This is a genomic window from Vibrio sp. 1CM8B (assembly GCF_023161685.1).
GTDB classification, from domain to species: Bacteria; Pseudomonadota; Gammaproteobacteria; order Enterobacterales; family Vibrionaceae; genus Vibrio; species Vibrio coralliirubri.
In genome coordinates, this window is sequence record NZ_JALNTU010000005.1 from 1 (window position 1) to 229,173 (window position 229,173).

Annotated in this window: 241 protein-coding genes, 1 tRNA gene and 2 pseudogenes (1 of these 244 only partly in view); 85 read left to right on the top strand and 159 right to left on the bottom strand. The window is 43.8% G+C overall.

What is annotated here, in order from left to right:
- Positions 1–142: 142 nt before the first annotated feature.
- From MSG36_RS11295 to artP, 5 genes are all read right to left on the bottom strand, one after another.
- On the bottom strand, positions 143–1,081 hold the full coding sequence (locus tag MSG36_RS11295) for a hypothetical protein (RefSeq protein ID WP_248367865.1): 939 nt from the start codon (positions 1,079–1,081) through the stop codon (positions 143–145).
- Positions 1,082–1,941: 860 nt separating this feature from the next.
- Positions 1,942–2,610 carry an arginine ABC transporter permease ArtM gene (artM, locus tag MSG36_RS11300; protein WP_017061823.1) on the bottom strand — a complete coding sequence of 223 codons (669 nt, stop codon included), beginning with the start codon at positions 2,608–2,610 and terminating at the stop codon, positions 1,942–1,944.
- Entirely contained in the window at positions 2,607–3,293 is a 687-nt protein-coding gene (artQ, locus tag MSG36_RS11305; protein ID WP_017061822.1) for an arginine ABC transporter permease ArtQ, read from the bottom strand. The genes artM and artQ overlap by 4 nt, the downstream gene beginning before the upstream one ends.
- 3 nt (positions 3,294–3,296) lie before the next feature.
- The gene (locus tag MSG36_RS11310) at positions 3,297–4,028 is read right to left on the bottom strand and encodes a lysine/arginine/ornithine ABC transporter substrate-binding protein (protein ID WP_016795731.1); all 732 of its coding nucleotides are present in this window, start codon (positions 4,026–4,028) and stop codon (positions 3,297–3,299) included.
- A 120-nt stretch (positions 4,029–4,148) separates the two neighbouring features.
- Positions 4,149–4,877 (bottom strand): arginine ABC transporter ATP-binding protein ArtP, encoded by a 729-nt coding sequence (gene artP, locus MSG36_RS11315; RefSeq protein WP_032545343.1) that lies wholly within the window; start codon positions 4,875–4,877, stop codon positions 4,149–4,151.
- 560 nt (positions 4,878–5,437) lie between these two features.
- Between artP and MSG36_RS11320 the strand changes: the two genes are divergently transcribed.
- Together MSG36_RS11320 and MSG36_RS11325 are read left to right on the top strand one after the other, a co-directional pair.
- Entirely contained in the window at positions 5,438–7,261 is a 1,824-nt protein-coding gene (locus tag MSG36_RS11320; RefSeq protein ID WP_048615839.1) for an ABC transporter ATP-binding protein/permease, read from the top strand.
- A gap of 180 nt (positions 7,262–7,441) precedes the next feature.
- The gene (locus MSG36_RS11325) at positions 7,442–7,906 is read left to right on the top strand and encodes an acyl-CoA thioesterase (RefSeq protein WP_017063915.1); all 465 of its coding nucleotides are present in this window, start codon (positions 7,442–7,444) and stop codon (positions 7,904–7,906) included.
- Between the two features lie 171 nt (positions 7,907–8,077).
- On the opposite strand, the gene MSG36_RS11330 is transcribed toward MSG36_RS11325, so the two are convergent.
- The gene (locus MSG36_RS11330; protein ID WP_248367868.1) at positions 8,078–10,333 is read right to left on the bottom strand and encodes a peptidase U32 family protein; all 2,256 of its coding nucleotides are present in this window, start codon (positions 10,331–10,333) and stop codon (positions 8,078–8,080) included.
- A gap of 173 nt (positions 10,334–10,506) precedes the next feature.
- Here MSG36_RS11330 and MSG36_RS11335 point away from each other — a divergent pair, with 173 nt between their 5' ends.
- The 3 genes from MSG36_RS11335 to MSG36_RS11345 all read left to right on the top strand — a co-directional run bounded on the left by MSG36_RS11335 (position 10,507) and on the right by MSG36_RS11345 (position 12,631).
- On the top strand, positions 10,507–11,097 hold the full coding sequence (locus MSG36_RS11335) for a glutathione S-transferase (RefSeq protein WP_248368319.1): 591 nt from the start codon (positions 10,507–10,509) through the stop codon (positions 11,095–11,097).
- Positions 11,098–11,402: 305 nt separating this feature from the next.
- Positions 11,403–11,705 carry a hypothetical protein gene (locus tag MSG36_RS11340; RefSeq protein ID WP_059019739.1) on the top strand — a complete coding sequence of 101 codons (303 nt, stop codon included), beginning with the start codon at positions 11,403–11,405 and terminating at the stop codon, positions 11,703–11,705.
- An 11-nt stretch (positions 11,706–11,716) separates the two neighbouring features.
- Positions 11,717–12,631, top strand: a complete 915-nt coding sequence (locus MSG36_RS11345; protein WP_248367870.1) for a hypothetical protein — start codon at positions 11,717–11,719, stop codon at positions 12,629–12,631.
- A gap of 59 nt (positions 12,632–12,690) precedes the next feature.
- Here the strand turns inward: MSG36_RS11345 and MSG36_RS11350 are convergent, their stop codons facing one another.
- From MSG36_RS11350 to MSG36_RS11360, 3 genes are read right to left on the bottom strand one after another with little or no spacing between them, the layout of a single operon-like run.
- The gene (locus MSG36_RS11350; protein WP_248367873.1) at positions 12,691–13,140 is read right to left on the bottom strand and encodes a GyrI-like domain-containing protein; all 450 of its coding nucleotides are present in this window, start codon (positions 13,138–13,140) and stop codon (positions 12,691–12,693) included.
- 58 nt (positions 13,141–13,198) lie between these two features.
- Positions 13,199–13,432, bottom strand: a complete 234-nt coding sequence (locus MSG36_RS11355) for a hypothetical protein (RefSeq protein ID WP_050052510.1) — start codon at positions 13,430–13,432, stop codon at positions 13,199–13,201.
- An 8-nt stretch (positions 13,433–13,440) separates the two neighbouring features.
- Positions 13,441–13,692, bottom strand: coding sequence for a Rho-binding antiterminator (locus MSG36_RS11360; RefSeq protein WP_248367875.1), 252 nt, complete (start codon positions 13,690–13,692; stop codon positions 13,441–13,443).
- Positions 13,693–13,899: 207 nt separating this feature from the next.
- On the opposite strand from MSG36_RS11360, the gene MSG36_RS11365 reads away from it, so the two are divergent.
- Complete coding sequence (locus tag MSG36_RS11365; protein WP_248367878.1) at positions 13,900–14,265, top strand: cytochrome c; 366 nt, start codon at positions 13,900–13,902, stop codon at positions 14,263–14,265.
- A 119-nt stretch (positions 14,266–14,384) separates the two neighbouring features.
- Positions 14,385–15,563: a BamA/TamA family outer membrane protein gene (locus MSG36_RS11370; protein ID WP_050648989.1), complete on the top strand. Its 1,179-nt coding sequence runs from the start codon at positions 14,385–14,387 to the stop codon at positions 15,561–15,563.
- Positions 15,564–15,645: 82 nt separating this feature from the next.
- Here MSG36_RS11370 and catB read toward each other — a convergent pair whose 3' ends face one another.
- The 4 genes from catB to MSG36_RS11390 form a co-directional block, all read right to left on the bottom strand.
- Positions 15,646–16,272 carry a type B chloramphenicol O-acetyltransferase gene (catB, locus tag MSG36_RS11375; protein WP_248367880.1) on the bottom strand — a complete coding sequence of 209 codons (627 nt, stop codon included), beginning with the start codon at positions 16,270–16,272 and terminating at the stop codon, positions 15,646–15,648.
- Between the two features lie 93 nt (positions 16,273–16,365).
- Positions 16,366–17,097: a glucose 1-dehydrogenase gene (locus MSG36_RS11380; RefSeq protein ID WP_248367882.1), complete on the bottom strand. Its 732-nt coding sequence runs from the start codon at positions 17,095–17,097 to the stop codon at positions 16,366–16,368.
- An 89-nt stretch (positions 17,098–17,186) separates the two neighbouring features.
- Positions 17,187–17,570: a nuclear transport factor 2 family protein gene (locus tag MSG36_RS11385; RefSeq protein ID WP_248367883.1), complete on the bottom strand. Its 384-nt coding sequence runs from the start codon at positions 17,568–17,570 to the stop codon at positions 17,187–17,189.
- An 88-nt stretch (positions 17,571–17,658) separates the two neighbouring features.
- On the bottom strand, positions 17,659–18,375 hold the full coding sequence (locus tag MSG36_RS11390; protein ID WP_248367884.1) for an HAD family hydrolase: 717 nt from the start codon (positions 18,373–18,375) through the stop codon (positions 17,659–17,661).
- A 255-nt stretch (positions 18,376–18,630) separates the two neighbouring features.
- Between MSG36_RS11390 and MSG36_RS11395 the strand changes: the two genes are divergently transcribed.
- Entirely contained in the window at positions 18,631–18,963 is a 333-nt protein-coding gene (locus tag MSG36_RS11395; protein WP_017068336.1) for a PBPRA1643 family SWIM/SEC-C metal-binding motif protein, read from the top strand.
- 72 nt (positions 18,964–19,035) lie between these two features.
- On the opposite strand, the gene MSG36_RS11400 is transcribed toward MSG36_RS11395, so the two are convergent.
- The 4 genes from MSG36_RS11400 to MSG36_RS11415 all read right to left on the bottom strand — a co-directional run bounded on the left by MSG36_RS11400 (position 19,036) and on the right by MSG36_RS11415 (position 22,027).
- Entirely contained in the window at positions 19,036–19,590 is a 555-nt protein-coding gene (locus MSG36_RS11400; protein WP_248367885.1) for a DUF1349 domain-containing protein, read from the bottom strand.
- Positions 19,591–19,607: 17 nt separating this feature from the next.
- Complete coding sequence (locus MSG36_RS11405) at positions 19,608–20,636, bottom strand: radical SAM protein (RefSeq protein WP_050646670.1); 1,029 nt, start codon at positions 20,634–20,636, stop codon at positions 19,608–19,610.
- A gap of 138 nt (positions 20,637–20,774) precedes the next feature.
- Positions 20,775–20,999, bottom strand: a complete 225-nt coding sequence (locus MSG36_RS11410) for a hypothetical protein (protein ID WP_050621382.1) — start codon at positions 20,997–20,999, stop codon at positions 20,775–20,777.
- A gap of 128 nt (positions 21,000–21,127) precedes the next feature.
- Positions 21,128–22,027, bottom strand: coding sequence for a LysR family transcriptional regulator (locus MSG36_RS11415; RefSeq protein WP_086969932.1), 900 nt, complete (start codon positions 22,025–22,027; stop codon positions 21,128–21,130).
- A 149-nt stretch (positions 22,028–22,176) separates the two neighbouring features.
- On the opposite strand from MSG36_RS11415, the gene MSG36_RS11420 reads away from it, so the two are divergent.
- Entirely contained in the window at positions 22,177–23,136 is a 960-nt protein-coding gene (locus MSG36_RS11420; RefSeq protein WP_248367888.1) for an NAD(P)H-dependent oxidoreductase, read from the top strand.
- Between the two features lie 152 nt (positions 23,137–23,288).
- Here MSG36_RS11420 and MSG36_RS11425 read toward each other — a convergent pair whose 3' ends face one another.
- From MSG36_RS11425 to MSG36_RS11575, 32 genes are all read right to left on the bottom strand, one after another.
- The gene (locus MSG36_RS11425; RefSeq protein ID WP_048611159.1) at positions 23,289–23,759 is read right to left on the bottom strand and encodes a DUF302 domain-containing protein; all 471 of its coding nucleotides are present in this window, start codon (positions 23,757–23,759) and stop codon (positions 23,289–23,291) included.
- Positions 23,760–23,910: 151 nt separating this feature from the next.
- Positions 23,911–24,915: a S66 peptidase family protein gene (locus tag MSG36_RS11430; protein WP_086969936.1), complete on the bottom strand. Its 1,005-nt coding sequence runs from the start codon at positions 24,913–24,915 to the stop codon at positions 23,911–23,913.
- Positions 24,916–25,037: 122 nt separating this feature from the next.
- A complete protein-coding gene (locus tag MSG36_RS11435) occupies positions 25,038–25,295 on the bottom strand; it encodes a hypothetical protein (RefSeq protein WP_019823513.1) in 258 nt (85 codons plus the stop codon).
- A gap of 177 nt (positions 25,296–25,472) precedes the next feature.
- On the bottom strand, positions 25,473–25,865 hold the full coding sequence (locus tag MSG36_RS11440; RefSeq protein ID WP_017104339.1) for a hypothetical protein: 393 nt from the start codon (positions 25,863–25,865) through the stop codon (positions 25,473–25,475).
- Between the two features lie 122 nt (positions 25,866–25,987).
- Entirely contained in the window at positions 25,988–26,569 is a 582-nt protein-coding gene (locus MSG36_RS11445; protein WP_248367890.1) for an HD domain-containing protein, read from the bottom strand.
- Positions 26,570–26,585: 16 nt separating this feature from the next.
- Positions 26,586–27,044: a GNAT family N-acetyltransferase gene (locus tag MSG36_RS11450; RefSeq protein WP_248367892.1), complete on the bottom strand. Its 459-nt coding sequence runs from the start codon at positions 27,042–27,044 to the stop codon at positions 26,586–26,588.
- Between the two features lie 73 nt (positions 27,045–27,117).
- Positions 27,118–27,537, bottom strand: coding sequence for a GNAT family N-acetyltransferase (locus MSG36_RS11455; protein WP_248367895.1), 420 nt, complete (start codon positions 27,535–27,537; stop codon positions 27,118–27,120).
- 52 nt (positions 27,538–27,589) lie between these two features.
- Complete coding sequence (locus tag MSG36_RS11460) at positions 27,590–28,006, bottom strand: VOC family protein (RefSeq protein WP_248367898.1); 417 nt, start codon at positions 28,004–28,006, stop codon at positions 27,590–27,592.
- Positions 28,007–28,125: 119 nt separating this feature from the next.
- Positions 28,126–28,470 (bottom strand): hydroxylase, encoded by a 345-nt coding sequence (locus MSG36_RS11465; RefSeq protein ID WP_248367900.1) that lies wholly within the window; start codon positions 28,468–28,470, stop codon positions 28,126–28,128.
- 88 nt (positions 28,471–28,558) lie between these two features.
- A complete protein-coding gene (locus tag MSG36_RS11470) occupies positions 28,559–29,029 on the bottom strand; it encodes a GNAT family N-acetyltransferase (protein WP_248367902.1) in 471 nt (156 codons plus the stop codon).
- Between the two features lie 36 nt (positions 29,030–29,065).
- Entirely contained in the window at positions 29,066–29,422 is a 357-nt protein-coding gene (locus MSG36_RS11475) for a hypothetical protein (RefSeq protein WP_248367904.1), read from the bottom strand.
- 89 nt (positions 29,423–29,511) lie between these two features.
- A complete protein-coding gene (locus MSG36_RS11480; protein ID WP_065681852.1) occupies positions 29,512–29,946 on the bottom strand; it encodes a GNAT family N-acetyltransferase in 435 nt (144 codons plus the stop codon).
- Positions 29,947–29,980: 34 nt separating this feature from the next.
- Positions 29,981–30,400, bottom strand: coding sequence for a GNAT family N-acetyltransferase (locus MSG36_RS11485; RefSeq protein WP_086969952.1), 420 nt, complete (start codon positions 30,398–30,400; stop codon positions 29,981–29,983).
- Between the two features lie 80 nt (positions 30,401–30,480).
- Positions 30,481–30,912: a DUF2000 domain-containing protein gene (locus MSG36_RS11490; protein WP_086969954.1), complete on the bottom strand. Its 432-nt coding sequence runs from the start codon at positions 30,910–30,912 to the stop codon at positions 30,481–30,483.
- 151 nt (positions 30,913–31,063) lie between these two features.
- Entirely contained in the window at positions 31,064–31,471 is a 408-nt protein-coding gene (locus MSG36_RS11495) for a VOC family protein (RefSeq protein WP_248367905.1), read from the bottom strand.
- Positions 31,472–31,514: 43 nt separating this feature from the next.
- Positions 31,515–31,892 (bottom strand): VOC family protein, encoded by a 378-nt coding sequence (locus MSG36_RS11500; RefSeq protein ID WP_048611186.1) that lies wholly within the window; start codon positions 31,890–31,892, stop codon positions 31,515–31,517.
- 161 nt (positions 31,893–32,053) lie between these two features.
- Positions 32,054–32,971 carry a class I SAM-dependent methyltransferase gene (locus MSG36_RS11505; protein ID WP_248367907.1) on the bottom strand — a complete coding sequence of 306 codons (918 nt, stop codon included), beginning with the start codon at positions 32,969–32,971 and terminating at the stop codon, positions 32,054–32,056.
- A gap of 144 nt (positions 32,972–33,115) precedes the next feature.
- Entirely contained in the window at positions 33,116–33,544 is a 429-nt protein-coding gene (locus MSG36_RS11510) for an NUDIX pyrophosphatase (RefSeq protein WP_248367908.1), read from the bottom strand.
- Between the two features lie 25 nt (positions 33,545–33,569).
- On the bottom strand, positions 33,570–33,986 hold the full coding sequence (locus tag MSG36_RS11515; protein ID WP_248367911.1) for an NUDIX hydrolase: 417 nt from the start codon (positions 33,984–33,986) through the stop codon (positions 33,570–33,572).
- Positions 33,987–34,240: 254 nt separating this feature from the next.
- Positions 34,241–34,828, bottom strand: a complete 588-nt coding sequence (locus tag MSG36_RS11520) for a cold shock and DUF1294 domain-containing protein (RefSeq protein WP_050649978.1) — start codon at positions 34,826–34,828, stop codon at positions 34,241–34,243.
- A gap of 112 nt (positions 34,829–34,940) precedes the next feature.
- Positions 34,941–35,282, bottom strand: a complete 342-nt coding sequence (locus MSG36_RS11525; RefSeq protein WP_017078746.1) for a hypothetical protein — start codon at positions 35,280–35,282, stop codon at positions 34,941–34,943.
- Positions 35,283–35,405: 123 nt separating this feature from the next.
- Positions 35,406–36,251 (bottom strand): MBL fold metallo-hydrolase, encoded by an 846-nt coding sequence (locus MSG36_RS11530; protein ID WP_050649979.1) that lies wholly within the window; start codon positions 36,249–36,251, stop codon positions 35,406–35,408.
- An 18-nt stretch (positions 36,252–36,269) separates the two neighbouring features.
- Complete coding sequence (locus MSG36_RS11535; protein WP_248367914.1) at positions 36,270–36,758, bottom strand: GNAT family N-acetyltransferase; 489 nt, start codon at positions 36,756–36,758, stop codon at positions 36,270–36,272.
- Positions 36,759–36,820: 62 nt separating this feature from the next.
- Positions 36,821–37,453, bottom strand: a complete 633-nt coding sequence (locus MSG36_RS11540; protein WP_122081499.1) for an RraA family protein — start codon at positions 37,451–37,453, stop codon at positions 36,821–36,823.
- 2 nt (positions 37,454–37,455) lie between these two features.
- Positions 37,456–37,869, bottom strand: coding sequence for a GFA family protein (locus tag MSG36_RS11545; protein WP_017057358.1), 414 nt, complete (start codon positions 37,867–37,869; stop codon positions 37,456–37,458).
- A gap of 77 nt (positions 37,870–37,946) precedes the next feature.
- Entirely contained in the window at positions 37,947–38,081 is a 135-nt protein-coding gene (locus MSG36_RS23860; RefSeq protein ID WP_086049349.1) for a hypothetical protein, read from the bottom strand.
- A gap of 238 nt (positions 38,082–38,319) precedes the next feature.
- The gene (locus tag MSG36_RS11550) at positions 38,320–38,670 is read right to left on the bottom strand and encodes a hypothetical protein (protein WP_122081855.1); all 351 of its coding nucleotides are present in this window, start codon (positions 38,668–38,670) and stop codon (positions 38,320–38,322) included.
- Between the two features lie 131 nt (positions 38,671–38,801).
- Positions 38,802–39,380: a class I SAM-dependent methyltransferase gene (locus tag MSG36_RS11555; protein WP_122081498.1), complete on the bottom strand. Its 579-nt coding sequence runs from the start codon at positions 39,378–39,380 to the stop codon at positions 38,802–38,804.
- Positions 39,381–39,598: 218 nt separating this feature from the next.
- A complete protein-coding gene (locus tag MSG36_RS11560; protein WP_248367916.1) occupies positions 39,599–40,207 on the bottom strand; it encodes a sugar O-acetyltransferase in 609 nt (202 codons plus the stop codon).
- Between the two features lie 96 nt (positions 40,208–40,303).
- Positions 40,304–40,678, bottom strand: a complete 375-nt coding sequence (locus MSG36_RS11565) for a VOC family protein (RefSeq protein WP_017059214.1) — start codon at positions 40,676–40,678, stop codon at positions 40,304–40,306.
- A gap of 65 nt (positions 40,679–40,743) precedes the next feature.
- Complete coding sequence (locus MSG36_RS11570; RefSeq protein ID WP_348983446.1) at positions 40,744–41,460, bottom strand: pseudouridine synthase; 717 nt, start codon at positions 41,458–41,460, stop codon at positions 40,744–40,746.
- The gene (locus MSG36_RS11575) at positions 41,442–41,603 is read right to left on the bottom strand and encodes a hypothetical protein (RefSeq protein ID WP_017059212.1); all 162 of its coding nucleotides are present in this window, start codon (positions 41,601–41,603) and stop codon (positions 41,442–41,444) included. The genes MSG36_RS11570 and MSG36_RS11575 overlap by 19 nt, the downstream gene beginning before the upstream one ends.
- Before the next feature lie 209 nt (positions 41,604–41,812).
- Between MSG36_RS11575 and MSG36_RS11580 the strand changes: the two genes are divergently transcribed.
- Positions 41,813–42,214: a YkgJ family cysteine cluster protein gene (locus tag MSG36_RS11580; RefSeq protein WP_017065706.1), complete on the top strand. Its 402-nt coding sequence runs from the start codon at positions 41,813–41,815 to the stop codon at positions 42,212–42,214.
- Positions 42,215–42,267: 53 nt separating this feature from the next.
- Here the strand turns inward: MSG36_RS11580 and MSG36_RS11585 are convergent, their stop codons facing one another.
- From MSG36_RS11585 to glpT, 8 genes and pseudogenes are all read right to left on the bottom strand, one after another.
- Positions 42,268–42,669, bottom strand: coding sequence for an NUDIX domain-containing protein (locus MSG36_RS11585; protein ID WP_017059210.1), 402 nt, complete (start codon positions 42,667–42,669; stop codon positions 42,268–42,270).
- 233 nt (positions 42,670–42,902) lie between these two features.
- Positions 42,903–43,283, bottom strand: coding sequence for an STAS/SEC14 domain-containing protein (locus MSG36_RS11590; RefSeq protein ID WP_017057365.1), 381 nt, complete (start codon positions 43,281–43,283; stop codon positions 42,903–42,905).
- 112 nt (positions 43,284–43,395) lie between these two features.
- Positions 43,396–43,899, bottom strand: a complete 504-nt coding sequence (locus tag MSG36_RS11595) for an HAD family hydrolase (RefSeq protein WP_248367922.1) — start codon at positions 43,897–43,899, stop codon at positions 43,396–43,398.
- Between the two features lie 42 nt (positions 43,900–43,941).
- Complete coding sequence (locus MSG36_RS11600; protein WP_248367925.1) at positions 43,942–44,442, bottom strand: GNAT family N-acetyltransferase; 501 nt, start codon at positions 44,440–44,442, stop codon at positions 43,942–43,944.
- A gap of 33 nt (positions 44,443–44,475) precedes the next feature.
- Positions 44,476–44,615, bottom strand: a pseudogene (locus MSG36_RS11605) (D-2-hydroxyacid dehydrogenase family protein); the annotation flags it as partial.
- Positions 44,616–44,690: 75 nt separating this feature from the next.
- A complete protein-coding gene (locus MSG36_RS11610; protein WP_050649992.1) occupies positions 44,691–45,155 on the bottom strand; it encodes an ASCH domain-containing protein in 465 nt (154 codons plus the stop codon).
- A 262-nt stretch (positions 45,156–45,417) separates the two neighbouring features.
- Positions 45,418–46,473, bottom strand: a complete 1,056-nt coding sequence (glpQ, locus tag MSG36_RS11615) for a glycerophosphodiester phosphodiesterase (RefSeq protein WP_248367927.1) — start codon at positions 46,471–46,473, stop codon at positions 45,418–45,420.
- 78 nt (positions 46,474–46,551) lie between these two features.
- Complete coding sequence (glpT, locus tag MSG36_RS11620) at positions 46,552–47,925, bottom strand: glycerol-3-phosphate transporter (RefSeq protein ID WP_029235174.1); 1,374 nt, start codon at positions 47,923–47,925, stop codon at positions 46,552–46,554.
- 554 nt (positions 47,926–48,479) lie between these two features.
- Between glpT and MSG36_RS11625 the strand changes: the two genes are divergently transcribed.
- Both MSG36_RS11625 and MSG36_RS11630 read left to right on the top strand, forming a co-directional pair.
- Positions 48,480–49,190 carry a lipoprotein gene (locus tag MSG36_RS11625; protein WP_248367928.1) on the top strand — a complete coding sequence of 237 codons (711 nt, stop codon included), beginning with the start codon at positions 48,480–48,482 and terminating at the stop codon, positions 49,188–49,190.
- A 177-nt stretch (positions 49,191–49,367) separates the two neighbouring features.
- Positions 49,368–49,868, top strand: a complete 501-nt coding sequence (locus MSG36_RS11630) for a hypothetical protein (protein ID WP_248367930.1) — start codon at positions 49,368–49,370, stop codon at positions 49,866–49,868.
- A 145-nt stretch (positions 49,869–50,013) separates the two neighbouring features.
- On the opposite strand, the gene MSG36_RS11635 is transcribed toward MSG36_RS11630, so the two are convergent.
- The 4 genes from MSG36_RS11635 to MSG36_RS11645 all read right to left on the bottom strand — a co-directional run bounded on the left by MSG36_RS11635 (position 50,014) and on the right by MSG36_RS11645 (position 52,300).
- Positions 50,014–50,268, bottom strand: a complete 255-nt coding sequence (locus MSG36_RS11635) for a DUF3297 family protein (protein WP_017059204.1) — start codon at positions 50,266–50,268, stop codon at positions 50,014–50,016.
- A 242-nt stretch (positions 50,269–50,510) separates the two neighbouring features.
- Positions 50,511–50,945 carry a GNAT family N-acetyltransferase gene (locus tag MSG36_RS11640; protein WP_248367932.1) on the bottom strand — a complete coding sequence of 145 codons (435 nt, stop codon included), beginning with the start codon at positions 50,943–50,945 and terminating at the stop codon, positions 50,511–50,513.
- Positions 50,946–51,011: 66 nt separating this feature from the next.
- On the bottom strand, positions 51,012–51,146 hold the full coding sequence (locus MSG36_RS23865) for a hypothetical protein (protein WP_282452222.1): 135 nt from the start codon (positions 51,144–51,146) through the stop codon (positions 51,012–51,014).
- 23 nt (positions 51,147–51,169) lie between these two features.
- Positions 51,170–52,300, bottom strand: a complete 1,131-nt coding sequence (locus tag MSG36_RS11645) for a PcfJ domain-containing protein (protein ID WP_248367936.1) — start codon at positions 52,298–52,300, stop codon at positions 51,170–51,172.
- A 235-nt stretch (positions 52,301–52,535) separates the two neighbouring features.
- On the opposite strand from MSG36_RS11645, the gene MSG36_RS11650 reads away from it, so the two are divergent.
- The 4 genes from MSG36_RS11650 (at position 52,536) to MSG36_RS11665 (ending at position 56,836) form a co-directional block, all read left to right on the top strand.
- A complete protein-coding gene (locus MSG36_RS11650; protein ID WP_017063967.1) occupies positions 52,536–52,958 on the top strand; it encodes a universal stress protein in 423 nt (140 codons plus the stop codon).
- A gap of 193 nt (positions 52,959–53,151) precedes the next feature.
- Positions 53,152–54,528 (top strand): DASH family cryptochrome, encoded by a 1,377-nt coding sequence (locus MSG36_RS11655; protein WP_248367939.1) that lies wholly within the window; start codon positions 53,152–53,154, stop codon positions 54,526–54,528.
- Positions 54,525–56,096, top strand: a complete 1,572-nt coding sequence (locus MSG36_RS11660) for a cryptochrome/photolyase family protein (RefSeq protein ID WP_248367942.1) — start codon at positions 54,525–54,527, stop codon at positions 56,094–56,096. Before MSG36_RS11655 ends, MSG36_RS11660 begins: the two co-directional genes overlap by 4 nt.
- Entirely contained in the window at positions 56,096–56,836 is a 741-nt protein-coding gene (locus tag MSG36_RS11665; RefSeq protein WP_248367946.1) for an SDR family oxidoreductase, read from the top strand. Before MSG36_RS11660 ends, MSG36_RS11665 begins: the two co-directional genes overlap by 1 nt.
- Before the next feature lie 145 nt (positions 56,837–56,981).
- On the opposite strand, the gene MSG36_RS11670 is transcribed toward MSG36_RS11665, so the two are convergent.
- The 8 genes and pseudogenes from MSG36_RS11670 to MSG36_RS11705 all read right to left on the bottom strand — a co-directional run bounded on the left by MSG36_RS11670 (position 56,982) and on the right by MSG36_RS11705 (position 66,957).
- The gene (locus MSG36_RS11670; protein WP_029236383.1) at positions 56,982–57,866 is read right to left on the bottom strand and encodes a PA4780 family RIO1-like protein kinase; all 885 of its coding nucleotides are present in this window, start codon (positions 57,864–57,866) and stop codon (positions 56,982–56,984) included.
- 161 nt (positions 57,867–58,027) lie between these two features.
- Positions 58,028–58,162, bottom strand: a complete 135-nt coding sequence (locus MSG36_RS11675; RefSeq protein ID WP_248367949.1) for a DUF2256 domain-containing protein — start codon at positions 58,160–58,162, stop codon at positions 58,028–58,030.
- Positions 58,163–58,699: 537 nt separating this feature from the next.
- On the bottom strand, positions 58,700–62,416 hold the full coding sequence (locus tag MSG36_RS11680; RefSeq protein ID WP_248367952.1) for an AAA family ATPase: 3,717 nt from the start codon (positions 62,414–62,416) through the stop codon (positions 58,700–58,702).
- 5 nt (positions 62,417–62,421) lie between these two features.
- Positions 62,422–63,675, bottom strand: coding sequence for an exonuclease subunit SbcD (gene sbcD, locus MSG36_RS11685; RefSeq protein ID WP_248367955.1), 1,254 nt, complete (start codon positions 63,673–63,675; stop codon positions 62,422–62,424).
- A gap of 213 nt (positions 63,676–63,888) precedes the next feature.
- Positions 63,889–64,470 carry a porin family protein gene (locus tag MSG36_RS11690; protein ID WP_248367957.1) on the bottom strand — a complete coding sequence of 194 codons (582 nt, stop codon included), beginning with the start codon at positions 64,468–64,470 and terminating at the stop codon, positions 63,889–63,891.
- Positions 64,471–64,978: 508 nt separating this feature from the next.
- Positions 64,979–65,635: a glutathione S-transferase family protein gene (locus MSG36_RS11695; RefSeq protein WP_248367960.1), complete on the bottom strand. Its 657-nt coding sequence runs from the start codon at positions 65,633–65,635 to the stop codon at positions 64,979–64,981.
- Positions 65,636–65,822: 187 nt separating this feature from the next.
- Positions 65,823–66,418: pseudogene (locus tag MSG36_RS11700) on the bottom strand (LysE/ArgO family amino acid transporter).
- 14 nt (positions 66,419–66,432) lie between these two features.
- The gene (locus MSG36_RS11705) at positions 66,433–66,957 is read right to left on the bottom strand and encodes a GNAT family N-acetyltransferase (protein ID WP_248367963.1); all 525 of its coding nucleotides are present in this window, start codon (positions 66,955–66,957) and stop codon (positions 66,433–66,435) included.
- A 274-nt stretch (positions 66,958–67,231) separates the two neighbouring features.
- Between MSG36_RS11705 and MSG36_RS11710 the strand changes: the two genes are divergently transcribed.
- Complete coding sequence (locus tag MSG36_RS11710) at positions 67,232–68,527, top strand: GGDEF domain-containing protein (RefSeq protein WP_248367966.1); 1,296 nt, start codon at positions 67,232–67,234, stop codon at positions 68,525–68,527.
- Positions 68,528–68,660: 133 nt separating this feature from the next.
- Positions 68,661–69,404, top strand: coding sequence for a class I SAM-dependent methyltransferase (locus MSG36_RS11715; protein ID WP_029235856.1), 744 nt, complete (start codon positions 68,661–68,663; stop codon positions 69,402–69,404).
- A 130-nt stretch (positions 69,405–69,534) separates the two neighbouring features.
- Here MSG36_RS11715 and MSG36_RS11720 read toward each other — a convergent pair whose 3' ends face one another.
- The 4 genes from MSG36_RS11720 to MSG36_RS11735 all read right to left on the bottom strand — a co-directional run bounded on the left by MSG36_RS11720 (position 69,535) and on the right by MSG36_RS11735 (position 76,570).
- Positions 69,535–71,565 carry a TonB-dependent receptor gene (locus tag MSG36_RS11720; protein WP_248367969.1) on the bottom strand — a complete coding sequence of 677 codons (2,031 nt, stop codon included), beginning with the start codon at positions 71,563–71,565 and terminating at the stop codon, positions 69,535–69,537.
- Between the two features lie 181 nt (positions 71,566–71,746).
- Positions 71,747–72,667 (bottom strand): LysR family transcriptional regulator, encoded by a 921-nt coding sequence (locus MSG36_RS11725; protein WP_050621429.1) that lies wholly within the window; start codon positions 72,665–72,667, stop codon positions 71,747–71,749.
- A gap of 227 nt (positions 72,668–72,894) precedes the next feature.
- The gene (locus tag MSG36_RS11730) at positions 72,895–75,084 is read right to left on the bottom strand and encodes an immunoglobulin-like domain-containing protein (protein ID WP_248367972.1); all 2,190 of its coding nucleotides are present in this window, start codon (positions 75,082–75,084) and stop codon (positions 72,895–72,897) included.
- Between the two features lie 487 nt (positions 75,085–75,571).
- Positions 75,572–76,570 carry a DHH family phosphoesterase gene (locus MSG36_RS11735; protein WP_248367974.1) on the bottom strand — a complete coding sequence of 333 codons (999 nt, stop codon included), beginning with the start codon at positions 76,568–76,570 and terminating at the stop codon, positions 75,572–75,574.
- Between the two features lie 239 nt (positions 76,571–76,809).
- Between MSG36_RS11735 and MSG36_RS11740 the strand changes: the two genes are divergently transcribed.
- A complete protein-coding gene (locus MSG36_RS11740) occupies positions 76,810–77,049 on the top strand; it encodes a PAS factor family protein (protein ID WP_004733935.1) in 240 nt (79 codons plus the stop codon).
- A gap of 143 nt (positions 77,050–77,192) precedes the next feature.
- Here the strand turns inward: MSG36_RS11740 and MSG36_RS11745 are convergent, their stop codons facing one another.
- The 4 genes from MSG36_RS11745 to MSG36_RS11760 all read right to left on the bottom strand — a co-directional run bounded on the left by MSG36_RS11745 (position 77,193) and on the right by MSG36_RS11760 (position 82,110).
- Positions 77,193–78,917: a methyl-accepting chemotaxis protein gene (locus MSG36_RS11745; RefSeq protein WP_248368321.1), complete on the bottom strand. Its 1,725-nt coding sequence runs from the start codon at positions 78,915–78,917 to the stop codon at positions 77,193–77,195.
- A 618-nt stretch (positions 78,918–79,535) separates the two neighbouring features.
- Positions 79,536–79,952, bottom strand: a complete 417-nt coding sequence (locus tag MSG36_RS11750) for a MarR family transcriptional regulator (protein WP_017059185.1) — start codon at positions 79,950–79,952, stop codon at positions 79,536–79,538.
- Entirely contained in the window at positions 79,930–80,925 is a 996-nt protein-coding gene (dmeF, locus tag MSG36_RS11755) for a CDF family Co(II)/Ni(II) efflux transporter DmeF (protein WP_248367976.1), read from the bottom strand. Before dmeF ends, MSG36_RS11750 begins: the two co-directional genes overlap by 23 nt.
- A 276-nt stretch (positions 80,926–81,201) precedes the next feature.
- Complete coding sequence (locus MSG36_RS11760) at positions 81,202–82,110, bottom strand: LysR family transcriptional regulator (RefSeq protein WP_248367978.1); 909 nt, start codon at positions 82,108–82,110, stop codon at positions 81,202–81,204.
- Between the two features lie 584 nt (positions 82,111–82,694).
- On the opposite strand from MSG36_RS11760, the gene MSG36_RS11765 reads away from it, so the two are divergent.
- Positions 82,695–83,954, top strand: a complete 1,260-nt coding sequence (locus MSG36_RS11765; protein ID WP_248367979.1) for an adenylosuccinate synthase — start codon at positions 82,695–82,697, stop codon at positions 83,952–83,954.
- Between the two features lie 72 nt (positions 83,955–84,026).
- On the opposite strand, the gene MSG36_RS11770 is transcribed toward MSG36_RS11765, so the two are convergent.
- The 15 genes from MSG36_RS11770 to MSG36_RS11840 form a co-directional block, all read right to left on the bottom strand.
- The gene (locus tag MSG36_RS11770; protein ID WP_248367980.1) at positions 84,027–84,968 is read right to left on the bottom strand and encodes a sensor domain-containing diguanylate cyclase; all 942 of its coding nucleotides are present in this window, start codon (positions 84,966–84,968) and stop codon (positions 84,027–84,029) included.
- Positions 84,969–85,115: 147 nt separating this feature from the next.
- A complete protein-coding gene (locus tag MSG36_RS11775; RefSeq protein WP_248367981.1) occupies positions 85,116–85,754 on the bottom strand; it encodes an OmpA family protein in 639 nt (212 codons plus the stop codon).
- A gap of 8 nt (positions 85,755–85,762) precedes the next feature.
- Entirely contained in the window at positions 85,763–87,319 is a 1,557-nt protein-coding gene (locus MSG36_RS11780) for a TadE/TadG family type IV pilus assembly protein (RefSeq protein WP_248368324.1), read from the bottom strand.
- Positions 87,320–87,329: 10 nt separating this feature from the next.
- Positions 87,330–87,887: a tight adherence pilus pseudopilin TadF gene (tadF, locus tag MSG36_RS11785; protein ID WP_248368327.1), complete on the bottom strand. Its 558-nt coding sequence runs from the start codon at positions 87,885–87,887 to the stop codon at positions 87,330–87,332.
- A complete protein-coding gene (locus MSG36_RS11790; protein WP_248367982.1) occupies positions 87,877–88,359 on the bottom strand; it encodes a TadE family protein in 483 nt (160 codons plus the stop codon). The genes tadF and MSG36_RS11790 overlap by 11 nt, the downstream gene beginning before the upstream one ends.
- Positions 88,346–89,083: a tetratricopeptide repeat protein gene (locus MSG36_RS11795; RefSeq protein WP_248367983.1), complete on the bottom strand. Its 738-nt coding sequence runs from the start codon at positions 89,081–89,083 to the stop codon at positions 88,346–88,348. The genes MSG36_RS11790 and MSG36_RS11795 overlap by 14 nt, the downstream gene beginning before the upstream one ends.
- A gap of 10 nt (positions 89,084–89,093) precedes the next feature.
- Positions 89,094–89,936 carry a type II secretion system F family protein gene (locus tag MSG36_RS11800; RefSeq protein ID WP_248367985.1) on the bottom strand — a complete coding sequence of 281 codons (843 nt, stop codon included), beginning with the start codon at positions 89,934–89,936 and terminating at the stop codon, positions 89,094–89,096.
- Positions 89,933–90,835 (bottom strand): type II secretion system F family protein, encoded by a 903-nt coding sequence (locus MSG36_RS11805; protein WP_248367987.1) that lies wholly within the window; start codon positions 90,833–90,835, stop codon positions 89,933–89,935. The genes MSG36_RS11800 and MSG36_RS11805 overlap by 4 nt, the downstream gene beginning before the upstream one ends.
- 1 nt (position 90,836) lies before the next feature.
- Positions 90,837–92,108, bottom strand: coding sequence for a CpaF family protein (locus tag MSG36_RS11810; RefSeq protein WP_048611307.1), 1,272 nt, complete (start codon positions 92,106–92,108; stop codon positions 90,837–90,839).
- The gene (locus MSG36_RS11815; RefSeq protein ID WP_248367989.1) at positions 92,105–93,346 is read right to left on the bottom strand and encodes a chromosome partitioning protein ParA; all 1,242 of its coding nucleotides are present in this window, start codon (positions 93,344–93,346) and stop codon (positions 92,105–92,107) included. Before MSG36_RS11815 ends, MSG36_RS11810 begins: the two co-directional genes overlap by 4 nt.
- The gene (locus MSG36_RS11820) at positions 93,346–93,825 is read right to left on the bottom strand and encodes a hypothetical protein (protein WP_059019603.1); all 480 of its coding nucleotides are present in this window, start codon (positions 93,823–93,825) and stop codon (positions 93,346–93,348) included. Before MSG36_RS11820 ends, MSG36_RS11815 begins: the two co-directional genes overlap by 1 nt.
- Entirely contained in the window at positions 93,822–95,192 is a 1,371-nt protein-coding gene (locus tag MSG36_RS11825; RefSeq protein WP_248368330.1) for a pilus assembly protein N-terminal domain-containing protein, read from the bottom strand. The genes MSG36_RS11820 and MSG36_RS11825 overlap by 4 nt, the downstream gene beginning before the upstream one ends.
- The gene (cpaB, locus tag MSG36_RS11830; protein ID WP_248367991.1) at positions 95,192–96,016 is read right to left on the bottom strand and encodes a Flp pilus assembly protein CpaB; all 825 of its coding nucleotides are present in this window, start codon (positions 96,014–96,016) and stop codon (positions 95,192–95,194) included. The genes MSG36_RS11825 and cpaB overlap by 1 nt, the downstream gene beginning before the upstream one ends.
- Before the next feature lie 21 nt (positions 96,017–96,037).
- Entirely contained in the window at positions 96,038–96,463 is a 426-nt protein-coding gene (locus MSG36_RS11835; RefSeq protein ID WP_248368332.1) for a prepilin peptidase, read from the bottom strand.
- 148 nt (positions 96,464–96,611) lie between these two features.
- Positions 96,612–96,818: a Flp family type IVb pilin gene (locus MSG36_RS11840; protein WP_019826707.1), complete on the bottom strand. Its 207-nt coding sequence runs from the start codon at positions 96,816–96,818 to the stop codon at positions 96,612–96,614.
- A 416-nt stretch (positions 96,819–97,234) separates the two neighbouring features.
- On the opposite strand from MSG36_RS11840, the gene MSG36_RS11845 reads away from it, so the two are divergent.
- Positions 97,235–98,128, top strand: a complete 894-nt coding sequence (locus MSG36_RS11845; RefSeq protein WP_048617232.1) for a LysR family transcriptional regulator — start codon at positions 97,235–97,237, stop codon at positions 98,126–98,128.
- A 627-nt stretch (positions 98,129–98,755) separates the two neighbouring features.
- Here the strand turns inward: MSG36_RS11845 and MSG36_RS11850 are convergent.
- Together MSG36_RS11850 and MSG36_RS11855 are read right to left on the bottom strand one after the other, a co-directional pair.
- A tRNA-Val gene (locus MSG36_RS11850) sits at positions 98,756–98,832 on the bottom strand.
- 265 nt (positions 98,833–99,097) lie between these two features.
- Complete coding sequence (locus MSG36_RS11855) at positions 99,098–99,766, bottom strand: DUF2726 domain-containing protein (protein WP_017630504.1); 669 nt, start codon at positions 99,764–99,766, stop codon at positions 99,098–99,100.
- A 273-nt stretch (positions 99,767–100,039) separates the two neighbouring features.
- Here MSG36_RS11855 and MSG36_RS11860 point away from each other — a divergent pair, with 273 nt between their 5' ends.
- On the top strand, positions 100,040–100,225 hold the full coding sequence (locus tag MSG36_RS11860; RefSeq protein WP_017059179.1) for a hypothetical protein: 186 nt from the start codon (positions 100,040–100,042) through the stop codon (positions 100,223–100,225).
- 135 nt (positions 100,226–100,360) lie between these two features.
- On the opposite strand, the gene MSG36_RS11865 is transcribed toward MSG36_RS11860, so the two are convergent.
- Positions 100,361–102,319: a GGDEF domain-containing protein gene (locus MSG36_RS11865; protein ID WP_248367993.1), complete on the bottom strand. Its 1,959-nt coding sequence runs from the start codon at positions 102,317–102,319 to the stop codon at positions 100,361–100,363.
- Between the two features lie 261 nt (positions 102,320–102,580).
- Here MSG36_RS11865 and MSG36_RS11870 point away from each other — a divergent pair, with 261 nt between their 5' ends.
- Positions 102,581–103,687, top strand: a complete 1,107-nt coding sequence (locus MSG36_RS11870; protein WP_248367994.1) for a M20/M25/M40 family metallo-hydrolase — start codon at positions 102,581–102,583, stop codon at positions 103,685–103,687.
- 109 nt (positions 103,688–103,796) lie between these two features.
- Here the strand turns inward: MSG36_RS11870 and MSG36_RS11875 are convergent, their stop codons facing one another.
- Positions 103,797–104,219, bottom strand: a complete 423-nt coding sequence (locus tag MSG36_RS11875; RefSeq protein ID WP_019824122.1) for a DUF3859 domain-containing protein — start codon at positions 104,217–104,219, stop codon at positions 103,797–103,799.
- A 78-nt stretch (positions 104,220–104,297) separates the two neighbouring features.
- The gene (locus tag MSG36_RS11880) at positions 104,298–104,666 is read right to left on the bottom strand and encodes an ATP-binding protein (RefSeq protein WP_248367995.1); all 369 of its coding nucleotides are present in this window, start codon (positions 104,664–104,666) and stop codon (positions 104,298–104,300) included.
- Between the two features lie 275 nt (positions 104,667–104,941).
- On the opposite strand from MSG36_RS11880, the gene metA reads away from it, so the two are divergent.
- Both metA and pilW read left to right on the top strand, forming a co-directional pair.
- Positions 104,942–105,883: a homoserine O-succinyltransferase gene (metA, locus tag MSG36_RS11885; RefSeq protein ID WP_017059174.1), complete on the top strand. Its 942-nt coding sequence runs from the start codon at positions 104,942–104,944 to the stop codon at positions 105,881–105,883.
- Positions 105,884–106,052: 169 nt separating this feature from the next.
- The gene (gene pilW / locus MSG36_RS11890; protein ID WP_248367996.1) at positions 106,053–106,820 is read left to right on the top strand and encodes a type IV pilus biogenesis/stability protein PilW; all 768 of its coding nucleotides are present in this window, start codon (positions 106,053–106,055) and stop codon (positions 106,818–106,820) included.
- Positions 106,821–106,908: 88 nt separating this feature from the next.
- Here pilW and rlmF read toward each other — a convergent pair whose 3' ends face one another.
- Together rlmF and MSG36_RS11900 are read right to left on the bottom strand one after the other, a co-directional pair.
- The gene (rlmF, locus tag MSG36_RS11895) at positions 106,909–108,210 is read right to left on the bottom strand and encodes a 23S rRNA (adenine(1618)-N(6))-methyltransferase RlmF (protein ID WP_248367997.1); all 1,302 of its coding nucleotides are present in this window, start codon (positions 108,208–108,210) and stop codon (positions 106,909–106,911) included.
- A 4-nt stretch (positions 108,211–108,214) separates the two neighbouring features.
- Complete coding sequence (locus tag MSG36_RS11900; protein WP_004734935.1) at positions 108,215–108,712, bottom strand: M48 family metallopeptidase; 498 nt, start codon at positions 108,710–108,712, stop codon at positions 108,215–108,217.
- Between the two features lie 137 nt (positions 108,713–108,849).
- On the opposite strand from MSG36_RS11900, the gene MSG36_RS11905 reads away from it, so the two are divergent.
- Entirely contained in the window at positions 108,850–109,086 is a 237-nt protein-coding gene (locus MSG36_RS11905; RefSeq protein WP_016786183.1) for a glutaredoxin family protein, read from the top strand.
- A gap of 89 nt (positions 109,087–109,175) precedes the next feature.
- On the opposite strand, the gene MSG36_RS11910 is transcribed toward MSG36_RS11905, so the two are convergent.
- The gene (locus MSG36_RS11910; protein WP_248367998.1) at positions 109,176–110,048 is read right to left on the bottom strand and encodes a LysR substrate-binding domain-containing protein; all 873 of its coding nucleotides are present in this window, start codon (positions 110,046–110,048) and stop codon (positions 109,176–109,178) included.
- 110 nt (positions 110,049–110,158) lie between these two features.
- Here MSG36_RS11910 and MSG36_RS11915 point away from each other — a divergent pair, with 110 nt between their 5' ends.
- A complete protein-coding gene (locus MSG36_RS11915) occupies positions 110,159–111,358 on the top strand; it encodes an MFS transporter (protein WP_248368000.1) in 1,200 nt (399 codons plus the stop codon).
- Between the two features lie 85 nt (positions 111,359–111,443).
- Positions 111,444–112,010: a DUF1415 domain-containing protein gene (locus tag MSG36_RS11920; protein ID WP_017096948.1), complete on the top strand. Its 567-nt coding sequence runs from the start codon at positions 111,444–111,446 to the stop codon at positions 112,008–112,010.
- Between the two features lie 28 nt (positions 112,011–112,038).
- Here MSG36_RS11920 and MSG36_RS11925 read toward each other — a convergent pair whose 3' ends face one another.
- Positions 112,039–113,109 (bottom strand): diguanylate cyclase, encoded by a 1,071-nt coding sequence (locus MSG36_RS11925; protein ID WP_048611392.1) that lies wholly within the window; start codon positions 113,107–113,109, stop codon positions 112,039–112,041.
- A 213-nt stretch (positions 113,110–113,322) separates the two neighbouring features.
- Between MSG36_RS11925 and MSG36_RS11930 the strand changes: the two genes are divergently transcribed.
- Positions 113,323–113,898: a nucleoside triphosphate pyrophosphohydrolase family protein gene (locus MSG36_RS11930; protein WP_017059167.1), complete on the top strand. Its 576-nt coding sequence runs from the start codon at positions 113,323–113,325 to the stop codon at positions 113,896–113,898.
- Between the two features lie 146 nt (positions 113,899–114,044).
- Here the strand turns inward: MSG36_RS11930 and MSG36_RS11935 are convergent, their stop codons facing one another.
- The 18 genes from MSG36_RS11935 to MSG36_RS12020 all read right to left on the bottom strand — a co-directional run bounded on the left by MSG36_RS11935 (position 114,045) and on the right by MSG36_RS12020 (position 133,195).
- On the bottom strand, positions 114,045–114,533 hold the full coding sequence (locus MSG36_RS11935) for a GNAT family N-acetyltransferase (RefSeq protein WP_050052538.1): 489 nt from the start codon (positions 114,531–114,533) through the stop codon (positions 114,045–114,047).
- Between the two features lie 307 nt (positions 114,534–114,840).
- The gene (cydX, locus tag MSG36_RS11940; RefSeq protein ID WP_082152248.1) at positions 114,841–114,942 is read right to left on the bottom strand and encodes a cytochrome bd-I oxidase subunit CydX; all 102 of its coding nucleotides are present in this window, start codon (positions 114,940–114,942) and stop codon (positions 114,841–114,843) included.
- 10 nt (positions 114,943–114,952) lie between these two features.
- A complete protein-coding gene (gene cydB / locus MSG36_RS11945; RefSeq protein WP_248368002.1) occupies positions 114,953–116,089 on the bottom strand; it encodes a cytochrome d ubiquinol oxidase subunit II in 1,137 nt (378 codons plus the stop codon).
- Positions 116,090–116,101: 12 nt separating this feature from the next.
- Positions 116,102–117,688 (bottom strand): cytochrome ubiquinol oxidase subunit I, encoded by a 1,587-nt coding sequence (locus MSG36_RS11950; RefSeq protein ID WP_248368004.1) that lies wholly within the window; start codon positions 117,686–117,688, stop codon positions 116,102–116,104.
- 142 nt (positions 117,689–117,830) lie between these two features.
- Entirely contained in the window at positions 117,831–119,261 is a 1,431-nt protein-coding gene (locus MSG36_RS11955; RefSeq protein ID WP_248368006.1) for a PLP-dependent aminotransferase family protein, read from the bottom strand.
- Positions 119,262–119,384: 123 nt separating this feature from the next.
- Complete coding sequence (locus tag MSG36_RS11960) at positions 119,385–119,942, bottom strand: MAPEG family protein (protein WP_348983447.1); 558 nt, start codon at positions 119,940–119,942, stop codon at positions 119,385–119,387.
- Between the two features lie 196 nt (positions 119,943–120,138).
- Positions 120,139–121,593, bottom strand: a complete 1,455-nt coding sequence (locus MSG36_RS11965; protein ID WP_248368336.1) for a lytic polysaccharide monooxygenase — start codon at positions 121,591–121,593, stop codon at positions 120,139–120,141.
- A gap of 389 nt (positions 121,594–121,982) precedes the next feature.
- Entirely contained in the window at positions 121,983–123,428 is a 1,446-nt protein-coding gene (gbpA, locus tag MSG36_RS11970) for an N-acetylglucosamine-binding protein GbpA (RefSeq protein WP_248368010.1), read from the bottom strand.
- A gap of 461 nt (positions 123,429–123,889) precedes the next feature.
- The gene (locus MSG36_RS11975; RefSeq protein WP_248368013.1) at positions 123,890–124,249 is read right to left on the bottom strand and encodes a DUF6559 family protein; all 360 of its coding nucleotides are present in this window, start codon (positions 124,247–124,249) and stop codon (positions 123,890–123,892) included.
- Positions 124,250–124,307: 58 nt separating this feature from the next.
- The gene (gene btuD, locus MSG36_RS11980; RefSeq protein WP_248368015.1) at positions 124,308–125,066 is read right to left on the bottom strand and encodes a vitamin B12 ABC transporter ATP-binding protein BtuD; all 759 of its coding nucleotides are present in this window, start codon (positions 125,064–125,066) and stop codon (positions 124,308–124,310) included.
- A complete protein-coding gene (btuC, locus tag MSG36_RS11985; protein ID WP_048611423.1) occupies positions 125,053–126,048 on the bottom strand; it encodes a vitamin B12 ABC transporter permease BtuC in 996 nt (331 codons plus the stop codon). The genes btuD and btuC overlap by 14 nt, the downstream gene beginning before the upstream one ends.
- Before the next feature lie 133 nt (positions 126,049–126,181).
- Positions 126,182–127,210, bottom strand: a complete 1,029-nt coding sequence (locus tag MSG36_RS11990; protein ID WP_017092609.1) for a succinylglutamate desuccinylase — start codon at positions 127,208–127,210, stop codon at positions 126,182–126,184.
- A gap of 268 nt (positions 127,211–127,478) precedes the next feature.
- The gene (locus MSG36_RS11995; RefSeq protein ID WP_048617267.1) at positions 127,479–129,275 is read right to left on the bottom strand and encodes a M3 family oligoendopeptidase; all 1,797 of its coding nucleotides are present in this window, start codon (positions 129,273–129,275) and stop codon (positions 127,479–127,481) included.
- 140 nt (positions 129,276–129,415) lie between these two features.
- The gene (cobC, locus tag MSG36_RS12000) at positions 129,416–130,033 is read right to left on the bottom strand and encodes an alpha-ribazole phosphatase family protein (protein WP_248368017.1); all 618 of its coding nucleotides are present in this window, start codon (positions 130,031–130,033) and stop codon (positions 129,416–129,418) included.
- Between the two features lie 9 nt (positions 130,034–130,042).
- The gene (cobU, locus tag MSG36_RS12005; RefSeq protein ID WP_248368020.1) at positions 130,043–130,663 is read right to left on the bottom strand and encodes a bifunctional adenosylcobinamide kinase/adenosylcobinamide-phosphate guanylyltransferase; all 621 of its coding nucleotides are present in this window, start codon (positions 130,661–130,663) and stop codon (positions 130,043–130,045) included.
- Between the two features lie 9 nt (positions 130,664–130,672).
- A complete protein-coding gene (locus MSG36_RS12010) occupies positions 130,673–131,479 on the bottom strand; it encodes an adenosylcobinamide-GDP ribazoletransferase (protein WP_248368023.1) in 807 nt (268 codons plus the stop codon).
- Complete coding sequence (gene cobT / locus MSG36_RS12015; RefSeq protein WP_248368026.1) at positions 131,479–132,525, bottom strand: nicotinate-nucleotide--dimethylbenzimidazole phosphoribosyltransferase; 1,047 nt, start codon at positions 132,523–132,525, stop codon at positions 131,479–131,481. The genes MSG36_RS12010 and cobT overlap by 1 nt, the downstream gene beginning before the upstream one ends.
- Positions 132,526–132,583: 58 nt before the next feature.
- Entirely contained in the window at positions 132,584–133,195 is a 612-nt protein-coding gene (locus MSG36_RS12020; RefSeq protein ID WP_050650055.1) for a flavin reductase family protein, read from the bottom strand.
- A gap of 718 nt (positions 133,196–133,913) precedes the next feature.
- Between MSG36_RS12020 and MSG36_RS12025 the strand changes: the two genes are divergently transcribed.
- Positions 133,914–134,609, top strand: a complete 696-nt coding sequence (locus MSG36_RS12025) for an NAD-dependent epimerase/dehydratase family protein (RefSeq protein WP_017059149.1) — start codon at positions 133,914–133,916, stop codon at positions 134,607–134,609.
- A gap of 185 nt (positions 134,610–134,794) precedes the next feature.
- Positions 134,795–136,168, top strand: a complete 1,374-nt coding sequence (locus MSG36_RS12030) for an L-cystine transporter (RefSeq protein WP_048611859.1) — start codon at positions 134,795–134,797, stop codon at positions 136,166–136,168.
- A gap of 113 nt (positions 136,169–136,281) precedes the next feature.
- Here MSG36_RS12030 and MSG36_RS12035 read toward each other — a convergent pair whose 3' ends face one another.
- The gene (locus MSG36_RS12035) at positions 136,282–136,674 is read right to left on the bottom strand and encodes a heme-binding protein (protein WP_248368027.1); all 393 of its coding nucleotides are present in this window, start codon (positions 136,672–136,674) and stop codon (positions 136,282–136,284) included.
- A gap of 9 nt (positions 136,675–136,683) precedes the next feature.
- The gene (locus MSG36_RS12040; RefSeq protein WP_248368028.1) at positions 136,684–137,694 is read right to left on the bottom strand and encodes an aldo/keto reductase; all 1,011 of its coding nucleotides are present in this window, start codon (positions 137,692–137,694) and stop codon (positions 136,684–136,686) included.
- Positions 137,695–137,826: 132 nt separating this feature from the next.
- On the opposite strand from MSG36_RS12040, the gene MSG36_RS12045 reads away from it, so the two are divergent.
- From MSG36_RS12045 to MSG36_RS12070, 6 genes are all read left to right on the top strand, one after another.
- Entirely contained in the window at positions 137,827–138,711 is an 885-nt protein-coding gene (locus MSG36_RS12045; protein WP_248368029.1) for a LysR family transcriptional regulator, read from the top strand.
- Positions 138,712–139,022: 311 nt separating this feature from the next.
- The gene (locus tag MSG36_RS12050; RefSeq protein ID WP_248368030.1) at positions 139,023–139,784 is read left to right on the top strand and encodes a YdcF family protein; all 762 of its coding nucleotides are present in this window, start codon (positions 139,023–139,025) and stop codon (positions 139,782–139,784) included.
- A 477-nt stretch (positions 139,785–140,261) separates the two neighbouring features.
- Positions 140,262–141,734, top strand: a complete 1,473-nt coding sequence (locus tag MSG36_RS12055) for an aerolysin family beta-barrel pore-forming toxin (protein ID WP_248368031.1) — start codon at positions 140,262–140,264, stop codon at positions 141,732–141,734.
- Positions 141,735–141,951: 217 nt separating this feature from the next.
- On the top strand, positions 141,952–142,173 hold the full coding sequence (locus MSG36_RS12060) for a hypothetical protein (RefSeq protein ID WP_017059142.1): 222 nt from the start codon (positions 141,952–141,954) through the stop codon (positions 142,171–142,173).
- A gap of 398 nt (positions 142,174–142,571) precedes the next feature.
- Positions 142,572–143,156 (top strand): DUF3299 domain-containing protein, encoded by a 585-nt coding sequence (locus MSG36_RS12065; protein ID WP_248368032.1) that lies wholly within the window; start codon positions 142,572–142,574, stop codon positions 143,154–143,156.
- A gap of 67 nt (positions 143,157–143,223) precedes the next feature.
- Positions 143,224–144,780, top strand: a complete 1,557-nt coding sequence (locus MSG36_RS12070) for an amidohydrolase family protein (protein ID WP_050645294.1) — start codon at positions 143,224–143,226, stop codon at positions 144,778–144,780.
- 141 nt (positions 144,781–144,921) lie between these two features.
- Here the strand turns inward: MSG36_RS12070 and MSG36_RS12075 are convergent, their stop codons facing one another.
- The 3 genes from MSG36_RS12075 to MSG36_RS12085 form a co-directional block, all read right to left on the bottom strand.
- On the bottom strand, positions 144,922–145,872 hold the full coding sequence (locus MSG36_RS12075) for an AraC family transcriptional regulator (protein ID WP_017090903.1): 951 nt from the start codon (positions 145,870–145,872) through the stop codon (positions 144,922–144,924).
- Between the two features lie 312 nt (positions 145,873–146,184).
- On the bottom strand, positions 146,185–146,940 hold the full coding sequence (locus MSG36_RS12080; protein WP_248368033.1) for a hypothetical protein: 756 nt from the start codon (positions 146,938–146,940) through the stop codon (positions 146,185–146,187).
- Positions 146,941–147,102: 162 nt separating this feature from the next.
- On the bottom strand, positions 147,103–147,624 hold the full coding sequence (locus tag MSG36_RS12085; RefSeq protein WP_010441213.1) for a DUF2058 domain-containing protein: 522 nt from the start codon (positions 147,622–147,624) through the stop codon (positions 147,103–147,105).
- A 415-nt stretch (positions 147,625–148,039) separates the two neighbouring features.
- Between MSG36_RS12085 and MSG36_RS12090 the strand changes: the two genes are divergently transcribed.
- Together MSG36_RS12090 and MSG36_RS12095 are read left to right on the top strand one after the other, a co-directional pair.
- Positions 148,040–149,374 carry a sphingomyelin phosphodiesterase gene (locus MSG36_RS12090; protein ID WP_248368034.1) on the top strand — a complete coding sequence of 445 codons (1,335 nt, stop codon included), beginning with the start codon at positions 148,040–148,042 and terminating at the stop codon, positions 149,372–149,374.
- A 39-nt stretch (positions 149,375–149,413) separates the two neighbouring features.
- On the top strand, positions 149,414–150,364 hold the full coding sequence (locus MSG36_RS12095; protein WP_248368339.1) for a chromosome partitioning protein ParA: 951 nt from the start codon (positions 149,414–149,416) through the stop codon (positions 150,362–150,364).
- 4 nt (positions 150,365–150,368) lie between these two features.
- On the opposite strand, the gene MSG36_RS12100 is transcribed toward MSG36_RS12095, so the two are convergent.
- The gene (locus MSG36_RS12100) at positions 150,369–151,403 is read right to left on the bottom strand and encodes an AraC family transcriptional regulator (protein WP_248368036.1); all 1,035 of its coding nucleotides are present in this window, start codon (positions 151,401–151,403) and stop codon (positions 150,369–150,371) included.
- A gap of 169 nt (positions 151,404–151,572) precedes the next feature.
- Here MSG36_RS12100 and MSG36_RS12105 point away from each other — a divergent pair, with 169 nt between their 5' ends.
- The gene (locus tag MSG36_RS12105; RefSeq protein WP_248368038.1) at positions 151,573–152,586 is read left to right on the top strand and encodes a DUF2804 domain-containing protein; all 1,014 of its coding nucleotides are present in this window, start codon (positions 151,573–151,575) and stop codon (positions 152,584–152,586) included.
- An 87-nt stretch (positions 152,587–152,673) separates the two neighbouring features.
- A complete protein-coding gene (locus MSG36_RS12110) occupies positions 152,674–153,522 on the top strand; it encodes a sterol desaturase family protein (protein WP_248368040.1) in 849 nt (282 codons plus the stop codon).
- A 129-nt stretch (positions 153,523–153,651) separates the two neighbouring features.
- Here the strand turns inward: MSG36_RS12110 and MSG36_RS12115 are convergent, their stop codons facing one another.
- The 5 genes from MSG36_RS12115 to MSG36_RS12135 form a co-directional block, all read right to left on the bottom strand.
- Positions 153,652–154,467 (bottom strand): hypothetical protein, encoded by an 816-nt coding sequence (locus MSG36_RS12115; RefSeq protein ID WP_248368043.1) that lies wholly within the window; start codon positions 154,465–154,467, stop codon positions 153,652–153,654.
- Positions 154,468–154,657: 190 nt separating this feature from the next.
- Positions 154,658–157,096 (bottom strand): carboxypeptidase-like regulatory domain-containing protein, encoded by a 2,439-nt coding sequence (locus MSG36_RS12120; RefSeq protein WP_248368046.1) that lies wholly within the window; start codon positions 157,094–157,096, stop codon positions 154,658–154,660.
- 47 nt (positions 157,097–157,143) lie between these two features.
- Positions 157,144–157,854, bottom strand: coding sequence for a molecular chaperone (locus MSG36_RS12125; RefSeq protein ID WP_122082940.1), 711 nt, complete (start codon positions 157,852–157,854; stop codon positions 157,144–157,146).
- Positions 157,851–158,288: a DUF4402 domain-containing protein gene (locus MSG36_RS12130; RefSeq protein WP_122082941.1), complete on the bottom strand. Its 438-nt coding sequence runs from the start codon at positions 158,286–158,288 to the stop codon at positions 157,851–157,853. The genes MSG36_RS12125 and MSG36_RS12130 overlap by 4 nt, the downstream gene beginning before the upstream one ends.
- A 52-nt stretch (positions 158,289–158,340) precedes the next feature.
- On the bottom strand, positions 158,341–158,775 hold the full coding sequence (locus MSG36_RS12135; protein WP_048611824.1) for a DUF4402 domain-containing protein: 435 nt from the start codon (positions 158,773–158,775) through the stop codon (positions 158,341–158,343).
- Between the two features lie 1,013 nt (positions 158,776–159,788).
- Here MSG36_RS12135 and sbcB point away from each other — a divergent pair.
- The 5 genes from sbcB (at position 159,789) to purT (ending at position 164,894) form a co-directional block, all read left to right on the top strand.
- On the top strand, positions 159,789–161,213 hold the full coding sequence (gene sbcB / locus MSG36_RS12140; protein WP_248368049.1) for an exodeoxyribonuclease I: 1,425 nt from the start codon (positions 159,789–159,791) through the stop codon (positions 161,211–161,213).
- A gap of 25 nt (positions 161,214–161,238) precedes the next feature.
- The gene (locus MSG36_RS12145) at positions 161,239–161,610 is read left to right on the top strand and encodes a CidA/LrgA family protein (RefSeq protein ID WP_004734867.1); all 372 of its coding nucleotides are present in this window, start codon (positions 161,239–161,241) and stop codon (positions 161,608–161,610) included.
- A 2-nt stretch (positions 161,611–161,612) separates the two neighbouring features.
- Complete coding sequence (locus tag MSG36_RS12150) at positions 161,613–162,290, top strand: LrgB family protein (protein ID WP_017059134.1); 678 nt, start codon at positions 161,613–161,615, stop codon at positions 162,288–162,290.
- Between the two features lie 373 nt (positions 162,291–162,663).
- The gene (cdd, locus tag MSG36_RS12155; protein ID WP_048617318.1) at positions 162,664–163,551 is read left to right on the top strand and encodes a cytidine deaminase; all 888 of its coding nucleotides are present in this window, start codon (positions 162,664–162,666) and stop codon (positions 163,549–163,551) included.
- Between the two features lie 167 nt (positions 163,552–163,718).
- Complete coding sequence (gene purT, locus MSG36_RS12160) at positions 163,719–164,894, top strand: formate-dependent phosphoribosylglycinamide formyltransferase (RefSeq protein WP_102582954.1); 1,176 nt, start codon at positions 163,719–163,721, stop codon at positions 164,892–164,894.
- A gap of 114 nt (positions 164,895–165,008) precedes the next feature.
- Here the strand turns inward: purT and MSG36_RS12165 are convergent, their stop codons facing one another.
- A complete protein-coding gene (locus MSG36_RS12165) occupies positions 165,009–165,662 on the bottom strand; it encodes a thiopurine S-methyltransferase (protein ID WP_050621500.1) in 654 nt (217 codons plus the stop codon).
- Between the two features lie 324 nt (positions 165,663–165,986).
- Between MSG36_RS12165 and MSG36_RS12170 the strand changes: the two genes are divergently transcribed.
- Entirely contained in the window at positions 165,987–166,763 is a 777-nt protein-coding gene (locus MSG36_RS12170) for a RelA/SpoT domain-containing protein (RefSeq protein ID WP_017059130.1), read from the top strand.
- Positions 166,764–166,917: 154 nt separating this feature from the next.
- Here MSG36_RS12170 and MSG36_RS12175 read toward each other — a convergent pair whose 3' ends face one another.
- From MSG36_RS12175 to ihfA, 5 genes are all read right to left on the bottom strand, one after another.
- Positions 166,918–167,502: a cytochrome c gene (locus tag MSG36_RS12175; protein WP_248368051.1), complete on the bottom strand. Its 585-nt coding sequence runs from the start codon at positions 167,500–167,502 to the stop codon at positions 166,918–166,920.
- Complete coding sequence (locus MSG36_RS12180) at positions 167,499–168,002, bottom strand: hypothetical protein (protein WP_048611489.1); 504 nt, start codon at positions 168,000–168,002, stop codon at positions 167,499–167,501. The genes MSG36_RS12175 and MSG36_RS12180 overlap by 4 nt, the downstream gene beginning before the upstream one ends.
- Complete coding sequence (locus MSG36_RS12185; RefSeq protein ID WP_248368052.1) at positions 168,002–169,228, bottom strand: molybdopterin-dependent oxidoreductase; 1,227 nt, start codon at positions 169,226–169,228, stop codon at positions 168,002–168,004. The genes MSG36_RS12180 and MSG36_RS12185 overlap by 1 nt, the downstream gene beginning before the upstream one ends.
- On the bottom strand, positions 169,225–169,530 hold the full coding sequence (locus tag MSG36_RS12190) for a c-type cytochrome (protein ID WP_060981831.1): 306 nt from the start codon (positions 169,528–169,530) through the stop codon (positions 169,225–169,227). The genes MSG36_RS12185 and MSG36_RS12190 overlap by 4 nt, the downstream gene beginning before the upstream one ends.
- 385 nt (positions 169,531–169,915) lie before the next feature.
- The gene (gene ihfA, locus MSG36_RS12195) at positions 169,916–170,212 is read right to left on the bottom strand and encodes an integration host factor subunit alpha (protein ID WP_004734853.1); all 297 of its coding nucleotides are present in this window, start codon (positions 170,210–170,212) and stop codon (positions 169,916–169,918) included.
- Positions 170,213–170,864: 652 nt separating this feature from the next.
- Here ihfA and MSG36_RS12200 point away from each other — a divergent pair.
- From MSG36_RS12200 to MSG36_RS12215, 4 genes are all read left to right on the top strand, one after another.
- Positions 170,865–171,320, top strand: coding sequence for a transcriptional repressor (locus MSG36_RS12200; protein ID WP_060981830.1), 456 nt, complete (start codon positions 170,865–170,867; stop codon positions 171,318–171,320).
- Between the two features lie 110 nt (positions 171,321–171,430).
- Positions 171,431–172,801 (top strand): dihydroorotase, encoded by a 1,371-nt coding sequence (locus MSG36_RS12205; RefSeq protein ID WP_248368053.1) that lies wholly within the window; start codon positions 171,431–171,433, stop codon positions 172,799–172,801.
- A 103-nt stretch (positions 172,802–172,904) separates the two neighbouring features.
- Positions 172,905–173,465 (top strand): carbonate dehydratase, encoded by a 561-nt coding sequence (locus MSG36_RS12210; protein ID WP_048611500.1) that lies wholly within the window; start codon positions 172,905–172,907, stop codon positions 173,463–173,465.
- Positions 173,455–174,459 carry a GTP-binding protein gene (locus tag MSG36_RS12215; protein WP_061019222.1) on the top strand — a complete coding sequence of 335 codons (1,005 nt, stop codon included), beginning with the start codon at positions 173,455–173,457 and terminating at the stop codon, positions 174,457–174,459. The genes MSG36_RS12210 and MSG36_RS12215 overlap by 11 nt, the downstream gene beginning before the upstream one ends.
- Positions 174,460–174,558: 99 nt before the next feature.
- On the opposite strand, the gene MSG36_RS12220 is transcribed toward MSG36_RS12215, so the two are convergent.
- Positions 174,559–175,431 carry an aspartoacylase gene (locus MSG36_RS12220; RefSeq protein ID WP_248368054.1) on the bottom strand — a complete coding sequence of 291 codons (873 nt, stop codon included), beginning with the start codon at positions 175,429–175,431 and terminating at the stop codon, positions 174,559–174,561.
- Between the two features lie 204 nt (positions 175,432–175,635).
- Positions 175,636–176,532, bottom strand: a complete 897-nt coding sequence (locus MSG36_RS12225) for an EamA family transporter (protein ID WP_248368055.1) — start codon at positions 176,530–176,532, stop codon at positions 175,636–175,638.
- Between the two features lie 103 nt (positions 176,533–176,635).
- On the opposite strand from MSG36_RS12225, the gene MSG36_RS12230 reads away from it, so the two are divergent.
- Both MSG36_RS12230 and cqsA read left to right on the top strand, forming a co-directional pair.
- Positions 176,636–178,018 (top strand): PLP-dependent aminotransferase family protein, encoded by a 1,383-nt coding sequence (locus MSG36_RS12230; protein ID WP_248368056.1) that lies wholly within the window; start codon positions 176,636–176,638, stop codon positions 178,016–178,018.
- Between the two features lie 267 nt (positions 178,019–178,285).
- On the top strand, positions 178,286–179,467 hold the full coding sequence (cqsA, locus tag MSG36_RS12235; protein WP_060981824.1) for an alpha-hydroxyketone-type quorum-sensing autoinducer synthase: 1,182 nt from the start codon (positions 178,286–178,288) through the stop codon (positions 179,465–179,467).
- 150 nt (positions 179,468–179,617) lie between these two features.
- Here the strand turns inward: cqsA and MSG36_RS12240 are convergent, their stop codons facing one another.
- The 3 genes from MSG36_RS12240 to MSG36_RS12250 all read right to left on the bottom strand — a co-directional run bounded on the left by MSG36_RS12240 (position 179,618) and on the right by MSG36_RS12250 (position 183,945).
- Positions 179,618–181,666: a hybrid sensor histidine kinase/response regulator gene (locus MSG36_RS12240; protein WP_248368057.1), complete on the bottom strand. Its 2,049-nt coding sequence runs from the start codon at positions 181,664–181,666 to the stop codon at positions 179,618–179,620.
- A 253-nt stretch (positions 181,667–181,919) separates the two neighbouring features.
- Positions 181,920–182,735, bottom strand: coding sequence for a TauD/TfdA family dioxygenase (locus MSG36_RS12245; RefSeq protein ID WP_193840244.1), 816 nt, complete (start codon positions 182,733–182,735; stop codon positions 181,920–181,922).
- Between the two features lie 310 nt (positions 182,736–183,045).
- Positions 183,046–183,945, bottom strand: a complete 900-nt coding sequence (locus MSG36_RS12250; RefSeq protein WP_248368059.1) for a Vmh family MBL fold metallo-hydrolase — start codon at positions 183,943–183,945, stop codon at positions 183,046–183,048.
- 160 nt (positions 183,946–184,105) lie between these two features.
- Here MSG36_RS12250 and MSG36_RS12255 point away from each other — a divergent pair, with 160 nt between their 5' ends.
- Both MSG36_RS12255 and MSG36_RS12260 read left to right on the top strand, forming a co-directional pair.
- Positions 184,106–184,999: a LysR family transcriptional regulator gene (locus MSG36_RS12255; protein ID WP_248368062.1), complete on the top strand. Its 894-nt coding sequence runs from the start codon at positions 184,106–184,108 to the stop codon at positions 184,997–184,999.
- A 144-nt stretch (positions 185,000–185,143) separates the two neighbouring features.
- Entirely contained in the window at positions 185,144–185,545 is a 402-nt protein-coding gene (locus MSG36_RS12260) for an ACT domain-containing protein (RefSeq protein ID WP_017070811.1), read from the top strand.
- A 106-nt stretch (positions 185,546–185,651) separates the two neighbouring features.
- On the opposite strand, the gene MSG36_RS12265 is transcribed toward MSG36_RS12260, so the two are convergent.
- Positions 185,652–187,538 (bottom strand): methyl-accepting chemotaxis protein, encoded by a 1,887-nt coding sequence (locus tag MSG36_RS12265; RefSeq protein ID WP_248368065.1) that lies wholly within the window; start codon positions 187,536–187,538, stop codon positions 185,652–185,654.
- Between the two features lie 343 nt (positions 187,539–187,881).
- The gene (locus MSG36_RS12270; protein WP_248368068.1) at positions 187,882–188,598 is read right to left on the bottom strand and encodes a DUF1826 domain-containing protein; all 717 of its coding nucleotides are present in this window, start codon (positions 188,596–188,598) and stop codon (positions 187,882–187,884) included.
- A gap of 621 nt (positions 188,599–189,219) precedes the next feature.
- On the opposite strand from MSG36_RS12270, the gene MSG36_RS12275 reads away from it, so the two are divergent.
- The 9 genes from MSG36_RS12275 (at position 189,220) to MSG36_RS12315 (ending at position 198,037) form a co-directional block, all read left to right on the top strand.
- Positions 189,220–190,140, top strand: coding sequence for a LysR family transcriptional regulator (locus tag MSG36_RS12275; protein ID WP_248368071.1), 921 nt, complete (start codon positions 189,220–189,222; stop codon positions 190,138–190,140).
- Between the two features lie 163 nt (positions 190,141–190,303).
- On the top strand, positions 190,304–192,052 hold the full coding sequence (locus MSG36_RS12280; RefSeq protein ID WP_248368074.1) for a hypothetical protein: 1,749 nt from the start codon (positions 190,304–190,306) through the stop codon (positions 192,050–192,052).
- 222 nt (positions 192,053–192,274) lie between these two features.
- The gene (locus tag MSG36_RS12285; protein ID WP_248368077.1) at positions 192,275–192,847 is read left to right on the top strand and encodes a YceI family protein; all 573 of its coding nucleotides are present in this window, start codon (positions 192,275–192,277) and stop codon (positions 192,845–192,847) included.
- 385 nt (positions 192,848–193,232) lie between these two features.
- Positions 193,233–194,423, top strand: a complete 1,191-nt coding sequence (locus tag MSG36_RS12290; RefSeq protein WP_248368079.1) for a YbfB/YjiJ family MFS transporter — start codon at positions 193,233–193,235, stop codon at positions 194,421–194,423.
- A gap of 50 nt (positions 194,424–194,473) precedes the next feature.
- On the top strand, positions 194,474–195,130 hold the full coding sequence (locus MSG36_RS12295) for a glutathione S-transferase N-terminal domain-containing protein (protein WP_248368082.1): 657 nt from the start codon (positions 194,474–194,476) through the stop codon (positions 195,128–195,130).
- Positions 195,131–195,302: 172 nt separating this feature from the next.
- Positions 195,303–195,998 carry a VC0807 family protein gene (locus MSG36_RS12300; RefSeq protein WP_019826031.1) on the top strand — a complete coding sequence of 232 codons (696 nt, stop codon included), beginning with the start codon at positions 195,303–195,305 and terminating at the stop codon, positions 195,996–195,998.
- Positions 195,999–196,379: 381 nt separating this feature from the next.
- A complete protein-coding gene (locus MSG36_RS12305) occupies positions 196,380–196,655 on the top strand; it encodes an HU family DNA-binding protein (protein ID WP_017059113.1) in 276 nt (91 codons plus the stop codon).
- 25 nt (positions 196,656–196,680) lie between these two features.
- Positions 196,681–196,824, top strand: coding sequence for a hypothetical protein (locus tag MSG36_RS12310; protein ID WP_172379373.1), 144 nt, complete (start codon positions 196,681–196,683; stop codon positions 196,822–196,824).
- Positions 196,825–197,152: 328 nt separating this feature from the next.
- Complete coding sequence (locus MSG36_RS12315) at positions 197,153–198,037, top strand: VirK/YbjX family protein (RefSeq protein ID WP_248368342.1); 885 nt, start codon at positions 197,153–197,155, stop codon at positions 198,035–198,037.
- A 157-nt stretch (positions 198,038–198,194) separates the two neighbouring features.
- Here the strand turns inward: MSG36_RS12315 and MSG36_RS12320 are convergent, their stop codons facing one another.
- From MSG36_RS12320 to pnuC, 3 genes are all read right to left on the bottom strand, one after another.
- Complete coding sequence (locus tag MSG36_RS12320; protein ID WP_050650091.1) at positions 198,195–198,875, bottom strand: Crp/Fnr family transcriptional regulator; 681 nt, start codon at positions 198,873–198,875, stop codon at positions 198,195–198,197.
- Between the two features lie 128 nt (positions 198,876–199,003).
- Positions 199,004–199,732, bottom strand: coding sequence for a nucleoside phosphorylase (locus MSG36_RS12325; RefSeq protein WP_248368084.1), 729 nt, complete (start codon positions 199,730–199,732; stop codon positions 199,004–199,006).
- An 8-nt stretch (positions 199,733–199,740) separates the two neighbouring features.
- The gene (pnuC, locus tag MSG36_RS12330; RefSeq protein WP_086970166.1) at positions 199,741–200,475 is read right to left on the bottom strand and encodes a nicotinamide riboside transporter PnuC; all 735 of its coding nucleotides are present in this window, start codon (positions 200,473–200,475) and stop codon (positions 199,741–199,743) included.
- Between the two features lie 364 nt (positions 200,476–200,839).
- Here pnuC and MSG36_RS12335 point away from each other — a divergent pair, with 364 nt between their 5' ends.
- Positions 200,840–201,043: a hypothetical protein gene (locus MSG36_RS12335; protein WP_248368086.1), complete on the top strand. Its 204-nt coding sequence runs from the start codon at positions 200,840–200,842 to the stop codon at positions 201,041–201,043.
- Positions 201,044–201,085: 42 nt separating this feature from the next.
- Here MSG36_RS12335 and MSG36_RS12340 read toward each other — a convergent pair whose 3' ends face one another.
- On the bottom strand, positions 201,086–202,177 hold the full coding sequence (locus MSG36_RS12340) for a transporter substrate-binding domain-containing protein (protein WP_248368088.1): 1,092 nt from the start codon (positions 202,175–202,177) through the stop codon (positions 201,086–201,088).
- A 217-nt stretch (positions 202,178–202,394) separates the two neighbouring features.
- Positions 202,395–202,832 (bottom strand): PaaI family thioesterase, encoded by a 438-nt coding sequence (locus tag MSG36_RS12345; RefSeq protein ID WP_248368090.1) that lies wholly within the window; start codon positions 202,830–202,832, stop codon positions 202,395–202,397.
- Positions 202,833–202,867: 35 nt separating this feature from the next.
- On the opposite strand from MSG36_RS12345, the gene MSG36_RS12350 reads away from it, so the two are divergent.
- Positions 202,868–203,146 carry a DUF134 domain-containing protein gene (locus tag MSG36_RS12350; RefSeq protein ID WP_017057476.1) on the top strand — a complete coding sequence of 93 codons (279 nt, stop codon included), beginning with the start codon at positions 202,868–202,870 and terminating at the stop codon, positions 203,144–203,146.
- A gap of 52 nt (positions 203,147–203,198) precedes the next feature.
- On the opposite strand, the gene nqrM is transcribed toward MSG36_RS12350, so the two are convergent.
- The 4 genes from nqrM to MSG36_RS12370 form a co-directional block, all read right to left on the bottom strand.
- A complete protein-coding gene (gene nqrM, locus MSG36_RS12355; protein ID WP_172379366.1) occupies positions 203,199–203,396 on the bottom strand; it encodes a (Na+)-NQR maturation NqrM in 198 nt (65 codons plus the stop codon).
- Positions 203,393–203,839, bottom strand: coding sequence for a NifB/NifX family molybdenum-iron cluster-binding protein (locus MSG36_RS12360; RefSeq protein WP_248368091.1), 447 nt, complete (start codon positions 203,837–203,839; stop codon positions 203,393–203,395). The genes nqrM and MSG36_RS12360 overlap by 4 nt, the downstream gene beginning before the upstream one ends.
- 302 nt (positions 203,840–204,141) lie before the next feature.
- Complete coding sequence (locus MSG36_RS12365) at positions 204,142–205,539, bottom strand: HAMP domain-containing sensor histidine kinase (RefSeq protein WP_248368092.1); 1,398 nt, start codon at positions 205,537–205,539, stop codon at positions 204,142–204,144.
- Positions 205,523–206,197, bottom strand: coding sequence for a response regulator transcription factor (locus tag MSG36_RS12370; RefSeq protein WP_248368093.1), 675 nt, complete (start codon positions 206,195–206,197; stop codon positions 205,523–205,525). Before MSG36_RS12370 ends, MSG36_RS12365 begins: the two co-directional genes overlap by 17 nt.
- Before the next feature lie 243 nt (positions 206,198–206,440).
- Here MSG36_RS12370 and MSG36_RS12375 point away from each other — a divergent pair, with 243 nt between their 5' ends.
- The 3 genes from MSG36_RS12375 to MSG36_RS12385 all read left to right on the top strand — a co-directional run bounded on the left by MSG36_RS12375 (position 206,441) and on the right by MSG36_RS12385 (position 209,078).
- Positions 206,441–206,938, top strand: coding sequence for a heme-binding protein (locus MSG36_RS12375; protein WP_248368094.1), 498 nt, complete (start codon positions 206,441–206,443; stop codon positions 206,936–206,938).
- Between the two features lie 225 nt (positions 206,939–207,163).
- Positions 207,164–207,886 carry a DUF1007 family protein gene (locus MSG36_RS12380; protein WP_248368095.1) on the top strand — a complete coding sequence of 241 codons (723 nt, stop codon included), beginning with the start codon at positions 207,164–207,166 and terminating at the stop codon, positions 207,884–207,886.
- A 94-nt stretch (positions 207,887–207,980) separates the two neighbouring features.
- Positions 207,981–209,078 carry a nickel/cobalt transporter gene (locus MSG36_RS12385; protein WP_248368096.1) on the top strand — a complete coding sequence of 366 codons (1,098 nt, stop codon included), beginning with the start codon at positions 207,981–207,983 and terminating at the stop codon, positions 209,076–209,078.
- Positions 209,079–209,192: 114 nt separating this feature from the next.
- Here the strand turns inward: MSG36_RS12385 and MSG36_RS12390 are convergent, their stop codons facing one another.
- Positions 209,193–209,525 (bottom strand): PepSY domain-containing protein, encoded by a 333-nt coding sequence (locus tag MSG36_RS12390; RefSeq protein ID WP_248368097.1) that lies wholly within the window; start codon positions 209,523–209,525, stop codon positions 209,193–209,195.
- Positions 209,526–209,789: 264 nt separating this feature from the next.
- On the opposite strand from MSG36_RS12390, the gene MSG36_RS12395 reads away from it, so the two are divergent.
- The 9 genes from MSG36_RS12395 (at position 209,790) to MSG36_RS12435 (ending at position 214,510) form a co-directional block, all read left to right on the top strand.
- Positions 209,790–210,149 carry a carboxymuconolactone decarboxylase family protein gene (locus MSG36_RS12395; protein ID WP_248368099.1) on the top strand — a complete coding sequence of 120 codons (360 nt, stop codon included), beginning with the start codon at positions 209,790–209,792 and terminating at the stop codon, positions 210,147–210,149.
- Complete coding sequence (locus MSG36_RS12400) at positions 210,149–210,367, top strand: VOC family protein (protein WP_248368101.1); 219 nt, start codon at positions 210,149–210,151, stop codon at positions 210,365–210,367. Before MSG36_RS12395 ends, MSG36_RS12400 begins: the two co-directional genes overlap by 1 nt.
- Positions 210,368–210,426: 59 nt before the next feature.
- On the top strand, positions 210,427–210,678 hold the full coding sequence (locus tag MSG36_RS12405; RefSeq protein ID WP_348983448.1) for a VOC family protein: 252 nt from the start codon (positions 210,427–210,429) through the stop codon (positions 210,676–210,678).
- Complete coding sequence (locus MSG36_RS12410) at positions 210,675–211,118, top strand: DMT family transporter (protein WP_248368106.1); 444 nt, start codon at positions 210,675–210,677, stop codon at positions 211,116–211,118. Before MSG36_RS12405 ends, MSG36_RS12410 begins: the two co-directional genes overlap by 4 nt.
- Positions 211,115–211,633: a DMT family transporter gene (locus MSG36_RS12415; protein WP_017072040.1), complete on the top strand. Its 519-nt coding sequence runs from the start codon at positions 211,115–211,117 to the stop codon at positions 211,631–211,633. Before MSG36_RS12410 ends, MSG36_RS12415 begins: the two co-directional genes overlap by 4 nt.
- Positions 211,623–211,946 (top strand): hypothetical protein, encoded by a 324-nt coding sequence (locus MSG36_RS12420; protein WP_248368107.1) that lies wholly within the window; start codon positions 211,623–211,625, stop codon positions 211,944–211,946. The genes MSG36_RS12415 and MSG36_RS12420 overlap by 11 nt, the downstream gene beginning before the upstream one ends.
- An 89-nt stretch (positions 211,947–212,035) precedes the next feature.
- Positions 212,036–212,974 carry a LysR family transcriptional regulator gene (locus MSG36_RS12425; protein ID WP_248368108.1) on the top strand — a complete coding sequence of 313 codons (939 nt, stop codon included), beginning with the start codon at positions 212,036–212,038 and terminating at the stop codon, positions 212,972–212,974.
- Positions 212,975–213,210: 236 nt separating this feature from the next.
- Positions 213,211–213,705 (top strand): YcxB family protein, encoded by a 495-nt coding sequence (locus tag MSG36_RS12430; protein WP_048617387.1) that lies wholly within the window; start codon positions 213,211–213,213, stop codon positions 213,703–213,705.
- Positions 213,706–213,784: 79 nt separating this feature from the next.
- On the top strand, positions 213,785–214,510 hold the full coding sequence (locus tag MSG36_RS12435; protein ID WP_248368109.1) for a metallophosphoesterase: 726 nt from the start codon (positions 213,785–213,787) through the stop codon (positions 214,508–214,510).
- A gap of 75 nt (positions 214,511–214,585) precedes the next feature.
- Here MSG36_RS12435 and MSG36_RS12440 read toward each other — a convergent pair whose 3' ends face one another.
- On the bottom strand, positions 214,586–215,785 hold the full coding sequence (locus MSG36_RS12440; RefSeq protein WP_248368110.1) for a hypothetical protein: 1,200 nt from the start codon (positions 215,783–215,785) through the stop codon (positions 214,586–214,588).
- Positions 215,786–216,178: 393 nt separating this feature from the next.
- On the opposite strand from MSG36_RS12440, the gene MSG36_RS12445 reads away from it, so the two are divergent.
- The 5 genes from MSG36_RS12445 to MSG36_RS12465 all read left to right on the top strand — a co-directional run bounded on the left by MSG36_RS12445 (position 216,179) and on the right by MSG36_RS12465 (position 222,602).
- Positions 216,179–218,236 carry an FUSC family protein gene (locus MSG36_RS12445; RefSeq protein ID WP_248368111.1) on the top strand — a complete coding sequence of 686 codons (2,058 nt, stop codon included), beginning with the start codon at positions 216,179–216,181 and terminating at the stop codon, positions 218,234–218,236.
- A 185-nt stretch (positions 218,237–218,421) separates the two neighbouring features.
- Positions 218,422–219,330: a LysR family transcriptional regulator gene (locus MSG36_RS12450; RefSeq protein ID WP_248368112.1), complete on the top strand. Its 909-nt coding sequence runs from the start codon at positions 218,422–218,424 to the stop codon at positions 219,328–219,330.
- Positions 219,331–219,458: 128 nt separating this feature from the next.
- Entirely contained in the window at positions 219,459–220,628 is a 1,170-nt protein-coding gene (locus MSG36_RS12455) for an MFS transporter (RefSeq protein WP_248368113.1), read from the top strand.
- 256 nt (positions 220,629–220,884) lie between these two features.
- Positions 220,885–221,262 (top strand): hypothetical protein, encoded by a 378-nt coding sequence (locus MSG36_RS12460; protein WP_248368115.1) that lies wholly within the window; start codon positions 220,885–220,887, stop codon positions 221,260–221,262.
- Between the two features lie 197 nt (positions 221,263–221,459).
- Positions 221,460–222,602: a GGDEF domain-containing protein gene (locus tag MSG36_RS12465; RefSeq protein ID WP_050634525.1), complete on the top strand. Its 1,143-nt coding sequence runs from the start codon at positions 221,460–221,462 to the stop codon at positions 222,600–222,602.
- A gap of 157 nt (positions 222,603–222,759) precedes the next feature.
- Here the strand turns inward: MSG36_RS12465 and MSG36_RS12470 are convergent, their stop codons facing one another.
- Together MSG36_RS12470 and MSG36_RS12475 are read right to left on the bottom strand one after the other, a co-directional pair.
- Positions 222,760–223,506 (bottom strand): nuclear transport factor 2 family protein, encoded by a 747-nt coding sequence (locus tag MSG36_RS12470; protein WP_248368117.1) that lies wholly within the window; start codon positions 223,504–223,506, stop codon positions 222,760–222,762.
- Between the two features lie 201 nt (positions 223,507–223,707).
- Entirely contained in the window at positions 223,708–224,208 is a 501-nt protein-coding gene (locus MSG36_RS12475) for a nuclear transport factor 2 family protein (protein ID WP_248368119.1), read from the bottom strand.
- A 164-nt stretch (positions 224,209–224,372) separates the two neighbouring features.
- On the opposite strand from MSG36_RS12475, the gene MSG36_RS12480 reads away from it, so the two are divergent.
- Positions 224,373–225,257 (top strand): LysR family transcriptional regulator, encoded by an 885-nt coding sequence (locus MSG36_RS12480; protein WP_248368121.1) that lies wholly within the window; start codon positions 224,373–224,375, stop codon positions 225,255–225,257.
- Here the strand turns inward: MSG36_RS12480 and MSG36_RS12485 are convergent.
- From MSG36_RS12485 to MSG36_RS12495, 3 genes are all read right to left on the bottom strand, one after another.
- Positions 225,254–226,276, bottom strand: coding sequence for a DUF2955 domain-containing protein (locus MSG36_RS12485; protein ID WP_248368123.1), 1,023 nt, complete (start codon positions 226,274–226,276; stop codon positions 225,254–225,256). The genes MSG36_RS12480 and MSG36_RS12485 overlap by 4 nt on opposite strands.
- A gap of 12 nt (positions 226,277–226,288) precedes the next feature.
- A complete protein-coding gene (locus MSG36_RS12490) occupies positions 226,289–227,338 on the bottom strand; it encodes an HlyD family secretion protein (protein WP_248368125.1) in 1,050 nt (349 codons plus the stop codon).
- Positions 227,339–227,611: 273 nt separating this feature from the next.
- Positions 227,612–228,508 (bottom strand): LysR family transcriptional regulator, encoded by an 897-nt coding sequence (locus MSG36_RS12495; RefSeq protein ID WP_248368346.1) that lies wholly within the window; start codon positions 228,506–228,508, stop codon positions 227,612–227,614.
- 137 nt (positions 228,509–228,645) lie between these two features.
- Between MSG36_RS12495 and accD the strand changes: the two genes are divergently transcribed.
- Positions 228,646–229,173 carry the 5' portion of an acetyl-CoA carboxylase, carboxyltransferase subunit beta gene (gene accD / locus MSG36_RS12500; protein ID WP_248368127.1) on the top strand. It continues 339 nt past the right edge of the window, so only the first 528 of its 867 coding nucleotides appear in the window; the start codon lies at positions 228,646–228,648; its stop codon lies beyond the right edge, outside the window.

Below are 229,173 nucleotides of genomic sequence, written 5' to 3' on the forward strand. Positions count from 1 at the left end.
CCAAAACCCATCAAAATAAGTTTAGCGGATGTTTGACAACCCGGGGGGAATCCATGTAGCCGCATTAAGGTGTGAGCGGCGCTTGGCTATACTTGAGCGAAGCGAAACTGCCAAGCGTTGCGAATCACTCCTAAATGCTTTGTTATTTGAAAACTCCAAATAGTTCGTCTTGTTTTTTCATTTGCAACTCAAGTTCTTCCTCTGTTATGTCAGGTAGAGAATCAAACCATTGGCTAACTGATGCAATATTTGGGTCACTATCTATAAGCGTCTTTATGAGGGCGTTAAATCTATCTGGAATTAGGCTAATAAGCCTATCAGATTGAAAAGAATTATAAAAACCAGACATTGGAGCGTTAAGACCAAACTTACGTTCCAAATCAAACCCAACCAATAGTACTGGGTTGCTCAGCGCAACCATTAAAGCCACTAGCTCTACGGTTTTTACATAGTAAGAAAGGCTTAGACTGCATGCTTTTTTGTCAAAATGAGGAATACTGACCCCTGAAATAAAAGAGTATCGAGGTGATATTTCGCTTGAGCTATTCTTTACCCCTTTAACATGAATTACATCGCATAGTTCCCAATAGTGTCCCAATAATGACTCGGTCCATGATATTTCCCCATCACAACTACTATATTGACAAGCGTCTTCAATAACCTTCAACGCACGCTTAAAGTTTGGAGTAGACCGATCAGACTCCATCCACTCCTTTGCCTTCTCTTTCTCGACATTATCTAAAACGAAAAAGCTACCAGTAACTACAAGTTCAATAGCTCTTCTCAGGGAGTCAAACGCATTTTTGTAGTTTCCCTCAAAAATTACCGTTAAGCACGAATCCAATTCATGAGCCGCTTCAATCCAAGGGAAAGTGCCTACTTTTTGTAAATGATCAACCCTTGCTGATGGGGCTTCCATTAGTTCATATTTACAAAACAGCTCCGCACGCTCCAGTTTTTCAAGATGTTGATACTCACCATAAATATACTCTGATGTCTCAGACAAAACGACTTCAACACTAGATTTCAACAAATCTCGCCTCGCTTTAAATCTTTCTTGTGGTAGTTCAAATGGATTCAAACTTTTCCCCTTTCACATAACGCTAAGCTAAGTGGCTAACAAACCTGCCACCTAACCCAATTTGAACGCCTTAATCACAAAACCAAACCAAACTGAAAATGCCGAGCGTTTGTTAGTCCGTCTTAAGCGTTTTGTTAGTTTGCCACCGCGACAAACCAAAGGTTTAGCGCCAAGGTGCTGAATTGACTACCAAACTACTGGCTTTGAACGGAGATGTAAAATTGAAAACTACGAATATCAAATTCATACAACAAAACGGGCTTGGCTAAGAAGCGACATGCGCCAGACAACCACAGTTTGAAGGATTAGAGCTGACAAAGGATTCGTTCGATGAACTTAACAGCCAAGTGCGACAAAGCCAGTTAAGAACAACTTAGCCGCAACGAAAAAGAAGCCGCGCAAAAGAACGTAGCGAAAAAGTTAGAACCCGTAAACGACTAACCCACAACAAACACTTCCCACATAGTGCCACCGGAAAGTTCGTGAGATTAGAAAACGAACAGGTGTATAGCTAGAACGCAAAACCCAGCTTTTAGACCAAAACGCTTTTCTGCCCTTTGCAAACTAACAGCTATTAGACCGAAAAATTCTGCATTTAAATACAGAATCATTCTATCTAGTTTCATATGTACAACAATTTACCACGATTAATCACAGCATTTCAGTGACTTAAAACATAGATAGGCTCATTGAATGATAAAGTGCAGACTATTTCCAAATAGTATGATTTTAGAGAAAACCCTCCCGCTCTGTATGTAATCACAGCACCCCTGCGCATACCCCAAACACAAAAAAGCCTGCCATCTATGCGAACATAAATGGCAGGCTTTATACGTTAGTTAAGCTTGTGAGTAGCTAGCTTACGCAGCTTCGAATGCGAGGGCTTTCTTTTCTACTTGGCGGAAGATCAGCGTTAGTATGCCGTTTACTGCTAAGTAGAATGCGCCAGCAATGCCAAACACAGTGAGTGTGTCGTAGGTTTGGCCGTTGATACGCTGAGCGTAGCCCATCAAATCCATGATGGTGATGGTGCTTGCCAGTGACGTGCCTTTGAAGACTAGAATCACTTCGTTCGAGTAAGCTGGAACGGCGCGGCGTAGAGCGTATGGCAGTAACACTTTAAGCGTTGCTACCTTATCCATACCAAGTGCGCGACAAGCTTCCCACTGCCCTGCTGGAATGGCGTTGAATGCGCCTCTGAACAGTAGCGTGCTGTATGCGGCAGTGTTCAAAGCTAATGCTAACATTGCACAGAACCAAGGTTGGCTTAACCAAGTCCACATGAAGCTTTCACGAATCCAATCGAACTGACCCGGGCCGTAATACACCAAGAAGATCTGGACCAATAATGGTGTGCCGGTGAACAGCGTAATGATGCCACGAGTTAACCAGTGAATCGCCGGTATTCTTAGGATTAGCGTTACCGTCATCAGCAGTGACAAGATACAACCAACCAGCAATGAAGCGCCTGTAAGTTGAAGACTGGTCACTAAGCCTTCAAGCATTTGAGAGAGGTATTGTTGATTCATGCCATTGCCCCTTTGTTACCCAAACCTTGAATAGAGAACTTACCATCAATCACTTTGACCAATCTTTGGGTGATTAAAGTGATGACCAAGTAGATTGCTGCTGCTGTCGCGTACCAAGTAAATGCTTCGTGCGTTGCAGCGGATGTTAGTTGTGCTTGTTTCAGCAAATCTGTTACGCCAATTAGCGAAACTAACGCGGTGTCTTTCAATAACACTAACCATTGGTTGGTTAACCCTGGTAGTGCGTGTCTTACCGCTTGAGGTAACACGATACGAAAGAATGCACGAGACTGAGAAATACCAAGCGCGCTTGCTGCTTCTCTCTGCCCTTTGCTTACTGCTTTTAATGCACCACGCAAGGTTTGCGAAGCGTAAGAAGCAAAGATAAGTGACAGTGCAACAACACCAGATAAGAACGGGCTCACTTCTATGAAATCGCCAGTGATCATGAACAGAACTTGTGTCGAACCAAAGTAGATAAACAGTACGACCAGAATTTCTGGTAAACCACGAACAATCGTCACAAATGCAGTCGTTGGCCATTTGATTGCGATACGGCGAGACATCTCACCACTTGCAAACAAAACTGCTAGAACCAATCCAACCAATAGGCTTACGAACGCAAGCTGAACAGTCATCCAGCTTGCTTCGACGAGCCCTAAAGAGTAACCCGTTAATTCCATAAATTACTTACCGAAGTACTTGTTGAAGATCTTGTCGTATTCGCCGTTTGCTTTTACTGCTGCAAGTGCAACGTTAAGCTGGTCTACAAGTTCTTGGTTGCTCTTGTTTACTGCGATACCAAAGCCGTTACCGAAGTACTCTTGGTTTGTTACTTGGTCGCCAACGTACGTTAGGTTGTCTTCTTTCTTGAACCATTCTGCTACAACGGCTGTGTCACCGAATACAGAATCGATACGACCGTTCTTCATGTCGATGAATGCATCTTGGTAGCTTGAGTAAGGTACCGCTGTTACGCCAGTCATTTGCTCAAGTAGGAAGCTCTGGTGAGTAGAACCGTTTTGAACGCCAACACGCTTACCTTCTAGTGCTGCTTGGTCTGCTACTTTGCCTTCAAAAGAGATGAATGCTGCAGAGTTATCGTAGTAAGCGTTAGAGAAGTTCACTTGTTGAAGACGTGCTTCAGTGATGTCCATTGCTGAGATAGCGGCATCGTACCGTTTGAATTTAAGTGCAGGGATCAAGCTATCGAATGCTTGGTTGTGGAAAGTACATGTCGCTTTCATCTCTTCACAAAGTGCGTTTGCTAGGTCTACGTCAAAACCTTGGATTTGGTTGTTCTCATCCATGTATTCGAATGGTGCGTAAGTTGCTTCCATTGCGAATTTGATTTCTTCTTGAGCTGCTGCGTTGAAAGAAGCAAGGCCGATAAGTGAAGCTAGTAGAATCTTTTTCATTTTGTTACTCCGAATACTGTGTAATAGCAGCCTGTGGCCATTCTTATAATTTGATTGTTTTAATTGATGTTGTGTTTAGCTAAATCTAGTGAGTCAACTTTCTTTTAATAAGAGACTTACTTAATGAGTCAAATATTCAGCAAACTCAGGTGTCTGCGGATTAACGAATGAATCGCTGGTGCCGTGTTCGACGATGTACCCTTTCTCTAGGTACAGAACGTGGCTAGCAATCTTCTTCGCGAAATCGACTTCATGCGTCACGACCACTTGGGTAATGCCCGTTCCGCTCAATTCTTTAATAATGCTCACGACTTGGTTGGTGATCTCAGGATCAAGCGCCGCTGTTGGTTCATCAAACAACAACACATCCGGTTTCATCATCAGCGCACGTGCAATCGCAACACGCTGTTGTTGACCGCCAGACAGTTGAAGTGGCCAAGCGTCTGCTTTGTCGGCAAGTTGAAGTGTCTTTAGGACTTCTTGAGCTTGCTTAATCGCTTCTTGCTTATCCAAACCTGCAACTTTGGTTGGTGCTTCAATCAAGTTTTCCATCACCGTCATGTGTGGCCATAAGTTGTATTGCTGGAACACCATGCCGACTTTACGACGAAGTTTAAGCCCCTGCTTCTCTTGGATTTGGCTTGAAAAGTCGAATTGCTCGTTCGCAATGTCTAATTCGCCGTTGTCCGCGATTTCTAGCAGGTTCAATACACGCAGTAATGAACTCTTGCCCGCGCCGCTTGGGCCAAGCAATACCAAGGTTTCGCCACTCTCACAGTCGAAACTGATGTCGTGAAGAACTTGGGTATCACCGTATGATTTGTTGATGCTCTTTACTTGAATACTCATGCCACAATACTGCATTAATTGTCATTTGTTGGTTATTCTATTCAATCCGAGGTTTTATGCAAGAAAAATGTATAAAAAACTACTTTGTTGAATTTTTGTAACAAATATTGCACAAAAAACAGTCGCTATAACTGGTCTTGCAACCAAAGCTCGCAAGCCATTGATAAAGCTAATATCGAGATAAAAAGCAAACGTTTTGCTATCAATTTATAAATCATCGCATGGTTGCTTGTTTATGTGTGCACTCTCCTATCACCGCTTGTTTACTTGCATAAAAATTAGGGTTAAATAGCTTGGTTTCCTATCCAACTGACTGGTTAAGAATGCTTAGTTTTCCTTTAAGGTCGTTTCGAATTATTCACTTAGTGATGAGGAAATATTGGAAATTGAGTTTCCTGGGGAGCGTCAAAGCGCAATAAATGCTTTAATGGGTTCTATTCTCAACAACAATGACTTCCCAGCGAACAACGCAGTGCAGGCAATAAGTCATAAACCATAAGCAATTAGCCATAAGCAACAAGCCATCTATTTTTAAAGCGACAACACATTAAGGCAGTCATATGCAAAACGATGTCTCTTCTACGCTCGACTCAACTCAGCGATCGACTCAACAAGCGCCAGAACCTAAACCTGAGAAAAAAAGCCTCAGTATTTTGTTTGAGCTGAGTAAATTCATTCAGCCTTATAAAGGTCGTGTTATTGCTGCGTTGATCGCGTTGATCTTCACAGCGAGCTTAACCCTCTCAGTCGGACACGGTATTCGTCTTCTCATCGACCAAGGTTTTAGCCAACAATCACTCTCAGATTTAGGCAGCGCGATTCAGTTCATCATGGTCGTGGTCGTGTTGATCTCGATTGGTACTTTCTTCCGCTTCTACTTGGTTTCTTCTGTTGGGGAGCGCGTGAGTGCAGACATTCGCTTATCGGTTTTCAATCATGTCGTGACACTGCATCCGAGTTACTTCGAAACCAATGGCAGTGGCGACATCATGTCGCGAATCACTACGGATACTACTCTGCTTCAAAGCATCATAGGTTCATCGTTCTCAATGGCGATGCGCAGCGCGTTGATGTGTATTGGTGCGATCATCATGCTGTTTGCAACCAATATTAAGCTGACGTTGATTGTATTGGCCTCGGTGCCGTTTATCTTGATTCCGATTCTTGTCTACGGGCGTCGTGTGAGAGCCCTATCTCGCCAAAGCCAAGATTCGATGTCTGATGTGGGTTCTTATGCAGGTGAAGCGATTGAGCACATTAAAACGGTGCAAAGCTATAGCCGCGAAGAGCAAGAGAAAGCGTCATTCGCGGTAGAAGTAGAAAAGGCTTATGAGATTGGCCGCCAGCGAGTAAAACAACGCGCGATTCTTATCTCTGGCGTTATCGTGATTGTATTCAGTGCTATCGCAGGCATGCTTTGGGTTGGCGGCAGTGATGTCATCAACGGCACCATGTCGGCGGGTGATTTAGCGGCGTTTGTGTTTTACGCAATCATGGTTGCTTCGTCATTAGGTACGATTTCAGAAGTGATGGGCGAACTGCAACGCGCGGCAGGTGCGACCGAGCGATTAATCGAGATCCTACAAGTTGAAAGCCATATTGTTGCGCCAGTTGCGAATCCAACTTCGCTTGCTAACGTAACGCCAGAAGTCGCATTTGATGATGTGACCTTCTGTTACCCATCAAGACCGGACCAGCCCGCAACAAGCAACCTCACGCTAACTGCGCATGAAGGTAAAGTATTGGCATTGGTTGGCCCATCTGGCGCAGGTAAAACCACCCTGTTCGAACTGCTGCAACGTTTCTACGACCCGCAAGTGGGTAAAGTCACCTTAGGCGGTGTTGAACTGAATCAGTTTGATCCTAACGAGCTAAGAAAGCAGATGGCATTGGTGCCGCAGCAACCTGCTCTGTTCAGTAACGATGTGTTCCATAACATTCGCTACGGCAACCCGCAGGCAACGGACGAGCAAGTTATCGAGGCAGCGAAGAAAGCCCACGCGCATGAGTTTATTCAAAACCTACCTGATGGCTACAACAGCTTTCTTGGTGAGCGTGGTGTAAGGCTTTCTGGTGGACAGAGACAACGTATTGCCATCGCACGTGCCATCTTGAAAGATCCAAACATTCTATTGTTGGATGAAGCAACCAGCGCACTAGACAGCGAAAGTGAGCATCACGTCCAACAAGCGTTAGAAGAGTTAATGCGCGGCAGAACGACGATTATTATCGCCCATCGATTATCAACAATTAAACACGCCGACCAAATTGCGGTGCTCGATAAAGGACAGCTAGTAGACATCGGCGACCACCAGTCTCTCATCAATAGCTGCGAATTGTACCAACGCTTGGTTGAGCTGCAATTCAAACACCTTAGTGCGTAATCATTGAGTGGATGTGCAACTAAGTCACTGACATAGTGTGGTTTCAAGCTTCAAAAACTTAAATCACACGTGTTGCAGTTTTGTTAATTTAGCGGTAGGGTTTTTATTCCAATAACAACTTATTCCGATGAAGGATAAGTAAATAACGTTAATTACACAGATAAGAATAAGAGAGTTCGCATGGAAGCACTATTATCTGACTACCCGGTAGTAACAGAAATCCCAGTCGCTTGGGGAGAAATGGACGCACTCAATCACGTTAACAACGCTGTATATTTTCGCTATTTCGAAACCGCTCGCTTAGATTTTTTCAAGCACGTTGAGCTGATGGAAGAGATGGCGATTACCAAAGTTGGCCCTGTTCTTGGTGACACTTACTGTAAGTATTTCCGCCCAGTCACGTATCCAGATACCTTGATGGTCGGCTCACGTGTTACCGATATTCAAGATGACCGATTCACCATGGAATACGCGATTGTCAGTAAGGCTCAACAGAAACTAACGACCGTTGGCACTGCGACTATCGTGATGTTTGATTTTGCTTCGAACCAAAAAGCCCTGCTCTCGCTGCGCTTAACCAATGAAATCGAAAAGATGAACACGTTGAAAAGCCCATGCTTCAAACAAGAAACAGTGACGGAATAACGTATTCGCTGATTGATAAAGACTCAGAAAGTCTCAGACATTAAAAAGGCCACTCGATTGAGTGGCCTTTTGTTTATGGGTTCAGAGTGCTTATCAGCGGTTAAGACTTATAGACCTTGGAAACTCTTTGCGTTAGAAGCTATAAACCTTGAACCCTATAAACCTTGTACGCTATAGACCTTGAACGTATTGAGCATTAGTTCGAACTTCAACCATCTGCTCTAGGTTCTGTTGTGAACCTTCAACGCCGTTCAGTAGCGCTTCGAAATGCTTGATAAGCTCGACTTTGTCTTTCACTTCTTTAGAACCTGCACCGATGTTGGTTAGGTCAATGAAGAACTCGTCGAACAAACCAGAGAAGTCAGTTACTGCATCATGGTTCAAGAACTGCTCGTGGTTATAAATGCTTGGGTAGCCACCCTTCTGTTTATCAACCGCAAAAGAGATGCCTTTCACGTTGGTGATCGTGGTCGCTTTCTCACACTTCAACATACAACCCGCTTCAATGCTTGGCTTGTTACAACCTACCGTTCTTTGGAAGAAACACTGACGGCTAGTCATCATCAAGATTGGGTGGTAAATGCTGTAGAACAGTTTGAAGTTCTCTGGGCGACGAATATGACGAATCTGACCTTTGTTGATCTCGTTCGAAATGAATGCGCCGGCACAGTTCAGCTCTTCTTTCAGAGTAACCAGTGCGTGAGAGTTGGTTGTGTTCATGAACGGGCCTGCAACCCACTCAATTCCCATCTCGTAAGCTTTGTAAGCAATACCCGTGTTGTTGGTCACGATGCGAGCTGGCTTGATCTCTTCAAGAATACGAACCGCTTCGTCGTAATCTTTACCGATCAATACCGCTGGGAACCAAGGAATCAAACGTGGGTTTGCTGCCAAGATGTCGATGTACTTGTTACAACGCTTCTTGAAGCTTTCTGGAAGTTTGAAGTAAACATCCGCGTCAGTCACGTCACACAGGTGTAAGTCTGCTACATCGGCGATAAGCATCGACATAGTCGGCTTCTCGTTCACTTTAGCGTGCTGAGGCAGTGCTGGCACTTCAACGTGCTTAATCACTTCCACAGAGCCGTTCAGAATGAAGTCGATCTCGTCTTTCAGGTCTGAAACTTCTTTTAGAGGAATCAACAAGCCTGCATCCACTTCACTGAAGTCGTGGCTTTCTAGCGTGTGAACCGCGCTCTTCACGTTTTTGAATCGCTTCTCAAGTAGCTCTTGAGTGATCGCCTTCTCTTCAACCGCTTTCAATAGCGATTTAGATTGAAGAGTAAAGTTCTCTTTAGGCGTATTCACTGTCACCGTAAATGGTTGACCCACTTTTGCGCTGAACGACTGTGCTACTGGCGTCTTGCGAATATCAAGGAACTCGATCTTTTCACGCATTTCGTTACCAAGAACGTCTTTCGCTTGGTGAAGTTCGTTGGTCACTTCTTGAATTTGTACGACTGAGATTTCGTTGTTCTGCTCCGTCGCTTTCTCAACAGCGTAGTTCATGCTGTTGTCGCGCGGGTTATCGATGAACATGTCTTTCGTTAGGTTACCCTTTAGGAAAGAGTTGGTGAAATCACGGTTGAATACTTTGTGCAGGTTCGAATCGTCTTCGATCAACAAACCACTTTCTACAAAGCTATCAATCTGTTTACGCCATGTGTCTACCACGGTGTAAACGTAGTGTGCGCCTTTAATACGGCCTTCTACTTTCAATGAGTCGACTTTCGCGTCAACCAATTCAGGTAGGTCGTAGTAAGCTGAGTTATCTTTCAGGTTAAGTGGGAACTTGTTGCCCGCGTTGGTGATTTCGTATTCATCACGACACGCTTGGCTACAACGACCACGGTTACCTGAGTTACCCACACTTACTGAGCTTGAGTAACATTGACCTGAGAATGCGATACACAGAGCGCCGTGTACGAACACTTCGGTTAATACATCGTGATCGTGTGCCACTTCCGTCAGCATCTTGATTTCAGGCAGGTTCAACTCACGAGACAAGTTAACGCGCGTTGCGCCAATCTTAGATAAGAATTTAATCTGGCCTTCGTTATGCGTTGTTAACTGGGTCGACGCGTGAACGTCTAATGATGGGAAATGCTTCTTAACCAGGTTGAATAAACCCAAGTCTTGAACAATGATGCCATCCACTTTGGTGTTCACAAGCTGGTTCAGCAGTTTGGTGATGCTCTTAGTCTCGTGCTCCAGTAGCACAACGTTAAGAGTCAGGAACACTTCACAGCCGTATTCATGAGCAAGGCGAATCACACCATTCAATTCGTCTAACGATAGGTTAGAGGCTCTGTTACGAGCGTTGAATGTGTCTAAACCACAATAAACTGCATTAGCACCCGCTACGATGGCGGCTTTTATCGCTTCTACATCGCCACCTGGGGCTAATAACTCAATTTTTCTGCTCATTTTTGAAGTCGCTCACTTACTTATAATTTTTAAGCCGCGTATTCTACCCACATCACGATCTCTTTACCACCGTACAACACTTTTCAAACTAAATGACCTCAATAATGCCGAACGAATCCGATCTACCTATCCTTTATTCTTTACGCCGTTGCCCTTATGCAATGCGCGGACGAATGGGCATCGCACTATCACAACAAAAAGTGTTACTTCGAGAAATCGTTACCAAAGACAAGCCTAGCGAACTATTGGCCAGTTCGCCAAAAGGAACAGTCCCTGTATTGGTGTTACCCAATGGACAAGTCATTGAACAGAGCTTGGATGTGATGAACTGGGCACTTCAACAAAACGATCCTCAAGATCTTCTGCGTTCAAGAAATCCAACGCTTAGCGAACAAGTTCAGCAGCTCATTAAAACCAACGACGAAGAATTTATTGGTCACTTAGAAAAGTATCGTGCATCTGTTCGTTACCGAAACATCGATGTTGAACAACGCCGACAAGCCTGTGAAACGTTCATTCGTCAGCTGGAAGCGCGACTCACCGATCAGCCCTACTTTTTTGGAGAAACCCCAAGCTTGGCCGATTTTGCGGTGATGCCTTTTGTCAGCCAGTTTGTGCGAGTCGAAAAGAAGTGGTTTGTGAAATCGGAATACCAAAACGTTGGACGTTGGTTAAGAGCGCACCTTGAAAGTAAGCTCTACACCCAAGTAATGAAGCAATACCCTCTGTGGAATGAAACCAAGCAAGATTGTCTTTTTGGATAAAAAGACACACGCAAATCATATTAAGTAACAGTCTCGACTAATGCCTCACAAGCCATTAGTCGAGACTGCAAACTACTGCTATCAAGCTTAATCTGCACATAAATCAAACTTACCTCCACTCGTTACCATCAACACGTCTAGTTCTATCTATTTAAAGTATATAAAAAACTTAAACATTCATGGTTGACAACAATACGCCATTCCATAACAATAAAGATACAGTCAGCCATACGGATAGGTTGAAGTATTTAATTACAGTAACGTCTACTGGCTATGGATAGCTGCTTAGTTACTCAGGTATCACCATGACTAATTTAAAACCTGTTGCAGGGATCGCTCTTGTTACTTTATCTCTATTTGGATGCGGAAGTGACGATAGCCAGTCACCACTACCTGCCGATCCTCTACCTATTCCTGCTCTACCAACAAACGGTCAAGTCTCCGCAGATCAACTAAAAGACTCTGCAGTTCTAGTCGACGGCTATCAACAAATTACAATCAACAGTGATTCAAAGTTGACACTGCAATTAGATTCCAATGAAACGTTTTCGCTAGATTCTAATGAAAAACTAGTCGTTGATGGCCACTTACGAATTACCTCAAACTAATAGGCGTTAAAATGAACATTAAAACAATTGTTGCATTAACTTTAATTTTCCCATCACTAGCTTACGCTCAGACTGATGCTATTTTAGACGTTGCAGGTGAAATTCAAATTAACGGCCAAACGGTTATAAATAATCAAGGTCAATTTGTTGGTGGTGAAGTATTTAAGAAGTCAGATTTTTACATGCTTGGTGAATATCATTATCACAGTAATGAATTTGACACTGTTAAAGATAGTGTAGTTATCGCCGAACCTGGGCTGTGGAGTGAGGAGATCACCACAGTTTCAACGCAAGTTAGAACAGAACAGGAAGGGGAGATTAAAAACCCAAATTACGTACCAGGCTTTTATGATGAAGAGCGCACCCCTGAAGAATATGAGCAATGTGACTTGGTGCAGTGTTACAGTGAATATATTTGGAGCGATAAAGAAGTCGAGAATATTTATGTTACTACCAATATTTCAACATGGAAAAACATTGAAACAGATGGTATTTCTAATATGCAAGGCTCTTGGTCGAATGTCGAAACTAAAAATGGTGAGCCGCACTACGAGTACTCTGGGCAAAACACCTACAAAGCAGAATATGTAGAACTAGTCGGCAACAACAATGATAACTACCGCTTAGGAACTTCCAGCCCAGGTTACCTTAACAAATACACGAGCATTGGCGGCGATAGAGCCGTCGGTGAGGTTTGGTTTGAAGGTAATGACTTTGCTTACACAACCAAAATTGACGCTATCGAGCTGAATGGCATTGAATACAATAACTGTCTGTCAGAGAGCGACGGTGAAGAAATTGTTTGTCAAGGTATTGGCATTGTTCAACATGAATATTATGGCACTCTTGTGAGTCACATCAGCGCTGAACAAATCACAGCAGCAAACGCTGTTAAGCCATCGAAGCCAATGATAATGAAAAAGTAGTTTTTACCCATTCATAAATAAGTTTTAAGCCAATAGTTAACTATTGGCTTCTTTACTTTCTAGCGAATCGCTATCGAAATCTCTACAGCCGTTTCACCTTTGTAAAACTCAAAATCAGTTGTGTAAGTTCTCATATGTGGGCAGTCAGCAGCGTTGAAATACGCCCATACTTCACCCCATAGGTCGATCACAGCTTGTGGTAATTCACCTTCAGCAGAAAACGTTAAGTACTTACCTGCCTCTATTTCGGTTTCTACAAGCGAATCTAAATTCTGATCCGTAAGTGCATTAGTACACGCGATAACATCAAACTCACCCGTAAAGTCAGACTCGTAGTTGGTGTAGACACCATACACTTTTGAATCCGGTGTTAATTTTGGAAACGCTTGGTCAAAAAAGCCCTGCCACAATTGCCCGATCTTGGCTGTTGCTGGGTCCATCTCATCGGTATTGGTGGTTCTTACTGAAAAACCATACGCCTTCACGGCTTCAATCATTTCTACTTTCATTCGTTTTATTCCTAAGCCAATCGACGCGTAACTCTAGTAAATTTTTAAATAATCTTAACTAATCTTGTATCTCTTTATGACCACATTTTTCACAGACAAGGTGACGAGAAAACTCATCCATTGACGCGATAAACGGACCAAGGAACCAACCTTTTATCACGCCTGCCCAAAACTCGCTGCGCTTTTGATTAGGCTTATCTGCAAACGCACTCTTCTTTCGAACCAATATAACGACATGCTGTGTCTCTTCTCGGCACGCCGTGCAATAGCGTTGCTCTATCGTGTTATTCATTTGACAACCTATGACACTTTAAATGAAACATGCTGAAAGTGAGGGTTGTCGACACAGACATCCAATGTCGCTATTTGAGTTAATACGACAAGTTGTTGCTCGCCTTGAATACTGACTTTAATGCACTCTTCACGGCTGTCATTGCGCTGGGTATCTAACCCGACACATTCAATCTGCTCGCCAGACTTCAGCGTTAACTTGATTGGGTATCGGTGCATACACACAATCTCAATATAATCGTAATCGTTGCAACTAATCATAATCCCCCTCCAATTCATCCACCACGCTAATGCGACATGCCATACTATGCAATATGCATATAATCAATCGTTTACCTAAATCACATTGATGGTCGTCAGTAACTAAACCTACTTTCGAATTCGGCTTAATCAGGCTTTCTCATTCACGTTTCTTCGACTCACACCTGATTATTCTTTCATTGTTAAATAATAATCGAGAACAAAACAATGAAAAACATCAACCATTTACACGTGTTAGCTTTCTTAGGTTTAGTCGCTTCAATGATGGCGTTTAATGCGAGTGCAGCCTCAGAAGTCGATGCGAGTCACTTCGCCAATGGCAAAACCAAATATCGACAGCTTTGTCAGGTGTGTCATGGCGACAAAGGTCACGGAGACGGGCCTACTGCCGCTTCATTACCACACAAGCCAGCTAACATCGCGAATAAACTGAGCGGCTTTTTTGCCAGTCCAAGTTCTTTAGCAGATGACATTTTAGAAGGCGATGTAGAGCAAGGCATGCCAGCGTGGCAAGGTATGATCACCAAGCAAGATGCTCTGGATATTCTGACGTACGTAGAGCTAATCCAATAGTAAACGCTGTTCCAATCGCCTTTTGAACAGATATCTCGGTTAATACTCCCCCGTTCTATTGCGCTATCTATTTGATTGATTACACTCAATTTAATGGATAGTGAATAATACGGAATGTTATGACCTTTAAACCCCTAGCACTAAGTAGCCTGATACTTGTTTCTACGACGACACACGCCGTCAGCTTTATCGATGAAATTGATGGCCAACTCGATATGGGAGAATACCTCGCAGAAAATGCCTACGGTTTTCTTCCTGTTCCCATTCTCATTACAGAGCCTGCGGTAGGATACGGTGGTGGCTTCACCGGTATCTTCATGCACGAATCTGAAGAGCAAAAAAACACGCGTAAACAACTCGCCGAAAAATCCATCGATGGCGGCGCGCAACTTCTCACCCCTGCAATCACTGCGGTTGGCGGCTTTGCCACAGAGAATGGCACTTGGATGGCGTTTGTTGGTCACAAGCGCAGCTGGAAGGAAGATTCAATACGCTACCTTGGTGGTTTGGGTTATGGCGATATCAACATGACCTTCTATCGACAAAGCTCTCCGAACGCCTTGGCTCCACTTGAACCAAACGAAGGGGTTGAGCTAGGGCTAAAAGGCATGGGCGGGATACAGAAACTCCAATTTAGAGTGCCAGACACCCAATGGTTACTTGGGTTTTCTCAACAATTCTTCGCTCCCACTCTTTCACTCAATAATCACCCTAAAGCGCAAGAGATCTTAAACAACATCGGAAACACGTCACCGACCTCTTCCGGTTTGGGTCTAATTGCGGAATACGACAGCAAGAACAGCTTCTTGAATCCGACGCAAGGCTACAACTATGTCGCGGAATACCTTTGGTTCGGTGATGCGATTGGCAGTGATTACACCTATCAAACGTTCAATTTAGAAGGGCTGAATTATTGGGAGTTAAACAAGGAGTGGAACCTAGCGTTGCGAGGACAGTACAAATCACTGTCGACCAATGAACGAGTGCTTTCTCCTCAATATTACCCAGACATTGAACTCAGAGGTATCGCCCGCAATCGCTATCAAGGTGAACACACGGTCGCGGCAGAAGTTCAAGTAAGCAAACAGTGGACACCACGTTGGTCAACTGCCGTGTTTACGGGGATTGGCTATGCGGGCGACAGCGATAAAGACATGTTTGATCAAAGCTCACACGCGGCTTACGGCGTCGGTTTCCGTTACCTTATCGCAAGACGCTATGGTCTGATTTCAGGGATTGATATTGCGTTCAGTGAAGAAGATACCGCCCTCTACTTCCAAGTCGGTGCGGGTATCTAATTCATTACGCTGTGCTTACCCGATAAACCAAAGTGATAAACCAAAGCGGCAACGATGAGACAAAGCGTTCTAGGAACAGTAATTACTTGAGCGCTTTCCAGTATTGGTAAAGCCCATCGATATCTGAAGAACACATCAACGACATCGCGCCTTTGATCTGTTCTTCGCTCCACTCCCACCATTTCATTTCTAGCAACTGAGCGATTTCAGTCTCATTGAAACGAAAACGGATGTGACGCGCAGGGTTTGAACCGACAATCGAGTATGGCGCGACGTCTTTAGTCACAACCGCTCGACTTGCGATGATGGCTCCGTCACCGACCTTAACACCACTCATGATCATGGCTTCTGTGCCAATCCACACATCGTTACCAATCACGGTATCACCAGAGCGTTCAAAGCCGTCTATCGCACCTTCAAACTTCTCATCGTCTTGGTAGAAGAACGGGAAGGTACTCACCCACTGATTTTGGTGGCCTTGGTTGCCCGCCATCATAAACACGGCGCCAGAACCAATCGAACAATAGCTGCCGATGATCAGCTTATCGATGTCGGTTCTATCCGGTAATAGGTAACGCGCACAGTCATCAAAGCTGTGGTTATGGTAGTAACCCGAGTAATAGCTGTGCTCGCCCACGATGATGTTTGGGTTGGTCACTTGCTCTTTGAGTGGCTTTCCAACAAACGGACTTTCAAAATAGTTTTTCATGTTTGTACTCTTAGTTTCGTTCTTTTAGTTAGGTACTTTTGTTGCGTGTTTATGGTTTTAACTTGTTTATCTTAGTGTAAAGGCAAACGTGCCCTATCGACCGCCCGCAATATCAATAAACGAGCCGGTGACATACGAAGCTTCGTCTGATAATAACCATGCGATAGAGTTAGCCACTTCTTCTGGTGTGCCGCCTCGTTGTAACGGCAGTTGCGAAGCTAGTCTGTCTACGCGATCTGGCTCTCCGCCGTCTGCGTGCATCTCAGTATAAATACAGCCTGGCCTTACGCCATTCACTCGGATATTGCGTGAAGCCAATTCAAGCGATAAGCCTTTGGTCAGTGAATCCATCGCACCTTTGGATGCTGCGTAATCCACATACTCAAACGGTGCGCCTGTGCGAGAAGCGGCAGACGATACATTCACAATCGAACCCGCGCCACCAGCTTGTTTGATAAAGGCTTTACTGCACAGAAAGCAGCTTGATACGTTGGACTTCATCACCTTTTCAAAGCGATCCAATTCGATGTCAACTAATGGTGACTGAGTAAACAAAATCCCGGCATTATTGACCAAATGAGTGACTGGACCTAGCTTGTTACGAGCAATCTCGAACAAGGATTTCACATCCGATTCAACAGACACATCCGCCCGAACACTGATAGCGGTTCCGCCTTGTTCGCGAATCTCGTTCACTAGATCTTCAGCTCGCGACTCATTGTGTATAAAGTTAACGCATACGGCATAGCCTTTACTGGCCAATAATTTAGAGGTCGCTGCGCCAATACCTCGGCTTCCACCCGTTACAATCACTACCTTGCTCAATGAAACCTCCTAATGTTTACTTATTCTGTGCAACCTGATTACTCGATACGACCTAGTTGTTCGTGACAAACTGATTGTATCGATACAAACTAATTGTTCGATACGATCTGAACCCACTGCGATCGCCACGCCGGCGCTTCGAATGGGTCTGGCCAAAACTCAGTTTGCTTTTGAATTAAACCTTCAACGACCGTGTGAAAGGTGATCACTCGGCCTTTCAACACACTGTCAGTGACCGAAACGTCCGTTACTACGGTATCACCTTCACAGACAATTGAATTGAGCGTGAACTCCCAAACACCATTCGCTGGGTATTCAGAGTTAATTGCAGTGAAGTTATCTCGCCCTACTGTCAGTTCAGACGACTGAGGCCAGTAACCTTGAAAATCTTCGGCTAGCCATTCACTTGCCTTTGCAAAATCATTGGTGCGCATTGCATCCCAAAATCCTAATACCACTTGTTTTGGTGTCATTATTCTTCCTTAAAGTCATTTACGTGTGGTGATTTTTAAACGTCGGCTTCGTTATATGTACGTTAGCTTTCTATGCGAACTTAACTTTCTATGCGTACTTGCTAATGATCGTTAAAAGATCATCGACACTGTTAGCAATGTAGTCCGGCTTGGTTTGCCAATTTTCAGGTTCCGATCGGCTATAACCTGCGGCTACGGCAATCACTTTTGCATTGTTACCCAGCGCGGCTTCAATATTGCGAGCAAACTGTGTGTCAGCTTCATGGTCACCGATATACATCAAACAAAGCTCGTTGGTATGATCAACGCCAAATATGTTCTCGACACATTTCACACCACCAAATGGATGTGGTTTTTGGTTACCGTTCGAGACATCGTCATAACCCACGACCGATTTAAACAAATCGCCAATGCCATAACTGTCGAGCACACCACGAATATTCAATTGAGAGTTTTGAGAGCAGATCCCATGTGGAAGATGAGCAAACTGATTAACCACGGTTTCCATTCCTTCAAACAAGGCAACAGCTGTTTGGTTTTTCTCTTGATGCTCTGCCCACATTCCACCAGCGATCAACATTTCGTCATGGGATAAACCGTAATAGTCGACATATAAGGCTTGCCAGTTTTTAGCCCCGTGGTTGGCTTCATGATAAAGCGCTTCGCTGAGCAAATATTTAGGTAAGTTGTCGCCTGACAAGTGTGGCGCGACTAAAGAGATAATGTCTTTTGTGATTGCGATATTCTTTGGAACGGAATTGACTAAGGTTCCATCGTAATCCCACAGGATGGCATCTAACTTCATGGTGTATCTCGTTGTTTAAATTAACGATTTCAATTTATCACTTGAAGCCCTGTTGAGGGAAACCTTATTGTCTTGAATTTGAAAATTAGCCCAATCCGAACAAAGCTAGAGCGCAAACCGCTACTAGCAAACAAAAACCAAACTGCGTTTGCTCACATCACTGCTTTATCAATTGCAATATATGCGTATAATCCCCGCTCCATTGCGCTATCGCCATTAAAAATAGCGCCATTCAACATTTTTAATGAGTACCCAATGTCGAAACTATTTTTCAAAGGCCGTATCGAAACAAGACAGAACCACGTTCTTGCTGGCTACAACGTAAACCGCGATGTAAAAGCGGGTACTGAAGAATCTCCAATCGCAGTAATGGTTCAAACTGAAGCGCGCAAAGCAGAAGTTGAAGCACTAGCCGCTGAAAATACTATCTTCGTTACTGTTACAGTCGACGCAGACAAAGAAGAGAACACCATCGAGCTTGATACTCTACTGAACAAGCCAAAAACGATGACGTTTGAAAAGACCCCTAACCGTAACGATCCATGTTCTTGCGGCAGCGGTAAGAAATACAAGAAGTGTTGCGCATAAACGCTTTGACTTGAAGAATTTAAAAACGGACCGGTAGCAATATCGGTCCGTTTTTTTATACGCTAAGGAAGCTTATTCAGCGTAAGACAAACTGAAGCCACTAAACTTGGCGAAATTAGGCGTCGCCTTACTGCCACTGAACGTATAAAGCATCACACCCTGTTCACTGCCTACTAACGAATCAAACGTGATCACTTCCTGCCATTGTTGTTTTTCTAAAGGGCGGAAATGAGCGCTGACTTTTCCGCCTTGCTTGACGAGCTTAACCGACACACTAGATTCACTAAACAACAGACGTTCCTTGATTTGTGGCTGACCATTTTGTTCTACAACGAACACCAATGAACGCTCGCCCATGAACATCTCTTTGCTCACTTTAATGTAGTTGTCGTTATCCCAGTAAATACCTAAGCCAGCTTGTTCAAATGCTCGGTTTGGATCTAATTGAACCGTCACTTCTGTGCTGTAATCCGAGCTAGATACTCGATGAACGAAGATATTATCAACACCAGCTGAACCCGCACCAAAGATATTGCCCTCTTGCACTTGCATCGTCAGCACGCCGTTTTCCAAAGACCAATGTTCAGGATTTTCATTTCTGATTTGCCAGTTAACGAGGTTATTCATGTTATTAGTCCTTGCTGCTAGATCATGCGTTGACGGAGTTGATAAAACACATTGTCGAGTTCATCAGCGTTTTGCTTTTGAATGCGATTAAGCTCTCTTTGTACAGAATCGTACATAAGTTGGTTATCCATGTCTTTCAATGCGGCGTAGTAATGAATGCGACGTCCCAAGATAAAGTTATTCTGGTCATTGTCACTCATCATATTGAAACGGTCTATTGTCGCTAAGAACTTCGCTTTATCCTGTGGCAACTGCCCGTTCAGTTCCATCAACAAATTAATACCGTGATAGTTACCATAGTTGCCCGTCACGCTGTTTAGTTTACTGATCAGTTGATATTGTTCTTCAAGCATTTCACGTTCGCTAAGTGGCGTGAACTCTCCATTCTGCACCAGTTCATCCAGTTCGGTTCCAGACTTCACAGCAAGCGACAGAATGCGTATTTCATCTGGGTTGATTTGGTTAAGTAAGGCCGCCGTTTCTTCAACATGCTGCGCCGAATATTCTTTACCACCCAAGCCAAGGATAATGAAGGTCATCATCTTCATACCGGCTTGCTTCGCGTACTCGGTCGATTTCAAAATAGACTTCGGCGTAATGCCTTTTTTCATCAGTTTCAGAACATCAATAGACCCCGACTCCATACCGCAATAAAGCATGTTGAGTCCTGCATCACAGATGGCTTTCATCTCTTCAGGCGACTTCTTAGTCATGCTTTGCGCTCGTCCATAAGAGCTGATCTGCTTTAACTCTGGGAAGGCTTGTTTGAGTGTATTCAACACATCCAACAAGTCTTCGGTATCCATAGTGAACGAATCACCGTCTTGCAGAAAACAGGTCTCAAACTTACGGTTCTTATAGAACGCTTTCGCAGCCCAAATATCTTTCTTAATCTCTTCAACGGGACGAATTGCAAACTCCATCCCCTCAAACAGCGTACAGAATTTACATTTGTTCCAAGGACAACCTTGGGTGGTACGAATCAATAAGCTATCCGCTTCTGAAGGTGGACGAATAGGCCCTTGTTGGAACTGATACTGTGTCATTTGAATACCCAATAATTAACTATTCGCATAGGTTACTGGAAGTTCATTCAATGAAAAACACGGTACAATTTGAATTATTATCAAATAAAAACGGATAATGGAAACAGAAGAATGTTGAAGTATTAAGTAGATTAAAGGCTAATCAAGGTTGTCTGGTGTACGTAAATTGGTTCCACACTTTGTACATTTATAGTCACCAGTTCCACCACTCGAAGATAGCGACGATAAAATCATTCCAAGCAACCCTGGCTTCTTTTCATGTTTTGGCGCTTTTTCGGCTTGGTTACTGAACATAGTGTACTTGTGCAGTGTCAGTTCCTTACAGTTACTGCAGAACGCTCTCGTCTTCTCACTTCCATACATAATATCTATCGCCTTAACTCAAAGCACAAACTAAACATATGGCAAATATGCCACACGTAGAGTTAAATCTAAATATTTTCATGAAGTTATGAGTAAGTCATATCGCTTAAAGCAACGTGTTAGAGCGATTATCCGACTAGCTTTTCGTATAAGAAATCAATCAACACACGAACACGACGGGCTTTTTGTGTATTGCGATGGAAATACAAATAGAGCCCTACATTATCACTCCAACAATGTTCAAGAATCGGTACTAGCTCACCAGACTGAAACTCTTTCTCCACCATAGGCGTTAGTAAGCGACCTATCCCAAGCCCTTTTTTTGCCGCATCCACCATAATGTCCGTATCGTTCACCGTCATCGCCGTTTCTACGTTTACATGAACCGTATTTCCGTTATCCATCAGTGGCAATAAAGCGAGTTTGTTAGACGTAATGAATCGATATTGAATCAACTTGTGTTGTGACAGTTCTTCGATACTTTGGGGCGCACCATGCATCTCTACATAACTCGGTGACGTAAACAGCGCTTCTTTTAGCCTTGGAGTGATTGGCTTAGCTATCATGCCCTCTTCGACTTTGTCTCCAAAACGGATCCCCAAATCAATGCCGTTTTTCAATATATCAACGGTCGCATCAGAGATAGAGATCTCGAGTTGAATCTCAGGGTAGCGTAAACAGAATTCCGCATAGATAGGCTCTATCCACTGTTTATAAGCAAAGCGCGGGACCGTGATGGATACATGACCAGATGGGTTGCGGCTTAGATCGGCAACACTCTCCATTGCGGTACTCAAATCACTGATCGCATCCACCGTTCTTGTATACAACGTTCTACCAGCTTCTGTCAGTTCAACTCTTCTTGTTGTGCGAATAAACAAAGGCAATCCAAGTTCGCTTTCAAGCGCCTTCAGAGACTGACTCACCGACGGTGGTGCGACTCCAAGCTGCCTTGCTGCACCAGAGATTGAGCCTTCACTCACAATCGCATGGAACATCGTCAGTTGACTGTATGTTGCACCTTTCATTGCTTCTTACCCATCATTTCAATCGCTACTTTCACTTGTCACAGTATTATTAGCTTCAGCCTAATAGTTATTTAAGGATTAGTCATCTAAAACTAACAAAAGAATGAGCTTATGATTGCTCCATCAATTAAGCGAACGAGACAGCAATCATGAGTAAAACCCTTGTTATTTCAGGTCACCCTAACCTTGCCGAGTCATACACGAATACGCTAATCATCGACACTTTAGAAACACAGATGGCAGACGTTTCAATTCGACGCTTGGATACACTTTACCCAGACTACAAAATTGATGTTGAAGCAGAACAAGCAGCATTGATTGAAGCGGATGTGATCGTGTTGCAGTTCCCGTTCTACTGGTACTCTGCGCCAGCATTACTAAAGAAATGGTTAGACGATGTGATGACCTTTAACTTTGCGTACGGGCCAGAAGGTAACAAACTCAAAGGGAAAGATTTGTTCCTCTCTTTTACCATCGGCGGACCGAAAGAGTCCTACGATCCACTGAGCTATAACCACTTTACGATTGAACAGCTTATGTTTCCCCTACAGCAGACGGCGTATCTTGCGGGCATGAACTACCGCCCACCGGTATACACGCACGGTATGGTTTACATCCCTAACGTATATAACAAGTTAGAAGACGTACAAGCAAGAGCTAAACAACATGCTTCGCGTCTAATGGATGAGGTTCGTAAGGTCACTCATTCCGACGAGGAACTTGTTCGTAAGTTCGTCACTAATTGGTTCGAGCAGTTAGACACGCTACCAACACAAGAATCGATGTTTACTCAATCGTTGTCATCTAACGTTGTATTCAATATGCCTGAAGGACAATTTGTTGGTCACGCTGGGTTTAAAGATTGGTATGCAATCGCTCGCTCCACCTTCAAACCAAACTGTTCTCATGGTATCGAACAACTGGAGATCAAACCTATTGGTTCGCAGTATCAAGTTAGCCTGCATGTTCGACTAAAAGCAGACACCTTCCCTGATTCTTCAATGAAAGGCGAGTCAATTGAGTTGGTAGTAAACGAAACCTGGTTGGTCTCTGTTGATGATACTAACAATGTCAAAATTCATGAATATGAAGTGGTTGGATTGTCGTAGCTTTAAAAAGCCAAAAGCCTAATAAAGCGATGAGGAGAGCAAGTTCGTTTCAACTGCTCTCCTCACCTTTGGATCTTTGCGTATTAGTCTAAGTACCTAGATACTTATCTACGTAATTACTTAGTTACTTAACTGGCAACTTAGTGACCAAGCTATTTAGCTTTCGCTTTCTTTTTCGCCACTGTCGCTTCTGATAGCTTACTTAGTACACCCGATACTTTCTTAACTACCTCGTCACAGCCATTGATCGCGTGACGCTCTACCAAGTAATTAGGATCGTTGTAAGACAACCATACTTTCTTGTTAGAGTCTTCAGTGACTAACACCTTCTGCGGTAAATCTATCGCGACTTCTTGAGCACATTGCATTAATGGCGTCCCTACTTTCGGGTTACCAAAGATGATGACTTCCGTTGGTCTCAATTCAAGATCGACCTTACTCGCATTTTTCTGATGGTCGATTCTCGCAAACAAGGTCAAACCTTTGCTCTTGGCGATTTCTTCAAAGCGGTCAGCGGTCTCTTTCACTGAGTAATTACTTTGGTATTTAATCAAACCATCAGAAGCCGCAGCTGAAAATGATGCCGAGAGTAAAATGGCGCATAGTGGTAGTAATTTTTTCATCGTCACCTCAGAGATTTAACCTAGTCAAACTTACATTCATAGCGCCACTTCTAAAATCAGCGACGTAACCCATGTCAGTATAGACGCGTTTCCATTCTCAGTTTGCAGAGAGGATCACTTTTCCAATGCGTCTTATTATCATCAATTTAGGTTAACTCGACGCTAACCATTGGCTTTGAAGCTTGAATGTCTGGTCATCAAAATCAATAGTACCTTGCACACCTAGTGGAGTGACTAGCATGGGATGGGTGTGGCAACTGTCGAAGCCATACAGGATCGGGACATTTTTACTGTTCAGCACTTCAAGAAGTACATCGAGTGGTGTTCGCCCTGTCCCTTTGTCATCAAACAGTTCATGTTTGCCAAGCACAAGCGCACCTACTTTATCAAATACTCCGCAAGCCAATAAGTGTGCGAATGAACGCTCGACCGCTTCAATGCCTTTTAGCGAATCTTCAATAAGCAGAATATCGCCAGACTGAATTTCTGGCATGTATTCGCTGCCCCAAATCCCCGCCATCGTACTCAGATTGCCACCAATCACGCGACCGCTTACTTGACCTCTTCCCATGAAATGCCATTCGTTATTGTAAACTGGCTTTGCCGAATCTTGAGTTTCCCAATCGTGTTTAATGTCCGTCCAACTCTCAGGCATCGTGTACTGATGTTGGCTTGAATCCGAACATAAGATGTCAGTAAACGATTGGAAGGTTTCGTCGACTAACGGAGGGAACTCACCAAATGACGCAACAAGTGCAGGGCCATAAAAAGTCACCAATCCAGTTTTGGCGTAGATGCCTAACAGTAATGCTGTGGCATCTGAATAGCCGACGATGATCTTAGGGTCGTTTCTAAGGGCGTCATAATCGATGTATGGCAACAGTGAGTTGCTGTTGTTACCACCAATGGTCGACATAATGCAGCGCACGTCAGGATCTCGAATGAGCTGATTGAGTTCTTCGGTTCGCGCTTGAATGGAACCAGAACGATACCCTTCTGATTCTCCAGTTAACGAACCTTCAACCAGAATGAAGCCCTGCTTTTCCAAATAACGTTTAGCACGAGCAAATCGATTAGGTGCAAAGACAGTTGCGGGCGATGACGGTGAGAAAAATCCGATTTTGTCACCGATATTTAAAGCTTTTGGGTATATCACTCGTTTGTCCTCCATAACAAAGTTGGAATAATACGCCTGATTGAAACTCACTAATTCTTAAAGCGAGTTGATTTCGGGATTAGCGCTCAAAAATTAAGGTTGAATCAAATTTTCATACCCAATTAATGCCACGATTTAGTCCCACATTTCTCACACTGGTATTCGTAATCACTGTCGACATAAAAACCGGGAACATTATGGTCACCTCTAAACAATAATGTCATCAGGTACTCCATCAACACGCCTAACTTCCATTGTTTCTTTTCAGATTCAGCGTCCGCTTTAGATTGAGCATCGGAAGCGTTAACAGCAAGGTGCGGGGTAAGTGCGTTGCACTGCTCACAGTGGTAAGGGTGTTTAATATACTTATTATCAAGCATTTATATAAGCCAACTAACATTTATAAAGTTGACACATGCTAACAAGTTATCAGTCGGTTCTCGAACTTATTGTTGTCCATTATAGTTATATTAGAAAGAAATGAGACACTAGATAAGTGCCATGTATCTTGAATCTACTTTAGTTGGCATTGCGGGAGTTTGATAGCAGGACAAAATTTAGTTAAGCGCTTTAATTAGAACCGAGTATTTCCACAGGTTTGCTTCATCTTCTCCAAGCTCTATACTTACTTCTCCACCCTCTTTATCAAGAATAAAAACCGGCATATCACCGCTAGACTCACCATCTTCATAATCGCATGACATTTTGGCCTCTAATAGAATAGCGTTAGCTTCATGCTTAGAAAGAACACCCGAATAAATGCATTCTTCAGTTTGAGAAGAGACTTCCTGCCCGAAAGAGTGGAACTTAAAGGTTGGAAAGTTGAGTTTTGATTCAGAATCCTCGACAGTGACTGACACTTGGTAATCGATAGCTTCAATATTGTTATCGGTTGCAAATACACAACCGGAAACGCCAAGTAACAATACAGCTAAGGCAGTGGTTTTCATGTGGTTCTTACTCCTTCAACAATGAGCTTGCTACTCTTGAGTAACATTATGAATTCACAAGTTTAATTTAAACGTTGTTAGGTTGAAACTTGTTTGCCATTCCTTGGCAAGATGGTTAACTTTTACTTTAATAGCCTTTTGTCCGCAGCACCTTCAAGTTGCACTTCTAGTTCTTGCCATAGAGCACGACTGCCTTTAGAAATACGCTCGCCATTGAAGGTCAGGACTTTGTCTTTGGATATGTTGTGCTTCTTCCAACTGTGACCATCGCCATGAATGTTATGAAGCAAAGGCGGCACTCTATCGATCGCCTTACCAAATCGAGCTTCCGGTGACTCACCGGCTTCGAATTCAAGCCATAAATCCAAATACTCGCTTCTTGAATGGCTCGGTAATGATTTCAGCAAACGCTCGACGCAGTTTCTCTCTTTGAGTTTGTTTTCTTCGGTTTCACTGGCATAAATGATGGTGTCTCCCGCATCGATTTCCCCAAGATCATGAATCAGCAGCATCTTCATTACTCGGGTAATATCGATTTCTTCATTGGCATAGTCTTTCAACATAAGTGCGCTCAAACAGACGTGCCAACTGTGCTCTGCCGAGTTTTCATATCGGTCCAATCCAACTGGTTTTGTTTGTCGATGAACATCCTTTAATTGTTCAATTTCGACCATAAATTGGAGAATGCCTTTGATTTCTTCCACGATGAGCTTCCTTAACTTAAGTTGATGATTTAGCGGTGCGGAGGGTTAAAAGAGCGACAAAGGGTCGTTGCTCCCAATGAACCGACATTTTGTAATACGCAACACCCGATTTTTCAAATTCAGAGCCTTCTATAGCCATCCCAAACTTTTGATAAAAACCTAAAGCCGTTGTACGCGCATCGCACCAAAAATATTGGATGTTTAAATCTTTGAGGTTAGAGATTGCATGCTCTATCACGTTTGAACCGATTCCCTGCCCTTGGAATTCAGGCAGCGTGGCAAACTTTCTCAATCTCGCTTCATTGCCTTGAATATAGATAGACGCGACACAGACCAGCTGTGCACCAATAAACGCGCCGTAATGCGTTGCTTGTTCGTCATCTGGCACCACACAAAACGACATCGGTTTATCAGGCCAAAGCACTTGATGCCTAACCGGAAGTACCTCCGTCGCTGAAAGCTGTTTTATTTCCATATTCTCGGTTTAACTCCCGACTTGATGACCCTTGTTGTAATTGCAGAGATTGTGATTGTTATGATTGTTATTACTAAACTTGGTAAGTCATTAAGTGATAACGCTCTAATCCCTCACCTTTTGTGGATGAGATAACAAAGCCTTGAGACTGATAAAAGCCAATGGCGTTTTCATTAGCAGTCAGACACTTCAATGTCAGATCAGAGTAATGTTGTTTGCAGATATTGAGTAAAGCAGAGCCTGCCCCAGAACGTAGCGTTAGCGGGCAAACATAAAGGTGATGGATGAAGCTTTCAGGTTTCCAAATAGAGGCAAAACCTAAAACCTTATTGCCAGAAACGGCGACCCATATTTCTTCACCTTCTGTATCTAATTCGAAATCGGATAACTTAAAAGCGTCGGCATCAGCCCAATGAAAGGTGTCCTGTCTTGATTCTAGATAGAGCGCCTGTAAAGCGGTTAAATACTTGGGTTGATACCTTGTGACTTCCATGTCGCTCCTGCCAATCCGTATGACTAGAATTAAGGTTGTGGGCTAAGCTTTTCTACCTGTTAGCCATAGGATGTTCAGGGTTTAACTGAAGCAGATCCCACAAGTTACCGTAAAGATCTTCAAACACAGCAACGGTGCCGTAGCCTTGCTCTTTAGGCTCTCGGACAAAGTGAATGCCCAAAGACGTCATGCGTTCGTAATCACGCCAGAAATCATCGGTGTTTAAGAATAGGAATACGCGTCCACCCGCTTGGTTACCGATGAAATCGTGTTGCTCAGGCTTGGACGCTCTAGCAAGTAATAGGCTCACACCGGTTGAATTTGGTGGAGCAACAACAACCCAGCGCTTATCTTCTTCTGGTAGATACGTGTCTTCGATGAGATCAAACTTAAGCTTGTTGACATAGAAATCAAGCGCTTCATCGTAGTCTTTTACCACGAGTGCAATATGGACAATATTCTGTTTCATAACATACCTTGTTGGGGTTTTAGCTGCGTGGAATGATGCCATGAAGCAAGCAAAGACACTAGGTGTCGCATCATAAATCGTAGTATCTCGTCCTTCACAATCTAAAAGCTACGCATCACCTATAACTCCCAGAATCCGAGTTCGACGCCACCTTGAATAACAATGGCACACATCCCGTGACGTGGTAACTCCATTGGCGGCACCGCAACTTCGGCGCCAAGTTTCTCGGCGGCATTTACTGCAGACTGAATATCATCAACCAGCGTGTAATGACGAACAGTTGGTTCTTCAGTTTCACGAAGCGGTGCTCGAATGCCGATTACCCCACCATTAGATAGCTTTGTAGTGCGCGCCAAACCAAGGTTCACATCTGCACCACTGAACTTCACGTTGTAGAGCTGAGCGTATGTTGCACAAACGACATCGACTTCTGGGGTAACCACTTCAAGATATTGAACCTTCATAAAATTTCCTTTTCGTGTTCTTTAAGACTCTCAACCTGCATACAGCTGTTCTGGAGTGTCCCATCAACAATTAATCGGTTTCATATTACTAAGCAATTCGACCGCGCATGATAAATTGCGGGCCTGCTGCACCACCTAGATACTGTTCATTGGTGTCTTCGAAGCCGCCTTTCTTATAACAGTTGAATGCTGCTGGATTTTTGCAATTCACAGTTAAGTAAATCGACTGATACGCTGAGTAATTCGCTTTTAAATATGGAAACAAAGCTTTGACCGTGCCAGTTCCTAAACCTTTACCTTGCTGGTTTTTATCAAGCACAAAAGCTCTTAAGCCAATTCTTCCTTCAGGGCAGAATTCGTAGTGCTCTGCGTAAGCGATATCCAGCTTAAAGAAACCAACAACTTCCTTATTAGACTTAATCACGTGCAAGTGCGTGGTTTCACTGCCGTCTAATAAAAACTCTGCAGCTGTGCCAGCGAACTTAACCTGTTCATCGGCGAGTTGGATGGCCTGAACTAACGCCACATGTGATTCTTCAAGCCTTTCGATAGTTATCATTGTTGTTCCTTCTGTATAACACGCACGAAAAACCGACTAGAGCTCATCGCTAGTGTCTCGAGAACCGTAGTTTGGGAAGTTGATATTAAGAACGTTATCGTCCTCAAGAGTGAATAGAACACTTCCATTCTCTACACCGGTTTCGTTCCTATCTGAACAACCTAGAAACAACTCCCAATCAAACGAATATTGAAGTCGGTATTGATTCGCATTGATGTGTAGAACGTCTTTGATTTTGATACCGTTCACCGCATGTGCCATATCATCGATGTATGACAGGTCTGGGATTAACTTTTCTTCGAAATCACTCTTATGCTCGGTGAAGAAATTGAGCAGCTCAGAACATAACTCGGAGCCATGAACCGATGGTTTAGACAGACTAGAAAACAACATTTCTAAATACTCCAAGGATTGTTTTGATATTGGAAAGATGGGCGCGAATCTGTTACAAATTCAAGCTCAGCCAGCGCGAACCTTTAAGGCTAAACGTTACTATTATCCGAGCTATTAAACGAGTACATTCGAACTTCATCTCGAGGAAACCAGCCCAATTTTTCGTAAAACTGTTGAGCGTTGATGTTGTCGTTATAGACAAACAAGTGGGTCTTCGGGATGCCTAACCCTGCAAGGGCGTTGACCGCCTCTGCAACAAGCTTACAACCTAACTTTTGCCCTCTGAAGTTGGCCGAGACAGCTAAGTGTTGTAAATACCCACGACGTCCATCCGTTCCGACCAACACAGCACCAATGATCTCGTTGTTATTTTCAGCCACAAAACTCAGACCGGGGTTACGATCTAAATAGTTCCCAATACTTTCTTTCGAATCGGCATCGCGAATACTCATGCCTTCTGTCTGGCACCACAACGCGATCACTGAGTCGTAGTCTGAAATTGCCATTTCCCGAATGTTGACCACTCTACTCTCCTTGTATATACGGGCGCTTAATACGCTATTTTTTGACGAGCGACTTGGTGAGAAACGATAGCGAGGAATCTACAGGGTAATTTTCTAACACCATCTGGCATTCATACCCTCGTTTCTCATAGAAAGGTTTGGCTTGGAAACTTAATGTGTCCACCAATGACGACGTACAGCCTTGAGACTGTGCATACTCTTCAATACGCTCAAGTAGCTCACTGCCGACTTGCTTTCCTCTCATCGAATCGTCGACCCAGAGGAACTTAATCAGTAACCAGTTTCCCCAAAGGTCAGCGATAATGCCACCGACTTTGTTGCCTTCGTCCATCGCATAGTACGCAACTTGAGACTTGGGAATCCCTTCCAGAAACGGTGTGTTGTATTTGATTAACCCGCCTCTGACTTCATTAATGTCGTCATCAGAGGGCTCGATATCTAATTGGTATTCCATTGACTTCCTATCTCTGGATTAACGGCTTATGTAACATGTTCGATGCACTTACTAGCAGATAGCTAAACCACTAAAGTGAGTTACTTATACAAGCTAAACTTATTTGTAAACTCACGTAGAATCTCCGTGTCACCAAACAGGCATACACCAAGATACTCAAGGTCTTCTTCTTTGATTTCTTTGGTTCGTTGCTGCTGCTCAGCAGAACCACCTTCGATCATTGAGCTCGTAAAATCAGTAAATTTAATACCGCGACTGAAGGCTTCTTCGCGCACTTTTCTAAGCTTATTTGAGTTGTCTGCTTTTAGCACGATGAAAGGATAGTGAGATAAATTAGGGTGAACATTGCCATCCAAATCTTCATAGTCAACGTAGCAAGCCTCTTCACTTTCTAATCGATTAGATAGGCCAACGCTCAAGTGCCCTAGCACGTTCAATGTTCTTCCTAAATCCATCTTTTTGCTTAAAATCACTATGAATCGTTTTTGGCTTTCGTCTGGTAAATTGCTCACTGCATATCCTCATTCATTCTTAATCGCACTATTTGTATAACGCATTACTGGGGCGTGAGCAATGCAACCTTAGTACTCAGTTAATACGTTTAGTCCATCCAATAGTGCCGAGCAAAGACCAGTATTTGGTATCAAACCACAAGGTCATGATTTAATGAATATCTTGGCAGAACCTAAAGAGATAACCGTCAGGAGTTTGAACGATGAACTGCTTCTGAGTCGCAATCGAATCACCACATTGATAAGACTTCGACTCTAACGCTAAGTAAATAGAATCAGCGGCGCTTTCATTTACTTTCTGATAAAGAGGTTCGATGTCGATAACATCCCATTGAAAGTTTACGCCACGCCCTAAAGGTAACGCCAGATCACCTGAAAGCCATTTTCGACTTTTGCCCGCAATCCCTTCAAGCATCACATCAACACCATCAAGCGTTAGATAAGCAAACTCCTCATCTGGGCGCTCGTATTTCACTTCAAACCCTAACACATCGACAAAGAAGGATTTGCTCACATTAATATCGAAACAATAAAGCTCCGGAACTACTCGTAACGTCATGATTTATCCTTTGCACGTGCACTTAGAAATATGGAAAAACTGTTCAGGATGCCCACTTATCAAAAACAGCTTCAATATTATGTCCGTCTGGGTCATGAATAAAACATGCGTAATAATTTTCGGTGTAATGTGGACGGGGCCCTGGAGCACCATTGTCTTTAGCTCCGGCCAACAGCGCAGCATCATAAAACTCATGGACTTGTTGTTGGTTGGCGACCCGAAAGGCAATGTGGAAACTCGTTAAAGGCCCCTCTACATTCGAACTGCATATCTCAAATAAAAAGCCTTTTCCTAAATCAAAAGCCCAGAACTTTCCCTTTTCTCCAAAGGCGACTTTATACCCAAGTGGGCGAAACGCCTCTTCATAGAATGTTCGGCTTTTTTCTAAGTCACTTACGGAGACGGTCACGTGGTCAATCATATTCTTACCTTAAGATTCGATGAGCAGAAAGATTATCTCAACGCCCTTATTCTTTGAAGCAAAACCAAACATATCAACCCACTAAAACGTAAAGCCAAGGGCTCAACGTGTAGCACAAAGAAAGTAACCAACCGTTGTCAGGCTTCAATCGACTCGCCAATTTAGGTCGCTGTTGTATTGGATTCTGCCACAACAAAGTGTTCTAGCTTGAAGATGTGATGCTCAGGAATTCTTCTACCGACAGGGGTAAAGTACTCATCATTCAGATCAGCCAATGTCTTGTTTTGTGTTAATGCAAAACCATTTTCAGACAACAATGTTTCGATCTCTTCAGCGTTGAAGAACGATACCCAAGGTTCACCTACCTTTGCGGATAAGTTTTTAATGGTTTCCGCTCGCTTCGTCGCCTTGGGATACCCTTTACCAAAACAAGCTTCAGGATCATTTTTTAGCGATTCATCGACATACGATATAAAGAAAGTAGAACCAGATTGTTTCGTAAGCTCAGACAACTCTTTAATGGTCGAGGCTGTCGCGTCTTTGCTTATGTATTGCGAAACACCTTCTAGGGTAATGATCGTGCGCTTCGATTGATCGACCCCCGCCGCCAAGAGCTGTTCTGTGAGTGACTGGCGATTAAAATCGACACCGACATAGGTAACATTGCTCGCGTTAGGCAAATCTTTAGGCAGTTTAGAGCGTTTTCTAGTTTGGACTTCGGGCTGGTCCACTTCAAAAACCTTCAACGAAGATGGTAGCTCAAGGCGATGAGCTCTCAAGTCATACCCAGCCCCTAATATGATGTATTGCTCTGCACCACTCGCTGCATTCTTTTCGACAAGATCATCCATGAATCGGGTGCGAGAGATTAGGTGCTCATGAAAACCAGGGGCAAACTTTTGAGTTATCCAAACGCTAAGCTTATGCCCCATGAGTTTGATCAGACTTGCGCCTAAAACAAACCGTTTTGCATAAGGGTCGTTAATCACGCGCTGATCAGGTTTAGCCAAGGTTTCGATATAACGCTGTTTTGCCACACCTTGGGCAGTGCCGTCTTTTCTAAAAATCGAATCACTCATAAAGCCCCCTTCTATGAAAACTTACGCCGTATTATGTCATGGGAAACAAGACACCAACCTAAAACCATAAATCTTGATGCATAAACTCAGACTTAGCTCCAAAGTGCCAAAGGTTAAGCATCTTGTTTTTATACAAGGGCGCTATCAGCGAAATCTTTCGTTGATCTCCCAAAGCGCGTTTCTGTTTGAGTCATATGTTAGAAGTTCACTGGCTTCTCGGTAATCACACCAACGGTAATCTGTGTGTTCACTTGATAGTTCAGGATCTTCTGTGACTTTAACTGAGAAGGAATGCTCAGGAATGACGAATGGATGCTCAGTCCAATTGTAATTCCCAGCATAAAAGACTTTTGGAAGCATGCACATTGAATCAAGCTGCTGCCAGTTATCACCGACTAACTGAGTTTCTTCAGAAAGCTCTCGTTTTGCTGCTTCAAGAATTGATTCATCATCTTCGCCACCACCCGATATTGCCTGCCATACACCATTGTCACTTCTGCGTGCGATTAAAAACCGAGGTTTGGTGTCGACTATTTGATAGGGAAAGACTGAAACTTGAAAAGGTGCTCTCATTTATATGCCCTTCAATCGTTCACGTTTACGGCGCTAACTTGCCAAGGATGACCGGATCGTTAAGCAAATTCGTCAGAGGAAGAAACAATGGCTCAGGTAACTCATCTAGCTTAAACCATTTCCATTGCTTACATTTATCAGGCTCTGTCACCTGTGGTTCGCCGCTAACGTCAGAAGCAACAACAAACAGCGTTATATAGTGCTTGTTCTCTTTCTCAAAAATATCATTGGTAAAAGAAAGCTTCTCAAATCCACTAACAACAAGGCCAGTCTCTTCAAGTGTTTCACGTTTGGCACACTCTTCAATGCTCTCACCCCATTCAAGGTGTCCGCCCGGCGTTGCCCACGTATGAGCGCCGTGAGAACCAATTCGTTCTCCAAGTAACACTCGCCCTTCACGTAGAATAACCGCAGCGACACCTACTCTTACTTCCTGATTCACTTAAAACTCCTTGTTTCACGGAACGTGTGTTGCGTCGTGAAAAATATAATTAGACAAACATGAAACCGATTCACACTAGAGCGTCTAAGTTCAAGCTCTATAGGATAAAAAAGGATAGACATAGCGCGAGTTTCAGTCGTTTCAGATACTCGCATTTTTAAAGTATCTCGGCTCTAAAGCTGGAAGGTCCGAGAATATCTATAAAGTAAGATGACTCAATTAACCTTGGTCCGTTAGCTAACTACAAATTATGACTAAAAGAGGTTAAGCACTCCCAGCGCTAAATTCCTACCTTGTTCCGTAAACAACCAAAGAAATCCGCAGACATTTAATAAAATCGCAACCCAAAGTATGAATTTGAAAGGCTGCTTTCTTGATTTATGTCGTAGCTGAAATTGAGCTAGTAGCGCGCCAGGCCAACCACCTAAGAGAGAAAGCATATGAAGTGTTTTCTCTGACGTTCTCCAATCCCCGCTCAGTGCAGCTTGCTTATCCCAAGCGAACATAAAATACGTAAAGATGCTCAATACAATATATAAAGGGATCAGCAGTTTCTCACCATTGAACACTATGACCGATGCGGTCGCTGCTACCAAAAAACTAAACCCGAACAAGACCGTGAAAGGAAAGCCATTAGCACCTTGAACTATCACACTTTCAGCTTTTAGACGCCCTTCATTATCTTCCGTTACTTCAAAGGTAACACTGTCTTGTACTTTAGGGCGGTAACCGCGATTTGTGACAGATGAAATATGGAAAAACACCTTCAATTCACCACCAACAGAAGAAATGAAACCGTAACCCTTAGAGTCATTCCACTCTATTACCTGACCTTTGATCATAAAACGTCCTAATCTCTGACTTATAAGGGTTAACGTAGCATCACTCGATGCCTCTTAACATATAGCGGTCTAATAGACCAAAAACACCGAGTGTTTAAATACTTTGCGACGACTATACTTTAAAGCGCTTCATTAACTCTCTTTTAGAGCCCATAAGCTCTTGGTAAGATGATATGTCTATTTTGAAACACATGTGATTCTTATCATGCCGTATGTAGAAACCAGACTTATGCTGACGTAAGTAATCAGTCGGAATATCGAGCAAATGTAGATTCACACCATCTTCAAGTAAAAAATAGATTTGCTTAACCCGATTATCATCAATTTTGTCCAATGAAACCTCTAACCACCAAACAGGTAGAGCCTTGTTAATCTTGGAAAAATGAGTATTACGATTTTGAAAGTCAATACCATAGATACTTCTCGCTCGCTGCATTGCTTCTGACTTTTTCATGATTCATGTCCTAGCCTCGGATACAAATCAATTATAGCAACGAATAACATATCAAATATGCCAAGGAGATGTATAAACACTCAAACTACTGATTGATAGTATTGGAGAAGAAAACAAGTTACGCTACACATTAATACGCCTACCTGTCGGCATTGCTTCCAGACGCTCGCCTAATACTTCTTTCAACAGGCTATAAGCTTTCTTGCCTGTGCAGTGCCCTGTATAAAGTTTATCGATGGGGTATTGAGACAACGTCAATCCAAGCTCTCTAATGTCTTGCTTTGTGCCACCAATACTATTAAACAATGGTAACCCTACTAGATGGAAGCCCCCGACAACGGCTTTTATTCTCTCTCCTGGGAACAAAGTAACGGCTGTATCAACCATATTGAGAACGCCACTATGCGCACAACCGGTAAATATAACTAAACCGTCCGGCTCTTTAATCACTAACAGTAATTCATGATCAAATAAGTCACGCTCTCGTTGATTCTTCGACTGTGTATATAGGTATTTATTGCCCTTAGGTTGTTCGTGTTTCGCGCTAATATCAGTAATAACAAAGACATTGGGAGCGATCTCGGTCGTACGATTGACGAAGACTAACCGCTCATTGCTGTTTTCTAATAAATCCTTATTGATCCCGACATCACTTTTGAAACCAAAAGCCCGGAAGTGATAGCTTTTCTGTTCGCAATTTTTCAGAAACACTTTGGCTTTAGAGTTATGAGCAACAAAATCAGCGGTGCCATTACAATGATCATGATGTCTGTGTGATATAACGGCGAGGTCTACATCTTTGATATCAATACCCAGTAACGGTGCGTTTTGACAAAACGTATCGCCACTTCCCATATCGAACAAGATCTTTAGCTTCTCGGTTTCAATATGCAGTGATAGCCCGCGCTCAACAGCTAAGTCTGTCCTGTTATCCAGTCGAGAGTTATCAACCAGCGTCGTTATTTTCATAGTTCTCTTTTTATCTGATCACGAATCGCACATTGCCCAACGGAAATAAGGTCTTTGACCATCCATTCGCTCAACCTCTGCACCCAACCTTTTGTAGAAATCATGCGCTTTCTTATTATGTGGACTTGCCGTCCATGAGATGTGAGAGGCTGATGATGACTCCGCTTGTGACTTTAAAGCCAACATAAGTTCACGGCCATACCCTTTTGATCTTTGATTTCCTGTTACCAATAGGTCGTCAAGCCAGATTGATGGCTCTCCACTGAAGGATGAATATCGATAGTGATACAGTGCGAAGCCAAAAGGCTCACAATTCCGTTCCAATATTAATGCATGGGCAAATGCGTAATCACCGAATAATGTGCGTTCGATTTTCTCTATAGTTGTCGAGATTTCACCGCTAAACCCTTTCATACTTCGGTCAAAGTCAGCTTTTTGTTCAATAAACTCTAACAAGACTCTTGAGTCTTCTTTCGTCGCAGTCCGTACGATCACTATCTTCTCCACGGGTGAATTTATTCGTTATTGTCTAACGCTTGTTAATAGATAAATATGCCTCGCATTGCGAATCAGCTTAAAGTGCTTTCAGATTTTTGTTTCGCAGACGTTATTGCTTGGGCTATTTTGGCCCTGTGGTTTATTTCCCACTCAGCGAGTGTTAATGACGCCTCTTTACTCGCTTTCTGTGAAGCCATTAAAAACACTTCGTCTTTTCTGGATTTAGGAATAACGACAATACCTTCTACATCAGCAACAATGATATCTCCCGTAGAGACCTTTGCTCCCCCGCAAGTGATTGGAGCGCCCAGTTTAGAATAGACCTCTTTCTTTCCCGGTACAGGATGAACACCTTTCGCAAAAACTGGAAACTTCATATCTGAAATTTCACCCAAATCTCGAATGACACCATCAATAATAAAGCCTTTGATACCTCGACTCTTAGCGACTGCACATACATTACCGCCGGCTACAGCATATTCGCTATCAACGCCATCTACTACAATGATGGAACCTTCTGGTGCTTCGTATATCGCTGAATGAAGCATTAAATTATCACCAGGCGTTAACTGGACAGTAAACGCTTCTCCACAAATTCGCGGTATTCCTTGCCAAAGAGGACCAATACTAAAGTTAATAAAGTGGTCGTTACTTAGTATGTTTCCATACTCGGTTGTCGCTAATTTAGAAAAATCTGACTTCATATTTACTCTCCACTTTCAAAGTGGGCAAATACTTCTGCGCCAGTCATATTGTGCGTTTCATTTTTAAATTCGTAGTATTCGGGCTTTTCATCGATGAATATCTGATGAGTTAACTTGTAATCATCTCCAGACATCAATAAACCAACAGGAAGGTGGTACTGATTATTTGGCACCAAAAAGTAAAACAAGTGAGTGCCACATTTACCGCAGAACCCCCTCTCTGCCCAATCTGATGACTTATATCTCACAACATTCGATTCACCTGATATTTTAACGGAATCAGCGCAATCAATGACTAACATCGGACCGCCAGACCAATTTCTACACATACTACAATGACAAGCCCCCAATTCATTACTAGCGTACTCTACTTCCAACTCAACCGAGCCGCATAGGCACTTTCCTTTACCTTTCATGAATCCTCCAATCTTTGTAATGTGTGTAAAATCAATAACGGATAACGCTTTTTATACCGATGACTTAATAAGAAAGGCTATTTTTTGTTTCCCTTCTCCGACAGATACGCGGCATACTTTTTAGAAATCCATTTATGAATATGAAGCCCTGTTTTACGAACAAGATACCAATCTATCGCAACTAGAATCACCAAACCGATTACAGTACCCATTATAAAACCTCCATGCTCATTGAAATGCCACTCTAGCAAATGGTTAAGAAAGGCACCGTGAACCTAAACAAACTATTAAGACTCGATATGGGTAGTTACTTTCATTCAGGAAGAATTACAGGGGTATGATGCCCGCTTATGTGGTGAGCAACGTAATACCTCCTTAAACACTAAGCGCAACGCACAGTAAAAATGCCAAGTGTTGAGAATCTTATTAAAATTACTATTATGTTCGTACTCAAAGAAATTGAAGAACTAAACAAGTAATAAATGCAGGTAGACCAGCTATAAAGAAAACCAAACCTGTCTGATAGTTCATTCGATAGTGCTCGTGTTGCTCTTTTTCGAAATCATGCCCTTCTACCATTTTGTAGACCTTATCTGTACTCGGATCATCTAACCGAGTTGTCTTACTATGGATGCCGCCTTCCCACATTAGTTTCGCTAAAACCCATATAACGATGACAACAAAGAACAAGAAGTCGATCAACTGAGTAGTCGCGAAGAAGGGAACAAACTGGGCTAGAGCTATAACCACAAGTACAGCAGAGAGGTTAATTAGAACCACTTTTTTAAACAAATCGAGCAAAATCCCCTCCAAGAACATGAAGCATTGTTAAGTAGCACCTAACTATCACAGCACACAAACAAGATTACCGTAATCACAAGACGCAATCGAACCAAAGCCGCCGACTGTTAGCTGTCTGCTTGAACAATTTGTTAGGCAACTTTCACGCACATAACTATGCCTGTTGACCAACAAAGCTTTGCAACAACAAGATCATCTCGCTGTGATAAGTTCTCTATCAACTCACGTACGTTTTCATTATGCTCTTCTGACCAATCCGAACGAATTTGCATATCATCTATGATATAGAAGCCACCAATTTTAAGACAAGCTAGCGCCTCATCTAGGTAGTGGTATTTACCTGGCCAGGTATCAGCAAATATCAAGTCAACCGACAATGGAAGGGTTCGATCGATAACATCTTCACCATTCGATAAAACAATATCAATTCGCGGATCTGCCCCAAGATAACGACGAGCTATATCAATGTTTTCTAACGAATTATCCACCGTTGTTAATTTGGAATCTGCTGACATTCCATGCAATATCCATGACGTACATAGACCAGTACCAGTCCCTAGTTCTAACAAACACCCCGATTGCTTACTTGCCGCTAAAGCTGCTAAAAACGCACCTATCGGTAGCTCTGATAGTTGAGGGAAACCAATTGCATGCGTAGCTTTCAATATTGCTCCATATTGTTTTGGATAAACTTCCACTGTTTCGTTCATATACTTTTCCTTGTAGCCTAACAGCTATCAGACAGAAAAATTCTGCACTTAACTCCAGAATAATTTTGTCTAGTTTCTAAGATAGGCAAGCAATATGCAACTAAGCCATTGCATAACAATGGCTTATGTCACAGCTAATTTCAGCTATGTGGAAAATGTAGAATTTTTCTGTATAGCATGACGTGCCGTGAGACCCTCACAATACTGCGAAAAGTCGCTTACTTTAATTCATCGGGAATGCGGCGATCTTTGTGGTAATACTCTCGATCGCGTTCGTTGATTTCGCGTACCACACGGCATGGATTACCGACTGCGACGACATTAGCTGGGATGTCTTTGGTGACGATGCTGCCTGCGCCTATTACTGAGTTTTCACCAATGGTGACACCGGGAAGTACGACGGTGTGCGCGCCAAGCCATACGTTGTTACCAATTCGAACGGGAACATTGAACTGCGCTGCTTTTAGCCTGAGATCTGGGCTGATGGGATGTGTGCCAGTGGCGATGGTCACGTTAGGCGCAATCATCACGTTGTCGCCGATGAATACGTCTGTGTCGTCGACCAGAGTTAGATTGAAGTTCACGTATACGTTGTTGCCTAGGTGCGTGTGACGCCCCCAGTTCGCATGTAACGGTGGTTCAATGTAGCAGCCCTCACCGACTTCGGCGAACAACTGCTTCATGATCTGCTGTCGTTTATCACCTTCGCTCGGGCGAGTGTGATTGAAATCGTATAGCACTTCTAAGCATTGAGTTTGCTCAGCAACCAAATCAACGTCGTCACAGTAGTAAACGTCTTGGCTGTGCATTTTAGCCTTTATATCCATGTTTGAACCTATTTGATCATTGCCTTATGTCGGCATAAATAAAGAAAAAGATGGATAATTCGAAGTTTTCACTGGCCTTAATGCAAGTTGGATGAATTAACGCGGCCTAATGTTTTCAGCCACACGCCACAGCACACCACTTGGGTCAGTGATACAAAACTCAAGCATTCCCCATGGCTGTTCAACAACCTCGGAAACGGTAACTTCAAATTCCGACACTACATTAGAGTTTTGGATGTGTTGATACCAACTTTTTACGTCTTCAACCAGCAAGTGCATCATGTAATTGTGACAGTGCGCAGGTTCATAAAAGTTTTGAAGAAGGAAGGCACAACTGCCGTGTCGTAGATAGGCGATATCGTGAAATTCAGACATCACTTCGAAACCGATTGACTGGTAAAAACGCTTAGATAAATCGAAGTCTTTCGCGGGTACGAAAGACTTAATTTCTGAGACTTTGAGGTTTTCCATCCTACATCCTTATAGTGCTGATATTCTTGTGCTGACACGCTTAACGCTTTAAGTGGTTACAGCGTTTATTCAGAGTCTTGCTGAAATGAGTCAACTTCGGCTTTAGTTAGATAACGCCACTGGCCTGCTTCAACATCCAAACGAACGTCACCAATCTGTTCACGGTGTAGGCCAACAACTCGATTCCCTACCGCAGCAAACATTCGTTTTACTTGATGAAACTTGCCTTCTGTAATGGTCAACAGCACTTCTTTACTGGTAATCACTTCGAGCTCTGCCGGACGCGTCAGTTTTTGCTCGCCTTGCAATTGAATACCCGCTTTGAATTTGTCAGCGACATCGTCTTTGATATCTCGTGACAATGTCACGCGGTACACCTTCTTACATGACTTGGTTGGCAGCGTGATGTTGAATGACCATCGCCCATCATCGGTAATCAAGACTAAGCCTGTGGTGTCGGCATCTAAGCGCCCTGCAATGTGCAGTTCTGATGCTTTGTCTATCTCAATGTAGTTAAACAGTGAAGGATAAACTTCATCGATATTGGAGCAGATAGTACCCGCAGGCTTGTGCATTAAGAGGTATTGAAATTCACGCAATTTAAGAGGCGTGCCATTTAACAAGATGCTGTTGCTTTCATGAACCTGAGTCGATTCATCGGTCACAGCCTCACTGTTTACGTTCACCTCGCCATTATGGATGCGTTCAATCGCTTCAGGTTTGGTTAGGTCAGTGCTTTTACATAGGTATTTATCAAGGCGCATTAATCGTCGGCACCACATTTAGCACAAGGCTTGTAAGTTCGTTCACCTTGCTCGATAACCACATAGTCACCAACGCACTTGTCACATAAAGCGAGCTTTGGGTAAGCCTCTTTTTGTTTCTTTGCGTTAATGTTGCCTTCGGTGGTGTATACGGTTCTCATTTTGATGCCTTTGCTTAAATAACGTGAGAGGCGCAAATTGTATCACTGTTTACATCTTTGATTGGAGTGGTGGTTCATAGATAAATTGATTTTAAGTACCGCTATTCCAAGTTCCCGCGCCGTAACGGCTTAACCATGGACAACAAAGTCAACGTGCCACGCCTATCAGTGGTAAAATGATAAAAGCTCACCAACCAATGAAGTCGATAATGAAAGATTGTAATCAATGCGGAAAATGCTGTATCAAATACGGAGATGGCGACCTTGCCGCGACTCAAGAAGAGATCGATTTGTGGGAGCTGTTCAACCCAGATATCTTTGAATATGTTCGAGGAAGCGAGATATGGTTTGACCCGGAATCTGGCGAACGTTTAACTCGCTGCCCTTTTCTGGAGCTGGTTCCGACGAAAGACACCAAGGCTCAAGCCAAGTACACATGCAGTATTTACTTAGACCGACCAGAAGATTGCCGACATTACCCAAGCCTAATTAATGAGATGGTACGAGATGAGTGTGAAATGATTGAGGTGGTGGATTTACAAGACACGAAGAAAGCTCAAAGGAAACTCGACCTGTTGATGAAAGACAGCCGCCCTTCAAGCTATTCGTAAGCGATGATCTTTTGAAGATCAATCTTCAGCATTAGCTAATATCAGCCAAAACCTTAAGCCAAATACTGGTTCGCTTCTAACCAATCAAGCGCAACCAGTGCTGCCAATGAGCATACCGCTCTGTCGTTGCCATCAACAAACTTAAGCTCTTCGATTTCAGCATCTGGAGACAGTTCACCGGTATAATCAGCAAGATAGCAAGTCAATTGCACTGATACGCCTTCCGCTTTTCCATCAGCTTGGCCTGTAAAGGTCTCAACGTATTTGATGGAATCAGGCACTAAATCGACTGAGATCTCTTCTTTGATTTCGCGAACCAGTGCTTGCTCATCACTTTCACCAGCTTCACGCTTACCACCCGGTAGGTAGAACAGTTCTTTGCCTTTTGATCTGACCATCAGCAGCTTGCCGTCTTTGATGAATATCCAAGCCAGCTTATCAATTACCTTATGCATGTCGTTAGACCTTATTTCTGTTTTAGTTCTCGTTATTACTGAATCTGGCCGCGCTATTCTATTAGTCACGACCAAACAAAGCCTGGGTATGTTACACGCTCGAATGAATATACTCTATTGAATCGAATGGGAAATATCATAACCAAAACGAAAAATGACAGCGTTCGAGACAATGCTCGTCAACTGTCATTGGTAATGTTTACTGATTGTTCGTTAGCTGTTCGCGAATATTATCAATCGACCAACCACTTAAGCGCAGAGTCGTGGTCTTCGAATGACTTAATCTCACCAGACACAAACCAGCTCCCTACTTTTGAAGCGAACTCTTGCCAGCTTTTATCACCATAAATCGCGATTTTGTCTATCTTCGAATTGAGCTCTAATCCCAGTTTGAAATCATCCCAAGCAGCACGTAACTCCCAACCCGTTAAGGTGGAGATGTCGACCAGCATCTTGAGTTTAGATGAATCGAGTTCTTCTAGCGTGGTATTTAGAATTGGCATCATTGCTTGATAGTCATCGTGTGTGAGTTTGCCTTTCGCTTTAAACACAACGATGGTTTCACCGCTAACACGTTCAATTCCAACCGATATTCCGTGACGTTCGATACTCATAATCTAGCCCTCATAGTGGAAACTAGAGTTAGCTTAGAGGATTAGACAGCAAAGAGATGAGAGGTTGACGTCAAAACGGACAAGCGCTTTATCTGGACTTAATATCAGAGAGTTAAACGCGCTTCTCCAACAGTTCACTTAGGCTTTGAACTTGCACGATACGTGGATGCTGTGACTTAAGCTCAACTCCTTCCGTGTTCAACCACACCGTATTCAAACCCGCTTCAAGTGCTGGGTAAATATCTTTCTCTAAGGTGTCGCCTACCATGGTGATGTCTTGTGGTGAAACACCGAGCTTAGAAATGATGGCAGGATAGAACCCCGACTCGAACTTAGAAAAGCCAATGCTCGCCTTACAAAAGTAACCCAAGATATATTGAGATAGGCCAACACGCTCGAAGGCACTAATGATGTCGGCTTTACTGGAATCACCAGCATTGGTGGCAACGTAGACTTGATGATTTTTAGAGAGTTCAGCCAGTAATACACGAGCACCACTCACTTCTTGTACGGCTTCCCAGTCACACATCTTCCCTTGTGCGTCTGGGAAATCGACCATCAGCGTATTGCCCCAGTCGAATAAGACTATTTCTGTTAATTCGATTAGCTTTGTCATCTTGCCTCCTGCATACGATGAATATCTAGTGTTTAAGCGAGCCTATAAAAACTTCTCGATAAGGATCTCGTCAAAGTACTGATCGCCAATCTTACCGTGTTTTTTAGCCGTACCGACGATTTCAAAACCTTGCTTAAGGTATACCGCTAACGCGCGCTCGTTGTCTGCTCTTACATAGGCGAACAGCTTTTCATAACCTTTGGCTTTCGCTGATTTGAATGTGTAATCGAACAACTGTTTTGCAACGCCCTGCCCACGGCTATTTGCATCAACATAAGTGCCAATAATACCAACGTGGTCAAAGGCCTTAGTGTAAGTAGCAAATGGTTCGACATTCTGAAAACCAAGTAACTGGTTGGTCGTTTCGTTGACTGCAACGCTGAACACACCGCGCTCAGGGAACGACTCAATGAATGCCTTTTCTTCATCAACAGTAAAAGTCTGATCCAAGATCGTATAACGCGCTTCGATAATGATTGGATTTAATACATCAACAATGCCTTGTGCATCTTCTACCGCGACTTCTCTGATTGTTAAGCTCATACTTCTCTGCCTTTTTATTGCTTTGGGCAGATTCTATCGCTTTATGCCATCCTTTTGATAGGACAGAATGTTGTCGAAGGCGATATCAAAGTAGAGTTCGTAGCTATTTTTTCAACATAGCCCAAATGTGGAGTCGCAGTGACGTTTGCCAAGGACAGTAGCGGTTCGGAGTCTAGCTATCTTGATTTAGTCAAAGATAGCTAAAGTGCCATACCTCGAGATTCAACATGGCACTCACTGGGACTTCACTATTGATAAACTACTTTGAAACGCTCCAACATAAGTAGCATGTCTTCACTTGGTGAGATTTTGAGCTCTTCACATTCACGTGAGAAGAAATTCCAATGTGCTTCTCTCCACCATTCGAGTGTTTTGTCACCCTCGCCTTCTGCAGCAGCAAACTCCGCCGTCACTTCGTTGTATTTGCACGACGACACCGAGGTAATCTCTACAATGCAAACAGGCTTGCCATCCCAATCGGTGACAACTTGCAAGTGACCAACGACTGGTCTCGTCTCTCCTTCATGGCTGTACCAATGTTCAAGGCTGCAGGACGCTTGTTTTTCACCTTTGAGAATCAACTGAGCGCAGAGGTTGGCGTTGTATTCATCAGCACAGTAATAGTCGGCACTAAAAGAGGTGTATTGCGAAGCAACGTCTGCTGGCAATGTGTTGAGGTAGCTATCAAGATAAGCTTTGCTTCTTTCTTCCATGATCTTTCCAAATTCAATATTAGGTTGAGCCGATAAAGACTTATAGATTAAGCATCTGGCTGCATTGGGAGTAACCTATCAAGTCAGGTTATTGCTGTAAACCGAGTGAATATCAAAATGAGGGCTGAGAAAGAAGAATATCGGTAGGGTTTCGAGGCCAATACAATAAGATCCAAAAAGTGAAAGAAGAGCCAAAAGCACCTTTAGTCGGGGCTTTTAGCTCTTCGTATCTCGTTACTAATAGCTCGTAATTGGCAGAATATTAACGGTTCAAGAAGTAGACCGCTTTGTCTGGGAAGTCAGTAAACACACCATCAACTTTGACTTGGTTGTAGAAGACATCCAACATGCCATCAAAGTTATCAGCATAAGCTGGGATTCTTCCAGGGTCGGCACGGAACGTGTACGGGTGAACATCTAAGCCCGCGTCTTTTGCTGATTTCATTAACGGCTTAATAATGATGTTTTCTTTGATCGATGCATCATCCACCAACATTGGCTTCCAAGGGCCTATTCCTTCTGCATAAGTCGCCACTTTTTCCATGCCACCAGCTTCAAACATCCAGTCGTAACTGTACGGCGTTGCTTTGTCACCTTGGTAAGTCATAGTTTCATTCCAATCTGTATAGGCCATCAACTGAACGAGCTTAAGATCCATTTCCATCGCTGGCATGAGCTCATCGTTAATGCGTTGAAGTTCATTGGCGTCAAAACACTGCAAATACACTTTGTCGTCTTTCGATAGGTAACCATATTGATGCAAGGTCGCAAGTACAGCTTTGGAGATATCTTTGCCTTCGTGACGATGGAACCAAGGTGCTTTTATCTCAGGATAGATGCCCACGTCATAACCTAAGGTCTTATTTAGGCCTTGGATCAGCTCGATTTCTTCTGCAAAGGTAGCGACACGGAAATCAGATTGCCACATTGGGAAGCGCGTTGGGTACCCTGCCACTCTGTTGCCTTGTTCATCGAAGTTAAAGCCTTCGGTCACCTTTAATGATTTGATCTCGGCAAGCGTAAAATCAATCGCATAGTAACGGCCATCTGCTCGAGCGCGGTCTGGAAAGCGGTCCGCTACATCGGTGACTCGGTCTAGATAATGATCATGCAAAACCACCAATTGGTCGTCTTTAGTCATCACGACATCTTGTTCGATGTAGTCGGGTTTCATTGCATAAGCGAGCGCTTTAGCGGGTAAAGTGTGTTCAGGTAAATAACCAGAAGCGCCGCGATGCGCAATCACCAAAGGATCGGCGAACGCATTTGCAGATAAACTTAGTGCTAATAAGGTCAGAGACAGTGACGTTGTTTTCATTATTGTTTCCCCTTGATAAAACAGAAGCAGGATATACCTGCCTCTGTTGTTATTTATAGATGTGATTCAGTAAATACACTACTGAGCTAGCGCTTCTCTCTCTCGTTCGAGATCTTTTTGTTTGTGGTGCGCACGTTCACCTAAGAAGGCGTAAAGCAGACAGATGATTGAAGCTACACAAGCGCCGACCAAAATAATGAAGCCGCCATCCCAACCGTAATGGTCAACCATAAAGCCGAGTATTGCGTTCGCAGCAACCGCGCCACCTAAGTAACCAAACAAACCCGTTAGACCAGCCGCTGTACCCGCTGCTTTCTTAGGCGCAAGTTCCAGTGCATACAAACCGATCAGCATTACAGGACCATAGATAAGGAAACCAATCGCAACCAGTGCCAACATATCAACCGTTGGGTTACCCGCAGGGTTCAGCCAATATACCAACACAGCGACTGTCACTAGAACCATGAACAAGATACCTGCAGGTGCTCGTCGACCTTTGAATAGCTTATCTGAAATCCAACCACACAATAAGGTGCCAGGGATACCTGCCCACTCATACAGGAAGTAAGCCCAAGATGATTTATCGACAGAGAAGTCTTTTGCTTCTTTTAAGTAAACCGGAGCCCAGTCGAGTACGCCATAACGGATAAGGTAAACAAACGCGTTAGCAATCGCGATTGACCACAACAGTTTGTTAGAGAAAACGTACTTAAAGAAGATCTCTTTCGCCGTCATTTCTTTCTCATGAGACGTATCGTAGTCGTCTGGGTAATCGTCTTTGTGTTCTTCAATCGGTGGCAAGCCGCAAGATTGAGGTGTATCTCTTACAGTAAACCAAACAAAGACAGCAACGAGAGTGGCAAAAAATGCAGGAACATAAAAAGCGGTTCGCCAATCGTCGTTAAAAGCCCACAGACCCAACAAGAACATCGGGCCAATCAAACCGCCACCCACGTTGTGAGCAACGTTCCATACCGATACGATCTCACCACGTTCTTTTCGTGACCACCAGTGAACCATGGTTCGTCCACAAGCTGGCCAACCCATACCTTGGAACCAACCATTCAAGAACAGCAGAATAAACATCGCAGTGATGCTGCCTGTTGCCCATGGCATAAAGCCAAAGCAGAACATCACCAACGCCGACATTAACAAGCCACCGCTGAGGAAATAACGAGGGTTTGAACGGTCAGAAACACTGCCCATTAAGAACTTAGATAAGCCGTAAGCGATAGATACCGCCGCTAATGCAACCCCTAGTTCTCCGCGGCTAAAACCTTGTTCAATAAGATAAGGCATCGCCAAACTAAAGTTTTTACGGACTAAGTAGTACCCCGCATAGCCAACGAAGATGCCGAGAAACAGCTGCCATCGTAGTCGTGTGTAGGTGCTATCGATCTTATCTGATGACAAGCGATCGATATGCGCCATAGGTTTGAATATTCCAAACATAGGAACCTCATAATTATTGGGCGAAGGAAGAATGAAATGCTCGAACGAAAATATTTAGCGCTCATTCGAAATCAAGGGAATTGTATGTGCTTCAGGATTAATTTCTGTGATAGAGGTAGTCATTAACAAAAAATAACTTTAAATACAGCATATTAGTTTCATTTAATTAGACTACGCTTCATATTTTTGTTTGTGTTGTTCTTCAGTGCAGAGTGCGCTTGTATAGAAAACCATCTTTCGAGTGAGCAGATATCGAACGTCTCAAACGAGGATATGCAATTAAGTTAAATGGTTGTAAACGGAACCAACCTCTTTGCGCCCTATTAATGTGAATGGATGGGTTGTACATCGCCATCTGCGATGCATATAACTAGCAATACATAGCCAATGGTGATGTTTTGTATTTCTTTCCGTTTATTTATCGAATTATCAAGGTTGTTTATTGTACATCTCAAGCGATGCAGCAATGTCTATACACAAGGTGTGTACCCGTCACCTAGTAGTGAGGTTAGTCAGTGAGCATCTTACGAATTCAACAAACGTTAGGAAATATCATGAACAAATCACTTATCGCACTCTTTCTTACTGCTGTTTTAGCAGGTTGTTCATCTGGCGGTGGTTCTGAACCGGCACAACCTCAATTTGATGGCGATTATGGTTTCGAAAATATTGACCCAGGTTTTGGACTAGACGATTCAGATAACGATGGCGGTTATGAGAATCCAGATCCGAACTATGGCAATGATGCTCCGACTCTTAAAGACAAAGTCGCTCAAGCAGATTTAGGCTTTGTTTATATTCCAGATCTCGGTGATGTACCATTTTTTAATAAAGACACAGGTGAAGCTCATATAAGCGCCGTAAAACAACGTTCTGATGATAACGAAACGCTATACAGCATCTACTTAGATGACAAGACTGTCGGTGAAATTATTGTTCGTGAAGACTATGTGACGATCAGCTCTGGTGACAAGATGATCTCAGGTGAGCAGAAGTCTTATCTTGATACTGAACATACGTTTTGGACAGTTAGGGACACTAACGGCAATGTAGTTGGTGACTTTAAGCGCCTCGACGGTGGTGTTTGGGTATTCCGAGAAGAGATTGATCGTCAAACATTCGTTGTTAAGTATCACGACGGTCAGTGGAACTTCATCCCTGTCGCAGACATTAAAAACAAGGTCAAAGACAACTTACCGTCGCAAGCACAAGCCACCAAAGTGCGAGCAAAAATGCAGGTTAATAAGCTACGTACTTTGAAGTAATACTTATCACCAATCCCATATCAAAAAGGCATCCTCAAATCCAAGAGGATGCCGCTCAAGCGTCAACCAAGAATACATAACTAAAAAGCTCAAGGAAGATCCGGACTAGGTTACTAATCTACTGGCATTCAATACTTTGAATTTGCCGATATTTTGTATACATAAGCGAGAGATCCAATGACCATCAAAAAGCTTCCCCTTCTGACATTAGCCGCTGTCTTGTTGTTCACTATGTCTAACGCACAAGCCTACGAACAAAACCAAGAGGAAACTGCGATTACATTTGGTCTATCGGCTGAACGTGGGTGGAGAGATTGGTCTGCTTCTTACATCAAATATCGCGGCCCGGGAAGCGTAGGTTATGGCATTGAGTTTACCCGCTCAGCTTATAACGAAGATGAAGACTCTTACGAATATAAGCAACGCGACAACGAATATCAGTTTCACGCCCCTATTGGTATCACCGAAAACTTGTACATCACCCCAGGTTACGGGATTAAGCGTACCCACACGGACGTCACTATAGATAGCCATGAGTTCTCTGACAGCTCAACCAAACAAGTTGGTGGCTTAGATGCAACGTACATTATGGACAGTGGCTTTGTTGTGACCGCAGGTTTCGATAAAGCAGAAGGTGAAGACTTGGAGTTCTCAATTGGTGCAGGTATCGCTTGGTAAAGGTAATAGCCTTATAGATTTGAAAAACAAAAAGGGTCTAGATTTCTCTAGACCCTTTTAGGTAATAACGCTTGGTGGCTTTATGTTGGCTAATTAGGCAAACCTTAGCTAATTACTCGAAGTATTAGCTAGCCACACAACGTGATTATGCGTCGATGTAAAAAGCTTCTACAGTGCCTTTTAGAGTAATAAGCATTGGCTGACCAAAACGATCTAGCGCTTTTGGAGAAGGGATCTTAACCCAACCTTCACTGATGCAGTATTCTTCAACATCAGTACGCTCTTTACCATTTAGACGAATGCCGATTGGGTATTCGAAACACTCAGCAACGTGGTGTGGGCTGCGTGGGTTACCTGCAAGATGGTCTGGTAAAGCTGGTCTTGAATTAGTATCGCTCATGTTCATTACCTGTATGTACGTAAATAAAAAAAGTGCGTCATTCTAGTCAATATAGGCTTTGTGCTCAACAACTGCTGCAATAAATCGTCTTGATCGTTTTAATCAACAGCTAGTTGTTTGATTTAAAGGCGATATCGGCATGAGTTCCAACGAAAATTTAACAGTTTTATGCGTTATGGATGAAAGGGAGAGCTTCATTACTCGAACGTTAGATAACCTAATATCAGGCTTTTATTCCGAGCTTATCGATTAAGCTCAATACTCATCACTTTATGGTTCGGTTCTGATTCGATATCGACAACTGACCAACCTAGACCTTGGTAGAGTCCCATGATATTGGTGTATGCGTAGAGTTGAGATTGCACTCCAGAAGAAACCTGTCTGACACCACGATTAATCAGTTCACTCGCAATACCTTGGCCGCGCCATTGAGAGGCGACGAACACGGCGTTGATCCACACCACATCACGCACTTGGTGAGGTTCTTGAAAATAGGAATACGCCAAGCCACCAATGACCACATTATCGCGAAGTACGGTTATTACTGGAGGGAGTTGTACGTTTTCTTTATAGGTATCTTTAAACTTGAAATCAGACCATTCGCTTTGAAATAAGCCCTCTAACTCACGCCAATAAGGTGAGTTTTCATCGCAATTTCTAAAGATTACTTTCTGCATTTTTCCGTCCTTTGAAAGGGAGTAATTCGGCTATCCTAGCCTTGTTCAATCTAAGTGTAGGTAAAGCTACTCTTCTTCGTCGTAATCGTCTGCTGGGTCTTGATTAATTTCTTCGCCGCATTCTAGGCATTCGCCTTGTAGATCCGTAGGCATCACAACAATCAAACCACAATGCGGGCAAAGATCGCCTTGTTGAAACATCCTGTATTCCTTCTACTTCATGGTTATTGCTTAGGGTACTTTTGCTTACTCGCTTCTAACCAGTCGTGAATCAATTGGCGAGCGGATTCCGACGGCGGTGCATTTCGTTTTCCGCAGATTTGGTCTATTTCAAACGGAAAGGCTTTGCTCGGAACGCGACGTAAACCTATGGTTAAACGCTGAGGTTTGAGCATACGGAACACCACATAACGATCGCTCATGATTCGGTTGTGATACACGCCAATACAGTGCTTCTGCTCGATGCCTTCGTGTTCAAGATCGTAATAATCAGTAAGTGGATGAATGTTGTCATTACCGAGCAAAGGAACGGGGTAAGGGATGTCTTTATCCATTGGGCGATTGCCTTCCAAGCGACGTAATTGGCGTTGCTCCGTCCAGCGATCATGCAGTTGTTCAAACATCGCGAATGAGTTCTGACTGGTAATAGCGCGCAGTGGATCATCCATCTCCAAATCTTGCCCTAGCAATATCGCATCTTGGAACATCGCCATCTTCGACGGTGCATTAAGTCTACCCTCTTCCACCATTGCAATACCCAATCGACTGCCGGTTAAAAATGGGTGTACCTGATCCAAACGCAGTGCCGTGTAGCCAACCTTCGAGTAGTGCTTAAACTTAAGAACTCGTCTTTGCAGTGGTTCGAGAATGCGAACAATGTGGTCAAGTTCATCACCAACGTTGTAATGAAGCTCTAGCTTGTCGATGAATTTGAGTGTCGCCTTGCTGCCGTCTAAGCCCAACTTAGCAAGGATCTTCTTTTGCCCTAAGCGACTCAGTGCCAATGCTTTCTTGTTGTCGACGCTGTATTTCATGCAGATCAAAGCCAAAATAACAGGTCTTAATTCAAGCAATTGTGCGGCTTCATAGGTATTCGCTGCAAGCCACAGCATCTGGTATTGGTACTCTGGAAAGTCGTCGGTGATTTCACGATAACGCGCAGGCAATGAGTCTAACCAACGACCATTCACATCAAACTGTTCAACAAGGTTGAGGCTCAGCCCAATGCCCCCATCAAGCGGTCGTCTACCATCTTCAAACACATGAAAGCCGACAAGCTTTTGAGACCAGTCTCGGATCTCAATATCGTAGTCGAAACCTAATGTTCGAGTGGGAATGGTTAGTAGTGCTGTCATTGATGCCTCTTCGTTATTGGCGCATTGAACTATCAAGCCTATCTAACAGAATAAGCTAGCGCTTCAACCACTATATCAACCTTTTGTAAATTTCTTATCAATCAAAGCGATATAAATAAGATAGTGCTTAGAAGAACATTGAATGATGATTTTACGGAATATGAGATCTCTTCGATATCATTTGCGTCAACAGAAACTATGCTTGTTACATAACTCACAACAAGAGGCTTTAATTATGGATTACCGACATATTCTGGTCGCACTTGAACTGTCTGACGACACCAAGATTCTCATTGATAGAGCGACCTTCTTCGCTGATAAACTGGAGGCTGGCATTTCATTTGTTTATATCGATGGTACGCATGGAGAAATTTATCCAGAGCTCGTTGATATTCAGGGAAATGACGGTGATTTACCCATCAATGAAGATGCCGTTAAGCATTTGAAAGAGTTTGAAGCCTACGCCAAACACCCAATTAAGCACATTTTCGTGGGAACGGGTGATTTGAACGATAAGCTCAAAAATGCCATCGAAGCAAATGGCGTTGACCTATTGCTGTGTGGCCATCACCATGATTTTTGGCATAAGCTCATTTCCCATTCTAAACAGATCATCGATACTTCCCCTATCGATATTCTCGTTGTTCCTATGGAATAAATGCTGCAGTTCGACACTCAAAAATAGCCTGTATTGCCAACCTCTATCGGTATTATTGGTTGGCTTAATACCCTCTTCAACACCCTAAACCTGACCGAAATCTGCTATTTCCCACTTAGAATAGTCATTTGTGATCTTGTCAGCCTATCAACTCGTAAGCGTCTAATAATTAACAAATCGCCGAGTGAAAGTAATGAAAAAGATTGGTCTGTATCTTTTTACAAACGACTTAAGAATCAACGACAATGCGCTACTTTACCAAGCAAGCCAAATCGTCGATGAGCTCGTATGTGTCGTCGTTGAACCGATTCTGTCGCACTACTCTTCACTGTTCGCCCAAGAACAACAATACGGCGCTCACCGCACAGCTTTCATTTCACAATCGATAAGCGATCTTAAGATTAACCTGAGCGGCCTAGATCAAACACTCATCGTCCTTAAACAAGACCAAGATAAAAGCGATAACGTCAAAGATTCGCTCAACGAGATTATCTCTGACCTAAACGTCACTCACTTGTTTGCAAATGTTCATTGTGGCTACGACGAGCAACAGCTAGTGCAATCAACGTTGGCTGACTGCCCGAACTTAACTGCGATTCAAACTCATAACTCGACTCTGTTTGAGCTCGATGACTTCCCTTTTACGTTAGACAAGTTACCCCGCTCGTTTACTAAATTCAGAAAACTGATCGAACACTTGGCCGTCAATACACAAAGCTTGAACATAACGACGTTACCACCAGCACCAGACCTAACAATAACGTCACACTGTCACTTAAAAGCCTCCCTTTTTATGACGGGTGATTTGGCGAGCGAGCAAAGCTTTAAAGGCGGTGAAACATCGGGATTAATACATCTCGATCACTACTTCTCACGCGATTACGCGAGCCGCTATAAGCAGACTCGGAATGCGTTGGATGGCGTCGAGAACTCGACCAAGTTTTCACCGTGGCTCGCATCAGGTTGTGTCTCACCAAAAACAATCTGCAGACACCTCACGCGATTTGAGTCGCATCATGGTTCCAATGATTCAACCTACTGGATGTATTTCGAGCTGTTGTGGCGAGAGTATTTTTATTGGAAGTGCATGTCGTTGAAGTCATCGCTATTTTCGGGCTCATCCACAAATCCCGTTACAGCAGAAAATATCACTCCATCGGCAAACCTTAAGTTTTCCAAGTGGAAGAGCGGTAACACCAACTACCCGATTGTCGATGCATGTATGCGCCAACTTAATGCGACTGGCTACATGTCCAATCGCGGAAGGCAGATAGCCGCAAGCTGTTTGATTTACGAGTTGGGCGTAGACTGGCGACACGGCGCAGCCTATTTCGAAAGCCAGCTTGTCGACTATGACGTAGCATCTAACTGGGGAAATTGGGCGTATATCGCTGGGGCTCTCAATCAACCCTCCCGCAACAACCAGACGAAAAACCAATCACAACCTAAATCACGCCATTTTGATTTGGCCAAGCAGACTGAAATGTACGACCCAGACCATGCCTTCATCGATCAATGGACTGGCGGTAAAGCAGTCACAACAAGCCTCACAAACCAGGACGCATTATGAACTTTAAAACGGTACGACTTGTATTAGGAGACCAGCTAAACATTGAGCATTCATGGTTTCAACAAGTTGACGATGACGTTATTTACATCATTGCTGAGCTCAAACAAGAAACGGATTATGTTACATCTCACATTCAAAAAGTGGCCGCGTTTTTCTGTGCGATGGGTTACTTCGCTGACAGACTAAAAGAACAAGGCCATCAAGTACTCCACCTTACTCTCGACGACACAACGCAGTTTGAAGACCTAGACACACTTCTAAAGCACTATGTACACGAATTCGGCGCAGAGAAGTTTGAATATCAAAGGCCAGATGAATATCGCCTCTTAGAGCAGATGAACAAGCTCAAGCTGACCAATGCAACCAAAGGTTGTTGTGATACGGAGCACTTCCTCTTTCCATTCGAGGAGATCGAACAACAATTTCCGAAAGACAAACACATCATGATGGAACTCTTCTATCGCCGAATGAGAAAGCGTTTCGACATTTTGCTAGAAGACGGAAAGCCCGTTGGCGGCAAATGGAATTACGACGCGAACAATCGAAAGAAACTCAAGAAACAAGACATCGAAAACCTGCCTCAGCCTTTGATGTTTACCAATGACATAACCGACATTTTGCAGCGTATCGAGCGCCACCAAGTGCAAACCATTGGTCAAGTCGGTAGCCAATTATTATGGCCGGTGAACCGCGCACAAAGTTTGTCTTTGCTCGCTCATTTCTGCCAAGTCTGCTTACCGTTATTTGGGCAGTTTCAAGATGCGATGACTACAGAGCACGACTCTAAATGGAGCTTGTATCATAGCCGTATTTCGTTTTCGTTGAACAGTAAACTGCTGAGTCCTAAAGAAGTCATTGATGCAGCACTGTCGGCCTACCAAGCATCCAGTCATCGAGACAGTTCTTCAAATAAACCGAGCATCGACATTGCACAGGTCGAAGGGTTTGTACGCCAAATACTGGGGTGGCGAGAGTACATACGCGCCGTCTATTGGGCAAACATGCCTGCTTACGCCAACAAAAACCATTACTCAGCAAACAATAACCTGCCCCATTACTTTTGGGACGGACAGACCAAGATGAACTGCATGAAGCATGCGATTGACCAGTCTCTTGAGTGTGCTTACGCGCACCATATCCAAAGGTTAATGATCACTGGAAACTTCTGTTTAATCACAGGCATAGACCCTGACCAAGTAGACAGTTGGTACCTCGGTATTTACGTCGATGCGATTGAGTGGGTTGAAATGCCAAATACGCGAGGTATGGCACTGTTTGCGGATGGCGGGATCGTCGGAACCAAACCATACTCTGCCAGCGGTTCCTATATCAACCGCATGAGCGACTACTGCAAAGGTTGTCACTACAAGATAAAAGAACGCAGCGGCGAGCAATCTTGCCCTTTCAATAGCTTGTATTGGCGCTTTATGAACCAACACCGCGATGCGTTAAACCGTAACCCACGCATGGGCATGTTATATCGCTCTTGGGACAACATGGACGAGCAATCACAACAAGCGATTCTCGATACCGCGGAACAACGAATCACAAACTTGGAGAACTTATAATGGTGGAGCAACTCAGATTACACATATTGGTGGTCGGTGGGAGCGGCGGTATTGGTTTCGCTGTGGTTAAACACCTATTATCTGAGCTCTCTCGGTTTGATTTTCTTGATGTGCATGTAGACGCGACTTACCACTCTCAACAGCCGGAACTAGAAAACAATCGCTTGAGCTGGCACAAAGTCGACGCGACCAACGAAGCTGATATCAAGCGTTTGAGTTGTGAGTTTGAACAACTTGATTGGTTGATCAACTGCGTGGGTATGCTCCACACTCTAGATCTTGGGCCGGAAAAGAACTTGTCGTCTATCAACCCTGAATTTTTTCTGAAAAACATCTCTGTAAATACCCTACCCAGCTTGTTATTGGCAAAGCACTTCACGCCGATACTTAGAACGAGTGACAATCCAAAATTTGCTGTGGTATCCGCAAAAGTAGGTAGTATTTCAGACAACAGATTAGGCGGCTGGTATAGCTATCGTTCATCGAAAGCAGCCCTCAACATGTTCATCAAAACCATGTCGATCGAATGGCAACGCACCATTAAGAAAGGTACCGTGTTGGCTCTGCACCCGGGCACAACAGACACGGCTCTGTCGAAGCCTTTTCAGACCAATGTCCCTGAAGGCAAGTTGTTCGAATCGAGTTATGTCGCCCATCAGTTAGTCGATATCATTCGCACTGCGACACCGGACAAAAGTGGGCACTTCTACGCTTACGATGGCGAGCAGTTAAATTGGTAGTTAATACCAGTGGCCATCTTTCATTAGTGCTAAAAAAGAAAACCCAACAGAGTTGAGGCTCCATTGGGTTATTTTTTGAAAGAGCGCCTGACTTTTTAAGGCGTATGGTTGATATCTAGCTAAAGATCAAAACTGATCATCACGATTACTCAGCCCAATTGAACTTGGTATCGTCGACACCTTCTTTCTCTTCTTTAGCTCGCTCGCGTCGATGTTGTTCTTCAATTCGCGCAGCGTCTATCTCTTGCATAATGGCTTCGATATCGGCCAAATCGTCCGTTTCCGTAAACTCACCCGTTAGCTTGCTGTCTGGTTTCAAGTCACCTTTCTCGTACAGCGCCCACATTTCCTTGGCATACTCGGTTTTCGCCAATTCAGGAGCAAACTGAGCGTAATAATCACGGATGTTATTGATGTCGCGAGCCAGCATCCACTCAGCGTTGTTGTTCGCAGAAGCATCAACCGCTTGTGGTAAATCGATAATCACCGGGCCGTACTCATCCACCAATACGTTGAACTCAGACAAGTCACCATGGATCAAACCAACACACAGCATTTTAACTACGTAAGTCATCATCACAGCGTGGTCTTCGATCGCTTGCTCTGCTGACATCACCACATCGTTCAAACGTGGCGCAACATAACCGTCATCATCAGTCACTAGCTCCATAAGCAGCACGCCATCAAAGCAACCATAAGGCACAGGCACACGAACACCCGCTTCGGCCAGTTTATACAAGGCATCCACTTCAGCGCTTTGCCACACTTTCTCTTGCTGTTCTCGACCAAAACCAGAGCCTTTTTCCATCGCTCGAGCACGGCGGCTATTTCGGACTTTTCGGCCTTCACGATACGCGGTCGCTTTTTTAAAGCTGCGTTGGCTTATTTCCTTATATACCTTGGCACAACGGATCGTATCGCCGCAGCGCACAATGTACACCGATGCTTCTTTGCCACTCATGAGTTGGCTTGTCACCTCGTCGACTAAACCATCGTCAACTAAAGGCTGTATTCTTTTAGGTATCTTCATGCCGCCTTTATACATCACTTATCTTACAGATAGAAATATTAACTTGAGAAATGAATGACGAAACGATTAAAGGATCATCAAAATGATGACAAAGGAAGGAAATATAGGAGTTAATGGGTTTAGATCATGAAGAATGACCCGATCTGTTCAAAAGTATGAGACTAAGATTTATTACGACGACAACGTTCAGAACAGTAGATCACGTCATCCCAACAGCGCTGCCACTTTTTACGCCATGCGAAAGACTTGTGGCAAACAGGACATCTCTTAGTGGGTAAATGTGGCTTCTTGTGCATGGCTTTTCCCTTCTTGAAGCATCCACTTCCTGCGTTTACTAGAGATTCCCTATTACGTTCGTTCCTCACTTTAGGGAATGACGAAAGTAATACCAACAAATCTAGATTCCCTATTACGCTCGTATCTCTCTTTAGGGAATGACGAAGGCAATACCAACAAAGCTAGATTCCCTATTACGTTCGTACCTCACTTTAGGGAATGACGAAGGCAATACCAATAAAGTTAGATTCTCTATTAGGTTCATTCCTCGCTCTAGGGAGTGACGAAAGTAATACCAACAAAACTAGACTCCCTATTACGTTCGTTCCTCACTTTAGGGAATGACGAAGGTCATACGAACAAAACCTAGTTCTCTATGACGTTCGTTCCTGACTTTAAGGAGTGACAGCGTAGTAATTGATGACAACTCCCGACTCCGTCATCCTCGAGAAGGAGGAACGACTGAGTCGGGGATCTGCTGTATCAATGGCAAAGCTAGATTCCCTATTGCGTTCGTACCTCACTTTAGGGAATGACGATAATGAATACAGCTAAATCTATGTCACAACCTTGTACTGCTTCTCCATCTCACTCACACCTAAACCAGAGTGTTTTGTCACTTTAAGCTGAACGGGTACTCGCTCTTTCAGTGCTTCAACGTGGCTAATGACGCCAATCATCTTGCCTGATGCATTCAAGTTATCGAGCGCATTCAGTGCAATGTCCAATGTGTCGCTATCCAGCGTGCCAAAACCTTCATCTAAGAACAGAGAATCAATACTGGTTTTGTAGCTCACAAGATCAGAAAGCGCTAATGCCAACGCCAAGCTTACTAAGAAGCTTTCACCACCTGATAACGTCTTGGTATCACGCATCACATCGCCCTGCCATGTGTCGAGCACTTGCAGTTCTAAACCATCGTCGGCTTTACGTTTTAGCTCGTAACGACCATGCAAACGTTGTAGCTGCTTGTTCGCCAGATACACCAAGTTTTCCAACGTTAAACCTTGGGCAAACTTACGGAATTTATCGCCGTTCTTAGAACCGATAAGTGAGTTAAGACGTGAGATATCATCAAACTCGACCTGTTGCTCGTCGATTTTCTTGAACAAATCTTGCTGATTACTGCGGTTCTGGTTATCGGTTTCAAGATTGGCAGAAATTGCACCGATCTTTGTCGCATGGCTTTGTTGTGCGTTTTGACACTCAGTAGTCGCGTCTTCAACTTGCTGTTGGTCTTGCTCTTGCCATGCTTTCGCATTTTCGTGGTTTTGTAGCTCCACTTGTGCCGCTTTGGCGGTGTTCAACCTAGCTTGCGCACTGACAATCGCTTCGTCTAAAGACTTCTTCAGGCTTTGAAGTTGAGTTCTAACCTCTTCATCTAACAACGCCGCTTCAAAATGTACCTCATCTTCGAATGGGCTAGCTTTCAGTGCATCTAACCAAGCATTCGACGCTTGTGTGTGACTGGACTGCTTGCTGGTCAACTCTTCAGAGAAGCTAATGTGTTTGGTTTGCTCAGTTCGATGTTCCAGCTCGCAGCGGTTAAGCACCAACTGAGCGGCATCAAATGCATTTACCGCTTCAGTGACTTTTTGCTTCATCGCATTGCTGGTGGCTTGAATGTCTTTGTCACCAAACAACTCTGTTCTATCAGCCGTTACACGAGTAAGTTCTGACACTAAAGACTCACTCTGTTGCGTCAGTGTCGCGAGCTCTTTCTCAACACTGCTTAGCTTGTCGTCTAAGGTTTTCAATTCGGCATTTTGAGTAATCAGTTGCTTCTCAATATCGGCCTGTTGCTGTTTAGTTTGCTGCCACATGCTTGATGCTTGTGATTTCGCAGTAAACCAATCATCGATATGTTCTAATTCAGGCGCTTCGATAGCCGTTTGAACAATGCTCTCTTTCAAAGCACTCCATTGGTGCTCTTTCGCTTGAGTTATCTGAGTCACTTGCTCGTTTGCGACTTGGTTTTGCTTATTCAGATCCGCTAAGCGTTGCTCGGCTAACTCGAGATTAGATTGCGCCTTGTCAGCCATAACACTTACAGACAGGCGTTGTTTCTCAGCTTCGGCATAATGCGCTTTAGCATCAGCCAACGCTTTGAGTTGCTGCGCGTTCAGACTTAGTAGAAGTTCACACTGCTGTGCAAAGGTCGCGACGGCAGGTTCATTGCCTAAATCGTTAATCGTTAGCAGCGCCAGTTCAGGAGCCGTGTCAACGAAATCCGATAAGTTCTGTTGAAGCTTGCCGACAACGCCTTGCCAATTCATTTGAGCCTGCTGAATATCCGCTCGCGCACGTTGAATGTCATCGTTCAGCGCTGCAATCATAGGGGCAAGAGAATCTAATTGCTGACGATGCTCTTGGCCTTCTTTTTTTATAGCCGTTAGCTCTAGGTTTTCCGTTTCTTTTTGAGCAACCAAATTTGCAATATCTTGCGACTGTTCAATCGAATGCTCTGTTGAACCACACAATGGGCATTCAGACCCAGATTCTAGAGCTGCACGGTATTTTGCTAATTCGCCTTCTTGATCAATCAAACGCGTTAATCGTTCAAGCGAAGTCTCTCTCTCTTTATATCGCTCCACCAACACTTCACGCTCTTTCGAAAGCTTGTCGACCAACTGAGTGTTGGTTTGATGTGCCTGTGTTTTTGCGTGCAGCTGTTGCTGGGCATTTAGGAAACCACGATTGATCTCGATTAGTGAGTGGGTATTGCGGTTCCAAAACTCCAACAGATCTTTTTGCGCATTCAACACTTGCTCACTGGTGTTGCCTTGCAATGCTTCCCACTGTTGCTTTGCACTACTCTCTATCAAAACCAATTCAGCTAAAGTTTTATCTTGCGTTACTTTAGCGTCTTGCGCAGATTTGATGATCGTTTGCTGAGCATCAACCGCAGACAAAGCTTGCTTCGCTGAGTTCAGCTGTTCTGAATGCTGACGCTCTAGAGTACGAACTTGCTCGACCTTTGCTTGCCATTGACCTAGGTATTTTTCCAGGTGTTGGTCAGCTTGATGCGTATCTAGGTACTCAGTGCAGAGTTGATCTTGTTTCTTCAGTGCATCTGTTTTTTGGACTAAAACAACCTGTTGATTGCGCTGCTGCGTATGTTGCTCGTTTAGCGTATTCGCCGCATTAACGGCCGCCGTTTGCTTATCTTTGAGTACGGCAATTTGGTTATCGATCGGACGGACAAGATCGATGATCTTCTCTTGATCTTGTTGCTCGCTTTTTACCTGTTCGACAATAGCACTGCTTTGCGTCAGTTTAGTTTGCGCATCTTGCTTCTCTGCATCACGAACAGCAAGTAACTTGGTGCTGTTATCTAGGTAAGCTTGAGTAGTGTTCACCTCTTGTTCGCAACGCTTTAAATCTTTGTGCATTGGGCGCAGCTTTTCAGCCGGCTCACTGTTTGCCAAGCGCTCTAGTGACGGTTGGTTACGGTCTAGTTCATCTTGAGCGGTTTTCAGATCGTGCTCACTGGTCGCGATAGTTTGCTCAGCTTTAGTGACGTCTTTCCACCAGCTTAGATGCGCTTGCCACTCTTTTAACTGCTCGGCTAAACGCTTCTGCTCGACTTCTAACGTTTCACGCTCTGCGGTCAGCGCTTGGATTTGCTCTTCAGACAGTAAGCTCACCCCTTCTGCTTTCGCTTTAAGGTGATTAAGCGACTCTTCACTCGACTTGAAATGATCGTAGATACGCTCTGAAATCAGGCTATAGACTTCGGTTCCCGTCAGCTCTTCAAGTAGCTCTGCACGGTCGTTAGCATTGGCATTTAAGAACGCCGCAAACTCACCCTGAGACAACATGATGGATTTAGTGAAGCGTGAAAAATCGAGACCGGTTACCTGCTCCACCAACTTGGTTTTCTTGGTCAGCATGGTCTCTAAAACTTTGTCGGTGTCCGCATCCGCAAATTCGCACGTTGGCGTTTGCAATGCGCCATCGTGTTTTCCACGCGCTCGCTTTTGGTGGAAATTAGATCGGTACGTTTTACCTTGAACTTCAAATTCCAGTTCAGCAAAACACTCACCCGTGCCACGCGTCATTAATTCGTTGTTGCCTTTAGCTATGCTCTTTAAACGCGGTGTGCGGTGGAACAATGCCAAACAAATCGCATCAAGAATGGTGGTTTTACCCGCCCCTGTTGGGCCAGTAATCGCAAACAGACCATTTTCTGCAAACGGTGATTGGGTGAAATCGAGCTTCCAACGCCCTTTCAAAGAGTTCAGGTTTTCAAATTCTAGGCTTAAAATCTTCATACTGGTTACTCTTCTACTTTATTTGGTGTTTGAGCGCTTTCAGACACTTCAACCATCACTTGTTTAAACTTCACCGTCATTCGCTCTAAACGTGCTTTTTCAGAATCGGTTTCAAAATCTTCTAAAGCAATACGCTTCGTAAACACGTCCATCGGGCTCAGTTCAGATAAGGTTTCTGCCGACTCTTGCTCTAATGCTTGATTGCGACGCTCTCTTGCTCTGCGCAATTGAAGTACTTCCACATTCAATCCTTCGGTCAGTGCGCGCATACGTTCTTGTAGATCCGACAAGTAATCTTGCGCTTGCACTTCTATCGATAACCACACGCTTTGTTCGCTATCTAAACCTATGTATTGGTTCAGCTGAGATTCGATCTCGCTCAAGTCGCCTTTGATTTCAGCTAGAGGTTGGAATGTAGGAACAGGCAATTGAGAAATGGTGCGCTCACCTTCAACAAACTCAACAACACACACTTGTTTCTGAGATTTAAGTTCATCAAAACTTAGTGGGATTGGAGAGCCTGAATAACGAATGTATTCACGCTTTGCCACCACTTGTGGGCGGTGGATATGACCAAGTGCAATATAGTCTGCGTCTGGGAAGCCATCAGCGGCAAAACCATCAAGGTTGCCAACATAGATATCACGCACAGAATCCGATTGTTGGACACCCATCGCCGTTAAATGACCGGTAGCGATAATCGGCATGCGCTCGCTGTTTGCAAACGTCGCGCGCTTAGCAACCGCCGCATCATAAACACTTTGGTAGTGCTGTTTGATTGCATCGCCGAGTTGCTTCTGACGCTCAACGCCAGTGACGCCCGCCTGGCTGGTCAACACATCGCGAGGACGAATAAAAGGAATGGCACAAACCAGCGCTTCTACATCGCCGTTCTTGCCTTTTAGTTCGACAACCTGAGTCGCATGATCTTCATTGGTGTTTGGAATCACGTCTGCACCCATGTATTTGAGCAGCTGTTGGGTCTCTTTAAGCACAGAGACTGAATCGTGATTTCCACCTAACAACACCAATTGACAGCCGATCTTGTTCGAATCGACCACAAACTTGTTATACATCTCACGAGCGTAACTCGGCGGTGTACTGGTATCAAAAATGTCGCCAGCAACAATGATCGCGTCGATGTCGTGCTCTGTAACTTGCTCAAGTAACCATTGTAAAAACCGTTCATGTTCATTCTTACGGCTCTTATTGTAGAAGTTTTGGCCAAGGTGCCAATCGGACGTGTGAAGAATCTTCATTGCTGCTCACTGGAAGTCTGTAATACCTTTAATCTACCAAAATAGTCGAGATAATTCCCTTTTATAAGCTTGTGAAAACCAACTAATTTCAGGCTTTGGACCAACTCCGCCCATAGCGTGACCAATCGATATTTTTGACACAAAAAAACCGCTCAACGTTAGAGCGGTTTTAGGTGTCCATGAGATTAGCCGTAAGTTATTTCACAGAGGTCATTAAAAATTGTACGAAGCACCCAGAGTTACTGTGCTAAACGCTACATCTCTACTGCTTGTACGGAGCTTATTGCCATTGAAACTGTAGGTGTAAGTTTCGATATTCACAGCATCTGCTTGAGAAATTAGACGAAGTGTTAGGTTTTCTACTGGGGTGTATTCCACACCAACGCCGAAGCGGAAACCTGCACCTGAATCGTCGCCGTAGAAAGCACCGTTGCTTGAATTTAGATCAACGTAGCTTAAGCCTGCCAATACAAATGGACGGATTGAGTTATCGAAGGTGTAACCTACATTTGCTGCAACCGAAAGTGATGTTGGTGAAAGAAGCTTAGTACCAAATTTTTCGTAATCGGCGTAATCCGTGTAACCAAGTTCGATACCAACGATGCGGTTAAATTGGTAACCACCATAAAGGCTGTACCCCATGCTTTCAGCATCTAAATTGCCTCCGCCATCAGTATCTGAGTCTTGATACACACCAAGGCCTGCGCCAATGTATGGACCCCCCTCAATACCAGCAGCAAATGTAGGAAGCGAAACTAAGCCAGCTAGGCCCAATAGAAATGATGATTTAAGCATGAAAATACCCTTTTTTTGTCTGTCCTACAGCAACGTTGACCAACAGCCAATAGTTTCCGACACTATTTCACCTGTTGCGTTACTGTTTAAAATAAATTAAATAAGCAACTCCAAATGAATAATAAAACACTGTTCATTTACGGAGCGAATGAGAAAGTATCACAAGATTTTTAGGTCATCAAACGAACAATCATAGATATTTAATTAAGTCTTATTTATGAGACGATTGTATTCCATGAGGTGTAACGAGTACTAAAATACGAATAAACCTGATAGTAAACATGAGCATCATCAACATTAAACTTATTATAATCATATTGTTATCGAGCCAATTGAATTTTCATCCGATCTCAAAAACAACCTGAATCTTCATGCCTAAATATAAAAACTCACCCTGTTTCTCTCTTTATCCAATAACAGATATAAAGAGAAGAATGAGTTTTATTTTTGGAGGGGATTTATTTAGAACAGCCTGCTATTAAAATATATTTCAATTTAATCTATATTATTAACGAGCTTCAGCGAGACTAGCCAAGTAGTTATTCGTTAAATAGAAACCGCTGAACTTCTCAATAAAGTCCGCAGGAACGGTTTTATCGGTCAAGCCAGATTCAATCAGCGCCGCTTGCCACTTCTGTACTTTCGGGAAGCCTTCAAGCATATCAAAGCCTGAGCCCTCTTTGATTACTGATGCTCGGTGCAACAGTGGTAGCCAAGCGATGTCGACGTTAGATATGTAATCGCCTTTGAAAAAGTCGCTGTCACCCAGCTTGTTCTCGGCCTTTTGGAAGGATTTTTGAAGGTTTGCTAAACGCGTCTCAAAGGTTTCTTTATCTTTACTGCCCATCGTTCCACATTGTGGCATGTAATGCTTGCTTGCCTGATAAGACCAAGCGCGATCTAGTGCTTTTTGCTCGGCAGACACCTCTTCTATCGGCGCATATTTATCATCTAGGTATTCAACAATTGCATCTGACTCAAAAAGAACCGTTTCATTTTCTGTAATCAAGACTGGCACTTGTCCGTTTGGCGAAATATCTAGGAACCATTGAGGTTTATTATTTAGCTCAATGTATTCAATTTCAAATGGGACATTTTTCATTACCAAAGCACCCATTACACGTTGAACGAATGGGCAGTTTTTAAAGCTAACAAGTTTAATCATGGTGACTCCGAATAAGGTCATTAATTTGTATTTGTACCCCTAAGACGAACGCCAAAACCGAAAGACGAAAAATAATTCTGTTTTTTTGGAAATAATTAAATGCGCAGATAATTAAAGGCAATCACTTTAGATACGCACTTTAAGCAGTCACTTTCGACAGTGCGCTTGAATGCCTAATTACGCACAGCTAGACGATCAAAGATACTGCAATAGATGCCATGATCACGCCAACGACAAATTCCAACACCTTCCACGATCGCGGGTTCTTAAACATTGGAGCCAAGAAGCGAGCGCCATATCCAAGTGAGAAGAAGAACACAAACGACGCCGATACGGCACCAGCGCCAAACAACATTTGGTTAGGTTGATATTGAGTTGAGATAGACCCCAGCAATACCACAGTATCCAAATACACATGCGGATTAAGCCAAGTGAACGCCAAACACATCGCAATCGCTTTGGTTAACGAGTCTTTGGTTTCAGCAGTGGCTTCTAAGGCGTGGTTTTCAGTAAATGCTGAACGGAAGCTTAAGAATGAATAGACACCCAAAAAGATAGCCCCACCATAACGGGCGAACTGTTCAATTTGTGGGAACTGCTTAACAATTGCGCCAAAGCCCGTCACGCCAAAACTAATCAGTAAGGCGTCAGAAATGGCACATACAGCGCAAATGCCAATACGTGTTGGTTCTTAAGCCCTTGCTTTAAAACAAACGCATTTTGAGAGCCAATCGCAAGAATCAACGAAAGACCAAGGGAGAAACCTGCGAAGTAAGTCGACATCTAAGGCTAGCCTCTTAGCGCAACTCAATACTCATAAACTGACTGTGCGGGTCCAACACATAATCCGCAAAGGGTTCACAGTATCCGAAACCAAACTTTTCATACAGGTTACGCGCGGCCTTAAAGTAGTCTTCTGAGCCGGTCTCTAAGCTGATTTTTTGATACTGGCGAACGGCCGCTGTATCTAATACGTGTTGTAAAAGTTGGCTCGCAACACCTGACTTTCGAGCAAACTGCGAGGTTCTCATCGATTTGAGTTCAGCGTGTTGGGTATTCAGCTCTTTAATGGCGACACACCCAAGCAACTGGCTGTTTTTCCAAGCACTGAAAAAGGTAATTTCTGGTGACTTGAGTCCATCTAGATCCAATGCATGGACGCTTTCGGCTGGCGAAGTTGCGTACATATCGGCAAGGTGCTCTTCAAGCAATTCAATGACTTCCCCACCCGACAAGTCATCAAGCTTAATTTCTATTGAAGCACTGCTTTCCAATGTTGTTCCATTTTCCATTGAATCCTGTGCATTTGTTTCTGGCTTCATTGTCTCAACTCTCCTTGTTTGGTGCGCTTATTTTGCTTGAGTGATTTGGCTTTAATTACTGGCCTACTTTCCTGAATTGTTTCCTTTTCAAGAACTCGGTTTGAATCAGTAAAATTACTGATTCATCATAAAATTATAAATGTCACACTGGGTTTACCTAGATACCATATTTTTCCTATCTAGTCTCGTCATAAAAGCGTGCCACAAAGCCCGTAGGTCGCAGCAGCGAGGGAGCAACACCTGTTTCAGTTAACGAATAAGTAGTCAGGCCGATATGAGTATTCAACTAGATCTAACCACCACTATGCCCTGCCAAAACTTCGACTCGGCACAAGGGCGGATGACACTTCAAAACCATCGAATTATTGATGTCGACAACGAGATCGCTCAAATCTTTGGTTATCGAAACCGCGATGAGTTATTACACAATGTTGAATTTGTGTATGCCTTAGTTCCTGACAATTACCAAAACCTAGCCAAAAAACGCTACCTAGAGGCAATAAAAGGCAAGTTTAACAAAGGAAAATTGTACACGGACATTCCAGCTAATGGTCGCAATATCTCCATATTTTGTTTATCACATGTCATTGAACTGAATAACAAACCTGCACTTGAAGTACACGTCATTGACATCACATCAATGTTAGAGGCGCAGCGTAAACGCCACGAAACAGATCTCATGTATCGAAAATTACTCAGTACATCGAAACAAGGTATTTTGATCCACCGAAACTTCAAACCTTTGATGGTTAATCAAGCTTGGGTTGAGCAACAAGGTGCCGAATCTATCGAGCAAGTACTTTCGATGGACTCAATCATTTCAATCATTCCTGAAGAACAGCATTCAAATGCCATCCGGCGGTGCGAGAGCATTCTCAATGGCAATACACCCAACTTCAGCTCTGTAGTATCCAACCATTGCTTTGATGGCAGCTATAAATACTTCAATATTTATGACAATGTGATTAACTGGGAAGGTGAAGACGCCATTCAAGTGATTCTCGAAGAGGTCACAGACAAGGTCTTGTTAGAAAAAGAGTTGCTGCACCGCGCTATGCATGATGACTTAACGCAGGTACTCAATCGCCGCGCCATTTATGATTGGATAAAGAAGCCAGTGAATCAGCAAATAGAAATGTCTTGTATGCTGATTGATATCGATGACTTTAAATTAATAAACGATCAGTTTGGTCACAGTGTTGGTGATGCTGTCATTAAACACTTAGCCGATTCCATTAAAACGCACGTTGAATTACTCAATGGCGTAGTTGGACGTTGGGGCGGAGAGGAGTTTATTGTGTTCATTCCCAACGCGAAACCTGAGCATACCCAAGTCATAGGCGAACGTATCTGCCGTGCTTTTAATAGGCATACTTTTGTTGGATTCAATCGCCGTCAATTTACATCGAGCGTCAGTATTGGCATCACCAACCGATGTATGTGTCATTCACCCAACAACATTAACACGCTAATTCGGGTGACTGATGATGCACTTTATCGTTCAAAGACAAGTGGGAAAAACCAGGTCTCTATCAATGATGATGTGGTTTGCCAGGAAGCTCTTGCTTGAAGCCAGCCAACAGATAATGAAAGTACAGCGACCAAGAATTAAAGCTCCTATATTGAACGATATTTGATTGCGATTTTCCAATTTCGGTATATGATGCGCCACCCTAATTTTTCAGCTTATGCTGCAGGCAAATATGTCCGCCAACGCACTCTATACCGACCTATCCGGTTACTATGATTTAATGTGTGTAGATATTGACTACCAAGCGCAAAGTAACTGCGTACGTAGACTCCATCAAATCTTTGGAAATGAAGGAAAAACACACCTCGATTTAGCTTGTGGCACTGGCCCACACGTTCGTCATTTTATTGATTTTGGTTACCAAAGCGGTGGCCTAGATCTTAACAAGCCGATGTTAGATATCGCAGAAGTTCGCTGCCCGGAAGCCAAGTTCTCAGTACAAAACATGAGTAACTTTGAGGTCACTGAACCACTCGATCTTATCACTTGCTTCCTGTATTCCATCCATTACAACGATGGCCTAGAGAAGCTTAAAGAGTGTATAGAAAGTGTGCATCGCGCGTTAAAGCCAGAAGGTATTTTCTGTTTTAACGTGGTTGATAAAGACAAGATTAGCAACGACCTGTTTGTTAGACACACAACAAACCAAGACAAAGACGATTTCACGTTCCGATCTGGTTGGTATTACTCTGGTCAGGGTGATAAGCAAGCGCTAAAGCTTAGTATCGAAAAAACGACTGCTGGTGAAACTCAAGTGTGGAATGATGAACACCCTATGGTGGCATTCTCGTTTAAGGAGTTAATCGAGATATTGAAGCCCTACTTCGAGGTTAATATCTTCGAGCACGATTACGACAAGCTGATTCCTTGGGATACTCAGTCCGGCAATGCGCTGATCACATGTGTCAAAATCTAGATAAGTAGATACGTGGCGAGTTAAGCCAAACCTATAGATAAAAAAAAGAACCCACACTCGCCGTTCTCCTTATAGAGCATCAGCCAGTGTGGGTTCTTTTATATAAAGCTATCAGTTACTGAACTCTCGATTAGAAGTCCGCTGTCATACCTACGTAGTAAGTACGTGGCTCTTCAACATAACCTAGATATTCTAGTTCTTCAGATACTGACTCGTCCGTTAGGTTCGAAATACCTGCACGCAGTCGTACTGAATCATTCACGTTGTACACTGTGCCGATGTTCAATGTTGTGTATGCGTCTTGAGTTAGGTCGCTTTCGATCTGACGCTCACCACGGTAACGAGCACTAACAAAGGTGTTCAGGTCGTAAGTCGGGCTCCAGTTTAGTTTAACTAAACCCGAGTGCTTGTAACGCTCAAGTAGCTGTTCGCCTGTCGACTTATCTTCAGTATCTAGGTAAGTGTAGTTACCAGAAAACGCCCACTTATCAGAGATTTGATACATACCACCTAGCTCAACACCTTGAATGATTGCTTCAGAGACGTTTTGGTAAGTTTTTGCGCCTAAATTACCCGTTGGTGTGCCGTCAGGGTTTTCACATTGACGAGCACTTTCGTTCCAATCACCGCCTTCTGGACAGTAACCTTCCGTTCTTTCAATCAGGTCATTAATCTCATTTCGGAACAATGCCGCTTCGATATTCCAACGAGGTTGAGTGTAAACTGCCGCCAACTCGTAGTTTAAGCTAGTTTCTGGGCTTAGATCTTCATTACCGACTAACGCACAGCCACCTTTACAGCTTGGTACCTGATAGTCAGATTGGTTTTGAGTCAATGTTGGTGCTTTAAATGCTTTACCCACACCACCCTTGATGATCAGGTCATTCGTTGTTTGGTGTACCAAGTACACACGTGGGCTGAACTCTTCACCGTACAGTTCATGTTTATCTAAACGACCACCAATGGTTGCCGTTAGTTGATCCGTCATTAACCATTGGTCTTGTACAAACAGTGCACCTTGGTAAGCTTCAGATGAACCACTCACTAGGTTCTCTTTGTTGGTCAGCTCGCTCAGTTGGTAATCCATACCAAACGTTAGCGTATGGCTTTCACCAAGATAAGTGGTCGCAGACGCTTCAACAATCTGAGTCAACTCTTCGATATCGCTGCTGAAGTTATTACCCAGATCAGCCGCATCATTGTCAGTCACATTTTCGCGTGAGTAACGTACTTGCGTGTCACCCCAGCTCCAAAAACCGCTGTGTGTAATCGCTTGACTGTTACGTACAACACGCGTGTCAGACTCAATAACTGAGCTTGAGCTCTCAGCCGCTGAATTACGTTCGTCGTCGCTGTAACCAAAATCGAAATCGATGGTTTGGTTATCCGTTGCATGCCATGTCAGGCTTGCAAGCATGCTTAGCGTGTCACGGTCTTCTAAAGCTGTAATATCTTCACGATCGTAGCCAGAGCTGTGTGTACCAGAATATGGTTGCCATGCGTTACGGCTTGTTTGGTTAACAGAAAGGCGAGCAAACAGCTCATCTTCAATCAACGCACCAGAAGTAGTAAAACCAACAGACTGCTCTTGGCCACCGTTGCCATCCATTGGAGATGACGAGTCCATGCTCAGTGTAGAGCTCCAATCATTTTCTGGAGCCTTAGTGATGATGTTGATCGTGCCGCCCATACCATCTGAACCGTAAAGTGCAGACATTGGGCCACGGATAATCTCAACACGTTCGATTGAATCAGCAGGGATAGTAGAAAGGTCGAAGTCGTTACCACGGATGATGGCACTTGCAGAACTTAAACGACGGCCATTCACCATGATAAGTGTGTAGTCTGAATCCATACCACGAATAGAGATCATCTGACGGCCAGCACGTGTGCTATCAAAATCAGACTCAACACTCGTTGATTCAGCAACGATGTCAGCCAAGGTAATACCAGGGCTGTCTTCAATGTCTTGCGCGGTGATAACCGACATTGAAGCTGGCGCTTGTTTTAATGCCATCTCGGTACGAGTTGCCGTAACAACCATTTGTTCATCTGTTGCTTGCGCTTCTTCTTGCGCTAACACGTTAGCTGATAGTGAGGTACAAATAACAGCGACTGCGATCGATAAAGGTTTGCGAATCAAAAGAGATCTCTCAGACATGATATTCATTCTTACATGTGATTAGTAATGATAATGGTTTGCATTAAACAACCGACTACCATTCTTATCAACGAAAGTTTCATACCAAAAATCGATTCTCGTTATTCACCATTCAAATAACGAAAGAGATCCATATTCAACTCGATAGGTGTTCATAACTTTCATTCACCCTGTAGATGGATTATGTATAAAGCTCTTTGAATATATTGCGAACCCAGCGACACATCGGGTCGTTATGAAAGCGCTTATGCCAGTATAGATAGACGTCTTCTGATGGGTGGCGTAACGCTTTAGGCACGCGTTTACAAACAAGATCTCTTTGCTTAGCGGCTTGTTGAGCAAAAGGTGTCGGTAAATGAAAGATGATGTCGGTTGCTTCTGCCATATCCGGTGCAACGTTAAAATTGGAAAGCTGAATTGGAATGGACAGCTGGCGCTGCTTATCAATTAAGCCAAGATCTTTAAATCGACTTTCGATCGATAGCTTCTTATCCCCTTGCAGTGAGATTTGACCAAGTTGGCTATTCAACAAGTCATCAACGGTGATCTCTTTGTCCGCCAAAGGATGGTTTTTACTCATCAACAAACGGTAATCGCGACTAATCACGAACATTCGATACAAATTTTGCTCTGAACTTAATGGCTCGTGGGTCGACAACACAAAGTGCGCATCACCGGATAACAGAGGCTCAAAGTGTCGTTTAGGAATAGAGTCGATATCAACAATCATGTTCGGCGCTTGTTGGCGTATCTCTGCAACCACCTTCGGCAGCAAGTGCGCCACATTAGGCACTAAACCAAAGAAGCGAACCGTACTGTCACTGCTTTGCGGTTCGAATACATCGCCATGCACCAGCTTTTCTAAACGTGTCAGAACCGAATTGAGATCTTGCTTAATAGCTTCTGCTTTTGGCGTTAACTCATAGCCATAAGCCGCTCGCACCAATAGGTCATCATTGAAAACGGTACGCAGCTTTTGCAGGGATCGGCTCACCGTAGGTTGGCTCATATCCAGCGCCAATGCCGTGTTGGAAACATGCTTCTCTTCAAGAAGGTGTTTAAGAATAACGAGTAGATTGAGGTCGACTTGAGCAAGATTCATTATGCAAATATTAACAATATAGAAAATTCAATGTGCGCATAGTGCTATTTCTTAACAAGTAATACAATTGATAATCACTCCTATTTTGATCTAGGGCAATATGCAGACCAGAGTTTAAGGTTAAGTGGGTTTAAAGCTCTAAGTCAGAACTGTTTAAGCATAAAAAAAGAGGCACAATGGCCTCTCTTTGATCGTCTACTTTATATTGCTAGCGTTGAGCTATCAGACTACAGCTTTGTCCAAGCATCTTGCCAGTATTGGCTATCTGCTGGAGCGTAAGACGCGCTTGCACACCATGCCGTGTATGGCCAAGGCTTACATTCGTACAAGCCATTATCGCTGCCGACCACAATGTCACCCGCTGCGTAGTTGGTACCCGCTTCATACGGAGGGTAATCACTTGGAGGAGGTGTTGTACCGCCACCGTCTTTAACAGCGAACGAATCGTTTACCATCACCATTTCACCGTCAGATGCTTTACCGACCACTTCAAGTGCATATTGCCCTTCCGCTACATCGTATAAGTCGATGGTAATAGCACGGCTGTCCGTTACGTTAACCTTAGTTTGCTCAACCACAGTACCTGCACTGTTGATCACCATAGCGGTAACATCTAATGCTTCATTTGATGTCAGTGTCAGATCTAAACGCACGTTGCCGTTATCTGGCGCATATTCTGATTGAAGGCCTGAAACTGCAAGCTCTAAGTCATCGCCCGGATCTGGGTTACCACCACATGAAGAGTCTGAAACTTTTCTCCAAACGCCCCACTCACCTGTTGTTCCTGGCTCTTCGCCGCGAGTGTACCACCCTGCTCCCCACGTTGAACCGTCATGAGATACTTGGTCGCCTTCCACATAAACGGTGTCGGCATCCCATGCCGCAGCACAGTTAGAACCATCAGTCACAGACACTTTACGGTCAGCGGTTACAGTTTGGTTCGCGCTGTCTGTTACGCTATACACAAGCGTGTAGTTGCCGATTTCGTTCACATCGACACTGCCAGTATGTGTGATAGTGCTTGTTAGGTCGCCATCTTCAGCATCATTCGCCGTCACGCCTGCCATAGCATCAAATGCAGTACCCAACACAACTGTTGTGTCAGATACGCCACTAAATACTGGCTTCTGGCTGTAAACCTCTACCGTTCTCGCTTTAGTGGTTTCGTTGTTATCGCTGTCTTTCACTCGGTAAGTTAGAACGTAAGTGCCAATCACACTGGTTTCAACGTAACCTTCAACATCGATTGATGAAGTTAGATCGCCGTCTTCTTTGTCTGTTGCCGTTACGCCATCCATAGGATCAAATGTTGTTTCGTGAAGCACACGGGTATTTTCGACACCTTTTAGAACAGGCTCACCCTCTACTGGTGGTGGCGTTACTTGACCGTGTACAAACGGGCCGTAGTCTTTAATAAACTGCTCGTTGTATTGTTGGCCGTTTTTGTTCGTGCCCATGTCCCAGTTGATAGACCAAGTCATCACACCACGCAGCGGTTGGCCTTGCGCCGTCAGGCTATCAAATGCGTCGTATAAATCTTGTGGCTCTTGCACAAAACCGGTCGCTGCAGCATCGATACTTGAAGGAATACCAAACACGAGCTTGTCATGTGGGATCTTGTGGAAACCACGCGTTCCGTTGATAAGAGAATCAGAAATGTAGTAGATGAACTCTTCTTTTAACGCATCGTTGTTTTGAGCAATCCAACCCACGCCTTCAACCCAGATACCATCGCCACCTTGGTTGTAGAATTGTGGGTTAATCCAGTCGTAATAGCCTTCTAAATTATCAATATAAGGTACGTACTTGCCGCCTGTCGTTAGATACGGGAACTCAGGCGCCATAGTAATAAGGAAGTTTTTACCTTCTGCGCGGTAGTGATCTTTTACCAACTTAAGTGCATCAGGAATCACGGTTTGGTTGTTTGCTGCGGTTACGGCTGCTTGTTCAAGGTCGATGTCTAGGCCATCGAAACCGTAACGCTCAGTTAGACGGATAATCTCATCAGCAAAGGCTCTTTCATCACCGGTTTCTAGCTCTACGTGTGCATCAGCACCACCCAAAGCCAACAATACAGAGCGACCTTGCTTGTTGAGTTCCGAGATTTGGTCAATAAATTGTTCTTCTGAAAGCCCAATGGTTGGGTCCAGTTTAAAAGTTGGGATTCGACCATCAGCCACATCGTAGACCTTCATGAATGACACATTCAAGATGTTGTACATTGGGTTCACTTCATCCAGCGTCACACATGGCGCATTACCACCTTGGTAGCCGCCACCATCACACCAGTTATGCCAATAGCCAACCACGACACCAGAGTCTGGGTTCGTCATATCTGAACCATTCGCATAAACAGCGCCAGACATAGCCGCCATGCCGACCGATACTGCTAATTGTAGAGCTTTACGTTTCAACATTAGTCCCACTTCCTTACTTAACAGCTGTGCCAATCACAACCGAACCAATTCATTGTAATCATGAATGTTTATAGATAAGTAATGGAATTTATAGGAAAAGATGACCTTTGATTTAACTTGTGATTTTAAGTCACAGATTGAATATCAGAATCAACATGATTTTGACTTTTCATTCAAATTGAAATGCTAAAAGCTGTTATTTTCGGTCGAATCCATTGACTGTGCAAATATTTAATCAACCTTAATTCACTAAGATAATTAACCAAAAATATAAAAAATCACCAATAGGAAAAAATGAACTTTAAATCGGCAAAATTCACCCCAAACACGCCGTAATTACTGACCTCAGACCAGATACCATTGCGAGTGACATCACTAAAATAGCGTAGATATAGCCATCATACATGTGCTAGCAATACACACGTATAACGGAATATAGGAGTAAGAATTTGTGGAGTTTTGAATCTATACGTCGAAAATCTTTCAGTTAATCCTCAGTACCAGATGAATAATATGCATCCAATAGTGAAATAAAATTCACCTTATCACGTTCATTAAGTTGATTAATTCCAGCCGCTGCTTTTCTTCCCCCGCCAGTTGCAAAGCTTGAGCAAATTTCGTCTGCACCCGTTCTGTTTGATAATGGTGCCCGTAAGCTCACCGTGTAAGAGTCGCCATCTTGGTTTTTCGTTAATACTGCTTGCGATCGGTTTGGATCTTGATTAACGATTTCATTACCAAATACGCCACTGATGCGCCTTGCCCAAGCCTCACCTGGCAGTTCAAACACACGTGCGACTTCACTTTCATAAACAGGAACAAGGTTTGATAACTGTTGGCGATCATATTGATAAGCTGCTCGTAGTCGATAAAACACAGAGTCTTTATCATCCAAAAGATCAAACGGATTCGGGTATTGATAAAGGGTTTTGTACAGCTCAGCTGGCGTGATATGCAAATCACTGAGTGACGAACCGTAACCGTTGTAGTTAATCAAGGTACCTAGCTCTTCTAAAAACTCTGTGTGAGATTCATCGATTCCATGTTCATCCGCTAGCCGCACGGCCACCGTTTTTAGATTGTCGCCAAAGGCAGCTGCGATTGCCCAAGCCACATGCGCACCATTCAGCCTCTGGTTAATCAGCAAGCTCGTGCAGCACTCTGGCGCGGTATCAATCAGAGTATCTAAATGATCAGAAGTTGGGACATCTCCTGTTCGGTGGTGATCGCAATAAAATACATTGATATTGGTGTCTAGCAGTGAGTGCAATGCAGGCAGGTTTTTCTCCATCGACACATCTAAAACGGTAACGGATGAGACGTCACTTTGCTTGTCCGGATCCATCATTTGAGTAACAACTTGAGAGACCAACTTAATATCACGCTTTACACCTGTAATGAGCACGCTCTCTCTTGGCTCACTTAATCGCAGCTGTAACAACGCGATTATGCCATCTGCGTCTCCGTTGAATACGTCGTAGTGCATGTTGTTCCTCTTCCTATAGATTTAACCGTTTGCCAGAAACGCGCCAATTCGTTTGTGTGTTCGATAGTCTGTCATTATTTTAGTTATATTTCACAGATACTTAAGTCTATTTTGGAATGCCTTATTCTCATTAGATTCAAAAGATAAACACATTAATAATATTGTATGACTTATATCACAGTAAACGAATACGAAAAGATTATAAAATAAGCGCCTCCCACTTAATGATAAAGAGACGAATGAACACTACCACCACTCTTGTTTATGACACTTTGAAAAGCCTTGCTGCTCACGCTCCTGAGCAACATGCCGAGATTCGCCAGCGTTTATATGAGCAGTTGAGCCTGCCATTTAACAAGCAGCTCTCGTTATACGCTAATGTGCTTGGTCCTATCAGCTCAGGTAAGTTAGCGGGTTGCGACAATATTGATAAAGCGGTTGAACTGGCACTGGATGTGCTGGAAGGCCGAAATAAGTAATACCCCCTTTAATACGTAATATAACGGCCCAGATCTTCCCCCAGATCGGGCCGTTTTTTTATTCTTGTCTTTTATCTAACTGATTTTCAGACACAAAAAAGGCGCAGATGACCCACGCCTTTGGTTTAGTTTCTTCTGAATGTTTACGAAGTCTTGAACTGCGCGACCGCTTGGTCCATGTCGTTCGCTTGTTCTGCTACCTTGTCCACTTCAACTAAACAATGCTGCGCCGAAGCGTTATTGTCGTTCGATATAGTGTTCAGCTCAGTGATTGAGTCGCTCACTTGCGCCATTACTGCACCCTGCTCTTCAATCGCTGAGGCAATACGTTCTGAATTACCTTGAATGCTTTCCATATCGCTCAAGATAAGTTGCAAGCTTGCATCCAGCTCTTCTGAATCTTTAAGCGTTAGTTGGCCTTGTTGATTACACTCACCAATCTCTGTCATCGACGCCTGCATCTGGCTTTGAATCGCACTCACCACTGAGGTTATTTCTGTGGTCGATTGGTGTGTTCTGCTTGCTAGTGCGCGTACTTCATCGGCAACCACCGCGAAGCCACGACCTTGCTCACCCGCACGTGCCGCTTCAATCGCTGCGTTCAATGCCAGCAAGTTAGTTTGTTCTGCAATGCCTTGGATGATGTTTACTGCATCGCCGATTTGATCAACATGATGGTTCAGGGAGCTGATCGAATCTTGGCTGCTAGAAAGGCGTTCAGACAACTGAGTAATGTTACTGATCGTATCAACCACCACTTCACGGCCTTTATCGGCATTCACTTTTGCTTGATGAACACCTTCAGCCGCAACCGATGTGCTTTCTGAGATTTCACCTATTGTGAGTACCATTTCTTGCACTGACGTTGTCATGGTAGAGGTATGATTTGCTTGAACTTCAAACTGTTTGATGACTGACTCTAGCTCGTCATGCATGTTCGACGTGCTTTGCGTCAGCTGCAGTGACTTAGATTGAGATGCCGCGATCAAGCCTTCCAGCTGATCAAGCAATTGGTTGAAGTATTGGCCTAAAGTGCTGAGTTCGTCTTTACCATCAAGGTGGGAACGAATAGACACGTCGTTAGAATCAACAATATTGCGAATCACCGAAAGCAGTGACTCAATCTTGCCAATAATAGAACGGACAATTAACCAACTGAACAGAATGATTGACACGAGTAGCGTGACGCAAAGAATGTTGTTGATCAGCGATAGTTTGTCCATCTCTTGCTGCGTTTGTTGGTCTAGCACCGCCGAGAACTCTTTAAATTGAGTTTCGATAGCATGAGAACCCGAACGAGCTTGCCCAAGCAGACCTTCGTTGTGCTTCAAGCCAATCACGCGCTTCTGTTCAACCACTTGACGCGCAGCATCTATCAAAGCAGTTGAGCTTCCAGCACCAGAAGTAATAGAAAGTACACTAGGATCAAACTCCCCCTTCTCAATTAAGTCATTGAACAGGTAAAGTTCGATTTTTTGTTCAGCACTGGCTGTCGCGCTGATGTTATCGAGTAAAACATGAAACTCGCCTAGCAGGCCTTTGTCACGTGCTAACCCATAGACTTCGCTCGCTTTGACTAGGTTAACAAAGCTGGTGTGGTAGGTTTCGATGTCTTCACGTAAGTGTGTGCTGTTGGCCAAACCTAAATCACTGAGCACTGTATCTAGCTCAGATTCAGACGCTAAGAATTTGTTGTAGTTTACGTCGAATTTGTCGAGGTATTTCATATCGCTACGCAGCAAGAAATCTTTCTCGTTGCGGCGAAGGTTGAGCAAACGCACTTCAAGTTCTTTGGTTATTTGTTTGGCTTCGCTCATTTGAGCGGTGGTGTCTGCAAATTGCGATGTGGTAAACAGCAGTGAAATCATGCCGAAGATGGAGAACATCCCCAACGAATAGAGCTTTTTCTTTATGTTCATATACGTGGCTCGTCTTTACTAAATTAACTATGAGTATCTAAATAAATCGCATCAAAGAATGGATATCCAACTTGCGCGACCTGATTATTGTTATGGTTTTTATATCGATAATGAGCGTCTAAAACTGTGGCTTCTAAGTCCACTAGCTATGACGTTCTCAATTGCATTTAAACAGCAAATGAAACAGGCAACTAAAGTTAAATTTATCAATAACACAAATTTATTACATGTACATTAGTTGAATGATAAAAGTGAGAGACAGCTATTTGACGGAGCGTAAAGGCTTGAACACCTTGCTATGTAAGGCTTTGAATTAAAACGCTTTGGACAATTATTGACCTTAGGGTTAGAAATGACACTTTTTTGGCTCATCAGAGGAGCAAGAACGAAGACCAATATTGGAGATTTTGACTTGTTTTTTAAACAGTGAACCCATCGATTGGTGATTGTACAGTCGATCGTAAATGGTAAAAAAAATGGACCTACTCAATTCGAGTCAGGTCCATTTTTGGATTTCTTAATCAATAGCTTTTCAGCTAATTAGTTAGGCTGCGAACTTAAGGCTGACTAAAACGCTTTCACCATCTTGGTTAGGCACTTCAATAACACCGCTTTCTCGTCTTCTTCGATGTCTTGCGTCAGCTCATTAACCAAATTCAAGTGAAGCTGGTTATGGTGAACGTGGATCTTCTGACCTTCATCAGTTAATGCCACCACAATTGCACGACGATCCGTTGGGTGTTCATGGCGTTCAATCAATTCGGCTTTAACCAACTTTTCGATTTGAACAGTAAGTGTACCCGTGGTGATACCCAACTTTTCAGCGAGCTCTTTCATTCTTAACGCGCCATGCATACCAAGTACTTCAATGGTGTGTACTTGAGCCAGGGAATAACCCGTCTCTTTGACAACAGACTGCTCCCACGAAGACATTTTATCGTAGAACTCAGTCAGTATTTGGTTAAGCTGTTCTATATTTCGCATGGTCGTTTGAATGCACTTCAAGAGTAAGATGATTAATCTTATCAAACTTGGCGAGCATTTGTTTATATTCAGAGACGGTTTTATCACTGTTTGATTCAAGAGTAATCGCTGCTGAATAGTGATGCCCACTCACCTTCCACATATGAAAATCAGTGACCGACGCATAAGGCGTTAAGGTTTCGGTCACTGAGGCGCGATAATCTTGGTCGATATTCTCATCCAGCAGGATTGGACTGGTTTGTTTCATAAGGTTCATCGTCCACTTGGCAATCACGAATGCGCCAACCATTCCCATTGCTGCGTCTAACCAATTCCAACCGTAAAACTTACCGAATAACAGTGCAACAATCGCAAGCAGCGAAGTTAGAGTATCCGCCAACACATGCATGTAGGCTGCGCGTAGGTTGTGATCATGATGGTGTCCGTGGTGCTCACCATGTTTATGACCATGGTCGCTGTCGTGCTCATGGCTATGTGAATGACCGTGATTCTTACTATGACTGTGGCCATGCTCGTGTCCGTGATCATGATGGTGATCACCAAGTAAAAACATACTCACCACATTCACAGTTAAACCAATACAAGCAACGATGATCGCTTCATTGAACTGAATCGCTTGTGGGTTAAATAATCGATGCACCGATTCCACCAGCATCAACAATGCCACAATCCCCAATGCAATCGCGCTGGTGTAGCCCCCTAACACGCTGACTTTACCAGTACCGAAAGAGAAACGTTCGCTCTCGGCATTTTTCTTCGCATATCGGTATGCAAATAAGGTGATGCCAAACGCCGCAGCATGCGTCCCCATGTGCCAACCATCGGCAAGTAACGCCATAGAGCCGTAAATAGTACCCGCAACGATTTCGACAACCATGGTAACGACGGTCAATAACAGGACATAGAACGTGCGTTTCTCACCTTGGCTGTTATGTGAAGAAAAGTTGTGTTGGTGACGTGTTGGAAAACTCAAAATGGCGTCCTTAGCTGATGTTTGTGGTTAGATGATCGTTGTTAATAAAAGCCCTTTGATTGACAAGTAATTTGATAATCAAAGTAATTGATTGAAATTTAGTTTGATTATCAAAGTTTGTCAACGATGGATTTTGAAACTCTGATTTGCTGGACGAATAGTTGATGGGGAGCGCTAGGTTGTTTCAGGGCTTGTTTATTCATCAGAAATCGGGCTTTGCAGGGACAAAAAAGCCCACGCGAGGTGGGCTAATTGAAACAAACTCAATGATGGTAATTATTTGCTTTGCAATGAAATAATCTCATCATTCACCCACCCTAACAACTGCTTGGTCGCTTTCGACAACACTTGGTTCTGCCTAACAATATAACCGAGACTGGTACTCGAGAAGTTGGTCAATGGTGTCACTTTTGAATTCAAGTGATGCTTGGTTGATACCGCAAATTCAGGGACAATCGCCACTCCAAAACCGGCTTCTGCCCAGTCGATTTGAGCGTCAACACTCCCTACTTCCATCACCCTGTAATTGGGGAGATTAAGGCTCGGTAAACCTTCATCAATGAAGTCACGCGTTCTCGTATCGTGGCCAAGTAGAATCAAAGTGAGTTCGGGATCAGCTTCTGATCGTTTAATAGCATGATCTGTCGAATCATCAGAACCTTGTAAGTCTATTCCATCGCCTAGTGCACACCATGAAAGCTCTTGCAGCTTGGTAAAATAGAGCGACTCATTTTGCTGTTCTTTGGCTATCACAAACCCGAGATCTGCCTGAGCATTCTTAACCAAACTCGATGCCTGAGACGACGTGGTATTCAACAACGTGAGATCGATACCCGGATATTGCGCTTTAAACTTCTGGAACGGGCGAATCAACAAGAATCGAGAAATGATGTCACTTACGGCAATGGTTAACGTCCCTATTTTAAGGTCGTTAATAGCATTGAGATCGGCCTGACAAATCTGCAGTTCGAGTAGCGTTCTTTGGCTAGTTTCCAATAGCCGCTCACCCGCTTGAGTCAATTGAAATGGACTTCTCTCTATCAACTTTATGCGTGTTTGTTGTTCTAATTGTTTCAGATGCAAACTCACATTAGGCTGCGTCATGTGCAATGCATTGGCCGCTTTCCCGAAATGCTTGTATTCCGCTAGCGTCACAAACGTTTTCAATAAATTAATATCGAGCATAATGTCCTCTCTTTCGTGTTACTTACATCATTCTCTAAAAATGAAGAATGCCCTTCCGTCACTCCCTTCAGTGCGAAATATCCTCACATCGTCATTCCCTGTAGTGAGGGACGAACGTGATAGGGAATCTCGCTTGTGGTTTGAGATTCCAGATACCTCGTTCCTCGGTTCTGGAATGACGGTTGTTTTTAAGTTTTTGTACCAATTATCGTCATTTACTAAAGTAAGAAATAGCCTCACCCCATCATTCCCTACAGTGAGGAACGAACGTGATAGGAAATCTCGCTTGTGGTTTGAGGTTCCAGATACCTCGTTCCTCGGTTCTGGAATGACGCCAAAAAATCGAGTCGACGTTAGGCTCGTCACTTCCAGTTGTAAGGAACTGCAATCGCTTCACTCTCTACTACGAATTACACCCCACCCCGTCATTCCCTACAGTGAGGAACGAACGCGATAGGGAATCTTGTTTGTAGATTAAGACTTTAAGGATATATGGAATCCTTATCAAGATAATAAAGATAATTAATTTCTCTTATCCACCTTGTAGGCCTAACATGATTTCTCAATCAGTTAGGAGAAAAATTATGCCATCTATCGTTGTTGTGGGCGCAAACTGGGGTGATGAAGGCAAAGGCCGCATCGTCGATTTTTTAGCAGACCAAGCTTCTGCTAGCATTCGTTTTCAAGGCGGAAACAATGCGGGTCATACTGTGGTAAATGACTTCGGTACATTCAAACTGCACCAACTACCTAGTGGTATTTTTAATCCTAATTGTACGGCGGTTCTTGGCCCTGGCATGGTGATCAGCCCTGCTGCGCTAACTGAAGAGATTGCAGAAGTACAGGCGGCTGGCATCAAAGTGAAAATGGCGATCTCCGATCGTGCGACACTGTGCCTGCCTTTGCACGCTCTTGAAGATACGCTTGAAGAAGAACGTTTGGGCGATGGCGCTTACGGTTCAACACGTCAAGGTATTGCACCAGCGTACGGCGATCGCGTGATGAAGAAAGGCATTCTTGTGGGTTGGCTGAATCAACCTGAGATTTTAGAGCAGCGTATTCAATTCCTACTTGATTGGAAGATGCCTCAGCTTAAAGCGCTATACCCTCAATGTGATTTCACTCAGACTTCTTCTGAAATGACAGAATGGCTTCTTGAAGTGACTAAAGCTTGGCGCCCGTTCATTTGCAACGTGACAGAGCCGCTTAAAGCACTGCAATCGCAAGACGCGAACCTATTGTTTGAAGCTCAGTTAGGCGCAGGTCGCGACCTTGTCTACGGTGAGTACCCTTGGACAACGTCTTCGAATGTAACCGCAGCTTATGCAGGCATTGGTAGCGGTTTACCTGCCCTTCGCCCTGAGCGTGTTATTGCTGTTGCTAAATCGTTCAGCTCATCTGTTGGTACGGGCACGCTAGTCACTGCAATGGAAGAGCAAGACAGCTTCCGCGAAAGCTCTAACGAATACGGTGCTACAACAGGCCGCCCACGTGATATGGGTTACTTTGATGCTGTAGCAACTCGCAACGGTGTTGACCTGCAAGCTGCGACTGAAATCGCACTGACTAAGATTGATTGCCTGTCTGGTTTGTCTGAACTTAAGATCTGTACTGCTTACTCAGGTGAGCACACAAAGAACCCGATTTGGCCACAAACGGCAGAGCTAAAACCTGTATATGAAGATATGGCTGGCTGGGATGAAGACATCACGGGTTGCCGCACGTTTGAGAGCCTTCCTCAAGCAGCGCAAGATTACGTTACTCGTATCGAAGAGCTGATGGGTGTTCCAATCGTGATGGTATCGGTAGGTCCAGAGCGCGAGCAAATGATCATTCGAGCTTAGTTTAGAAAGCTATTACACATACATCTACATCTAAGCCCACGCTCGTGGGCTTTTTTACGTCTGCATGAACATCTAAATCTTGTTTTTCTTATTGAGGTACATGTTTTCATCGGACGACTTTATTAAATTAATGATATTGAAGCTTCGAGAGTCAGCGATACCACAGCCATATGAAAAGCCGAGTGAAACCTCATCATCACAGCGAAAGCCTTCAATGAAATCATGGAATTCAGCGTGAATTTTTTTGACCAACTCACGAGCATAACCCGGCTCTTCTGAGTGTATGACGACAATGAATTCATCACCGCCAACCCTCGCCGATATCGTGTTGTACTTTGAATTGTTTTTAATGCATGACGCAAAGCCAGATATGTAATCATCACCTTTAAAGTGACCATACGTATCATTGATGTATTTCAGGTTATCCAAATCAAAATACAAACAAACAACCTCTCCATCGCTGATGTTTGCTTTGTTGAACTCATGGAAAAAGCCCCTTCGATTAAGCAGCGTCGTCATGATATCAAAGTGACTGTTTTTGTATAAAATCCTGCTCTCTTCTTTTGACAGGATTTCAGAACGCAATAGCGTCGATATGTTCTCAATCAAGTTAACTTGGCTTTCGGTATACGCTGTTGGGCTTAAATCAAACACCAAGAGCACCGCAAAGACTTCTTCATCTATATCCCTAACAGGAACCCCGCAAAAAGACTTATAGGCATCCTTACCATTCGCAGAAACGGAATCACCACCAGCGTGACCACTTAAATAGACCGTGCGATTTTCGTTATGCACATACTCACAAAAGAGGCTAATTTTGCTCTTATGTTGGTTACACGATATGTTTGAGGAGCTCCACACACTCTCAGAACCAGAGCAACTCAAATCAGAGATCATGATGATGCCCGCATTCGATGCGTCCATTATGTCTCGTATGTTATCCAATATAGATACCCAAGTATCGACATCGATATTTTTTTGCATCCCTTCAGAAGAGAATTTATCAAAAAGCATTAATATTTCTTTAGTATCAGACAGTTAAACTTAATTGAATATTCATTAGTATACGTTGTAACAAAAATCCCAAGAGCGATAATCTAGGGCGGTTTATTACCTAGTACTAAGCAACAACCAAGCAACAACCAAACCCAATCGCGCCTCTTAATTTTCTAAGTCAGCGGCATCGTTCGAAGAGGCCCAAATTTCTGAGCGTCGGTTCTTCGCTCTACCTTCTGGCGTTGCGTTAGACGCGATAGGTTCACTTTCACCAAATGAACGAATAACAAGGCGATTTTTCTCTACACCGTCAGCGATTAAGCCGCCCGACGTCGTAAGCGCTCTTTGTAGGCCCAGCGCTTGGTTATAACCTTCTGCGCCTGTGCTGTCAGTGTGGCCATCCACCGTAATTGAACTGCCGTTAGCCTTCAGCTCACCTGCAAGCTGACTCAATGCTTTGCTGCCCATCGGCGTTAAGTTGTGTTGATCAAAACCGAAATGAAGACGGGCCAACAACCCTTGACGCTCTTGGTTACTGATCCAAGTCTTACAACCGGATTGATTGGTACTTAGATTAGATTGACCTGCCAATGCTTGTTTTAACTCACTGCTATCAGACTGCTGCTCAATTTGTAAAAAGCCCTGTCTGTGTTGCGCGATACCCACGACATCATCAACCCTAACACTATGTTGATATTCACTGAACGCAGTGTCGCAATAGACATTGATGTCTTCTTCCGCATGGGCGATAAGGCTAAATTGCAATGTCGATAAGACGATTGAGCTGACCATTAACTTTTTCATATTTTCCTCTAGTACAACTTAGTTATTCCGCTTGTTTTCGAGCCTTTACGGATGAGTTCTTCTATCTTTTCAATCAATTCATCGAGGTTAGATACATCGATGATGTCTTCATTGGAATCCACCACACAGTCTTGAAAACCACTTTGTTGGGACGCTTGAAAATCGATACCAATAACACCTATGTATAAGCCAGGTATCTCCTCTCTTGCTTTGTCACACATGCCTCGGTCGACAAGTCCTTTGAGGATGCCGTTATTAGGGCTCTCTTGCCCGTCACTCAAAATCAGTAGCATCTTGATTTTCTTGTTGTAAGCCTGTTGTTCTTCTTGATCGGAACTGTTCGGGTCACCATCATGGAGAACTTGAGAGCCTCTCAAAATGCCCTGAAACGCCGCTGTACCTCCGTCTGCCCACATCGAGTTAATCGGGTCTAAATCTGACAGCTTGTTCGATAGCTGAATGTTGGAAAACTGCGATGAATTTGAAGAACCATGCGCGTTGAATAGTTTTGCTCCACTCACACCATAGAAATCAGGCTTTAACCCTGACTTGTCAGTAAACATCGTCGACACTGATGTCGATAAATCTACATAGTTATAAACATCGGCAACGGCGTAACGATCTGCATTGATTACATCCCTTATGCGTTTAGCGTATTTTTGATTGTCCGCCTTTGGATTTGAACAATATGACTGCCAATTAGCACAATTAAGCACCTGATTCTGCGAATACGTACGCCAGTAATCCCAGTCAACATCGTTGTAGGAATAAGGTGATACGTTTGTTTTATAGTTATCTTTGTAGCTCAATTGGCTTGTAGCTCGCGCTTGATTTCCCGAGACGATTTCCCTCGTTCGAACGTTAAAAGGCACAAAGCCAACTCGGTTAAGCAGCTTGTCTCCGGTTGTGTCTTCTCCCGGCTCATGGCACACCTCTATCACTTCGCCACCGACAGAGTCTTGGTCAATCGACGTACAAAGGATCTTGTTTGATATTTCGTCGATGGCCGTTTTCAAATCGTCGATTTTTTTATGTCGATTTGAACCCCATCGCTCATCCATAGAACCGGAAAAGTCCGACACAAACACAATATCGATGTTGTTATCGCCAAGGTAAACTGGGTACTTACGAGCTAACGAACGCCCCGCCAAATCTTGCTGCTGATCAAATGAAGGGATAAAGCTGCTCGCGAACCAAGAGTCGTGCGTGGTCTTGGCATTCACTGTGTATTGAATGTATTCAAGAACACCTGCGCCCTCGTCTTCCGCTTGGTGGAACCGGTCTGCAGAGAGGTTGGTTGATTTAATGTCCCGCACATAGTTTTCGACATATTTGGTTGCTAGCCTACCAGCCTGATCTTGTTGATCTTCAATGGTCACCGCTATCGCCGCCGCCTCTGCAGAGTCTCTTAATCGGCTGGTCTCTTGAACATAACGTGTGCCTTCAACCGCCCAAAAGGTCATGCCCATGATTGGCACGAGCAATAAACCCATCCACACCGCGGCTACCCCTTGTTGTCTTTGGAGACTGAGATGCTGACGATTGATATGGCGGTCATGCTGCATTTTCATTTCATTACCTCCCAGGCATTATTGAAGAAGAGCCAATCTTAACCGTGGTACTGGTGCCAGCGTTGAAGAAGGGTTTGAACCAAGAACTTTGTTCTTCACAAAGGCTGATTCGGTACAGTGGATAAACAACGCCCTTCTCTACTGGAGCCAGATCTGCATGCGCGAGAATCGAATCCGTTTGGCAATTTAAACTTCTATATTTGCTCGATGTGAACTCAGCAACATTCGTTTTATTGGTCAACGACTCAATCTTGATTGCCACACTGTCTACTGGTGTATTGAGCATTCGACTTGCCACTTTCGTCATCTCTAGTAATTCAGTGTCAGTCACGGCTAAGTTCTTTCCTGCCAACACATCTGCCTCAAAATAACGAGTACGCTCTTTGATAACATTGACTAAAGCAAAGCTAGATCGATCAAGCTTGGCACGGGCAAGCAACTGATAGCTCAAGTCCGCTCCAAAAAGATAAACGCCCCATAAGGCCACAAGAATGAAAACTAACTCAATGGTGTACGAACCTTGCTGGCACCTCTTAGAAAGCACACGTTGTTTACGGAGCATCATCTTCCCACCCCTCGTGTTCTAAGTTCAAAACCATGGTGCGTGAAATATCTCTGTCAGCGGCACCGGTGAGTTTAATCACAGGTGTGTAACGATAAGTCACCGCCATTTCAGCTAAGTCGTAATTGAAGTTCAAACCTTGATCTGAGTGGCCTCTGTTCGCGATAAAATCGTCATAGGTTTTGAAGTACTGACCTGCGATAGAGAACCGTGAGCTATCAATTAGAAAACTCCATAGATTGTCATCGTCTTCAATTAACGATCTGAACTTGTTCTCGTACTGCTCGTTGATCCCTTTACCTTCATAGATTTTGGTATTCCTGATGGTTTCTCTAAGCGAATACTCGGTCATATTCACGACATAGATCTGGTAACTCGATTCGAAAATCGCAAAGGTAGCGAAAAACAGAACAAGCGCACCCAACACAAACTCAATCGCCGTGACTCCTTTCTGTTTGTTAAGACGCTTCATCGTTAACTCCTAGTTGAGTTAATTCAGCGGCAATACTCTGGATCTCTTCTGCTGAGAAATCGCCTTTGAGTAACTTTTTGGCCGAATCGATTTGTTGAGTTTTCATCAGCGCGATAGCAAAATTTGCTTTTACGATCTTATTTGCCGGATCTTCTTTTAAAACTGGAGCTAACGTTTCGATCGCCTGTTGATACTCGCCATTGGCCATTTGAATCATCGCAATGTTGTTCTTAACCACGACATCGTCGTAACCACGTAAACGAGCTCGATTAAGCTCTTGGTACGCTTCATCGAATCTTCCAACTTTGGTATATGACACGCCGAGTAACACGTGAATCTGACCTGTTGTATTTCCCGCCTCTATAGAAGCTAGATAAGCAGCAATAGCACTTTCAACGTCATTTTTTGCATCAAACACCTGCCCTTCTAACTGGTACAAGTTGGGATTTTCAAACCCCTCTTTTTGCAAGTGTTGAACATAGAAGTCAGCCGATTCGATATCCCCTTTATGGAAATATGCCCAAGCCAGTTTCTCTTTTACCTCTGGGTCTTCGGAACCTTGTGCTAATTCAGCCTTGTAATAGCTAATGAGGCCGTCATAGTTATTCACTTTTTCCATGCTCGTGACGTCGGCAAGTTGCAAGTCTTGTTGCGACGGTGCTGATTGACAGCCCGACAACACACTAAGCGCTAGACCAATGAGACAGATACGTTTTCCAATCACTGGTAACTCCCTATATGTTCAATGTCATTTGCATGATGCTCGGTGCGAGAATCAAGATAACGATCGGAAACATAATGAATAGGATCAGAGGCACACTCATCTTCGCAGAGAGCTTACCCACCTTTTCCTCAACGGTAAGAATTTGAACTTTTCGCATGTCTTCAGCGAGGTCACTTAACACACTCGCCACGGATGTTCCGTATTGCAGGTTTTGGATGATGGTCAGCACAAAGCTTCGGACTGGTGGCGTCGGGATACGTTCACTCAGATCATTGAGCGCCTTTTCCAGTCCGTGTATTTTCGCCGAGTCCGATGTGCGTGTAATTTGGTAACATAGGTCTGAATCAAATTCAGCCAACTCCTTTCCCAAATAGACCAATGCAGCTTCAATCGTCATACCGGTTTGCACACATACGGACATCATGTCGAGCAGATACGGCAGTTGAGCTGAGGTTCTGCTGATCAACATCTTACGTCGCATTTGCAACAAGGTATCTGGCACGACAATGACGCCAATCAGCGCGAAAATAACCACGACCAGTTTGTTGGTTGATGTCATATCCCCCAAGAGCACCAACCCAGAAACCAACCCCAATACCAGTAACTTGGCAGGGAAATAGAATTTCGCCCACTCGGTGTTGTAATAACCCGCCTCGATCATTTTTTGCTCGAGTTCATGGCGATGTTCTTTACCAAAACGAACGAAAAAACGGTTAACACGAGAAGGAACACGAGCCGAGTTGTCTCCAATATAGAGCGCAACTTTCTTATGTCGTTGCTCTTTACGAATAGAATCGATAATCAAAAAGAGTAGCGAAAAAAACAACACAATAAGGGAAGCCAGTAACATCATGCGCGTACCCCTCTGACTAATAGCCAAACAATGAACAAGCCGAAAAGCTCACTACCCAATACGTAAAACAATACGATTCTTCCCTCTGGATCGTAGAGAACAAAATCCACATTCTCAGGGTTAACATAGTTAAGAATAATCAAAAAAATCAGAGGAATAGCCGCAACGATTTTGGCGGAGATTCGAGCTTCCGAAGTCATCGCCATTTTCTTTTTCTCTAGTGTTCTAGAATCGACCAGCACTCTAATTAACCGCGCTAACACCCCCTTGAGTTGCCCGCCCCGAGCAATATTCGCCCTGATCGTCACGGTAAAGAACAGAAACTCAGGGTACGGGTAGTTTTTACACGATCGTTGAAGTACAACTTCGGGAGATTCGCCTAATTTCAGTCGCTCTCCCATTAGCTTAAACTCACGGCCAATTGGGTTGTGCATGACATCGCCGACATAACTGATGGCTTGCATTAAGCTGTCACCCGCGGTGACGGCACTCATCAGGATATTCAGCGCATCAGGGAACGTATTCTCAAAGTCTCGACGCCTTCTTGTGACCAGAAAACGGTAGCCGAAAAAGGTAAACATCAAAGATGAACCCAGTACCAGCCAAGAATTGGTGATTGATAGTAGATCAGTAACGATGTACCAAGACGCGATAAGGCTACCCGTTATATATAAGGCGATGTACAACGACGATCTCGGGCCCAACACCATTAATGTTGGCGAGATGGAATCTTTGAACTTTTGCCAGCCCTGCTTACGCACTAATGACTTAACGTTAATCGCATTAAAGTTTTCAGCTTCCGCTTCTTCGATATTGAAAAACTGGTAGACCTTTTTGACCTTTGAATCACGGATCAAAAGCAGCACAAACGCGAACAGGATTAATGAAACCCAAAGCATGTTATGCCCCCTTAAACGCTGCGATGAGCTCTTCATAGAGCCCGAAGAATTGCGCTTTTTTCACAAGTTCAGATCGTTGCATAATGCCGTCGGTGACGAATTCGCCTTTAACCGTTTCTCCATAATGCGCATCGTCATAACGAAAGCGATAGATCTCTTCCATCACCACGCTTTCACCTTCAAGGCCGACGATTTCAGAGATGCTCGTGATCTTACGAGACCCATCGCGCAATCTGTTGACCTGAACAATCATCTGAACGGCACTGACGATCGTTCTTCGAATCGCATCAAGCGGTTGATTCAAATTCGCCATCATCACCATTGATTCAACACGAGCAATCGCATCGCGCGGCGTGTTAGCGTGCAATGTAGACATCGAACCATCATGCCCCGTATTCATGGCTTGCAGCATTTCAAACGCTTCAGAGCCACGACACTCACCCAGAATAATTCGGTCTGGACGCATACGAAGCGCGTTGATAACCAACTCACGCTGAGTTACTGCTCCAGTTTGCTCAACACTTGAGGTACGTGTTTCTAGTCGTACCAAGTTGGGTTGTTGCAGGCGCAGCTCGGCCGCATCTTCAATGGTAACGATGCGTTCATCTTCAGCAATATACTGAGACAACGCATTGAGCAACGTGGTTTTACCTGAGCCTGTACCGCCAGAAATCAACACATTGATGCGACAGCGAGAAGCGATCATCAGCACTCGAGCCATCTCTGGAGACATCGACCCAAAGCCAATCAAATCTTCAAAGCCGATCTTCTGCTCTCTAAACTTACGAATAGAGATCGATGTGCCATCCAATGAAATCGGCGGAATCACAATATTCACACGGCTACCATCTTCAAGCCTGGCATCGACCGTTGGCGAAAGCTCATCGACACGTCTTCCGACACGTGAAGCAATACGCTTGGCTATAGCTAACAACTGCTCTTCATTCACGAATGAGACTTCGGATTTTTTGACCTTACCGTGTCGTTCGAAAAAGATGTTGTTAGGCCCATTGACCATGATGTCGGAAATGGACTGATCTTCGACCAAAGGCTGTAAAGGCCCCAAACCAAACAGTTCATCGATTAAGCTTTTCACTAATCCTGACTTCATCATCGAAGTGATCGGTCTTTGGTAGCTATTCGCCAACAGGTCAACAGCTGCTTGTATCTGAGATTCAAGGTCTCGACGGCTCATTTTCTGAACCGCTTCTGCATCTAGGGCTTCAAAGATTTGGCCACGAAAGGCGAGGTATAAGTCTTTGTTAGAACTCATTTAGCACGCACCTTTTTCAACCAAGAATTCATACTCTTGTGATCTAAAGGCTGACCATTAATCAACTTCACCAACTGTTCCATAGAACGGCTAATGTGGCGGTCATGCTTATGGCCTCGTTTGCCATCGATAATGATGTGTGCCAACGCTTTGCAGTAGTCGACTTCTAGATCAACCTCTGCGCCTAAATACTTAGTCAGGTCGGGCTTTTGTAAGACGTAAGCGTTTTCCGGACGATGGTAGTTCACCACGGTAATGACACGTGTACGCGACGATAACGAAAGCTGTAAGTTGGAGACTTTCTCAAACAATCGCTTCGCACTTCTTACTGAAGACACCGACGCATCTAAAACCAGCACCACCACATCAAAGTTTTCTACCAAGAGTTGAGGTTCAACTTTGAAATCCACACCACCCGAAAAGTCTTCAATAATGAAGTTGGCGTTGCGCGCTAACAACTCGCACAAGGTTTGGTTGTAATTAAGAACATCGGTTTGGCTCATGTCGCCATCAATCGCTAACAGACGTAAATTCTTGCGAGCGTTGATTAAGTAACTCAACGCCCCTTCTTCATCCATTTCATGCAATGGCGCTGTAAACTCATCAATGGTTCGCGGCTTGAAGTCTTTGAGACCCAGCAAGACATCAATGTTGGTATCGGCATATTGATGATCGACAAGAATCGTGTCCGAGCCTTGAGTAGATAACAGTGAGCCCAGCTCAGTGGTAATAAACGACGTGCCAACGCCACCTTTGGCGCCAACAATTGCAACTCGCTTGGCTTTGCGTTTCTGGCTCACACCAGAGAAAGTCTTGAGGTTCTTGCTAACGTGATTTAAGAAGTCCGCAAACTCTTGTTTGTTCACCGGCCAGAACACGTAGTAAAACCCCATCTCTTTAAGAGAACGCAGCGTAGAAATCGCATCCTCTTTACCAATCACGACTACACCTTTATGGGTGGGCAGTTTGCTGGCAAAAGATTTAGCGTCTTCAACAACATTAGTCGATTCATTAAGTTCCAGAATAACGATATGGCTACTCTGTTGTTCTGTTAGTTTGGTCAAGCCCGCTTTGGCTTTGACGCATGCAGGATCGCTCCACCCTTCAAAGCGGAAGACTTCTTGAACAAGGTCTAAACACTCTTGAAATTGGTAGAACAAAGTACACCCGGCAACGCCTGTTGTTGCGGTCGGAGTTGGCTTGGCCTTTGTTGTTAATGCTTTCGTCAGGTCAAACATTATTGTTCTCCTACCAATCTTGATTTGTAGGCCACTTGCTTCAAACGCATCGATTCAGCAAAGCAGTCTGGCTGCCTCAAGCGAACGTGAATCTGTGATGGCGTGCATTCTTGAGTCTTCAAACGTGTTAGCGTCACCTGGATATTTAAGTCGCTAGGCAACAGCTGAGCACTTCGATACACCACTCTTTGTGGCGCAATGACATGCGATGGATATTGCTCGAAAATCTCTTGCAACATCGCTTTGCTACGAATTGATTTATAGTCCACAACATAGGTCGCTTCTTTGTCCATGGATTCAATATCCTGAATCAACCCTTTAAGCTGCTTGGCCGTTTCTGCACGGTTTTTCATCGCAAACTCAAAGTTGTGATGCTCTTTGTACACCAAGGCTTCAGAACCATGCCCGACAAAGTATTGCTCCGAGGCGCAGCCCAAAAGTGAAGAGGTGAATAATGCCATCAATAATAGTTTCTTCATTGGATAAACCCTCCTTGCGACAACAAGCGAATCGTTGCATCAGAAGACGTCACCGCCTTGCCATCCCACTTAACGTTGAGCCAACGCGCTAATGTAGAGGTCTTCTTGATGTAAGGCAGTTGAATGTCTTTCGGTTTCATCGGTTCCACAAGATTCACGGTCGCAACGATGATCAATTCAGTGCGTTTTCTTTCTGTGGTTGCTTTGCGGAATGCGGCACCAAGTACTGGAATATCGCCAACGAAAGGGATTTTTTGCATTTTTTCCAAATCAGCACTGCTCATCAAGCCACCAAGAACGAAGCTGTCGCCATCGGCCAGTTCAACGGTTGTCATGGCACGTCGTGAAGCCAATTGTGGGACTTTGATTCCTGCCGCTTCGACATAGCCCTCAACTTCGCTCACTTCAGGCGCTAACTGCATGCGGATCTTGTCTTGACTAAGCACTTTGGCAGTAAGGTCGAGTTTGATGCCGAACTCTTTGAATGAAATGTTCACGTTACTGCTGGTAGAAACGATAACGGGCACTTCACCACCCACAAGGAAACTTGCAGATTCACCAGATAACACGGTTAAGTTAGGCTCAGCCAAAACTTCTGCAATCTGATCGTTACCTAACGCAGTGATCAATGTACTTAGGTTAGCTGCATCGAACTGGTCGAAAACAAACTCGCCAACACTTGAGCCCACTGAGCTCCAATCGACACCAACGGTTTGGCCAAACGATTCGGTGACTTGAGCCACCGATATTTTGACGTTCACCTGCTGGGTAGTCGCCACATCAATACGTTCGATGATCCCTTCCCACGTCATGTTGCGCGCAAAGACCATGCTTTCTGGCTCTTCATAATCAGAGTTGTCGGATTTAAACTCTAGCTTCTGAGTTTTATCCCACTTCTCGGTCTTTTCTCGTCCTAGCAGAGTGGCAACCAAACGATAGATGTCGTCACGAGTCGCTTCCGAATCCACAAGGCCACTAACGGCAACTTGCTCGCCCACTGACTGAACCTTGACCTTGGCATCAGGGAAATGAAATTTGAGCTGGCGTCTAATATCCGTCAGATTCAAATCAACAATAATGCGCTCAGAAAGTAATACCTCGTCGTCGATTCCGTAGACGATCAGACGTGACTGCCCAATACTATTGGCGAACACGACTAGGGTGTTGTCATTGATTACCTTGTAGTCAACGATATCAGGGTTATTAATGAACACTTGGCCAATCGGGCTTTTGAATTTGATGTGCTGACCATCGTTGAGCGTAATGGAGCGATCGGCAGCAAAACTGTTTGTTATAAAAAGTAAGCCAATCAGCGGTGCCAACATGGAAACACGCAGTGCTTGCTTGATTCGATGATGAATCATAATTACAAAGCCTCTCTAGGGTTATTCTCATTACCGCGTAACTCAGCAATCCCGGTATAGTTATCGATAATGTTGCGCACCTCCGCAAACTCAGGTTGCGTATAGGTTTGGCTTCGATAAATTTCGATGTGCATTGTTCGCTGGGCTAGTGCGAGCTTTGGTAACTCATCGGGGCTAACTTCAATGACTACCGTAGTTAGCCCATCCTCTTTGCTCGGAGCTCGAGCAGTGACAGAACTGTCGCCAGTCTCATCATTTCCGATGTTGAGGACTTTGACGTTTTTAAGAAACATTGAGGCTTTCACTCCCCTAAACCGCTTTGGCTTATCGATATTGCCAGCCAAGTTGGCATTAGGAGAACTCACCGTCAGAACATCAATAAACGAACCCGGTCGGATGTAGTCGTTAATTAGGTTTTTGTCGCTGACTTTTAATGGGTATAGCGTCATACCGTCCGTGACCAGCAGATCAATGTATCCAGGTTGACCAGGCGTCACCTGATATTCAGGCAGTACAACCTCGCCGGGATTAAGGTTTCGATTTAACAAAATAGAGGGTGAAAAGCTGATTTGTGCGTCTTCTCTGACACCAAGCGTTAATGCTTTACTAAGAGGGAGTTGTTGTTTGACGACGCCTTGAGCATCGAGCGGAAGCCCTTTTTCATAACGTTCCGTGGTCATCCAAACGGAAACATACTCTTCACTTTTTTCTTCCGCTACTTCAGCGGTCGTTGACGGTTTAGGTTCACTCTTAAACAAGTCGATAACGCCCAGTGCGCCAACTATCAAGGCGGCAATGGCAACAAGTAATACCAGTCGAGATCTCATAATGTTCTCATTCTTGGAGGTTTATATATGTGGCGTAGATTGAGTTAAAATGACTAAGTAAAATCCAATACTAATGGCTATCCCATATGGAATACCCTCTTGGTAACAGCCATTTCCTATTATTAATTTTTTACTCATTAGATAAGTAACTGCTAAAATACCACCAGCAAAAGCCGTCAGAATATACGCCAATAATAAGTCATCAAAAGGGATGGTAAGTGACAAAATAGCGGCGTATTTAATATCACCTGCTCCAATCCATATCAGCTTATAAAGAATAAGCCCTCCACCTAACATCAGTAAAAAGCTCATTATTTGAATATCTAACGGGGATATGAAACACTGCAAGAAGAGTAATACGTACAGGGCGTAATTTTGTATCTTCCGATAGAGAAAATCAGTAACCGACACATATATACTCAGCATTGCCAAAGCCACTAAATACAATTCATGACTAAAAATTGGAAATACCACCTAATTTTGGTTAGAATAAATCTTATTTCACGATGTAAATTAACCAAGCCAGACCAATGTAAACATGGGTCTGGCACGAATATCTTTCGATATCTTCTACATTAGCTAATAAGGCTTGATGTTAGCTGCTAGCAGTTTCAATAGCCGTAGCTACTTGTTCAAAAGCACCTTCTAGCTTACCAATGAAGCCATCAGCGCCTACTGCTGTAGTTACTAATACAGCCATTGCAACAGCAATAAGACCATATTCAATCGCAGTTACGCCGCGCTCATCGTTCTTGAATTGTGATAAAAACATGTTTGTCTTCACGTAAAGCTTAGTAATCATTATTTCTTCCTATAAGGGCTGTTGAAAATTCGTCGCCATTATAATTACCGCCCCCACTCAGTGGAAAATACCCCCTATCGATTTAATCAATAGGTCGAGCAAAAAATGATCAGAATAAGCACAATAAAAACATAAGAATTAAAAACAAATCGCTAAATAACAACACCTTACATATAAAACCCACTCCCACAAAGAATATTGATTTAAATTTATAAACTTGAAAAAGTAAGACACGGGTCAATATTATTACTTATCTAAAGTTTATATAAGGTTTGGAAGCAACCTAAGAATTAATTGACCAAGCTTTATTACTCCTTATAAAACTTGTTGAAATACAATTATCATCACGCTATTGTTCTTCGAATCAACAAACAATAATAAATATAATTTCTTTGTGTCAAAAGGTTAGTCGAATCATGAAACTACATTTCGAAAATATTGTTTCGTTCATTGCAGTAGTTGAAGAAGGTTCATTTAGCTCTGCTGCTCGCATGCTTGGAAAATCACAGTCAACCGTTAGTACAGCGGTTCAGAATCTGGAGTCAGATTTAGGTTTCAATGTATTTAATAGAGAACACTCTAAAGTTTGGCTAACGGAGAAAGGAGAACGCCTATTCCAACTCTCTTTACCTGTGGTATCGAAATATCGAGAATTGGTCACCATTGCTCAACAAATGAATATATCTGACCAGATAGTTTACCGAGTAGGTATAGATCCGTTGGTGTTCAATCAAAACGTAAAGAAGACACTATTGGCATTTTCAGAGGCATTCCCAAATGTGGATTTACTTGTCGTCACAAAACCGAGTTTCGTTTTAGGAAACTACATAAATGAAGGGAAGATAGACTTAGCATTAGGGAACCCCTATCACAAGACAAATTACGACTTCAATATAGAGGAGTTATTTCACGTCAACTGTTGGTGGGTAGCCCATGAAGACTTGGTAACCTTTGAGTCTCACGCACCATCACAGCGAGTTCTATTAATGGATGGTTGTGAAGAGCTTCTTAACTTATCAAACATCGCTGCATATAACCTATGGCGACTGGATGATCTAGGGACCATCATCGACTTATGTAAGGCTCAAAAAGGCATCGCATTTTTACCCGGGTTTCTTATCGATGGTAACGTAAAAGAGAATAAGCTTAAGGTCATTACAGACCACCCTGATTTTTTTGGTAAACGAGTTATTGCATCCCTCTTCTGGCACATACATTCTGACTTTAGCTTGTTTAACCAATGGATAAAAAAAGAGCTACAAACCACAACTAATTACAAACAAACATTTGTTGCTGATTTAGCTCAATAACGTTCTCTTAAAATCTGGCAATCACGCTCTGGTACATTCACTAGCTTAGGGTATGATACTAATAAATCCATACATCTTGATATATCTCCGAAATAAATCATAGATAATAAATATAATTAACGTCGTTATAAATTTGTTTATTCTATAGCTCACCAATCAAAACTTAACTGCACATATAACCTTCCATAGCTTAGATTTAATTAACAGAAAGAACTTACATCTATTTATCGCCATACTCATAATTCAACTGGTCACAAGATCTAAGGTTATGTGTTTGGCGGTATTTCGAAGATATCAGTTGGGATTGTCGATTAGTCGTCTACAAGTCCACTGTGGAGCTATTTAGGTAATACGTGTATCTCGGAGACATAGAACGACTTAGCTTTCGCTTAATCTCTCACAAGCGACAATATAGAGGATTAGAAGTAGACGACTCTCTTACCTTTTCTGGGTGCTGGCGACCTTTCTAACCACGTTAATCGACATTCGAACTACAACATTGGACAGACAAGCCCTAAAGAGCTTCATAAGAGATGAGAAGACTAAAACATTAATAATACGAGGAATTACAGGCACAAAAAAGCCCACACTAGGTGGGCTTTTTTGCTTGTTCATAAAGAACGAATCTGGTGCCCGCTACTGGACTCGAACCAGTGACACCTTGCATGTCATGCAAGTACTCTAACCAACTGAGCTAAGCGGGCAATGCTGTGAAACTTATCTAACCGCTTTACTAAGTGGCTAACGCTTCAGAACGAGATGGATAATAACGAGTGAATGGGTAGCGTGCAAGGATAAATTTGCACAAAACAGCTCGTTTGCTTTTAAAAACAACAATCAGAATAAATTTTAAACACAAAGCAGATCAGTGACTTGAAGTAGATCACATTTCATCTCAACTTCAATAGCGATACACATCGACACGCTTTGTGCTATTTACGGCTGCCTTGAATATTTTGACTCAAGATATTAGTTCGTTTCCTCATCTACATCGAATACAACGTTGTAGTTTTCGGTATAGGTGCAGTTTGGCTGGCGGCTACAAGTGAAGAATCTTCGGCCTTTGTAATCGCCTTGGCTTGCCAGTTTGATGATCATCGGGCTACCACACTTCTTACAAAATCGAACTTCTTTGGATGGTTCGATTAGATCGATGTGGGCTGCCAGCAACCTCTTCAAACGGCTCACTTGATAGCTGTGCTTAATTGAAGCTCCAATCAGGGGTAAACCTGCCGATTTACAGACGTGAATCAGTAGCTTTTCGCGGTCGACTTTGCCTTTATTGAGTTCTTTGCCGTTATCAAGTTCGATAATCACGCGGGGCTCTAACGTTCGGGGGTCGCAAACCACAAAATCGAAATAGCTACGTGAGATCTTGTTGTTGGCTATAAACCAATTCTTCTTGTTGTTCGTCTTGGCAGGAACAAGTACGTTCGACATGCTGACTTTCGCAAACACTTCCCCATGGTTGCCCACAGCGGATTTTAGCGCATTATAGAATGTCGCCTGTTGCGCCGACATCAACGCACCCTTCTTCTGATAAGCATGGTCTTTGGTGTCATCGTGTTTCACCACATACTTTTGAATAAAGTAAAAGAACACAACCAGAACAATTACAACGATAAAGATATTAGTCATTTTCCAACACAATCAAGTCTGTATAGGGATTAAGAGAATGGCTAGCGTATGTAGAAAAGCATCAACTGGCAAGCAAAAGAGCGAGAGTTACCAACCAGAATCACGACCTTTGAGCGCAGTACTCAGCGAGAGGTCGCCCCTTCGCTAGACACACATCTCCTATTTTGATAATCAAATCATCAATTACACTCTAGATTGATTTAGATCAATTTACCTAGATTTGTGATCAACTAGTCTGAAAAACGTTAGGCAAATGTTAATAAGGAAATTGATATGGAACTTAAACAAGACCCAAGATGTTATACCGACGTATGTGTAGATGGTAAATGGTTCCACTATGACCACTGCGGAACCCAAGCCTATATGTTAAAAGGCGGCGCTTCGGCAGTGATTGAACTCGCTAGCGAGCCAGCAACAGAAGGCGAATTGGTTGAAATGCTCCAAGGTGTCGCTAAGTAATCCAGCAAGCCAAATCAAAGTATGAATTAAGCGAATAAGAGTAGATAGCTGTATTAATTCAGATAAGCACTCTTATTCGCTTAGTTATTGAAGTTCAGGTTTCTTGATTAAAAGGGACTAACCTAGCTTGAACACTCAAATAATAACGACCTTATTACGCCCTGACTGCTTAGCTTGATACAAAGCATCGTCTGCCGATTTCAAGTGTTTCTTATAGGTACGGCTATTCAACTGTTGCTCCGTTAGATGAGTCGTCGCACCAATCGATGTGGTTAATTCTAATTGGCCAGAATGCGTTTCAATCGGTCGGTCAGCTATCGCTTGCCTTATAAGCTCAAGCTCTTTATTAGGATCTTGATTCCCAGCCAGCAACAAAACAAACTCTTCCCCACCCCATCTTGCCACTACATCATTTGTTGATAAGATTTGCCCTAAACGCTGAGCGACTTCCACCAACACTTGGTCACCGATATCATGCCCATAAGTATCATTTACTTGTTTGAAGCGGTCCAAATCTAGAATAGCGAGCGTATACCCAAACGACGACAAAGGATGTGGCAACGGCTGAGTTAACCGTTGTTCTAAGTAACGCCTATTGTATAAACCTGTCAGTTCGCATCTTGTAGATTGCTTGAGTAGTTCTTTATTGGTCTTCTGGATCGAGCGTAACCTTATCAAAAGTAATGCGGCGCTGATCATCACCATGATACCCAACGCGACAACGATTCGATTCCGTAGCTGCTGCTTATCTAATGTTAGCTCACCCAACTCTTTTTCTGCGTTAAGCAGTTCGTTTTCTTGAGCTAATGATGCCGTAGCGAAATCTTGCTCTAGTAAAAAGATATCGCTCTGGCGCTTATCAAAAAGCAGCGCTTTGTTACCCTTGTAATAGAGTTTGAAGTAACGAAGTGCGTTCTCGCTGTCGCCTCTTGAATCATAGTATTCAGCAAGTGTTCTTAAGCCGAGGACCTTCCAGCTGCGAGTCCCCACAACATCGAACATTGCAGACGATCGCTTTAGATCAGCAAAAACAAAATTATCTCGGTTCAAACCAATGTTCGCTAAGGCTCTATTTAGGTAACACTGCCCCAATTGAAGTGTGTATTTGTCCACTCCAGGGTATCTAAGACACAAGTTTGCGACTTGTCGTGCTGACTCAAAGTTCTTTTCTGCCAACAACACATCACTCTCTGCTTTTAATAGGATGATTTTGTATCGTTCACTCACGTTATCGCCATTGAGTTTCGCCGCACTTTGATACGCTTCTCGGCCTTTGAGTAAATCACCACTGCGCAGATAAGCAAAAGACTCATTCACATGCAGCACGCCGATCGTAGACGCTTCGAGTAGTCCACTCTTGTAATAGAGTTTTTTGGCTCTTTTAATCAGCTTGAGCGCTTTAGGCCAGTCTTCCAAATAGATATACAGCAGTGCCATGTTTGACACTAACTTACTGTTGTAGATGTGTTGAGGGTACTTCTTACCAAGGTCTAAACCTTTATGGAAAAAGTATTGAGCTTCAGGAAAGTCATTGCGGATATTGTTGATGACACCAGCCGTGTTATAGGCCTTAATCAACAACTCTTCATAGTGAAGCGATTCTGCGATATCTATCGCTGCTCTGATTTGGATTTCAGATTCCGCTAGCTCCCCCTTACTGATGTATTCAATCGCCAATTCAACGAGAGATTGGGCCTTTAGCCAACCCATATGTTCGTGTTGTGCGAGTGCTTTAATCTGTCTGACGTATTCGGAAACTGCTTTGGTATCCAACTTGTGTTGCGCGAGGTTCGACAAAATCATCAATTCGTAAGCACGATAGATGGCTTTATCTTGGTCTGGGAACTTGGTTTGGAGAGCCTCAAGTTGTTGGGAAGCTAAATTTGGGTCACCACGAGATACATCTAGAATATCGATCAATGCAGACCCATATTGAGAGAGTGATAACTCTTTCTCTGGACTATAAACACTCGGGTTTTCAGGGCGAATATGCTTTAAATCGTCGTCATAAGTTGGGTAGAGCAAATACAGCCCCAGCACAACACTCATCAGCAACACTAAAAGGAATGAACCTAACACATTGTTTCTATTCATTTATCAGTGCCATTATTGATTACATTCCAATTTCATCGACGTATGTTTAAATGCGGTCAAACATTATACCCGACAGATATACAGATTAAAATCCTGAGCACTGGTGGATCTGAGTTGGGTTTTTCTCGTTAATTAGAATAATCAGGCAACTTTCTTGATTTAACTCAGGCAATCATCTGCCTCATTGGCGTTATAGTGATTTTCCTGTTCCTACCTCCGCAGCTTCTTTTTGAACAAGCGGAAGCATAATGAGAATTAACAATGACCCAAATTAATGAACAACGTCTTGTAGAACATTTCTGCGATCTAGTGAAAATTGATAGTGAATCTCGTAACGAAAAAGCGATTGCTGAAGCTTTGGCTGAGCAACTCGGTGAACTAGGTTTTGAAGTTCACAAACTGGCGGTTCCTGAAGAAGTGTCTAACGGTTTCAACATCTACGCTCGTCTAGATGGCACTCTTCCAGGTAGCACAGTATTCAGCTGCCACATGGACACAGTAACGCCAGGTATCGGCATTGAGCCAATCATCGAAGACGGCATTATCCGTTCAAAAGGCAACACAATTCTAGGTGGTGACGACAAGTCTGGTATCGCAGCTATCATGGAAGCCATTCGTTGCATCAAAGCTGAAGGCCAAGAGCACAAAACTATCGAGATTGCGTTTACTGTATTCGAAGAAGGCGGTCTGTTCGGCTCTTTAAACTTCGATATGTCTTACATTCAATCTGAGCACGCAATCGTACTTGATACAGGCGGCCCAATTGGCACCATCGTAAACGCGGCGCCTGGCCAGCAGAAGATTGTTGCTAAAATCAAAGGTCGCCCTGCTCACGCTGGTTTAGCGCCAGAAGAAGGCATCAGCGCAATTCAAGTTGCTGCAGACGCAATCACCAAGATGAACCTACTTCGTATCGATGAAGAAACGACAGCAAACGTTGGTATTGTCGAAGGCGGTCAAGCAACTAACATCGTAATGCCAGAGCTTAAAGTCGTGGCTGAAGCACGCTCTCTAAACGGCGAAAAGCTAACGGCTCAAGTTGAGCACATGATCTCGACATTCCAAGAAAGCGCTAAGCAGTTCGGCGCTGAAGTAGAAATCGAATCAACTCGTGCTTACGATGCATTCGTTATTGCAGATGATCACCCGCATATTCTTTCTATCAAATCAGCATTTGAGAAGCTTGGCGTAACAGCGAACACTAAACGCACTGGCGGCGGTAGTGATGCAAACAACTTCAACGCGAAAGGTCTAACAACAGTAAACCTTTCGACTGGTATGGCGAAAGTTCACACCACTGAAGAGTACATTGCAGTGAAAGACATGGTCGCTATCACTGAGTTTGTTGTGGCTTACGTAACGCAATAATCGAATCCATTAGCTAGGTAGTCACTTCTATCTAGCACAATGAAAAAAGCCGAGACATCATCACGATGCTCGGCTTTTTTGTTGTTCAGGCAAGTATAGAAGGTCTAATCTAAAAGCCCCTACGCTTCCAGAATTGACCTTCGTCTTTTGCTACTAGGTCGAATGTCTTATCGGCGATGATGTTGCCTTTTAGCTCGACCGTCATGCGCCATTTGCCTAACTTGTTCGAGACTGGTGCCCAGATAGTGTCACCTAAGTAGAAATCCCAATCATTGTTACCGACATACTCTTCACCATCAAACGGTTCGAGCACTTCACCTTTGTCTGTGGTGATGTTTGGGTGATAAATGCAGTAACGAATCTTTTCGCCTTTGGCTTTTTTGATATTCAAGATATAGCCAAATTCTACGTCGATTTCAGCATCAACGGTGGTGGTGAACTCTTGGATTTTTGGAAGATCTTTAGATTTGGAATCCCATGTGGAATAGATACCATAAGAGGTCATGTCGACCACAACAGAGCGCTTTGCCATTTCAATCGTTACCTTGGAGTTGTTCTATTAATTTAATTCTATTTGCCATTCAGCCACGCCAGCAAAGGAAAAACGAGGCTATTCTTGCCAGTCTCTCGCCATTCGTTTAATCACAGACGGTTCGATATCGTGAATCGTGCCATATTGCTCTCGGCAGACTTCGATAATTAATTCTGCTTTATATTTGCGTGCAAGTTGGCGGTAGGCTTTCATTTCCCAGTGCTTAATAAAGGTATTCGAAACAACCACATCAAGCCCTTCCATTAAGCCGTTTTCAGCCGTGTTTTGACACCACTCATGAGCTTGTTGCAGCTGCCTAGGATCAAAATGGTACTCACCTTGCTCATTCACATAATACATATCGGCTTCGACATGCAATGCATCATAGGTTTTTGCTTTTGTTGATTTGCCAGAGCCGGGCAACCCTCGAATGAGTATTAACTTCATCTGTCACTTTACAGGCTAATTCGAAAACATGAGTTTATCGTAAATAGTAACGAGTTTCTCTGATAACTGCCTTTGCTCAGCATACGAAAACCAAGTACTTACACTCGACTCCGATAATCACCGAATACAATGAAACTCCCCTCAAAGCGCTTGTATAGCTTCTGATAGAAAACACAAATAATTTACATCTATCCATTTTGCATATCGACAAGCGTATCAAACTACTATAGATTTAGATGTATAGACGTCTACATATCTAGCTTAGGGAGAAAGCTGTGCCTATTCGCATTCCAGACCAATTGCCAGCATCCGATGTTCTTCGTGAAGAAAACATCTTCGTTATGCCGTTATCAAGAGCATCGACACAGGAAATTCGTCCACTTCGAGTCTTGATCCTCAACCTAATGCCGAAGAAGATTGAAACTGAAACTCAATTTTTACGCCTACTATCGAACAGCCCATTGCAAGTGGATGTAGAGCTGCTGCGCATTGATGACCGACCAAGCAAAAACACACCGACTGAACACCTTGATAACTTTTATCGCCAATTTGAAATGGTCAAAGGAAGAAACTTTGATGGATTGATCATCACTGGTGCGCCGCTTGGCTTGGTTCAATTTGAAGATGTTATCTACTGGGACCATCTGAAAACCATCATGGAATGGGCAAACAAGCACGTTACTTCAACTCTATACGTGTGTTGGGCGGCTCAGGCTGGTTTGAAGTTATTGTATGATTTGCCAAAACGCACTCGTAAAGAGAAGCTGTCTGGTGTTTACAACCACGAGATACATAACCCATACCACCCTATTTTACGTGGCTTCGACGATACATTCTTGGCTCCCCACTCTCGCTACGCGGACTTCTCTCAAGAGTACTTAGCTGAGCACACAGACCTTGATGTTCTTGCGACTTCTGATGTTGCGGGCGTATATCTAGCGGCGACCAAAGATAAGCGAAACGTGTTTGTAACGGGTCACCCTGAGTACGACTCTCATACGCTTCACAATGAATACATTCGTGATTTGGGTGAAGGCATGGAGCCTGTGATTCCAATCAACTACTACCCGAACAACAATCCAGACAACAAACCGGTTGCAAGCTGGCGTAGCCACGGACACTTGTTGTTCTCAAATTGGCTAAACTACTGCGTTTACCAACAAACGCCTTACGATCTGGATCACTTCAGCGAAGACAACTTTACCAAAGACGATTAAGTTATTTCTTCCGATTCACAAACACATAAAGCCGTGTTCAGTATGTTGTTGATAAAACGACGAATTGGACACGGTTTTTTTATGGTGTGTGGGTCGCATTCCATAATAGATTTACCACTTCAATGGGTTTGATTTCATATGATGGGTTGGTGTTCATAAGGAGCTTCACATGCCTGCCAAGTCATCATTTTCAAATCCGATTTCGTTGTCCCGCCCTCTTTCGTTATCAAGTGTGGTACTACTTGTCTCGCTTTCCTTGGCCGGTTGTGTCTCTGTCACTGAAGGACCACCAAAGATTGAAAGTGACCCTATCGCGATGTCTGAATCTCGAATCGAATTAGGTTTGGGCTATATGGGCCAAGGCAATATGGTAAGAGCGCGTGAAAACCTTGAGCTTGCGATTAAACACGCACCTAGCTACTACCGTGCTCGACTTTCAATGGCGCATTACTACGAACAAGTGGGCGAAGTAGACGAAGCAAGAACCACTTACCGTAAAGCACTCAGTCTCGATTCTAGAAACGGTAATGTATTGAACAACTACGGTACATTTTTGTGTAAACAGGGCGAATACGAGCAAGCCGATAAGTACTTTAATCGCGCCATCGACCAACCATACTATTACTTGGTGTCTGCAAGTTATGAAAACGCCGCGTTTTGTGCATTTAAGGCTGGCAATACAGACCAAGCGAAGTACTACTTCAGCAGAGCGATCGACCACGATCCAAACCGCGTTAAATCGATACTACAGTTATCAAAAATTGAAGTGAGTGACGCCGATTACAATGAAGCTCGACTTCGTTTATTCAAATTCCACCAGCGTTATGGCTATCAAATTCCATCGCTTAAAATATTGGTCGATCTCGAAAATAAGGCGGGGAACAGAGCTCTAGAGCAGAAATATCAGAGCAAGTTAGATGAGTTGCTTTCTGCTTAGCAAACATACAAAACACAAAAAACGGGCTTGTTACGTTAACAACAAGCCCGTCCGTATTTCAGCTTAATGTCTCAACTAAGTGAAGCGGCTATTTGAGCGCAATCCACTCTTGTCTTTGTTCGTCATCCATAAAGGTCCATGCGATAAAGCGACTTACCTTCTGGCCTTGCGACATCTCGACGACTTTTACTTGTTTCGCTCGCAGCTTACCCAGCTCTGAACGGACCATATCGACGTTGTCTTTCTTAGAAATCAATGTCGTAAACCACAAGACTTGAGTAGCAAAAAGTTGACTCTCTCTCGCCATCTTCATAATGAAAGCGGCTTCACCACCTGGGCACCAAAGCTCGGCTTTTTGACCGCCAAAGTTTAAGGTTGGTTTAGCTTGCTTAGTTGATTTATCTAACTTAACTGGCTTCTTGTTCGTTTCAGGCTTGAATGACTGACCGGCTTTCTTAGCTCGGTTTGCCGCTAGATTATCCAGTTTACGTTGTGAGCCCTTTTCCGCTTCTTCAAGAGAGCTGTGGAATGGAGGGTTACAAATAGTGACATCGTAACGTTCATTATCCTTAATCACACCCTTAAAGATAGATTCAGAGTCCGCTTGCAGACGAGCTCGGATCTTACCTTTTAGATTAGGGTTACTTTCCGCAATGAAGTTCGCTGTTTTGATGGAGACTGAATCAACATCTGTCCCTGTACAACGCCACTTATACTCTGTCGCACCAATAATTGGGTAGATACAGTTTGCACCAACACCAATATCTAGTGCTTTCACAGACGCGTGATTATAGGGTTCACCTTGGCCATCGCTATTAAGGATGTCGGCCACTCTGTGAATGTAGTCTGCACGGCCAGGAATTGGCGGACACAAGTAACCTGCAGGAATATCCCAATGTTTAACGCCATAGTGATGCGCCAACAAAGCTTTGTTGAGTAGCTTAACGGCTAATGGATCAGAGAAATTAATGGTGTCTTCACCCACTGGGTTCTTGATCAAGTGCTCTTTTAGCTCGGGCAAGGCTGCAACCAACAACTCGAAGTCATAACGACCAGTGTGCTGGTTTCTTGGGTGTAATCCACCTTGAGGTTTTTCAGCCGAGCGTCTTTTCTGGGCAGCGTTCTTGTTAAATGCCGTTTTATTGAAAGAACCCTTATTCGATGACCCTTTATTCGAACCCGGTTTACCTTTGTTGTCTTTTGCAAAAGGTCGCTTTGCTTTGTTATTGCCAGCGCCTTTAGGTGCACTATTCTTGCGACTTTTATCAGATGTGTTCTTTGTAGAAATACGCTTGTCGCTGCCTTCTTTAGCTTGGTTGTCTTTTGTTTTTGCTGATGAAGTACTGTTTTTCGACAGGCTTAGCGTCGTTCTATTTTGTGATTGGCTCATTGGGCTACTTCTTTAAATCTAAATACATCATGAATAAACGGGCATCCAACTCAAGTTGATGATATTCCGGTTCCATGTGACAGCATAGTTGGTAAAAGGCTTTGTCGTGCTCTTTCTCTTTGATATGCGCCAGTTCGTGTACCACCAGCATTCGCAACAAAGGTTCTGGTGCATTTTTAAAAACACTGGCGATACGAATTTCATTCTTCGATTTGATCTTTCCACCGTGATTCTTAGCAACGTAAGAATGAAGACCTAACGCATTGTTGATTAGGTGTATCTTGCCGTCGTAAATCACTTTGCTGATCGGTGGTGTTTTTTTCATGTAGCGATTTTTTATCTCAATCGCATAGTCAAACAGGGCTTTCTCGCTTTTTATTTCATGATTCTTTGGGTAGCGAGCTTCAAACCACGGCACCAATTTACCCGACTCAACAAGTTGAGTCACAGGATCGAGAATGTGCTTAGGATAGCCTTGAATATAGCGTAAAGAAGGATGCATGCTGAAAGACCGTACAAGTTACACCACGACAATACGTTGTGGTCTTGAAAATTGAGCCGTATAGTGTAACTGATCACACTTTTCTAATCACCTAGGATTCGTTACACTTTAGCGAGATTCACCAAGAGAATGAAAAAATGAAACGTGTTGTATTGTACGTCGCAGACAAATGCCCGCACTGTAAAGATGCTCAAAGGTATTTAGACTCTAAGAAAATTGTTTACCGCCTGACGAATGCAAAGATGCAGCGTGGCCGTAAAGAATTGCAAGCGATGGGTGCTCGTTCTATCCCCGTGCTTAAAATCGGCGATCAAGTGATGGTCGGCTGGAATCAGAAGAACTTCGATAAGATGTATAACTCAAAGAACACTTAACGTGATTTAAGAGACTTATATTTCTACAAACAAAGCCCGAATCTCCAACCTAGGATGTTCGGGCTTTGTTTTGTCTATTGCATTCTAAATCACACATACCGCTTAACGAAGTCGATAAAGGTTCTGTCTGCCTTCGACAGATACCCTTCCTTTCTCCACGCCAAAGATAGGTTCAGTTTCACAGGGTCTTTAAATGGCACTCCTACTACGTCTTCCTCGTATTCTGTCACCAAGCTAAGCAACGCGGTGATGGCAAACTCTCGCTTCACGATAGAAAGAATCATTGGCAATAAATTGGTTTCGAACGCGATGGTCATATCGAGGTTGTACTTCTTACAAGTCGCATCGATAAAATCACGGTGGAAGTAGCCTGATTTGAACATGATCAGCTCTTGAGAAAAAAACTCTTCAAAGGTGATGGATGGTTGCGTTGAGAGTGGGTGATCTTTGCCAACTACAGCTAACATTTCTGAGCTTAACAGGTGGTCAGTTTCAAGATCATCAGGCACGTTTTCATGGTTGATTACGCCAATATCGAGTTCGCCGTTTAACAACATTTCACGAATAGAAGCGGTGCCAGCATCAATCAGAGTCAACTTTAGGTTTGGGTACTGGCTTTTAAATGCCATCACGACTTGGGGAAAAAAATAACTGCCCATCATGCTTGGAGCGCCTAATCGCACTTCTCCCTTTTCCAGTCCCTTTAGCTCATTCATCGCAAGCTGCGCGTCATCAAACTGCTGGGCTATTCGCTTCGCATGCTCAAACAATACCTTTCCCTCTTCCGTTAAGGTGACGGATTTATCTCCACGACGAAACAGAATTAACTCAAGTGTCTGTTCTAGTTTTTTAATGGAGATACTCAATGCAGGCTGTGCAATATGCAGCGCTTTGGCAGCTTGGGTGAAGTTACCAAACTGAGCAACAGCCAGAAAATGTCGAAGAGGTTTTGATTCAAGCATGGCGATATATTAAATATATAGAGGTGATATTTTTAATATATTTCTTTAATCACGCTTGTGCTGATAACTTGTTCACAAATAGCTTACTAACTCGTGCAGGCACACCGTAAATGTTTGATAAAGGCAGCCCTCAATACAAACGCATCACCCAATCATTGGCGATTGGTTCGTTTATCATTTTCTGTAACCTTTACCTCTTTCAGCCTATCTTGCCGCACATGGCGGAGCACTTCCAAGTATCTGAAACTCAAATCAACTGGCTGTTTGCCGCGACAACACTTGGGCTTTCCATCAGCTTGGTGCCTTGGGCGATCGCTTCTGAAACCTTCGGTCGAAAACCCATCATTCTGTTCAGCTTATTTGCTATCCCGCTAATCGGGCTGAGCATGGTGTTCACAACCACTCTACTGCAACTTGTTATTGCCCGAGCATTCATGGGAATCGCAGTCGCTGCTTTTGCGGGCGTGGCGGTTGCCTATATGGTCGAAGAGTTATCACCCAAAGCATTCGCAGTCGCGATTGGAGGATATATTGCGGCTAATTCTTTAGGTGGCATCTTCGGGCGTGTATTGGGTGGCTTGATTACGGATTATTTCGACTGGCACGCAACGGTTTTGTTTTTCGTGGTCGGATCTTTGCTTGGCGCGCTCTATATCGCCTTTAGATTGCCTGAACAACAAAACTTCAAACCACAGAAAGGGTTGTTCTTTCATCATAACCGCTCGGTTGTGATGCACTTAAGAAACCGTACCTTGTGGCTCGCGATGTTGATTGGTGGTGCTAACTTCGCGTTGTTCGTTAACCTGTATTCGGTAATGGGCTTTAGGCTAGTATCTGCGCCTCACTCTGTGCCAGTGGGTTTAGCTTCGCTTATATTCCTATGTTACTTGGCCGGAACGGTAAGCTCTAAGCTCTCCAACAAATGGACACTTCGCTTTGATCCGTTAAACGGTATATTGATGGGCGTATGTATTAGCCTGATTGGGATGCTAATCTCTGCCGTCGATAAAGTCCCGTTCATGTTAGCTGGCTTGTTATTGATTAGTGGCGGTGCATTCTTCGCCCACACTCTTGCCTACTCTTGGGTGAGCCAAAAAGCACCGAGCGCCAAAGCGACAGCAACGGCACTTTACTTAGTCCACTACTACATCGGTGGCAGTTTAGGTGGATTCTTACTCTTGTACTGCTGGCAGCTGTTCGGTTGGAATGGCGTGATTGCAGGCGGTTCGATCTTCTATGTCGCGATATTTGCTTGGGTCTACCAGTTGAAACAGCTACAAGTATCGGCGTCCAAACTCGCACAAGCATAACTGCGACTGAGTTTGTAACTCAATTATTGCTTTTGATTAACGTCCGTTCTGATATCCTACGCAAAATTTCATTTCGGAACCTGTTATGTCGAACACTCAAAGCACAGATCTTCAAACCATCCACGACCAAGTTAAACAATGGTTAGACGATGTCGTTATTGGCCTAAACCTGTGTCCATTCGCAGCCAAGCCACAACGTAATAAACAGATTAAGATCTTTGTGAGTGAAGCGAATACGGAAGAAGCGTTGTTGGAAGACATCATGACGCATTTCGTAGAGTTAGATAACACGCCAGTCGCAGAGTTGGAGACGACTTTGGTGGTTGTACCTAACATGCTGCAAGATTTCTTCGACTACAACATGTTCATTGATTGGATTGAAGCTCTGATTAAGCAAGAAGATTGGGAAGGCGTTTACCAAGTGGCAACCTTCCACCCAGACTATTGCTTTGGTGGTGCCGACCCAGAAGACGATGAAAACCTCACTAACCGCTCACCGTATCCGGTTTACCATTTGATTCGTGAAGCGAGCATGGAAAAGGTGTTGAAGCACTACCCTAACCCTGAAGCGATTCCTGATACCAACATCGCGAGAGTCGAGTCTTTAACGCCAGAAGAACGCCGTAAACTGTTCCCTTACCTGTTCAGTTAATAGTTCAGTTAATCGCTAACATGATGGCTCATATTCCTGAGCGCTCTTGATGATATGGACGAGAAATAAACTGATCTCGTCCATTTTGTTTCGCAATATACAGGCATTCATCGGCAACTTTGATGAGCTTATCTAACGCCGACATCCTTTCTCCTTTGGTATCCCCTGTACTCAACTCAAAATGACACGCACCGATTGATATAGTGACAGGCTTTCTATCCAGTGTGATTTTCTTCATCTCTTGCAAAAGAGTCATGAACTTATCTTCAACACAACTTGGTGTTTTATTTGGATACCAAAGAATGAACTCTTCACCACCAAAACGCGCGACAAACTCACCCTCTTGAGTGTTATTGCTCAGCACGTTCGCCACTTTCTTTAAGACAACATCACCCATTTGGTGGCCATAGATGTCGTTGACCTGTTTAAAGAAATCGATATCGACAACAGCCAAGGTTCCCTTTCCTAAAGACCCTTTTAACTGCTCCACTTCCGCATTCAATGTTTTGAACAAGCAACGTCTATTTGGCAAGTGTGTCAGAGGATCATACAGAGCTTGGTACTCTAACTTCTCATTCAGCTCTTTTAGCTTTCGTTCTTGCTGTCTTCTAACCAGCTCCACTTCGATCCATGATGCCATTAGTCTCATCACGTCGACATCGAACTCTTTGAACTCACGATGATAAGGAGCCGGGCTTGAAAAGTTTAAGGTGCCATAAAGCTCATCATTAACGAAAATAGGAACCCCAATATAAGACTCCAAGCCAAAAGACTGGTAAGCAGGGTGCTTCGCATACTTATCGTGTTTGCCACAATGCTCAATGCAGATAGGGCCAATCGATTTACAGGTAATTTCGCAATAGGTTGAACGATAATCGAAGGTATCACCGCTATTGAGTTCAACCCCTTCAGGCGTAACACAATGTTCAACAACGTAAGCATTGCCATCGACTTTCGATAAGATACCAATATCAAGGTTGAAGCGTTCAAGCCCCATAATAAGCAGCTGAGCGATCTGAATATCGAAGCCCTTTCGATAATCATTGGTGATTTGATACAAGCGGCGTATAACAATTTCACTTTCACTGGCTTGGTTCATAAATGGAATTCCGCTGCTGCTGAAGTTAATGGCAACATTAATATTTGGTATATTAAGAAGAGTAAAGTGTAAAAAAACATAATAATCAATTAGTTTGTATGCAAAATACCTCATTGGTCCAATGAATAAAAGTCGACTTCTTCGACTTTGCGTTAGCACCCTATTCCTAGCTTTGGTAAAATAATCCATTAACGAAACAGAATGGATAGGAAAATGAACCTTTCTCAACTAAGCCAAGAAATCTACGATCACCTTTACCGCGACATTGAAGAGTTCCGCAGTACTTTTGATCTGCCTGTTGCTGCTCCTGAAACAATGGACGAAAAAGGCGATACGCTACATACCTCTCTAGCGATCGAAGAACTAACAGAACTTGCAGAAGCTGACTCTAAAATCGAACAAGCGGACGCTATTGTAGACAGCGTTTATGTTTTGATGGGACGCTTGGTTCACCTTGGTCAAGCTAAGGTTGAAGACAATCTAGCAATCAGCTACCTAATCGACCTACTGTTGAATGTTTCTAAAAACCGCTCAATTGACTTCTTACCTTGCTGGGACGAAGTACACTCAAGCAACATGAGCAAAGTATGTCGCAACGAAACTGAATACGCTGAAACAGAAGCTTTCTATGCTGAGCAAAACATCAAGCTGATGGCAGTTCAAAAAGGCGAATATATCATCGCTAAGTGTGCGGAAGATTTCGTATCGGAAGGCAAGACGGTTCGCCAAGGTAAGGTACTAAAATCAGTACACTACCGTCCTGCGAACCTTGAACCACTCACGGCTTAAGTAAGGTTAAGACTGAAGCGGTCAAAAGCTTCAGCTAACTTGAATAGCAAACGCCACGTTTTGAATAACGTGGCGTTTTATTATCTGTCCGTAAATTCTATCTGTGCGTTAATCGTAACTGTGTGCTAATTGTAGCTAACTAAGTGCTATACCAGTCGAGCCATATGATAAGCCGCCACATATTCGCCATTTCTGAAAGCGAACCCTGCGGACTCTCCTTCAATCACGAAACCGAACTTCTTATACAGGCTAATCGCTCTTTCGTTATCGGTATACACCGTTAACTCCATTCGTTTGATGTTAATCCAGTTATCACACAAGTCGATTGCTGTTGCGAGCAGTTGGCTACCAACGCCTTTGCCTAACACATCGTCCTTAACACCCATACCAAATGAAGCCACATGTCGTCTTCTTGGGTTTACACACACTTCCATTCCCAAGTTGCCAACAATCTCATCGTCGATCATCGCGACATACGAGTACACGTTGTCAGGCATATTAGAGATTCGTTTTTGCCAGCTTTCCAGAGATGGATTTGGGAGTTGCAGCGTACCGGTATAAGCATTAGTGCATTCGTAAATTTCTTTGATTCCCTTCGCATCTGACGGCTCAGACCGTCTCACTATAATACTCATCGCAACTCCTAATATTTCTTCGCTAAATATGAAACACATGTTCAATGTGCACCTAAACACACTAACAAATAGTAAATATTTAACAATAGGTTAGAAAAAAATGTTTTGATTAAATCTGATATAGGTGTAGTGAAAAGAATGCAGCTCATTCTATTCAAGTCTTACCATCTTGTACCACGAAAAAAGAACCAAACCTTACGCTTTAGGAAGGCTCATAAAGAAGACCAGAAACTCACGCTTCTGGTCTTCTTATATAGCTCTTGTTTTCTATATAACTCTTATCTGATTACAGAGCTTTGCTCAGCGATTAAGACTTGGTTTCTGAGTCACTTTTCTCTAGGCTGATTACATTCAAAACCGCAAATGCTGAGGCTAGGAATAAGCCCAATATCCAAACAAAATACCACATGAGAAACTCCTTAATACAGTGAGTGGCCATTACGTTCGACATACTCGCTATCGAGTCGTCCAAACATGGTTCGATAACTGAACGCGGTATAACAGAGAATGATTGGCACCATCACAAACGCCACACCTGTCATGATGTTTAAGGTCAGTTCGCTCGATGTTGAATCCCACAGCGTTAGGCTATTACTCGGGTTAACGCTAGACGGGATAATGAACGGGAACATCGAGAAACCAGCCGTCAAGATGATGCAAGCGTTAGTCAAGCTTGAACTGATAAAAGCAATCACATCCCATTTCAATCTTGCGCCAATCAAAGCCAGTAATGGAATGGTCACGCTGCCGATCGGTGCAAACCACATCCAAGGATACGTATAGAAGTTGGTTAACCAAGCGCCTGCTTGTGTGACGACTTCTTTATTTAAAGGATTCGAAGCCGAGCTATGATCCATCGCCCTGACTATCAGATACCCATCAGTGTGGTTTATCGCCATACAGCCAACCACCATAAGGAAAGCGACAAGTACCGCACTCTCCTGCGTCACCCTTCTTGCCTTTTTGTACACTGCGTCTGTGGTTTTCATCATAAGCCAAGCACTGCCTTGTAACAGCGCCATCAATAACCCAACCAGACCACACAAAAGTGCGAATGGGTTAATCAAATCGATAAACGAACCATGGTAATCAACCATCAATAAGCTATTGAGCGTAAAAGGTAAGCCTTGAATCAAATTGCCAAACGCCACCCCAAACAAGATCGGTGGGAAGAAGCCTGAGAACGAAATTGCTAAGTCACATACTTGTCGCCACTGATCGCTGTCGATCTTTGCTCGATACTCAAGCGCCAAAGGACGCAGCCACAATGAAATAAGCACCAAATACATCGCAACATAAAGGCTTGAAAACGATGTCGCATAAACCAGAGGCCAAGCCGCAAACAACGCACCACCTGCGGTAATTAACCATACTTGGTTGCCGTCCCAATGGGGCGCGATGGAGTTAATCATGACTCGTCTTTCAGCGTTCGTTTTACCAATAAACGGTAACAACGCCCCCACTCCCATATCAAAACCATCGGTGATCATAAAACCAATCAGCAGTACACCAATCAGAACCCACCAAATTAAACGCAATGTGTCATATTCGAACATCAGTCAGTCACCTTATTGTTGAACTTGTTGTGCCAATTTGGCTTCAAGCGAAGTTGTATTTTGTTCATAGTGATAGCGACCCGTTTTTAAACTACTTGGGCCTTTTTTAGCCACGGTAATCATCAAGTAACTTTCAACAATGATGAATACGGTATACAGGCTAATAATGAGAGCAAGAGACGTAAGCAGGTTTTCAACGGTTTGAGAAGAAGCCGCCACCGTCACAGGAAGGATTTCACCTACAGCCCAAGGCTGACGGCCATATTCCGCAACAAACCAGCCAGCTTCAATCGCAATCCAAGGTAATGGAATTGACCATAGCGCCGCTTTCAGTAACCAAGGCTTTTGCGTAATGTTTTTACGGTAGGTTTGCAGGAAGGCCGCACCAAAAACAAACAACATAATGAAGCCACAACCCACCATGATTCGGAATGACCAGAAAAGTGGCCACACTGTTGGAATGGAATCATCTGCCGCTTGTTGGATTTGCTGTTCAGTCGCATCGGTCACGGTATCTGTGTAACGCTTAAGTAATAAGCCATAGCCGAGATCGTGCTTGGTTTGATCGAATGCTTGTTCTGTCTCATAAGAGGTGTCTCCTGCTCGTAAACGCTCTAGCAATTCATAAGCGATGATTCCGTTACGAATGCGGACGAGGTGTTGGTCGCGCAAATCGTGAAGACCTGTTACTTGCTCATCCAAAGACCGAGTCGCAATAATTCCCATCACATAAGGGATTTTTACCGCGAAGTCGGTTTTGCCTTCTTCTTGGTTGGGTAATCCGAACAAGGTAAACGCCGCAGGTGCAGGTTCTGTGTGCCATTCAGCTTCAATAGCGGCCAGCTTTACTTTTTGAACATCACCCAGTTCATAGCCCGACTCATCACCTAATACGATCACCGAGATAATAGAAGCAATCCCGAACGAAGCTGCAACAGCAAACGAACGTTTTGCAAAAGCAACGTCTCGCCCTTTCAACAAGTGGTAAGAGCTCACACCAAGGATAAACATCGAGCCACAGGTATACGCTGAGGCCACTGTATGCAGGAATTTAACTTGTGCGACAGGATTGAGCACCACTTCGGCAAAACTGGTCATCTCCATACGCATGGTTTGGTAATTGAACTCTGACCCAATCGGGTTTTGCATCCAACCATTGGCAACCAAAATCCACAGTGCAGAGAAGCTTGAGCCCAGAGCCACCAGCCAAGTCACTAAAAGGTGTTGGCGTTTAGATAGCCTTTCCCAGCCGAAGAAGAACAATCCAACAAAGGTGGATTCTAAGAAGAACGCGACAAGCGCTTCGATGGCTAAAGGTGCCCCGAAAATATCGCCGACATAGTGAGAATAATAAGACCAGTTGGTGCCGAACTGGAATTCCATGGTCAAGCCTGTCGTAACACCCAAGGCAAAATTAATACCGAACAGTTTGCCCCAGAAGCGGGTCATGTCCTGATAGATTTGTTTACCGGTGAGTACATAGATCGACTCCATGATCGCCAGTAAGCACGACATACCGATAGTCAGAGGGACGAAAAGAAAGTGGAACATAGCGGTTAGCGCAAACTGTAAACGCGACAATTCAACTACATCAAACATTTAAGCTCCAAACATCATAATGATGGCTTTCATATTAAGAATTGGAGCGTATTTCAGCACAGTTCTCGCGAACCAAACTAGAACAGATTGATTGTTAAAAAACAGAACAGATTTACTTATTAGACGAACGGCTGGTCAGAGTTTAGCTGCAACTATTGGCTTGCAATTCCATTGTCTGAATCAAGCCGCCTAATGTTTGAATGGCTTCTGCTATTTTGTCATCACAAGCGTACGAACAGTTGAGACGAATGTGATGAGAGAACTTTTTGTCACTGCTGAATATGATTCCCGGTGCGACAGAGATGTTTTGTTCAAGGGCTAGTTCATACAGCTTCTCAACACAAACAGAGTGAGGCAGCTCTATCCAAATGAAGTAGCCACCTTGGCTTTTATGCACAATCGCACTTGAAGGCAAGCTAGAGTCTAACAATGCAATATGTGCCTTCTTCCTTTCATTCAAAAGCTTGCGAAGCTTTTGAAGATGGTTGTCATAACTATAAAACGTCAGGTAGTGAGACAAGCCAAGTTGGATAGGAATACTACTTGAGAGTGTCGAAAGGTGCTGCAGCCTTTGAATCTTTAACGCTTGTTTCCTTGCGACTACCCAACCGATTCGAAAGCCCGGTGACAATGATTTGGAAAACGAACCACAAAGCATGATCTGTTCGCCAGTGTCATAGGCTTTAGCAGGCAATGAGCTTTGATTACCGACGTGCAGTTCTCGATACACATCGTCTTCGATCATCGGGATCTTATGTTGGTTCACCAACTCGGCCAATCGCTGCTTGTTTCCATCACTCATCGAATAGCCTACTGGGTTTTGCGACTCTGTCATAAACCAGCACGCTTTGATGTCCATTGAAGCGAACACCGACTCCAACACATCTAAATCTATACCTTTTGTCGGGTCTGTTGGAATCTCTACGGCAGTGAGGTTTAGCCTTTCAATAGTCTGTAACACACCGTAAAACGCTGGGTACTCGATAGCGACCAAGTCACCCGGTTCGGTACAGGATTGCAAGCAAAGATTGAATGCTTCCATTGCCCCAGACGTGATCACAATATCGTCTGGCAGTACGTTCAAACCTTGAACTTGATAACGTTGGGCAATTTGCCTGCGAAGTGTTTTACTGCCTGGAGGTAAATTGGTGAGCATACTGTTGTCGGGCATTTGGCGGCTGGCATTAGCTAAACTGCGTGACAATGCTTGATGGGGAAACAAAGCAGGGTCTGGGAATGCCGAGCTAAGTGGAATGATGCTAGGGTCTTTGGCTCGTTGGAGCACATCGTAAAGCAGGTCACTGATTTTAACGGGATACGGCTTAATGGCTTTTTGCTTTGAATGATCCGAAACGAACACATTTCTGCGTGGTAAAACGAAATAGCCAGACTTAGGCTTCGAGCGAACATAGCCTTGGTCTTCAAGCTGCTGATAGGCTTGCAGTACCGTCTCGATACTGAGTTCATAACGCTTACATGCATCTCTAATTGATGGGATCTTCTCACCACTCAACCAAATATTTTGCTCTATCTGATTCTTAATTGTATTGGCGAGTATCTGTGATTTTTTCATCAAAAAGTCTTTCGTGTTCGAAGATAGTAAGCACGTCATGTTACAGGCAAAGGTATACTCTGCCCTAATCGAAATTCATTTGCCTTGGTTTAAAATCGGGCAGCACCTTAGCAAAACGTCTAACTAACTTAAGGCCAATACCAATTGAGTGACCACCAATACCAAGCACAGCACTACCGTTGAATAAAAGGTTAACGCAAAACCAAAAGCCCTTGCCGGTGCTCCATGACTGTAGCCTTTGAAAAAGAAGATACGCCCAATAAAAAACAACACTGAACATACGAGCCCCGCAGACAACCAAGCAAAAGGCATCAACAAACACCACGCGGTATAGACACCAAATGCGATGACCAGTTGCTCTAAGGTATTTTGAAGCAAGCTTTGCAGCATGATAGCTTGCTTCGTTCCTGACGTTAACCCACTGCCATCGATATCTTCTGGGCTGAAGAAGCGAAACTTGGCTAAGCGTCCAATTGAGACGATTAACATCAAAGTCGGCAGTATCAAACACAGCCCTAAAACAGTCACCCTATCTTGTAGCAAACTGGTTTGAGCGTAATTGAGAGGGTCTAAAACGATGGCTGCCCAGATTGCAACAATGGCGGTTAGCATAGCCCACGCCATTCCCTTAAAGACTCCAACTTGCTTACTGGTTAGTTCCATAAAACCCTCGTCATCCATGCAACAGATTTACTCATTATTAACTATCAACCAGTCGATATTTGTGACGTTCTCTTACTATATGAAAGGATAAAACCAATAGAAATCAAATCTATTTTGCTTATTAAGCCTTTCCAATAAAAAAGACACCACACTCGTCAAAAAGTGTGGTGTCTTGGTTATTACTTTAAAGCTATTGAACTAGCGATAGTTAAGATTAGTTGGCTGGACGCCAAACGCCCCATTTGTCATTTTCGTAAGTCGCTTTAGGGTTTGTACCACCTTGAATCCACCATTGTGCTTTCCATGACTGGTTCGAGTAAGTCACAACTTCACCGCCAAGGTAAGTCGCTGATGAGTCCCACGTGCCATTGTCTGGGTCAGGAGTCGGATCAGGATCCGGCGTTGGATCTGGGTCTGGTGTTACGCCACCGTCATCAGCAATCACTTCGAAAGTGAAGGTTTCAACACTGTCGCTTTCAATCGAGCTAGCCATAAACGATAGAGTTTCGTTTGCAGTGATGCCAGTGGTATCCACTACGATAGAAGCCGTGCCGTTATTTTGAATGCTTACTGAAGAACCTTGAGTTTGAGTCAATGTCGCCGCTTCGCTTGTTGCAATCACAACCTTATCGCCAGCATTCACTACATTGTCACTCTTCACTAGCTCGTAGATGTCACCTTTCAATGGTTCAACACCACCGTCGCCACCATCAATCAACGTTAACTGACCAGAAGCACGGCTATCTTTTGAGTTGAAGAAGTTACGTGAAGGATCGTTTTGGAAGTACATGTAGTGCTGCATTTCAGCATGCCAGTCACCAATGAAAATCGCGCCATCTTTAAACTCTTCGTGCCAACCATTGATTTCTGAAGCCAACAAACGAGCCCAATCGTTAACGTTTGAAGCGTCGATAACGATGTCGAAGCTGCGCGCTACTTCACCATACTTGTTGATGATGTCGTACTTAACTGTGTCACCAACTTCTGGCGTTCCAAATTGGTCTGAAACAAACAGATCACCACGCACGAGATCAGGCTCTGGACCCGGCTCCGGTGGAGGGGTTGTACCACCCGCGATAGTGATGTCTGAACAGTTGTAGAAGCCTTCGCCCGCAGCATCATCACGTTGCCAGCGAACGAATAGAATCGCATCGCCAGAACGGTCTGAAGGAATAGTGACATTAATGCGGTACTTGCCGCCATTAACCGGAACATTACCCTCTTCTTGGATAAGATCTAAGTCTCCCCACGCTAGGCCTTTGCTTAGATCTGCGTTTGGTTTCGTTAGGTAGAACTCCCAGAAAGAAGGGTTGTGTGGCGCTGTTGCATTGAATACATATTCAAACGTACCAGTATTTAGCTCGGTACGAGTCCAACCAGTATGAGGCGCACCCATGCCGCGTTTTTGCGAATCATTGGCATAACATAACGTGCCGTCAGGAATCGCCGCTTTTACAGCATTGATATTATTGAAATCCTGAACATTTTTAGCGTATTCGTTACGTTGAACAAATGGGTATGAACCTGAAATGTCTTTTGCTTGAGCACACGCTGCATTAGGTGGTGTACCCGACCAAATCCCGCCTTGCTCGTAACACGTGTTCTGACGCGCACTTGGAAACTCAGACCAGCCATGAGCATTTGCCACCGAAGGCACACTCGATAGCATAGCCATACCTACTGCTACTTTTAGAATATTATTATTTATTGTTGTCACTTTCCCACTCTCTATTATTTTACCCTGCACACAACATTAACTGGTCACTTACCAATCAAAATTGCACTTCGAGGGTTTATAGTTTTTGTTTGAAGAACAACGAAAAATATATACGTCAATTTTATCAATAACAGCGGGTTTTATATTGATAGGAATCAGAGTCACACAACTCAAAGAAATGCGTTGTCGATAGATGATGTTGCTTCGAATTATTGGATCTCAGTATTCCGTCTTGATTGGCGCAACATTATTCAAAGTGAATAAAAAAGCGGCTCGATGATTAAGCCGCTTTTGCATCTAGAGATTTAATATACAGCTAAGTGAGTTCGATTAACTCGTAATTAATCTAACTTTTTCCATTGTTGCTCAACCCAATTTGGATCTGCTGCCACGCCTGGAAGATACGCTTCATTGTTACATTCTGCTGCCCATGGGCCGTAACATTGATAAACACCTTCGCCTTCAAATAAAACGACGTCGCCATCAACATAGTTACCAAAACCTTCTGGGTAGACATAATCATGTGCAGGTGGTGGCGCATCGGCATCAACTAAATGGAAATCCATCATTTGTTGGCCTACCAATTTACCTTCGCTGTTTTTGACACTCACTACCAACATATGATGACCAGCCTCTGATTTAGACAAAGGTAATGATACCGATTCTGACGAGTTATCTTCAACCTCCCCACTCCAGTATGCTAAAGACTCTCGAGCATGGTTATACACGGTGAGTTCAGCTTGGGCATCGCCCTCAGCTACCAAAGATAGATCGAGAACGGTTGGCTCTTCTCCGATCACGTATTCTGGTTCCAGACCTTCAACCGTAAGGGACGTATCGGGTTCTGGCACTTCAACATCGTAACCTATTTCCACACGCTGAATACCGCTGTCAGAATTCACATATATTGGGTTCACACCGTAAATAGGTGCAAAACCATTTTCACTCAACACGCCAGACTTAATGTTATTGCGATCTTCATTAACTTTGGTTGCTAATGCCTTAGACCAGTTCTTTGGTTGGCCATCCTCACTATTCGCAATCTCGATACGAGTACTGTGCGATGAGTTTTCACCAGATCCATCAAACACGCGCGTATATACCGCGTCGCCTTCTTTCAAATTAATCGTAGGAATTATCTGACCTGCTTTTTCCCAACCCGGAAGTTGAGAATCATCGCCATCAAACACCACATCAATCGCGTTATAGAAAGCCTTGTCGGTGTCGCCCACATCCCACACAGCCAGAATCACGTGATAGCCTTCTCGCTCTGGCACGTTACAGGTGTGAGTCGCCGTGTTCTGTGTCATCTCTCCATGGGCATCAACTTCACAAAAGGGATTTAAGTCAAACTCTGAGCGCGCTAATGGTGAATTTTGGTCCCAACCTTCTTTCGTAATGTAATATTTAAAACCAGCCGCAATATGGTTGGCTCTAAATGTCCATTCAAACTCTTGAGAGCCCGCTTCGATTGGACGTTTCTGCCAGCGCTCTGAAGTTTGTTCATCTAGGTTTCTTGCCATTAATATTTCAGCACTGGCAATGTAACCATCAGCAGGGCCATCTTCAGGGAAGCCGTCAAAGCCTTCCACACTTTGTGGCTCATACTGTATGTCGCCACAGTCCATGTTCTTCGCCTGACCTTCAGAATCTTCTAAGTGACACAAAGCGACACGACTTATGATGTTGCCATCATCGTTCAGCGATATAAATCCATGTGCCATAGCACCACCACAAGCCACAGACAAAGCGATGGCTAAAGCCGTTTTCTCTATTCCGATTCTCATAACATTTCCACTTAAAGACGTCATATTTCCCATTAACAAGACAAAATGATCTTCGCTTGTTTACCTATCCACTTGTTTGATTGAGTAAGCACCTCAATTTGCTATTAACCGTTACTTGGCTCGAACATTAATAAAGCAAATGCATATCAATCAATTTGAGCATGGTCGAGGAAGGTAGGATTATTTAGTCAATAAGGCTGATTGATATTCATCAAAGGTAATACGAAGGGGAAATTATCTTATACATCTGAAGACTATGAAGTTTATTCAAGAAATAGAACAAGGGAACTAGCTAAAAACCTGAAAGACTAGAGGTGAGAAAGGTATGAACGGGCTGTTCAGGATATCGCATTGACGCGAAAGTAGAGGGTTTGTTGTCAAAATAACGGTTTTGACGAGTCACATTAGATAGAGGTGCTTTTATGCGACGTTGATTTAAATAGAGGGAGCTTGGTAGAGCTTTAATAGCGGCTATGCATGCCCATGCGATGTGACATGTCGTCGTCCATACGACCGCCCTTCCAACCGCCGCCACCCAATAGATTAAGTACATCTCGCGCTGTGTAGTCTTCTCCGCCGAAGAAGTCATTAGACACATCATTACGCAGCAACTGAATAGTTGGAGCTAATTCAACAGCAAGATCTTGTGGATCCGCATACAAGGCTAAAGCAATCTGTTGTTGGCGGTTACTCAACTCACGAGAACTTGTTTCAACCTGTCCAATCGAGAAGAAATCACGGCTTCCATAGCTCTTCACCATCTTTGCTGACAAAGACTTAATCACCTTTTTGATTCTTCTTCTTTGGATGTATCTAAACATGTTTGCTTCCTTTACTAACTCGCCTTGAACTCAATAACCGGCTTAACCAATTAGTCTTTTAACCAAACAAAAGATAGGTTTGATTATCGACTGAGATACTTTTGACTTCGGTGTTGAACACGGACTCTAGTTGTTCTGGAGTAAGCACTTCTGCAGCTGTGCCAGATGCTTGAAGTACGCCTTTATCAAGCAGCAACACTTGGTCTGCGTGTCTTAAGGTACGGTTCAGGTCGTGGTTTGCCATGATCACGGCAATCCCCTTCTCTGCCACTCGCTCGATGAGCTTGTATAACAAGGCTTCTTGAGCAATATCCAGTGGAGCTGCGGGTTCGTCGAGGATCAGCAGCTTCGCGTATGGGTTAAGTGTCGGCCAAATTTGCAGGCACATTCCAGCTAAACGAACGCGTTGCCATTCACCACCAGACAGTGTCTGAATGGAACGATGAAGTTTGTCTGTGATGTCCAACATCTGACTTATCTCTTCCAAAGCTGCGTTGATTTCAGCATCAAGTCCATGCGATGAGCTTGGTAATGAGAGCGCGAGATATTGGAACACTTCTAAGTTGAAGGCTGGCCTTGCGCTTTGGCACAAGTAAGCACGATGCAATGATAAATCTTGTAAAGACAGCTCCGACAAATCCTGCCCGTCGATCTTTATATCGCCTTTGTAACCATCACCAATGCCAGATATCGCTTCGAGTAAGGTACTTTTTCCGCTGCCATTAGGGCCGATAACGTGAGTCACCTGCCCTTGCTTGAGTTCAAATGATAGCGGCAATAAACGAGCGCCGACGCTCAGGCTCTTAATTTGAATCATGATTTTTAATTAACATCCAAATGAAGATAGGCGCACCGATACTGGTGGTCATCACACCCAAAGGTAATTCTGCAGAATCGAGTAATGTACGCGCGCAAATATCAGCAAACACCAGCAGTGCTGCACCAGCAACGGCAGACAAAGGAAGAAGGTATTTGTTATCAGTACCAATCGCTAAACGCAACAAGTGCGGCACAACTAAGCCAACAAAGCTGATCACGCCACCTAAAGCTACCGCGCAGCCGACTAAAATAGACACAGCGAAAATTAGACGCCAACGTAATCTCGGAACGTTCACGCCCAATTGTGCGGCATGCGTTTCGCCAATCATCAGTTTGTCTAATTTGCTACCTTGCAGACACAGCCAAATAATCACGGGGATCATCACTAACGTAAGCGAGTGTTGATACCAAGTTACGCCACCTAAGCTGCCCATCAGCCAATACATCAACAAGCGTAGGCTTAAGTCATCACTAAAATAGAATGCCCATGTCACCATCGCACCAGAAAGAATACCCAATGCGACACCCACCAACAGTAATTTAGCCGTGGTGAGTCGCATCGTTTTTACCATGCTCACCAGTATCACGGTAAAACAGAGCGAGCCTAAAACGGCGGCAATCATGAACACTTCTGGAGTCGGAGCAAACGGCAAGAAGAACAGCACGATAACCATCGCCAAACTTGCGCCACCAGAAATGCCGAGTACACCTGGCTCTGCTAGTACGTTACCCAATAACACTTGTAAGCTTGCGCCAGATACGGCTAACCCTGCCCCGATAGCAATCGCTGCTAATAATCGAGGTAAGCGTAAATCAATCAGTAGTTTTTGTTCTAACGTGGACAATGTGCCCAGAGGGGAAATGAAAAGATCGCCAACCATTAGGTAAATCGCACTCAGCGCGACAAGCAGTGCTGCCATCAGATAAATGGCTCGGGTCCATTTGCGCTGTTTTTGGTGAAGAAGTTGTTGGAAATCCATATCAAGCTACTTTGAAATTGTTCGCGTAACCTTACCTGTATCCCTAAATAAACTCAAGGCTCACACCGTAATGTGAACCTTGATATTTCAACCAGTTGAGCGGTTGTTTTGGTCGTTCTAGTTCGACTAGGTATTAATCGTACACAAGCTGACCGTGGTCGAATCGTGTTTCAACTTCGCACACCATTAAGGCCGCTCGTTGACCGATAGCCACGTTACGATTTGGGAATACCACCGCTTCGTTTTCATTCTTCGCCATCAATGGCTTATCGCCATCATGACCAAACACTTCACCGTGCTTGAACGCCGTAAAGTTCTCAACGTCATCAGAGAACATGAAATCAAAGTCATCGTGCAAACGAACAATGGTTCGGCTAACGCGATATGTAATGGTTTTCTTTGGTAGATGCTCTGGTTCTATTTCAGCAATCAGATTGCGCATTGCCAAATCGAAAGCCGTTAGCTTATCAAGTTGGTTCTCACCAATTCTTGCTACCTGCCCTAGCTCCATTGTCAGTGCTTGCGCTTCAAAGTTTTCAGCGCTGTACCAGCTGAAGGTGCTGGTTGGTGCATTCGACAGCAACACAGCTTCAACGTGAGCACTGTTGATGAAATCGAAAAGCTCCTTGTTGCGTACTTCGTGGCGAACCTTAGGGCTTACGGCGAACGAGTAATGCTTAGACAAACGGATCGCACAGTGCAGATCTAAGTGCCAACGAGTAGCAGGTACCGTTTCCTTGTAAAACTCAGTAACCAAGTACTTAAGGTTCTTCGCGATATCCACTTCTCGATTACTTTCGTGCTGTTTTTCATCAAACAGACGGTTCATATTCACATCAAGAAAACGAGTATGCGCGTTGGTTGCTTCTGGGTGAGCAATGATGAACAAACATCTTGCTGTCACTACTTGGAAGCCTGTTTCAATATCCTCAATGAGCTTATCAATCAGCTCCATTGGTGAAGTTTCGTCGCCATGAACACCTGTTGAAAAGATGATGTTCTTGGTTTCAGAATTGTACTCTGCGGGAATCACTTCCAATACACCGCGTTGATGAAGCTTAATTTGAACACCGTTACTCAGTACGGTCTGTCCTGCAACCACTTCTTGCTCAAGATCTAGGCTGTCAAAAAGAAATGATTGGCGAAAGAGGGTCTTCGTCATGCGCTACTCCTTAATTGCACGGCCGTATGTTAATAAATTGTACATAGAAATTGTGTTGCTAGGATCGCACTTATCAATAGAAACTCCGTTATCACTCACAAATACTACCCATATATTTTTGTATTACCTGCTGATTTCACTAACCGACATCTGTTCCAAATAACTTTCGCTATTTAGAGCAGCTTTTGGTTGTCTCAGGTCATCTCAGCAAGATAAGAGCCACGTAAGCTAACACAGCTCTTACCTGCCATGAACAGATTGAGATCAATTAATCTTCCTGATCGAGTAATCTTTCAAATTCATCGATTTGAACTTTGACCATGTCGATGCTTTGTTGCCAAAAATCCGCTTGAGTCAGATCCATACCAAGGTGCTTTTGAACGACTTCTTCCGCCATCATGCTGCCTGTATCACGAAGCAACGACACGTAATCACCGTAGAATTGCTCGCCTTTCGCATCACGCTGAGCGTAAACACCTTTACTGAATAGGTAACCGAACAGGTATGGATAGTTGTAGAAGCTCACTTGAGAGATGCTGAAGTGCAGCTTGCTCGCCCAGAAGTATGGGTCGGCTTCTGTCATTGCATCGCCGTACCACTCTTTCCAAGTCGTTTCCATCAAGTCACACAGCTGCTGAGCCGTTAGCTCGCCTTTTTCACGCTGCTCGTAGAAAGCTTTTTCAAACTCAAAACGGACAGGAATGTTCACCATTAATGCCAAAGAAGAAGAAAGCTCTTCCCACAGCATTTCAAGTTTCTCATTGCGTGTTTGTGCTTGTTTTAACAAGTGGTCACGAACGATGTTTTCTGCAAATATCGAAGCCGTTTCTGCTAGCGTCATTGGGTAGCGTGTTTGACACAACGGCATGTCTTTCATCACCCAGTTGTGGAACGCATGGCCTAGCTCGTGTGCCAATGTCATTAAGTCTGAGCGGCTACCGCTCCATGTCATGAACACAAGCGGTGTGCGTGTCGCAGCAAACTTGGTGCAGTACGCGCCTAAACGTTTGTTGGCAGCTGGTGCGGCATCAATCCAGCCATTCTCAACCATTAATGCGACAAAATCAGCCATCTCTGGATTTACTTCAGCGAACGCAGTTTTGATCACTTCGATCGCTTCATCAAATGGGTAAACCTTAGATTCAGCATCACCAAGTGGTGGCATTGCTGCTAAATGATTCCAAGGCTTCATTTCATCGAGCCCGTGAACTCTTGCCATCAACAAACCCGCTTTCTGACCAACAGTTCGATTCGCTTTCGCGACCGACATCATGGTGTCTAGCGTTTCTGGTACGATGCGGCTGCCGTGTAGGCTTGGATCCAAGAAATGCACATCGCTAATCTTCGAGCGCTTTTTGTTTTCAGTCAGTCGCCAACCCGCCAATGCATTTAGAATCGAAGCAAAAGACTCTTGATGTGTTTTCATAGCACCCTGAACGGCGCGCCATGCCGGTTCTTGTTTGTCGAATTCGCTGCCGTACAACAGGCTCGCCGCTTGTGAAAAGCCTAGAGCTTCCTCTTCACCGTCCAGCTTTAGCGACAGTTTTAAAGATCCGGTTAAGTTATCGTATAAACGGCCCCATCCGTCACGACCATCAACCTTCATCGCTGCCAATAACTGCTCTTCAGCAACACTGAGTCGGCTGCTTGATAACTTACGTGAGCTTTCGATAGCAAAGCGTTGCCCTGCAACATCCGCGCTCTCATGCTCTAATACTGCGTCAATAAATTCTGGTTCTGCGTGAATTAGCGTGTCTTCGTAAGGGCTGAACGCTTGAGACATTTCAGAGTTCAGCTTCGCGACGCGACCAAGCAATGCTTTAGCTTCTGTGTGCGTCGCGTCGACCGATGCGTGACAATTCGCGAAGGTATTGATCGTACTTAGTAGCGTGCCTGCCGCTTCTGAAGTCTGAATCGCGTTCTGCATCGCTAGAATGATGTGACGCTTTTCAACGTGTAGGTTCAACAGTTCAATACACTGCTGAATGAGTTCAATGTCCTGTTCGATTTTTGCATCATTAAGATCGCTATAAGCAATGCTTAGATCCCAACTCGGTGTTGTCATGACTAAATTCCTTTCACGTAGGTAGTAATACCAATCAGGTATAGCGGCTGTGAACGCCGCTTTATATTTCGATTCTTATTTCTGTTTCTATTTACAGATCTAATAGCTTGTTAATTCTTAAACTGTGTTTTTTTGAACACTCAGAGAACAGGCAGCCCTATCGATTTAACGCTGATAAAACTCTGCGCAAACTGAGTGATTTGAATATGCGTTATCGATGCGTTTTCTATCGATAATTTCGAGTACAGACTCGGATTTTTCCAATCAATATCAAGGCAGTGCGCTAACAATATGCGAATCACACCACCATGAGTAACCAACAATATATTGTCACTTGGATCATTCAAAAGTTGCGACCAAGCTTGAGTTACTCTGTCGTGGAAGCCCTGTAAACTTTCTGCACCAGTTAATTGATGATTAGCAGGATCTTGCCAAAAGGTTTCTAGCATTTCCCACTTGTCTTCAAGTTCATCAAATGGGACACCATCTACTTCACCGAAGTTCATTTCCTGAAAGCCTGGCGCAACAGACAAAGGCACTGACGTACGCTCTGCATACAGGTTTGCTAGGTCGCCGCATCGTTTTAGTGGCGAGGTGACCACGCTATCAAAGCTAATATCTTGTGTCGCAAGCGCCTCACATATCTGTTCTTGAAGTTCAGGGTTGACCAGCACATCAGATAAACCATTGAGCGCAGCTTTTCCTTCGACTTTGCCATGTCTTAGCAGGTAGATGTTTTTGGTTGTTCCATTGACCATGTGTGCGACCTAGCCTTGAGTATCAAGCAAGTGATTAGATGGTTTTAAGTGCAGCGGCAATCCGGCAGCAACCAGCGTGACGCGCTCAACGACACGAGCTAGCGCTTGGTTCATTCGTCCTGCATTGTCCACAAACAAGCGCGACACTTTCCCCAAAGGCACTACACCTAAACCGACTTCATTAGAGACCATGATAATTTGCGCCGGACTTTGCTCGACGCTTTTGACCAATACTTCAACCACGGCTTCAACCTGTTCATTGGTTGCGTCATCACCCAGTTCAAAGATGATGTTGTTCAGCCACAAGGTTAGGCAATCAATCAATACCACATCTTCTTTCTCAAAAGACTGCAATTTTTCGGCTAATTCGACGGGTACTTCATGCTCAATCCACTGCTCGCCACGACGTTGTTGATGGTGCGCGATTCGTTCTCGCATTTCATCATCAAGATATGTCGCTGTCGCAATATAATTGAGGCGTCCATTTGAACATGCTTCAAGTGCACATAATGCTTGTTGCTCTGCAAAACTCGACTTGCCAGAACGAGCCCCGCCCAAAACCAGATGGCTGTTTCGCTGACTTGCTTGATTAATTTGATTAGCTTGAATAGTTTGATTCGTGTTTGTCATAGGAAGCCGTTATAGAAAGCCATTGTAAAATGCACTAATGAATACAAGGCAAGTCAGCAACTCCATTAACTGTTGAGCAGCACCCAAGCAGTCGCCAGTAAAGCCACCAATTCGAGCCGTTAACCACTTTTTGAAACCTGTTCTGAACAGATAGGCGACGACAGATAAAACCAAAGCGAATTCAAGACCAAACCACAGGCTAGGCAGCATGCCTACAAACAATAAGAAGACAAGTTCACCTTTAGTTTGCTTGTTGGCCAATGGCTTACTCTTGCTCGTGTCCAAATCGCTGACATAAGGCATGTCGTAAATTAGCGATGCTGCGATCGCTCGGCTAAAGGTGTAGCTCGTCACGATGACCATAAACAATCCAGTCAAGCTGAGGAGCTCATGCAGCAGAACCCACTTACCAAGCAATGCCATGATCAGCGCAGACGCACCATATGTGCCAATTCGGCTGTCTTTCATGATGGTCAAGCGGCGTTCAAGTGTCATACCGCCACCGATGCCATCCGCCATGTCGGTCAATCCGTCTTCATGGAAAGCGCCAGTGAGCATTAAGCTGAAACTCATCATCAAGAAGATCGCTACTGCACTCGGCAGTACCGCATCAAGTAGCAAGAACACACCGCCACATAGAACACCAAGTAACAAACCAACCGTTGAAAAGTAGCGACCAGAACGATTCATTCGCTCTGTTGAATAAGGCGTGTTCTTTGGCATTGGCAATCGAGAAAAGAAACCCATCGCCAGCGCAAACAGCTCCCACTGATAAGTAACTCGATCTTTCAACGATCTTTCTGGTGCATCACTCATTAAACTGTGACTCCAGCGCTTTCGAAGCTCGCCATGTTGTTATAAAACTCGGCTGCCGCACGAATAATTGGCATCGCCAGAGCTGCACCAGTGCCCTCGCCCAATCTCAATCCAAGATCGAGCAGTGGCTCAGCGTCGAGCAGCTCTAACAGAATTTTGTGTCCTGACTCTTCAGAGCGATGTGCGAAGATCATATAGTCTCGGCAGTTTGGTTCAATTAAAGTCGCGACATACGCCGCAACCGATACGATAAAGCCATCGACCAACACTGGTGTTCTGTTTTGGTAAGCGCCAAGGAAGCCCCCCACCATTTGAACGATTTCATAGCCACCGACTTGTGCGAGTACCTCTTTAATATCTTTAACTTCATTCGCATCTAAACCTTTGCAACGCGCGACACCTTGCTCAACCACAGCCACTTTACGTGCAAGCTGTTCATTGTTGATGCCAGTGCCTAGGCCAACACACTCCGCTGCAGCACGATTCGCTAATGCACTTAGGATAGCTGATGCGCTGCTGGTATTACCGATTCCCATTTCACCAAACATGATGATATTGGTGCCATTCGAAATGGTTCTAGATACAAGCTCAGTGCCCAGTTCAATCCCGCGTTCCACCGTTTCTAAACTCATTGCCGCCTCATTGGCAAAGTTATTGGTTCGCGTACCCAAACGCTGAGAGATCAACATGTCACTGTCAGATTCCACAGGCAACAATATCCCCGTGTCGACTACTGTGATATCGATGTTATTCACCGCACAGAAGCAATTGATCGCCGCGCCACCGCTTAAGAAGTTCAACACCATCTGTTGTGTGACGGCACTTGGAGCAATACTCACGCCTTCGTCAGCAATGCCATGGTCGCCAGCAAAAATGATGATACTCGGCTTATTTAATTCGATGTGTTCAACCGCCGCTTCTTTGCCTTGGCTCTGAATCAATGCCAGTTGATGTGCGACTTTTTCTAGTAAGCCAAGCGCACCGAGTGGCTTGGTTTTTTGGTCAATTCGGTGTTGGATGTACTGCGAGTATTGGGTATCTAACATAGTTTTTAAAAACGCTTATTCTGGGTACGTTGATTTAGGGACTGCTACTTAAGGATTGTTACTTAGGGCGTGCGACAGAGAACACATTGGAAAGCGTCGCGTATTCACCGCCACCAAGTCGAGACAGTGGGTCCAAGGCCAACGCATCAACCTTAAGACGTTCACTCTCTTTGTCGATCACGTCTTCGGAAATGTACACGGTTTCGACTTGAGCAAAGATAAGGCTTTGTGGCACCTCTCCAACCTCTTTTACTTCGTACAAGGTACAGCCAAAAGCGACCGCGCACTCTTTCACTCTCGGTAAAGAGAAGCCTTCAAATTCAACCAGTTCAATATTATTCGCGGTGACTTCCGAATCACCATGTTCAAGGGTAGCTGCTGTCGCTGTCATTGTTTCTGCAGAACTTGAAGAAGCAATGTGAATCACTAGCTTCCCCGTTTCAAGGGCGTTGCGAGTAGTGTCTTTGATTTCACCTGAAGGCTTTTTCCCAACCGATAACATCAGTAGCGGCGGATTACTAGAAACAGGCGTGAAATAAGAGAAAGGCGCTAGGTTGTACTCTTGGTCAGAAGATTCCGTCAATGCCCACGCAATAGGGCGAGGGACAACGGTTTGTGTCATCAGGTGATAAATCTGAGTGGGAGCAAGAGTATCAAGCTTGAGGTTCATAGCACGTCCTTGGTCTATGTGAATTACGACTCAGTTTACGTGTTAAGCAATGCTGTATCTATGCCTAATCAACAGAAACCGTAGAGAGTGTTCTTAATTTAAACAGATCACACTGGTTTTTTCTCAAATTGACAATCAAATTGACGAACCCTAAAACACCTACAATACTGATAATAGATTTATCAATAACTTACATTTTGGCATCGTTTATGCTTTATTTAAAGTACTTGTTAATCTCTCCATTGATAAGTACCCATACAGTGAATGCCCACAACACTAACGCTACACAAAGAAAGACAATCGATTGAAAGACAAAACAGAACAACGATTTAGGAGGTGTAATGATTCCAAACTCAAGTAAAAGAAAACCAAATAAATCAAGTAAGAAAACCAGCAAAAAGGCAAGGAAAATCCCACTATCCTTCACCTAGTAAGAAGCAAGAAAAGTAACAAAGCCCGTCGCCCAGCGGGCTTTGTTATGTTTAACGCCTAACTTAAGTTTCAAACCGCATTTATCTTTCCCACCGCCATTATGTTTCATATCGTACTTATGCTTCAGACCGTACTTATGCGTCGAGCCAAACTAAATCATCTCTTTTTCCATAAACAGGCGACTCCCCACATACTACTGACCACTCGTTTAACAAACTTTTATTCGCTTAAAATTCAAACACTGTTTATATTAAACAAGCACTTGTGGAGTGAAGAAGGGATTAAAATGAGCATTTCTGGAGACAAAACATCGGTCGTGGTAGCTGGTGCAACCGGGTTAATTGGTCATCATGTGATGAAGTTGCTCATCGATGAACCCGCCGTTGATCATATCTATGCCCTATCTCGCCGAGCGTTAGATTCACAGTTTGATTCCAACAAGCTCCACACACTCATTCACAGCGACCTGCAAGTTACCAGTTGGGATGACACGAATGCGACGCCTAATCTTGGCGTTATCTGCTTAGGTACGACTAAGAAAAAGGCAGGATCAAAAGAAGCGCTTCGCAAAATCGATGTGGAACTGGTTAGCCAAGTCGCACAGTCGATGAAGTTTCTTGGGGTTCAACGCGTAGCGGTCGTTTCTAGCTATGGCGCTTCACCAGATTCCTATTCGCACTACCTTCGCTGTAAAGGACAAATGGAACAAAATTTAAAACGTATTGGCTTCAAGCAGCTTTTCATCGCACGCCCTGGGCCTCTGGTGGGTGAGCGTGATGAACCTAGAGCTGATGAAAAACTCCTGCAAAGTGTCTTTCCTCTGCTGTCTCCATTTATGCTTGGTAAGTTCAAAAACCTACGCCCTATTCAGTCGGAAGACGTAGCCAAAGCAATGTTGTTCCGGTTATTCGAAAATAATTTCCAAAATATCGAAATTTACTCGTCAAGTGACATGCTCAATTTATTGGCAAAATATCGCTAAAAAGCTCACCTATTCATCACAATGTTGAATATCCACCCATCCTATTGAGTGGATATTACTAATCGTTCTAATAAATTACTTTTCCTTATTTTACGTTTTGTTACAGGTCGCTACTGTAGCTAACAGTATTCGCGCCCATATATCTAAGCGCCCTATCGATTTAAAGAAATTCATAAGGAAAACAAATGTCATTTTCAGCTATCGCTGCCTTAGCGGTATTCACTGGTATCCTCTTTTTTCTCTACGGACAGCAGAAAAAAGAAAACACACTTTCTCGCCTCGTTTTACTCGGTTTAGTATTTGGTAGCGCATTTGGTCTTGGTCTACAGCTGTTATTTGGTGAAGGCAACCCGGTCATCAACGAAACACTAGACTGGGTAAACATTGTTGGCCGTGGTTATGTTGGCCTACTAAAAATGGTGATCATGCCATTAGTATTGGTTTCAATGATTGCCGCAGTAGTGAAGCTTGAAAAAGGCGGTTCACTGGGCAAGATTTCTGGCATCACCATTTCTGTACTGCTAGCAACAACCGCGATTTCTGCGATTGTTGGTATTGTTGTGACTCAAGCATTCGGCTTATCTGCTGAAGGTTTAACAGAAGGTGCTCGCGAAACAGCACGTATCGCAACACTTGAAAGCCGCATCGGTAGCGTTTCAGACCTAACAATTCCACAAATGCTGATTAGTTTTATTCCGACTAACCCATTTGCAGACCTAACGGGCGCTCGCTCTACGTCTATCATCGCAGTGGTTATCTTTGGTGTGCTAACAGGTATTGCTGCTCGTAAAGTGATGGCAGAGAAAGAAGAACTAGAATCTCCAATTCGTACTTTCGTTGAAGCGGCACAATCTATCGTTATGCGCTTAGTTAAGATGATCATGGCACTCACGCCATACGGCATCGCAGCGTTAATGGCGAAGGTAGTTGCAACATCAAGTGCTTCTGACATCCTAAGCCTACTGGGTTTCATCGTTGCATCTTACGTTGCGATTCTACTGATGTTCGTTGTACACGGTGTGTTGGTTTCTTTTGTTGGTGTAAACCCGAAAGAGTACTTCCAAAAGATCTGGCCTGTCCTAACGTTCGCTTTCACGTCTCGTAGTTCTGCCGCAACGATTCCACTGAACGTTGAAGCTCAAATCACTAAGCTTAACGTGCCACCAGCTATTGCTAACCTGTCTGCCTCTTTCGGTGCGACGATTGGTCAAAACGGTTGTGCGGGTATCTACCCTGCAATGCTAGCAGTAATGGTTGCACCTACGGTTGGCATTGACCCAATGGACATCAACTTCATTCTGTCTCTGATTGCTATTATCACAGTGAGCTCATTCGGTATTGCTGGCGTAGGTGGCGGTGCAACGTTCGCGGCACTTATCGTACTTCCTGCTATGGGCCTTCCTGTAACGATTGCAGCACTGCTTATCTCTATCGAGCCACTTATCGATATGGCACGTACAGCGCTTAACGTATCTGGTGCAATGACAGCCGGTACGATCACAAGCCGCCTATTGGGTAAGAAAGACAAGCAACAAGATCTGGAACAAGCGAACGCTTAATGGGTTCGATTGATTCAAGCACTTGAGTCTCGTTAAACAAAAAACCGATGCACATGCATCGGTTTTTTATTATCTGTTACTTCTAACTTCCATTACTTCACAAGCAACAGCACTTAGAGCACACGTTGAATCACTTTTTCGGCAAGTGCTTCATCGTCCTCTTCACTCAATCCGCTGATACCAATAGCACCAATCACCTGCCCCTTTAACTCAATAGGAACACCACCTTTAAAGCCAGTGATCTTTGAGTCGGTCCAGTAACTTAAGTCTTTACCAGTTTCTCTCGCCCAAGCACCTAAGTTACCACTTGGCTGCCTGTCTCTTGCAGACGTATAAGCTTTGTTCTGTGCTAACAATCCGGCTTGAACACTCACATTATCCATGCGAATAAACGCCATTAATTCACCATGCGTATCACACACGCTCACCGCGATTGCTTGTTGATTACGCTCAGCAATGTCGAGAGCATTAGACACCAATTGTTGTGCGATCTTTTGATTCAACATACTCATTCCTTATGGCAGTGCTTGACCACGTGAGTACACGTATAGGTTGTACCACTCTTCACGAGATAGGTTTATCTGAGTCGCGACTGCCGAAGCTTTGATTCGCTCTAGATTTGTGGTGCCAATTACAGGTTGGATACGAGCAGGGTGACGAAGCAAAAATGCCAACACAATCGCTTCACATTCTACGCCATATTGGTTCGCTAACTGAGCCACATAGTGCGCTGTCTTTTTCACGTTCTCATGCTCTGAATACAAACCCTGCTCAGCAAATCGGCCTTGTGCCAAACAGCCCCAAGCTTGCAGTTGGATGTTATTCAATTGGCAATGTTCAAGAGTGCCTGCGGCGAAGTCTGATTGATGGTGCCCTTGCGAGTTAATCATCACCCCATCATTCAACCAATCCAATTTGGCTAAGCTCATCTCAACTTGATTCGCGACGATAGGTTGTCCAAGCGCAGATTGCAGGTACTGAATTTGATGGCTGTTCATGTTCGACACACCAAAATAATCGACCTTACCTTGCGCTTTTAAGTTCTCTAACGTTCTTGCTAGCTCATCAAGTTCCATCAATGGATCAGGACGATGCAATAACAGCACATCGAGCTTTTCAGTATTCAAACGGTCGAGAATACCGTCTACCGATTGGCTTACCCAATCAGCCGAAAAATCATAGCGACCAACATTGCCCCCGCCTTCAAAACGAATCCCACACTTAGATTGAATGAACATCTGCTCTCGCAGTTCAGGCGCTTGTTGTAATGCTTGACCAAAGGCTTGCTCAGCTTTGCTGAAGGTATAGATATCAGCATGGTCAAACAGGTTAATTCCCGACTCTAGTGCTGTGTCAATTACGCTACGTGTTTGAGCTACATCCGCACTCGTCACTGGATTATCATTCCAGCCACCACCTAACCCCATACAGCCATAGGCAACTTGCCCAACATTCGGCAGATAATTTGATAACGGGATACTCTTTTTGGCATTCGTTTTATTTGTAGATTCAATGCTGTTCGTCATATCGATTCTCACTTAGAAGATTTGCTGACCAGAAATATGCCTCTATCATATTGTTCTTTTTAAAAAACAGAATATGCTAATTACGAAATGATTGTTTGATATGACGAACAATAGATTGGTAGGAATGCGCGAATGAACGAACACAAAAGAATAGAACGACTGATCCTGTTTGTAGAACTGGCTCAGCAACTTAACTTTACCAAGGCAGCCGAAAAGCTCGGTATCTCTAAGAGCTACCTTTCTGAGCAGATCAAACGTTTAGAGAATGATCTACAGTGCCCGCTTTTGGTCAGAACCACGCGCAGTGTTCGTTTAACCCAAGAAGGCGAACGCGCCTTACAGCAAGGCTTAACGATTCGTTCGCAAGTCTTACAGCTTGAACGCAGTGTTTCTGAGCAACACGACATCGTAAAAGGTCTATTACGCCTTACCGCGCCAAAGATGTTTACTGAGGTATATTTATTCGATATCTGCCAACAGTTTAGGCAACACTATCCAGAAATCCGCTTCGAGATAAACAGTAGCTACACCAACTTTAATCTCAACCAAGATGATATCGATATTGCGTTTCGTGCCACTAATACGCCACCTGACAACATGGTGGCGAAACACTTGATTAGCTATCAGCATGATTTAGTCGCAACTCCCGATTATCTTAATCAATTTGGTCGCCCTACCAATGTGAGTGACTTAAGTGATCATCAATGCTTAGCAACGCTGCACCAAACCGAGTGGCCTTTAAAATCGGCAAATATTGATGTGTCCGGCTGGCTTTCAAGCAATGACAACCACTTACTTAAGCAACAAGCTATGGCAGGTAGTGGCATCATCCGTATCGCAAGTTACTACGTTGCGAAAGAAGTCGAGCTTGGAGAGTTAGAGCGAGTGCTGCCTGAGGAGTGCCTACAACAAGGCAACAGTATTTATCTGTTCTATCCGCAAGTTATTTATCCAGCAAAGAAACACCAAGTGTTCGTTAAATTTGTTCAAGCTTACTTTGATAATTTGAGAGTTTGAAAAATTGAGAGCTTGAGAGCTGAGCTAACGAATTGAAAAAATGAGAAGCCGAGAAACAGATAAATTAAATAACACGAAATAAGGTTTAAATAACCCTCTTGGTTTATATACCTATATTTTGAATGGGATTATCGAACAATAATAAAGCGATTTTACGAATACTCTCATCGATGATTGTGTTTAATAGAAAGAAATCGTGCATTTGTTCAATAATACAATGAGTTAGTTATGAACGATTAACATAACTGATATATGATTCACCGCTTCAGTATGTCACATCATTTTGGCACCAGTTCGATAACAGGATCCTCATGAGCTTTATTATATTATTACTTCTTCTGCTATTCGTAGGCTTTACACGTTTACTTCAGTGGCGAAAAACCTCTCTGTTTTTATCTCTTGTTCTTATATCGTCATTTGTGCTGATTGGTTCAGGTTTAATTCCTCGTTATTTACTGAACGATCTGCAAGCCGATTACGAAAATAAGCCTGATATCCAATGGTCTGACAATAACGCCATTGTTCTTCTGGGTGCGGGAACGCAGTTAATTAAAAGCACGCAAGAATTCGAGCCAGCCTTTTTCTCTTTTGGCCGAATCAGTGAAACAGCCAGCCAATATAAAGATTGCGCCAAAACCCAAACTACATGCAAAGTGATCATCAGTGGTGGCGATGCACAAAATAACGGTGTTACCGAAGCAGAAGTTTATCAACAACAATTGCTGAGACTTGGTATTCCGATGGGAGACATCATTCAAGAACCAAATAGCGTCAACACTTGGAAGAATGCACAGCTCACTAGTGACCTAATGAAGCATCATAAATTCGACAACATTGTGTTGGTTTCATCTGGCCTACATATTCGTCGTAGCGAGCTCTACTTCAACCACTTCGGCTTGAATGTTATTCCAGTAAGAGCCGACTATATGGCTGCTCAAATTTCATGGTTGCCGTTGTGGTACAACTTTGCGGTCACAGATTTCGCTTTGCATGAGCAGATAGGCTTTGCCCGTTACAACATCTACAACTTTATGGGTTGGAACAGCAAACGCGAAAAGCCAGGTGATGCTTAATCTTTACCAATTAAGTTAATTCGAACTAGACAAAATGCAGCAGCAATCGAACGGTTGTTGGCTGCATTTTTTGATCCTGCTTATCACAACATCCTTTCTTATTTAGCTTACTCAAGTACTTCCTCATCCTTTGCGCAATAAACCTCTCTAATCCATCTTACTGGCCTAAATTTTCCAAGCCAACATACCAAATAGCAAGACTTCAAAAACAGAAACGTTCAACAATTAACCACCCATAGATTGGATCGTTGAAACTAATTGAAGTCATCAAGATAAGTCTTTATCAAACAACAAGTTGATCAGTACAACCTACTGATATCTATAAGTATTTATTTTCAATTCATTTCAGTATTTTTGGCATTGTTTTATATGACAAAGTACACCCCGCTAGAGTCCCTCGGCTTTAAATAATATCAATAAAATCTAATAACTCGATTCTAATAAAATAGCCAAACAATGGCATTTAGGAACTTATTCATGCTTAACGTCAGTAAAACCGTTCTATTTAGCTCTGCCCTTTGTTTCATCTCTTTTAGCACTCATGCCAAGATATATTCAGACCAAATCGTATTGGATAACCTCGGTGAAGATATCTGCCGCTCCGATTATCGTCCGCTCAGTAATACAGAAGCGCAAGAACACAAAACCGCCCTACTATCTCGCATGAATGTGTGGGACATTGCTGGACTTAAAAATGACTGGGTGATCATGGGGTCTGGCTACCACGGGCTCATCAAACAAGGACAACCAAGCGACAATACTTGGTGCTACCCCAATACCCCAGACGCTGGCCTGCCTTACTACGAAGCGCAAGCCATCGAAACAAACAATAACCTTGATGTTCAACGCGCCTTAGTCAGCGACAACACGAACTTTATCAGACCACTGAGTTACTTAGCCCATAACCTGGGTTACGCTTGGGTGGGAGGCGATAGCGCGCGTTATGTCGGCCAAGACATGGCAATAAAACCGCTTAACAATGGCTGGGAGATTAAAGGTAATAACGATGGAAGCTGTGCCGGTGATCGATGTAATGAGAAGACAAGCATCATTGTTGATAACTTCGCTTACACGCTCGATAACACATCGTTTTTACACGGCTCCATAACAGAGACCGACCAAGAGCTGATTGAAACCGTCTCGGCTTATGCAATCAATGATGGCAATCAGCCTAAACAAATCGTCGTTGACCTTCATTTTGAGCAATCCACACAATGGAGTAAAACACAGCGCTTCGACCTTGCTGATTCAGTCGTCATTGATGAGACCTTTCACTGGCCACAAGTTGGCAAAACAGAGGTAAGAGTCGCGCTAGAAGATGGCCAACGTTTCTCCGATACCAACAGTGGTGCTCGTTTTGAACCAACAGAACTGCAAGCCATCATTACCGTGCCTGCTCACTCAGTACTTCCTTTTCAAGTCGAGTTTTTACGCTCTACCATCACTTACCCATACCGTATCAAAACCAACATGAGTTACGACGTGAACTTCACAGGTTTCCTTCGTTATAGCGGCAATGCGCTAAGCTCACACCCAACAAACCGCCCGACGGTCTCTCACACCTTTACCATGGGAACCACCAGCGAAGATCAAGCCAATATCCGCTACCAATGGAATCACCGTTATATTCCTGGAGAGATGAAATGGTGGGATTGGAGCTGGGCAATCAACACCAATGGCTTAAGTAGCATGCAGTACGCCGCAGGTGCCAGTGTCCGTCCTTTCTACACCTATGTTTCAGGCCAGTTTAGTGCGGAGTCACAATACTCTGGAATGATCGATATTGGTACCGAGCACTCTATTGATTCATTTAACGCCATGACACCTTCTGGCGATTACACAACCTACTATGCGGGTGACATCAAAGTTCTGACTGATTTCGACCCTGCGGCCCTAGCAGAGCTGGGTTATAACAGCGCTCAGCTAACGCTTACCCCAATGCAGCAATAACCCATAGAAAGTTTCAGCTGTTATTCCAAGCCCGTTGCGTCTGCTCTGGGCTTGATTCGTCTTACATTCTCTCAATCATACATCTACATTAGCCGCTAAGTATTCACTTTCTGAATCGTTTTTCATTGACTTAAAAATGAAATCATAACGACACACTAATTTGCGTAACTTAGGGTGCAAATAGGCAATCAGACTACAGTGCCTATCAGGAGGATGTATGAAACCAAATCGATCTACGGTACTCACTGGACATGTAAAACACTGCCCATGCTGCTCTACCGAACTGGTCATCAAAGACCACATTCACGTTTGCCCGCGCAATGAAATTGGCGACTGTTACTTCGATGGCTATGACCAACACGAACAGCGCGCTAATACCGATTTTATCGATCATGCAAGTGCCAACGATAGCCTTGTTTACGGCATGTCAGAACATTAGCGAACGAACGTCAATCAGTCTCAATTCCTGTTCAAATGCAAACAAGCCCTGATGCGAAAGCTTTTCTAGTTAAAAGCGCATCAGGGCTTTTCATATATCACTCCCCTTTTATTCTTCAATAATTCCTCTTCCTCTCTATCAGTATGCCCATCCACTCTTGGCGCAAAATGACCTATCTGTATTTTCAGTGGTTGCTATTATTCACAGCACGAATTACGGAGAGCAAATCAATAGGATTTGACAAAGCTTCGATACTTACTATTCGTTTAGGTTGATAGCGAATAGCTGAGACATCGCGAACGACCCTACGACAACGCTGGAGAATCCATCAGATGCTATTTCGATTTAGTTCACTCTTTACGACTCTGTTACCAGGTTTACTGCTTAGCTTTAGCGCTATGTCGTCAACTATGGTGATGTGGGAAGACCTGATTCCGCCGCCGACAAAAGAAGTCGCGCTACCCGCGTTGAATCAAGATCAAGTCTCTAGTCTATTTGCCGTTTTGAACTATCAGAAAACGAGCCTTAAGCGCGAGATGAACTCTGAAGAGACAGAGCAATACGAAGCAAGCAAGCTCGCATTGAGTGAATCTGGTTATGATGCTGATGAACTACTGGCACTGAGAGAAGAAGCATTGGCGGTAGAGCACATTCGCTTAACTACGGTCAACACCGACCTCGAACTGAACGATGTGACTATTCCGGGCTTCGTTGTCCCGCTTGAAATGGACGGCATGTTAACGACGAAGTTTCTTTTGGTACCCATCGCAGGCGCGTGTATCCATACCCCGCCACCACCGGCAAATCAGACCATTATTGTCGATATTGATGAAGGGTTTCCACTTCAGGATCTTTACAGAGTCGTTATGGTGTCGGGAGATATCGCCACCTTTGAACAAGATCTACCTATCTCATTCATTGATGGAACCGAAGTGATCAGCACGGGTTACTCAATGGCGGCGCATAAAGTCAATTACCCTTAGTAATTCGCCAACTTTCAATAACGTATTCATTTTCAATAACGTATTTATTTTCAATAGGAAAGCAGTCATGAAATCATCCATTCGCTCTGTTGCGTTACCCATCGTCTTAATTGCGTCAGCAGCTAATGTTTACGCAGACAGTTACGATGTAGTCATTCAAGGTGGTCATGTTATCGACCCAGAGACAGGTTTGAGTGATGTACGAAATATTGGTATCAACAAAGGCACCATTGAAGCGATCACTAAAGATTCAATCACGGGTAAAACCATCATTGATGCGAACGATCACATCGTCTCTCCAGGTTTCATCGACCTCCATCACCATGGTCAAAACATTGCTGGCTATCGTATGCAGGCACAGCAAGGTGTGACCACCGCCCTTGAATTAGAATCGGGTATTTTGCCTATCGGTGACTGGTACAAAGGACAGGCAGAAAAGAACCTGCCGATTAACTATGGTGCATCAGCAGCGTGGACATTTGCTCGTATCGCAACGTTCACCGACAGTGAGCCACAAGCTAATTTGCAGTACTTTCAAAGCATGCAAGGGCTCGATAACTGGAAGCAGAAAATCGCGACACCAGAGCAGCTAGAAAAGATCATGGCATACGTTGAGCAAGGCTTAGACGAAGGTGCGATCGGGATTGGTATCAATGCGGGTTATGCGCCGGGCTATGGCCAAAAAGAGTACTATGCCCTTTCTAAACTTGCAGCAGAGCGCGACGTTGCGACTTACACGCACGTTCGTTATGCCAGCATGATGGAACCAGGCAGCAGCTTTGAGGCTATTCAAGAGTTGATTGCGAACTCTGCACTGACTGGCGCCAAGATGCACATCAACCACATCAACAGTACTTCACTGCGCGATATTGACGCGACATTAGAACTGTTCGATGAGGCAACCGAGAACGGTTTCCATGTTACAGCAGGTGCTTACCCATGGGGAGCAGCAAGTACGGTGGTTGGCGCGGCGATGTTTAGCGGGCCAGAATGGAAAGAACGTTTAGGCTATCAAGAAGAAAGTATCCAAATGGGTACCGAACGCCTTAATAACGAAGAGCTTCTCAAAGCACAGAAAGAACAACCGGGCTCAATCATTAACTGGCACTTCTTAGATGAAGCGGTCCCAAGTGAGTTGTCTGCACTGGATAAGTCAATCATCCATCCCAATGTGTTGATTGAATCAGACTCCATGCCTTGGATGTTGATCGAAGATGGCAAGGTAAGCTATTACGAAGGTGATGAGTGGCCAATTCCAAGCGAGGCATTTGCACACCCTAGATCGAGCGGTACGTTCACTAAAATCTTAGGCACGTACGTAAGAGAGCGTGGTTTGCTTTCTATGGAAGAAGCGATTCGTAAAATGAGTTACATGCCTGCAACTGTGCTTGATGGCTTCGTTCCTCAGATGGAGAAAAAAGGCCGCATCCAAGTGGGCATGGATGCAGACATCGTTATCTTTGATCCAAAAACAGTAGCGAACAAAGCGACATACCAAGTACCAGCTGCTATTTCTACAGGGGTTGATACCGTGTTAGTTAACGGTCAGTTTGTGGTTCAAGATGGTGAGCTTGTAACAAGTGCCGCCCCAGGACAAGCAATACGTCGTGACACTCAGAAGTAACGTCATTCGAGCGTTAGAGATTAGATAAAAACTCAAAGTTAGATTAAGTCAAAAGTAGATTAGATCAATATAAAGCCAGCCCCGTCTAAACTACATCTAGACCGGTCTGGCTTTTTGTTTATCCGTTAAAACATATCTTAACTAGCTGGTTTGCTTTTGATATTGCGCCGGCGTTTTGCCCAACCACCCTTTGAATGCTCGGTTAAAGTTAGATAAGTCGCTATAGCCACATCGCCATGCTGTCTCGAAAGGTGATGTGTTGGCTTTAAGCAACCGCTTCGCCACCTGACAACGAGCCTCATCTCGCAAACCACGAAATGTACAACCATGCTCGGTGAACTGCCTTTGCAGAGAACGCGACGAAGTTCCAATCAATGAAGCAAGCCATTGAATATTAAACCACGGTAGCACCGCATAGGTTTGCACCAGTGCAGTAATTACCGTCAACCAATCACTGTCTATTGGCTTATCTACTGGGACAAAACCCGTAGACAACGGCACTTCAATGGCACCAAATGCATGGTCGAAATGGAACGCGTCTAGATTCGCAGTATTGGTAACATCTCTCGCCAAGTGGTCAGGAAAGCTCATAAACACCGAGTTAGGCTCCCAATGATTACCCAAGAACATGCGACACAGCGAAATATAAGCAAAGGTTCGAAACCATTCTGCTTGGTCATAACCGGGTAACGAAGGATGGTATGAGCCTCGGTGACACAAGTACCACTTGCCATCAATTTTATCGACCCAAACCACCATGTAGTTGTTTAACGTCGGCATCATTTCAAGCAGATGATGAAGTGCATGTTCTAAGTTTTCACATCCCGAGAACTCAGAAACTAACTCAGGCGAGATTTGGTCAAGCGTGATTAACCGCCCCACGTCAAACCCAACATTCTTATTGGTTTGTTTGACCATTGCACCAAGAAAAGCCATCGCTTGATGAGAAGACAACCAATACTCTTGGTCTTCAATATCTTCAGGGAAGTCGTATTCAGCCGCAATTTTTCGCCACTCAATCCCCTTTTGTTCAAAGTAAGCTAAGAAGGGAGCAAGGTTGTTTGAATTACTGATATTAATAGGATTCTGCATTAAGCGATTAAAACCTTAGAGACTATCTATTAACGACTATAGCGTTAATTGTTTTTCGATGTGAACTGTTACCGAAACATTGAGTAGTACGCTGCGAAAAAGTACGCTGCGAAAATACACTACAAGTGATAAGAGCAAAGTAAACGTGCTGGCATAGAGCTTTGATTGAATGGTTTTGGGTGTGCAGATGGAAGAAGCGTACAAGGGGCGATATTAAAACAGGTTGCGGAAAGTGAAGGCGTAAGATGAGAAACTGAAATTGAATGAAGCCTCCATGCTTCGGGATCTTTAATCGTTAAATAGGTGTAGGTTCTAGAAGTAAACCTTATAGAAAACCCACGCTACCGTGTCATCAATATCGATTTTTTTCGATGTAGATTTCATGCTGCCATTGGTGTTTTCAATCTTAAATTTCCCCCAACGAGTACCATCGCTCGACAAAGGCGTACCCGCAGTTATTGAGCTTTTCAGTAATGAGGTTTCAATGTCACCATCCATGTAGGTGTATTCAGGTGAAAGCATAAAGTACGTGCCATCAGCACCCGGCTTCCATGAAATATACGCCGCAGCCATACCACCAAGTATGTCGGTCTTTTTTTCACCCATCGAAGATGCAAAATCACTGTCGTAATCACCCGCTAGCACGCCCACTCGACCGAACAGAGTTAGGTTTTCTACGTCCGGTTTGATCATCACGACTCCGCCCAACGCTGCAGTCGTGAACTGAGTATTGTCGATGATATCAATCGAGCCCGCCGCTGACGGCATAACAGGTTTAGCGAAATTCATAACATGGAAATATTGCAGTCGGCTGTCTTTGTATTTTCCGTCTTGGTCCATGGTTCCTTCGATGGTACCCATCGCCATTTGACCGTTTTGTAAACCATAGCCAATAGAGCCCGACAGTTTCACGTCGCCTTGGTTACTAAAGCCTAAATAAGCGGATGTGTTAACGGCGGTCAGGTTCGAAGGATCAATCACTTCTTCATTAGAATCTTGTGCGTGAGCTAAAGTGATGCCAGCGCAAAACAGAGTCGTTGCGAAAGCAATTTTGGTGCGTTTTTTCATGTGTGTTCTCCCGTATTAAGGGAACGCACTATAGAGGTTTGCTTAGGTTTATTAAGGTCATTTTGCGCCAAAAAAAATGCAGCGCCAATCGAGTGATTGTTCGCTGCATTCTTAGATCCTATAAACTTAGCTAGCCATTAAAATGGAGCTAGGCAAAACGGATTACCACATTAGATCATCTGGGATCACGAAGTCTTTGTACGGGTCATCTTCGTCTACTTCGTCTGTGCTACCTGCCTGCGTATCAACGATAGATTCTTCGTCGCGCATAGCAATCTTGTTCGCTACTGCTGTTGGAATAACAACATAGCTCTCGCCTTGACGAGCAATACTTAGAATGCCTTTACTTAGTTGCTTTTGAGTCAGCTCTTCTACGTAAAGGTATTTAACTAGCGTACCGTCGGTGAAGTTGTATTTGATCTCACCGTTCTTCTGTTCGATCTTGTTCATCTCAATCAGTTGCTTCACTTGAGCTTTAATTTCTTTGCTCAACTGTTGTTCTTTCAACTGTTGGTTTAGCTCTTTGTCTTTCGCTTGCTGCGCCAGTTTAGTTTCTTCAGCTGCCGCTTTTGCTTCACGAGACTGAACGCGAGACTTTTTAGAGCCTTTCTTCGCCTTCTTTAATTTTTTCTCATTTACCAAGCCAGCTTTAAGCATCTGCTCTTGGAGTGTTAACTTTGCCATGACTTTCCCAGTTCAGGATTAAAAACGGCACTATCATACCTGTTTTTAAGGTTTCTGTTTACTGAACAAGAGTAAATTACAGAACAATCGCAAAATTTGTGCTGATAGATCTAAGCCGTCGCCACAATCCCTTCTAGTTGCTCACAATCTCTACTCTCCCCCAATAAACAGTTTTGATTTAAGCATGCCAACATTGGATGTTCTACCGACTCAAAACCATTATCTGACTCTATCATTCGCGCGCGTACCATTTATCATTCCAACAAGACAATATGTTAATTTTCAATAGCCAATCAATTTTATAAAACCTTGGCATATATCTCATATTTGAATAAATGCCATAGAGTTATAACTCCAATGTCATAACTCTTGACTACGTTATTCTAGACATCAATCAATAAGGATAACGTAAACGATGAAAACTCAATGGACTTGGTTAGCTGCACTTGTGGCATCCACATCAATCGCTTCAACCTCTGCGATCGCAGACACCGACGTGTATCTCACCAATAACACCAATCAAGTGATGACCATTCAAGCCAACCACAGCGGTACCGACCTGCTTCAACTCGGTGATGAGTGGCAACAGCATGTTGAACAGATTGGCCCTTGGGAGACGAAGAAGCTGATCAGTTTCAACCGCTGGACTGGTGTGAAATCTGGGAAGACCTATGAGTTTGACACTGTGGTATCGAACGCTGTGGGCGAGAGTGTCACGCTCAACCAAACCATGAAGGGACATTGGTATAACTCGACACTGCAACATGGTTTGAGTGCCGCAGACGTCAACCTAACATTGCATGACGATCGTAATACTCATCGCAGCACCACCGATGCGTTCGGGGTCAATGCAGAGCTAGCCCTCAAAGCCGATTCTACATCGCGCTATGATGATATTTATTACACCATCACCCCACCAAAAGTGGATGAACAACCAGAGCCGGATGCCAATACACTGAAAGTCATGACTTACAACATCTGGGCGCTGCCTGCTATCGCTTCGCATATTGGTGACCGCTATGACCTGCTCCCTCAATACGTAAAGGGCTATGACGTGTTGGCGCTGCAAGAGGTGTTTGCTAACGGCAGAGATGAGTTCTTGCGTGAGCTTGCGAAAGAGTATCCTTATCAAACTAAAATGCTCGATAAAGATGGGATTAACATCTATGACGGTGGCGTGATCATTGTCAGCCGCTACCCTATCGTTAACGAAGCTCAGTATGTTTTTCCGGATTGCACGGGCACTGACTGCTTTGCAGATAAAGGCGTTAACTACGCGGAAGTGATCAAGAATGGTCTGGCTTACCATGTTTTCGGTACCCACACGGCATCATTCGATACGGACACGGCACGTGACTACCGACAACGTCAATTCAAGCAGATGCGTGCACTGGCGCAATCTCTGAATATCCCGGCATCAGAAACTGTGGTTTACAGCGGTGACTTCAACGTGAACAAACTGAAGTTCCTAGACGACTACCAACAGATGTTCGCTAACCTGCAAGCTGAAGAGCCACAATACTCAGGTTACACCGCTTCTACCTTTGACCCACGCATCAACAACTTTGCGGGTGAGCCTATGTCGGGTGGCGAGAACGTTGAGTATCTCGATTATGTGGTAGTGAGCTCAGAGTATGCAGCTAAAGCGCATAACGACAATCGCGTGGATGTCCCAAGATCAACAAGCAGTGAGTTATGGAAGCACTACAACCTTTCAGACCACTTCCCTGTTAGCGCCGTGATCAAGTAACTCGGTGAACCAATAATGCATCGAGTTATATTAATCCTAATGCTCGTCTTAACGGCGAGCATTATTGGCTATTCGTGGTCATCAAAAACGAACGAAACAGCGCTATCTTCTGCTCAACACACAGAACCTAAGCCGCGTGTTTCTACGACAACCGATGACGATAACTTCACACCAACTGCAACCACCAGTTCGGGAAATTCAGCATCGCACAGCAATCAAGCCCAAGCTAGAGCACTGGACGGGAAAATTCTTGCTGAAAACTTGAGCGAACTTGAAGGTAAAGCTTTATTCGATGAACTCGATGGGTTCTGGAAGCTTTGCCAACAACGCGATGACTGCGCAGCGCAATTAGCACGATTGAAATCAGAGTTGCCGGGCATATGGTTTGAGTTACTGAGCGACTATCCGCAGCTATCAGCCGACTGGCAATTAACCCAAAGCACTATCCCACTAGAATCCATAGAGACACTTGAAGAGCGTGTTGCCCTATTCAAACAATCTGCCCAGCAAGTATGGGGAGCGTTGGCCCACCAGCTATTCGCAGACCAGTTTACTCATCTGGATTTTACGCTTGACGCCAACACCCTTGAAGAGAACGAAGCGAACCAGTTTTTGGCCAACTATCAAGATTTGCTTAGTGAATGGCAAAACAATACGGGCACGTTAAACGCGGAAACACAGCTTCAAAAATATGAACTGGCAGTATCTTTGATACCCAGCAGCTATAGCCCTGCTGAAGTAGCATCAGTCAAAGCCGACCTTCAAGATACCTACTTAGATGAAGCGCAGGCCAACAACATTGCCGCGCGAGAACAACAAGTCGCACAACAGCAACAAACCGTGATGAGTTATCACGAGCAACTGGATCAGCTCAAAGCGAGCTTAAACTCTCAGCGTTCATCAAATTATGCCACTTGGACTCAACACGATTGGGACAGTTATTATCAGCAGCAAGTCACCGATTTCAGAGAACAGTTTTTTAGCAAGTAACGCCTTAACTTAAACCATCACGAAACTGCGCGGGCGTTTTATTGAGCCACCCTTTAAACGCCCTTCTGAAATTTGCGGGGTCGCTATAACCGAGCCTTTCACCAATGTCGTCAATGCTCATGGTTGTACCGAGTAGCAGTTCTTTGGCCAGCTCCACTCGAACTTCGGTCAGCAATGCTTGATAACTGGATTCATGGGTTACTAGCTCTCGCCTGAGCGTACGAGAGCTACAACCAAACTCATCCGCAAGTTGTTCAATATTCGGGAAACTGCCTGCGGTTTGATAAAAGATCGTTTTGATCTGGTTAGTCAGTAGATGCTCAGAGTCCAGCGTTTCGACTATCGACTGGCAAGACGCAAGATAGCGCTTCAGTGTCGCGGCATCATGAGTCAATAAGGTTTGTGATAAAACCGAGGCATCAAAACGCAGTTCACAATGGCTTTGCTCAAAAACTACAGGGCAATCGAAACGGTCGTCATAAAGCTTGGTGTAATTAGGGCGAGCATAAGGCAAAGCCAAAGTATGAATATCCAACTCATGACCAGTCAGTTCTTTGAATAAAGAGACGATTGAACTTAAGAAATATTCACTGCAGAAAGGGAGCAGATCGCCCACTTCCAAGGTGTTCTCAATCTGAATCACTGCTTGCTCGGAATCTAGAAACAATTTAACCGAGAAGATAGGACCGTTGAGGCGCAGATATTTAAAGCCCGACTTGATGGCCTCCCCGACATTTTGACTGGTCGATAGCGCATAACCCAACACACCAAAGTGGCTCAAGCTAGCGTGTTCCCCCAGCCAAAGCCCTAAGCCATCGTGAGGAAAGCTCTGATTCGCCACGCTAAATAACGCAAGTTTATCAGCGTAAGTCAGCTTTCCATTCGGGTCTCGCCAATCCATGTTCGGCAAACCCACATCATTGAGTAGCCTTTCAATATCGACGCCTCGTTGCTCTAGCGTATTTAACAGCAGCGCGATATCTAATGTACCCAACTGATGCCGATGTCCGGTTGGCTTATACTCCGCAATGATATCCAATCGAATCTCCTTATATCTAACCCCTTCCCATAAACATGACTACTCAGCTTCAACAACACTGCTAACAAAATCGTGATTGCTCACGCGCTATTGTCCGAATATGACCTCCCAATTCTACGCTACTCATCGCACAATGGCTTTAGTTGTTAAATTTATGTGAACCATCGCAATGATAAAAACGAATCCTGCCCCACACAGTTTGATTGATTCTAATGGTCAGCCGATCATTGGGCATTTCGATGGCATCCCCAAGAACCTGAACATCGAGAACTTTGACTACCGAAACTCGATGGATGCAAAAGCAAATCTTTGGCAGAAGCACTTCCACTACAAGCAATTTCAATTTGTCAGCATCGTCACCGACACACACATTATTGGTGTCGCTATCGCGGATATTCGCTACTTGGGCTCGGCATTTTGTTATCTGTACGATATTGAAAACAACCATCTAGAAGAGTCATCTTGGTTGAGGCCATTAGGGTTTGATAAACAAGTTACCGCTTCGCCATTTGACGGTACGACAAACATTGCAGGCCAAAGCATCACCTTTAATATTGAAGGCGGGCAATGGCGAGTTCGCTTGAATACCAAACTCATAACGGCCGATATTTCTTTAGCTCCTGAAGCCGACAGCTTACCCATGGCGATGTGCAGCCCAACGGGGTATTCAGGTTGGACTTACACCCAAAAGCACAATGCTTTGCACATCAGCGGCGACATCCAAATCAAAGGAAAATCACTCGATCTCACTCAAGCTCATGCCGGTTATGACTTTTCAGCGGGTTACATGAGACGTGAGACCAGTTGGCGCTGGGCAAGTATAAACACGCAATCCAATGGCAGTGATATTGGCTTGAACCTCGCGGCGGGCGTGAATGAAACTGGAGGCTGCGAAAACGTATTATGGGTCAATGGAACTCGGCACTTACTGAACCCGGTACAGTTTGCGTTCAGTCGCCAAGACACGAACTTGCCTTGGCAGATAACATCACAAGATGGACGTATAAACCTGACCTTTATGCCCCTTAATAACCGCAGCGAAAAGCTCAATTTATGGCTGTTAAAGAATAACTTTCGTCAGTTCATTGGTCACTTTTCTGGCTCTATTGAAGACAACAATGGAGTGACACATCAACTCGATGGTGTTCTTGGTCTAACAGAAGATCACTTTGCTCGCTGGTAGCGAAATTCTGCTGACTGAATCTCAGACGATCAAGTCTAAGTAAGCTTGATACTAAGAACGCGTATGGCGTCTCAACAAGGATAAAACATGAATATCGACGCATTAATCAATCACCCAGAATGGCTACTGCTGGTATTAGCGCCCTTGTTCATTGTGTGCATGTTGGCTGAGTATTTTATCGGTCAGAAGCAAGGTCGATTGCCAGATAATTCCAGCTATAAACTTTCAGAAGTGATGTGTAATTTCACCCTGGCAGGAATGCATCAACTCTCCGATTTGCTCACTGGGTTATTGGTCGTGCAGCTGTATCTTTGGATGTTTGGTTGGCGCTTAATAGACATTGAGATGGGCGTGCTGAGTTTTGTTGCATTGATGGTGTTACAAGACTTTTTCTATTATTGGTTCCATAGAGCAAGCCATCGTGTTCGCTGGATGTGGGCAGCACACGTCGCGCACCATAGTTCAGAAAGCATGAACTTCAGTACGGCTTTCCGTCAAAGCTTAATGTATCCACTAGCTGGGATGTGGTTGTTCTGGTTGCCGCTGGTCATCATAGGTTTTGACCCTAAATGGGTGATCTTCGTGGTGCTTCTCAATCTAGGTTTGCAGTTCTTTGTCCATACACAATGGATACGAAGCTTGGGGCCACTTGAATACATCTTTAATACCCCTTCGCATCATCGAGTACATCACGGCAAAAATCCGCAATACATCGATAAAAACTACGCGGGCGTTCTTATTATCTGGGATAAGTTATTTGGTACGTTCGAGCCTGAAGTTGAAATCGTACGTTACGGTGTCACCAAGCCTGTAAACAGTTTTAACCCGATAGTGGTCACCTTTCAAGAATGGAAGGCCATATTCAAAGATTTGAGGAACCGAAAGTTAACCATCAAACAGAAAGTGCAATTGATACTCTCACCTCCCTCGGATTAAACAGGAGGGAGTACCAGCTAACGAATCAAAAATATAACAATACCTTAAACACTTTGAATCGAACGTAGGTAACAAGGTCAAACATAATAGTCTCATTACCTACGAAACATTGTAGCGAGTTAAACGTGGTTAAAAAGCAAACGAAACACCGAATTGCACTACGTTTTCTTCAAAATGGTCTGAGTCAAACGCCTTATTATTATGACGATATTCAACGTATGGTTGCAGATCAGTATCGGTATAAGTTAGTCGAGCCTCGTAATGAAGATTCGTATCATTGTCTTGAACTAAGCTCGATTCCAACTGTTTTTGAACAACATAATTATACGAAAATACGGCAACATGCCCTAACTCATAATTAAAGCCAGCATCTAATCGGGCAACTTGGCTATTTGCAGACGAGTGGTCGTGTTCATGGTGATGGTCATTATACATATGACCATCATGTCCAGAGATTGAAGTTTTACTGTTGCCGTAATCGTATCCAATACGACCATTCAATGTTAGCTCATGGTTGACTTGATAATCCGCACCGAAACGAGCACGAATCTCATTGCTGTCGTTGTAACCACCTTGAGCGTATGCAAACAACCCTAATTCGTCAGTAGGCTTAAAATAATGACCAGCACCTACTTGGTAGAAATCATGAGCACCTGTTTCACCTTCCGCATAGAGAAATAAACCGGTTTCATCCATCCATACCGCTTCAATACCGTAAGATTGTTCTGTGTCTGAGCTACCATGACCATGATGCTCTTCATTAGCGACATACACATCAATCTGCGATCCATTTGATATATCGACGTTGCCGTGAGCATGCACAGTAATCGGCGTAATCAGAGATGCAGCTAAAATAGCTAATGAGATTTTTGGTAGCCCATGTCTAACGATTGCAGTTTTCGAAGGGATGATTGTTTGATTGTTTCTATGGCTTAATACAGACATTGCATAACTCTTTTGTATGGGTAATGTTCGTATTATAGGGTTGCTGTACTTATGAAAAAGAGCGTCAACTTAAGTTAAAACCTCAGTTTCATTTATGTATTAGCTCATTAATTCTATTTGCAGAGTCGGAATAGATAAGGAAATACTGTCGTTTAATTCGCGTGTGCTCAACCGAAGCTAACAGCAAAGATCAATACACTTTATGAAAATCGATGAGGTTGAATGTGAGGTCGCTTACCCAGAAATCGCCGTCCAAGTCGGCACCTTGCACGTATCGCTTGTCGCCCATTTCTAAAGTCACAATGTATTTGCCCGCGATCAGCCCCTCTACCATGTAAAAGCCATCGCTCTCAATCTCGCTCGAATACTCGGCGCCTTTCTGGATATGTTTAAAGTGCAGATAAGCACTGTTTTCTAGGTCACCTTCTACCGTGCCATCGACGCCAAATGACACCACCATTTCGATATGAGCATGAGTTAGCCCGACTTGCTTAGTATTTACAAATACGGGGTTTTGAATCGGCGTGAGGTTAAGGTCGAGTGCCCCTTCATCAATATAGATAGGCAGATTATCTCGAGCCGGAACACTTGAGAATTCAAATCGGCCTTTTGCATCACTGACTGCTCGTTGATCCAAGATTTGTAGGCTTACGCCTTGTATCGGCTGTTTGTGGTGATCGTAAACAATGCCCGTCAGCTTAGAATGGTTGTATCGATTCCACTCAACAAACTCACCAATACTTTCGTCAAAGTAAGTTTTAGCACCGAATTCGGTCGTCATCTCGACACCGTATCGATCTGCAGTTCCTTCCAGTTTAAAGAGTAAATAAGGATTCACTCGAGCTTCTAAAGAGGCAGTAAACGAAACCTCTTGTTTCTGATAGCGAGCCGATACGTTGGTCGTGAGCTCTTGAAAAACCTCCAACGGATCTAACAGGCACTCTTTGCACGCATTTCTCAGAGACAGCTCCGTTCGTTCATGATGACCAGAGCCATCAACAGTTCCAGAAATATTCCACGACGTATCAGAAAACCCGCTTTTAGCCAAGCCAATCGTATGCAGGTAATCGTCTTGATGAGAAGCTTTGATGTATCGATAGTCACCGGCGTATGAGATAAACAGATTACGAGCCACTTTCGAGTTGAGCTTAGGTTCAACACTCAATTCGTCGTCATCATCTCTTATCGTTAAAAAGGCTGTTAGATTTGCAAGCGACAGGTTGTATTTGAACACATCGTATTCCATTGACTCTAAGTCCAATTCATCGGTTTTATTGAGCTCTATCGATGCCGACTGATCGCCGTTGATCAAGATATCAAACTCCATTGGAAAGCGATTGAACTCCGGCAACCAACCGATATGGCCCGCAAACCAGTGCGCAGGTAAATATCGTCCTTGAAAGCCAATCAGATCTTTGCCATGTTGCCTCATAAAGGCGCTACCCACGGTGAAGTAATCGGCAAGCCCATACTCAAGCGACACAGCGCCCGCTCGGTCTGCGCCTTCATTACCGACCACTTGCACGCCCCACTCGTTGCGTGGCAGAAATGCATCTTCTAAACCGGCGACGGTGATCTCTTCTTCCTGCCAGACACCTTTCGACAAGTAGTAGCGAAACTTTATGATGTCACCGGGGGAAATATTGTCTTCTTCAACTACGAAGCGTCCGAACTCATCAGAGCGATAAGTGGTTTGATAGATGCCATTAACCAAAACATCGATGCTGATGTTAGGTTGAGTGGTTCGTTCGAGTTGAAGGTTGCCGAACTCTGTCTGTCGCTTTCGATTGGTGTAATAGAGCCCGTCTTCGAGCGTTTGATTCACGGTAAAGACGCTGCCATCTAATAACACATGGCCGACTTCCAAAGACCCTTCGCCGTCATGTGCTTCAACCGCAATGTTGTAATAAACGATGGGGTTATCTTCTCGTGAATCAATCGACAAGCGAGACAAGGAGTGTTCAGTGCTTAATATGGTGTCCGATAGTGCGTAAACATCACCACCACTTTCACTGTCGTGATAAACAGAACTGGCTAACCGAGTCGCCAAACCCACGGCGGCAACAGGTTCGAAAGCTGGTGTGTTTTCTGCTCGCTTGAGATCCTCGGCCTTCTTACGTGATTCATTTTTCATCTTAGAAATGGCCGCTTCCAACTCAGTCAATGAGCTGAATTCTGGAGAAACAGTGAGCCGGTAATCATCAATATCCCAACGCACTTTAGCCGGGATACAAGCTTGTAAGCTATACCAATGGACGTAAGTTTCTGAGCCTATGACTTGATATTTGATCGACTGGATATTGTTGTCATCGCGGTAGCAGATGGCTTGTTCAGTATCAACAATATACGCCGGAGATTCTCTGCCCACATCTTGTGGCAAGTACAATTCGCAATATCCGCTTTCATCACACTGACCATTCATTTCGAGCAGATAAAAAGCGGTATTAGATATCGAAATAAAGGGCTCTTCGTAGTCATCCATCATGACACGATAAAAGCTATCCCCGACTTTCCCTACTCGAACTTCAACATGGGCTGGATAGAGCTCGCTCGCCTCACTTTCTTCTTCAGATTGCGAATACGCAACAAAAGGAAACAATGAGGCGAGCAAAAAGAGTCGCCAAAGCATGCAATTGAACACTAGCCTTTAAAGAGTCTGCGACAATGAAACGAGCACTAGAGAACACATTCGTACAGAGGCTGTTCGTTCTGAACCAGTGAGATCTTCGACCCTTTTGGGAAAGGCTTAGTCAATTCAGCATTACGAAGTAGCACCACTTTTTCGCTATGCTCGTCGACATTCAATCTTGCAGTAAATTGAAAGTTACCATCGTTACGAATCTTGATGCTTTGGTTGTCACACGCAAACTTAACATCTTGTACCTGCTCACCTTTCTGCACATAAACAGGAACATAACTGTTGATGTGAAAGTTCAGTTGAAAAGCTGAACCATCACTGTTGGTTTTGCTTGAAGACAACGCAATGTCTGATAACTCGGCGGCTTTTGCTATTGGGGAAAACCACAAGTAAGCACGATATTCACCATCAGCCATGTCAGCAGGCAGAGCATTCATACGTAAGCGAACCGTGCGTCTTTGATTGGGTTTAAGTTCACGAATTATTGGTGGTGACACTTTAATCCAACTTGCGATGTCTTCCGATTCAGCAATATTAGCGTCAGTTCTAACTAAGCCACTCGCCTTTACAGGGCGATAAATCGGTTTTATCTCCAAGCGAATCGGTTGATCTGAGTTATTTTCGACGACGATTTTTTCAGTCACCGAAGTGTCGGCATCCAAAACAAAACGAGTCGGTGCGATGAGTAGCTGAGCATAGGCTTGTGTTGTGAAGATTAAGCCGAGAACACATGAGATAAACAACTTCATTTATAATTAACCTCAAAAGGGATTGTACTGGTGTAAAGGCCTGCGGGGTGGTTAGCGCCGATTTTCACTTTCGCACCAATACACAATAATTTGCTTCTTCCATTCCCTTTGATTTTGGCTCTACCACGCTTTGATAAGCCACAACCAAAATAAAACTTTCTAATACGCAGACGCTTGGATTTACGAGAATGATTTAGGTATTGCTTGGAAGGGAGAGAAACCACGATTTTTTTACCCGGCTCACCTTCAACATAAAAACGAACTACATAAACCTGACTATTGGCTGGGTTTGAATCCGCATTCTGACCCGATCCAGAGATATACATGCCTGGAAATTTCACTTCCATATTCTCAGGAATAATTTCTAGCGCATGAAAAGGGCTAGAATAAAAAATAAGACTGATATAAATCGTGTATTTTAATAGAACACTCATAGTAAATACGGCTGCTTTGCAACAGCCGTAATATTATACTGGTTTCATTTATTTATTGGTAAGTGACATCTACTGCAACGTTTGCAGTATATGTACCAGCAACTAATGTCGCACTTGAAGTACGTGCAGTGCCGCCAATATTAAGATCCGCAGTACCACCCGTAAGGGTAATAGCATTATTAAAGTCAAATTCAGCTGCAATCGTATTTACGCCATTCACCAAGTTAGTATCAGAAATACTGACTGTTACTGCATCACCAGACTCTCCAGAAAGAGTAAATGCCGCCGCTCCTGCATCGCCTTGAGCGATGACAACGTCCGTGGTGTTGTCTGAAGTGATGATACCGAAGTCAAGATCACTTGTTTTTGTCATTGTAATTGCTTGTTTTACTTCTAGTGTTGCATCAAAAGTGTCACTCACAGCGAAAACGTTCGCTGAAGAGATAGAAAGTGCAGATACAGCAACAACCTTAAAGACTTTGTTCATTTCTTTAATCCTTTATATAAAATCGGCTTTATTATTAGGGTTACCTAATAGTCAATCAAAGTTAACAATTAAGTAACAACAATCCTATTTAGAAAATATATATATTGACACTTATTTATAAAGAAATAAGGCGCAGTGAGAATAAGATCACGCAAATTGATACAAATAACACTAACGAAAATAATGGTATTAGAGTATTACTACCAATTAGATATAAAACTGGTTTTACATCTAATTCCTTTATTTCTGTGTGTTATTAATTTTTATAAAAACGCCTAAATTTAAATATCCCAAAAATGAGATGGAACATCCCCCACCATTCTATTCAGATTCATCACTATATAGATCGACGTGTTGCAATATAGTCTCAAAAATGAAACAAAATGATATCTATATAGCACTGTAATAAAAATGAAACATTAGAGTTTTCTTTATATCCAATTCAAACACGGATTATATAAAGTATTAAAAATGAGACTGGCACAACGCTCCAGATAAATTAACCCCGGCAATCATAAATACCGAAAATTAAATTAAAACTTAGAGGATTGTATTGTGAAAAACACCATCTTTGGACAGAGCCTAGACAGGTAAATGAAGCGGTTTAACACCTGTGCTACGGATTAGACATCTGCGCTTCAGTTTAGACAAAAGCACAGCGGTTTAGCCACAGGTACAGCAGATTAACCACCAGTCAAAAAGCAACGAGCGCGTTTCTAATCACACAGCTTTACAGTAAAAAACAAACAAACTCATTCGCAGTCAACCTGAAACCCGACTCATCACCTTACAAAGGCTAAGGTAAGAAAAGAGGTAACTAGGCAGAATCGCGACTATGAAAAGCCACAATTGGTTTCAAAACCTTCCCTACTGACTCGATTGAATAGTAAAGCACCGTTTTCCGGCAATTTATTTGTGATCTGGGTTGCACGCGTACCGCATACTATCAGATACTGAACAAAACTAACCTTCAGCCACAGTAAACGTTCCGCGCTTGCTGTTCAGGAAATTCAATGAGTTCAGATAATCAGCCGACCTACTTCTTTTTCGATTACGAAACTTGGGGCGTGAGCCCAGCAAAAGACCGTCCGAGTCAATTTGCAGGTGTTCGTACCGACCAAGATTTCAATGTTATTGGAGAACCTCTGGTTATCTATTGCCAACCTCCTGCTGATTACCTCCCTGCGCCTGAAGCTGCGTTGATCACCCGTATCACTCCACAGAAAGCGGCTTCACAAGGTCTCCCTGAACCTGAGTTTATCGCTAAGATCCATGCTGAGTTAGCGAAACCTAACACCACAAGCCTTGGCTATAACAGTATTCGATTCGATGATGAAGTAACGCGTTACACCTGTTACCGAAACTTCATCGACCCATATGCGTGGAGCTGGCAGAACGGCAACTCACGTTGGGATCTGTTAGATGTAATGCGCGCTGTTCACGCACTGCGTCCTGAAGGCATTGTTTGGCCAGAGAACGAAGAAGGTTACCCAAGCTTCAAACTGGAACACCTATCTGTGGCAAACGGCATTGAACACGAAAACGCGCACGACGCGATGGCCGATGTTATTGCGACTATCGAATTAGCGAAAAAGCTGAAAGCTGCACAACCTAAGATGTTTGATTACCTTTACAACATGCGTCATAAGCGTAAGCTAAATGACCTGGTTGATATCGTAAACATGACACCATTGATGCACGTTTCTGGCATGTTTGGCCGTGACTGCAACTACACCAGCTGGATTGTGCCTATGGCTTGGCACCCAACCAATCAAAATGCCGTTATCGTGGTTGATTTAGCCAAAGATCCAAGCCCACTGTTAGAACTGGACGCTGATGAACTCAGAGAAAGACTCTATACCAAACGCAGTGAACTGAATGAAGACGAGTTACCCGTACCCATCAAATTGGTTCAACTGAACAAGTGCCCTATTCTTGCTCCAGCCAAAACGCTGACGGCTGAAAATGCCGAAACCATCGGTATCGATCGCCAACAATGCTTGAAGAACTTGGCACTGCTGCGCGAACATCCAGAGATCCGCGAAAAACTGATCGGCCTGTACTCACAAGAGCGCGAGTACGAAAAGAGTGATGATGTTGACACACACCTTTACGACGGTTTCTTTTCACCTGCTGATAAAACAGCGATGAACATCATTCGTGAAACTGACCCGAACAACTTGGCAGCTTTGGATATCACCTTCAGTGACGAACGAATTAAACCGTTACTGTTCCGTTACCGTGCGCGTAACTTCCCATGGACGCTCGACGAAGCTGAGCAATTGAAATGGGCGAACCATTGTCGTGAGTTTTATGAGTGCCGTTTAGAAGAGTACATGCTCAACCTTGAAAACCTCGCGCACGAACATGAAAGCGACGAGAAGAAAATGGCTATCTTGAAGGCGGTTTATCAATACGTAGAAAAGTTAGCTAGCTAATTCCATTATCAAGAGACGTAACACTTTGAAAGAAAGATTGATCCAACTGGTTTACTGCTTAATCTCCTTCACCTTAATCATAGGTGCACTTACAGCAGGTAACGCGTTACAACACTTTTTGGATACCTCAATCCCAGGCAGTATTTTTGGCATGTTGATTCTGTTTGCCGCCATGGTGATTGGTATTGTTCCTTCGCACTGGGTACAGCCCGGTGCAAGCTTGATTATCCGCCTAATGATCTTACTATTTGTTCCGATCAGTGTTGGGTTGATGGATCACTTCGACATGCTCATCGCGAACGCATTGCCAATTATGGCGAGCGCCGTTGGTGGCACATTGCTGGTGTTGGTCTCCTTATCATGGTTCTTAGACCGCTTGCTTTCGAGAGGTAACTGATCATGTGGATTCTTCTCACCATCGTGGTATTCCTGTTTGCGCGCTGGGTAAGTCAAAAAGTAAACTCACCGCTGTGTAATCCCCTGCTTATCAGCATTGGTATCATCATTCCGATTCTCACGTTCTTTAGAGTACCGTTTGAGACTTACTATGCTGACAACACCTGGATTACTTACATGCTTCAGCCTGCGGTTGTTGCACTTGCTTACCCGCTTTATGAACAGCTACCTCAAATCAGAGCCAACTGGCGCATCATTACCTTTGCTTGCACGCTAGGCAGTGTGATGTCGATGACAACAACGGCAGTGATTGCAGTGGCTTTTAAAGCAGACTTAACTTTGATTGCGAGTTTATTAGGTAAATCAGTCACCACGCCAATTGCGATGGAAGTATCGAGCCATTTAGGTGGTGAAGCAGCGATTGCGGCAATACTGGTATTGATTGTTGGTCTGTTTGGGGCAATTTTTGCTTACCCAATCTACAATCTCATTGGTATTAAGAGCCCTATTGCCCGAGGTTTAACTATGGGTACCGTGTCTCACGCTTTAGGCACGGCAACCTGTGCTGAAAAGAATCAGGAAGATGCAGCATTCAGTTCTTTGGCTCTTGTGCTTTGTGGCGTCATTACCTCGATCATCGCACCGAGTATATTTTCGCTCGTGGTTTGGTTCTACTCTTAACCAAATTGATGACACGATATGAGCAATAAGTCTTCACCAAGCATTACTCGTTACCTGTGAGCTTTGTTGATCGCTTATAAGTGATTTAAAGACTGAATCGGCCCAAGCAATACTCTGTTTATTGAACTGCTCTTCAATAGCCAGACACCCATTGTTTGGGCTTTTTTCTCGAATTTATTCAGCAATAGCAAACTAATCACGGGCAATAAGTGCGATATCAATGGCGGTTTTTGCTCTTGCAATCGATTTCATCTGTGACTTCACTCTAATTATGCAAGCCAATGTAACAACAACAACACAATAGTGATCATTGTCACAGAAAAATCTTGAGTATTGCATAGAATTAAAGCCTAAGGTCAATTAAGGATTCAACATGAACAGTCGTATTACCCTGGCGCTGGAAAGTGCTCCATCATCAATGAAAGCGCTTTTGAGTGACATCGTATTAGCAGACAACTTTGACGCGACATTGTCTCCAGAACAATTTGCTAGCCTACTGCAAGCAAGTGGTCTAGCGGATGACGAACTACGTATTGCGCTACTTCCTTTTGCCGCAGCGTATTCTTACGCTCCGTTATCTGACTTTTATGTTGGTGCAATCGTGCGTGGTTTGTCTGGTACTCTGTATTTTGGTGCAAACCTTGAAATCGCTGGTGCTCAACTTGGTCAAACCGTTCACGCTGAGCAATCTGCAATCAGCCACGCTTGGATGAAAGGCGAGCAAGGTATCTCAGATATCACCATCAACTTCAGCCCTTGTGGTCACTGTCGTCAATTCATGAACGAACTGACAACAGCAAAAGAACTTAAAGTTCAGCTTCCACAACGTGATGAAATGTCTCTGCAAGAGTACCTACCAGACTCATTCGGCCCTGCTGATTTAGGTGTGACAACTGGCCTAATGACAAAGCTTGATCATAAGTACACGACCGAAGAAACAACGCCTATTGTTGTAGAAGCGCTAGCAGCACTAAACCGCAGCCATGCTCCTTACACCAAAAACCTAAGTGGTGTTTCATTACAACTGACGTCAGGTGAGATTTTCACGGGTGCTTACGCAGAAAATGCAGCGTTCAACCCGAGCCTACCACCTCTGCAAGTCGCGTTAATTCAACTTAAACTAGCTGGCTTCGATTTCGAACAAATTGAAAGTGCTGCTTTGGTTGAAATCGCAGAAGGTAGCATCAGTCACCTAGCGGATACGCAATCTACATTAGAAGCGATTAATCCCGACATTCCAGTGACTTACTTAGCAATCTAAGTACATCTGATTAACAAAAATTTAAATAAGCAGCCCTATTTAACAGGGCTGCTTTTTTTATGCCTGTAATTAACGCAACAACTTGCGCAAACGTTTGCTTTTGTCATTGAAATAAGTATGATCACCCCGTTTTCAATCAATCGCTCAAAAGATCGGAAGGAATTTCTATGTTTGGTACTGCTACTCGTGAAAATGCTACTCGTGTACTTCTATTAGGTTCAGGTGAACTCGGCAAAGAAGTTGCTATCGAGTGCCAACGTTTAGGCTTGGAAGTTATTGCATGTGACCGTTACGCAGACGCACCCGCAATGCAAGTTGCACATCGTAGTCATGTATTAGACATGTTAGACGGCGATGCACTGCAAGCAGTCATTGAACTTGAAAAACCAGATTATGTGGTTCCTGAAATTGAAGCTATTGCCACCAGCAAGTTGGTAGAGCTAGAAGCGCAAGGCTTAAATGTCGTTCCCACTGCAAATGCGACTAAGCTAACGATGAACCGCGAAGGTATCCGTCGCCTAGCTGCAGAAGAGCTAAAGCTGAGCACTTCTCCTTACCGCTTTGCAGACACCTTTGAAGATTTCTCAGCCGCTGTTGAATTCGTGGGCATGCCTTGCGTTGTTAAGCCGGTTATGAGCTCTTCAGGTAAAGGCCAAAGCGTTATCAAAACAGAAGAAGACATTCAGAAATCTTGGGACTACGCACAAGAAGGCGGTCGCACTGGCGCGGGTCGTGTAATCGTTGAAGGCTTCATCGACTTTGATTACGAAATTACGCTACTTACCGTTCGCGCAGTCGACGGTGTTCACTTCTGTGCGCCTATCGGTCACCGCCAAGAAGACGGTGATTACCGTGAATCATGGCAGCCACAGGTCATGTCTGACAACGCACTGAAAGCCGCGCAATACACGGCTGAACAAGTGGTTAACGCACTAGGTGGTCACGGCATCTTTGGTGTCGAGCTGTTTGTTAAAGGCGATCACGTTATCTTCAATGAAGTATCCCCTCGCCCACACGATACTGGCTTAGTGACATTGATGTCTCAAGACTCATCTGAATTCGCACTGCACGTACGTGCCTTTACTGGTATGCCGATCAAATCCATCACGCAATACGGCCCTTGTGCATCAGCGGTTATCCTTGGCCAAGGCACTTCAACCAACATTCGTTTTGAAGGTCTTACAGAGGCGCTAGACGCACCACAAACACAAGTTCGCCTGTTTGGTAAGCCTGATATCGATGGCCGCCGTCGTCTAGGTGTGGCGCTTACTCGTCGCAACAGTACAGAGACAGCGATTGAAGATGCAATTGAGAGCGCTTCTAAAGTAAAAGTGATTTACTAACCAGCTATTCAATTCTGAACAATCACGACTTCAAATCTGAACAATAAAAAAGACGGGCTATCGAGCCCGTCTTTTTGTTGGTGTTATCTGTTGGCTTAACTAAGCAAACTGAACTTAAGCGTCTGACTCAATCAAATACACTTCTTCACAGAAGCGAGACAAGCCTTTCTTCGCAATCTTCGGATGTTCATCGTCCGCTATATCTTGGTTCAACAATGTGATTTTGTATCCTGAGAACAACTGATCGATCTCTAGTTTAGGCACGCTAAACGGAGGCCCTGCCATCTCGCTTTGGTCGTAATCCAGCGTCACCAGAAGGATCTTACCGCCCGGTTTCAACAGTTGTTTTAAACGCTCTACATACTGCACTCGCATCTCTTCAGGCAATGCGACTAAAGACGCGCGATCATAAATGGTGTCGACAGGCTGGATTGGCGCTGAGAAGTAATCGCCTGTGTAGATGTTCAGTTCATCGAATTGGTAGAGCTCGTGCTGACCGCTAATTTGAGTCACAGTCGGGGTGTAAAGGTGCTCTGCAAAAAATGCGCGAACCGCAATCTGACTTAACTCGACACCTTGAACATCTTCATGCTTTGAAGCTAGCCAAATCAGATCTTCACTTTTGCCACAAAGTGGAACAAACACACTCTTCTCGTAGCTAGGCTCAGTCTTTTCCCAAAATTTAATCAGAAGTGGGTTTACATCTTCGAGGTGGAAACCAATTTGGTTGGCTGCCCATTTATTGTGCCAAAATTCAGGATTATTCATCTTTCGTTCATGTTAAACAGTCATAATGCAAGGGTACAGTATAGAGAGGTAAGAGCAACCTTAGCTTGGTTTAAAGTACTAAATTGGTTTCGATAAAATCAGAAACTGGCTAAGTTCAAAGTTCTGATAATTGCGGAACTAACGGTTGGATTATTTGTCTATATCTTCACATTTTAAAGCAATATTAAACGTTAGAGTTGGTTTCTGTCTTAGCTAGCCCCATTTAATATGTAGTGAGTTTAGTTAAGCTGTTTTTACTCTTGTGCGTTACTGGTTACCCCTTTTGACTACCCGTTTTTTGTAACCTTGTATTTTGGAGTTTGAATGAGTGTATTTCTCCGTACGACGGCCCTAATGCTTCTAGTATTGAGCCGAGCGCCTGCATTCGCAGCAGCACCTGTTTCAACAAGTTCAACTGATCAAACGCGCACTCCTGCGCAAAACCAAGTATCTTCAAACGTATTCCGTCATAGTTTGAGCGGCCTTTACGGCATCAAAGCCTTCGACTCACGCCCGACTCAGCCTTACACCGACTTCGATATTCTGTACAGCAAAGCGCATCAAGGCCAAGCTGAATTAGAAACTATCTGTAAAAGTACTGCCCTACTCACCAATTCTGAAGCGCTATTTGCTGGCGTTAAATCTCAAGCTCGTGCAGAAGAAAAAATCGCCCTTGAGCTTGATGGTGATGTGACAAAAATTACCGACTTAGCCCGTGCAACTATCATCGCAAACGATGTCGAGAGCTTGGTTGAAGTTTACGAAGCGTTAAGCCGTGAAGCAGACGTTGTTAAGCTGAAAAACAAGTTTAAATCACCAGCTGACTCTGGCTACCGTGACCTTAACTTGTTGGTTCGTTTACCTAAAACCAACATCATTGCAGAGGTTCAACTTCACTTAAAAGCAATTGCTGATGTGAAAAGTGGTCCTGAGCACGAGCTGTACGAAATTATCCAAGGCATTGAGCGTCACGCAATTGCAGAACATCGCCCAATCAACGATATCGAAGCGGCACAAATTAATAGCCTAAGACGCCAATCTTTAGAGCTTTACCAACAAGCATGGCAACCGTACATCACAACGCACATTAAAGCGGCTTAGTCACTGACTAAACAATTATCATAAACAAGAACGACAAAGGGCTGCATAATCGCAGCCCTTTGTTTTATCTATTGTTTTGCTTATCGTTATCTACTGTTTTACCCACCGAACCTCGTAGAGACCAACTTAACTAGTGTTCCCAGAGAACGCTCACCTACTTGTGATAATACTCTTTAGTGCGATTGTATAAGTCCAATGGCTTCAACGTACCATAGAACGCGGCTACGTCTTGTAGGTCTTCATCTGAAAGGTGTTTGACCACAGACTGCATGTACAAATCTTGGCGTTCATCACTTTTAAAATCACGCAGCTGTTTAAGAATATACCCCGCTTTCTGACCTTTGATGTTTGGATAAGATTGTACGAAGGGAATAATTTTGTCGCCATGACACTGGCTACATAGATTCTGAACCAACTTTTCACCTGACACTAAGCTAGGTATGTAATCTTTGGTGATTACCTTGCTATCGACAAGCGTTTCAACCTCAGATTTAGCTTCCACTTCAAGCTGCGGCGCTGGTTTCGACTCTATTCCTAATGATTCGACTCGCGAGGCAACTTTATCTTCAGTGCTCGGCTGTTCATCAGTACACGCCGACAGCAACAAAACTATTGCAGCAGCGGCTATCGCAATAGCTCTATTTGCAACAGCTCTATTAAAAACAGCTCTATTAACAACAGCTCCATTCGCAACAATTCCATTCACAAGAGAGGTTCGCTTTAATCGATTGATGATCATTGGCTTTCTCCCGGCATAGGTGGCATCAAAGCGCTATCAATTGGTTTACGACGATACTTGTTCATATCGATGCCTTTGTCTTGATAGTAGGTACTGAGGTAATCCAATACCGGATCCCAAGTATCAGACAGATCCCACAGCCCTTGAGTGTCGACCATCCACTGAATGGTTTCACGCCATTGCTCTCTGTTTCCGCTGTTCTGAGCAACGATTAAGCTGGTATGGCAGGCGTTACATTGCCCTTTCACGGTCTCCCAACCGGGTGCCATGATCAGCCCCGAGGCTTTATCTACGCCGTAGTACTCTTTCGGGTTCTCTGGAACGTCTTCAGCATGAACGAGCATCGACGTTAATAAGCTACACACCAATGCCGCTCTCATTATGCCTTTACGGTAACTGCGCTTGCTGACCGGACTTGAGTCTGCATGAAATGACTGGCCATCAATCAGATTGGTAAGTTTAGAATTGCCATCAATAGGCTTATTGGAAATAGACAGCATCACGACACTCTTACTGCGATACGATGGCAACCATTAAACAGGTAACCTTTAGGATTCCATTGCGGTTGCACGACTGGCTGGCTATCACCTTCGCTATCGGTCGCCTTCGCCCAGATCTCATAATAGCCGGTCATAGGAAGGTCTAGATCGGCTTCCCATTGTTGCCAAGCGCCCTTGTTTACTGGCTTATTCAGCTTTGCATCGTGCCAAGTGGTACCGTAGTCGTAACTCACTTGCAGCTTCTCAACGGTTCTTAACCCAGCCCAAGCATGACCACTGACTTTAACCTTTTTATCAAGCGCAAACTCTGTCCCGCTTTTTGGAGAAGTAATCAGCGACTTCACAATCATCTCTTCAATGATTCGGAAATCTTTGTTATCTACTTTCTCACCCGGAGCGATTGGGTTCTTAGGCACTTGATAAGCAGGAGCCGCCATCTTATGGCCATCATGAATCTTGTTTCGAATACTGATGCCTGTTGTGCATTTCTGAGAAACAGAAGCCGGTCGACCGCCAAATACCGTTCGTAGCGGATAACCATGGAGATAAGGGATCGGCTCGCCATTCATTTCCCATGCAATCAAGGCGTTATCGTTCATTGCAGCTGCAATAGGAACACCACGTGAAATCGCCTCACCTTTACCACTCAAGTGTTTATCAAAGCCATGGTTACCAACGTAAACCGCATCATCTTTAATGCCACAGTCTTTGAGCACATCGCTCAACAACACCCCTGTCCACTGCGAACAATAGACACCAGCATTGTTCCATTGATTACCTTTGGTGCTTGGATAAAAGTTGTTACGACTGTTACCACCACACTCCAACACAAGGCTTTGTGTGTGATGTTTAAACTTAGATTTGAGCTCGGCTATCGTGTAGGTTTTGCTTTGTTTTACCGATTCCCCTTTCACTTCGAAGGTCCAAGTGTCAGGGTCCATCTTCGTAAAATCAGGCATCAAGCCATTCCAACGAACAAAGGGAACATCTGCAGGTGTCACAGCAGGCGCAAGCATACTTTCTGGCGGATACGCATTCAAAGGGTTGGTATTTAAAACGGTGTAGTAATCCGGTAGATCTTCTGCTTTTGCCCACGTTAATGCATTGATATCCAATGCAGCTAAACCTTCAGGACGATTCGCGGCAAATACCCACGACACTGGCAATGCAGATACTGCGGTTGCTGAAAGCGCGGCTTTAAGGAACTGTCTTCTATCTAAACTCATTGCGGTGCCCCTGTTTTATTCAGTTGGTAAAAGTAATTAGCTAACTTCTTGATGTCTTCTTCTGACAATAATTGCGCGACTTTGGACATCGTTTTGTCCTCACGCTTACCACTTTTAAAGTCAGTCAGTTGCTCAGTAAGGTAGACTTGGTTTTGCCACTTAAGGTTGGGGATAGAGGGAAACGAGGTGTCGTTGTTACTGCCATGACAAGCAATGCACATATTGGCGAGTTGCTGGTACTCAGCTGCCGGAGCGACAGTCGATAAAAAGAGTAACATCAAAGCTAAAGCGGACTTACGCAAAGCTTCTCCTTAGATTTAGATCAACAAAATAGATTAACTGGCTGCCTATTGAGCACATTACAGCAAATCACTCGGATGATTTAAATTCAATTAGATTTAACCACTGTTCAATTTAACTGAACAGATTCATAAAACACATGAAAAAACCTGAATAAATACTGGTTAGCTGTCCATTTTAAATGTATGGGTAATAACTAAAGACGGGTGTCGATGTATGGAAATACGTACGATATAGAATGCGCGAGATTACGAGGTTGCGAGGTTGCGAGGTTGCGAGGTTGCGAGGTTGCGAGGTTGCGAGATGATAAAAGACTTAAAGAGAGGCACAACAATAATTGCCAGACCAAAAACAAAAAGACCACGCTAGGCGTGGTCTATTGCTTGGCTACTTCTCGATTTTAATATTTTCAACTCGGGCCTTTAGTTTTTGTCCCGGTCTGAAAGTAACAACACGTCGAGCAGAAATTGGAATGTCTTCACCAGTTTTCGGGTTACGACCAGGTCGCTCGTTTTTCTCGCGAAGATCAAAATTACCAAAACCAGACAGTTTTACCTGTTCGCCATTTTCGAGTGCTTTACGAACTTCTTCGAAAAACACTTCAACCGTTTCCTTGGCATCCCGCTTGCTGTATCCGAGTGTCTCAAACAGGTTCTCAGCCAAATCGGCCTTCGTGAGTGCCATAAAACTTTCCTCAAAGCTATGTTAAACATTGCTACTATCGTCAGTAGCGCCAAAGCATTTACCCTATTCAATCAATGAGATAAGGTCATTTACAAGGAAAGTGTATGCCAAGCTTCTGATTTTCGCCAACTTTTTTATCTTAACTATTTAATTATTCTTTCAAATCAGAAAGATAAGTCGCTTCAAATTTCACATATATAGCTAAAAACCATCTACTCAACAGCCACAGAATGGAACTATACTCCACAAAAATAGATTAGTTCAGAATTTAAAACTTTAGCGATCCGAATATTAATTTTTGAGACTTTTCTCCGATACCCAATAAAATCAGCCACTTGATTTGATATTGGACTCAACAGAGGTTACTAAATAAACGTTATTAAATATGAGATTTGTATCATTTCAGAATTTAATTCGAATTCGCTTATAACAACCCATGTTCTTTTGGGAGTTTAATCAGTAATCCAATCATTATAAGAAAGCTTCTTTGGTACAACATGCAAATGATGGGCAATAAACGGCTATTATTCATCTACAAAGTAAGCTTGGAAAGAGAGAGCCCACCTAAGAGGTTCTTTAATTAAAAGTTCGTTTCTTATAGCTAGTTGTTATGTTATAACATATCCACATTATCACTAATTTTGTGGATTGAATGAGAGACATCGAAGCGATCATCGAGCACGTAAAACAAGGCTGTAAAACAAACGGAAAACAGTTTACCGCTAAAAGACTGTTGATACTGCGTGCGCTGGTTCATGCCGACAAAGCTCTGTCTGCGTATGAACTCGTTGAATACTGTAAGGAACACTTTGACCAGCACGTTCAAGCGATGTCAGTTTATCGAGTGTTGGAATTTCTTGAAGAGCAGCACTTAGCACACAAACTGCAAGTCTCTAATAAGTACATACTTTGCGACCATATCCTTTGCGATCATGAGCACGGCATCCCGCAATTTTTGATTTGCTCTAAGTGCGACAAAATCAGCGAGCAAACCATCGCCCCTTCCATCATTCGCGATCTTCAATCTCATGCAAAGCAAGAAGGCTTTACTGTAACAAGCCCACAGTTAGAGATTAGCTGCGTATGTGATGAATGCGTCGATACATAAGCTCTAAGCTCTAAGCTCTAAGCTCTAAAAAGCATAGACGTAACCGTAACGATATTTTATTAAACACTCCCCCAGCATTAGCACTAATCAAAAAGGAAGAATGAACCGCTATGTCTGCAACACTCATCAAGAATGCCCGCTTGGTCAATGAAGGCATCATTGCCGAATCGGATCTATTGATCATTAACCAGCGAATAGAAAGAATCGCCAATAACATTGAACCAAAACCAGACGATGAGATTATTGACGCTCAAGGGTGCTATCTCCTTCCAGGGATGATTGACGATCAAGTCCATTTTCGCGAACCCGGCCTCACTCACAAAGGCTCAATAGCCACCGAATCACGAGCTGCAGTTGCTGGCGGCATTACGAGTTATATGGAAATGCCGAACGTAAACCCGGCGACCACCACCATTGAAGCATTAGAACGAAAGTTTGATATTGCAGCACAAAGCTCACTGGCAAATTATTCATTTTACCTTGGTGCGACCGAAGACAACCTTGAACAAATCAAACAACTCGACCTTAAGAATCATTGTGGGGTGAAGGTGTTTATGGGCGCTTCCACTGGCAACCTATTGGTGGAAGGTCCTCAAGCGCTAGATGCTATATTCCGCGACTCTCCCGTACTTATCGTTACCCATTGTGAAAGCGGCCCCGTCATTGTCCAAAACCAAGAAAAACTGAGAGAAGAGAAAGCCGAATTCACGATTGAAGACCACCCCACGCTGCGAGACGCCAATGCTTGCTACGCCTCTTCGTCATACGCAGTAGAGCTAGCCAAAAAGTACAGCAGTCAACTTCATGTACTGCACATCACGACTGAGAAAGAACTCGCACTGTTTGAAACAGGCCCCATTCAAAACAAGCACATTACGGCTGAAGCTTGTGTCCACCACCTTTGGTTTAGCAACCAAGACTACGCAGCGTTGGGCAATCAAATTAAGTGTAACCCTGCCATCAAATATCCGAGTGATCGTGACGCGCTAATAGCGGCTCTGAATTCGGGAAAAATCGACATTATTGCGACGGATCACGCGCCTCATACATGGGAAGAAAAACAGGTTCCCTATGAACAAGCACCCGCAGGTTTACCTTTAGTCCAGCATGCTTTGTTGACGCTGTTTGACCATGTGAAATCAGGAAGAATGACGATGGCTCAGGTTGTAGAGAAAACGGCTCACAACCCAGCACTGCGCTATGCAATACGTGAACGAGGCTTTATTCGCGAAGGTTACTACGCCGATTTAGTCTTGGTTGACTCGCAAGCACCAACCTTAGTCAGCGATGAAAACAGCTTATACCAATGTATATGGTCACCATTTTCAGGGCATGAGTTCTCCGCTCAGGTAAAGCACACATGGGTAAATGGATCCAGAGTGTATAGCCATCCTGAGGCATTCGCAGATCAAAAGACTCAAGACAGCGTCAAACAAAGCACTCAGCCAACACCGGCAATGAGGCTCTCTTTTGAACGTTAGAGCCTCGACTAAGAAAAACAGACCACCATCTAAACAACGGAATAAATCGCTGGCCACTTATAACGGTAGGCCCAGCGGCACTAAAAAAATAAAAGAGCTCAATATGTTAAGAAGAAACCCTAGCGGCCATATGCCGAACGTGTCGGAAACCGCCTTCATTGACCCGACCGCTATCATCTGCGGGAAAGTCATCATTGAAGATAACGTGTTTATCGGCCCCTACGCCGTCATTCGTGCCGACGAGGTTAACGAACAAGGTGACATGGAAGCAATCGTGATTAAGCGCGATACAAATATTCAAGATGGTGTCGTCATACACTCAAAAGCAGGAGCAGCGGTGACCATTGGAGAACGCTCTTCTATCGCTCACCGCTCTATCATTCATGGGCCATGTGAAGTTTGTGACGATGTCTTTATTGGCTTCAACTCGGTGGTATTCAATGCTGTGATTGGCAAAGGTTGCGTCATTCGCCACAACTGTGTGGTAGATGGCCTCGATTTACCGGAAAACTTCCATGTCCCACCAATGACCAATATAGGCTCAGGGTTTGACTTAAATAGCATCTCCAAAGTACCGCCTGAATACTCCGCATTTTCAGAGTCTGTGGTATCAGCCAACCACACCTTAGTTCAAGGCTATAGGAGAATTGCTAATGAGCTCTGATAAGTCACCTATGTTAGGCATTCCAACTAACATTATTACTGGGTTCCTTGGGGTGGGAAAAACCTCTGCGATTCTCAACCTGATGAAGAACAAACCAGAAAATGAGCGCTGGGCTGTGCTAGTTAATGAGTTTGGAGAAATCGGCGTTGATGGTAGCTTGATTCAAGGCAACCAGACCGCACAACAAGTGTTCATTCGTGAAGTACCCGGTGGTTGCATGTGTTGTGCGGCAGGTTTACCGATGCAAATCGCGCTTAATCAACTGCTTACCGAAGCCAAACCAGATCGTTTGTTAATCGAACCAACAGGGCTTGGCCATCCTAAAGAAGTACTACAAGTTTTGTCCTCTGAACATTACCGTAAAGTACTATCACTGCAGAAAAACGTTACCTTAGTCGATGCACGGAAGCTCTCTGATTCTCGCTATGCAGATCACGATACCTTCAATCAGCAAATTACCATTGCCGATACCGTAGTTGGTAACAAAGTCGACCTATACCAAGATGGCGACGCAGAGAAACTGGCTGAATACGTGACTGAGATTTGTCACCCGAATACCAAGCTAGTCTTCGCTCACCATGGAAAAATCCCTTTTGAAGAGTTCGAAGGAGATACAAACTTCTTTGGTCAACAAGCGCACCACAACCATCATCATCACCAGCAAGACAAGCCGCTCGCTTCAGAATTACCAATGCCAGAAAGCGGCATGATCAAAGCGACTAACCAAGGTGAAGGTTTTGAAAGCGTTGGTTGGCGATTCTCTGCAGAGAAACTGTTTGACCACCAGCGTTTGAGACACTTTTTAGTTGGATTGAAAGCTGAGCGGATGAAAGCGGTATTCATTACTCAAAGTGGTATTTTCGGGTACAACTTAACAGAGGATGGCTTGACGGAATCAGAACTCGATGAGTGTATCGAAACCAGAATAGAAGTGATCGGTCTAGAAATAGATGACGTGCTAGAGAGCCAGTTACTTGAGTGCATGATCGCTTAAGTCATAGAAAGAAATAAGCCCACTAACCTTGTATACCAAAGCTAGTGGGCTTATTTGCTGGTTATGGATTAGCAGTCTTATCAGCTCCTAGAAAAATTCTTAGCCTACAGAAACTAGACGCTTCTCTGCCAAGGCCATCGCAATGTTCGCTTTAGCGTAAGCGCTCTCATTAATGAAATGTGGATAGATATCTTGTTCGCGCTCCCAATAGATATCATAACCAAAAAAAGTCGCTAACAACGGCTCACCTTGCTTCACGGCTTCGAAATCTCTGCCACAAATCGCTGGGTGTACCGTAGCGACTCGCATACCATCTGGACCAAGTGGCACATTCACCTCTTCAACATAGAAAAAAGCACTGTAGTCTTGTAACGCTTTAACTTTGTTAAGGTTATGGTTCTCAACGTAATCAAGAACCAAGGTCAGCATTTGCTTCATCAGTTTGAGAGTGTCGAACTTGAGTGACCCATGCGCTTGAGCCCCTACTTCAATCATGACGCCGCGATCACCTGCCGTGCACAGGTATGGCTGCTCATCCCACGGTTTTCTGTCTTCAAAAAGAATATTGGCTTCCGGCATACGTTGCTTCACATACGCGCCCATTTTTTGGTAGAAAGCATCATTTGACAGCAAGATTAATGTCGCCCCCATATTGCTGGTCGTGTTGTGTAAATCAACGATCAATTGTTGCTCTCGATTTGCATACCTTTCGGCAAACTGACGCGCGACCGCCTGTTCAGCTAAGTCAGATCCGCTTTCTTCATCACCAACAACAAACTGACGGTTTAGGTCTGTATCTAGGTATCGTACATTCTGTTCTACCGCTTTCGGATTTGCGATAACAGAAGTCGCAGCGAACGTTGAACGATCAGCCCCATACATGCCCTCTTTGATCAGCTTGTTTAGGTAAATACCTGAGAGTTCATTGCCGTGTGTTCCCGCAACCAGCAAGACTTGTTTAATTTTATCCATGATATCGATGTCCAAATGTCGAGAAATCTACCTGCCCTACTCTTGATATGATATAACATAACAATTGCTGACAAGTTTCTCCAGATAACTTGACCGCCTTACATAAGATAACTTTAAGCAAATTCAATACATAGAATAAGACCTCACAAGTGCGAGGTCTTATTTGTCATTGAAAGGTGCTTATGCAATATCAGTTTTCTTCAATCACTTTTGTTCAGCAAGTGTTTGTGTCGCTTTGGTATTCGTTGTATTCGCTGGTTTCACAATCAAACCAATCCCGACAAGAAACAGTATTGATGCAACAACCTGAGCGACAGACAGCACCTCGTCATACATAAAGTAACCACTGATCAATGCGAAGATAGGCACTAACAAGGTTAACGGCGCGGTCGTGCTTAAAGGATATTGGATTAGCAGCTTATTCCATACCCAATAACCAAATAGCGTGGTTGGGTAAGCCTGAAACAGCACCGCAATCGTCGTGTTCCAATCCCATTGTTCGATGCCCTGCCAAATAATTTGGTCACCGTGTAACATCACTGCAAATAACACTAGTGGGACCGGAGCAAACAGCATCCCCCAGACATTGAACGCAAAAGCTTGAGTGGTTTTAGATGCCTTAACGATCACGCCCATCAAGGTCCAACTGCATGCTGCAATCATAATCAATATCACGCCATTAACGGTGACATTGCCCGTTGCTGCAGATACCAATACCGCCAACGCACACATAGCTATCATCGCACCCATTAACTTACGAACAGAAGCACTCTCCTTGAACACCCACACGCCAACCGCCATGCCGATTAATACGTTGGTTGACAGTAATACCGATGAAAGCCCAGAAGATAACCCAGCGGTGATCGACCATGAAGCCATCCCCCAGATACCCACACCAAACACAAAGCCATAACTGACTAAGTAACGCCAAGCGACATTAGGTCTCGCCACAAAAAATATTACTGGAACCACCGCGAGCGAAAAACGCGCTGCAGTGGCTAATAATGGATGAACGTTGGTCACACCCATTTTGATCATCGAGAAATTGAATCCCCAAATTGCCATGACGAATACCGCTAACAATAAATCATTTCTTTTCATAGTCACCCCTCCCTTGTTTTGAATGAGTATCCCTTGAACAAAAAAACCAGTACAGATACAATTTTCACAATAAAAACCAGTACAGTTAATAACGGTCGTGACAATGAGCATCTATAGAAAACTAGCCAATCAGTTTATCGATGAGATAGAAACAGGCAAAAGACCAGAAGGCGGTCGCATGCCTTCGCTGCGTCAATTGGCTAAGCAACAGGCTATCAGCATGTCGACCGTGGTGAGCTGTTACCAAGAGTTAGAATCGCAGGGTTGGATACACTCACGACCGCAAGCTGGGTATTTTGTTTCGCCTCATAAACCATCCCACTCAACCCCAGAGTGGGCACAGTTCGAGAGTAAAATATCCAGTGTTAGGCAAATTTCATCGATTCACAACTCAATCAGTGGGCCTTTAGGGGTTTCTAGTACCACCAATGATGGACAGTCGATAGTAGAACTGGAACGCAGTTTTCGTCGTTCAATCAAACGGATGGGAAGCAGGCTAAACCATTACCCAGATACACAAGGTGAGCCGATGTTGCGACAGGCATTATCCACTCACTTTGCCAAGCTAGATGTGCACTTTTCACCTGAAGAAATGGTGATTACTGCAGGATGTATGTCGGCGATTAAGGCTGCTCTTGAATCGTGCACCAAACAAGGCGACACCATCGCTATTAGCTCACCTTGTTTCAACGGTATTCTGGAATTGCTAGGAAAAATGTCACGACAGATCATCGAAATCCCATCTCTGGATGATGGTGTCGACTTGCAACAACTGGAAACTCATTTGAAGAACAAACGAGTGGATGCTGCGATCTTTTGTACCTCTCATATGAATCCACAAGGGATCAATATGTCGGCCAGTCAAAAACAAAAACTTGCCGAATTAGCAAATCAATATCGAGTACCGATCATTGAAGATGATGTGTACCTTGAACTGTCCTACTCTTCACACACACCACTTCCGGCGAAATACTATGACAAAGGCGGATATGTCTTATGGTGTGGTTCGGTATCGAAAAGCTTGTCACCGAGTTACCGTTTGGGATGGTGCTTGCCGGGCAGGTTTATCAACGAATACAAGGCTCAGTTTTCTGCAGCGAGCTACGGTGTTGCCCTGCCGACTCAACTTGCGGTTGCTGACTTTATTGAATCTGGCCAATACGCTAAACACGTGAGAAGAAGATGCTCTCAAATCCTTTCTTTGCGCCAGCAATACCTGAGTTATTTGGCTACTAATCTTCCTCAAGGAGTAAAGATAAGTAGCCCGCAAGGTGGTATGGTGCTTTGGCTTCAAATCCCAAATTTGAACCAACCACTTTTCGCTCAAGCAGTTGCAGACCAGAACATTGATATTAGGCTTGGACATCTATTCAGCACTCTCGATCTCTACAGCAACTACTTACGCATCAATATTGGGTATTCGTTAGAGGGTGAAGCTAAGCAACAATTGGATGCCTTAATTGAGCTTATCCACATTCACAGCTAACAGAGCGTAACTTTTCAGAATAGACTTTTAATAGCCTTTCGAACGCCAAATTTTAATAGCCTTTTGTCATAAAAAAGAAGGCTATTATTCCTATCTTGATTCGGTTAAAGCCCCGAACCGTAAGGAAATCCACTCGCCTCAAAACCCTTAAATGCTGAGTTTGCAAGCACCCACAAAATTATGCAACTTGGCTAATGACACATCACTTTTTATCGTCAATATACAGCCGTCAGCGCTGGCGTTTTCCTGTATTTGAAGAGAACTATTATGAGTGATAAAACAAAAAACAAGCCACTACCTTCCTTTATCGAAGAGCGCTTGAACTTCTACATTCAAGACCTGATTACCCAGAACCAAAGTCAAAAGCACTTAGTCTTAGGTAAACGCCCTCAGCGCAATGCCGTTGTGATGCAGAGTAATGATTACTTAGCACTGTCACACAACAAACAGATTCAACAAGCCCATCAAGCGGCGATCTGTGAGCACGATGACAACGTGGTGATGTCTGCCATTTTCTTACAAGATGATCAGTCTAAACCCGCATTTGAAACCGAACTCGCTAACTATGTCGGAATGGAGAGCTGTTTGCTTTCTCAATCAGGCTGGGCGGCCAATATTGGGCTATTGCAAACCATCTGCCCACCGGGCACACCTGTGTATATTGATTTTCTTGCACACATGTCGCTTTGGGAAGGGATTCGCGCAGCTGGCGCAATTGCCCATCCGTTTATGCATAACAATATGAACCACCTACGCAAACAGTTAGAGCGCCACGGCTCAGGTGTCATTGTTGTCGACTCTGTTTACAGCACGATAGGCACCATTGCACCACTCCGCGACATCTACGAAATGGCGCAGGAATTTGATTGTGCAGTCGTTGTTGATGAATCGCATTCACTGGGAACACATGGGGAAAATGGTGCAGGCTTAGTTCAAGCGTTAGGGCTCACCAACCAAGTCGACTTCATCACCGTTAGCTTGGCAAAAACCTTTGCTTATCGTGCAGGTGCAATCCTTGGTCCTAAACAACTATCTAGAACCTTGCCGTTTGTGGCGTACCCTGCGATTTTTAGCTCGACAGTGTTACCACAAGAGGTGATTCGTTTAGAGAAAACGTTAGAGGTGATCAAAGCTGCGGAAGACAAACGAGAAGCCTTATTCAATCGGGCTAAGTCGCTGACTACGGGTCTAAAGCGCATTGGCTTTAACATCCGGAGTGAGTCTCAAATTGTAGCGCTAGAGTGCGGCAATGAAAGAAACACTGAACGTGTGCGTGACTTCCTAGAACAGCGTGATGTGTTCGGTGCGGTATTCTGCCGCCCTGCTACTGGCAAGAACAAAAATATCATCCGTTTTTCAGTGAATGCCGACATGACGCCAAGAGACATTGACCATGTGCTCACGGTTTGTCACGAAGCGTACAATCACCCCGAGTTAGAGTTCGTGTAACCTTGTTCGAACCATATTCATAACCAACACCAACGGCAGGACTGAATGGACGCTATCATGTCGCGATACAAAAAGAGCCCAGCAACTCGCTGAGCTCTTTCTTGAATCTATGTCTATCAAATACCCGTGAGATTCAAACTATTACACCCACTAAATCCAGTGAGCAATTTTATCGAACAGTCGATTTTTGTCTGCCGGTTTCACAATAAAGTCCGACATGCCTGATGATTCCATCTTTTCCAAAGTAACAGGAGAACTGTCACCCGTGTGAGCAATAATCGGTACCGAAGAGTATTCTTTGTTAGCGCTTCGAATTCGACGAGAAGCTTCAACCCCGTCCATGATTGGCATTTCAATATCCATTAGGATCAAGTCGATATCGCCGGTATCCAATGCATCTAAGGCTTGTTGCCCGTCTTCTTTCTGCACAACATCAAAGCCCTGCTTTTCCAATAACATTGCAGTAAATCGGCGTAGAGACTCGTTGTCATCGACCACCATAATCGTGCGTTTATTGGTGACCTCTAGCGGTTTTACAGTAACCGATGGCATCACATAGTTGGAGTCAAACAGTAAACGATCAATGGTCGCTTTGGTATTCAGTAGCCAAACTTGCGTTTCCACCCAAATAGGCTCGAAAGAGATGTTACGCACACGCTTGATAGGATGACGTTCATACAAGTAAATGATTCGCGCCTCAGTAAACGAAAGTAACGATTCAATCCTATCGAGGCAATTGGCTCGTAAATCCAAGCTCTCCATATCAACGAAAATCAAGTCGAACTCAAACTGATATTCCTTATTCTGAAGCGCTGACGCCACATCCAAAATCTCTAGGTCAAAACCCATAAAGCGAGATATTTCAGTCATTTTACTGGAAAGCACTGTCTGATCACTGATCATCAGCACCGTCTTGAGTTTAGTCAGTTCGCTCTTGATTTCCTGCACCGAATTGGAAGTCAAAGATGGGAAAATCATCGTAAACTGTGTCCATTGTTCCACTTCAGACTGGCATTTAATCTCACCACCAAACGAGCGCATGACCTTCTGACAAAATGGCAAACCTAAACCGTAATTACCCGACTGGCCTGTCGTGTAAAAGTCTTGGAAAATACGACGAATAATATCGTTCGATATACCAGAGCCGTTGTCCGTCACCATAATTTGGTTCGTCACTTCATCACTGAACATGGTGACATGAATATGAAAATCTTCAGGGCTACGATGATGGAACGCATTCTTGAACAGGTTATACATGACGTATTTCAGCAAGGTGTCGCTGCCCAAGAACTCAAAGTTACTCTGCACATCCAAGGAGATTGCTGACTTATCAGCAGAGCGCTTGTAATTGAAGCTGTCTATTGCATCCTCAACCACAGCTTGCGCTGAATGCTTCTTAAACGTAGAGCGAGAGACTCGGTTTTCATCAATTGAAGTCAGTAACAGATCTATCGTTTCGTTACCGGAGTGAATGATCTCCATCGCTTCATCGCCCACTTCACGCAACTGAATCACTTCTTCATTGCTTAGCGCATATTGCCCTTTTTGATCGCCACTTTTAGGGTTAGGCAATATGGACTGCATGACATCAATAGAGGTAAGTAAACCGCTTAGAGGATTTCGCATCTCATGGGCAATACCCGCACCAAAAGACTTCGCCAATGACACCTTGTTTTCATGTTCCACTTGATTGCGGAAGTAGAACAAGTTGCCGAATAAGTAGATAAACAAAAAGATTGGCACATGCGTCCAATCCATTGTGAGTTCGAGGTAGAAGCCTTGTGCAATCCAAGCGCACAAGGTAGCCATCCCAATACCGGCAAAGGTTTGTGCAAACATCACTCTCGTCACGTGCACCAATAATATATGGAGGAAAATAGCCGACATGAATGACATAACCCAAACGTTGGACCAATTATTCATTAGCAGCATGTAAAAGAAGAAACCTGGCAAACAGATAGTTACAGCAACTTGATAATAAGCCGGAAGGTATTTTCGCCATTCAAATGGGACACGATTACGAAATATAATGCCAAAGAACAATACCGAGCAAAACAATCGAAGCGCTAGGTTTTCGTAGGGCTGCGGAAACAAAAACTCCCACACAATGTAGTAAATTGGAAAGCCGACAAAGCCCATCCAACCTACGAGAGTAAGGTTTGGTTCTGCGTACTGGTAAACTTTACGAATCGCGTTCATACGAAATACTTTGTTCTCTAAGCCCTGACGTTTATTAATTCTATGATTTGGTTTTTATACTTATATTTTGGCGCCGATTATATTACACATCACGTCCGAGCTGTGGGGTTTCAATCAAATAACCAACGGATTTGTTTTTATTATTAAGCTTAGATGAATAAAGTCTCAGTTTTATACTTTAATTCAAACACTAAACCTGAGTTCCTGAGACTTGTCCGCTAGCGCCTACACCAATTACCCCTCTTACTTACTGTTATGTCACTGTTACTCGATGCATTTTTCTTGGAGTATCGCCGTAATCTATCACTGCGTAATGTTGCGTTACCCTGTTATCCCAGATCGCCATTGAGCCGTAGTCCCATTTGAAACGAACTTGAAACTCAGGGCGTCTCGCAATTTCAAACAGTTGGCTGAGTAAAACATCACTCTCTTTGCGGTCGAGCTCATTGATATAACGCGTAAACTGTTCATTGATATAGAGCGTTTCTTTACCCGTTTCAGGATGAACTTGAACAACAGAGTGAACCACTGGCGGATTCTCCTGTGCTGTTTTGATTAAGGATTTGTGCCAATCGAGCTCAATGTCTTCTGACTCTATACCTTCAAAGGCCACCAGAGAATGAGTCGCCGATAAGCCTCTCAACTTAGCTTTCATATCTTCATTTAGAGATTCAAAAACCGCCGTCATAGAACACCAGATCGTGTCACCACCGACGCTTGGAATGTGTTGAGCATGCAACAGGGAAGCTTTCGACGGCAAGCTGCGCCACGTTAAGTCGGTATGCCAATAACTTTCCATTGGCGCATTGCCACGGGTTGTTTCAATCACACTCACCTGGGGCGCACTTTCCACACGAGGGAAGAAAGGATGTGCAGGTTCTAACGTTCCAAAGCGTTCTGCAATCATCAAGTGTTGTTCTGGAGACAAAGTCTGCCCATCGAGAAAGATCACTTGATGGGTTAGAAGCGCTTGATACACCTTATCAAGTTCATCAGCACTGCATGTAGAAAGCTCTAGTTCGTGAATACGAGCGCCGATGTGAGGAGTAATGGGTTCTATTTTCAACATACTTTCGCTTATTGGTGATATTGAGTTGCAGGGCTGATTTGGCTACTAGGCTAATCTGGCTACTAACAGTAAACCGGGCAAATGCAGATTTTCTTTCCCACTTGAAATAGAAAATCGTCTCTCCGAAACAAAAAAAGAGCCCCTAAGCTGGAGCTCTTTTCGTTTTTTGATACTTCCTGTATCCATAGACAAGTCCAATCTGTAGTACTTTCACTGAAAGCCAGATCATCGATATCTCCAGTTGTGTATCACCAATAAATCTAGCATACAATCTTTAGACTGTTCTGCGACACAACCGATATAATCAACTCTAGTGCCAAACCATCTCGCCGCTAAGCACTTTCGCACCAAGTTCTAAATCACCTTCCGTTACCTTAAATTTCGGGTAGGCTTTCTTCATATAATCACTGATCTCAACCGATGTTGGATTACTTTTGCTCGCCAATGCTTTTTCAATATCAGCCACATAATCCTTCGTGAACTGAACTGCATTTATCCCTGTTGGCATTTCACCTAAATAGTGACCCGGAATTACAACCTCTGGCTCAAGTGCTTTCATACGCTCTAACGATTGTGACCACTGGCTACGAATCTCTTTCGATGCGGCATCTGCCATCCATACATGCACACCGCTATACACCGACACGCCACCAAATACAGTCTTTTCAGACGGAACCCAAAGGTAAGCTTGGTGTGTATTTATCTCTTTCACTTCGATGGTTTCACCTTCGATGCTTAATGTTGAGCCGTTCATCACCGTTGGAACAATCACCTTAGAGGGCGCATTGTCTTCTAATATAGGCCCCCAGTATTCAAGCTTTGCATCTTTGGTGCGTTTGATATGTGCGACAACCGCTTCACTGGCTACGACCTTGACGTTAGGAAATGCCGAAACTATCGGTTCCAAACCAAAGTAGTAATCTGGGTCGCCGCTACTGATGTAAATCATCGATAATTTTTTGCCTGTAGCTTTGATTTGCTCCACCAGATTTTGTCCATCAGCCACACTAAATTGCGCATCAAACAGAATCACTTCTTTCTCACCCGAGACCAATACCGAGCTGGCTGGGAATATCGCGTTCTCGCCGGGGTTGTAGTGAGTGATATTCAGATCCGCAGCTAAAGCAACACTTGATGCCATTACGGTTCCTAGGCTTATGGTTCCTAAAAGCATGCTTTTTGATAACAGGTTTTTCGATAACGTATTCATGGCTTTATTCCGATATTTGGAGTTGAACACCTGCCAACTCGCTGAATGTCCAAACATCTTATTTGATTGTTTTTAGATGAAATAGATATCAAATTGACTTTAACTGTTGCAGTTTTCGGACATATACTGAGGTCGGTTTAATTCTCTAGGCAATAAAACAATGGATAAACTCGAGGCAATGAATGTCTTTGTCACCATCGTGGAACGTGGCAGTTTGAGCGCAGCGGCAGAACACCTTGATCTCTCCCGAACCAAGGTCACTCGTTATTTGGGTGAGTTAGAAGCATGGATGGACACACGCTTGCTTCACAGAACAACACGAAGCTTGAGTTTAACCAGTGCAGGCAAGGAAACACTTGAGGTCGCCAGAGAACTTTTGGCACTGGAAGCATCACTAACTGGCATCAGAAACCAAAACCGAGAGCATTTGAAAGGTCAGCTGCGTATCACTGCGAGTTACTCGATTGTCGATAGTTTCTTGATGGACGTGATCGGTCGCTTCATCGATAAATGGCCAGAGGTCTCGATTGATATCGTTTCTACCGATCAAACGGTCAATCTTGTTGAGTCACGTATCGATTTAGCGATTCGTATTACCAACGAACTTACACCCAATCTTGTTGCTAAACAGCTAGGTGAATGCCGCTCCGTGATTTGCGCGTCGCCTCAATATCTAAAAGAGAACGGCACACCCAAAGACGCACAAGATCTAGCGCACCACAACTGTTTGTCATTCAGTTACTTTGGCAAAACCGCATGGACGTTCAATGGCCCCAATGGGCTGGAATCAGTGCCAATCAAAGGGAATATCAGTGCAAACACCTCGGAAGTATTGCTGTCTGCCACCTTGAAAGGCAACGGGATCAGCATATTGCCCTTCCCTTCAGTCGAAACCTTGATGCGTGATGGTCTATTAGTGCCACTGCTTTCTGAATGGCAACCTAAAACGCTCGGTGTTCATGCTATTTATGGAACGCGTAAGCAAGTCACTCCGCTGTTAAGGGCCTTTATTGATCATCTATCAAATGAGATGGAACAGTCGACAAGTTGGTAAAGCGCGACGCCATGAATGTGGAGAAAAACTTGCCATTAATAAAACTGATGCAGAATTAAAATCATTAATTTTACTTAACTTATTATTACTTCTATCGTGACTGCATACATCTTCAATAAGCTTATTAACGCAGGGACACTGACTATGACTGCCATTACCGACCTAGACCTCCTACTAAAATCCATGTCACCAGAATTAATCGACGGGAACTATGTTTTTTGCACTGTCGACGGAGCGTTAGCAGACTATGTTCAGCTCAACCCAATCTCGACTTTTCGTGAGAAAGAAGGTTTAACTCTAGTTCTTGAAGAAGACGTTGCAACCAAAGCTCAGCTAGACTTCGACGCTGTATTTAGCCTTATCACTTTATCGGTACATTCGAGCCTTGAAGCGGTTGGATTAACGGCGGCGTTTGCGACAAAGCTTGGCTCATACGGCATTAGCGCTAACGTTGTTGCAGGCTACTATCACGACCACATCTTCGTTCAAAAAGACAAAGCAGAAGCTGCAATGAGTGCGCTGAAAGAGTTTTCAGAAACTGATTAATTAAGAGTTCGATGACTCACAAATACAAAAAAAGCGACGTAATCTACGTCGCTTTGACTTATTGCTTACCGCGCACTCACTGATCAGGCATCAGCGAGTAAAACAGTTAAGCAAGCTTAAAAGTGGCCACTTTGTCACTTAAACCAGCGGCTTGGTTCTTAAGTTCGTTCGACTCAGTTAAGCTGTCCTGTGCCCCCACAACTAGGTGGTCAGTAACATCTTTAATGGTCGTAATGTTTTGGGTAATTTCACCCGTCACGTGTGTTTGCTCTTCAGCAGCCGTCGCGATTTGAGTCGCCATATCACTGATCAAAGCCACCGCCGAGTTGATCTCTTCAAGCGCATGCGAAGCTCTGTCAGCATCTTCTACTGAATGAATTGCCAGTTTAGAACTGCTTTCCATCAGCTCAACCGCCTGAGCTGTCGTGCGCTGTAGGATATCAATCGTTGATTTGATCTCTTCTGTTGAAGAGTGAGTGCGCTGCGAAAGCACACGTACTTCATCAGCAACCACAGCAAAGCCACGACCTTGTTCACCAGCACGAGCCGCCTCAATTGCAGCATTCAAAGCAAGCAAGTTGGTTTGCTCTGCAATGCCTTGAATCGTTGCGAGTACGGTCGAGATCTCTTGAGCATGCTTGTTGAGCTCGCTAATCACGTTACCCGCTTCGTTCACTTCATTGGCTAGGTTATTGATTGAACCTTTGGTATCCACAACCAGAGCGTGACCGCTGTTAGTGCTTGTCGCTGAATCTTGCGCCGCTTTTGCTGTTTGCTCGGCATGCGATGCAATCTCTTGCGTTGCGCTCGCCATTTCCGTTACAGCCGTCGCGACCATGGTGATTTCTTGCTGCTGATGATTAAGCTCATCCACCGAACGATTCGCACGCTGAGCACTTTGCTCTGACTGGCTATTTAGCTGCTCTGACTGCCCACGGATATGGCCAATCAATTGCTGTAAGCTTCCAACAAAGGTATTGAAGTTATGGGCTAACTCGCCCACTTCATCTTGGTTTTCAACATGAATGCGTTGAGTTAAATCACCACTACCATTCGCGATTTGCGCCAGTGCTTGAGATACGTGGTTCAACGGACGGAATAGAATCGTACACAGCAGGTTAAACAGTATGGTACATACGATCACCACAAGTAGCGTCACCAACACTTGACCAATCACAGCATCAAATAGTGGCGCAACCAATGAGTCATGGTTAACAACGCTCACAGTAATCAAGCTCGTTCCATCAATCGCACGTGCGTACAGAACATAGTCGCTGCCGTTCAACTCGATAGAAGTGTCTTTACCGCTAGTCAGAGCCTTTTGTACATCCGCAAAATCTAACCCAAGTGAGCTGATATTTTTGTTCAGTAACTTGGTGTCAGGGTGCGTATAAACCGTGCCTTTATTGGTCGCGATGAACATGTAACCTTCACCTGGAAGAATCACTTGCTCTAGGCTATTAAGAATGTCGGTAATTTCAACATCCGCACCTAACACAACCTGTTGACCATGTAATTGCATGGCAGTACCCAGCGACACAACATTCGCTCCAGTTGCAGCTGCAACCGTTGGGTTATCCATGAACACCTTACTTGGGTTCGCAACCGCATTGGTGTACCAACCCCACAAACGAGGATCATCATTGCCCGGCGGCAGTACTACTCCGTTCGCGTTCTTTTGCGAACCATCAGGAAATGCCAAGAAGACATTATCAAAAGAGGCTGAGTCACGAACCTGTTTTAGATGAGTCACCAAGCTTTCTTGTTTGGACTCTTTCGAAAGAGAAGTAAGCGCACGCTCTTTGGATAAGATCCAATCCGATACATATTGATTGTACGAAGCCGATGCGCCCTCTAAGCGCTGTTCAACTTCAATATCCAACCTTTGCAGTGAAGCACGAAAAGACAATGCCTCGACCAAAATCCCCCCCAGGATAATGGCCATACTGGCTGAAATCGCCAGCTTATTTTTAAGCGAGAGTTTCTTGAACATAGGAAACCTATAATTTGGAAGTAAAAAACCGTGGCGAACAAATTGGTTGCCAAAGCGGTTTGCAAGCGGGATATATTTTACGCTTTAAAATAAATTAAGAAACCGATGAGGAACTGAAATATTGATATATGTGAGTAAGTGCACGCATCGTAACCCATTGATTTAGAGAATGGTAAACTCTAAATTTTGAATTAATGTGCTAAACAAGGTCAGCTGATGGGTGTCTTTGTTTGAGAGTAATAACGGCACAGATCGCGCCATGCCGTTGGCTCATTAGGAAGGTATTTAAATGTGTTGAAGGTTTGAAAAAAAATAGGTCGCGGGCTAAATAGTCAAAAGTTGATCAACCAAAGTCCAACGTTAACAGCAATCGTGTCTCGTCAGATGAAGTGACTGGTGAACGATGCACAAGGCCTGCATTTTCGTTGCCACTCCAGCGCTCCCCTTTTAGTAATGCCACATCACCACTCGAAAGTTGTTGGATATCTGACTCATGATTGTATAAGCCTGACGCTGAATCTGGCTGTCCGTTAGCCCCTCGCCCTAGCTTAGAACGGTCGACTAAGTCGTTTGGCAACCATTGAGTCGCAACACCATGATAAGTTGTCACCAAGCGGCAAGGCACTTGATCAAAATGGAAACGTGGGCACATCGTTTTGTTCAAAACCGCTAAACGCAATCCGACTTCTTCAAGCTCGAACAAACAACAAAACATATCCACCAGCTCTGCCATGTTTTCTAATAGCGCTTTAGAGGCGGTGCCATCGGTGGAAAATTCCAACTTATCGAAAGCATTATCAGGTGACACACTAACAGACTTACTAAAGTTTGGATTCAAGGCGATAAATTCACTGATTGCCGTTGTTAAGCCCTCATCAAACTTTCGCTGCCATACCGCCATATTAATATCGCTTTGGTAGATATCCGCTAATACCGTTGGCTGCTCAGAAGCACTAAAGCTTGGCTTGTGATTCGCCTGATCCTGGATACTCACAACTGAACTAATGTTGACTGGCTGGTTGCTATTGGTTGCCAAAGGCTTGGTTAACACGGCATTCATTACGTCGTCTCCTTGTCAGTACTATTGTCTAATCATTTGTTTTTGTTAACTTTAAAATATATCAGCACATAACCTTTCTTAAACGCACTAACAAACTACTACAAAACAAATACAACATATAGATACGTTATAACATAACACCCAAAACAGAGAAACCTGTAAGATCCTCTGCGACATGAAGGAACATCAGTACTTTCAATTCATAATCGACACTTTAATTAGAGATCTTCCGATAACTGGTAAGAATCTCCCATCTTTTAATTAGCCTACTTATACTTTCTTTATATTAACTCGGAAAGATCAAGTTATAAAAATAACAAAACCAACCGATATCGCATTTTACTATTAGCACAAAAACTCACAACATTAAGAAACAATTAGAATATAAGCGACTCAACATAACTAGTAATTAATTTTCGAAAAATAATTATCACAAGTAGTCCTCTCCCTTTAAAATTAACTAAAACGAGTTAAAAAACGAACAAAAAAAGTGAGTATCGAACAAATTCCGCTCAAAAAAACCATCAATAAAACATTGTTTTATTGATGGTTTTAAATAGCGTAGAATAATAGATAACTATAAAAATTGTGCCAATGGTACCCTAGTCTTAAAGTCATTTAATGAAAACCACCGACCTTAACCTCATTCCTGTATTTGTCGCGATATTTGAAGAAAGAAACTTATCAAGAGCAGCAAAGCGACTGGATATAACTCAACCTGCCGTAAGTAAAGCACTATCAAGATTAAGAGACGTGTATGAAGATACCTTATTCAATAGAACACGTTCAGGCGTTGAACCAACAAGCTATGCGTCAGCTCTTTATCCTGATATGTCTGCAATCATTAACAATTTCAATGCAACTTTATCGTCAGCACATAACTCTTTTGAACCAGCAACATCTATACGTTCGTTCTCTATTGCCTGTATACATGCGATTGACTTCTTCGTTCTACCAGAACTATTTTCCAGGATTCAACAATCCTCTCCAGGTATAACTTTAGTCGCACACCCTATTACTTCTTCTGATTATGAAAACGATCTTAGTTTAGGTAAATACGATCTAATTATTGGTTTACGCCCCATTGGGAATACTCTATTAAAACATAAAGTCATTCTTACCGGACAAATGAAAGCATGTTGCAGCGCTGATCACCCTAGAATTCAGGAAAACGCGGTTACTAACGAAGAATTCTATGCAGAAAACCATGTTGCGGTAACTCGTGAGGTAAACAGAGAGCACGTATTATCTGATGCCGACATTAAAGCTCTAAACAAACGAAATGTTGTTTATAACGCTTCTAGTTTTTTTGAAACATTCCCCTTAATAGAAAAAACTGACTGTATAGCCCTTTTACCTTCATTTATGGAAAGTACTTGTAGAGAGAAGTTCTCAATAAAAACTTTTGACCTACCTTTTAACTTCAACGATATAAGCATATCAATGTATTGGCATCCACGTAAAAATGTCGATACAGCACATCAATGGCTCAGAAATCAAGTATGTGCAACAACCATACGTACAACTAACACGGCTGATTAATATTCAACCTAAAAGGGTCTGATTCTATAAAAAAGCACCTGCTAATTAATCGCTACTACGGTGACGTAATAATTATTATTTAATATATAACCAATTTTCATATTTCAATTCGTCATAATCCTTGCGCTTTATTGCAGTAACCTCACAAAATCAAGGTATTATAATGAAAAAAATGAACATTGGCTCACTTAAGATGTGCGCTTTGTCAGCAGCAATTTTGGTTGGCATCACTGGGTGTAACGATGATGACGATAGTACAAGCTCTGCACCGATTGAATTCAACAATCCAGTTACGATTACACCAGGAATCTTTGTAGACGCTGCGGTTGATGGTCTTTATTACACCGACAACAAAACTAACTCTGGCTTCACTGAAAATGGCGGTCAATATACTGCATTGTCAAATAGTGCAGTAACCTTTTACCTTGGTGGTGAAAATGGACTTAAAGTAGGTGCGGCATCTAACCGTGATGTTTTAAGCCCATTTGAAGCAACAGGCACTTATGAAAGAGCAGTCAACCTCGCGATTCTTCTTCAATCGGTCAATGTTGGCGACCAAGACTCAAATATTGTGCTACCCGAAACACTCTCGACGAACATCGATGAAACAACCATCAGTGCGCTACATAAAGTCAACCTAGACGACCAAGACACGATTATCACATTCCTAGATGATCATATGGGCATGAATGAAGCTGACATTGTCAGCGAGGATGATGCAATCGCTCACATGAACGATTCTTTAGACAAGTATGAGCGAGGTGAAGACTCATCTGTTCCAATGTTTCAGCGTGGTAGCGGTAACATCATTCGTGAAGTTAGCGTCAGTCAATATAAACTGACTGGTTTTAACGATGATAATTCGACGAATCAAAAGGAGTTTTATGTTCATGCAGACAAAACCACCGACGAAGACACATTTAATCTAGTTCGTAGCTCTGCTCGCTGGGATTACAAACTCTCTGACGACGCTATTGTTTTCCTAGAGGGTAACAACGACTCAGGTTTTAGCTCTACTTGGGCTGGCCAATACTTATCTTGTGTTGCATTAGAGGGTGACTTCACCGTTACTGACGATAATCAAACCAAATGTAATGATCAACCAGCTACGACGCTCGCGCAATTCAATCTTAGCACCCCATTCTCGTACAAGTTTAACAACCCAAACGAAAGTGAACCCGAAGAAAGCATAAGTTATGACGATGAGGATATAAAAAACCACATGCCTTATGTCCTAGTAACTTCTCAATCAGAATTGAACACCATGGTTGAAGGTGAGCTTTATGATGACTCAAATGACCAAGACGGTAGCGCATGGCAATACAACATTTACTCACAGTCTTACGATGCTACAACGCAAGTACTAACCATTCTGGATAAAAAGTTCAGCCTTGGTGACCAAGAAGATAAATCTGCGTCAGATGCTAGTGCCCGTGAAGCTATTCGCTTCGTTTACCAGATTGACGATCAAGAAACTGACCGCTACGTCGACTTTGTTGGTACATGGGAACACTTAGAAACTTGTAACAACGGGGAACAAGCACGTTCAGAGTATGTATTTGGTGAAAAGGACATCACTGTATCTGGCCAAGAGTGTTCAGGTTCCACGCCAGTAGAGTTGGATGATGAGGGGCCTTATTCTTATGCCGACTTTTCTAACCTAGACTACTGGTGGTTTAACCAAACGGACCGAGCTTCAAAAGCAACGCTTGCCGAGTTAAATACAACTGTTCGCTTCTGTGACTCTGACGGATACGAAATGGGCAATGAATGTCCAAACGGAAAAGAGTACTTCGTAAAATGGTCATACATGCCAGCAGGTAAAGACTGGGATCAAGGTGTTTTAACTCGTCGTAAAATGCTACCAATTGGCCTGTCAACGAACGTATCCACATATCAAAAAATAAACTAACCTAATGCTTGTGGGGCCGTGTAGGCCTCACAAGCACAATTCCTGAGTACTACCTTGGTATCTCATTCAACTAACTGCTCCCTTTATCACATCAAATGCTTGCTTCTTGCGCTTGCTTCCAACAATTGACTGTTTCCTAGTGGGTTACGGTAATTCTTTAGATACTGACCTAAGCTTCTAAATACCCTTACCAAAGATACTCAATCTATATGGTGACAACTTATGAAAAAACTAATCTCTACATTCGGCCTCCTATGCACCGTTATTTCCGCTCAATCTTTCGCGGAATCGGGCTACACATTAGATCCGAAGTTATCGAACATCACATTCGCGACCATTAAAAAGCAGTTTGTTGTCGAGCCCGCATCCATCAAACCTATGTCTGGAGGGCTCACCGAAGAGGGTCAGTTTTCAATAGTATTGGACTTGAAAAGCGTGAGCACCGGTGTCGCTATTCGTGACCAGAGACTGAATGAACTCTACTTCGAATCAATGAATTTTCCTGAAGTGAAGATCTCAGGAAATGTTGAACCGTCGATGCTATCCGGTGACCCCAAAAGAGCAACAGTAGCAGCGGAAGTTACTTTACACGGCGTAACAAAAACGATCGATTTCCCAGTTGTGGTGGTTCCATCAGAAGGATTTGTCATGGTTAGCTCAGCCTCGACAATCATCGTCAACGGTGCTGATTTTGGGATATCGACAGAGAATCTAAACAAACTTTCAGCGACCGTGGGTGGATTAGCGATTTCCGACAAAATCCCTTTAAGCTTTAACCTACTTTTCGACCAATAATGGGCTTATAACTCTTCCTTTCTGTTCTGCCTCATTTCACATTCATCAATCGTTAAAGAGCGGTGAATGTGAGTGAGAGCAACTGAGCATCAAACTTTTCTAAATAACCTAATCATTTAGCTCCAACTTTAGTCTAACCATTGATCACTCAATTCTACGATGATTAAAACAATCGCTTATTGCCTTCCCCTTGGCATAGCAACAGATCTCCCTAAGTGTTTAAACATACTGGCTATTTTCCTGCCTCGAAACCACCTTTAGATATGCAACTTATATGACTAACAGCCTAGTGATATTGATGGTGAATGATGTCAGTATGCAAAATCAAACAAAGATTTTGTCCTATTGCCAGAGCATCTAGTCAAACTGAAAAGAGCCCCCTTTTATGCTGAATACACACATCGTTAATCGAGACAGCTTGGCTGGAATGGGGGCGACTCTAATAGGCAACGGGATCGGTAGGTTTGCCTATATAGCATTGATGCCAGCTCTCATTCAAAGCGGTTGGTTTAGCGAGAGTGATGCATCTTTCCTTGGTGTAGCAACCCTTCTTGGATACATATTGGGTGCACCAGCTGCCAATATACTGTTACATTATTTCAGCGCCGGTCATTTGATTCGTTTTGCGATGTTGGTGAGCAGTTTTAGCTACTTGGGCTGTGCACTGCAGGATGCGCCCTTGGCATGGTTCTATGTTTGGCGAACTTTGGCTGGAGTGTCAGGTGCTTTGCTCATGGTCGTCGCTCCTCCGGTAATTGTTCGAAAATTTACCCCAGATGTGAAGGCTCGTGTCAGCGGTGTTGTATTTTCCGGTATTGGGCTTGGGGCAATGTTATCTGGTACCTTAATTCCTGTGCTCATTTATTTTAGTGTGGTTTCGGCTTGGATTGGCATGGGAGTCATCGCGTTGGCCACCACTATACTCACCTGGAATGCATGGCAAACCCAACCTAATAGGTCAAAAGCTACTTATATAAAGTCTTCCTTCTCACAACTATCAAGGCCTAAGTTAATCAGCGTAACGCTTATTCTTGTGGCTTATACCTTCGACGCTATCGGCTACCTACCACACACCTTATTTTGGGTTGATTACATCGTGCGTGGACTGGGCATGTCGTTCACTAGCGGTGGGTTGTTCTGGGCAACCTTTGGTATTGGTGCCGCCATTGGCCCATTAATAACAGGCATGTTGGGAGACAAGCTCGGGCTAAAGAAATCACTCTGCATTGCATTTAGCTTCAAGGCTCTAGGCGTGGCATTACCCCTTTTTAGCACTCACCCCATCGCGCTACTTATTTCTTCATTACTGGTCGGTATTTTCACGCCGGGGACGGTCACTCTGGTGTCGACTTACACATTGGAGATTGTCGGTTATGAACTGCACACCAAAGCGTGGGCTGGGATGACACTTTTTTTTGCTATATCACAAGGAGTCGTCGGGCTTGTGATGGCGTACTACTTAAATCATATGGCGTCGTACGATTTGTTGTTCAGCATGAGTGCTGCTGCTTTGATTTTATCTGCGGTGTGCACCTTAATGACCGCGACTCGACCTAAGCGTGAACACTCAATCTAAATCTAAACGCGCTTTTGGGACTCAGTTATCGAATAAAATAAGGGATTAACATGCAACTCTACTTAAATGAAACCTCTCCGTTTTCACGCGTAGTCGCAGCAACAGCACTTCTGTCTCGTTGCTCGCCTTTGTCTTTTGTTTGGGTCGACCCTTGGAGTACGCCGACCAACCTGAAAAACGTCAATCCATTTTGCTTAATTCCGGTATTGGAACTGGAAGATGGAGCTTCACTAACAGAAAGCTTATGTATCTGCCAATACCTAATTGAAACGTATCAACCTCAAACGCTACGCCAAGTGACGTTAAGTGATGCCCATCAAATGAAGCATCTAGGAACAGCAAAGACATTAATGGAGATAGCTTTTCGAACCGCAGCACTAACACGCTATACCGATAGTGATAATGTGCTAATAAAGAGAGGACAAGACGGTATCGCTGCCGCGCTAAAGCAACTTGACCAAGAGATAAACACACAAGGGTTAGATTCCCTTCTTACTGATAACTTGGCCACGTTGTATCTCCATGTCGCTTTAGATTACGTCCAATTCCGACATACTGCGCTGTTTGATGAAGCGAACAGCCGAAACATCACCGATTTTTTACACCGTTCTCCATTCGCAGACGTACTGGCACACATAAGCATTGAGAGATTGGCAAGCAAGCCTGACTATGAAATGTTATTAAACTCGTTCGGTCATGGGGCTTAAAAATGGCATGAAACAAAGGCGTGCAAAGTTTAGAATTGAGCATTAGATAGGCTCAGAGATGTCGTTGATGTCACATGTCGTTACACAGCATGACGCCTTAAGGCTTTACATCTTGGGCGAGGTAAACAACAATCCCTGAGAATAAATCCATAACATAATGTATTTAGAAATTATGAGTAGTACAGAAAACAAAAAATCGAGTCCTCTTTTCGAAGTCGTGTTTAACGTCTTTCTTCCTTCATTCATCTTAATGAAATTCAGTGGAGAGGAGCACCTTGGAACAGGCTTAGCATTGCTCGTCGCCCTTGCCTTCCCTATTGCTTACGGTGGCATGGAGTTAATCCGCAACAAGAAGTTCAACTTCATCGCGGCACTTGGCTTCGTCAGCGTGCTATTAACGGGCGGTATTGGTTTCTTCGAACTAGACACTCGCTGGTTAGCACTAAAAGAAGCATTAATCCCTGGTCTAATTGGTTTGGCGGTTCTTGGCTCAACCTTCACCCGCTACCCGTTTATCCAAAAAGTTATCTTCACACCGGCTCTGTTAAACATCTCTCTTATTGAAGAGCGCCTCAAGCAGTTCGGTAACCAAGCAAAGTTTGATCGTTGCCTAATGACATCGAACTACCTGTTTGCGAGCACCTTCGCTTTCTCTTCTGCGATGAACTATTTCCTAGCGACTTGGATTGTGACAAGCCCTGCCGGCACTGCAGCCTTTAATGAAGAGTTAGGTAAGCTCACGCTATACAGCTACCCAGCCATAGCTATCCCTAGCATGCTGATGATGTTAGGTATTTTCTATTACATTTGGCGCCAAGTTCGCGCTATGACTTCGCTAGAAACAGAACAAATATTTATTACTAAGTAGTCCTCGTTACGTTAGCTTTAAATACAGAACAGCTTCAAATACTAGATTATTGAAACGCCATAAAGCCCAGCACTTTCGCTGGGCTTTATCATTTTTGCTGTCTAATTCATGAACCCAATCGGCGTTCCTTTGATTGATACTCTCAATCAACCAAGACATCCACAGTCACTTATCTCTCGTGAACTCAACTAACTCGCTTTAAATCCATAATAATCAATGAATTCCATTGATTGAGCCGACAGATGCTTTTATAGTCAATTCTGTTGGTTACTTTACAAAGCTCTACCCAACCACTGACAATATTTCAGTTGCCGTTGATAAGATCGCATAAGCTAGGTGCTAAAGGTAGACGCCAGCCCTACTCAATAAGGAATATAGATTATGAACAAATCTCAATTAGTTGAACACATCGCGACTTCTGCAGACATCTCAAAAGACCAAGCAGGCACGGCGCTCAATGCGCTTGTTGAAGGTATTTCTACTTCGCTTGCTAACGGTGATGACGTATCGATCCTTGGTTTTGGTAGCTTTAAAGTTAACTCTCGTGCCGCTCGAACTGGTCGCAACCCGCGTACCGGAGAAGAGATTCAGATTGCAGCGTCAAAGACGCCAGCATTTAAAGCAGGCAAAGCACTGAAAGAGACGTGCAACCTGTAATACAAAAAATACAAGGAAGGTTACGATGACGACTAAGGAAAAAGCGAAAACGAGCCGAAGCAAAAAAGCAGGTAAGTCGCCTAAAGCGCAAGCTGAAACACCTAAGACTCGTCAACGCATTGAAGAGCTTCTCGAAGAGCGTGAATTGGCCAAACTGTTAGAGCTATAGTTTATGTAAGAACTAAAGTTTAGGTTTGAGCAAAGTGATAGTTTGTTATCGTTCTAATGCCACTGCAGATTTGTAGTGGCATTTTTGGTTTTAGAAACAGATTTCTAAAGTAAATACCAATCGCTACCTTCGTCTTCTATCTACTAAGACACAAACACATCTGCCCAAAATCTGAGCACTAAGTAACTGATTAAGTTACATAGCTATACATTCCCATACTTACCCAAATCGCCTTTTTCACTATCATCATTTTCTTGTTATTGGTGAGATTATTGGAAGGGTTCATGACACGACTGTGTTCGAGCAATCCTTCTTTTTTGAGGTGATTATGAATGTCGTTCGCATGGGGATTGAAGCAAATACCCATAAAAATAAGGGTAAATACAAAGCAATAGTTAAGTTTGCTATTCGAGCCCTGTTTTATTATTCAGCCACTCGAAAAATGAGTGATAATTTCAACTCTGAAGAGAGAAAGTTGTTATTTATCAAGCAACCCAACTTCCTTTCTAAATTTGTCACTCCCTACTTATGTACTGGTTTTAGCAATAAAGAAAAAATCGATATCTTATCCAAACACTACGACTGGTTTGAAAACACCTTTGCAACAGAAGCTAGACACCAAATCTATAATGAAAGGCTCAACCTTTTAAAACTTGAGATAGATGACAACGTTTATCTGGTTAATCTCAGCTTCGAAAGGAACGCGAGAAAAGAAGGTGAACTGACAATTTCATTGACCAATTCTAAACTCGAAAAAATGTATTCCATCTCGTTCACGGTTTTCGACAACAGCGTCTACATCGGCGGTATTCAAGGGGGGGCCAATGACAATGGATTTAGCCGCACATTCACAAAAGCTTTCTACGGTTTAAGACCTAAATCTTTCATGGTAGAAACACTAAGGCTGTTAGCCATTAACTTCGGTATCAACAATATCTATGCGGTAAAAGAGTCTGGTCATGTGTCGAACTCATTACGCTATGGCAAGAAAAATAAAGACATCAGCCTTAAGTACGATAGTTTGTGGGAGGAGCACGATGGACAGGTGCATAATGACTATTTTTATCGTCTACCAACCAACCCCAACAGAAAAGATCTTGAGACTCTAAAACGCCAAAAGCGCAAGTTGTATCGCGAGCGTTATGCCTGGCTAGATCAGTATGAACAAGATCTAAAGAACGAAATGCGCCACCACATCCACGGTTCCATTTAACTAACAACTGCCTTTAAACCAGCACTAGTTGGCTAATAATTTCAGAAGAGACAAACACTAAGCCTCGAAATACGGGGCTTTAGAATCGAGAAGCAGATCCGTAACCAACGTTCTGATCTCACTCAAACTCCCCTTTCAACTTAGGCCACCCTTGTTCTTACTCATACGAATCAATAAAGGATCGGAGTGCTTGCTGGTCGACTATTTCCAACCCTTGATCTCCTTTTCTGATGAAGCCCTTGTCTAATAGGTCTTTAACCGCTCTTCGATACACTCTGCTCGATGTACCAAATCGTTCTGCTTCTTGATTCACTTTATCGAAACCGCCTAACACAGTGTTAGTCTCGCTTTGAACCAATAAATCATACGCAATATTGTAGGTAATTGAGTGTAAAAGACGGTTAGTGTAAATACCCATAGAGTCTTGATAATCTTCCGCCAATGCAGAGGCAAAGAAGAACATCATCTCCGGATTTTCATGTAGTGATTCTGCTAGCTTCTGAATGCAAATAACATCAACTTGCATGTGTTCATCAGCCACTACGTTCCACTGACAAGGGGTCTGCGTGAAAAACTCCATCTCACCAAAGATATGGTAATCGCAATTCACCTCGCCCAATTGAAAACGTCGCCCATTAGCTGCAGAAATACTCATAGAGACTCTTCCAGCGGGCACTACATAAAGGTATTGAAGCTGTTCACCTTGGCGCAGAATTTCATCATTCTTATCAAAATAGCGCGAACTGACTTGGTGTTGGTAAATGAGAGCTTTGAATTCAGAGCTTTTTTGTTCTAGGTAGTTTTTAAAGCGTCCGCTTGAGTATGGTGCAATCTTCATACTAACTGTCTCTCATTACATGAACTGCTGTTGATGTTATTAGCGATTGTAGCGGCTTAAGCCAATGGAGAGAACAATAAAAAAAGCGACGGTCTCCCATCGCTTTTATCGTTCGTTTGTTCAAGCTTCTATTGAGCAATCAAGGCTTCTAACGCCGCTAATGATGCAAGCCGCTCTCCTTGCATCATTGCCTCTGCTTCATCGACATATTGCCCAACGCCCTCTTTTACATCTTGTTCATATAAGACAACATTGTTCAAGATAGAAGCTACATTAAGCCCTCTCAAGCGTCCAACGGTAAACAGCGCGGATGTTTCCATGTCTGCACCTAAAATGCCTTTGCCATTCCAGTACTGACAAAGCGCCTGTTCGTCATCGGTATAAAAGCTATCGTGTGAGCGCACCGTTCCTAAATAGTAAGGTGTTGATTGCTGCTGCAAGAACTTATCTAGCTCTTTGAGCAAGGAGAAGCTTGCATAGGCGGGATACGACGGCTTAACGTAAGCGGTAGATCCCCCCTCATCGCGAACCGCGCCCTCTGCAATAATTAACTCACCAAGCCCGATATGTGACTGCATCGCACCTGCAGACCCTACTCTGACGATATGAGTCACACCACAAAGCTTAAGCTCTTCTACCGCAATGATCATTGAAGGTGCGCCAATGCCCGTGCTACAAACTGATATCGCTTTCCCTTGATATTGACCGGTGAAGATTCGATATTCACGGTTCTCAGAAACCATCTCGGCACCTTCAAGCAAGCTCGCGATTCGATTCGCTCTATCAGGCTCACCACAAACAATAACTAACGGAACAATTTGCGTTTCATCAACGCCAATATGAGGTTGCTTTGCCATCTTAACTCCTAAGAAGCCGTTACTTGAGTGAGTGATTTATCACTATTTCGCTTTGCAGTTCGCGCCCACTCACGAGTACCATTTGCCGCAATAAACATTAAGATTGCGTATTGAACAGACATTGCGTAAACGCCCTGTGTCGCATAAATACCAACACTAATAATGTTAATCACAATCCACAGTATCCAGTTTTCAACATACTTACGTGTCATAAGAACTTGAGCAACAATAGATAGAATGGTCATCGTTGCATCCCAGAATGGGAACGCATCCGGTTCAAGCACTGGCTCCGCTAAATCCGCACCAAATAGATTCAGGCTATCTACCGCGATGTTTGCTAGCGCAAAGAAGAAAGGGTCGATGTACATAGTTAGCAAAGCAATAGAAATCGCACAAGCTGCGGCCGTTGCTACTAGTTTATTTTGGCTCAACCAACGAACTTCTAGCGTTTCACCTTGCTCATTAGGACGTGTCCATGCGTACCAACCGTAAATGTTGGCGCAAAAGAAAAATAGTTGTAGAAGTAACAGTCCGTATAACTGAATTTGGAAAAAGATAACCGCGAATAAGGTGACATTCAGCAATCCGAACAGGTAGTTAATGGTTTTTTCTTGGCTTGCAAACCAAATACACAACAAACCAAACACGGTGCCGAATGCTTCAATCCAGCTCATTGCGTAGCCATCCCCTATTGGGATATTGACTAAAGTATTGTTGATATCAAGTAGGGCGAATAGGTCCATAGGTGTGTCCTTTATTATTTGTTTTAGTGGCACCTATTTTATTGCGCCTCTCCAAATAAAAAGGAGGACATTTGTCCCCCCTAGATTGCATGCGATCATAAATCAGAATATTAAATCCGGAAAATCAATTTCACGGGAAGATATCATAGCCCTCCCACAGTCTCGAACTCGAAACTCCAGCACCAAAACAAACCCCTTCCCAAAACGGAATTTTAGCTTACTGGCTTAACGCCGATATCGCGTTGACGGTTACGTTTGAGAAGCGCATGATTTTATTTCGAGCAGAATCGTTGTCTGGCGTGTTAACCGTTTACTCACGCCATAACCCGTTCTGTGTAACGTACTCAATTGAATGGCAGGTCACATGAATAAAGTAATTATGTTAGTAATGGGGCTGCTTTTTACCAGTCGATTGTTTGCCAGTATTGTGCCGCATGTTGGTCAACTTGAGCATGATGCGCCTATTCTCCTTCGCTCGGCATTGATTGTGGGTGTTACGGCTTACGCGGTTTGGAGTGCATTCAAATACTTCAAAAAGACCAAGGCCTCAGGTTCAGATCAACTGTAACGGCGACAGTCCAAAATCTTTTGAATAAGCCTCTAATTTCGATTATTGGTCCGCGAAATAATCGACCAAGATTTTACGCCATTTTCGTGACTCACGAATCTTCAACAGTGCGCGGTTAATCTCTTCTTCATACGCGTTATTTTCAGCGATGATAAAGCCATAATTCTGTTTTTCTAGCTGATACGGCAACACCTCTAGATCTTCAAACTGCCCGCTTATTCTGCCGTTACCGATCATATATTTGAGTACCACATCATCGGCAACAATCGCTTCGACTTCACCATCCTCTAAAGCCGCCAGAAGCCTTGGCATATCGACATAACTCTTGTGTCGAATACCGAAGCTTGTGAGCATCAAAGAAGACGTCGTTGCAACCTTTGCACCCACCTCCACATTCGCAAGATCATTCACACCTTTAATATGGGAAGAGCCTTGGCTGAGCGTAAGCTTGCTGGCTAATACCGCAGTAATACTGGCGATGAAAAGCATACTTAGCACACCAATGAACACCGTAGCTATTCGTCCTGTTAAGCTCTTAAACTCGAAATAATTGAATGGGCCTCGAGTGATAAAAAGCAAACCCAATATGAAACTTTCTAACCAACGGCCCGTTCGGCTTTTCATTGAATAGAGCTTTTCATTTTCACCGTGTTCCAATATGTAAAAAAAGGCACCAATCACACCAGAGATAAAGATGATAACTCCAATGATCAGCCACAATGCAGGGTTTAAGAAAATGGCGTGTAAGGTATGAAGGTAACCTTGCTTCTTCACAGCGATAGCGAGGTGAGTTTCATAAAAGGAATGGGAAAAGTCAGCAAACAACTCACGCTCTGGGGTGATTGAAATACAAGAGACACCGATGTCGATTTGCTCTGATTCAATCGCATTGAGTAATTCATCCAAACGGTGATTCTCTATCGTGTACTCAACGTCCATCTCTTTGGCAATCTGTTCCCAAAGCTCGACACTCAGGCCATTCCATTGACTTTCCATCGAACTGATCACAAAAGGAGGACACGGGTAAACACCGACTTTAAGTGGAGAAGAAGAGGCAAAAGTACTGAAGAATAAAAAAAGAGAAACGATTGAAGTGACACCGTATCGGAGTGTCGATTTGAAGTATTTGTGCATCAGCAGCCCTCCAGAAGAAGGCAGCAATGAATTGAATCGAGTACGAAGGCTCGACTAATGAACACACATCAGCGCGATCAGAAGTGAAGAAAGATTATGATAAATTCAATACTGCCCTAGCTTTATTCGTTATTACCTTAACTATAGAAAACCTCTATTTATTGTGCAAAACAATGGGCGTAACAAACTAACGGCATAGGGAACATCAGATCGATAACTAGTGGGATGACATAAACTGGCTTTGTGCCGACGAACATAACTTTCCGCACTGCATAATTTGGCTTTCAAGGAAGTAGATATTACGTCTGCTTTTGACCCATTGGGCACGAACTTCCAGTTCTTGACCAATGGAAATAGGATGATGAAAGCGAGACGCCAAACTCACCGTCATTGCAGTGATGTGATTTTGGAACAAACAATGCAGCATCGCACTGTCGTGTAACGCGGTGACAATGCCACCTTGCATGATGCCATCGTAGCCCTCAGCTTTATCTGTTGGTACAATCTTGGCTCTGATTTTATATTTAGCTACTGCCTCATGCTTAGTTAAAGTCTCATGCTCGCCACTAGCTTCAAAACAAATGGCGCTGTCGTTGAAAAAACCTTGGCTGCACACTTGGCACCGCCGATGGTTGTGTGGAATGAAAACCTTCATACTGACCTTTTACCCTTAGATTGCTAGAGATTGATATGGCTCGACCAAAAAAACATCGCCAGTTGTGTACCCGTGCGGCTTACTCTTGTTTTAAGCCCAATGGTGTTCCTATGGACGAGCTTCATAAAGAAGAATTGCTATTAGAAGAGCTCGAAGCCCTACGCTTGGCTGATCAAGAAGGCTTGAGCCAACTTGAAGCCGCCGAACAAATGCAGGTGTCTCGTCAAACGTTCGGTAACATTATCAAGCGTGCACGAGCTAAAGTCGCCAAGTGCATCGTCAACGGTCACGCGTTGGTGATTCAAAGTAGTTAATTAACGTGTTAGCCAGAAGTTATTTAACTCAGTGAGCGAGAACTCTTGATGCTTAGCTTGATGGCTCAGTAATCTGATACAGCTTTCTACTTTGCCCTTCACACACATCCTTGCAATTGCACGCACGCTCAATATCTAACTTCGCCAATCCTCCACAGCTGCCTTTGATTGGCTTGCGAGAAAAAATCACGCCTATCGCCATCAATGTAACGACTCCGACAAACCCCAATAGCGTCAACAAAAAGGTCATTTTCGGAACCCTCGAATAGCACCTAGCTGATTAGGCTGTACCATTAGAATCGAAGCTTGTTTTTTGTGCCCGTTTTCGCCGCACGTTTTATTGCCACACCCACTATTTCTCGGCTCGCGACCATAATCGAGATCGGTCACTTCCCGTAGATTGTCGAAATCCAAAGTCCCGATTTCTGCCTTACCTGTCGATGCCAAGACTCGAATATCGTTCTTGAACAAGTGCGCCAGCATCTTCTTACCTATATGACGAACCACCACAGATTTCACATCGTAAGAACGGAGGACAGAGATCCATTGCTTCTTTTTATTGCAAGCGGTGTCGGAATCAACCAAAGGAACAATCTGTTTTATTTGTCGTTGTTCATCGACAATCGCGATCTGTGGGGAACGAGCAAAATGGTTGCCGACATGAAGGTCACGACAAGGTATTGCGTATAACATAGTAACTTCCTGTTATTGATGATCAGAAGTTCAGCATACGCCCCATTATTAGCATATGCCAATAACTATCATGTGAAAAATAAGATTTACTGGATCGATAACTAAGATCAAAAGCTAAAAGCTACAAGCTACAAGCTACAAGCTACAAGCAGCCAATAGGGTTGGCGCAGGTTACTCTACCTCCCGCACCTGTTCATGGAGAGCCTCCCTTCCCCAAAAACAAGAATGCCCCACTAGTGCGGGGCCTTCTTTGTACGTAAGAGTTGAAATTTCAAAGACAGAAGTGACGATATAAATCGTTGTTACAACGAAAGAGTAAAAGTACTCCCCACACCCAGTTCAGATTCAACCACTAGTGTTCCTTCTAGATTCTCGACCATGGCAAGCGCTAAAGATAACCCAAGACCATACCCCTCGATATTGCTGCGGCTGCTGTCGACTCGGTAAAGTCGTTCAAAAATCAAATCCTGATATTTCTGTTCAATGCCAACACCAGTATCTTGGATGGTTATCTCAACCTTACCTTCTGAGCTTTGCTCGACTTTGACCGTCACTCTTCCTTCGGGCTCGGTGTACTTAATCGCGTTATCAACAAGGTTAACCAACACCTGAGTCAACTTGTCAGGGTCGGACTGAATCACAAGACCATCAGCGCTCTCAACCTCAAGTTCAACTTGTTTATCTTCTGCGACATCTTCATACCAGCTCACCACATTAGCAATCACATCAGAGACCTGAGTCGGCACTTTCTGTGGTATGCGCTTTCCGGTCAGCTCGTCGTTCAGCTTCATCAAGGCGGTTAACATATTACTGGCCTGCATGGCGTGTTCAGAGCAGTCCGCCAATGCGTCTTTCATCGCTTGTTGGTCGGCGTTATTGAGCAATGCCGTTTGGGAGGCTAACGTAATACGCGACAAAGGAGTTCGAATATCATGAGCGATCGCATCGACGGTCGTATTCAAGGTTGTCGTCACGTGCTGTAACTTGGCAACCGCAGTATGGACACTAGAGCTGATCACGTTGAGCCCTTGCGGTAAATCAGATTCGGCTTCATTTTTAGTGCTAGGAAATTCTAACTGCCCTTTTTTCAGCTTATCGAGCAGGTCGCCAAAGGTCACTAACGGAGACATCGCACTCTGGATGATGTTACGAGTGAATAATGCGGTCACAGCCACGAGAGCAAGCAACGCATATAAGGTCATTAGCCATTGATTATAGGCGATAAAGTCTCTTGCTCGGTTATCCAAAACCAACCAGAAATCATACTGCTCCCCTTCAATAGGTAACGACATATAGGGACTAAAGATGAAGCTCTCTAGCCATGAACGATTGTCATCAATTTGGTAGTTAGAAAAAGGCTGTGCTGTTGATAAATGTTGAACACCAGCGATAAACACGCCATCAGATGAAGCGCCCTTCTCAAGCTTATACGCCGCAATGTTGTTTTCGAGTAACCGATGAGGATTCGCCTCTAAAACATGAATCAATCGCTCACTCGAATCGTAAGTCAAAATACGCTGATACTCGGTCGACATAGACGCAAGGATCTTCTTTTCCGTTTGGTAAAGGTCGAAAAAGAAGATAGCCCCAACAATCAGTTCCACCAGCAGTAAGCAGAGCAGTAAGGTCGACATAAAGCGAACCAACAAATGTCTCTGTGTTTTAGCGAGCGCCTGTTCAATACTACGACTTGAGGACATAGCCAACACCTCGAAGTGTGTGAATTAATGGCTTAGAAAAACCCTTATCGACTTTGCTGCGAAGCCTACAAACCAAAACATCGACCACGTTGGTTTGCGGATCAAACTGATGCCCCCAAACATGCTCAAGAATCGCCGTTTTAGACATCACAGCCTCTCGGTTTTCGAGCAGTAATTTCATCAACATAAACTCGCGCTGATTAATGGTGATCGTTTGTTGATCTCTTTGTAGCGTGTGTTTAAGTAGGTCTAAGCTAAGTGGGCCATAATGCAGTTCTAACGGCTGAGGTGTCGGTTGCTTGCCTCGACGCACCAAGGTTTGGCAACGAGCCAATAACTCAGGAAACGCAAAAGGTTTTACCAAATAATCATCAGCACCTGACTGTAGCCCTTGCACTCGTTCTTCCACTGAGTGTTTGGCACTTAATATGATGACAGGCGTCGCGTAACCTTGCCCTCTGAGTTCAGCCAACACTTCAACCCCATCTTTCTTTGGCAACATGATATCGAGAATGATCACGTCATACTCTTCGGTTACGGCCTCGTGTAATCCATCAACACCATCTGTTGCGTGCGTCACCGTTATCCCTTCTTGCTGAAAACCATTCACCAAAAATCTCGCTATATGAATGTCATCTTCAATCAATAGTATTTTCATTAACGTCCGTTTATTTATTTGCCGCGGTCTGAATACACTCTATCAATATCCTTTCTCGAATATAACCAACATTGCAACTTTGTAATGTTCAAGAAAGCCAGTCGTAATCATGCATTCGTTAGTATGAACCTGTTGATTAAAAACACCCTTTCCAAACAAACAAAAAATAGAATTCGGAATTTGAAAACGAATATTTTTTGAAAACAGATTCTTTTTGAAAACAGATGCTTTAACGGAGTAAACATGAAAACGACAAAACTAACAGTACTAGCAGCAACCCTTGGTTTCCTTAGCCTTTCTCACAATGCAATGGCAGCAGAAACACAAACGGTCTCTTTCACTCAAATCTCATCAGAAGCGGCCTTCAAGCTTGCCCATGAAGCCGTTAATCAATGTGAAGCCGATGGCTACAAGGTTTCTGCGACTGTTGTTGATTTGTCGGGCAATGTGATTGCTCAACTACGTTCTGATGGCGCTGGCATCCACACTCTTGATAGCTCACGCAAAAAAGCGTTCACAGTGGCAAGCATGAAGCAGCCATCAGGTAACCTGATGAAACTCATCGCCGACAAACCTATCATGCAACCCTTGCAGAATATGAACGACAACTTGTTGTTCCTAGCGGGTGGTGTTCCGGTACAACTGAATAATGCCATGATTGGCGCGATTGGTGTGGGTGGCGCTCCGGGTGGCCATTTAGATGTCGCTTGTGCTGAAAAAGCGATTAAGAAGTTCTTCTAAGCAAGTCCATTCACTCGCCTAATTTGGTTATGCCTTTGCCCACCCCAACAATAAATGCCTCGCACTTGCGGGGCATTGCTGCAAATTAAAGCAGTTGCAAATAAAGCAACTCCGAATTGAAACCGATAATAGAAACGTAAACAGGCAAAACATGACACAAATTTAATGTGAACAACCCACTCAATTGTTATATTATAACACTACACTTAATAACTATTCGTTCTCATGAAACAGCTATTTAATCTAATCGATGTCATCAATCGCTTCTTCTCTCGCTATGTAAGCCGTTTCGCGACATGCTTTCGCTCTATCAAGGGCTTGACTGTTGGCCTAGCACTCTTGTTTTTTGCGCCAAATCTATATGCCCACCCTCACTCTTGGATAGAGATGAAAACTCATATTGAGGGAGAGAATGGCATGATCACCGGTCTCTCTATGGAATGGTCTTTTGATGCAATGACATCCATGTACATGTTGGATGGAGAAGATGTCTCCGCCGATACAGAAGCTGAAACATTCAAAAAGCTCGCTGCGTCTGTAATTGAAAACATGATGTACGAGCACTACTTCACGTACTTTTATGATGGTGAAGAGCCCATCAAATATCAGGTGGTTGAGAACGCAAAGTTTGAGCGTGATAAAGCTAAGATGGTTCTAACATTTGACCTACCACTTTCTAAGCCTAAACCAGTGACACGAGACTCCCTTCGCGTATTGATTTTTGACCCTAGTTACTTTGTCGACATGTCGTGGCTATCCAACAGCGACGTGACCTTGTCACCTGAACTAGCGAGACAATGCCAGTTAGAATTAATCGAGCCTAACCCGACTCCAGAGCAAATGAGTTATGCGATGTCTCTACCTGTCGATGCAGATCCAGATAACACGCTAGGCCAACTGTTTACACAATCGGTTGAGCTTCATTGTGCTGCGGTTCCCACTTCTTAGTCGCAGTGATTCGTTTCAGCCTTTAAGTCAGCGTCTAGCTGATTAAGCATGGCAACTAATTAACAGAAAGATCTCAGATATAGGTTCTTGTTAAATGAAGAAAAATCAATCCAAACTCAATCACTACCTCATTGGTGCTGGTGCTTTCGTGCTTATTGCTATTGGTGCGTATCAACTGTGGTCCATGTGGCCATCGTTAGTTATCTCTAGCATCCAATGGCAAAGAGAAGTCAATTCAGAGCTTGCAGACCTACTCTATGAAGCTAAGTCCAACCCTTGGGGTGCAGGCAGTTACCTTATCGGGTTCAGCTTTATCTATGGCATGCTTCATTCTCTGGGGCCTGGGCACGGCAAAGTTATCGTGTCTACTTACTTAGCGACTCACCCAACCAAAGCAAAAGCAAGTTTAGTGCTTACGGTCGTCTCCGCTTTTTTACAAGCACTGGTCGCGATCTTACTAGTAAGCGTGTTGCTGTGGGGCTTTAGTGCTTCCATGCGAGTCGTGAATGACAAAGCGAATATGTTTGTTTCATTAAGCTTTGCCTTAGTAGCAGTCGTCGGCGCGCTTATATGTTGGAAGGCTTTGAAAAACATCTACACCACTATGCGTAAGCCTAAGCTAAAAGTGAAAGCCATCACCACACTCGCAACAGACACAGCTGCGCCAATTTCAGCGCGTTCGCCAATGGCACTTCGTTCATCAATATCAACCCCTTCCCCGATAATAGGCGCTACTAGCGCAATGCAAGCCGCTGGTCACACTCATGCAGATCATTCTCATGCCGACTGTGGGTGCGGCCACCAGCATGTAGCCGATGCTGACGCAATCAACAAAGCCTCAACGCTCCGCGAATATGCAGGAATTATAGTGACGATTGGCGTAAGACCGTGCACCGGAGCCATCATGGTACTGCTATTCGCGAACATGGTTGGCCTATATTGGATGGGCGTATTGAGCGCCTTTGCGATGGCCGTAGGCACAGCATTAACAACCTCATTAATTGCAATGATGACACTAACAGGCAAGCATCTAGTGAAGCGCTACTTGGCAGCAGGCAACAAAAACAGTAACGCCTCATTAAAAGCCGCAGGTCACTACTTGCAACTCTTTGGCGGCATTTTGCTTGTGTTGATTGGCTTGTTATTGATGAACGGTCAAGACAGCGGCATGTCCCCTGTTTTCACTATGTAGCGCACAACCGAGTAGCAATTAAACTCAGGTTCTTTTCACTCGTACCGCACACATCAAGGCCTCGCAAATGCGAGGCCTTAGTTTTATCTTATGAATGTAAATGGTCTTCTAGAATCACTTATCCACGTCACCAGTAACGCCTTCATGGGATAATTCTCCGGACAGTTCAGCTTGCACTTCAGCAAGGCTTTCTTCTTCAACCGCCACAATTTGTGCAGTTACCGCATCAACTTCGATCTCATAAGCTTTACCATCACGTGTAACAAACACATCCCACTGAGTGTCAGGCTCGTCATGACGAATCCCAAGTACCTCGACATCCAAAGATAACAGCGCCGCATTAATCGCTTGTTCTTTACTGATTATCTCTGTGCCTTGAGCCGCATAGGTTGAAACACTAAATGTACTAACAGCGGCCAAAACACCGCATAAAATTAACTGTTTCATTGTTTTCTCCTTAGCTTTTATGGCTATTTTCACCACCTTGATAATGTGGAGTAGCGCGTGAAAAAAATGTTAGCCATTGTGTAGGTGCCTTTCATTTCCGTTTTTCTCCACTTTCTCGCCTTACCCTCTTTTCCTGTTCTCAACCCGTCTGTGCAGATTCCGCATAAGTCCTATTCCATTCCGCTGGTTTTTCAAATTTCATCGCTCTCTATAATCCCCTTCATCCGCTGCGGCGAACCAAATTGATAAGTGAGAAAGTTGAATATGACTAAGAAATATCAGAATGCAGTGCTGGATGGTCAAGCACTGATTGAGGGCCTCAATTCAATCAACCCAGTATGGGGCGATATGACCGTACGAGTTGCGGGAGAAGCATGGGGCATGCCGTTAATTGACCAGAAAACCAAAGCGCTCATTAGCCTTGCGATTGACCAAATGGCACTCAACGTAACGGGCGAAGGTAATCCATTTGGCGCTCACGTTGATATGGCACTTAAACAAGGGGCGACCTATACAGAGCTTGAAGAGCTAATCGTATTTGCATCGGCATACACTGGCTTTAACAAAGGGGCAACGACGATGGGCGCACTCAACAAAATTCGTCATGAACGAGGAGATTTCTAATGGCTATTCCAGGGCTAAAAAAACCAGACCATATCGGTTTCACGGTACCGAATTTAGATGAAGCTATCGCTTTCTTCCGAGAGCATTTTGACTTTGAACTGGCGTATGAGTTTGGTCCATTCGCGTCCGATGATGACTGGATGAAAGATCACTTAAACGTTAATCCACGTGCAGAGATCACCAAGATCGCTGTGATGAACGCGAAAGGGATTAACTAGAGCTCTTTGAATACTCAGACGCAGTAGCAAGAAGTAAAACAGCACCAAATAACGCCGACATTGGTGGTCACCACCTTGCTTTCTATGTTGAGGATATGGATGCCGCGATAGCGTATCTAAAAGACCAAGGCATCACAGTGCTCGGAGAAGCAACCACCATGACTGAAGGCCCTACTGCAGGAGAATCTTGGGTTTACTTCATGGCACCTTGGGGGATGCAATTAGAACTTGTGTCTTATCCAAACGGCAAAGCTTATGCAAATAAAGCTCATGCAAATCGTGCTTCTGTTGCGTTGTTTGACCCAAGATGAACATTGTTTTTATCGTGATGATTGTGATCGCGGGTATGGGCTTGTCTTTCGAGGCAGGCTTACTTGGCCCTTTAGGTGAACAAGTTGGCCATTTATGGGCCACCTTGAGCATCTTTGGCGTTGGTACTGCGTTGCTTTGGATGATTCGTCACTTCACACCGAATGGACAATTCAAAGCTTGGAATACCATTCCAAAATGGCAGCTTATCGGTGGTTTACTGGGGCCTATCTACGTGGTCGTTCTTACATTAGCGACACCAATTTTAGGGGTCGCTATGACGATGGTTTGCGTCCTGCTTGGTCAAATCACTAAGAGTTTTGCGATTGATTACTTCGGCTGGTTTGCAATGCCAAAACAAGCGACTAACCCACTACGTTTGCTTGGTTTGGGGTTCATATTCCTCGCTCTCTGTTTTGTGTATTTAGGAGGACAATCATGACGCTGATTATTTTACTCGCCATTGCATCAGGCATGGCATTGAGTGCTCAAGCGGCAATTAATGGTCAACTGGGGGCAAAAGTTGGTGTGATTGAAAGCTCCCTACTGACCTTTAGTATGGGAACCGTTATCACGGGTTTACTGATTTTCTTCTTTGAACCAAGTTATGACGCAACTCTGTTATCGGTACCTAAATGGCAACTCGCAGGCGCACTATTTGGCATCTTTTACATGATAGTCATGGTAGCGGCAGTGCCAAAGGTTGGTGTCGCGATTGCCACTGTTGCCACCATTTTAGGCCAGATGATCATGAGCCTGATAATCGATACTCAAGGTTGGCTTGGGAATACGCCCATTGAACTGAATTATTGGCGTATTGCTGCCATGGTCTGCATTGCGTGCGCCTTGGTCTGTATTTATATCGCCAATCGCCAGATACAAACCGAATTAGAAGCACCTTTAGCAAAAGACAATATTACGACTCACCTTACCAAGGAAACATTGCATGTCAGCTAAAACCATCATCGTGTTCTTTAACCTAAAATCAACCACGGATGAAACTCAATATCTTCAATGGGCCAAAGAGTCAGATCTACCGACGGTAAACAAACTCAGTAGTGTTTCATCGTTCGAGGTTTTCAAAGGCATCAGCATGTTTGGTCAAGATAAGCCGTTACCCTGGGATTACTTTGAGATTATTCAAATTGATTCTGAAGAAGCATTTCTTAACGATATTCAAACTCAAGAGATGCAGAAGATTGTCGAGCAGTTCCAATCTTTCAGCGAGGATGCACACTTTATTGTTACTGATAATATCCTCACCGCATAATAAATGAACCTTCAGGCAAGCTAACTATTAGCTTGCCTTTTTTTATGTTTAGAACGTAATCTTTGACTAATAAAAGCAGGAGAAAGCTTGTGAATTACGATGTCTCTTTATTGGAAATAAAACTGTTCTTGATGACCACCCAATTTGGCAACTTTTCTGAGGTGGCACGTCGCCAAGACATGACACCATCGTCGGTGTCTCGCAAAATGGCGCAGCTCGAAGAGAAAGTCGGAACCAAACTTTTACATCGTCATACACGCTCAATTTCTCTTACTGATGAAGGTGTGGCATTTAACAAGCATTGCACCGAAATCATCAATCAGTATGAATCGGTTGTCGAACGCATTGAACAGCGTGCAGACACGCCTCGCGGCACCGTCAGAATAAGCGCGCCGGTTGCCTTTGGTCGGCTCCACATCGCGCCATATCTCGCGGAACTGCTAGAAAGGTATCCACTTCTCAAGGTGGAAGTCCAGCAGACGGATGCATTTGTAAACCCCGCTGCTGAATCTATCGACTTACTGATCCGCATTGGTGTGCCGCAAGATTCTTCATTAAGGATGAAACGTTTTGCTAAGCAGCGCTACGTCATGGCAGCGAGTCCAAACTACCTAAAATCTTATGGCACTTTAACTACGCCTGAAGAACTCAAACAACATAACTGTTTAGTCTTTAAGGGACCAAATGGTCTTCAACGCTGGTTTATTGGTGAAGATAAATTAGAGCCGTATGAAGTTTCAGGATCACTCTACAGCAACAATGCAGAAACGCTGGTCGCGAGTGCGGTCGGTGGAAGTGGAATTGTCGTCTTCCCTACTTGGCTAATTGGCGAAGAATTGAAGAGTGGTCAACTTGTCCCTTTACTAGACGGTTACCAAGTTTCGACCAGTTTAGAGCAACAATCGATCAGTGCCCTTTATCTTGATACTGATAATCTAGCGGCAAAAGTCAGGGTCGTAATTGATTTTCTAGCAGACAAATTCAGCAGCACAAACGACAAGAACTCATGCTACTGGGATGCTATTTAATCGAGTTTCACCCAATCAATAGCCACCAGCTGCTTGGGTTTTGTCTGCCAATCCTAAGGCATCAAGATATTGTACTAACCACAGCATACCCTGACGGTATTATTGATTTACAAAAGAGAAATAAAACCGCTAAAGAAAAGTGCTGAGAAGCGATACAATGCTCGAGTTGCTAGATCGCAGCATGAAATACCAATTCAAAGAAAGCCCATTAACAAGAAGCATTAAAGTAGCCTCACATGTCTAAAGAACCCGGTTTCACTACAGAATACAAACTCGACAAGACGTTTTTCGCGGAGTGTTATGATCAAACTAGCCTTCCGACTCAATTTCCAAAAGCCTACTTAAAAGGAATACTGTTTCTTATTTTTGGTGTGGTTCTGCTGGAGTTTGAACTATTACCTAACGGCTATGTTGGCTGGTTCTTTATTGTTTTGAGTGTGATTGAAGCATTCAGTGTGTACTGCAAAAGAACCTGGTGGTTATGGCGACAAAAGATCAGCTCAGGCGCAGGCAGCAAAATCGTCTTTCAAGGTGATGCTAACGGAGTAAGTTACAAAAACCACAAAGCGACCAACGCTATCGCGTGGAGTGACATCGACCAACTTGAGCAGACCGATCTTGGTTTTATCCTGCATATCGGTAAACAGCGCCAATATGTGAGTAAATCTTGTTTAAGCGATGAAGCCATTGCGTTTATGATTGAACACCATGCCGCATCAAAAGCGAAATAACACCAATAAATGCCTGCTGACTTAGCAGGCATTTTTCTATCACCTTTAATTCTATATATCGAATGACCGGACCATAACAATGAATACCGTGTACCAAATCAGTGATTGCCACCTTTCCGATGAATCCAGCTATGAGAACCTACGCAGAGCACTGGAATACGTCAGCAAAGACACTGCATGCAAGACCATCTTTCTGACTGGTGATATTTGTTGTAACCCAAAATCTGGCGACTACGTTCGATTAGAGGCGTTCATTAGGCAACACATCGGCGTTCAATCCATTTACGCGATTGCGGGTAATCATGATGACTCTCGCTTAATGCGCACAGAGCTAAAAGGCTCGACGATTTGCGTCACCGACAAAGCCACTATCTGTGAACGAGAATTTGTATTCCTAGACTCAAGCTTCAAGCCGCTAGACAGCCGTCACCCACTTGGTTCAGGGCGTATTGATAACCGCGGCATGGCTCAGCTAAAACAACAATTAAGAAAGACCCATGATCCTATCGTGGTTGTTCACCACCCTGTCCTTCCAGTCGGGGCAGATTGGATGAAAGCGATCCGCCTAGAGAACGATGCTGATGTGATGAGCGTGCTTCAAAAATATCGCGTTCGTGATGTGATCTGCGGTCATGGCCATGATGGAATAACGGCGACACAACAAGGCATAACTCAATATATGGCCCCATCGACAGCCTATGGCTTTGACCACTTGATCAATGAATACAATCGCAGCGAGAAGGTAGGATTAAGTCGAATCTCGTTGTCGACTGATTCCATCGGCTACCAAGCTATCTACCTTTGAGGATGCTAGCTTTAAGATTGCTAGCTTTAACCTTGCTGCGCTGCTAACTTAAAACTCCGCGAACTTGGTGCTCCGCTACAAGTATTCTTTTACTTCTTTGAGTTTACCTTTCAACTTGTCTTTTTTGCTTAGCGCTTTGTCGAACTCATCTTTTGATGTATTGAGATAACTCACACCATCTTTAATTTGAGCTAAATAAGCCACGTAGATAGTGTCCATCGTGACGAATTCAATACCCGATTTAGTGATGTATTTGCGGGCAAACTTTCTGGTTTTTTCGTAAGACTTGTAAATCTTACCTGCAAGTTCACTACCTGGTGCATAGGTCGCAAACTTATCGGGCTCTTTCTTAAACTTATATTTGAGCTTTCTCATGTGCTTTTTCATGAGCGAACGTTTCTTATAAGCTGGCAGATCCAACACGCCAATGAGCACCTCTTCTTTAGAGCTGACTAAAGGATGTAAAATCCACATCATCGCGACAACTGGTATATCTTGGATGCTCTTGTTGAAAAACGTACAGCAAGCTAGGCCAGTAATAGTGCTCTTGTTCAGATACATTCTCAGGCATTCTTTTTGGAAAGCTTTGTATCGGGCAATAGTAATCTTTCTGTAAATGTAATTAACGCACCACTGACAAATTGATTTCGCCGCTCTTGCTATGGCTGTCGCAGGTGAGGCAGTACCCAAAGAAACGATATTGACCACTAACGTTGCGGAATTAAAAGAAAACTCCAATAACCCGTCCTCTAAGGCAGTCGCTTTGATTTTTCTTCTCACCACTCTCAGCGTCATCTGCCCTTGGCTATCCGCTACCGATATCACTTTGGTCGCTTTCTTATAGAGGGAAACGCCCTTCACGCCTTTATATGCGCCTTGAACTATCCCTTTGGTGTCTTTAATGAAAGGAGCAAATTCTTCCCAAACATCGCTCACTAAGTCAAAAATCAAAGGTTTCATCTCGGTAAATAGGTTTGAAGGTAATAACTCCAATCCAGGAACGCCTTGAAACGTCCTGTTTACCTGAGCGAAGATCTCATTTGATGTGTCACCTACCGCTTGCCCATTATCGCTATCATTCGACTTTGAGAGGTCCTTCACCTCATTCGTTATTTTTCTGACTTTGTTCAGCACCTTTCTATTTTTTCTGATTTGCTCAGGTGTTTTTACTGTGTCATCGATACTTACTTCACTAAAAAACCTAAGAAAGAAAAGTTGTTTGTCGTCTATCGGGTCACCTGTTATTTCCAAAGAATTGTTCAAATTATCTGGCATGATTCACTGTCCTTGTTCATCCATTTAAGATCATTTAGCTAGTTGATTGTGTCCACATAGAAGAGGCTGAAATGAAGGATTGTAAAAAGCGAAAAGAGCCTCGAAACTTATTGGCGGACTCTTTATCTTTACCTCTCGGGTGCTCAATAATTGCCCACCATATTGGTCGATATCCGTCTTTTCTGTGGCTAAAAAGTTTGAGCTATAAAATCAAATGTAGCTTCTGTTTGAGCATAGAGCCAACTGACTCAGGTAGGAAAAGCTAGGAAGGTGTGGTGAGTCGAATTTCACCTAAAGGTTTGTTGTGCTTTAATTTATCAATCTGTGATTGAAGACAGCGCGGAAACAGATTTGGCGTTACACTCATTAAGTTCAAACAAATAACGAGGGTCTATGACGTTTTCTCCTGCCATTTTGCGTAAAGTCTGGTACTCCCCTTCTATTAACCTTGGGCTTCGCGCCACCAGTGCCATTGTGCTGTTTCTCGGTTTAGGGGTGCTGTCGAATCAAACCACTATCGCCATGACCGCGCTGATGACTATGCCAGCCGCTCTGATTAGTGGCCTCGACGCCGCCGGGCCAAGGAGATGGACACGTTTTACGATCACCGCAACCGCTTGGGGCATGACTCTGGCCGTCAGTTACGCTCTGCTGAAAAGCGGACTGCCTTTATGGGTGACTTATGGTGCAATGGGTGCGTTGCTAGCCAGTGCGGCGGTAAACGGTCCATTCTGGGCGAGGCTTGGTATGTCTAGCCTCCTGATTGCTGTCGTCAGTCTGTCGCTTCATAACTCCAACACGGCGTTAAGCTTGTACCCGATGCTGGTACTTGGCCCCCTTACTTTTTCTCTGTTTAGCTGGCTTTGGTTTGCGTTATGGAAGCACTATGCGTTACGTGTGTGCTTAGCAGCAATTTACGAGGCATTGGCAGACTACATTCAATATCGCCAAGAGTTCTTGTTAGGTGGGGAAAATGAAGCGTCAAAAAGACGTATCAAGTATCAGCTAATCGAACTGTTCCAACAGGCTCTTCAGTCTGAGTCATTCCGCTCTAAACATGACGATGCTAACAAGCTTCGGGAAGCACTATTCCTCGCTATCGATACATTTGAAGTCGTAATAAGCAGCCACACCAGCAATCCAGATCTGTTAAAACAATTTCAATCCAATAAACACAACCGTGACTTACTGCTAGTTTGGAGCCAACATTGCCAGCAAAGGTTAAAACATAAAGCCAAGCAACTTCTGCACAACACCAATGAAGACATACAGCACTTGAGCTTGTTAGAACAAGAAGCTGATGACTTGATTGAGGCGGTGAAGCTAGAAGATCAGCCTCGCTTCCGTTATTGGGCATTCGCCGTAAAACACATCTCACGTCGTATTGAATTGAGTGAACCCGCGTATGAACGGTCATTTGAAGTACAACCGTTCGAATTATCATTTCGCCTACCCAAACGAGATAACCCTATTTGGCGCCACGTTGCCCGAGTCGGTTTGATGTTTTCCCTTGGTGCCGGCATCGCAGAATACTATGAATTAATTCGCCCTGACTGGGTGCTGATTTCAATGCTAATGGTGATTCAACCAAGCTTCTTAGCGACACGCAGTAAAACGTGGCAACGCTGTTTAGGTACGGCGCTTGGTGTACTGTTCGCGACCTCTTTGATTCACATTGGTGTACCGACGACCGCGATGTATACGCTTATTGTCATCCTCTTGCCTGTCGCGATGCTTAATATTATGCGCCATTACTCGCTAGCCATTGGCTGTATTACAGCGCTATTGATTTTGGTGTATCAGACCATGGCGCACCAAGGGCTCGACTTTGCCGCGCCACGCGTTATCGACACCGTGGTCGGTGGTGCGATTGTTCTGCTCGGATATAGCTTGTTATGGCCGCAATGGCGAGGCAAAGAGATCCACACTCAAGCGTTAAAGGCACTTGATAGTTCAAAAAGCTTATTTGTGTATTGCTATGAACAGCTGCAAATTGGCACCGAACAACATGACCATACTGCGCTAACCAAGCAACGTGCCGCTATGCTAACCGCTGAAAGCGACCTTGAGCTGATTTACAACGAGATGCAGCAAGAGCCAAAACACACTCGCGCCGATCCTCACTATTATGAAGATATGCTGAGTCACTATCGATTGTTAAGCCATTACCTCTGCTTACTGATTCCACTGGTCAGAAAAGGCACGCAATACCAAGGCTCGCAACAAGTCGAGAGTTTGATTCATGATGCTATGGACGCCTTGATCAATACCATTCGTGATAACCGCGTCCATGAGCTGCCGACACTGGTTAACAAAACAGATGCCGAACATCCAACTTCAACAGCCGGTCAGCAATCAGTAGAAGAGATCATCTGGTTAGCACTGATGACTGTAAAACAAATGCACGACTTAGTTCGGCGCAATCTCGAAAACGAAGAACTCGAAAACTAAAAGTTTGAAAACGAATAAGCTAGAAAGCTGAATACGTAGGATTATCGCCCCGCTCTCACAAGTAACCAAAGCCTTGCAAGCGTTGTTACCCTAAGGTTTGCTAGCAAGGTCTTTGTGATTGATAATAAAAGCAATATAGGCGCAGGTTAGCGCTTTTTTATCACCTAGGTTTATATTGAGGCTATATGGAAATCAAAGTACTAAAAAGCTTTGTGGCTGTCGCGACACATTGCAGTTTTTCAAAAGCTGCAAAAGAGTTGAATACCGTTCAACCTGCCATTAGCCGGCATATCACAAGCCTTGAACATGAACTTGGAGTGAGCCTATTTTTCCGTACATCTCGCGAAGTCGTCATTAGCGCCGCAGGGCAGCACTTACTTAAAGACGCGATAAAACTCATCGAACAAACGGAACAAGCGAAACAGTCCGCGATTCGAGCTTCTTCTGGTTGTATAGGTACTTTAACGATTGGTTATCTTGGAGGCGCAACTCTGAGTTTTCTGCCTCGTTTAGTTCGACAGTATATTGCTGAAAACCCCAATATTGATGTTGATCTTGTTGAGATGACGGCTTCCGAACAAATCGAAGCTCTGGACAAACGAGAGATCGATATTAGCTTCTCTCGCCCACTGCCGAACCTGCTTGTGGATGATTACACCTCGGTGACAATTTACACAGATAAGCTTGTCGCTGTTTTGCCCGTCACCCACGAACTGGCGCAACACTCCACCATTCAAATAAAACAACTGCAGCAAGACCCTTTCATCTTATTTGAACGTGAACAAGCGGTAGGATTATTTGACTCGATCATTACTCAATGTGACCTATCTGGCTTCTCTCCAAATATAAAAAAACAACCCAACAACATGCAAACCGTGTTAACCCAAGTATCTTCTGGCTTGGGTGTCTCTATCGCTCCGCATGCAATTCGCGATTTACGCAGTGAGGGCTGTGTATTTGTTAACCTCGAATCTGTGGATGTAGAAATGCCATTAGTGATGACACACCATTCGCATACTCTATCCCCCACGGCCAGAGTATTTATTGCCGTAGTACAGAGTGAAATTGAGGCGATTCAACAAAATATGGCTTAGAAAGTTATCTATACCAGATTTGTATAGAATTTAAATCAAATAGCTATTTTTGTTATTCAATCGCTAACCTTAGACTTAGCTCATCGAAATCATTCATTAAAACGATGAACCAAAGCTAAGGTGTCACCATGTCAAAAGCGACTACAGAAGTGTTGAGCACAGGACGTTTATTACTGATGTCGAGCGCAGTCTCGGCAACTGCTGCGAACCTTTATTATAACCAACCTATCTTACCTAAGATCGGCGCAGAGCTAGGGTTAACAAGCGAACAGCTAGGCGCAGTGCCAACTGCAGGTCAGATTGGTTATGCCGTGGCATTGTTATTCTTATCGCCATTAGGAGACACGTTACCCCGCAGACGCCTAATAGCGATCTTATCTGTCATGTTGGTGTTGTCATCTTTTGTCGCGTTTACTGCATCTAGCTTAGTGGCTCTGGTTGTTGCGTGTTTTGCGATTGGTTTGAGCGCCAACATCACTCAGCAACTGATTCCATTTGCAGCGTCATTAAGTACTCCTGAAACGAAAGGGAAAGTCATTGGCACATTAATGACAGGCCTAACTGTGGGCATCTTGCTTTCACGTACACTCAGTGGGTTCATCGGTGAGCAATTTGGGTGGCGCGCGGTATTTATGATGTCAGCAAGTATTGCGATGGTCTTTGGTGTGTTGCTGTATGCCTTTTTACCGACGAACACGCCGACAACTAAAATACCTTACCTTAAACTTGTTGCGAGCATGGCCACGTTAGTTAAGCAGCATGCGACACTGCGTACTTCCGCTTTAACTGGTGCGCTTTGGTTTGCTTCGTTCAATGCGCTGTGGGCGACGTTAGCTCTGCATGTCAGTGAATCTCCGTTTAATTACAATGCACAACAGGCAGGAATGTTTGGTGTTATTGCACTTGCTGGGGTAATTGGTGCCAAAGTTTCAGGGTCACTGGTAAGCAAGTTTGGATCTCGAAATATGATCAGTATGGCGTTAGTTATTATTACTGCTGGTTTTGTTATATCGGGGCTTTTCGCTGACACATTGGTTGGATTGATCGTCGGTATCATTCTCATTGACCTTGGGGTATTCAGCGCTCAAGTATCGAACCAAGTACGCGTATTCTCAATTGACCCACAAGCTCAAAGTCGTATCAACGGTATTTATATGCTTGGCTACTATCTCGGTGGTGCGTTTGGTTCATTTGTTGGAATTCAGGCATTTGAACGTGCGGGTTGGATGGGTGTTGTGGGCTTTAGTATTGCGGTCGTGATATTGAGTTTTATCGCTAACCGTTCAAATAAGCAATAAGTCTTCTCGCCTTGATCTTTAAATTTTAAGTTTTCCAATATACACAACGAATATTCACTCTGAGTTTGATAGCAAATTACCGACCAGTGATTTGCTATCGTTCTAGATCTAATAAGGCAGTAGTAACTCTACTCTCTCAAGTTTTGAATATCATGATTCTCAAACAAGCTTTCCTGCCTAGAAAGCGGTTATGCCTTTGCGAGATGATCTTGGTCTATTCTTATCATTTAGACGACTGAGTTCCGAGGCTTTGAGCATGAATAAACTGTTTGTAATCTTATTGGTTTTTATTTTGTCCGGATGCGGAACAAGTGATAGTGCGTTGATTGAGAGTGGTCACAACACCTCTTACATCCAGGGCTTTCACGATGGTAGGCATAGCGGCATGCAAGAAAGCGGCAATAGCTTCGAAAACTACATAAAAGATGGAAAGCGTTTTGAATCAGACAGTGACTACAAGCAAGGCTGGATCGCGGGTGAATCTGAGGGGAAAAAACTACAAGTAGAGGCAACAGCGATCGGTAAAGGTGCCGCTGCTGGTTATCCTCAAGAATCGACAACGACGGATTTAGATGACGTAGCAAAAGACACCTTAAAAGGCGTCGATACATCGGGTTTAGAGAATCTAAAATAAAGGTATAACAAAGCCAAGGTTGGGGTCTGGAATAACTCGTACCTTGCCCAACGCTTGTCCGACGCTTGCCAATGCACCTGAGCATAAATTGATCTGCATCAGCATATGGTTTAATAATGATTAACTACTAAACATTCATAATACAAATTGCGCAATACTGAATTGAGAGAGTTCATTTTTACGTTGTTGGTGATTTCATGGATGTACACACCTTAGCTATATATACCTCTTTGTTAGCAGCCACGGTTGCGAGTGCTATGTTGTTAACGCATAAATATATACTCGCAGGCACCACGTTAGGGGTAAATTATATTGCTTATGCTGCTTTGCTGTTAGGAGCCAGTGTTACCCCACTTTCATTCGGCGTTACTCAATCTTCAGAATCCATCGTTTTTCTTTCCAATGGTGCATACGCAACGGCTTTTGGTTTATTACTCGTCGGCATAACCGTGTTACGAGGAGCAAGTCGGTCTTTTCTCGTAATATCAATCATCATTAGCTCCCTTGGCATTAGCTTCTTCCTTTATAGCGCCATAATTGCGCCTTCTGTTACTTCTAGAATCGAGGCTCGAAGTATTCTCGTTGTGACAATATGTATCTTAGCCCTCTGTGCAAACTATTCAGGGGAAAAACACGATAACAGAGAAGCAAAGTGCCTGTTGAACCTGACCCTGTTTATCAACATTCTCTATATGGCAATTAGGGGGGTACTTGCTCATACCAAAGGAACGAATTCAAACTATTACCTGATATCAGATATTCATAAATTGTCTTTCGTTATCATGACAATCACAATTATTAGCCTCGCATTTTCAGTGTTTTGGATCTTAACTGATCGTTTACTGAAGCAAACCTATCGTTCATCGATCACTGATGAACAAACCGGCCTTTATAACCGTAGAGGCTTAGCAGAGCTGATACCTAAGCTTGTTCAACCAGGCCGAGAGAGTGACATTTCTGTACTGATGGCCGACCTAGATCACTTCAAAAAAATTAATGATACCTATGGTCATGACAAGGGAGATGATGTGATTAAGCACTTTGGTCAAATTCTTGAAGATACATGCCGAACAAGCGATTTCTGCTTTCGCTATGGTGGAGAAGAGTTTGTGGTCATGTTACCTAGAGCGAATAAAGTTCAAGCAATGCAGATAGCTGAAAGAATAAGGAACCACGCAAAACACAACTCCAATCAAGAGCTCTCTTCTGGCACGTATACCGTCAGCATTGGAGTGACTCAAGCCCTCATAAACGATGACTGGAATTCATTAATTAAAAGAGCGGATAACGCCCTCTACGACGCAAAATCTCAAGGGCGCGATTGCATTGTTGAGCGTTAAGCCAAGTTGTAAAACAGTGTAAATATTCTTCCATCGCAAAACATGTTGGCTAAGATTTAACAAGTTAAACACACACAACAAGTAAGGTTAGCAAGGATGCCCATTTTTCGGTTTGTTTTAGCGATAGCATTATTGGCGTAACCCCCTTAAAGCGACTCTAGAACTTTCCGCCGTTCACCCATTCTGCTTTTGGTGGCACGGGCTCTTGGTTTACCCATATCTCTTTAATTTGACCGCCCTCAACTCGGAAAAGATCAAAACGCGCAACCTCGAGACCATGTTCAATAACTCGGCTGTAAGCTGCTACGAAATTACCTTGACCGACAATCTTAAACACATGGTCATAGCCACCAATATAACTCTCCAAAGGGCTCACATCTGAGGCTTGATAAACAGCTAGCTCTTCGTGCTGGAGGTATTTTGATAGCTTGTCTTTCTGCCCTAGTACCATGACATCACATAAAAAATCACGGATAAGGTTTTTATTCTCTTCTGTTTTATCTAGGTCAGTATGATTGATTGGCCCTTGCAGCCGACCTTCCCCTTCCGTTGGTTGAGCTTCGAAGGCAGAAATTACATCCCAATGTTCAATAATTTTATCGTCATTATCGGTATCGAATAAATCCGTAGTCACCCACTTATATTCGCCATTATTAATGTCTTGGAATGCTTGAACAAACACGAATTGGCCATCGACGATTGAGCGTATGATCTTTATGTCTCTAACAGGACAGCGTTTTAAGAAGGGTTCGAAGAACTCAACAAAACCATCAATACCATTGCGTACCCCAGTGCTATGTTGAGTATAACGTTGACCGGTATACTTCGTTACCGCCTCTAATGCATGACCATCGCGGATACCTTCCAAATACAGATTAGTCGCATTTGCTAGCTTATTGCTCATAAATAGTTGCTCCAAACTTAATAGTGCCAAAGTACGTTATTTGGCTCGTACGCTGAAACCCTGATGAAGATAGTTTCAGGTGCCCTTTTAACTGCCGGATTGTTAAATCGGCTCTACCATCGCGTCGCTATTCAAAACCAAGTTAAGCTCGATATACGTCTACAGCATATCGAGCCTTTACAACCTAATTGGTCACTGTGGTTACTGTTTGGCGTGATAAGCTTTAGATACTGCGTAACTATCCTCAAACCAGTTCCAACTCTTCACTTTGCCATCTTCAACCTGAACTCGAACCGCCCAGCTGAATTTATCCGTGTCTACACCAGATTCATTCGCAATGGCACTCATACTGCCCATAAATACTGCTTGGTCGCCGTTTACAAAACTATAGTCTGTTGACCAGCTTGTGACTTTCAAACCTGCGCCAAATAGAGGAAAGAAAGTGTTGAGCACTTTTTCTTTTGACTCCCAATTACCGATCCAAGGGATGTCGGCGTCACCTTCGTTGTGCCAGACAAAATCATCAGCCATTAATACTTCTAGTTTTTCCATATCACCAGAGCCTGCCGCCCATAAAAATGCTTGAGCCGTTTCTAGTGTCTTTGCTGAATCGACTGCCTTTGTTTCATCTGCAAGGGCTGGAGTGATTTGAAAGAAAGCCAGAAGACTCGCTAGACCGATAAGTAGATTTTTCTTTAACATTTTCTTTCTCCTGATTGTCAATGTTGAAGCTCAATGCGTGGGAGATTAAAAGTGCCATCAGTGCATGCTTTGAACTTCAGTTCTGTTTGTTGCCTTGTTGAGATAACTATAGCTGTGCTAAATTTTTGGTAAACTCACTAATTGAACACGTTGGATATGCGCAAATGCACAACATAAGATGGGATGACCTACAATATGTTCTAACAGTGGCGAATGAAGGATCCCTGTCGGCCGCGGCAAGAGCACTTGGTGTAAACCACAGCACCGTTTTACGTCGTATTGACGCCTTTGAGTATCGTCACAAATTACGAATTTTCCACAAACTTCCTACCGGATACAAACTAACGGTTGAAGGACAAAAGCTTCTGGAGTCAGCTCTCGCTATCGAATCCACAGTAAGAGAATTGGAACACAAGGTTTTTGGACAGGAATTGAAGCTAGAAGGAACGCTAAGAATAACGACGACCGATGCGTTATCTCGCCTCATTCTGGGTACTCATTTGGCTGCTTTTCATCGGCTTTATCCAAAAATTCAGTTAGAACTCAGCCTCACATCTCGTCAATTGGATATTTCACACCTAGATGCAGATATCGCGATTCGCCCGGCAAATGAGTTACCAGCCCATTTGGTTGGGACCAAGTTAAGTAAAATTGCCTTTGGTGTTTACGGATCGCCAGAATATATAAATGGCCTTAAGAGTAAGCACCCCTTAAAGTCTGCTTCTTGGTTAATGATGCATAGAGGCAGTGCTTCGCTACAGGTTTCTGAACTGATTTCGGAAGACAAAATTGTCATGAAAGCCGACTCTTTTGAGCCCCTGATCATCGCGGCTGAAAATCAGATGGGGTTAGCCTACTTACCCTGCTTTTTAGGTAACAGTAAGGGAACTCTGCACAGAGTAGATATGGAAGTGATGCACCAAAATACAGACCTATGGATGATGACTCATAAAGATTTAGAAGATTCAGCCAGAGTAAAAGCATTTTTTAATTTTATGAAAGGCGCAATCAAATCAGACCATAATCGGTTGGCCGGATTTGATTATTAGCGAACTAGTGCCGGCTCTTCACCATTAGGCTTACGAACAAAATGACACAAAGCCCACAGCACAAACAAAGTCACAGCCAGCTCCCAAGCGCGTAGGAAGGTACTTTCCAACCCTAAGTTGCTACTGGTCATATACAACTGAATCGGCAGCATGGTCGCTAATAACGCATCGGCATGAACGTCTCTGGCTGAATCTTTCGCTTTGGCCATTGATGCGGTGATCATAAACGCAAAGAAACCCAACACTATGGTGTAGTAACCAAATGTAGACTGATGCCCTGCCATCAACAAGGTGAACACCACGGCTACTGCACAGCCGCCTACTTGAGTTTGAAAACGGCGGTCAACCACGTCGATAAAGCTTTTGTGTGTGGTTTGGGTTGCAGCAGCAATCACTGGCACCATGCAGAACGTTGCTGAGATGATGTCAACGATCATCAAGAATGCCAAACCGAGACCAATCAAAGCGAGTGAAATTGCTCTGCTCTCAAATGTGACAGGCTGTTCTTTGAATACAGGGGGCTTGCTTCCTTGCTTAACAGGGAACAGAGCCACCATGGCTTTTGCTACTACCATGGTAATCAACATGGATACCAAAATTTCATGAATACGCATCGGCATATCCATGGTGGTGTGCTGAGCAAACACCACAATCAAAATCCAGTTGAAGGTTGGCATCAACATTTTACCTTTCTTCGCCGGCGTAGTAGCTCGACGACGCATAAAGTCGAAGAAGAACAGGCTGATGGTCCACACCACAAACGGATGCTGTGAAAATACCTCAGTCACCACCAACGCTGTACTTGCTGCCAATAAAGTGGGTGCCAAGGTACGGATCAAGCCAAGCCAAGAGTAATCTTTGTTCTTGGTCATAATGATGGTTGGATACAACGCCAGATAAACGGGAGAGTCTAGGTTTAGTAGCTTTCCCAACACCATACAAATCGTCACAGTAAGTGCGACACGCAGCGCTTCATTACGTTGAGAATGACCCTGTGCAGTGTTTTCGAATGTCCACATAGTCATCTCCTACTAGTAGATGTAGCGAAATGTTGAAACCAAGTGAATCCAAGCAGAGCCAATAACGTGCATTATTGGATTACCGCTTTCAACAATCACACTCGCGCGTGAACCTGAGATCATCGAAGGATCCAATTCATTAACGGTAATGCGGGTACGTACTTTCTGTTGCTCACGGATCCAACGCGTATCATTAGTCACGCTAGACAGCTTGCCATTGGCATTATTGGTGTCGTAAATCGCACGCTCTTGGCTACTCACTTCCCCCGTAAAGACTTGGCCCGGTAGCGCATCAAAAGAGACCAAAACTTCGCGGCCATTAGTTAGCTTATCAATGCCTTTCTCATTGAAGTCCGCACTGATCCACGCATGAGCTTCGTCCACCAGCAGCAATGATGAAGTACCTTGAGTGATATAACTGCCCGATTGCAATTGTAAGTTGGTCACGACACCTTCCGTTTGCGCGACGACTTGAGTGTGGCCTAAATCCAGTTCCGCACTGGCAAGTTTTGCTTCTGCTAATTCAATGGCCGCTGTGCGGTCTTGGGTCGATAACTCAACTTCAATACGTTTCACTTCCGCGTTCGCAGCTTCAACCGCACTACTCGCAACTTGTGTATTGGTGATTGCATCATCAAGATCTTGTTCAGTCGCGAGCCCTTTGTTACGCAGTTTTTGGTTACGTGCGAGTTTCTGTTTCGCATTGTGGTATTCAAACTCTCGTTGGCTTTGTGTTTGTTTCGCTGCTGCTAATTGCTGCCATTTCGCCGAGTCAGAGTCACGCGCTTGATGCAGTTCGGCTTTCGCTTGTGCCACTTTCAATTGGTAGCTGCTGGCATCAATAGCAAATAATGGCTGACCTTTTTCAACTAACTCGCCATTACTAACCATGACGTCGGTAATCACACCGGACACTTCTGGCGCAATGGTCGCTACGTTCCGATACAAAGTCGCTTGAGTGGTGAAAGGGGAAACATTATCTGAGGTGACTAAAAAAGCGGAGAACAATGCTGCCGCTGAAAAAACAGTGTAAATCGCGTATCTATAAAAATTTTCGTTCATGCTTGTGCCTAGTTTTCAATCATTATGACGCGCCGCGCTCACGGCTTATTCGATTCTCTTTTCTACGAAAACTAGGTTATAACCATTCACAATTGGAAAATAGAGCCAATAAAAGAAGTATGGGTTCCACATTTGGAAAGGTTGTTGATTTGTACCGATTTCGCTCAATGGTTGAGCGAAAAGGTCAGATAAGGGGGTGTTGAAACGTTAGAAGACTGAGTCAAAGGGAGCTTAAGAGGAAATTAACAGTGGAATCTCACACACCAACCCAAATTACTTTCCTTGATCCTGTAAGTATTCAATGAAAGCTGGAACCTTTTTCGCTATGTGCTTTCTTGATGCATAAAAGGCGTATAAGACTAAGTCTTCAGGTTGATATTCAAGTTCTATGATCTCTAGTTCGCCTGTCTCGATCTCGTGACGACAGAGTTCGTCAGGGAGTATCGCAAAACCCAAACCAGCCAATGCGCCTGCTTTAGCAAGTTGTCCACTATTCACTTTAAACGCAGATTTTACTCTTTGAGTAATCACCTCACCAGTTCCGTTCTTAAATACCCATGGCGTCCCGTTTAGCGCGGTAAAGCTATTAATACACGGTACATGTTTCAAATCCGTAATTTTAAAAGGCTTAGAGGATGTGCGAAGAAGTTTGGGGGAAGCCACAACAATGCTAGACCAGCGTTTAATCTCTTTCGCTATCCAATTGTTATCCTCAAGTTTCCCTCGATGAAAACTCAGAATAACGTCAAATCCATCGAGCAAGTCCTCTTTAGGGCTGATGCTTGTATCGCAACACAATGAAATGGAAGGGTATTTGGTGCAAAAGGAAACAACTGCTTGAGCGAGTTCCGGTGAATCAGGCATTAGAATGTTGAGCTGCCCCACCACATGACGTGAGTGCTGCGTTACCTCTGTAAGCGCTTCGTTAAGCTTGTCCAATAAAGGCTGAGTACGTAAATAAAGGTGCTCACCTGCTTCTGTCGGGGCTATACGGCGCGTCGTTCTATCGAACAATCGAGCATCTAACTGCTCTTCTAATAAAGCAATGTGACGACTTACATTTGAGGTCGGCAAACACAAAAACTCCGCCGCTCTTTTAAAGCTATTGTTCTCATAAACACAGTGAAAACTTTTTAGCCATTGTTGGTCAATCTTCTCAAGCATTCCCATTAACCTCATCCATATCAATAATCCGCCGACACCAATAATCCCACCAAATAGGATTATAAAGCCAGTTTTAAGCACTTTATTACCAAAAACAGGCTTATACAATACTCATCATTAAAGTGAACTGGATAAGGTTTCCAATGAGTTGGTTAGAAAAGCTATTAGATAAGAAGAATATAATAAGTACCCGTAAAGCTTCTATTCCTGAAGGGGTATGGACCAAGTGCTCTGCGTGTGATCAAGTCTTATATCGATTAGCCCTTAGAGAAAACCTGGAAGTGTGCCCAAAGTGTCATCATCACATGAGGATGACAGCACGCTATCGTTTAGACAGCTTCTTGGATAAAGGAGTGATGACTGAAATTGGTAGCCAACATGAACCACAAGACTTACTCAATTTTAAGGATCAGAAACGCTACAAAGAACGTATCGCACTCGCTCAAAAAAGCACGGGCGAAAAAGATGCCCTAGTCGCTGCAAAAGGCGAGCTTTTGGGACTTCCGGTAGTGGTGTGCGCTTTCGAATTTTCTTTTATGGCAGGTTCAATGAGTAGCGTTGTTGGGGCTCGCTTTGTTGACGCGGTTAACTCAGCCATTGAGGCTAATTGTGGATTAGTCTGTTTCTCGGCTTGTGGTGGAGCTCGCATGCAAGAATCGCTAATGGCATTA

Bases quoted from the DNA above. Each gene is read 5' to 3' on its own strand.
- artM (WP_017061823.1), bottom strand. From the start codon at position 2,610: ATGAATCAACAATACCTCTCTCAAATGCTTGAAGGCTTAGTGACCAGT.
- artQ (WP_017061822.1), bottom strand. From the start codon at position 3,293: ATGGAATTAACGGGTTACTCTTTAGGGCTCGTCGAAGCAAGCTGGATG.
- MSG36_RS11310 (WP_016795731.1), bottom strand. From the start codon at position 4,028: ATGAAAAAGATTCTACTAGCTTCACTTATCGGCCTTGCTTCTTTCAAC.
- artP (WP_032545343.1), bottom strand. From the start codon at position 4,877: ATGAGTATTCAAGTAAAGAGCATCAACAAATCATACGGTGATACCCAA.
- MSG36_RS11320 (WP_048615839.1), top strand. From the start codon at position 5,438: ATGCAAAACGATGTCTCTTCTACGCTCGACTCAACTCAGCGATCGACT.
- MSG36_RS11325 (WP_017063915.1), top strand. From the start codon at position 7,442: ATGGAAGCACTATTATCTGACTACCCGGTAGTAACAGAAATCCCAGTC.
- MSG36_RS11330 (WP_248367868.1), bottom strand. From the start codon at position 10,333: ATGAGCAGAAAAATTGAGTTATTAGCCCCAGGTGGCGATGTAGAAGCG.
- MSG36_RS11335 (WP_248368319.1), top strand. From the start codon at position 10,507: ATGGGCATCGCACTATCACAACAAAAAGTGTTACTTCGAGAAATCGTT.
- MSG36_RS11340 (WP_059019739.1), top strand. From the start codon at position 11,403: ATGACTAATTTAAAACCTGTTGCAGGGATCGCTCTTGTTACTTTATCT.
- MSG36_RS11345 (WP_248367870.1), top strand. From the start codon at position 11,717: ATGAACATTAAAACAATTGTTGCATTAACTTTAATTTTCCCATCACTA.
- MSG36_RS11350 (WP_248367873.1), bottom strand. From the start codon at position 13,140: ATGAAAGTAGAAATGATTGAAGCCGTGAAGGCGTATGGTTTTTCAGTA.
- MSG36_RS11355 (WP_050052510.1), bottom strand. From the start codon at position 13,432: ATGAATAACACGATAGAGCAACGCTATTGCACGGCGTGCCGAGAAGAG.
- MSG36_RS11360 (WP_248367875.1), bottom strand. From the start codon at position 13,692: ATGATTAGTTGCAACGATTACGATTATATTGAGATTGTGTGTATGCAC.
- MSG36_RS11365 (WP_248367878.1), top strand. From the start codon at position 13,900: ATGAAAAACATCAACCATTTACACGTGTTAGCTTTCTTAGGTTTAGTC.
- MSG36_RS11370 (WP_050648989.1), top strand. From the start codon at position 14,385: ATGACCTTTAAACCCCTAGCACTAAGTAGCCTGATACTTGTTTCTACG.
- catB (WP_248367880.1), bottom strand. From the start codon at position 16,272: ATGAAAAACTATTTTGAAAGTCCGTTTGTTGGAAAGCCACTCAAAGAG.
- MSG36_RS11385 (WP_248367883.1), bottom strand. From the start codon at position 17,570: ATGACACCAAAACAAGTGGTATTAGGATTTTGGGATGCAATGCGCACC.
- MSG36_RS11390 (WP_248367884.1), bottom strand. From the start codon at position 18,375: ATGAAGTTAGATGCCATCCTGTGGGATTACGATGGAACCTTAGTCAAT.
- MSG36_RS11395 (WP_017068336.1), top strand. From the start codon at position 18,631: ATGTCGAAACTATTTTTCAAAGGCCGTATCGAAACAAGACAGAACCAC.
- MSG36_RS11400 (WP_248367885.1), bottom strand. From the start codon at position 19,590: ATGAATAACCTCGTTAACTGGCAAATCAGAAATGAAAATCCTGAACAT.
- MSG36_RS11405 (WP_050646670.1), bottom strand. From the start codon at position 20,636: ATGACACAGTATCAGTTCCAACAAGGGCCTATTCGTCCACCTTCAGAA.
- MSG36_RS11410 (WP_050621382.1), bottom strand. From the start codon at position 20,999: ATGTATGGAAGTGAGAAGACGAGAGCGTTCTGCAGTAACTGTAAGGAA.
- MSG36_RS11415 (WP_086969932.1), bottom strand. From the start codon at position 22,027: ATGAAAGGTGCAACATACAGTCAACTGACGATGTTCCATGCGATTGTG.
- MSG36_RS11420 (WP_248367888.1), top strand. From the start codon at position 22,177: ATGAGTAAAACCCTTGTTATTTCAGGTCACCCTAACCTTGCCGAGTCA.
- MSG36_RS11425 (WP_048611159.1), bottom strand. From the start codon at position 23,759: ATGAAAAAATTACTACCACTATGCGCCATTTTACTCTCGGCATCATTT.
- MSG36_RS11435 (WP_019823513.1), bottom strand. From the start codon at position 25,295: ATGCTTGATAATAAGTATATTAAACACCCTTACCACTGTGAGCAGTGC.
- MSG36_RS11440 (WP_017104339.1), bottom strand. From the start codon at position 25,865: ATGAAAACCACTGCCTTAGCTGTATTGTTACTTGGCGTTTCCGGTTGT.
- MSG36_RS11450 (WP_248367892.1), bottom strand. From the start codon at position 27,044: ATGGAAATAAAACAGCTTTCAGCGACGGAGGTACTTCCGGTTAGGCAT.
- MSG36_RS11455 (WP_248367895.1), bottom strand. From the start codon at position 27,537: ATGGAAGTCACAAGGTATCAACCCAAGTATTTAACCGCTTTACAGGCG.
- MSG36_RS11460 (WP_248367898.1), bottom strand. From the start codon at position 28,006: ATGAAACAGAATATTGTCCATATTGCACTCGTGGTAAAAGACTACGAT.
- MSG36_RS11465 (WP_248367900.1), bottom strand. From the start codon at position 28,470: ATGAAGGTTCAATATCTTGAAGTGGTTACCCCAGAAGTCGATGTCGTT.
- MSG36_RS11470 (WP_248367902.1), bottom strand. From the start codon at position 29,029: ATGATAACTATCGAAAGGCTTGAAGAATCACATGTGGCGTTAGTTCAG.
- MSG36_RS11475 (WP_248367904.1), bottom strand. From the start codon at position 29,422: ATGTTGTTTTCTAGTCTGTCTAAACCATCGGTTCATGGCTCCGAGTTA.
- MSG36_RS11485 (WP_086969952.1), bottom strand. From the start codon at position 30,400: ATGGAATACCAATTAGATATCGAGCCCTCTGATGACGACATTAATGAA.
- MSG36_RS11495 (WP_248367905.1), bottom strand. From the start codon at position 31,471: ATGACGTTACGAGTAGTTCCGGAGCTTTATTGTTTCGATATTAATGTG.
- MSG36_RS11500 (WP_048611186.1), bottom strand. From the start codon at position 31,892: ATGATTGACCACGTGACCGTCTCCGTAAGTGACTTAGAAAAAAGCCGA.
- MSG36_RS11505 (WP_248367907.1), bottom strand. From the start codon at position 32,971: ATGAGTGATTCGATTTTTAGAAAAGACGGCACTGCCCAAGGTGTGGCA.
- MSG36_RS11510 (WP_248367908.1), bottom strand. From the start codon at position 33,544: ATGAGAGCACCTTTTCAAGTTTCAGTCTTTCCCTATCAAATAGTCGAC.
- MSG36_RS11520 (WP_050649978.1), bottom strand. From the start codon at position 34,828: ATGATCAAAGGTCAGGTAATAGAGTGGAATGACTCTAAGGGTTACGGT.
- MSG36_RS11525 (WP_017078746.1), bottom strand. From the start codon at position 35,282: ATGAAAAAGTCAGAAGCAATGCAGCGAGCGAGAAGTATCTATGGTATT.
- MSG36_RS11530 (WP_050649979.1), bottom strand. From the start codon at position 36,251: ATGAAAATAACGACGCTGGTTGATAACTCTCGACTGGATAACAGGACA.
- MSG36_RS11540 (WP_122081499.1), bottom strand. From the start codon at position 37,453: ATGAAGTCAGATTTTTCTAAATTAGCGACAACCGAGTATGGAAACATA.
- MSG36_RS11545 (WP_017057358.1), bottom strand. From the start codon at position 37,869: ATGAAAGGTAAAGGAAAGTGCCTATGCGGCTCGGTTGAGTTGGAAGTA.
- MSG36_RS23860 (WP_086049349.1), bottom strand. From the start codon at position 38,081: ATGGGTACTGTAATCGGTTTGGTGATTCTAGTTGCGATAGATTGGTAT.
- MSG36_RS11555 (WP_122081498.1), bottom strand. From the start codon at position 39,380: ATGAACGAAACAGTGGAAGTTTATCCAAAACAATATGGAGCAATATTG.
- MSG36_RS11560 (WP_248367916.1), bottom strand. From the start codon at position 40,207: ATGGATATAAAGGCTAAAATGCACAGCCAAGACGTTTACTACTGTGAC.
- MSG36_RS11565 (WP_017059214.1), bottom strand. From the start codon at position 40,678: ATGGAAAACCTCAAAGTCTCAGAAATTAAGTCTTTCGTACCCGCGAAA.
- MSG36_RS11570 (WP_348983446.1), bottom strand. From the start codon at position 41,460: ATGTGGTGCCGACGATTAATGCGCCTTGATAAATACCTATGTAAAAGC.
- MSG36_RS11575 (WP_017059212.1), bottom strand. From the start codon at position 41,603: ATGAGAACCGTATACACCACCGAAGGCAACATTAACGCAAAGAAACAA.
- MSG36_RS11580 (WP_017065706.1), top strand. From the start codon at position 41,813: ATGAAAGATTGTAATCAATGCGGAAAATGCTGTATCAAATACGGAGAT.
- MSG36_RS11585 (WP_017059210.1), bottom strand. From the start codon at position 42,669: ATGCATAAGGTAATTGATAAGCTGGCTTGGATATTCATCAAAGACGGC.
- MSG36_RS11590 (WP_017057365.1), bottom strand. From the start codon at position 43,283: ATGAGTATCGAACGTCACGGAATATCGGTTGGAATTGAACGTGTTAGC.
- MSG36_RS11595 (WP_248367922.1), bottom strand. From the start codon at position 43,899: ATGACAAAGCTAATCGAATTAACAGAAATAGTCTTATTCGACTGGGGC.
- MSG36_RS11600 (WP_248367925.1), bottom strand. From the start codon at position 44,442: ATGAGCTTAACAATCAGAGAAGTCGCGGTAGAAGATGCACAAGGCATT.
- MSG36_RS11610 (WP_050649992.1), bottom strand. From the start codon at position 45,155: ATGGAAGAAAGAAGCAAAGCTTATCTTGATAGCTACCTCAACACATTG.
- glpQ (WP_248367927.1), bottom strand. From the start codon at position 46,473: ATGAAAACAACGTCACTGTCTCTGACCTTATTAGCACTAAGTTTATCT.
- glpT (WP_029235174.1), bottom strand. From the start codon at position 47,925: ATGTTTGGAATATTCAAACCTATGGCGCATATCGATCGCTTGTCATCA.
- MSG36_RS11625 (WP_248367928.1), top strand. From the start codon at position 48,480: ATGAACAAATCACTTATCGCACTCTTTCTTACTGCTGTTTTAGCAGGT.
- MSG36_RS11630 (WP_248367930.1), top strand. From the start codon at position 49,368: ATGACCATCAAAAAGCTTCCCCTTCTGACATTAGCCGCTGTCTTGTTG.
- MSG36_RS11635 (WP_017059204.1), bottom strand. From the start codon at position 50,268: ATGAGCGATACTAATTCAAGACCAGCTTTACCAGACCATCTTGCAGGT.
- MSG36_RS11640 (WP_248367932.1), bottom strand. From the start codon at position 50,945: ATGCAGAAAGTAATCTTTAGAAATTGCGATGAAAACTCACCTTATTGG.
- MSG36_RS23865 (WP_282452222.1), bottom strand. From the start codon at position 51,146: ATGTTTCAACAAGGCGATCTTTGCCCGCATTGTGGTTTGATTGTTGTG.
- MSG36_RS11645 (WP_248367936.1), bottom strand. From the start codon at position 52,300: ATGACAGCACTACTAACCATTCCCACTCGAACATTAGGTTTCGACTAC.
- MSG36_RS11650 (WP_017063967.1), top strand. From the start codon at position 52,536: ATGGATTACCGACATATTCTGGTCGCACTTGAACTGTCTGACGACACC.
- MSG36_RS11655 (WP_248367939.1), top strand. From the start codon at position 53,152: ATGAAAAAGATTGGTCTGTATCTTTTTACAAACGACTTAAGAATCAAC.
- MSG36_RS11660 (WP_248367942.1), top strand. From the start codon at position 54,525: ATGAACTTTAAAACGGTACGACTTGTATTAGGAGACCAGCTAAACATT.
- MSG36_RS11665 (WP_248367946.1), top strand. From the start codon at position 56,096: ATGGTGGAGCAACTCAGATTACACATATTGGTGGTCGGTGGGAGCGGC.
- MSG36_RS11670 (WP_029236383.1), bottom strand. From the start codon at position 57,866: ATGAAGATACCTAAAAGAATACAGCCTTTAGTTGACGATGGTTTAGTC.
- MSG36_RS11675 (WP_248367949.1), bottom strand. From the start codon at position 58,162: ATGCACAAGAAGCCACATTTACCCACTAAGAGATGTCCTGTTTGCCAC.
- MSG36_RS11680 (WP_248367952.1), bottom strand. From the start codon at position 62,416: ATGAAGATTTTAAGCCTAGAATTTGAAAACCTGAACTCTTTGAAAGGG.
- sbcD (WP_248367955.1), bottom strand. From the start codon at position 63,675: ATGAAGATTCTTCACACGTCCGATTGGCACCTTGGCCAAAACTTCTAC.
- MSG36_RS11690 (WP_248367957.1), bottom strand. From the start codon at position 64,470: ATGCTTAAATCATCATTTCTATTGGGCCTAGCTGGCTTAGTTTCGCTT.
- MSG36_RS11695 (WP_248367960.1), bottom strand. From the start codon at position 65,635: ATGATTAAACTTGTTAGCTTTAAAAACTGCCCATTCGTTCAACGTGTA.
- MSG36_RS11705 (WP_248367963.1), bottom strand. From the start codon at position 66,957: ATGAAGCCAGAAACAAATGCACAGGATTCAATGGAAAATGGAACAACA.
- MSG36_RS11710 (WP_248367966.1), top strand. From the start codon at position 67,232: ATGAGTATTCAACTAGATCTAACCACCACTATGCCCTGCCAAAACTTC.
- MSG36_RS11715 (WP_029235856.1), top strand. From the start codon at position 68,661: ATGTCCGCCAACGCACTCTATACCGACCTATCCGGTTACTATGATTTA.
- MSG36_RS11720 (WP_248367969.1), bottom strand. From the start codon at position 71,565: ATGTCTGAGAGATCTCTTTTGATTCGCAAACCTTTATCGATCGCAGTC.
- MSG36_RS11725 (WP_050621429.1), bottom strand. From the start codon at position 72,667: ATGAATCTTGCTCAAGTCGACCTCAATCTACTCGTTATTCTTAAACAC.
- MSG36_RS11730 (WP_248367972.1), bottom strand. From the start codon at position 75,084: ATGTTGAAACGTAAAGCTCTACAATTAGCAGTATCGGTCGGCATGGCG.
- MSG36_RS11735 (WP_248367974.1), bottom strand. From the start codon at position 76,570: ATGCACTACGACGTATTCAACGGAGACGCAGATGGCATAATCGCGTTG.
- MSG36_RS11740 (WP_004733935.1), top strand. From the start codon at position 76,810: ATGAACACTACCACCACTCTTGTTTATGACACTTTGAAAAGCCTTGCT.
- MSG36_RS11745 (WP_248368321.1), bottom strand. From the start codon at position 78,917: ATGATTTCACTGCTGTTTACCACATCGCAATTTGCAGACACCACCGCT.
- MSG36_RS11750 (WP_017059185.1), bottom strand. From the start codon at position 79,952: ATGCGAAATATAGAACAGCTTAACCAAATACTGACTGAGTTCTACGAT.
- MSG36_RS11760 (WP_248367978.1), bottom strand. From the start codon at position 82,110: ATGCTCGATATTAATTTATTGAAAACGTTTGTGACGCTAGCGGAATAC.
- MSG36_RS11765 (WP_248367979.1), top strand. From the start codon at position 82,695: ATGCCATCTATCGTTGTTGTGGGCGCAAACTGGGGTGATGAAGGCAAA.
- MSG36_RS11770 (WP_248367980.1), bottom strand. From the start codon at position 84,968: ATGCTTTTTGATAAATTCTCTTCTGAAGGGATGCAAAAAAATATCGAT.
- MSG36_RS11775 (WP_248367981.1), bottom strand. From the start codon at position 85,754: ATGAAAAAGTTAATGGTCAGCTCAATCGTCTTATCGACATTGCAATTT.
- MSG36_RS11780 (WP_248368324.1), bottom strand. From the start codon at position 87,319: ATGCAGCATGACCGCCATATCAATCGTCAGCATCTCAGTCTCCAAAGA.
- tadF (WP_248368327.1), bottom strand. From the start codon at position 87,887: ATGCTCCGTAAACAACGTGTGCTTTCTAAGAGGTGCCAGCAAGGTTCG.
- MSG36_RS11790 (WP_248367982.1), bottom strand. From the start codon at position 88,359: ATGAAGCGTCTTAACAAACAGAAAGGAGTCACGGCGATTGAGTTTGTG.
- MSG36_RS11800 (WP_248367985.1), bottom strand. From the start codon at position 89,936: ATGATGTTACTGGCTTCCCTTATTGTGTTGTTTTTTTCGCTACTCTTT.
- MSG36_RS11805 (WP_248367987.1), bottom strand. From the start codon at position 90,835: ATGCTTTGGGTTTCATTAATCCTGTTCGCGTTTGTGCTGCTTTTGATC.
- MSG36_RS11810 (WP_048611307.1), bottom strand. From the start codon at position 92,108: ATGAGTTCTAACAAAGACTTATACCTCGCCTTTCGTGGCCAAATCTTT.
- MSG36_RS11815 (WP_248367989.1), bottom strand. From the start codon at position 93,346: ATGTTTGACCTGACGAAAGCATTAACAACAAAGGCCAAGCCAACTCCG.
- MSG36_RS11820 (WP_059019603.1), bottom strand. From the start codon at position 93,825: ATGAAGAAACTATTATTGATGGCATTATTCACCTCTTCACTTTTGGGC.
- cpaB (WP_248367991.1), bottom strand. From the start codon at position 96,016: ATGAGATCTCGACTGGTATTACTTGTTGCCATTGCCGCCTTGATAGTT.
- MSG36_RS11840 (WP_019826707.1), bottom strand. From the start codon at position 96,818: ATGATTACTAAGCTTTACGTGAAGACAAACATGTTTTTATCACAATTC.
- MSG36_RS11845 (WP_048617232.1), top strand. From the start codon at position 97,235: ATGAAACTACATTTCGAAAATATTGTTTCGTTCATTGCAGTAGTTGAA.
- MSG36_RS11855 (WP_017630504.1), bottom strand. From the start codon at position 99,766: ATGACTAATATCTTTATCGTTGTAATTGTTCTGGTTGTGTTCTTTTAC.
- MSG36_RS11860 (WP_017059179.1), top strand. From the start codon at position 100,040: ATGGAACTTAAACAAGACCCAAGATGTTATACCGACGTATGTGTAGAT.
- MSG36_RS11865 (WP_248367993.1), bottom strand. From the start codon at position 102,319: ATGAATAGAAACAATGTGTTAGGTTCATTCCTTTTAGTGTTGCTGATG.
- MSG36_RS11870 (WP_248367994.1), top strand. From the start codon at position 102,581: ATGACCCAAATTAATGAACAACGTCTTGTAGAACATTTCTGCGATCTA.
- MSG36_RS11875 (WP_019824122.1), bottom strand. From the start codon at position 104,219: ATGGCAAAGCGCTCTGTTGTGGTCGACATGACCTCTTATGGTATCTAT.
- MSG36_RS11880 (WP_248367995.1), bottom strand. From the start codon at position 104,666: ATGAAGTTAATACTCATTCGAGGGTTGCCCGGCTCTGGCAAATCAACA.
- pilW (WP_248367996.1), top strand. From the start codon at position 106,053: ATGCCTGCCAAGTCATCATTTTCAAATCCGATTTCGTTGTCCCGCCCT.
- rlmF (WP_248367997.1), bottom strand. From the start codon at position 108,210: ATGAGCCAATCACAAAATAGAACGACGCTAAGCCTGTCGAAAAACAGT.
- MSG36_RS11900 (WP_004734935.1), bottom strand. From the start codon at position 108,712: ATGCATCCTTCTTTACGCTATATTCAAGGCTATCCTAAGCACATTCTC.
- MSG36_RS11905 (WP_016786183.1), top strand. From the start codon at position 108,850: ATGAAACGTGTTGTATTGTACGTCGCAGACAAATGCCCGCACTGTAAA.
- MSG36_RS11910 (WP_248367998.1), bottom strand. From the start codon at position 110,048: ATGCTTGAATCAAAACCTCTTCGACATTTTCTGGCTGTTGCTCAGTTT.
- MSG36_RS11915 (WP_248368000.1), top strand. From the start codon at position 110,159: ATGTTTGATAAAGGCAGCCCTCAATACAAACGCATCACCCAATCATTG.
- MSG36_RS11920 (WP_017096948.1), top strand. From the start codon at position 111,444: ATGTCGAACACTCAAAGCACAGATCTTCAAACCATCCACGACCAAGTT.
- MSG36_RS11925 (WP_048611392.1), bottom strand. From the start codon at position 113,109: ATGAACCAAGCCAGTGAAAGTGAAATTGTTATACGCCGCTTGTATCAA.
- MSG36_RS11930 (WP_017059167.1), top strand. From the start codon at position 113,323: ATGAACCTTTCTCAACTAAGCCAAGAAATCTACGATCACCTTTACCGC.
- MSG36_RS11935 (WP_050052538.1), bottom strand. From the start codon at position 114,533: ATGAGTATTATAGTGAGACGGTCTGAGCCGTCAGATGCGAAGGGAATC.
- cydX (WP_082152248.1), bottom strand. From the start codon at position 114,942: ATGTGGTATTTTGTTTGGATATTGGGCTTATTCCTAGCCTCAGCATTT.
- cydB (WP_248368002.1), bottom strand. From the start codon at position 116,089: ATGTTCGAATATGACACATTGCGTTTAATTTGGTGGGTTCTGATTGGT.
- MSG36_RS11950 (WP_248368004.1), bottom strand. From the start codon at position 117,688: ATGTTTGATGTAGTTGAATTGTCGCGTTTACAGTTTGCGCTAACCGCT.
- MSG36_RS11955 (WP_248368006.1), bottom strand. From the start codon at position 119,261: ATGAAAAAATCACAGATACTCGCCAATACAATTAAGAATCAGATAGAG.
- MSG36_RS11960 (WP_348983447.1), bottom strand. From the start codon at position 119,942: ATGGATGACGAGGGTTTTATGGAACTAACCAGTAAGCAAGTTGGAGTC.
- MSG36_RS11965 (WP_248368336.1), bottom strand. From the start codon at position 121,593: ATGCTATCGAGTGTGCCTTCGGTGGCAAATGCTCATGGCTGGTCTGAG.
- gbpA (WP_248368010.1), bottom strand. From the start codon at position 123,428: ATGAGAATCGGAATAGAGAAAACGGCTTTAGCCATCGCTTTGTCTGTG.
- MSG36_RS11975 (WP_248368013.1), bottom strand. From the start codon at position 124,249: ATGTTTAGATACATCCAAAGAAGAAGAATCAAAAAGGTGATTAAGTCT.
- btuD (WP_248368015.1), bottom strand. From the start codon at position 125,066: ATGATTCAAATTAAGAGCCTGAGCGTCGGCGCTCGTTTATTGCCGCTA.
- btuC (WP_048611423.1), bottom strand. From the start codon at position 126,048: ATGGATTTCCAACAACTTCTTCACCAAAAACAGCGCAAATGGACCCGA.
- MSG36_RS11990 (WP_017092609.1), bottom strand. From the start codon at position 127,210: ATGACGAAGACCCTCTTTCGCCAATCATTTCTTTTTGACAGCCTAGAT.
- MSG36_RS11995 (WP_048617267.1), bottom strand. From the start codon at position 129,275: ATGACAACACCGAGTTGGGATCTAAGCATTGCTTATAGCGATCTTAAT.
- cobC (WP_248368017.1), bottom strand. From the start codon at position 130,033: ATGGTCAATGGAACAACCAAAAACATCTACCTGCTAAGACATGGCAAA.
- cobU (WP_248368020.1), bottom strand. From the start codon at position 130,663: ATGACAAACACGAATCAAACTATTCAAGCTAATCAAATTAATCAAGCA.
- MSG36_RS12010 (WP_248368023.1), bottom strand. From the start codon at position 131,479: ATGAGTGATGCACCAGAAAGATCGTTGAAAGATCGAGTTACTTATCAG.
- cobT (WP_248368026.1), bottom strand. From the start codon at position 132,525: ATGTTAGATACCCAATACTCGCAGTACATCCAACACCGAATTGACCAA.
- MSG36_RS12020 (WP_050650055.1), bottom strand. From the start codon at position 133,195: ATGAACCTCAAGCTTGATACTCTTGCTCCCACTCAGATTTATCACCTG.
- MSG36_RS12025 (WP_017059149.1), top strand. From the start codon at position 133,914: ATGAGCATTTCTGGAGACAAAACATCGGTCGTGGTAGCTGGTGCAACC.
- MSG36_RS12030 (WP_048611859.1), top strand. From the start codon at position 134,795: ATGTCATTTTCAGCTATCGCTGCCTTAGCGGTATTCACTGGTATCCTC.
- MSG36_RS12035 (WP_248368027.1), bottom strand. From the start codon at position 136,674: ATGTTGAATCAAAAGATCGCACAACAATTGGTGTCTAATGCTCTCGAC.
- MSG36_RS12040 (WP_248368028.1), bottom strand. From the start codon at position 137,694: ATGACGAACAGCATTGAATCTACAAATAAAACGAATGCCAAAAAGAGT.
- MSG36_RS12045 (WP_248368029.1), top strand. From the start codon at position 137,827: ATGAACGAACACAAAAGAATAGAACGACTGATCCTGTTTGTAGAACTG.
- MSG36_RS12050 (WP_248368030.1), top strand. From the start codon at position 139,023: ATGAGCTTTATTATATTATTACTTCTTCTGCTATTCGTAGGCTTTACA.
- MSG36_RS12055 (WP_248368031.1), top strand. From the start codon at position 140,262: ATGCTTAACGTCAGTAAAACCGTTCTATTTAGCTCTGCCCTTTGTTTC.
- MSG36_RS12060 (WP_017059142.1), top strand. From the start codon at position 141,952: ATGAAACCAAATCGATCTACGGTACTCACTGGACATGTAAAACACTGC.
- MSG36_RS12065 (WP_248368032.1), top strand. From the start codon at position 142,572: ATGTCGTCAACTATGGTGATGTGGGAAGACCTGATTCCGCCGCCGACA.
- MSG36_RS12070 (WP_050645294.1), top strand. From the start codon at position 143,224: ATGAAATCATCCATTCGCTCTGTTGCGTTACCCATCGTCTTAATTGCG.
- MSG36_RS12075 (WP_017090903.1), bottom strand. From the start codon at position 145,872: ATGCAGAATCCTATTAATATCAGTAATTCAAACAACCTTGCTCCCTTC.
- MSG36_RS12080 (WP_248368033.1), bottom strand. From the start codon at position 146,940: ATGAAAAAACGCACCAAAATTGCTTTCGCAACGACTCTGTTTTGCGCT.
- MSG36_RS12085 (WP_010441213.1), bottom strand. From the start codon at position 147,624: ATGGCAAAGTTAACACTCCAAGAGCAGATGCTTAAAGCTGGCTTGGTA.
- MSG36_RS12090 (WP_248368034.1), top strand. From the start codon at position 148,040: ATGAAAACTCAATGGACTTGGTTAGCTGCACTTGTGGCATCCACATCA.
- MSG36_RS12095 (WP_248368339.1), top strand. From the start codon at position 149,414: ATGCTCGTCTTAACGGCGAGCATTATTGGCTATTCGTGGTCATCAAAA.
- MSG36_RS12105 (WP_248368038.1), top strand. From the start codon at position 151,573: ATGATAAAAACGAATCCTGCCCCACACAGTTTGATTGATTCTAATGGT.
- MSG36_RS12110 (WP_248368040.1), top strand. From the start codon at position 152,674: ATGAATATCGACGCATTAATCAATCACCCAGAATGGCTACTGCTGGTA.
- MSG36_RS12115 (WP_248368043.1), bottom strand. From the start codon at position 154,467: ATGTCTGTATTAAGCCATAGAAACAATCAAACAATCATCCCTTCGAAA.
- MSG36_RS12120 (WP_248368046.1), bottom strand. From the start codon at position 157,096: ATGCTTTGGCGACTCTTTTTGCTCGCCTCATTGTTTCCTTTTGTTGCG.
- MSG36_RS12125 (WP_122082940.1), bottom strand. From the start codon at position 157,854: ATGAAGTTGTTTATCTCATGTGTTCTCGGCTTAATCTTCACAACACAA.
- MSG36_RS12130 (WP_122082941.1), bottom strand. From the start codon at position 158,288: ATGAGTGTTCTATTAAAATACACGATTTATATCAGTCTTATTTTTTAT.
- MSG36_RS12135 (WP_048611824.1), bottom strand. From the start codon at position 158,775: ATGAACAAAGTCTTTAAGGTTGTTGCTGTATCTGCACTTTCTATCTCT.
- sbcB (WP_248368049.1), top strand. From the start codon at position 159,789: ATGAGTTCAGATAATCAGCCGACCTACTTCTTTTTCGATTACGAAACT.
- MSG36_RS12150 (WP_017059134.1), top strand. From the start codon at position 161,613: ATGTGGATTCTTCTCACCATCGTGGTATTCCTGTTTGCGCGCTGGGTA.
- cdd (WP_048617318.1), top strand. From the start codon at position 162,664: ATGAACAGTCGTATTACCCTGGCGCTGGAAAGTGCTCCATCATCAATG.
- purT (WP_102582954.1), top strand. From the start codon at position 163,719: ATGTTTGGTACTGCTACTCGTGAAAATGCTACTCGTGTACTTCTATTA.
- MSG36_RS12165 (WP_050621500.1), bottom strand. From the start codon at position 165,662: ATGAATAATCCTGAATTTTGGCACAATAAATGGGCAGCCAACCAAATT.
- MSG36_RS12170 (WP_017059130.1), top strand. From the start codon at position 165,987: ATGAGTGTATTTCTCCGTACGACGGCCCTAATGCTTCTAGTATTGAGC.
- MSG36_RS12175 (WP_248368051.1), bottom strand. From the start codon at position 167,502: ATGATCATCAATCGATTAAAGCGAACCTCTCTTGTGAATGGAATTGTT.
- MSG36_RS12180 (WP_048611489.1), bottom strand. From the start codon at position 168,002: ATGCTGTCTATTTCCAATAAGCCTATTGATGGCAATTCTAAACTTACC.
- MSG36_RS12185 (WP_248368052.1), bottom strand. From the start codon at position 169,228: ATGAGTTTAGATAGAAGACAGTTCCTTAAAGCCGCGCTTTCAGCAACC.
- ihfA (WP_004734853.1), bottom strand. From the start codon at position 170,212: ATGGCACTCACGAAGGCCGATTTGGCTGAGAACCTGTTTGAGACACTC.
- MSG36_RS12200 (WP_060981830.1), top strand. From the start codon at position 170,865: ATGAGAGACATCGAAGCGATCATCGAGCACGTAAAACAAGGCTGTAAA.
- MSG36_RS12205 (WP_248368053.1), top strand. From the start codon at position 171,431: ATGTCTGCAACACTCATCAAGAATGCCCGCTTGGTCAATGAAGGCATC.
- MSG36_RS12210 (WP_048611500.1), top strand. From the start codon at position 172,905: ATGTTAAGAAGAAACCCTAGCGGCCATATGCCGAACGTGTCGGAAACC.
- MSG36_RS12215 (WP_061019222.1), top strand. From the start codon at position 173,455: ATGAGCTCTGATAAGTCACCTATGTTAGGCATTCCAACTAACATTATT.
- MSG36_RS12220 (WP_248368054.1), bottom strand. From the start codon at position 175,431: ATGGATAAAATTAAACAAGTCTTGCTGGTTGCGGGAACACACGGCAAT.
- MSG36_RS12225 (WP_248368055.1), bottom strand. From the start codon at position 176,532: ATGAAAAGAAATGATTTATTGTTAGCGGTATTCGTCATGGCAATTTGG.
- MSG36_RS12230 (WP_248368056.1), top strand. From the start codon at position 176,636: ATGAGCATCTATAGAAAACTAGCCAATCAGTTTATCGATGAGATAGAA.
- cqsA (WP_060981824.1), top strand. From the start codon at position 178,286: ATGAGTGATAAAACAAAAAACAAGCCACTACCTTCCTTTATCGAAGAG.
- MSG36_RS12240 (WP_248368057.1), bottom strand. From the start codon at position 181,666: ATGAACGCGATTCGTAAAGTTTACCAGTACGCAGAACCAAACCTTACT.
- MSG36_RS12245 (WP_193840244.1), bottom strand. From the start codon at position 182,735: ATGTTGAAAATAGAACCCATTACTCCTCACATCGGCGCTCGTATTCAC.
- MSG36_RS12250 (WP_248368059.1), bottom strand. From the start codon at position 183,945: ATGAATACGTTATCGAAAAACCTGTTATCAAAAAGCATGCTTTTAGGA.
- MSG36_RS12255 (WP_248368062.1), top strand. From the start codon at position 184,106: ATGGATAAACTCGAGGCAATGAATGTCTTTGTCACCATCGTGGAACGT.
- MSG36_RS12260 (WP_017070811.1), top strand. From the start codon at position 185,144: ATGACTGCCATTACCGACCTAGACCTCCTACTAAAATCCATGTCACCA.
- MSG36_RS12265 (WP_248368065.1), bottom strand. From the start codon at position 187,538: ATGTTCAAGAAACTCTCGCTTAAAAATAAGCTGGCGATTTCAGCCAGT.
- MSG36_RS12270 (WP_248368068.1), bottom strand. From the start codon at position 188,598: ATGAATGCCGTGTTAACCAAGCCTTTGGCAACCAATAGCAACCAGCCA.
- MSG36_RS12275 (WP_248368071.1), top strand. From the start codon at position 189,220: ATGAAAACCACCGACCTTAACCTCATTCCTGTATTTGTCGCGATATTT.
- MSG36_RS12280 (WP_248368074.1), top strand. From the start codon at position 190,304: ATGAAAAAAATGAACATTGGCTCACTTAAGATGTGCGCTTTGTCAGCA.
- MSG36_RS12285 (WP_248368077.1), top strand. From the start codon at position 192,275: ATGAAAAAACTAATCTCTACATTCGGCCTCCTATGCACCGTTATTTCC.
- MSG36_RS12290 (WP_248368079.1), top strand. From the start codon at position 193,233: ATGCTGAATACACACATCGTTAATCGAGACAGCTTGGCTGGAATGGGG.
- MSG36_RS12295 (WP_248368082.1), top strand. From the start codon at position 194,474: ATGCAACTCTACTTAAATGAAACCTCTCCGTTTTCACGCGTAGTCGCA.
- MSG36_RS12300 (WP_019826031.1), top strand. From the start codon at position 195,303: ATGAGTAGTACAGAAAACAAAAAATCGAGTCCTCTTTTCGAAGTCGTG.
- MSG36_RS12305 (WP_017059113.1), top strand. From the start codon at position 196,380: ATGAACAAATCTCAATTAGTTGAACACATCGCGACTTCTGCAGACATC.
- MSG36_RS12310 (WP_172379373.1), top strand. From the start codon at position 196,681: ATGACGACTAAGGAAAAAGCGAAAACGAGCCGAAGCAAAAAAGCAGGT.
- MSG36_RS12315 (WP_248368342.1), top strand. From the start codon at position 197,153: ATGAATGTCGTTCGCATGGGGATTGAAGCAAATACCCATAAAAATAAG.
- MSG36_RS12320 (WP_050650091.1), bottom strand. From the start codon at position 198,875: ATGAAGATTGCACCATACTCAAGCGGACGCTTTAAAAACTACCTAGAA.
- MSG36_RS12325 (WP_248368084.1), bottom strand. From the start codon at position 199,732: ATGGCAAAGCAACCTCATATTGGCGTTGATGAAACGCAAATTGTTCCG.
- pnuC (WP_086970166.1), bottom strand. From the start codon at position 200,475: ATGGACCTATTCGCCCTACTTGATATCAACAATACTTTAGTCAATATC.
- MSG36_RS12335 (WP_248368086.1), top strand. From the start codon at position 200,840: ATGAATAAAGTAATTATGTTAGTAATGGGGCTGCTTTTTACCAGTCGA.
- MSG36_RS12340 (WP_248368088.1), bottom strand. From the start codon at position 202,177: ATGCACAAATACTTCAAATCGACACTCCGATACGGTGTCACTTCAATC.
- MSG36_RS12345 (WP_248368090.1), bottom strand. From the start codon at position 202,832: ATGAAGGTTTTCATTCCACACAACCATCGGCGGTGCCAAGTGTGCAGC.
- MSG36_RS12350 (WP_017057476.1), top strand. From the start codon at position 202,868: ATGGCTCGACCAAAAAAACATCGCCAGTTGTGTACCCGTGCGGCTTAC.
- nqrM (WP_172379366.1), bottom strand. From the start codon at position 203,396: ATGACCTTTTTGTTGACGCTATTGGGGTTTGTCGGAGTCGTTACATTG.
- MSG36_RS12360 (WP_248368091.1), bottom strand. From the start codon at position 203,839: ATGTTATACGCAATACCTTGTCGTGACCTTCATGTCGGCAACCATTTT.
- MSG36_RS12365 (WP_248368092.1), bottom strand. From the start codon at position 205,539: ATGTCCTCAAGTCGTAGTATTGAACAGGCGCTCGCTAAAACACAGAGA.
- MSG36_RS12370 (WP_248368093.1), bottom strand. From the start codon at position 206,197: ATGAAAATACTATTGATTGAAGATGACATTCATATAGCGAGATTTTTG.
- MSG36_RS12375 (WP_248368094.1), top strand. From the start codon at position 206,441: ATGAAAACGACAAAACTAACAGTACTAGCAGCAACCCTTGGTTTCCTT.
- MSG36_RS12380 (WP_248368095.1), top strand. From the start codon at position 207,164: ATGAAACAGCTATTTAATCTAATCGATGTCATCAATCGCTTCTTCTCT.
- MSG36_RS12385 (WP_248368096.1), top strand. From the start codon at position 207,981: ATGAAGAAAAATCAATCCAAACTCAATCACTACCTCATTGGTGCTGGT.
- MSG36_RS12390 (WP_248368097.1), bottom strand. From the start codon at position 209,525: ATGAAACAGTTAATTTTATGCGGTGTTTTGGCCGCTGTTAGTACATTT.
- MSG36_RS12395 (WP_248368099.1), top strand. From the start codon at position 209,790: ATGACTAAGAAATATCAGAATGCAGTGCTGGATGGTCAAGCACTGATT.
- MSG36_RS12400 (WP_248368101.1), top strand. From the start codon at position 210,149: ATGGCTATTCCAGGGCTAAAAAAACCAGACCATATCGGTTTCACGGTA.
- MSG36_RS12410 (WP_248368106.1), top strand. From the start codon at position 210,675: ATGAACATTGTTTTTATCGTGATGATTGTGATCGCGGGTATGGGCTTG.
- MSG36_RS12415 (WP_017072040.1), top strand. From the start codon at position 211,115: ATGACGCTGATTATTTTACTCGCCATTGCATCAGGCATGGCATTGAGT.
- MSG36_RS12420 (WP_248368107.1), top strand. From the start codon at position 211,623: ATGTCAGCTAAAACCATCATCGTGTTCTTTAACCTAAAATCAACCACG.
- MSG36_RS12430 (WP_048617387.1), top strand. From the start codon at position 213,211: ATGTCTAAAGAACCCGGTTTCACTACAGAATACAAACTCGACAAGACG.
- MSG36_RS12435 (WP_248368109.1), top strand. From the start codon at position 213,785: ATGAATACCGTGTACCAAATCAGTGATTGCCACCTTTCCGATGAATCC.
- MSG36_RS12440 (WP_248368110.1), bottom strand. From the start codon at position 215,785: ATGCCAGATAATTTGAACAATTCTTTGGAAATAACAGGTGACCCGATA.
- MSG36_RS12445 (WP_248368111.1), top strand. From the start codon at position 216,179: ATGACGTTTTCTCCTGCCATTTTGCGTAAAGTCTGGTACTCCCCTTCT.
- MSG36_RS12450 (WP_248368112.1), top strand. From the start codon at position 218,422: ATGGAAATCAAAGTACTAAAAAGCTTTGTGGCTGTCGCGACACATTGC.
- MSG36_RS12455 (WP_248368113.1), top strand. From the start codon at position 219,459: ATGTCAAAAGCGACTACAGAAGTGTTGAGCACAGGACGTTTATTACTG.
- MSG36_RS12460 (WP_248368115.1), top strand. From the start codon at position 220,885: ATGAATAAACTGTTTGTAATCTTATTGGTTTTTATTTTGTCCGGATGC.
- MSG36_RS12465 (WP_050634525.1), top strand. From the start codon at position 221,460: ATGGATGTACACACCTTAGCTATATATACCTCTTTGTTAGCAGCCACG.
- MSG36_RS12470 (WP_248368117.1), bottom strand. From the start codon at position 223,506: ATGAGCAATAAGCTAGCAAATGCGACTAATCTGTATTTGGAAGGTATC.
- MSG36_RS12475 (WP_248368119.1), bottom strand. From the start codon at position 224,208: ATGTTAAAGAAAAATCTACTTATCGGTCTAGCGAGTCTTCTGGCTTTC.
- MSG36_RS12480 (WP_248368121.1), top strand. From the start codon at position 224,373: ATGCACAACATAAGATGGGATGACCTACAATATGTTCTAACAGTGGCG.
- MSG36_RS12485 (WP_248368123.1), bottom strand. From the start codon at position 226,276: ATGTGGACATTCGAAAACACTGCACAGGGTCATTCTCAACGTAATGAA.
- MSG36_RS12490 (WP_248368125.1), bottom strand. From the start codon at position 227,338: ATGAACGAAAATTTTTATAGATACGCGATTTACACTGTTTTTTCAGCG.
- MSG36_RS12495 (WP_248368346.1), bottom strand. From the start codon at position 228,508: ATGGGAATGCTTGAGAAGATTGACCAACAATGGCTAAAAAGTTTTCAC.